Source organism: Methylococcus capsulatus str. Texas = ATCC 19069 (genome assembly GCF_000424685.1).
Taxonomy (GTDB): Bacteria; Pseudomonadota; Gammaproteobacteria; order Methylococcales; family Methylococcaceae; genus Methylococcus; species Methylococcus capsulatus.
On sequence record NZ_AUKJ01000021.1, the window covers coordinates 1 to 167,861 of the forward strand.

General features: G+C 64.1%; 153 protein-coding genes, 5 tRNA genes, 3 pseudogenes and 1 CRISPR repeat array. Of the genes and pseudogenes, 73 read left to right on the plus strand and 88 right to left on the minus strand.

Features of this window, described 5'->3' with window-relative positions; genetic code table 11:
• The 11 genes from H156_RS0109515 to H156_RS0109565 form a co-directional block, all read right to left on the minus strand.
• Window positions 1-698, minus strand: a 698-nt coding sequence (locus H156_RS0109515) for a GTP-binding protein (RefSeq protein WP_026597590.1), incomplete at its 3' end; no start/stop codon positions are given.
• Between the two features lie 61 nt (window positions 699-759).
• Window positions 760-835 (minus strand) — tRNA-Thr (locus tag H156_RS0109520).
• Between the two features lie 30 nt (window positions 836-865).
• Window positions 866-939, minus strand: a tRNA-Gly gene (locus H156_RS0109525).
• A gap of 17 nt (window positions 940-956) precedes the next feature.
• Window positions 957-1,041, minus strand: a tRNA-Tyr gene (locus H156_RS0109530).
• 79 nt (window positions 1,042-1,120) lie between these two features.
• Window positions 1,121-1,684 (minus strand): aminoacyl-tRNA hydrolase, encoded by a 564-nt coding sequence (gene pth, locus H156_RS0109535; protein WP_017364370.1) that lies wholly within the window; start codon window positions 1,682-1,684, stop codon window positions 1,121-1,123.
• Window positions 1,685-1,697: 13 nt separating this feature from the next.
• The gene (locus tag H156_RS0109540) at window positions 1,698-2,306 is read right to left on the minus strand and encodes a 50S ribosomal protein L25/general stress protein Ctc (RefSeq protein WP_017364369.1); all 609 of its coding nucleotides are present in this window, start codon (window positions 2,304-2,306) and stop codon (window positions 1,698-1,700) included.
• Between the two features lie 49 nt (window positions 2,307-2,355).
• A complete protein-coding gene (locus tag H156_RS0109545; protein WP_017364368.1) occupies window positions 2,356-3,309 on the minus strand; it encodes a ribose-phosphate diphosphokinase in 954 nt (317 codons plus the stop codon).
• A gap of 33 nt (window positions 3,310-3,342) precedes the next feature.
• Window positions 3,343-3,417, minus strand: a tRNA-Gln gene (locus H156_RS0109550).
• A gap of 15 nt (window positions 3,418-3,432) precedes the next feature.
• Entirely contained in the window at window positions 3,433-4,308 is an 876-nt protein-coding gene (gene ispE / locus H156_RS0109555) for a 4-(cytidine 5'-diphospho)-2-C-methyl-D-erythritol kinase (protein ID WP_017364367.1), read from the minus strand.
• Window positions 4,281-4,889 (minus strand): lipoprotein insertase outer membrane protein LolB, encoded by a 609-nt coding sequence (lolB, locus tag H156_RS0109560; RefSeq protein WP_017364366.1) that lies wholly within the window; start codon window positions 4,887-4,889, stop codon window positions 4,281-4,283. Before lolB ends, ispE begins: the two co-directional genes overlap by 28 nt.
• A complete protein-coding gene (locus tag H156_RS0109565) occupies window positions 4,889-6,526 on the minus strand; it encodes a tetratricopeptide repeat protein (RefSeq protein ID WP_238536794.1) in 1,638 nt (545 codons plus the stop codon). The genes lolB and H156_RS0109565 overlap by 1 nt, the downstream gene beginning before the upstream one ends.
• A 398-nt stretch (window positions 6,527-6,924) precedes the next feature.
• Between H156_RS0109565 and hemA the strand changes: the two genes are divergently transcribed.
• Genes hemA through prmC form a run of 3 tightly spaced genes read left to right on the plus strand, consistent with a single transcriptional unit; the run spans window position 6,925 to window position 10,125 of the window.
• The gene (gene hemA, locus H156_RS0109570; RefSeq protein ID WP_017364364.1) at window positions 6,925-8,187 is read left to right on the plus strand and encodes a glutamyl-tRNA reductase; all 1,263 of its coding nucleotides are present in this window, start codon (window positions 6,925-6,927) and stop codon (window positions 8,185-8,187) included.
• Complete coding sequence (prfA, locus tag H156_RS0109575) at window positions 8,184-9,266, plus strand: peptide chain release factor 1 (RefSeq protein ID WP_010960351.1); 1,083 nt, start codon at window positions 8,184-8,186, stop codon at window positions 9,264-9,266. The genes hemA and prfA overlap by 4 nt, the downstream gene beginning before the upstream one ends.
• Before the next feature lie 4 nt (window positions 9,267-9,270).
• Complete coding sequence (prmC, locus tag H156_RS0109580) at window positions 9,271-10,125, plus strand: peptide chain release factor N(5)-glutamine methyltransferase (RefSeq protein WP_017364363.1); 855 nt, start codon at window positions 9,271-9,273, stop codon at window positions 10,123-10,125.
• A gap of 9 nt (window positions 10,126-10,134) precedes the next feature.
• Here the strand turns inward: prmC and H156_RS0109585 are convergent, their stop codons facing one another.
• The 9 genes from H156_RS0109585 to cutA all read right to left on the minus strand — a co-directional run bounded on the left by H156_RS0109585 (window position 10,135) and on the right by cutA (window position 18,447).
• On the minus strand, window positions 10,135-11,334 hold the full coding sequence (locus tag H156_RS0109585; protein WP_017364362.1) for a class I SAM-dependent rRNA methyltransferase: 1,200 nt from the start codon (window positions 11,332-11,334) through the stop codon (window positions 10,135-10,137).
• 79 nt (window positions 11,335-11,413) lie between these two features.
• Complete coding sequence (locus H156_RS0109590; RefSeq protein WP_010960348.1) at window positions 11,414-12,103, minus strand: DUF3426 domain-containing protein; 690 nt, start codon at window positions 12,101-12,103, stop codon at window positions 11,414-11,416.
• 2 nt (window positions 12,104-12,105) lie between these two features.
• Complete coding sequence (gene prmA / locus H156_RS0109595) at window positions 12,106-12,987, minus strand: 50S ribosomal protein L11 methyltransferase (RefSeq protein ID WP_017364360.1); 882 nt, start codon at window positions 12,985-12,987, stop codon at window positions 12,106-12,108.
• A 4-nt stretch (window positions 12,988-12,991) separates the two neighbouring features.
• Entirely contained in the window at window positions 12,992-14,338 is a 1,347-nt protein-coding gene (gene accC / locus H156_RS0109600; protein WP_017364359.1) for an acetyl-CoA carboxylase biotin carboxylase subunit, read from the minus strand.
• A 42-nt stretch (window positions 14,339-14,380) separates the two neighbouring features.
• Window positions 14,381-14,836, minus strand: coding sequence for an acetyl-CoA carboxylase biotin carboxyl carrier protein (accB, locus tag H156_RS0109605; RefSeq protein WP_017364358.1), 456 nt, complete (start codon window positions 14,834-14,836; stop codon window positions 14,381-14,383).
• Window positions 14,837-15,283, minus strand: a complete 447-nt coding sequence (gene aroQ / locus H156_RS0109610) for a type II 3-dehydroquinate dehydratase (RefSeq protein WP_010960344.1) — start codon at window positions 15,281-15,283, stop codon at window positions 14,837-14,839.
• A gap of 110 nt (window positions 15,284-15,393) precedes the next feature.
• The gene (locus tag H156_RS0109615; protein WP_017364357.1) at window positions 15,394-15,912 is read right to left on the minus strand and encodes a TlpA family protein disulfide reductase; all 519 of its coding nucleotides are present in this window, start codon (window positions 15,910-15,912) and stop codon (window positions 15,394-15,396) included.
• Window positions 15,902-18,139 (minus strand): protein-disulfide reductase DsbD, encoded by a 2,238-nt coding sequence (locus tag H156_RS0109620; RefSeq protein ID WP_026045811.1) that lies wholly within the window; start codon window positions 18,137-18,139, stop codon window positions 15,902-15,904. Before H156_RS0109620 ends, H156_RS0109615 begins: the two co-directional genes overlap by 11 nt.
• Window positions 18,124-18,447, minus strand: a complete 324-nt coding sequence (gene cutA / locus H156_RS0109625) for a divalent-cation tolerance protein CutA (protein ID WP_010960340.1) — start codon at window positions 18,445-18,447, stop codon at window positions 18,124-18,126. Before cutA ends, H156_RS0109620 begins: the two co-directional genes overlap by 16 nt.
• Window positions 18,448-18,494: 47 nt before the next feature.
• On the opposite strand from cutA, the gene H156_RS0109630 reads away from it, so the two are divergent.
• Complete coding sequence (locus tag H156_RS0109630; protein WP_010960339.1) at window positions 18,495-18,926, plus strand: FxsA family protein; 432 nt, start codon at window positions 18,495-18,497, stop codon at window positions 18,924-18,926.
• Window positions 18,927-18,964: 38 nt separating this feature from the next.
• On the opposite strand, the gene H156_RS0109635 is transcribed toward H156_RS0109630, so the two are convergent.
• Window positions 18,965-19,228, minus strand: coding sequence for a YgaP family membrane protein (locus H156_RS0109635; RefSeq protein ID WP_017364355.1), 264 nt, complete (start codon window positions 19,226-19,228; stop codon window positions 18,965-18,967).
• 174 nt (window positions 19,229-19,402) lie between these two features.
• Between H156_RS0109635 and uvrD the strand changes: the two genes are divergently transcribed.
• Window positions 19,403-21,583, plus strand: a complete 2,181-nt coding sequence (gene uvrD, locus H156_RS0109640; protein ID WP_017364354.1) for a DNA helicase II — start codon at window positions 19,403-19,405, stop codon at window positions 21,581-21,583.
• Between the two features lie 295 nt (window positions 21,584-21,878).
• On the plus strand, window positions 21,879-22,196 hold the full coding sequence (locus H156_RS0109645) for a DUF6156 family protein (RefSeq protein WP_026045810.1): 318 nt from the start codon (window positions 21,879-21,881) through the stop codon (window positions 22,194-22,196).
• Window positions 22,197-22,217: 21 nt separating this feature from the next.
• On the opposite strand, the gene H156_RS0109650 is transcribed toward H156_RS0109645, so the two are convergent.
• Window positions 22,218-23,024 (minus strand): spermine/spermidine synthase domain-containing protein, encoded by an 807-nt coding sequence (locus H156_RS0109650; RefSeq protein ID WP_036246378.1) that lies wholly within the window; start codon window positions 23,022-23,024, stop codon window positions 22,218-22,220.
• A 346-nt stretch (window positions 23,025-23,370) separates the two neighbouring features.
• Here H156_RS0109650 and H156_RS0109655 point away from each other — a divergent pair, with 346 nt between their 5' ends.
• The gene (locus tag H156_RS0109655) at window positions 23,371-24,381 is read left to right on the plus strand and encodes an alpha/beta hydrolase (RefSeq protein ID WP_017364351.1); all 1,011 of its coding nucleotides are present in this window, start codon (window positions 23,371-23,373) and stop codon (window positions 24,379-24,381) included.
• 10 nt (window positions 24,382-24,391) lie between these two features.
• On the opposite strand, the gene H156_RS0109660 is transcribed toward H156_RS0109655, so the two are convergent.
• A complete protein-coding gene (locus tag H156_RS0109660; protein ID WP_017364350.1) occupies window positions 24,392-26,689 on the minus strand; it encodes a Tex family protein in 2,298 nt (765 codons plus the stop codon).
• A gap of 270 nt (window positions 26,690-26,959) precedes the next feature.
• Here H156_RS0109660 and H156_RS0109665 point away from each other — a divergent pair, with 270 nt between their 5' ends.
• From H156_RS0109665 to H156_RS0109705, 9 genes are all read left to right on the plus strand, one after another.
• Entirely contained in the window at window positions 26,960-27,319 is a 360-nt protein-coding gene (locus H156_RS0109665; protein WP_010960332.1) for an HPF/RaiA family ribosome-associated protein, read from the plus strand.
• 143 nt (window positions 27,320-27,462) lie between these two features.
• Entirely contained in the window at window positions 27,463-28,587 is a 1,125-nt protein-coding gene (locus H156_RS0109670) for a glutamate dehydrogenase (RefSeq protein ID WP_017364349.1), read from the plus strand.
• Between the two features lie 213 nt (window positions 28,588-28,800).
• Complete coding sequence (locus H156_RS0109675) at window positions 28,801-29,400, plus strand: hypothetical protein (RefSeq protein ID WP_017364348.1); 600 nt, start codon at window positions 28,801-28,803, stop codon at window positions 29,398-29,400.
• Window positions 29,401-29,608: 208 nt separating this feature from the next.
• Entirely contained in the window at window positions 29,609-30,454 is an 846-nt protein-coding gene (locus tag H156_RS0109680; RefSeq protein WP_248617078.1) for a DNA/RNA non-specific endonuclease, read from the plus strand.
• A 6-nt stretch (window positions 30,455-30,460) separates the two neighbouring features.
• Window positions 30,461-31,795: a PepSY-associated TM helix domain-containing protein gene (locus H156_RS0109685; protein WP_017364437.1), complete on the plus strand. Its 1,335-nt coding sequence runs from the start codon at window positions 30,461-30,463 to the stop codon at window positions 31,793-31,795.
• A 235-nt stretch (window positions 31,796-32,030) separates the two neighbouring features.
• Window positions 32,031-32,375: a hypothetical protein gene (locus H156_RS16025; RefSeq protein ID WP_017364436.1), complete on the plus strand. Its 345-nt coding sequence runs from the start codon at window positions 32,031-32,033 to the stop codon at window positions 32,373-32,375.
• A 171-nt stretch (window positions 32,376-32,546) separates the two neighbouring features.
• Window positions 32,547-32,894, plus strand: coding sequence for a hypothetical protein (locus H156_RS0109695; RefSeq protein ID WP_017364435.1), 348 nt, complete (start codon window positions 32,547-32,549; stop codon window positions 32,892-32,894).
• Window positions 32,895-33,103: 209 nt separating this feature from the next.
• Window positions 33,104-33,550 carry a hypothetical protein gene (locus H156_RS0109700; RefSeq protein WP_010960325.1) on the plus strand — a complete coding sequence of 149 codons (447 nt, stop codon included), beginning with the start codon at window positions 33,104-33,106 and terminating at the stop codon, window positions 33,548-33,550.
• Window positions 33,551-33,705: 155 nt separating this feature from the next.
• Window positions 33,706-34,311 (plus strand): peroxiredoxin, encoded by a 606-nt coding sequence (locus H156_RS0109705; RefSeq protein ID WP_010960324.1) that lies wholly within the window; start codon window positions 33,706-33,708, stop codon window positions 34,309-34,311.
• 62 nt (window positions 34,312-34,373) lie between these two features.
• On the opposite strand, the gene H156_RS16030 is transcribed toward H156_RS0109705, so the two are convergent.
• Both H156_RS16030 and cysK read right to left on the minus strand, forming a co-directional pair.
• On the minus strand, window positions 34,374-34,658 hold the full coding sequence (locus tag H156_RS16030; protein ID WP_017364433.1) for a hypothetical protein: 285 nt from the start codon (window positions 34,656-34,658) through the stop codon (window positions 34,374-34,376).
• A gap of 101 nt (window positions 34,659-34,759) precedes the next feature.
• Window positions 34,760-35,692, minus strand: a complete 933-nt coding sequence (gene cysK, locus H156_RS0109715) for a cysteine synthase A (RefSeq protein WP_017364432.1) — start codon at window positions 35,690-35,692, stop codon at window positions 34,760-34,762.
• Window positions 35,693-35,879: 187 nt separating this feature from the next.
• Between cysK and H156_RS0109720 the strand changes: the two genes are divergently transcribed.
• Complete coding sequence (locus H156_RS0109720; protein WP_026045824.1) at window positions 35,880-37,040, plus strand: MalY/PatB family protein; 1,161 nt, start codon at window positions 35,880-35,882, stop codon at window positions 37,038-37,040.
• A gap of 10 nt (window positions 37,041-37,050) precedes the next feature.
• Here the strand turns inward: H156_RS0109720 and H156_RS0109725 are convergent, their stop codons facing one another.
• On the minus strand, window positions 37,051-37,530 hold the full coding sequence (locus tag H156_RS0109725; RefSeq protein WP_026045823.1) for a metallophosphoesterase family protein: 480 nt from the start codon (window positions 37,528-37,530) through the stop codon (window positions 37,051-37,053).
• A gap of 79 nt (window positions 37,531-37,609) precedes the next feature.
• Window positions 37,610-39,139, minus strand: coding sequence for a dynamin family protein (locus tag H156_RS0109730; protein WP_238536801.1), 1,530 nt, complete (start codon window positions 39,137-39,139; stop codon window positions 37,610-37,612).
• Between the two features lie 230 nt (window positions 39,140-39,369).
• Between H156_RS0109730 and H156_RS0109735 the strand changes: the two genes are divergently transcribed.
• Window positions 39,370-40,815 carry a L,D-transpeptidase gene (locus tag H156_RS0109735; RefSeq protein WP_026045821.1) on the plus strand — a complete coding sequence of 482 codons (1,446 nt, stop codon included), beginning with the start codon at window positions 39,370-39,372 and terminating at the stop codon, window positions 40,813-40,815.
• Here the strand turns inward: H156_RS0109735 and sdmB are convergent.
• From sdmB to H156_RS0109770, 7 genes are all read right to left on the minus strand, one after another.
• Window positions 40,793-41,779 (minus strand): sterol demethylase protein SdmB, encoded by a 987-nt coding sequence (gene sdmB, locus H156_RS0109740; RefSeq protein WP_017364427.1) that lies wholly within the window; start codon window positions 41,777-41,779, stop codon window positions 40,793-40,795. The two genes, H156_RS0109735 and sdmB, sit on opposite strands and share 23 nt — an antisense overlap.
• Window positions 41,776-42,885 (minus strand): 4beta-methylsterol monooxygenase, encoded by a 1,110-nt coding sequence (sdmA, locus tag H156_RS0109745; RefSeq protein WP_017364426.1) that lies wholly within the window; start codon window positions 42,883-42,885, stop codon window positions 41,776-41,778. Before sdmA ends, sdmB begins: the two co-directional genes overlap by 4 nt.
• 33 nt (window positions 42,886-42,918) lie before the next feature.
• Entirely contained in the window at window positions 42,919-43,713 is a 795-nt protein-coding gene (gene bstC, locus H156_RS0109750; protein ID WP_238536802.1) for a sterol transporter outer membrane protein BstC, read from the minus strand.
• Window positions 43,714-43,726: 13 nt separating this feature from the next.
• Window positions 43,727-44,572, minus strand: a complete 846-nt coding sequence (gene bstB, locus H156_RS0109755; RefSeq protein ID WP_017364424.1) for a sterol transporter periplasmic substrate-binding protein BstB — start codon at window positions 44,570-44,572, stop codon at window positions 43,727-43,729.
• Window positions 44,569-47,289 (minus strand): sterol transporter cytoplasmic membrane protein BstA, encoded by a 2,721-nt coding sequence (bstA, locus tag H156_RS0109760; protein ID WP_017364423.1) that lies wholly within the window; start codon window positions 47,287-47,289, stop codon window positions 44,569-44,571. The genes bstB and bstA overlap by 4 nt, the downstream gene beginning before the upstream one ends.
• 208 nt (window positions 47,290-47,497) lie before the next feature.
• A complete protein-coding gene (locus H156_RS0109765) occupies window positions 47,498-48,511 on the minus strand; it encodes a sterol desaturase family protein (protein ID WP_017364422.1) in 1,014 nt (337 codons plus the stop codon).
• A 246-nt stretch (window positions 48,512-48,757) separates the two neighbouring features.
• Window positions 48,758-50,119 (minus strand): DEAD/DEAH box helicase, encoded by a 1,362-nt coding sequence (locus H156_RS0109770; protein ID WP_026045820.1) that lies wholly within the window; start codon window positions 50,117-50,119, stop codon window positions 48,758-48,760.
• Between the two features lie 312 nt (window positions 50,120-50,431).
• Here H156_RS0109770 and H156_RS0109775 point away from each other — a divergent pair, with 312 nt between their 5' ends.
• Entirely contained in the window at window positions 50,432-50,719 is a 288-nt protein-coding gene (locus H156_RS0109775) for an RNA-binding regulator (protein WP_010960311.1), read from the plus strand.
• Between the two features lie 50 nt (window positions 50,720-50,769).
• Here H156_RS0109775 and H156_RS0109780 read toward each other — a convergent pair whose 3' ends face one another.
• Both H156_RS0109780 and H156_RS0109785 read right to left on the minus strand, forming a co-directional pair.
• Entirely contained in the window at window positions 50,770-51,399 is a 630-nt protein-coding gene (locus H156_RS0109780; RefSeq protein WP_017364420.1) for a DUF47 domain-containing protein, read from the minus strand.
• 94 nt (window positions 51,400-51,493) lie between these two features.
• On the minus strand, window positions 51,494-52,150 hold the full coding sequence (locus H156_RS0109785) for a hypothetical protein (RefSeq protein WP_017364419.1): 657 nt from the start codon (window positions 52,148-52,150) through the stop codon (window positions 51,494-51,496).
• A gap of 138 nt (window positions 52,151-52,288) precedes the next feature.
• Here H156_RS0109785 and H156_RS0109790 point away from each other — a divergent pair, with 138 nt between their 5' ends.
• Window positions 52,289-54,724 (plus strand): AMP-binding protein, encoded by a 2,436-nt coding sequence (locus H156_RS0109790; protein WP_017364418.1) that lies wholly within the window; start codon window positions 52,289-52,291, stop codon window positions 54,722-54,724.
• 27 nt (window positions 54,725-54,751) lie between these two features.
• Here the strand turns inward: H156_RS0109790 and H156_RS0109795 are convergent, their stop codons facing one another.
• Entirely contained in the window at window positions 54,752-56,383 is a 1,632-nt protein-coding gene (locus H156_RS0109795) for an inorganic phosphate transporter (protein WP_017364417.1), read from the minus strand.
• 168 nt (window positions 56,384-56,551) lie between these two features.
• Between H156_RS0109795 and H156_RS0109800 the strand changes: the two genes are divergently transcribed.
• Complete coding sequence (locus tag H156_RS0109800) at window positions 56,552-59,269, plus strand: cation-translocating P-type ATPase (RefSeq protein WP_017364416.1); 2,718 nt, start codon at window positions 56,552-56,554, stop codon at window positions 59,267-59,269.
• Between the two features lies 1 nt (window position 59,270).
• On the opposite strand, the gene H156_RS0109805 is transcribed toward H156_RS0109800, so the two are convergent.
• Window positions 59,271-60,935 carry a L,D-transpeptidase family protein gene (locus H156_RS0109805; RefSeq protein WP_017364415.1) on the minus strand — a complete coding sequence of 555 codons (1,665 nt, stop codon included), beginning with the start codon at window positions 60,933-60,935 and terminating at the stop codon, window positions 59,271-59,273.
• On the opposite strand from H156_RS0109805, the gene H156_RS0109810 reads away from it, so the two are divergent.
• Window positions 60,934-61,758 (plus strand): glutathione S-transferase family protein, encoded by an 825-nt coding sequence (locus H156_RS0109810; protein WP_248617086.1) that lies wholly within the window; start codon window positions 60,934-60,936, stop codon window positions 61,756-61,758. The genes H156_RS0109805 and H156_RS0109810 overlap by 2 nt on opposite strands.
• Before the next feature lie 4 nt (window positions 61,759-61,762).
• Window positions 61,763-62,242: a cupin domain-containing protein gene (locus H156_RS0109815; protein WP_017364721.1), complete on the plus strand. Its 480-nt coding sequence runs from the start codon at window positions 61,763-61,765 to the stop codon at window positions 62,240-62,242.
• On the opposite strand, the gene H156_RS0109820 is transcribed toward H156_RS0109815, so the two are convergent.
• A complete protein-coding gene (locus tag H156_RS0109820; RefSeq protein ID WP_017364722.1) occupies window positions 62,206-62,550 on the minus strand; it encodes a glutathione S-transferase N-terminal domain-containing protein in 345 nt (114 codons plus the stop codon). The genes H156_RS0109815 and H156_RS0109820 overlap by 37 nt on opposite strands.
• Before the next feature lie 20 nt (window positions 62,551-62,570).
• Window positions 62,571-63,335: a ceramidase domain-containing protein gene (locus tag H156_RS0109825; RefSeq protein WP_026045863.1), complete on the minus strand. Its 765-nt coding sequence runs from the start codon at window positions 63,333-63,335 to the stop codon at window positions 62,571-62,573.
• Window positions 63,336-63,425: 90 nt separating this feature from the next.
• On the opposite strand from H156_RS0109825, the gene H156_RS0109830 reads away from it, so the two are divergent.
• The 3 genes from H156_RS0109830 (at window position 63,426) to H156_RS0109840 (ending at window position 67,166) form a co-directional block, all read left to right on the plus strand.
• On the plus strand, window positions 63,426-64,316 hold the full coding sequence (locus tag H156_RS0109830) for a LysR family transcriptional regulator (RefSeq protein WP_017364723.1): 891 nt from the start codon (window positions 63,426-63,428) through the stop codon (window positions 64,314-64,316).
• Between the two features lie 102 nt (window positions 64,317-64,418).
• On the plus strand, window positions 64,419-65,195 hold the full coding sequence (locus tag H156_RS0109835; protein WP_017364724.1) for a class I SAM-dependent methyltransferase: 777 nt from the start codon (window positions 64,419-64,421) through the stop codon (window positions 65,193-65,195).
• Between the two features lie 39 nt (window positions 65,196-65,234).
• Window positions 65,235-67,166, plus strand: coding sequence for a hypothetical protein (locus tag H156_RS0109840; RefSeq protein WP_017364725.1), 1,932 nt, complete (start codon window positions 65,235-65,237; stop codon window positions 67,164-67,166).
• Window positions 67,167-67,215: 49 nt separating this feature from the next.
• Here H156_RS0109840 and H156_RS0109845 read toward each other — a convergent pair whose 3' ends face one another.
• Complete coding sequence (locus H156_RS0109845; protein WP_017364726.1) at window positions 67,216-68,865, minus strand: alpha-keto acid decarboxylase family protein; 1,650 nt, start codon at window positions 68,863-68,865, stop codon at window positions 67,216-67,218.
• Between the two features lie 171 nt (window positions 68,866-69,036).
• Window positions 69,037-70,140 (minus strand): hypothetical protein, encoded by a 1,104-nt coding sequence (locus tag H156_RS0109850; protein WP_238536821.1) that lies wholly within the window; start codon window positions 70,138-70,140, stop codon window positions 69,037-69,039.
• A 198-nt stretch (window positions 70,141-70,338) separates the two neighbouring features.
• Between H156_RS0109850 and H156_RS16035 the strand changes: the two genes are divergently transcribed.
• From H156_RS16035 to H156_RS0109885, 7 genes are read left to right on the plus strand one after another with little or no spacing between them, the layout of a single operon-like run.
• Window positions 70,339-70,800 (plus strand): SUF system Fe-S cluster assembly regulator, encoded by a 462-nt coding sequence (locus H156_RS16035; RefSeq protein ID WP_017364728.1) that lies wholly within the window; start codon window positions 70,339-70,341, stop codon window positions 70,798-70,800.
• Between the two features lie 19 nt (window positions 70,801-70,819).
• Window positions 70,820-72,265, plus strand: a complete 1,446-nt coding sequence (gene sufB / locus H156_RS0109860; protein WP_010960295.1) for a Fe-S cluster assembly protein SufB — start codon at window positions 70,820-70,822, stop codon at window positions 72,263-72,265.
• 38 nt (window positions 72,266-72,303) lie between these two features.
• A complete protein-coding gene (sufC, locus tag H156_RS0109865) occupies window positions 72,304-73,059 on the plus strand; it encodes a Fe-S cluster assembly ATPase SufC (protein ID WP_026045864.1) in 756 nt (251 codons plus the stop codon).
• A gap of 1 nt (window position 73,060) precedes the next feature.
• Window positions 73,061-74,365 (plus strand): Fe-S cluster assembly protein SufD, encoded by a 1,305-nt coding sequence (gene sufD, locus H156_RS0109870; RefSeq protein ID WP_017364730.1) that lies wholly within the window; start codon window positions 73,061-73,063, stop codon window positions 74,363-74,365.
• Between the two features lie 13 nt (window positions 74,366-74,378).
• Complete coding sequence (locus H156_RS0109875) at window positions 74,379-75,623, plus strand: cysteine desulfurase (RefSeq protein ID WP_017364731.1); 1,245 nt, start codon at window positions 74,379-74,381, stop codon at window positions 75,621-75,623.
• Complete coding sequence (sufU, locus tag H156_RS0109880; protein WP_017364732.1) at window positions 75,623-76,078, plus strand: Fe-S cluster assembly sulfur transfer protein SufU; 456 nt, start codon at window positions 75,623-75,625, stop codon at window positions 76,076-76,078. Before H156_RS0109875 ends, sufU begins: the two co-directional genes overlap by 1 nt.
• A 13-nt stretch (window positions 76,079-76,091) precedes the next feature.
• On the plus strand, window positions 76,092-76,412 hold the full coding sequence (locus H156_RS0109885) for a non-heme iron oxygenase ferredoxin subunit (protein ID WP_017364733.1): 321 nt from the start codon (window positions 76,092-76,094) through the stop codon (window positions 76,410-76,412).
• Here H156_RS0109885 and H156_RS0109890 read toward each other — a convergent pair.
• The 5 genes from H156_RS0109890 to H156_RS0109910 form a co-directional block, all read right to left on the minus strand.
• Window positions 76,409-76,924, minus strand: a complete 516-nt coding sequence (locus H156_RS0109890) for a CDP-alcohol phosphatidyltransferase family protein (RefSeq protein WP_017364734.1) — start codon at window positions 76,922-76,924, stop codon at window positions 76,409-76,411. The genes H156_RS0109885 and H156_RS0109890 overlap by 4 nt on opposite strands.
• 102 nt (window positions 76,925-77,026) lie before the next feature.
• The gene (locus H156_RS0109895) at window positions 77,027-79,993 is read right to left on the minus strand and encodes a sensor domain-containing protein (protein WP_017364735.1); all 2,967 of its coding nucleotides are present in this window, start codon (window positions 79,991-79,993) and stop codon (window positions 77,027-77,029) included.
• Window positions 79,994-80,045: 52 nt separating this feature from the next.
• Entirely contained in the window at window positions 80,046-82,478 is a 2,433-nt protein-coding gene (locus tag H156_RS0109900; protein ID WP_017364736.1) for a sensor domain-containing protein, read from the minus strand.
• 17 nt (window positions 82,479-82,495) lie between these two features.
• Window positions 82,496-83,161 (minus strand): DUF1614 domain-containing protein, encoded by a 666-nt coding sequence (locus H156_RS0109905; protein ID WP_010960287.1) that lies wholly within the window; start codon window positions 83,159-83,161, stop codon window positions 82,496-82,498.
• Between the two features lie 112 nt (window positions 83,162-83,273).
• Window positions 83,274-83,804, minus strand: a complete 531-nt coding sequence (locus tag H156_RS0109910) for an Hsp20/alpha crystallin family protein (RefSeq protein ID WP_010960286.1) — start codon at window positions 83,802-83,804, stop codon at window positions 83,274-83,276.
• A gap of 336 nt (window positions 83,805-84,140) precedes the next feature.
• Between H156_RS0109910 and H156_RS0109915 the strand changes: the two genes are divergently transcribed.
• The 4 genes from H156_RS0109915 (at window position 84,141) to H156_RS0109930 (ending at window position 90,627) form a co-directional block, all read left to right on the plus strand.
• On the plus strand, window positions 84,141-85,295 hold the full coding sequence (locus H156_RS0109915) for an efflux RND transporter periplasmic adaptor subunit (protein WP_017364737.1): 1,155 nt from the start codon (window positions 84,141-84,143) through the stop codon (window positions 85,293-85,295).
• Window positions 85,292-88,357 (plus strand): efflux RND transporter permease subunit, encoded by a 3,066-nt coding sequence (locus H156_RS0109920; protein WP_017364738.1) that lies wholly within the window; start codon window positions 85,292-85,294, stop codon window positions 88,355-88,357. The genes H156_RS0109915 and H156_RS0109920 overlap by 4 nt, the downstream gene beginning before the upstream one ends.
• Entirely contained in the window at window positions 88,354-88,671 is a 318-nt protein-coding gene (locus tag H156_RS0109925; RefSeq protein WP_010960282.1) for a P-II family nitrogen regulator, read from the plus strand. The genes H156_RS0109920 and H156_RS0109925 overlap by 4 nt, the downstream gene beginning before the upstream one ends.
• 75 nt (window positions 88,672-88,746) lie before the next feature.
• Window positions 88,747-90,627 (plus strand): potassium transporter Kup, encoded by a 1,881-nt coding sequence (locus H156_RS0109930; RefSeq protein WP_017364739.1) that lies wholly within the window; start codon window positions 88,747-88,749, stop codon window positions 90,625-90,627.
• Here the strand turns inward: H156_RS0109930 and H156_RS0109935 are convergent.
• The 3 genes from H156_RS0109935 to rluD are packed head-to-tail and all read right to left on the minus strand — an operon-like array spanning window position 90,614 to window position 93,182.
• Window positions 90,614-91,432 carry a ZIP family metal transporter gene (locus H156_RS0109935; RefSeq protein ID WP_017364740.1) on the minus strand — a complete coding sequence of 273 codons (819 nt, stop codon included), beginning with the start codon at window positions 91,430-91,432 and terminating at the stop codon, window positions 90,614-90,616. The genes H156_RS0109930 and H156_RS0109935 overlap by 14 nt on opposite strands.
• Before the next feature lie 23 nt (window positions 91,433-91,455).
• On the minus strand, window positions 91,456-92,178 hold the full coding sequence (gene pgeF, locus H156_RS0109940; RefSeq protein ID WP_010960278.1) for a peptidoglycan editing factor PgeF: 723 nt from the start codon (window positions 92,176-92,178) through the stop codon (window positions 91,456-91,458).
• Window positions 92,178-93,182 (minus strand): 23S rRNA pseudouridine(1911/1915/1917) synthase RluD, encoded by a 1,005-nt coding sequence (gene rluD, locus H156_RS0109945; RefSeq protein WP_017364741.1) that lies wholly within the window; start codon window positions 93,180-93,182, stop codon window positions 92,178-92,180. The genes pgeF and rluD overlap by 1 nt, the downstream gene beginning before the upstream one ends.
• Before the next feature lie 44 nt (window positions 93,183-93,226).
• Between rluD and H156_RS0109950 the strand changes: the two genes are divergently transcribed.
• The gene (locus tag H156_RS0109950; protein ID WP_010960276.1) at window positions 93,227-94,087 is read left to right on the plus strand and encodes an outer membrane protein assembly factor BamD; all 861 of its coding nucleotides are present in this window, start codon (window positions 93,227-93,229) and stop codon (window positions 94,085-94,087) included.
• Entirely contained in the window at window positions 94,060-95,004 is a 945-nt protein-coding gene (locus H156_RS0109955) for a carbohydrate kinase family protein (RefSeq protein WP_017364742.1), read from the plus strand. The genes H156_RS0109950 and H156_RS0109955 overlap by 28 nt, the downstream gene beginning before the upstream one ends.
• Here the strand turns inward: H156_RS0109955 and H156_RS0109960 are convergent.
• From H156_RS0109960 to msbA, 5 genes are all read right to left on the minus strand, one after another.
• The gene (locus tag H156_RS0109960; RefSeq protein WP_017364743.1) at window positions 94,974-96,593 is read right to left on the minus strand and encodes an NAD+ synthase; all 1,620 of its coding nucleotides are present in this window, start codon (window positions 96,591-96,593) and stop codon (window positions 94,974-94,976) included. The genes H156_RS0109955 and H156_RS0109960 overlap by 31 nt on opposite strands.
• Window positions 96,594-96,630: 37 nt before the next feature.
• Window positions 96,631-97,503, minus strand: coding sequence for a succinate--CoA ligase subunit alpha (gene sucD / locus H156_RS0109965; RefSeq protein WP_010960273.1), 873 nt, complete (start codon window positions 97,501-97,503; stop codon window positions 96,631-96,633).
• Window positions 97,500-98,660, minus strand: a complete 1,161-nt coding sequence (gene sucC, locus H156_RS0109970) for an ADP-forming succinate--CoA ligase subunit beta (protein WP_017364744.1) — start codon at window positions 98,658-98,660, stop codon at window positions 97,500-97,502. Before sucC ends, sucD begins: the two co-directional genes overlap by 4 nt.
• A 127-nt stretch (window positions 98,661-98,787) precedes the next feature.
• A complete protein-coding gene (locus H156_RS0109980) occupies window positions 98,788-99,225 on the minus strand; it encodes a dihydrolipoyllysine-residue succinyltransferase component of 2-oxoglutarate dehydrogenase complex (protein WP_010960271.1) in 438 nt (145 codons plus the stop codon).
• Between the two features lie 70 nt (window positions 99,226-99,295).
• On the minus strand, window positions 99,296-101,101 hold the full coding sequence (gene msbA, locus H156_RS0109985) for a lipid A export permease/ATP-binding protein MsbA (RefSeq protein ID WP_017364746.1): 1,806 nt from the start codon (window positions 101,099-101,101) through the stop codon (window positions 99,296-99,298).
• Window positions 101,102-101,303: 202 nt separating this feature from the next.
• Here msbA and H156_RS0109990 point away from each other — a divergent pair, with 202 nt between their 5' ends.
• Entirely contained in the window at window positions 101,304-103,331 is a 2,028-nt protein-coding gene (locus tag H156_RS0109990; RefSeq protein WP_017364747.1) for an acyltransferase family protein, read from the plus strand.
• An 8-nt stretch (window positions 103,332-103,339) separates the two neighbouring features.
• Entirely contained in the window at window positions 103,340-104,860 is a 1,521-nt protein-coding gene (locus H156_RS0109995; RefSeq protein WP_017364748.1) for a hypothetical protein, read from the plus strand.
• Here H156_RS0109995 and H156_RS0110000 read toward each other — a convergent pair.
• The gene (locus H156_RS0110000) at window positions 104,846-106,204 is read right to left on the minus strand and encodes a M18 family aminopeptidase (protein WP_017364749.1); all 1,359 of its coding nucleotides are present in this window, start codon (window positions 106,202-106,204) and stop codon (window positions 104,846-104,848) included. The two genes, H156_RS0109995 and H156_RS0110000, sit on opposite strands and share 15 nt — an antisense overlap.
• Here H156_RS0110000 and H156_RS0110005 point away from each other — a divergent pair.
• From H156_RS0110005 to H156_RS0110045, 9 genes are all read left to right on the plus strand, one after another.
• Window positions 106,203-106,664 (plus strand): VOC family protein, encoded by a 462-nt coding sequence (locus H156_RS0110005; RefSeq protein ID WP_256996420.1) that lies wholly within the window; start codon window positions 106,203-106,205, stop codon window positions 106,662-106,664. The genes H156_RS0110000 and H156_RS0110005 overlap by 2 nt on opposite strands.
• Entirely contained in the window at window positions 106,661-107,311 is a 651-nt protein-coding gene (locus H156_RS0110010; RefSeq protein ID WP_017364751.1) for an HAD family hydrolase, read from the plus strand. The genes H156_RS0110005 and H156_RS0110010 overlap by 4 nt, the downstream gene beginning before the upstream one ends.
• Before the next feature lie 22 nt (window positions 107,312-107,333).
• Window positions 107,334-108,116 (plus strand): ketopantoate reductase family protein, encoded by a 783-nt coding sequence (locus tag H156_RS0110015; RefSeq protein ID WP_017364752.1) that lies wholly within the window; start codon window positions 107,334-107,336, stop codon window positions 108,114-108,116.
• Between the two features lies 1 nt (window position 108,117).
• Window positions 108,118-108,834, plus strand: a complete 717-nt coding sequence (locus tag H156_RS0110020) for an MgtC/SapB family protein (RefSeq protein WP_010960263.1) — start codon at window positions 108,118-108,120, stop codon at window positions 108,832-108,834.
• 133 nt (window positions 108,835-108,967) lie between these two features.
• Window positions 108,968-110,572: a multiheme c-type cytochrome gene (locus tag H156_RS0110025; RefSeq protein WP_081423403.1), complete on the plus strand. Its 1,605-nt coding sequence runs from the start codon at window positions 108,968-108,970 to the stop codon at window positions 110,570-110,572.
• Window positions 110,572-111,543 (plus strand): hydroxylamine oxidation protein HaoB, encoded by a 972-nt coding sequence (gene haoB, locus H156_RS0110030; protein WP_017364754.1) that lies wholly within the window; start codon window positions 110,572-110,574, stop codon window positions 111,541-111,543. Before H156_RS0110025 ends, haoB begins: the two co-directional genes overlap by 1 nt.
• Window positions 111,544-111,591: 48 nt before the next feature.
• Entirely contained in the window at window positions 111,592-112,215 is a 624-nt protein-coding gene (gene ccmA / locus H156_RS0110035) for a cytochrome c biogenesis heme-transporting ATPase CcmA (protein WP_026597610.1), read from the plus strand.
• Window positions 112,216-112,390: 175 nt separating this feature from the next.
• A complete protein-coding gene (gene ccmB, locus H156_RS0110040) occupies window positions 112,391-113,068 on the plus strand; it encodes a heme exporter protein CcmB (protein WP_017364188.1) in 678 nt (225 codons plus the stop codon).
• A 4-nt stretch (window positions 113,069-113,072) separates the two neighbouring features.
• Window positions 113,073-113,804 (plus strand): heme ABC transporter permease, encoded by a 732-nt coding sequence (locus H156_RS0110045; RefSeq protein WP_017364187.1) that lies wholly within the window; start codon window positions 113,073-113,075, stop codon window positions 113,802-113,804.
• A gap of 1 nt (window position 113,805) precedes the next feature.
• Here H156_RS0110045 and H156_RS0110050 read toward each other — a convergent pair whose 3' ends face one another.
• The 7 genes from H156_RS0110050 to H156_RS0110080 form a co-directional block, all read right to left on the minus strand.
• On the minus strand, window positions 113,806-114,567 hold the full coding sequence (locus H156_RS0110050; protein ID WP_238536778.1) for a transporter: 762 nt from the start codon (window positions 114,565-114,567) through the stop codon (window positions 113,806-113,808).
• A 294-nt stretch (window positions 114,568-114,861) separates the two neighbouring features.
• Window positions 114,862-116,061 (minus strand): amidase, encoded by a 1,200-nt coding sequence (locus tag H156_RS0110055; RefSeq protein WP_036246380.1) that lies wholly within the window; start codon window positions 116,059-116,061, stop codon window positions 114,862-114,864.
• Between the two features lie 183 nt (window positions 116,062-116,244).
• Window positions 116,245-117,297, minus strand: a complete 1,053-nt coding sequence (locus tag H156_RS0110060; RefSeq protein ID WP_017364184.1) for a PstS family phosphate ABC transporter substrate-binding protein — start codon at window positions 117,295-117,297, stop codon at window positions 116,245-116,247.
• 92 nt (window positions 117,298-117,389) lie between these two features.
• Window positions 117,390-117,761 (minus strand): c-type cytochrome, encoded by a 372-nt coding sequence (locus H156_RS0110065; protein WP_017364183.1) that lies wholly within the window; start codon window positions 117,759-117,761, stop codon window positions 117,390-117,392.
• Between the two features lie 48 nt (window positions 117,762-117,809).
• Window positions 117,810-119,435 carry a porin gene (locus H156_RS0110070; RefSeq protein ID WP_017364182.1) on the minus strand — a complete coding sequence of 542 codons (1,626 nt, stop codon included), beginning with the start codon at window positions 119,433-119,435 and terminating at the stop codon, window positions 117,810-117,812.
• A 186-nt stretch (window positions 119,436-119,621) separates the two neighbouring features.
• Entirely contained in the window at window positions 119,622-120,320 is a 699-nt protein-coding gene (locus tag H156_RS0110075; RefSeq protein WP_017364181.1) for a DUF2490 domain-containing protein, read from the minus strand.
• 85 nt (window positions 120,321-120,405) lie between these two features.
• A complete protein-coding gene (locus H156_RS0110080) occupies window positions 120,406-120,765 on the minus strand; it encodes a hypothetical protein (protein WP_010960251.1) in 360 nt (119 codons plus the stop codon).
• Window positions 120,766-120,880: 115 nt separating this feature from the next.
• Here H156_RS0110080 and H156_RS0110085 point away from each other — a divergent pair, with 115 nt between their 5' ends.
• The 3 genes from H156_RS0110085 to H156_RS0110095 are packed head-to-tail and all read left to right on the plus strand — an operon-like array spanning window position 120,881 to window position 125,935.
• Entirely contained in the window at window positions 120,881-121,882 is a 1,002-nt protein-coding gene (locus H156_RS0110085; protein ID WP_017364180.1) for a DUF6635 family protein, read from the plus strand.
• Complete coding sequence (locus H156_RS0110090; protein WP_017364179.1) at window positions 121,879-123,498, plus strand: alpha-amylase family glycosyl hydrolase; 1,620 nt, start codon at window positions 121,879-121,881, stop codon at window positions 123,496-123,498. Before H156_RS0110085 ends, H156_RS0110090 begins: the two co-directional genes overlap by 4 nt.
• A gap of 10 nt (window positions 123,499-123,508) precedes the next feature.
• Entirely contained in the window at window positions 123,509-125,935 is a 2,427-nt protein-coding gene (locus H156_RS0110095) for a beta-galactosidase (protein ID WP_017364178.1), read from the plus strand.
• Window positions 125,936-126,025: 90 nt separating this feature from the next.
• Here H156_RS0110095 and H156_RS0110100 read toward each other — a convergent pair whose 3' ends face one another.
• The 4 genes and pseudogenes from H156_RS0110100 to H156_RS16730 all read right to left on the minus strand — a co-directional run.
• Window positions 126,026-126,415 (minus strand): c-type cytochrome, encoded by a 390-nt coding sequence (locus H156_RS0110100; protein ID WP_026045787.1) that lies wholly within the window; start codon window positions 126,413-126,415, stop codon window positions 126,026-126,028.
• 317 nt (window positions 126,416-126,732) lie between these two features.
• Window positions 126,733-126,882 (minus strand): hypothetical protein, encoded by a 150-nt coding sequence (locus H156_RS17030; RefSeq protein WP_017364176.1) that lies wholly within the window; start codon window positions 126,880-126,882, stop codon window positions 126,733-126,735.
• Between the two features lie 25 nt (window positions 126,883-126,907).
• Window positions 126,908-127,366 (minus strand): hypothetical protein, encoded by a 459-nt coding sequence (locus H156_RS0110110; RefSeq protein ID WP_017364175.1) that lies wholly within the window; start codon window positions 127,364-127,366, stop codon window positions 126,908-126,910.
• Between the two features lie 317 nt (window positions 127,367-127,683).
• Window positions 127,684-127,926: pseudogene (locus H156_RS16730) on the minus strand (IS3 family transposase); the annotation flags it as partial.
• Between the two features lie 47 nt (window positions 127,927-127,973).
• Between H156_RS16730 and H156_RS16735 the strand changes: the two are divergent.
• The 9 genes from H156_RS16735 to cas2e all read left to right on the plus strand — a co-directional run bounded on the left by H156_RS16735 (window position 127,974) and on the right by cas2e (window position 136,833).
• Window positions 127,974-128,153 (plus strand): type II toxin-antitoxin system RelE/ParE family toxin, encoded by a 180-nt coding sequence (locus tag H156_RS16735; RefSeq protein ID WP_238536775.1) that lies wholly within the window; start codon window positions 127,974-127,976, stop codon window positions 128,151-128,153.
• 52 nt (window positions 128,154-128,205) lie between these two features.
• Window positions 128,206-130,851: a CRISPR-associated helicase/endonuclease Cas3 gene (locus H156_RS0110120; protein ID WP_017364150.1), complete on the plus strand. Its 2,646-nt coding sequence runs from the start codon at window positions 128,206-128,208 to the stop codon at window positions 130,849-130,851.
• Window positions 130,835-132,397, plus strand: coding sequence for a type I-E CRISPR-associated protein Cse1/CasA (gene casA, locus H156_RS0110125; RefSeq protein WP_036246371.1), 1,563 nt, complete (start codon window positions 130,835-130,837; stop codon window positions 132,395-132,397). Before H156_RS0110120 ends, casA begins: the two co-directional genes overlap by 17 nt.
• Window positions 132,375-132,887, plus strand: coding sequence for a type I-E CRISPR-associated protein Cse2/CasB (casB, locus tag H156_RS16740; protein ID WP_026045781.1), 513 nt, complete (start codon window positions 132,375-132,377; stop codon window positions 132,885-132,887). Before casA ends, casB begins: the two co-directional genes overlap by 23 nt.
• Before the next feature lie 73 nt (window positions 132,888-132,960).
• Complete coding sequence (locus tag H156_RS0110135; RefSeq protein WP_017364153.1) at window positions 132,961-134,205, plus strand: type I-E CRISPR-associated protein Cas7/Cse4/CasC; 1,245 nt, start codon at window positions 132,961-132,963, stop codon at window positions 134,203-134,205.
• Between the two features lie 10 nt (window positions 134,206-134,215).
• Window positions 134,216-134,965, plus strand: coding sequence for a type I-E CRISPR-associated protein Cas5/CasD (gene cas5e, locus H156_RS0110140; RefSeq protein ID WP_017364154.1), 750 nt, complete (start codon window positions 134,216-134,218; stop codon window positions 134,963-134,965).
• A complete protein-coding gene (locus tag H156_RS0110145) occupies window positions 134,962-135,681 on the plus strand; it encodes a type I-E CRISPR-associated protein Cas6/Cse3/CasE (RefSeq protein ID WP_017364155.1) in 720 nt (239 codons plus the stop codon). The genes cas5e and H156_RS0110145 overlap by 4 nt, the downstream gene beginning before the upstream one ends.
• Entirely contained in the window at window positions 135,678-136,568 is an 891-nt protein-coding gene (gene cas1e, locus H156_RS0110150; RefSeq protein WP_017364156.1) for a type I-E CRISPR-associated endonuclease Cas1e, read from the plus strand. The genes H156_RS0110145 and cas1e overlap by 4 nt, the downstream gene beginning before the upstream one ends.
• A 37-nt stretch (window positions 136,569-136,605) precedes the next feature.
• Window positions 136,606-136,833, plus strand: coding sequence for a type I-E CRISPR-associated endoribonuclease Cas2e (gene cas2e / locus H156_RS16745; protein ID WP_238536776.1), 228 nt, complete (start codon window positions 136,606-136,608; stop codon window positions 136,831-136,833).
• A gap of 60 nt (window positions 136,834-136,893) precedes the next feature.
• Window positions 136,894-138,019: a CRISPR direct-repeat array (repeat unit 28 nt; unit sequence GGCTCCCCCGCACACGCGGGGATAGACC).
• Between the two features lie 482 nt (window positions 138,020-138,501).
• Here the strand turns inward: cas2e and H156_RS0110155 are convergent.
• Genes H156_RS0110155 through H156_RS0110175 form a run of 5 tightly spaced genes read right to left on the minus strand, consistent with a single transcriptional unit; the run spans window position 138,502 to window position 142,965 of the window.
• Window positions 138,502-139,794: a cation:proton antiporter gene (locus tag H156_RS0110155; RefSeq protein ID WP_017364347.1), complete on the minus strand. Its 1,293-nt coding sequence runs from the start codon at window positions 139,792-139,794 to the stop codon at window positions 138,502-138,504.
• 15 nt (window positions 139,795-139,809) lie between these two features.
• Window positions 139,810-140,529: a 3-oxoacyl-ACP reductase FabG gene (fabG, locus tag H156_RS0110160; RefSeq protein ID WP_017364346.1), complete on the minus strand. Its 720-nt coding sequence runs from the start codon at window positions 140,527-140,529 to the stop codon at window positions 139,810-139,812.
• The gene (locus tag H156_RS0110165; protein WP_017364345.1) at window positions 140,526-140,987 is read right to left on the minus strand and encodes a hotdog family protein; all 462 of its coding nucleotides are present in this window, start codon (window positions 140,985-140,987) and stop codon (window positions 140,526-140,528) included. Before H156_RS0110165 ends, fabG begins: the two co-directional genes overlap by 4 nt.
• Entirely contained in the window at window positions 140,978-141,778 is an 801-nt protein-coding gene (locus H156_RS0110170; protein WP_017364344.1) for a beta-ketoacyl synthase chain length factor, read from the minus strand. The genes H156_RS0110165 and H156_RS0110170 overlap by 10 nt, the downstream gene beginning before the upstream one ends.
• A complete protein-coding gene (locus H156_RS0110175; protein WP_017364343.1) occupies window positions 141,775-142,965 on the minus strand; it encodes a beta-ketoacyl-[acyl-carrier-protein] synthase family protein in 1,191 nt (396 codons plus the stop codon). Before H156_RS0110175 ends, H156_RS0110170 begins: the two co-directional genes overlap by 4 nt.
• 175 nt (window positions 142,966-143,140) lie before the next feature.
• On the opposite strand from H156_RS0110175, the gene H156_RS17035 reads away from it, so the two are divergent.
• Window positions 143,141-143,941 carry a hypothetical protein gene (locus H156_RS17035; protein WP_162136869.1) on the plus strand — a complete coding sequence of 267 codons (801 nt, stop codon included), beginning with the start codon at window positions 143,141-143,143 and terminating at the stop codon, window positions 143,939-143,941.
• A 144-nt stretch (window positions 143,942-144,085) separates the two neighbouring features.
• On the opposite strand, the gene H156_RS0110185 is transcribed toward H156_RS17035, so the two are convergent.
• The 10 genes from H156_RS0110185 to H156_RS0110230 form a co-directional block, all read right to left on the minus strand.
• Window positions 144,086-144,811 (minus strand): class I SAM-dependent methyltransferase, encoded by a 726-nt coding sequence (locus tag H156_RS0110185; protein ID WP_017364341.1) that lies wholly within the window; start codon window positions 144,809-144,811, stop codon window positions 144,086-144,088.
• Entirely contained in the window at window positions 144,808-145,620 is an 813-nt protein-coding gene (locus H156_RS0110190; protein ID WP_036246374.1) for a polysaccharide deacetylase family protein, read from the minus strand. The genes H156_RS0110185 and H156_RS0110190 overlap by 4 nt, the downstream gene beginning before the upstream one ends.
• Window positions 145,617-147,992, minus strand: a complete 2,376-nt coding sequence (locus tag H156_RS0110195) for an MMPL family transporter (RefSeq protein WP_017364339.1) — start codon at window positions 147,990-147,992, stop codon at window positions 145,617-145,619. The genes H156_RS0110190 and H156_RS0110195 overlap by 4 nt, the downstream gene beginning before the upstream one ends.
• Window positions 147,989-148,570 carry an outer membrane lipoprotein carrier protein LolA gene (locus H156_RS0110200; RefSeq protein ID WP_238536792.1) on the minus strand — a complete coding sequence of 194 codons (582 nt, stop codon included), beginning with the start codon at window positions 148,568-148,570 and terminating at the stop codon, window positions 147,989-147,991. The genes H156_RS0110195 and H156_RS0110200 overlap by 4 nt, the downstream gene beginning before the upstream one ends.
• 5 nt (window positions 148,571-148,575) lie before the next feature.
• Window positions 148,576-149,523, minus strand: coding sequence for a lysophospholipid acyltransferase family protein (locus tag H156_RS0110205; RefSeq protein ID WP_010960225.1), 948 nt, complete (start codon window positions 149,521-149,523; stop codon window positions 148,576-148,578).
• Window positions 149,520-149,825 carry an ApeI family dehydratase gene (locus tag H156_RS0110210; RefSeq protein WP_017364337.1) on the minus strand — a complete coding sequence of 102 codons (306 nt, stop codon included), beginning with the start codon at window positions 149,823-149,825 and terminating at the stop codon, window positions 149,520-149,522. Before H156_RS0110210 ends, H156_RS0110205 begins: the two co-directional genes overlap by 4 nt.
• Entirely contained in the window at window positions 149,822-151,153 is a 1,332-nt protein-coding gene (locus H156_RS0110215) for an AMP-binding protein (RefSeq protein WP_026045809.1), read from the minus strand. The genes H156_RS0110210 and H156_RS0110215 overlap by 4 nt, the downstream gene beginning before the upstream one ends.
• Before the next feature lie 19 nt (window positions 151,154-151,172).
• Entirely contained in the window at window positions 151,173-151,847 is a 675-nt protein-coding gene (locus tag H156_RS0110220) for a COG4648 family protein (RefSeq protein WP_017364335.1), read from the minus strand.
• Entirely contained in the window at window positions 151,847-152,125 is a 279-nt protein-coding gene (locus tag H156_RS0110225) for a phosphopantetheine-binding protein (protein WP_017364334.1), read from the minus strand. The genes H156_RS0110220 and H156_RS0110225 overlap by 1 nt, the downstream gene beginning before the upstream one ends.
• 191 nt (window positions 152,126-152,316) lie before the next feature.
• Window positions 152,317-153,963, minus strand: a complete 1,647-nt coding sequence (locus H156_RS0110230; RefSeq protein ID WP_017364333.1) for a sigma 54-interacting transcriptional regulator — start codon at window positions 153,961-153,963, stop codon at window positions 152,317-152,319.
• 225 nt (window positions 153,964-154,188) lie between these two features.
• Between H156_RS0110230 and H156_RS0110235 the strand changes: the two genes are divergently transcribed.
• From H156_RS0110235 to H156_RS0110250, 4 genes are all read left to right on the plus strand, one after another.
• On the plus strand, window positions 154,189-154,833 hold the full coding sequence (locus H156_RS0110235) for a DUF938 domain-containing protein (RefSeq protein ID WP_010960221.1): 645 nt from the start codon (window positions 154,189-154,191) through the stop codon (window positions 154,831-154,833).
• 34 nt (window positions 154,834-154,867) lie between these two features.
• Window positions 154,868-155,446, plus strand: a complete 579-nt coding sequence (locus tag H156_RS0110240) for a beta-class carbonic anhydrase (protein ID WP_017364332.1) — start codon at window positions 154,868-154,870, stop codon at window positions 155,444-155,446.
• An 86-nt stretch (window positions 155,447-155,532) separates the two neighbouring features.
• Window positions 155,533-155,910: a cupin domain-containing protein gene (locus tag H156_RS0110245; protein ID WP_017364331.1), complete on the plus strand. Its 378-nt coding sequence runs from the start codon at window positions 155,533-155,535 to the stop codon at window positions 155,908-155,910.
• Window positions 155,911-156,067: 157 nt separating this feature from the next.
• The gene (locus tag H156_RS0110250; RefSeq protein WP_010960218.1) at window positions 156,068-157,597 is read left to right on the plus strand and encodes an AAA family ATPase; all 1,530 of its coding nucleotides are present in this window, start codon (window positions 156,068-156,070) and stop codon (window positions 157,595-157,597) included.
• An 83-nt stretch (window positions 157,598-157,680) separates the two neighbouring features.
• On the opposite strand, the pseudogene H156_RS16050 reads toward H156_RS0110250, so the two are convergent.
• Window positions 157,681-158,886: pseudogene (locus tag H156_RS16050) on the minus strand (IS3 family transposase).
• Window positions 158,887-158,958: 72 nt separating this feature from the next.
• On the opposite strand from H156_RS16050, the gene H156_RS17040 reads away from it, so the two are divergent.
• A complete protein-coding gene (locus H156_RS17040; RefSeq protein ID WP_154656707.1) occupies window positions 158,959-159,129 on the plus strand; it encodes a hypothetical protein in 171 nt (56 codons plus the stop codon).
• 123 nt (window positions 159,130-159,252) lie between these two features.
• Here the strand turns inward: H156_RS17040 and H156_RS0110265 are convergent.
• The 5 genes from H156_RS0110265 to H156_RS0110285 all read right to left on the minus strand — a co-directional run bounded on the left by H156_RS0110265 (window position 159,253) and on the right by H156_RS0110285 (window position 163,126).
• Window positions 159,253-159,326, minus strand: a tRNA-Gln gene (locus H156_RS0110265).
• 11 nt (window positions 159,327-159,337) lie between these two features.
• Entirely contained in the window at window positions 159,338-159,730 is a 393-nt protein-coding gene (rpsI, locus tag H156_RS0110270; RefSeq protein WP_010960216.1) for a 30S ribosomal protein S9, read from the minus strand.
• 16 nt (window positions 159,731-159,746) lie between these two features.
• Window positions 159,747-160,175, minus strand: coding sequence for a 50S ribosomal protein L13 (gene rplM, locus H156_RS0110275; protein ID WP_010960215.1), 429 nt, complete (start codon window positions 160,173-160,175; stop codon window positions 159,747-159,749).
• Between the two features lie 77 nt (window positions 160,176-160,252).
• Window positions 160,253-162,076, minus strand: coding sequence for a polysaccharide biosynthesis protein (locus H156_RS0110280; RefSeq protein WP_238536791.1), 1,824 nt, complete (start codon window positions 162,074-162,076; stop codon window positions 160,253-160,255).
• A gap of 27 nt (window positions 162,077-162,103) precedes the next feature.
• Window positions 162,104-163,126, minus strand: coding sequence for an MraY family glycosyltransferase (locus H156_RS0110285; RefSeq protein ID WP_017364327.1), 1,023 nt, complete (start codon window positions 163,124-163,126; stop codon window positions 162,104-162,106).
• A 160-nt stretch (window positions 163,127-163,286) separates the two neighbouring features.
• On the opposite strand from H156_RS0110285, the gene H156_RS17355 reads away from it, so the two are divergent.
• The 5 genes and pseudogenes from H156_RS17355 to H156_RS0110310 all read left to right on the plus strand — a co-directional run.
• Entirely contained in the window at window positions 163,287-163,472 is a 186-nt protein-coding gene (locus H156_RS17355; protein ID WP_017364326.1) for a YezD family protein, read from the plus strand.
• A 126-nt stretch (window positions 163,473-163,598) separates the two neighbouring features.
• Window positions 163,599-165,218 carry an OprO/OprP family phosphate-selective porin gene (locus H156_RS0110295; protein WP_017364325.1) on the plus strand — a complete coding sequence of 540 codons (1,620 nt, stop codon included), beginning with the start codon at window positions 163,599-163,601 and terminating at the stop codon, window positions 165,216-165,218.
• Between the two features lie 68 nt (window positions 165,219-165,286).
• The gene (locus tag H156_RS0110300) at window positions 165,287-166,303 is read left to right on the plus strand and encodes a sulfate ABC transporter substrate-binding protein (RefSeq protein WP_017364324.1); all 1,017 of its coding nucleotides are present in this window, start codon (window positions 165,287-165,289) and stop codon (window positions 166,301-166,303) included.
• A gap of 215 nt (window positions 166,304-166,518) precedes the next feature.
• Window positions 166,519-167,373 carry an EAL domain-containing protein gene (locus H156_RS0110305; RefSeq protein WP_017364323.1) on the plus strand — a complete coding sequence of 285 codons (855 nt, stop codon included), beginning with the start codon at window positions 166,519-166,521 and terminating at the stop codon, window positions 167,371-167,373.
• Window positions 167,374-167,453: 80 nt separating this feature from the next.
• Window positions 167,454-167,861 (plus strand): annotated as a pseudogene (locus tag H156_RS0110310) (transposase); the annotation flags it as partial.

The window sequence follows — 167,861 nt, forward strand, 5'->3', positions numbered from 1 at the left end:
CGCCCGGTGACCACGGTGCCGCGCCCGGATATCGAGAACACGTCTTCGATCGGCATGAGGAACGGCCGGTCGATCGCCCGCTCGGGCTCGGGAATGTAGTCGTCCAGCGCCTGCACCAGCGCTTCCACCGCCGGCACGCCGATTTCGCTGCCATCGCCTTCCAGCGCCTTCAGCGCCGAGCCCTTGATGATCGGAATGTCGTCCCCCGGGAAATCGTACTTGGAGAGCAGTTCACGCACCTCCATCTCCACCAGCTCGAGCAGCTCGGGATCGTCCACCATGTCGGCCTTGTTCAGGAACACGACGATGTAGGGCACACCCACCTGCCGCGCCAGCAGGATGTGTTCCCGGGTCTGCGGCATCGGGCCGTCGGCTGCGGACACGACCAGGATGGCACCGTCCATCTGGGCCGCTCCGGTGATCATGTTCTTGACGTAGTCGGCATGCCCAGGGCAGTCGACGTGAGCGTAGTGACGCGCCGCCGATTCGTATTCCACGTGAGCCGTGGCGATGGTGATGCCACGCGCACGCTCTTCCGGCGCCGCGTCGATCTGGTCGTAGGCCTTGAATTCACCCCCAAACTTCGCCGCCATGCACTTGGTCAGGGCCGCCGTCAGCGTCGTCTTCCCATGATCCACGTGACCTATCGTTCCCACATTCACATGCGGTTTCGTGCGCGTAAATTTCTCTTTGGACATCCGCCAACACCCCTGATTCGGCTATTTCAATTCACTCAAAAACGGTTTAACGGCTATACGATGGAGCCCATAACCGGACTTGAACCGGTGACCTCTTCCTTACCAAGGAAGTGCTCTACCGACTGAGCTATATGGGCCATTCAATCTTCAGCACACCATCACAACACTGGAGCGGGTGATGGGAATCGAACCCACACCATCAGCTTGGAAGGCTGAGGTTCTACCATTGAACTACACCCGCGTACCACAAAATCCAATTGGTGGAGGGGGAAGGATTCGAACCTTCGAAGGCTGAGCCGTCAGATTTACAGTCTGATCCCTTTGACCGCTCGGGAACCCCTCCAAAGCGGAAAGCGCGCATTGTTCCAGAGTCTTATAATCATGTCAAGCAACCGTATCTTATCCACACCCGACACGACCACTCAGACATGCAGACGGTTCATCACCTGTTCGACATGACCGGCCAATAATTCGGACAAACAGGCCAAGGCTTTCTCTATCGCTCCGGAAATAGCCTGACGATCGCTGGCGGACGGCGCGGCCAGCACGTAATCCGCCACCGCCATGGATCCGGCCGGCCGGCCGATCCCGATCCGCAGCCGCAGAAATCCGCCGCTCCCCAGTTGCGCCATGATGTCACGGAGACCGTTATGACCCCCGTGTCCGCCGTCCCGCTTGATGCGAACGACTCCCGGCCCGAAGTCGAGCTCGTCGTGAACCACCAGGATGTGCTCGGGGGCAATCTTGTAAAATCTGGCCATTGCCGCCACCGCGAGCCCGCTCCGGTTCATGAATGTCAATGGAGCCAGGAGATGAACGGGCTCGGTCAGATTGATCGCGCCGACGCGGCCATGAAAACGGGATTCTTCCCGCAAGACGCAGCCATGCGCGGCTGCCAACCTCTCGATGAACCAGAACCCGGCATTGTGCCGGGTTCTGTCATAAGCCGGTCCCGGGTTGCCGAGACCGACGATCAGTCTGACCATACACCCGGACCGGTCAGCCGGCGCCACCCTCGCCGCCTTCTGCGGTACGCGGCGCATGCACGGACGCCACCGGAAGATCATGACCGACACCCTGCGCCAGCGCATGAATTTCAACGCCCGCCGGGAGTTTCAAGTCCGACAAATGAATGATGCCTCCGATGTCTACTTGGGCGAGATCGACCTCGATATACTCGGGCAGGTCCTTGGGGAGACAGTCGACTTCCACGTCCACCATGCCATGGGAAACCACGCCTCCTTTCTTGACGCCGACCGAAGACTCCTGGTTGATGAAGTGGAGCGGCACATGGACGCGGATCTTGTCCGCCGCGCTGACACGCTGGAAATCAAGGTGCATCACGATGGGTTTGGCAGGATGGCGCTGTACGGCCTTCAAAATGGCGCTTTCCTCACGACCATCGAAACGGATCGTCAACACATGCGAGTAAGTCGCCTCGTTTTCCAGGTTTTTGACTACCTTGTGATGATCCAGCAACAGCGACACCGGCTCCCCCCCACCTCCGTAAAGCACCGCAGGAACCTTGCCCGCATGACGCAGGCGGCGGGATGCCCCTTTGCCCAATTGATGCCGCAATTCGGCTTCGAATACGAAACTGCCTACCATCTCTTTCTCCAAAATACTCTTAGCAGATATTGAAAAACGAGGACCGCAATCAATCCACGTACAGCGAACTGACCGACTCCCCCATGGCGATCCGGCGGATCGTCTCCGCCAGCATTTCGGCAATGGTCAACTGCCGAATTCTGTTACAGGCACTGGCACGCTCCTGCAGAGGAATCGTGTCGGTCACCACCAGCTCGTCCAGCATCGATGCCTCGATGTTATCGACGGCTGGACCGGACAGCACCGGATGGGTGCAGTACGCCACCACCCTTTCGGCACCATGCTCTTTCAGGGCGCCCGCCGCCTTGCACAGAGTGCCCGCGGTGTCCACCAGGTCGTCGACCATGACACAGGTGCGCCCCCTGACATCGCCGATGATGTTCATGACCTTCGCCTCGTTCGCGCGGGGACGGCGCTTGTCGATGATGGCGAGGTCGGCGTCGTCGAGCCGCTTGGCCAGCGCCCGGGCCCGGACCACGCCACCGACGTCCGGCGAAACCACCATGAGGTCGGGATATTTCTGCCGCCAGACGTCGCCGAGCAGGATCGGCGAGGCATAGACATTGTCCACAGGGACGTCGAAAAAACCCTGGATCTGATCGGCATGCAGGTCGACGGTCAGAACCCGGTCGGCGCCCGCGGCGCAGATCATCTTGGCCACCAATTTGGCGGTAATCGGCACCCGCGCCGAACGGATGCGTCGATCCTGGCGAGCGTAGCCAAAATACGGAATGACCGCGGTAATGACCGATGCGGACGACCTCCGCAAAGCGTCGATCATGACGAGAAGCTCCATGAGATTCTCGTTGATGGGCTGCGAAGTGGGCTGGATGACGAACACCTCGCGCCCGCGCACGTGCTCTTCGATCTCCACCGCGATCTCGCCGTCACTGAAGCGCCCTACCGTCGCCATGCCAAGACGCATGTTGAGTTTGCGTACCACGCCTTCGGCAAGGGGGAGATTTGCGTTACCCGAAAACACCATGAAGGAGGTGTCGGTCATCGTGCACTCCAGATATCGACGCAGACAGGGAATTGGCTGGGGCGCCAGGATTCGAACCTGGGAATGCCGGGATCAAAACCCGGTGCCTTACCGCTTGGCTACGCCCCAAAGATGCGAAAAAATCTATCGTTCGTTCAGCGCCTCGTACAGAGGCGACAGGTTGCGGCCGGACGCCACTATCGCGACCCAATCGCGGGACAGATCGTCGCATGCGGCCTTGGCTTCTTCCTCGCTACCGTGGACCGAATATACGCAGGCACCCGTACCCGTTAGCCGGACATCCCGGGAGTATCGCCCCAACACGCACATCGCCTCGCCCACCACGGGATATCGACGCACGACGGCGTCCAGGCAATGATTCTCATGGGATCCCGCAAGGAAGTCCGCTATTGTGATCGGGTCGTTATCTCTTGTCAAATCAGGGGCGTTGAATATCTCGGCCGTCGAAACATGGCATGGCGGCACAACGATGACGTACCACGGCTCGGCCAGTTCCAGGACTTGCAACCTTTCGCCCACACCTTCCGCCCAGGCGCCCTCGCCGAACACGAAGATCGGCACATCCGCTCCCAGGCGAAGACCGAGATTCATCAGCGTTTGCCGGTCCAGACCCAGATCCCACAAGCGGTTCAGCGCCACCAGCGTGGTCGCCGCATTCGAGCTTCCGCCGCCCAGACCGCCCCCCATCGGTAGGTTTTTCTCCAAGACGATGTCGGCCCCGGCGGCCACGCCTGCATATTCCTTGAGCAGGCGGGCGGCACGGACGATCAGATTCCGTTCCGCCGGCACGCCCGCCAGTGAAGTCTGCAAGCGGATTTCGCCGGAGGCATCGGCGCGGAATTCGAGCCAGTCGCACACGTCCACGAATTGGAACACCGTCTGCAGATCATGGTATCCGTCGGGACGGCGACCCGTGATACGAAGGGTTAGATTGAGCTTGGCCGGTGCTGGCAAGCGCAGAGAGGGCGACTTCATGACGGAGGATTCCCGACGCTCCATTCGTCCGCAAACAGTTTCAGCTTGAGCGAACGCCCCTGGATCGATACCTTCTGAGGAAGGGTAAACTGGTCCCAATCGCGATAACGCTCGTAATCGAGCGACCATTCCGCCTGCTTGAAGTGCTTCAGGCGACCGTCCGGATAGAACTCCATCTCTTCGCCCGCATTTCCGGGCGCCGCCACCCCCAGGACCCAGTAGCGCAGGCTCGGCAGCGGAATCGAAAAACCCAGTTTTTCTTTCAGCAGCCCTTCGGGATCACGGGAAATACTCTCGTTCCCGCTGCCTTCGTTGACCAGAATCAAGTCATCCTGGAGAACGATCGAGACCGTTCCCTGATTCAAAGGACCGGAAATCCGCAGCCGATCCTGGCGGCCGTCGTGATCCCAGGACAGACTGGCCTGCCAGGCGTCATCCGCAGTCTGTACCGCCACCCGGCCTTCCAGCCGCCAGCGTTCGAGACCAGCCAACCGGACCGAGCCCGGCATCCCCGACCGAACCGGCGCAGGGCCGCAGCCCTGCAGACTGGTTGCCGCCGCCAATACGGTCAGCGACACCGCTGCAAGCCGGAGCCTACCACGCATCACGGCGCCAGCAGTTCCGGATAGCGCGCCCTGATCCGCTGCATGTCCTCATGCTCGGGCGCCTTCTTCCATGCCTCGCGCAGGATTTTCCGGGCTTCCTGACGCCGGCCTGACTCCATCAGAACCTCACCCAGATGCGATGCGATCTCTGGATCCTGAACCTTGTCATAGGCCCGGCGGAGGTATTCGGTGGCTTCGGCATACTTGCGCAGCCGGTACAGCAGCCAGCCGTAACTGTCGAGTATCGCCGGGTCATCGGGCTTGAGCCGGATCGCCCGATCGAGATAGCCCTTGGCCTCGTCCAACCGTTCGCCCCGCTCGACGAGCGTGTAACCCAAGGCGTTCAGCGCGTTGGGATCATCGGGGCTCTTTTCCAGCACCTGGCGCAAATCCGCTTCCAGGACGTCGAAGCGACCGAGGTTCTCCGCCACCAGAGCCCGGGCATAGAGCAGATCGCTCTGCCCCGGATTCTCGCCGAGCGCATCGGTCAACAGATTGAAGGCATCTTCGTAGTCTCGGTTCTTGGAAAGCAGCTCGGCCTCCAGGAGATACAGGCGAACCGATTCGTTCGGAAAACGCCGGCGGATGTCGGCGAGCCGGGTTCGCGCCTCTGTCAAACGGCCCAGGCTGATCAGGACGGTAATGCCGTTCACCCGGGCATCGAACTCGGTCGGACCGGTCGTGACGCGGTCGAACCAGTCCAGTGCCTCATTCAATCTGCCCTTGCGGGCATCGATCAGCCCCAGATAAAAGTAGGCCTGAACCCGCCATTTTTCGGACGCGGCCAGCGCCGCGAACTCGCGGCGGGCCGCATCGAGCCGGCCCAGATCGATGAGCGCCAATCCGAGTCCGAACCGGGCGTCCTGATTGCCGGGCTCCTTGGCTACGATACGCTCCAGCTCCCGCCGCGCCCCTTCGATGTCACCGGATTTGATGAGAAACTGAGAGTAGATCAAGCGCAGCCTGGCATTGTCCGGATCGCGCTTGAGCGCGCGCTGTATCAGGTCCCCGGCAGTCGCCGAATCACCCATCTGCGCCATGACCTGTGCCTGCAGTACTCGGGCCCGGCCCCAGTCCGGATGCAGCTTCAGGGCCTCCTCGGTTTCGCTCAGAGCCTGCTGGAACTCGCCCTGGTTGGCGGCGAGAAGGGCGGCTGCGAAATGGAGATCCGCCATGGCAGGAAATGCCCGCAACAGGGCGTCCATGAATTCCGTTGCATCCTGTCTGGGCACCTCGTTGCCGAGCACCTTCACCAACTCGATCAGCGTATTTTCCAGATCGGCGTCCGGCAGCGTCAGCAACACTTTCATCTGCGTCACCGCCTCGTCACGCCGTCCTTCCTTCAGGTAGAGCAGGGTCGCCATGCGGCGGGCCCCCGCGTGGCGGGGTTCGGCCTTCAGCCAGAGCGCCACGCTTTCGATCGCTTCGGGATATTTTTTTATAAACAGGGCGATCTGCGTCGCCCGTTCCGCAAGGCGCCCGTCCCGCGACAGGCGCGCGGCCTGGAGATAATGCTCGAGCGCAACCTCGTAGCGGCCGCGCTGGCCGGCCAACTCCCCGGCCAGCACCAGGTAGACGAGCTGAGCTTTGGGCGGCAGCGGCTCGACCGCGGAACGGATCTCGGCCTCATCGCTCAAGAACGTTTCGTCCGCAAATTTGGCCCTGTGGCCCACGCACCCGAGTGCCAGGGCAATCAACAGCACACCTGGCACAGTACCTGCACCACTGGGCCAGAACTTTCGTATCCGAATTTTAGGCACTATCGTCCCGCGAATTGCGCGTAGGAATTCAAAGGCTTGAGAGAGGAAACCGGACGGGCTAAAAACTTTCCCTGCATCCCGCCTGCGCCGACATTCTGGGATATTTTGAGGAGAACGAGGGATTGCCTGTATTGCTTGCGACGCGGGCCAGAACCGATTTTTCCGTGCGGAATTGTACCCTTTCCCGTTGAACCGGCAAGACTTGTGCTTAAGCGAAATTGGATTAGGGGCGCGTTTTCATTAAAATCGGCGTCTGTTTCACCCACCTGCCCGCCATGGCGATCCTGACTTTAGGCGTCAATCACACCACCGCACCGGTCTCGATCAGGGAACGTTTGGCATTCCCCGCAGAGCAGCTGCAATCCGCGCTGCGGGACCTGATCGACCTGCCGCAGGTGGGGGAAGCGGCGATCCTGTCGACCTGCAACCGCACCGAGGTATATTGCGAACTCGACGGGCGCGACCAGCGCCCCATCGTCGACTGGATGTGCGACCAGCGACAGTTCGACGATCAGGACATCTCCCAATACCTTTACTCCCATTTCGACGCCGGCACGATTCGACACATGTTCCGCGTCGCCTGCGGGCTGGACTCGATGATTCTGGGGGAGCCGCAGATTCTCGGCCAGATGAAGACCGCCTACCAGGCGGCGCGCGAAGCCGGCACCGTGGGCAAGATTCTGACCAAGCTGTTCCATCGAACCTTCGCCGCGGCCAAGAAGGTCCGTACCGACACGGCGATCGGCTGCAGCCCCGTTTCAGTCGCATTCGCCGCCATCCGGCTGGCCCAGCGCATTTTCGACGATCTCGGCGATCTGACCGCCATCCTCGTCGGCGCCGGGGAAACCATCGAGCTGACCGCGCGGCACTTGACCGAGAACCGGATCGGACACCTGATCATCGCCAACCGGACCTTCGACCGAGCCCATACACTGGCCAACCAGTTCGGCGGCTTCGCGATCTCGCTGGAAGAACTGCCCAAACACCTCGCCAGAGCCGACATCATCGTGGCATCCACCGGCAGCCCCCTGCCCATTCTAGGCAAAGGCAGCTTCGAAAGCGCGCTGCGAAGCCGGCGCCACAAGCCGATGTTCATCGTGGACCTTGCGGTCCCGCGGGACATCGAGCCCGAGGTCGAGCAGCTCCAGGATGTCTATCTGTACACCGTCGACGATCTGCAGCACACCGTCGAGGAAAATCTCAAGACCCGCCAGGAAGCCGCTCTGCAGGCCGAAGAAATCATCGACCTGGAAGTCGAACATTTCCTGAGCTGGCTGAGGGCCCAGGCGGCGACCGAAACGATCCGCGACGTCCGGCGCCAAGCCGAACTGCACCGCGACGCGGCTCTGCAACGGGCGCTGCGGGAGCTGCGCCGCGGCAAAAGCGCCGAAGACACCCTGCGCTGGCTGGCGGACACCCTCACCAACAAGATCATTCACGCGCCCAGCTCGCAAATCTGGCAGGCGGGTGTGAACGAACGCGCCGACATCGTCGCCGTGGCGCGCGAACTCTTTCAACTCAAAGACCCCGATACGTGAATCCTTCCGTTCAACAGAAACTCGAGAACCTGTCCCATCGCTTCGAAGAAATCACCGGCCTCCTGGCCACCCCGGAAGTCCAGAACGATCAAAACCGGTTCAAGGCCCTGAGCCGGGAATACGCCCAGCTCGAACCCTGTGTCGCCTGTTTCCGGCGCTACCGGGAAACGCTGGAGGGCCTGGATCATGCGCAAGCATTGCTGCAGGATCCGGATCCCGAAGTCCGCAGCCTGGCGCGGGAAGAACTCGAAACCGGGCGCAAGCGCTGCGATGCGCTGGAGCAGGAGCTGCAGATTCTGCTGCTGCCGCGCGACCCCAACGATGAGCGTAACGTGTTCCTCGAAGTCCGGGCCGGCACCGGCGGCGCGGAAGCGGCGATCTTCGCCGGTGATCTGCAGCGCATGTACAGCCGCTACGCCGAACGGCAGGGCTGGCGAGCCGAGATCGTCAGCGAGAGCGAGGGTGAGCACGGCGGCTACAAGGAGGTCGTGATGCGCATCAGCGGCCAGAATGTCTATTCCCGGCTCAAATTCGAAGCCGGTACCCACCGCGTCCAGCGGGTGCCCACCACCGAAGCCCAGGGCCGCATCCATACTTCGGCCTGTACCGTGGCGATTCTCCCGGAATTCGACGATGTCGAGATCGACATCAACCCGGCCGATCTGCGCATTGACACCTTCCGCGCCTCGGGCGCTGGCGGTCAGCACGTCAACCGGACCGATTCGGCCATACGCATCACCCACATTCCGACCGGCACCGTGGTGGAGTGCCAGGACGAGCGTTCCCAGCACAAGAACCGGGCGCGTGCCATGTCGCTGCTGCAGGCCCGTATCCTGGCCGCTGCCCAGGAAAAGCAGAATTCCGAGATCGCCGCATCGAGGAAACTGCAGGTAGGCAGCGGCGACCGCTCCGAGCGCATCCGGACCTATAACTTCCCGCAGGGCCGGCTGACCGACCATCGGATCAATCTCACGATCTACCGGCTGGACGCCATCATGGAAGGCGACCTCGACCCGGTCATCGATCCCCTGCTGCAGGAGCATCAGGCCGACATGCTGGCCAGCCTGGCCGGAAGCTGAAGACGTGCCCACCGACCTTAGGGAAGCGCTGCAGGCCGCCAGCCGCGAACTCAGCTCCGTCAGCGAAACGGCCCGCCTCGACGCCGAGGTGCTGCTGGCCCATGTGATCGGGAAAAACCGCGCCTATCTCCGGGCCTGGCCCGAACGGCTGCTGCAAGCCGACGAAGAACGGCGCTTTCTGGCGTCCATCGCGGCGCGCGCCCGTGGTGTCCCCGTCGCCTATCTGACCGGAGTACGAGAATTCTGGTCCAGATCCTTCAAGGTCTGCCCCGATGTACTCATTCCCCGCCCGGAAACCGAACTGCTGGTGGAGCTCGCCGTCGAGGCAGCCTGCCGCAGAAACCGCCCCCGCATCCTCGATCTGGGTACCGGCAGCGGCGTCATCGCCGTGACCCTGGCTCTCGAATGTCCGGACGCCGAAGTCTGGGCGGTGGATGTCAGCGAATCAGCGCTCGCGGTGGCCCGTCACAATGCCGCCGCGCTCGGTGCCAAAACGGTCCGGTTTCTGCGGGGCGACTGGTTCGCGCCGCTGCCGGCGGATATTCGTTTCGACCTGATCGTCAGCAACCCTCCTTATGTCAGCCCAAGCGACCCGCACCTGCTGCGCGGCGACCTCCGCTACGAACCCCGACAGGCACTGGTATCGGTCAAAGACGGGCTGCATGACATCGCCCTGATCGCCGACAACGCCGGCCCGCGTCTGCTGCCCGATGGCGGACTGATGATCGAGCACGGTTTCGACCAGGCCGACGCAGTTGCCAGGATCCTAGGCAAAGCGGGTTACCGCGACGTCCGTCATCATCGCGATCTGCAGGGTCACGAACGCGTCACCTCAGCGCTGCGGGCACCCGAAAGCTAAAAGAACCGCCTAGAGCGGCATCGACAGGTGACAGAAGAAGGTCTTGAGGTACTCGGTTTCCGGAATCGCGGGGTGAACCGGATGATCCGGCCCCTGGCAACCCTGGCCCAGGATCACCAAATGCCGATCCAGATGCCGGCTGCTGGTACGCAGGATGTCGTGCAGGGTGGAGCGCGGCAGATTGAATGAGCAGGAGGCCGACACCAGGACCCCACCGGGATTCAGCACTTGCATGGCCGCCTGGTTGAGCCGGTGGTAGGCTTCCACTCCCGCCTTGACGTCTTTCTTGCGCTTGATGAGGGCGGGCGGATCCGCCACGATCAGATCGTAGCGCTGGCGTTTGTGCCGAAGCTGCTTCAGGAATTCGAACACATCCTGGCGGATGAAGCCCATACGGTCCGCCACGCCATTGAGCCGGGCGTTTTCAGCGGCAAGCGCGAGCGCCGATTCGGAACTGTCCACGCAATCCACGGATTCCGCCCCGCCCAGAGCCGCCTGCACCCCCCAGCCCCCGGTATACGAGAACAGATCGAGCACCCGCTGGCATTTCGACAACTGCGCCGCCACGGCCCGGTTCAGACGATGGTCGAAGAACCAACCGGTCTTCTGCCCCTCCACCGGATCGACCAGGAATCTCGCCCCGTTCTCCTCGATCGGTATCGGACCCTCGAGCGGCGCACCCAACACCCGGACATAATTCTCGAGCTTCTCGAACTGGCGCAGGCTCGAAGTGTTCTTCAACACCAGGGTGCGGGGTGAGAGCAGCTTGTCGAGCACGTCCATCACCTGCTCCTGCAGCCGCTCCGCGCCGAGCGTGCTGGCCTGCAGCACCAGCACGTCGCCCAGGCGGTCGATCACCAGACCGGGCAGGCCGTCGCTTTCACCATACACCAGACGGTAATAAGGCTTGGCGAAAAGCATTTCGCGCAGATGCAGGGCCCTGCTCAGGCGCTTCAGCAGGAAGGCATGATCGATCGCCACGCGATGGTCGCGGCTCAGAAGACGCGCGCAGATCAGCGATTCCGGGTTGACGTAAGCCAGACCCAACGGCTGTTGGCGGGAGTCCTCCACTATCACGTATTCGCCAGGGGCAAACCGCTTGAGCGGCGTCTTCTCGCCATCCACCTCGTTGCTGAACACCCACAGGTGCCCCGCCCGCAAACGGCGCTCCTCGTTCTTCTTCAGCCGCAATACCGACAATTCAGACATATCATCGCCAACCCAAGCGCCCCGGGGGCTTGAAAGAGAAAAGGCGGTTCCCGAACGGGAAGCGCCTGAAAAAACGGGGTCAGATCAATTCGAAGGTGAAGCCGCTGATCTCCCGACTGGGCTTCGCCAGATCCAGACGGATTTCCAGAGATTTCCCGACCGGCATCATGGACAGGCCGGATCCCTTCGGCAGATATTCCGCCGGTGAAAACACCCTGCCCGCCGCCGGCTTCCCCTGCCGATCGACCACACGCAGGACGATCGAAGGAAATACCTGGGCCGCCGTGGACTGGTTGGCCATGACCAGCCGGAATTCATAGCCACCGGTGGCGGGGACCGGCCGCAGGGTCCGCTCGACGATCTGGATGGATTCGACGTCGCTGTAGGGGGGCACCTGGCATCCCACGGCATCGCACAGCATCACCAGCCACGGCCGCAGGGCTTCGTCCTGGGCAAAACGGGTGCTGCCGAAATAGGCCAGCTGGCCGAGCAACGCGATCGCCAGGGCGATGCTGCCGATACCCCAGGCCAGTCGGAGGAAAAACCCGGGGCGGGCGGGCCGGTCTTCTCTCCCCCTCCCTCCCCGGAACCAGCGCCCCGCCCCGGTCCTGGGCGGCCGCGAATACGGATCGGGAACACTTTCCTCCAATCCCGGCAGGGCATTGAAAACCCGCCCACAGTGGTCGCAGAGCATTACGCCCCGACCTTCCCGTAGCTGGCGCACCGAGATACCGTAAGCCGTACCGCAGGACGGGCAGCGGGTAAACACCTTCAGGTCCGTCTCACCCCGGCGAGCCGGACCCAGCCTTCTCGGAAGACCGCCGGCTCCATTTCGAAGCCCTTCCTCGCATAAACCGAGGCCACGGCATCCGCCTGCTCCGCCAGAATGCCCGAGAGCACGATCCGGCCCCCGGGGCGCACCCGCGAGCGCAGCGTGTCGGCCAATTCCATCAGCGGATTGGCCAAGATGTTCGCCAGTGCGATGTCGCTGTCGAAATCCGCCAGCTCGCCGGGCGAGGCGACCTCGATCCTGTCCCCGACCCGATTCTTTCGAGCATTTTCCACGGTGGCCGCCAGCGCTTGCGGATCGATGTCCACAGCATGGACGCCGGCGGCACCGAGCAGCGCCGCGGCAATGCCCAGGATGCCGGAGCCACAGCCATAATCCAGCACCGATGCGCCGTGCAAATCCGCCGCATCCAGCCATTCCAGGCACAACGCGGTGGTCGGGTGGGTCCCGGTGCCGAATGCCAACCCCGGATCCAGCGACATTACCACGGCATCGGTATCCTCGACCGTGAAGCCGGTCGGGCAGACCCACAACCGGCTGCCGAAACGCATGGGCCGGAAATGTTCGAGCCAAGTCCGCTCCCAGACCTGGTCGGCCAGCGCTTCCTCGCTCCAGTCCCGAAGTCTTTCATCGCCGAACCGTCCGCCGAGTACCGAGCGGATCGCCGCCAGATCGCCCCCCTCCTCAAACAGCCCCACCACCCGGGTTTGCGCCCACACCGGGGTCGTCCCGGGCGGCGGTTCGAACAAAGGCTGGTCACCAGCGTCCAGGAAACTGACGGATAAGGCCCCCGCATCCATCAGCGCATCCGACACGTCTTCTGCCAGATCCTCGTCGACGGTCACCATCAATTGCTGCCACATGGCTCTAGTGCTTGAGTCCCAGCTTCTGCTCCAGGTAATGAATGTTCTGCCCGCCCGCTTCGAAAGCACTGTCGTTGACGATATCGAGCAGCAGCGGAATGTTGCACTTGATTCCGCCGATCACCATCTCGTTCAAGGCCGTACGCATCCGGGCGATCGCTCCGGCGCGGGTCTCGCCATGGGCGATCAGCTTGCCGATCATCGAGTCGTAATACGGCGGCACGCGGTAGCCGTTATAGATGTGGGTCTCGACGCGGATACCCGGCCCGCCCGGCATGTGGAACTGCTCGATCAACCCCGGCGATGGCATGAAATTGACGGGATCCTCCGCATTGATCCGGCATTCGATGGCATGCCCGCGCATTTCCACTTCGGCCTGGCGGATCGAAAGCAGCTCGCCAGCGGCGATCCGCAGCTGTTCCTTGACGATGTCGAAGCCGGTGACCATCTCGGTCACGGGGTGCTCGACCTGGACCCGGGTGTTCATTTCGATGAAATAGAACTGACCGTCCTGGTAGAGGAATTCGAACGTACCGGCGCCGAGATAACCGATCTCCCTGCATGCCTGCACGCAACGCATGCCCATCTCATCCCGCTGCGCCTGGGTGATGCCGGGTGCCGGCGCTTCTTCCACGACCTTCTGGTGGCGGCGCTGGGTGGAGCAATCACGCTCACCCAGATGAACCACGTTGCCGTATGAATCCGCGATCACCTGGAACTCGATGTGACGCGGATTCTCCAGAAACTTCTCCATGTATACCATGTCGTTCCCGAACGCGGCACCGGCCTCGCTCCGGGTCAGTTCGATGGAAGCGGCAAGACTGGCCTCGCTGTGCACGACCCGCATGCCGCGCCCGCCGCCGCCGCCGGCGGCCTTGATGATGATGGGAAAACCGATCCGTCTGGCGATTGCCAGATTCTCTTCCTCGTCGTCTCCCAGCGGACCGTCCGAGCCCGGCAGAGTGGGGATTCCGGCCTTTTTCATCGCTTCGATGGCCGCGACCTTGTCGCCCATCATGCGGATGGTTTCCGGCCTCGGGCCGATGAAGATGAATCCGCTCTGAATCACCTTTTCAGCGAAATCGGCGTTTTCCGACAAAAAGCCATAGCCGGGATGGATGGCCAGAGCATCGGTGACCTCGGCGGCACTGATGATCGCCGGAACATTCAGATAACTGTCGCGCGATGGCGCCGGCCCGATGCAGACCGACTCGTCGGCCAAGCGCACGTGCTTGAGATCGCGATCCGCCTCGGAATGCACGGCGACGGCCTTGATGCCGAGCTCGCGGCAGGCCCGGAGGATGCGCAGGGCGATTTCACCGCGATTGGCGATGACGACTTTACCTAGCATAGTGAGCACCTTGGAGACTGTTGAGCCGAAACGGGCCGCAGGCTATTCGATCACGAACAGCGGCTGGTTGTACTCCACGGGCTGACCGTTCTCCACCAGAATCCTGGTCACTATGCCGGCCTTGTCGGCTTCGATCTGATTGAGGATTTTCATCGCTTCGATGATGCAGAGCGTGTCGCCGACTTCGACCCGCTGCCCCACTTCCACGAACGCCTTGGAACCGGGCGAGGGTGCCCGATAGAAAGTGCCCACCATGGGGGACCGCACTTCGTGGCCGGTGGTTTCCTTGGCTGCTTCGGCGGGTGGCGTTGCCGGCTGCCCGGCCGGAACCTGGGACACCGCCGCGGGCACCGCCGTCGCCGCCACGGCAACGGGAGCCGCCACACTGGACGTGTAGCGACTGATACGGACGGACTCCTCACCTTCGCGAATTTCGATCTCCGCGATACCCGACTCCTCGATGATATCGATCAGTTTTTTTATTTTTCTAATGTCCATCTATAACGACCTATGTGTCATTTGCAGGGCGGCCTGGAGCGCCAGTTCGTAGCCCATGGGGCCCAATCCGCAGATGACCCCCCTGGCAATATCGGAAAGATAGGAATGACGGCGGAACGGCTCGCGCGCATGAACGTTCGAAATGTGTACTTCAATGAAAGGCACGGCGGTGGCCAGCAACGCATCGCGCAAAGCGACGCTGGTGTGGGTGAGGGCCCCGGGATTGATGATGATCATGTCGACCGCATCGCGGAACGCCTGGTGGATGCGTTCGATCAGAGCATGCTCGGCATTGCTCTGGAAGAAATCGATCGGCATGCCTGCCACCCTGGCCTGTGCCTGCAGACGCGATTCGATATCCGAAAGCGTGTCGCTGCCATAGATACCCGGCTCACGTACCCCCAACAGATTGAGGTTAGGCCCGTTCAGCACCAAGATACCCGCCATTGCGTGTGCCAGCTCTTAATTTCGATGAAATCGCCCAAACAGGCGGCGGTATTCTGCCGAAATGACGGTATCTTGTCCACAAATGCAGCCACACCCACCGTTGGCGGCGGTCAGCGGGGCGACAGGAGCCGCGGCCCGATGACCGCCAGAAAACCGTCCCGCGTCTGGGGCCCCAGGAAAGTCGCGAGCACCTGCCCGCGGATATCGAAAGCCACGGTGAAAGGCAAACCGCCCCCGGCGTCGCCGAGGCGGGCGGCCAACGCATCGCCGCCGCGCTCGCCGACCAGGATGCGATAGCCCACCGGCAGCCGCCGCAAAAACGCCGCAACCGCCGCCCGGTCCTCCAGCGCCAGCCCGACGACCTTGAGCCCGCGCGGACCGAATTCCGCCTGCAGTTCGTCGAGCACCGGCATCTCCTCACGACAGGGTTCGCACCAGCTTGCCCAGAAATTCAGCAGCAGCACCTCGGAATGCTCATCCGACAGACGCACCGGGCGCCCGGACATGTCGGGAAACACCGATTCCGGCCCCTGCCAGTCGGTGGCTGCAACCGACAGCCAGCGCTGCGCCAGCGCCCCTGCCAGGAGAGCCGACACAGCGACCACGATCAGAAGGAACCTATCGGACACCGTCGAACAGCCGCTCGAGGTGATGGACGAACTCTTCCGACTCGGTGAACCCCACCAGCCGGAAAGGTTTCCGCTCGCTCCGGTCGGGACCGAAAAACAGGGTGGCTGGCGGACCGATCAGACCGAAGCGCTGCAGCAGCGCCTGGTCCTCATCGTCGTTTTCGGTGACGTCGGCCTTGAGCAGCACCATCTCTTTCAGCTTCGCCTTGACCACGGGATCGCTGAAGGTATGACGCTCCATCTCCTTGCACGATACGCACCAGTCGGCGTAGAAATCGAGCATCACCCAGCGTCCTGCGGCAGCGGCTTCAGCCAGACGAGCCTCCAGATCCGCCAGGCTCGCCACCCTCACGAAAGGCGGCGGACTGGCATCGGCGACGGTAGCGGAGGCGCCGGCCACACCGCGCAAGGGCTGCAACGGATCGCGACTACCGACCGCCACCCCCAGCAGCATGAACACGCCATAGGCGACCATCGCCACACCCAGTCCTTTCCACAGCTTGCGCCAGCCCGAAGCCCCAGCGGGCAGCGCATCGAGCGCTCCCATGTACACGGCCGGCACGATGAGCAGCAGCGCCCACATCAGCATGGCGAGGGAGAGAGGGACGATCCGCTCCAGCATCGATACCGCCACCGCCAGCATGGCTACGCCGAACACCGACTTGACGGTATTCATCCACATGCCGGCCTTGGGCAGCAGTTTGCCCGCCGAGGTCCCGACCGCCAGGAGCGGCAACCCCATACCCAGCCCCAGGGAAAACAGGGCGAGCCCGCCCAACAGCACATCGCCACTGCGGCCGATGTAGATCAGTGCACCCGCCAGCGGCGCCGCCACGCAAGGCCCCACGAGGCCGGCCGACAGCAGTCCCATCACGGCCGCGCCGACCAGGCTGCCAGCCTGCTGCCGCGAACTGAGCGCCGCGAGCCGCGACTGCAGGACGGTCGGGAGCTGAAGCTGGTAGAAGCCGAACATGGATAGCGCCAACACCACGAACAGACCACTGAACACGCCGATCGCCCAGGGGTTCTGCAGTGCGACCTGGAGATTCGCACCGAACAGGGCGGCCAACACACCGAAGCAGGTGTAAGCCAAGGCATGGGCGAGCACATAGGCCAGCGAGAGCGAGAACGCCCGCCGCGTGGTGATCGCATGGCCATGACCCACGATGACGCCGGAAAGAATCGGGATCATCGGGAAGATGCAGGGGGTGAAGGCGAGCAGGATGCCGAGACCGAGGAAGCTCAACAGGTTGAGCCAGAGGGAACCGCGCCAGAGTCCGTCGGCGATGCGGTCCTGCTCGGTGATGAGGGTGGCTCCGACCATCGCCGAGACGCTTTTTCCTTCCGCAGCGGCTGGCAGAACGAGATCGATCGTCCTGGTCATCGGCGGATAACACACGCCGCTCTCGGCGCAGCCTTGGAAGCCGGCTTCCACGGTGACGGTGCGCGGACCGGCGTCAGTCCGGACCAAGGGGACGTCAACCGCGACCTCGCCGTGGAAGACCTCCACCGCACCGAACTCTTCGTCGACCTTCGGCTCCCCGCGCGGGAACGTATAGTCTCCCAGGGCGACGCCCCCGGAATCGCGCAGGCTGATGCGGAATTTTTCCCGGTAGAGGTAATAACCGGGGGCGATCTGCCAACCGAGCCGGAGGATCTCCCCCGTGGGCGCCTCGGCGAAAAAGCGGAACGCCTGGTCCGGCGGCAGCAGGTCCCCGGTCGCCGCGCCGGTTCCGACGTTTCGAAGCGCACCGGCCAGACGCGTGAACGCGCCGCCACCGCTGATCGCACTGGTCTTCACCTCGACCCGCCGCTGATACGGCGGAAAACAGACGCCGGCATCGGCACACCCCTGCACCGTCACTTCCAGTTCCAGCGATTCCGGCAATGCGGATTCCGCAACGAGAGGCAGCCGCACCTCGATGTGTCCCCGGTAAGTTTCGACTTCGCCGAAGAATGCATCGTGCTTCTTGTGGCCTTCCGGAAAGACCGGCTCGCCCAGACGGACACCGGGGGTGCGCGATGCGAACTTGAATTTGCTCCGGTAAAGGTAATAGCCGTCCGCTATGTCCCACACCAGTGAAACCACGCCGGCGCCGGACTGCCGGGCGGCTACCGGGAACGCCCGCTCCGGCGGCAGGAGGTCGCGGCCATCGACGGCGAGTGCCGGAATGCCGAGCAACCCCAAAATCAACAGCAAGCCAATCCGTTTCACGGCGTCACGCATGATCCGACCCATTCGAGATATTCCGGCAATCCGCCCTGGATGGGGATCGCGATGATTTCTGGAAGTTCATAAGGGTGTCGCGCCCGCAGCCAGGACTGCAGCTCCGCCTGACGGGATGCCCGAGTCTTGGCCAACAGAAGACATTCCGCCGATTTCTCGAGAACACCCTGCCACCGATAGACCGACCGTACCCCGGCGACGATGTTCACGCAGGCAGCCAGCCTCCCTTCGACCAGCCCTTCCGCCAAAACACCGGCGGTTTCCTCATCCGGACAACTGCAAACGACTAGACAGTAGACCGATGTCATGGGAAAAAGTGCGCCCCTTCTCTCAAAGATTACAGAAACCCGTATCGATGAATCCGTTGAAACTCGCCATCCTGGCGCTACTGCTGCTGCCGATCGCGGAAATCTACGTCCTGATCCGTGTCGGCAGCGTGCTCGGTTTCCTGCCGACCCTTATGCTGCTCGGCTCGGCGGCACTGGCCGGTACTTATCTCATGCAAACCCAGGGACTGAAAACCTTCGGCCGTATCCAGCAAAGTCTGGAGGCCGGGCGGCTCCCGGCGCAGGACATGATTGAGGGCGGCCTGATCCTCGCTGCCGGCATCCTCCTACTGATACCCGGCTTCATTTCCGACGGGGCCAGCCTCGTGCTGCTGCTGCCGGCGTCGCGCCGCTGGCTGGCGGACCATCTCGTCAATCACGTGCTCCAGGGTTTCCAGCCGGCGGCTCCGCCCGATTCCGGTTCCCGCACGATCGAAGGTCAGTTCCGGCGCGAGGATTAGGCAGGGCGCCTCCCTGCGCCCGGAGAGACCGAGGCCCGTCAGTGGGACTCGGTACCGGAATGGGAACCGCTGTCGGGGGCCGGTTCATTCGGATCGACGGTGCTCTTGGAGAGGCCGGAATACACCGGACACCAGCGCATGAACGCGGTGGCCACGAGGACGATGCCGATCAGCAACAGGAAGACGTTGCCGAGGAACACCGAAAGCAGCAGAGCCGCGGCGCCACCCATCATGCGGTACTGGCGATCTTTCAGGCCGACGTTGAGCTCACGTTTCAACATTTTCTTATAATCAAAAGCCATGTCATAACCTCCTCTTGAACGTGCGGTCGCTTGACGGAAAACCCGTGCCCTCTGCGGATGGAGGACCGGGCGAGGAAAACGGGCATGGCGCATCGGGCCATATCCGTGGGGTAAAGCTGCTCGATTGTGCAGGCTCCCCAGGTCTTGCGCAAGACGGGTGTAAAATGCCCATCTATGGACATCACCGATATCATCGCCCCCCTGAACGAGGCCCAGCGTGAGGCCGTCACCGCGCCGGACCGCTCACTGCTGGTGCTGGCCGGCGCCGGCAGTGGCAAGACCCGCGTGCTGATACACCGCATCGCCTGGCTGCTTCGGGCGGAGGGCGTCTCGCCGCACGCCATTCTCGCCGTGACCTTCACCAACAAGGCGGCGAACGAAATGAAGGCGCGGCTCGAGGCGCTGCTCGACCTGTCGGCCCGAGACCTGTGGGTCGGCACTTTCCATGGCCTGGCGCACCGCCTCCTGCGCCGCCACGCCGCCGACGCCGGACTGCATGAGGGTTTCCAGATTCTCGATTCCGACGACCAGTACCGGTTGATCCGCCGGCTGCTCAAGACCCTGGAGCTGGACGAGGCGCGCTGGCCGCCGCGCCAGATCCAGTGGTACATCAACGCCCAGAAGGATCAAGGCAGCCGGGCCAGGAACCTGCCCGACTCCTACGACCCGTTCGAACGGCAGATGCGCCGGATCTATCTCGCCTATGAGGAACTGTGCCAACGTTCCGGCCTGGTGGATTTCGCCGAGCTGCTGCTGCGCACCCACGAATTCCTGCGCGACAACGCCGACGTCCTCGCCCACTATCAGGAACGCTTCCAGCACGTACTGGTCGATGAATTCCAGGACACCAACGACGTGCAGTACGCCTGGCTGCGGTTGTTGACCCAGGACCGCGACAATCTCAGCGTGGTGGGTGATGACGACCAGTCCATCTACGGCTGGCGCGGCGCCAAGATCGAAAACCTGCACCGTTTCCGGCGGGACTATCCGCGCCACCGCATGATCCGCCTCGAGCAGAACTACCGTTCCACCGGCAACATCCTCAGCGCCGCCAATACCTTGATCGCCCGGAACGAGGGACGGCTCGGCAAGAATCTGTGGACCGAAGGCGGCCGGGGGGAACCGATCTCGGTCTATGCCGCCTTCAACGAGCAGGACGAGGCCGGTTTCGTCGTCAACCGGATCGGCCGCTGGGTGAGGGAAGGCGGAAGGCGCAGCGACGCGGCCATTTTGTACCGATCCAACGCCCAGTCGCGCCAGTTCGAGGAGAGGCTGCTGGCCCACGGTATCCCCTACCGGGTCTATGGCGGCCTGCGTTTCTTCGAGCGCGCAGAAATCAAGGATGCCCTCGCCTACCTGCGGCTGATGGCCAACCGGCATGACGATCCCGGCTTCGAACGGGTCATCAACACGCCGACCCGCGGCATCGGCGCAAAGACCCTCGATCTCGTCCGTGAACTGGCGCGCTTCGAACGGCTCTCGCTGTGGAGCGCGGCACGGAAGCTGATCGCCGACAATGTGCTCCCCGCTCGGGCGACGGGCGCCCTGGCCGGCTTCCTGGATCTCGTCGAAACCATGGCTGGCGCGGCCCAGGGGCGGGCGCTGTGGGAACAGGTCGAACTCGCAGTCAAAGGCTCAGGCCTGCTGGAACATTACCGCAAGGAAAAAGGCGAGCAGGCGGAAGCCCGGGTGGAAAACCTGGAGGAACTGGTTGGCGCCGCCCGCCAGTTCGAGCTGAGCCCGCTGATCGATCCCGAACTGGGCGGCCTCGACCAGTTCCTCGCCCATGCGGCGCTGGAAGCCGGCGAAAACCAGGGAGAAACTTTCGAGGACTGCGTCCAGCTCATGACCCTGCATGCAGCCAAGGGCCTGGAATTCGACCTGGTGTTCCTGGTCGGTCTGGAGGAGGGCCTGTTTCCCAGCCTGCAGTCGCTGGAAGACCCCGCCCGCCTTGAAGAAGAACGCCGGCTCTGCTACGTCGGCATCACCCGGGCACGGCGCAAGCTCTATATCACCCACGCCGAATGCCGTCGGCTCTACGGCAAAGAGACCTATCCGCGGCGATCCCGTTTCCTGCGGGAACTGCCGCCGGACTGTCTGGAAGAAGTCAGGATAAAAGGCGGTGTCAGCCGGCCCGTCGCATCGGCGATGCAGTCGGGCGATGCGTCGGCCATCCTCGGCGCAGACGCTCCGGGGGAATTCAGGTTGGGCCAGCGGGTCCGCCACGGCAAGTTCGGCGAGGGCGTGATCCTGCAACGGGAGGGTGACGGAGCCCAGGCGCGGGTCCATGTCAATTTCGCGGAGGTGGGCGCAAAATGGCTGATGTTGGCCTATGCCAAGCTCGAACCGATCTGAGGGGCATAGAAAAAAAGCTGGCGGAAAGTGGCGCGTCCATGCGCAGATCTCCGTTCAAAGACGCCTTACCGCCAGACTCAAGTGAGGTTATGCGCCATGTATCCAGCAATTCTGATGCCAATCATGCCCACCCCCGGTTTTCCGGGCTTGGAAACCGTGAATCAGTCCCCGCTCCGCATACGGCAGGTCAAAACCCGGAAACGATGAAGTCTTTTCACGCAGACCCCGGCATTCCATGCCGGCCCGGACTTGTGCCATCATCGTCGTTCCCAGAAATCACGCCCCGAGTGAAGCCATGTCCGAAACAATGGCCGGCACATGCCGGTTCTTCCTGACCTACAGCGGTGTAAACCTCCCTCTCAAGCTGATGACCGAACTGGAGCCGGAACAGATCGGCCACAGGAACACTTATTTCCAGGGGTATTTCGACGAACAGGACCGCCTGGTCGGCCTGCAGAAGATGGTTTACGGTGAGGTCGAGATGGAACACCGCTATGCCTATGACCGGAACGGCAAGCTCAGGCGCGCTGAAATCACCGACGCCGACGGCGAACTGACCGTACTGGATTTCGACGAAGACGGCTTCCGCCTCGCCGACGCGACGAGGGACTGAGTCGACCGTCCCGGGTCCCGGTCAGGGAAACGCCCGGCCCGACGCTTTCAGGACCCGCAGGAAACGGCCGAATTCGATGCCCAGCCTGGCCTCGAGCCGCCGGGCCCGCCCTTCCATCGCCTCTAGGACCGCCCGCTTCGGCTCGGAGGCGAGCGAAAACCCGATCAGATTGCCGCGCGCCGGAACCGCCAGCCGGAATGTCGGCCCGCCGAAGGCCCTTCTCATCATTTCCAGAGCCCGGTTGGAAGGGGCGGTCTGCGAGCCCCAGAGATTGATGCCGAACACGCCGGCCGGCCGCAGCGCACTCGCGCAGCCGAAATAGAACGACTCCTCCGCCACCGGCGACGCCATGCCCTCCCCGTCGAACAGATCGGCGAGAATGAGATCATAGGCGGCAAGCCTCCCCGCCTCTTTGACGAATGTCCCGGCGTCGCCGACCGTGATGGACAACCGTGGGTGAACAGGCAGTCCGAAGAACCGGTGGGCGACCTCGACGACCTCCCCGCGCCGCTCCACCACGTCGATCCGACAGGCCGGAACGTGCTGAAACAAGGCCTTCGCCAGCGAACCGCCACCGAGCCCCAGTAACAGAACGCCGGAAGGCTCGGGCTGGAACAACAGGGCGCTCAGCATCGCCCGCACGTAAGGCAGTTCCACCCTGTCCGGCTCCTGCAGACACATGGCGCTTTGTCGCGCCGGCGTGCCGAAATGCAGGGTCCGCACACCGAATGCATCGACCACCTCGATCGAACCGTAAGCATCGCGCACGAAATGAACGAGGGTTCCGCCAAACTTCCTGACTGGCGCGGGTGTCGTCGACGCAGCCATGGCATCCTTCAGCAAGGACAAACCAAGTCATTTCCCGCAGGACTCGGGGCTATTGCCACAGCCCCGACTCGATTCTGCCGCAACGACCGACGCCGATGCCCGAAAACACGGCGTTTCGAATGAGTGGCACGGGTCTTGTACATTTATCGAGCGAACACTTTGCCTTTCTGGGGTACGCCGGGGACCGACACACTTCTTCTTCGCGAAGACCGCATTCTCCTCTCCCAAGTCTTGCACTCACGTCTTCTCACTCGACTGCTCGTCCCTGGTCGATTTTTTTTTCACCTGGAAGGCTCGGCGTCCGGCGGTATAATCCGCCGCTCATCTCCTCACCGCCACGTCCGCCATGGACCGTCGTGCCATCATCGCACCCCGATGTGCCTTGATTTGCCTGATAACGCTCATGATACAGGCGGCCTGTACCCCTGTGATCAACCGTCCCGGCCCGGTCGTGGCGTCGCCGCAGTTGCACGCAGCCCATTTCATCGCCGCCGACGGCGCGGTTCTCCCGGTCCGGCACTGGCTGCCGGCGGGGACGCGCCCCAAAGCCGTCGTCGTCGCCGTCCACGGCTTCAACGACTACAGCCTTGCTTTCGAGCCTTTGGGCAGTTATCTGAAGACCCAGGGTATCGGCTGCTACGCCTACGACCAGCGCGGCTTCGGCCTGGCGCCGGGGCGCGGACTCTGGGCAGGAGTCGATGCCTATACCGAGGATCTCGAAACCTTCGTCGGCCAGGTCCGGACCCGGCATCCGGGCGTGCCGGTCTATCTGCTCGGGGAAAGCATGGGCGGCGCCGTGGCCATCGTCGCCATGACCTCCGCCCGGCCTCCGCGCGCCGACGGCCTGATCCTCTCCGCACCGGCAGTATGGTCGCGCGATACCATGCCGTGGTACCAAAGCCTATTGCTGGCCGTGAGCTCGCATACCATCCCCTGGCTGCGCCTCACCGGCGAAGGGCTGGGGGTGATGGCATCGGACAACATAGAGATGCTCCGCGGGCTGGGCCGGGATCCGAACGTCATCAAGGCCACCCGGGTTGACGCGATCCACGGCCTGGCCGATCTGATGGATACCGCCCAGGAACGTGTCCCGGCGCTCAGGACGCGGACCCTCGTGCTCTATGGCGAGCGCGACGAGATCATTCCGAGGACACCGCTCATGGCCCTGCTGGACAAGCTTCCAGCCGGCACCCGCTTCGCCTATTACCGCCGGGGTTACCACCTGCTGTTGCGCGACCTCCAGGCCGAGCGGCCCTGGCGCGACATTGCGGCCTGGATCGCGACACCGGCAGCGCCACTGCCATCCGGGGCGGAACGCCAGGTCGCCGAAGGACTCCCGGCAGCGGACGGCACCTGAAACGGTAAACTCAGCGCCCGCGCTTCAAGGCCTGCGCCAACGCCTCGGCCATCGCGCCTTGCCGTACCGGCTGGGGAGCGGCTCTGCGGCGCGGCTTGCCGGCCGTCTCTCCCGTTTCCCGGCGCGGCGGCTCCGCTTCGCCCTTCGCCGCGTCGCTGCGCATCGACAGGGCGATCCGCCTGCGCGGGATATCGACCTCCAGCACCTTCACTTGAACCACATCCCCGGCCTTGACCACTTCGCGCGGGTCGCGCACGAACCTGTCCGCCAGGTGGGAGATGTGGACCAGACCGTCCTGATGCACGCCGACATCGACGAAAGCGCCGAAATTGGTGACGTTGGTCACCACCCCTTCCAGCCGCATACCCGGCTGGAGGTCCTTGAGCTCGGTCACCCCATCCTTGAAACGGGCGGTCTTGAACTCCGGCCGGGGATCACGGCCGGGCTTCTCCAGTTCGCGCAGGATGTCGGTGACGGTGGGCAGGCCAAAGCGCTCGTCAGTGAACTGTTCGGCATTCACGCTGCGCAGGAAGGCCACGTTACCGATGAGCTCGCGAATATCCTTGCCGGTGCGCTGGACGATCTTCTCCACCACCGGATAGGCTTCCGGATGCACGGCGGAAGCATCCAGCGGATGTTCGCCATTGGCAATGCGCAGGAAGCCGGCAGCCTGCTCGAAGGCCTTGGGCCCGAGCCGCGAGACCTTCTTCAACTGCTCCCGATTGGAGAACGGCCCATGCTGGTTGCGGTATTCCACGATATTCTGACCCAGACTCTGCGATAGGCCGGAGACGTAACGCAGCAGCGAGACCGAAGCGGTGTTGACATCCACCCCCACCGCGTTCACGCAGTCCTCCACCACCGCATCGAGGGTACGGCCGAGTTGGGTCTGGTTGACATCGTGCTGGTACTGGCCGACGCCAATCGACTTGGGTTCGATCTTGACCAGCTCCGCCAGCGGATCCTGCAGGCGGCGAGCGATGGACACCGCGCCGCGCAACGATACGTCCAGCTCGGGAAATTCCTGCGCTGCCAGCTCCGAGGCCGAATACACCGAGGCCCCGGCCTCCGACACCACCACGCGGGTCACGCCCAGTTCCGGATGGCGCTGCATCAGATCGGCCACCAATTGGTCGGTCTCGCGCGAAGCGGTGCCGTTGCCAATGCTGACCAGGCTGACGCCGTAGCGCGCGATCAGCGCGGCCAGGGTGGCGATGGACTGATCCCACTGGTTCCTGGGGGCATGCGGATAGATCGTATCGGTGGCCACCAGTTTGCCGGTGCCATCGACCACGGCGACCTTGACCCCGGTGCGCAACCCCGGATCCAACCCCAGGGTGGCGCGCTGCCCGGCCGGCGCGGCCAGCAGCAAATCCTTCAGGTTGCTGGCGAACACCCGGATAGCCTCGGCCTCCGCCGTCTCCCGCAGGCGCTGCATCAGATCGAGTTCGATGCGGGTGAGAAGCTTCACCCTCCAGGCCAGACGCACGGTTTCCAACAACCAGGAGTCCGCCGGACGTCCGCGGTCGGCGATGGCGAAAGCGCTGGCGATGCGGTGTTCGGCGAACCGGTGGCCGGCTTCCTCGTCCTTGGCCACCCGCAGAACCAGCGACAGGACGCCTTCATTGCGCCCGCGCAGCAGGGCCAGGGCGCGGTGCGAAGGAATCCCGGCCAGCGCCTCCTCATAGTCGAAATAATCCTTGAACTTCGCTCCTCCCTCTGCCTTGCCATCCACCAGGGACGAAACCAGAAGCCCTTCGCGCCACACCTTTTCACGCAACTCGCCCGCCAAGACCGCCTCCTCGGCGAAGCGCTCCATCAGGATTTGACGGGCACCGTCCAAGGCTGCGCCGGCATCGGCCACGCCTTTGCCGGCGTCGACATAGCCAGCCGCCGTCGCCAGAGGTTCGAGCGCCGGTTCGGCCAGCAACGCATCGGCCAGAGGCTCCAAACCCGCCTCTCGGGCGATCTGTGCCTTGGTCCGCCGCCTCGGCCGGTAGGGAAGATACAGGTCTTCGAGCCCGGTCTTGGTATCGGCCTCACGGATGGCCTGCTCCAGCTCCGTGGTCAGCTTGCCCTGTTCGGCGATGCTGGCCAGAATGACTTCGCGTCGGTCATTCAGCTCGCGCAGATAGCCGAGGCGGACTTCCAGGGTGCGCAATTGGGTATCATCCAGACCCCCGGTCACTTCCTTGCGGTAGCGCGCGATGAAAGGCACAGTGGCGCCTTCGTCCAGCAGCGCTGCCGCCGCTTGTACCTGGCGTACCTGGACGCCGAGTTCCTGAGCGATGCGGGCGATCACATCCATCGTCTTCGATCCTGCACGAGTCGGTAAAATAACCCGGATTTTAACAGCCCCACCCCTTGCAACGCAGCCGGACCCGGAAGAATCCGGGCAAGGCTCGTTCGACACCGCCGCAAAGCAATGCAATAATGCACAATTGCGCCGCAGTTCGATGCGCGCCTCGCGAACGGGGAGGGCGGGCCGGCTCGACAGAAACGCCGACGAAGCCGAGGACCGCCGGCGCACCGACTCTTCCCAAGCTCACACTCATTCGAAAAGTCATCGGGATCGATTATGCAAGTACCTCTGGAGATTACATTTCGTGGCATTCCGCACTCCGACGCGGTGGAGACCAGGATTCGCGAAAAAGCTGGCAAGCTGGAGCAGTTCTGCGACCATATCATCAGCTGCAGGGTTGCCGTGGAAGCCGAGCACCATCATCAGCACCAGGGTAATCTCTACCATGTGCGCATCGACCTGGCCGTGCCGAACAAACATCTGGTAGTCAGTCGCGAACATCACGACAAACAGGCTCATGAGGACGTCTACGTCGCACTGCGCGACGCTTTCGACGCGCTCAAGCGCCAGCTCGAAGAATACGTCCGCATACAGCGCGGCGAAGTCAAAAACCATCAGGCACCCCAGACGATCTGAATCGCCGAGGACCCGCCATGCCACGGGCGGGTCCCTTCGGGAATCCATCCTCATTCCGGCGGACCATCCCTCGACTCACTGTAATATGGGCGGGCTAGCCTGTTGGGCTTGACGACGATCGTTCCCGCCTACAGGAGTCCCAAATGACGGACATATTCGACCCCTCCGACGAATTCGGTCCCGCCCGCATCATTCAAGTCCGGGAACCTTCGGTCGGGCTGAGGGCAACCGTCATCATCGACAACGTCGCATTGGGACCGGCGATCGGCGGATTGCGCATCGCTTCCGCCGGTTCCACCGCCGACGGCTGCCGCCTCGCCCGGACCATGACCCTCAAGAGCGCCGCGGCCGACCTCCCCCACGGCGGGGGGGTCGCAATGCTCCACCCGGCTCCCGGAAGCCCTGAAAACGCCTGCAGACAACATCGGGTGCGGGCGCTGGCGTGTGCACTGCGAAGCGAAGACCAGTTCATCTTCGCACCGGACATGGGTTCCGGTGAAACCGCCATGGCCTGGATCCGCGACGAAAACGGCAGAGCGGTCGGTCTCCCGCGGGAACTGGGCGGCATCGCGCTGAGCCGCATCGGCGCTGCCGGCTGGGGGCTCTACCATGCCACCGAGGTGGCGCTACGGTACTGCGGTTTCAAACTCGAAGATGCCCGGGTCGTCATACAGGGATTCGGCACGGTCGGCCAGAACACCGCCCGCTACCTCGTGGAAAACGGCGCCGTGGTGGTAGGCATCGCCGACAGCGGGGGAACGCTCCACCACCCGCGGGGACTCGACATCGCCGAGCTGGTCGCCATCAAGGCGAAGGGCGGCAGCGTGGTGGATTCGTCCGAAGGCGAGCGCCTCGCTCCGGACGCCGCGGTCGATCTGGACTGCGACATCTGGATACCGGCCGCCGGCAGTGACGTCATCACGCCGGACAACGCCGCCCGGCTCAAGGCCCGGCTGGTGGTGGAAGCGGCCGATGCGTCACTGGCCCCTGCGGCGGAGCGCTATCTTCACGAAAAAGGCATCATCTGCGTCCCGGATTTCATCGCCAACGCCGGCGGCCTGATCGGAGCTGCTATGGAATGCCGTGGCGCCAACAAGACCCAGGTTCTGAGCGCCATCAAGGAAAAGATCCGCCGCAATACGGAGAAGGTTCTGCAGTCGGTCGAAACCGACGGCACCCTGCCCCGCGAGGCGGCAGTCCGGCTTGCGATGAAGCCGATCGTCAAAGCCATGAGCTACCGCCGCTGGAGCGGTCTGTCGGCAGACTGAAGAGAGTGGCTGCGAATCCCCTCGCCGGGGGCTCGACCAGTGTACACCGTGTTTCTGCTTGTGCTATAAAGCCACGCGATCCGTCGCGCTGGTCGCGAGCATACCATACGGACATTACACTGTTCCGACGAACAGACCCTCCATTCCCGCTCTAGTACGGAAAGTGGTTATACAGACATGGCGATGCAGAATACAACGAACGCGCTTCATCTCATGAAAGCCGGAGCCCTTTCCCTGGTCCTCACCGGCTTGATCACCGGCTGCGGCGACAATGGCAGCTCCATCCCCGCCGCGTCGAGCTCGGAAGCCCACATCAGCGGCAATGTCAGCGATCAAACCGGCCCGATCAACGACGGACGCCTGCAGGTCACCGACAGGAATGGCGCGGTCATCACTGCGTTCGACCTGGAAGACACCAACCATTTCGAACTGACCATCCCCGCCGGCACGGTCTATCCCATCGTCATCACCGTGACCCCCACGAACCCCAATGCCGCATCCACGGCGCCGGTCAAAGCCGTGGTCACCAGCGACATCGCCGACCGTCAGGACGTCACCGCCGTGTCGACCATCGTGGTCGATTCCGCCATCGCCCTGGGTGGGCTCACTGCCGAGAACATCGCGAAGGCATCGGGGGGAGCCATCGGCCTGCGTCAGAGCCAAGGGGTCAGCGCCGGAGCCGGTGGCGGTGGCGCAGGTCCTGGCCAGAGCGGCGGCGGCACCGGCCGCGGCGGCCACGGCGGCCATGGGGCAAGCGAAGGCGGTCACGGCGCCCACTCGGCAGCCACGCCCGCCCCGGCAGTGCAGCACTGAGCAGGCAAGGCTTCCTGCTTCCGCCGAGCCGCCGACCGGTCAACACCGGTCCGGCGGCTTTTTCCGTTCCTCCCCCAGCGATAACCCGAGCCGCTTGCCGTCCTTGCTTCCATTCTCCAGCCGCCGGCCCCGGTCCGGAACACGCCGACACGCATCACCTACGACATACGCTCCCCGCCGTCTTCACGCCGCCCTGTGGGCCCTGGCATTGATCGCCGCAGCAGCCGGGTATGCCTACGAGGTCTTCCTGGCCAGACCCCGCATGGCCTATCTGGGCGTTCCTCGCGCGACCGACTGGAAACGGCCGCAGACCTGGACTCACGTACTCCGCAACCACGGGTTCATGCTCGGGTATTCGGAACTGCGCGGCAATCCGCTTTGGGTCATCTTCACCTTGCGGCCGGTCAGTCACGGCGGGGAAACGCATCCCCGCCCCCGCCATTTCAGGACCGACTGGCGCAACCTGACGCGGGTCAGCCCCGACGACTATACCCGCAGCGGGTACGATCGGGGACACATGGCCCCCAATCATGCGATGGACCTGCTGTTTGGTCGGCCGGGACAGCTCGACAGTTTCCTGATGACCAACGTCGTCCCGCAAAAGCCCGAACTGAACCGCAAGCTATGGGAGCGCCTGGAGGAAGCCGAACTGGACCATTTCACCCGTCTGTTCGATCCGGTCTGGGTCGTCACCGGCCCCTTGTTCGATGCCCGGACGGAGCGGCTGAAATCGGCTTTCCGGGTCGAAATTCCCGATGCCTTCTTCCGAATCTATGCGGCGCCGACTGCATCGGGTGCTCCACGCCTCCTGGCCTTCATCGTGCCGCAGGATGCGCCCGCAAACGCCCCCCTGGACCGTTTCCTGGCCAGCGTCGACACCGTTGAAGCCCTGTCCGGCCTGGATTTCTTCCACGAACTCGAAGACGCCGCAGAAGCGGACCTGGAAGCGGAAATCGCGTCCCAACCCTGGGGATTGCAGGAATTGGCCCGGTTGCCCGGACGGCTTTCTTCCTCCAGACATCGCCGGCCCCCTCCTCCACCAGACCATGAGTAACACGGGATGATGACCAACCGACGGCACCGGCGAAAGCGCTGGCTCAGGATTCATTCGACCCTCGCCTTGAGCGTCGGGTTTCTCTTCGTCCTCACGGGACTCACCGGCAGTCTGAATCTGGTCGGCCCGGAACTCGACCGTTGGCTCAATCCCGAGCTCACGGTGATCCCCCGCGCTGGCGGCGGGTTGTCACCGGACCAGATGATGGCTGCGGTGAAATCCGCCCATCCCCGACGCTTCGGATCCTGGCGGCTGCAATTCCCGGAGTCGCCCGACAGCCCGGCGGTCGCCTGGTACGACAAACCGATCGAAACCAGCGGGGAACCCTATGCCCCACTCATGGTGGCCATCGATCCCTACACGGGGAAAATCCTGGCAAACCGGTTCTGGGGCCACACCTTCGCAACCTGGACCCACCGCCTGCATTCCCAGTGGCTTTTGGGCGGATTCGGCCAGGCGCTCGTCGGCCTGACCGGCCTGGCGCTGCTGGCCAGCCTCGTCACCGGTTTCCGGCTGTGGCTACCAGCCGGCCGCCGTCTGCGCCAAGCAATGACCGTCAAGCCCCGGGCCGGCTTCAAGCGGAGAATTTTCGACCTGCACCGGATCGCCGGGATTTACGGCCTGCCGCTACTGGTGACCGCCACCCTCACCGGGCTGCATCTCGCGTTTCCCTCGCTGCTGACCACCGTGACCGGCACCGCGGATTTCGGGCATCATGACAGCCCCGATGCGGAAGAAATCACTGCCTCGTCCGCCGTTTCCGACACGCCGCTGAACCTGACCCAGGCCATACTGATGGCCCGCGGCCTGTTTCCGAACGCTGTCGTCGACAGCGTGACCACCCCCCGTGCCAGCAACGGCATGTACCGGGTGGACTTCCGCCGGACCGGAGAGCATCACGCCCTCACCACCGTCTGGGTGGACCCCTACAGCGGCCACATCCGCCAGACCCGCAACTCCGCCGACTTCAGCCGGGGACAACGCTTCGTCAACGCCATCCGCCCCTTGCACAACGGCAGCCTGTTCGGCGCAACCGGCCGCATCCTGGGATTTCTTGGCGGTTTCGTCCCCCTCGCACTGTATGTGACCGGCCTCGTCCACTGGGCGCACAAGCGGCGGATCGACGTGGTCCGTTATCGCCCCCGCCTTCCTTCCCGATGGATCCGGCTTTGGCACCGCCATTGGCCGGAACTGAAGGACCTGCTGTCGGCTCTCGCCCATGCTGCAACGGCGCACATCGCTCATGTCACGGCGGTTCTGTTCCGCGGCATGGCGAAGATCCGGGCGGAACGGCAGCGCCGCCGCTCGCGGGACCGAACTCCTCTTGGACCGTCACAATGACGTGTACGACGGCAAAAGAAAATCTTGTTATATTGGTTTTCAGGGTTTTCCCCAGGGCGAAAACCAGGACTTTCCGCCGCCCCGCCTTCCTCCGATCGCAGCGGAAAAATCGTCTCAACCGTGTTGGCAGGAGAAAGTATCAATGGCCAAGAGACCCTCATCCCGAACGTCCCAGGACACCGGAGTAGAAAGCCCCCCCACGCCCCCGACCGAGGCCACGGCACCGGAGACTTCGATGGAGTCGGCGTCCGGAACCGAAGCCACCAAATCCACCGCGATCACTGCGGTCGCGGTCGCCGTGGAAGGATTGAAAGAAGGCGCCAGTCAAGCACGCAAAGCCGCGGGCGAATTCGTTCCCGCCCTGGCCCGAACCCTCTCCAAGGTCGTCTATACCGGTTCCTACGGCATCACCTACGGCCTGGTGTTCGGTGGCCTGATGATCGGCAGCCTGATTCCCAAAGACAGCGCCCTCGCCAAAGGCATGTGCGACGGAGCCGACTCCGCGGTCAAGGATTTCACCAGGCGTGAAAATGAACGCGCAGCGCTCGCTGCGTCCGGGGAAGGCATGGCGACGACCTGAACCCCTCGTCACCGAACGCCGTTCTCTCCCATCCCCGCAGCTTGCGGGGATTGTTTTTTCCTCCCCGGGCGAGGGACTTCGCGCAAGCCCTCCCGGCCAAAAGCTTCATCGCCCTGTAACGGTAAAGGCGCAGACTGGGAAACTCGAAGCCCACGTCTTACGCAACGATCCATGACGGTTTCCGAAGAAAAAGCCGAGGCCGGACACCCCCCCGCCGGCACATCCCTCCTTCCGGCACGCATGGAGCAGGCCGAGCCGGGAGTGGTCGCCCGCTATCTCGAAAGCCTGCCGCGCGATGTCGGCTGGCTGCTGGTGACCGCCGGCATCGTCGCCGAGCTGGCGCCCGGCGTCATCGGGACACCTTTCTGGGTCGCCGGGACACTGGTTCTGTGGCCAAGGATGGGCTACCGCCTGGAACGCTGGCTGCATCGGCGCACCCCCAAGCTTCTTTACGGGGGACTGCGGCAGATCGACCGTTTCCTCACCGACCTGGAACGGCGCTATCCGCGGGCGCAGTGAAGACGGGCGGCGCGATTTCCCGCGCTCGTGGGTGAGTCCACACAGCCGGCGTCACACTCCGCTAAATCCGGAAAACTACACTGAGCGCCGAATCATGCGGTCTCGCGCGGTCCAGGGAAGCCGGAGCCGACCATGGCACCCGATTTGCTAAACGGAATCTCGAACACAGGTCACTCTGTTCTTTCCGCTAGACGACAACGGAGCCGCATATGTCAGATCCCTCGACCGGCCTGAATCCAGGGCATTTGCACCCGCACGTTTCCCCTCTGGGCGTCTCACGGATCACGCACCGGGTGCTGCTCGGCCTCGAAGCATTTTGTGAACGCCTGAGTCTCCTGGCCAACATCGGGCTGCCCTGCATGGTTTATTTGAGCGGTCCCGGCGTGGGGCAGCTGTTCATGGGCCCATTGCGCCAATGCGTACGGGAAAAGGGCCGCATCGTGATCGAAAGCGATCAATTCAGCCTTGGGCTGGAAGAGCGGATGATCGGACGGATTTACCTGACGGAGCAAGACGACGAAGGCCAGTCCGGGGCTGCGGTCGAACTCTATCACCGAGACGGCGGTCTCATCACGCGCATCTGCGGCCTGCCGGATCCAGTGATCGGCGCAGTCTGGCAGGACCTGATGGACACCTTTTCACATTCTACGTTGTGAATGCCGGCTCTGGACTATTTCTGAGTAATTTTGTGTACAATCCGGTTGCCGATTTCCGGCTCTCTCTCAAAATTTGTAGGGTCGCCGGGCTGGACCCGAGGTTTCGCCCGGCACCGCGATCCAACACCGTCCATTCATTCATAGGAGATCTGTAAATGAGCGTTCTCGTAGGCAAACCGGCCCCGGATTTCAAGGCCGCGGCGGTCCTCGGCTGCGGCACCATCGTCGACGACTACTGGTTTTCGAAGGAAACGAAGGGCAAGTATGTCGCCCTCGTGTTCTACCCGCTGGATTTCACTTTCGTCTGCCCGTCGGAACTGATCGCGTTGGATCACCGCGTCGATGAGCTCAAGAAGCGCGGCGTGGAGGTGATCGGCGTTTCGGTCGACTCCCAGTTCACCCATAATGCATGGCGCAACACCCCGATCGACAAGGGCGGCATCGGACCGGTCAAATACACGCTGGTCGCCGACGTCAGCCATGCCATCGTCAAGGCCTACGATGTCGAAGTCGAAGGTGCTGCCGTGGCCTACCGTGGCACCTTCCTGATCGACAAGTCGGGCATCGTGCGCCACCAGGTCGTCAACGATCTGCCGCTGGGCCGCAACATGGACGAGCTGATCCGCATGGTGGATGCCCTGCAATTCCACGAGGAACACGGGGAAGTCTGCCCCGCGGGCTGGAACAAGGGCCAGAGCGGCATGAAGGCCGACCCGGAAGGGGTGGCCAGCTATCTGAGCAAGAACGCTGACAAGCTGTAATCCCGCCGGCGCACGGTGCGCAGGAAAGCGCGGGTGGAGTCGACCTCCCCCGCGCTTTTTGCTTAGCCGTTGGTCGGAGCCCGCAGCAGGAAATAGTGGCGGACGGCTATCGCCACCACCGCTCCCACCACCACGGACGAATGCCCGATCAATCCCGCCATCATGACGGCCGATCGGGCATGGAATTCGGCCATCAAAGGCTTGGCCACCACCAGGCTCCAGATGAAATTCGGAACGTAATAAGCCACCAGCCCGGCGAATGCCCATTGCACCGCGGGCAGGCCGCGACCTTCCGCCGAGCGGTAGAACCAGATCGCAATCAGAATTGCGACGATGCCGCCGATCATGATTTCTCCTCCATCGTTTTCTTATTTCGACATGGGCCTTCGCCCCACCGGACCGATAAGATACAGGACTCACGGCTTCGGTTCACGCCGTGAACCGGGCTTTAGTCCTCCAGATGTGCAAACAGGGCGGTACTGAGGTAGCGTTCGCCGAACGAGGGGATGATCGTCACGATCAGCTTCCCTGCGTTCTCCGGACGGCATGCCAGTTCCCGCGCAGCCCACAGCGCCGCACCGGAAGAAATGCCGACCAGCAGACCCTCCTCACGGGCCGCGCGCCGGGCGAATTCGAAAGCATCGTCGTTCTTCACCCGGATGACCTCGTCGTAAATCGTGGTATTCAGGATCGGCGGCACGAAGCCGGCGCCAATGCCCTGGATCGGGTGCGGTCCCTTCTCGCCGCCGGACAGCACCGGCGAAGCGTCCGGCTCCACCGCGACACACCGAAGGGAGGGCTTGCGCTGCTTCAGGACTTCGCCCACCCCGGTGATGGTACCGCCGGTACCGACTCCCGCCACCACGATGTCGACCCGACCCTCGGTGTCGCGCCAGATTTCCTCGGCCGTCGTCCTGCGGTGGATTTCCGGATTGGCGGCGTTCTTGAACTGCTGGGGCATGAAATATTTCGGATCGGAAGCCGCCAGTTCCTCCGCCTTACGGATCGCCCCGCCCATGCCATCCGGGCCCGGTGTCAGAACGAGCTCCGCCCCGTAGGCCCGCAGCAGCATGCGACGCTCCTTGCTCATGGTTTCGGGCATGGTCAGCACGCAGCGGTAGCCGCGCGCGGCGCAGACCATGGCCAGGGCGATGCCGGTGTTGCCGCTGGTGGGTTCGACGATGACGGTGTCCGGACCGATCAGGCCGGCTTGCTCGGCGGCGTCGATCATCGCCGCGCCGATGCGGTCCTTGACGCTGTGGGCCGGGTTGAAGAATTCGAGCTTGGCGACGACCTCCGCGCCGCAGCCTGCGCTGAGCCGGTGGATTCGGACCAGGGGGGTATTGCCGATGAGATCGGTGACGCTATTGGCGATTTTCATGGGTCTGGCACGCGAAAGATTCCAAGGGTGATGAGGGCTTGAGCGGAGCATGCACCGCTCGTCGCGGCATTCTATATCCCCAGGAGGCGAGTGGGTCATTTCTTTTGTGAAGCACTGCATCACCGCCCTTCGGCGGCGCCTTCCGGTAGACTTGAAGAGCTTTGAACGACTCCAGGAGAACGACCGGGTGGCTTCCGAATTCGACCTCGAAATCCCGCGCGCCGGCACCCTGTCCGTCAAATACGAGGGACGCGGCGCCTATTTCGGCAGCGACGACGTGATTCCGCTGTGGATCGCCGACATGGACTTCGCCGCGCCGTCAGCGATCACGCAGGCCTTGTCGGAACGCGCGGCCCATCCGATTTACGGCTACACCCTGTGCCCGGACAGCCTGTACGAAGCGCTGATCGCCTGGATGAAGAAACGTCATGGCTGGGAAATCCGGCGGGAATGGATACTCCTTTCTCCCGGCGTGGTGCCCTCGCTCCACGCCGCGGTGATGGCCTTCACCCGACCCGGTGACCCCGTGGTGATTCAGCCGCCCGTCTACCATCCCTTCTTCACGGCGGTCACCGTTCCCGGCCGCCGGCTGGCGCTGAATCCATTGCGGCTGGAGCAGGGGCGGTACCGGATGGACTGCGAGGGCCTGGAGCGCCGGGCCGCCGAAGGCGCCCGGCTCATGATCCTGTGTTCGCCGCACAACCCGGTCGGGCGGGTGTGGTCGAGGGAGGAACTGGAGGAGGTGCTACGCATCGCCGACCGCTACGGTATGACCGTACTGTCCGACGAAATCCATCACGATCTGATCTATCCGGGCTACCGGCACACGCCGCTGGCCGCGCTGGCGGACAATCCCCCCAACGTTCTGACCGCGGTGGCCCCATCCAAGACTTTCAACATCCCCGGCTTGGGCCTGTCCGCCCTCATCGTCCCGGACGCCGGCCTGCGCAGGGCGCTGCGCGAGATCTACGAACTGTTCCACATCGGCGCCTCGACGCCGTTCGGCCTCACGGCCTTCGAAGCGGCCTACCGCGAGGGCGAAGGCTGGCTGGAGCGTTTGCTGCCCTATCTCGCCGAGACCCGCGACTTCGTGGCCGATTTCCTCGGCCGCCACGCGCCGGCTATCCGGCCGGTCCCGCCCGAGGGCACCTATCTGGTCTGGCTGGATTGCCGCGCGCTGGGCATGAGCGATGCGGCACTGAAGCAATTCTTCGTACACGAGGCGCGGGTCGGCATGAATCCCGGAATCACTTTCGGCGATGCCGGCAGCGGGTTCATGCGCCTCAACATCGGCGCCCCGAGGCGGATCATCGCCGAGGCCTTGGAGCGTATCGCCGGCGCGCTTTGAAAACCCGGTATCAGACGGCGATCCATTCGATCCGGGCCGAAGGCGCGCCGTCGGTGATGTCGAGCAGGGCCACGCTGACCGGCAGCTTGAAACGCCGGGGACCGGCGCTGCCCGGATTGAGATAGAGCACCCCGCCGCTTTCGCGGATCGCAGCGCGGTGGGAATGGCCGGAAACCACGACGCCGAAACCTTCGGCCACCGGGTCGATCGCCAGCGCTTGCAAGTCGTGCAGCACGTAGCAGGCAAGACCCGCGCATTCGACTACCGCGGTTTCGGCAAGGCTCTCGGCCCAGGCGCCACGGTCGTTGTTGCCGCGCACGGCCACCACCGGCGCCAGTTCGCCCAGGCCATCGAGAATCCCGGGATGGCCGATATCGCCGGCATGGATGATGAGGTCGCTGCCTGCCAGCAGCGCGACGGCCTCCGGACGCAGCAGGCCGTGGGTGTCGGCGATCAGCCCGATGCGCTTCACTTCCCGACTACACAGCATTGGGCCAGTGACCGCCGTCTCCTTCCATCAATTCGTCGGCCTCCAGGTCCCTGCGGCCACGCAGAGGCGGCCAGCCGGGCTAGGGAGATTCTCGTTCCGGCGGGGTGGGCAACTCCCGCGGCGGTTCCGGACCCGGCTCCACCTCGTTCGGAATCCCTGGAACCGGCTCGGCCGCACACTCGATTGCCAACGGTGAAACCGTCTCGACCGGCCGTCCTGTTTCCGGCCTGCCCGACGGATTCGTGTACAGATCGTTCAGCGACTGGATCGATTCCTTGCAACGCTGGCGTATTGCGGACAGCTGAATCTCGCAGCGCCGGCTCCAGCCCATCAGGCCCGGTTTGCGGAAGAACGGCCAGGGCATGGCATTCGCCCGGAAGCCGCGGACCATGTCCCAGCGGATGTTGAGCGCCTTCTGGCGTTTTTTGAGAGTCCGCACGCCGAATGCCGCAAAAATCACGCTCAGTACGATGTGGACCCGCGACCACAACAGCAGCAGCCCTATGAGCACACCCGAACCCGCCATTACCAGGAGATTCGGCTCCAGTGGGACGAATTCCACCATCCCGTAACCGGCGGCCCCCAATACCGGCAGGAAAGTCGCGCAGTCGGTCCGGATCAGACGTTTGCGGTAGGTCTTGAACACCTTCTCGATTTCGGGCAGCGCCACGTCCTGGAACTCCTCGACCAGACGTTCCAGGGTACCGAGGATGCGGTAGGAACGCTCGATTTCGAGTTGCTGGATACGCGCGTTGATCTCCGCCCAGTCACGGTCGCGCCGCTGGAGATAGCGTTGGCGCAGGGTTTCATCGGCGATGGGCACGGAGACATCCGGCGAGAAAATCGTGTAAAACCTTCCCGTAACCAGCCCCGATTCAGCCAGGGCCCGGTGCCAGGCCGCCACCACTTCCTCGGGATTGTCCTCCCGGGCCGTGGTATCCATCTGGTTGAGGATGAACAGGAACTTGTTGGAGTCGTGGCGCTTGATGGTTTCGGTCACCAGATAGCGCAAGGTGTCCTTCATTGCGCCCGGTTCGGGATGGCGGGCATCGAAAAATACCAGCACGAGATCGGAGATGTCGATGATGTGTTTGGTGATCGCCAGAACGGCATCGCGCTGCGGATCGGCGTCGAATCCGGGCGAATCGATGATGATCTTGCCCTTGAGAAAAGGACTGTTGCAGGTCTTGAGCTGGAGATAGGCGTTGATGCGATCGCCCTCGCCTTGCAGGACCTGGTCGATTTCCTTGCTGATCTGGAAGAAAGGGAAACGGGGATCGGCGTCCAGTGCGATGCCGGGCAGGGTCCTGGACTCGACGTCATCGGAATAGCTCAGCACTGTGAACTTGTCGTCCACGGCCTGGTTACCGGTGCGCTGGATCCTGGCCTGAAGCAGGTGATTGATGAAAGTCGACTTGCCGGCGGAAAAGGTGCCCAATACCGAAATCACCGGCCACCAGGAAATCTGGCCGGCGCTGGCGTACTCCGGATCGATCAGGCCCAGTTCACGGGCGATGTTGTCCAGTTCTTCGAAACTCCGCGCCGCGCCCAGCAGCACCGGATTTTCCTGGGTGAGATGCCTCTCGAGATTTTCGGAATAGTTGGTCATGGCTTCTGTGTTGACGGAACCGGATCGCTCGGTGCCGATGGGTTCGAGACCGCGACACTTTACGTGTTCCCGGCCCTCAAGTCGATCATGGTTCGATGCGATGACCCGCGGCTTGCTGCGCGGCATTCGATCCGGGGGCAATGCCGCCGGCCCGTATCACTTTCGTGCGCAAATCCCGATAATATTCAAGAGCAGGGTTTCCGGCACCGAAACCACAAGGGAGATATGGCGTGAACCGATCCGCAAATGTACGCTTGATCCGATCAGGAAGGGGCCGGGTACTGGCGGGCATCCTGACCGTCGCGGCGGCGGCACTGATCACCCTGGAAATCCACGCCCGCCTCACTCCTTTCGGCATGGTGACGTATCCGGCGAATGGCGCTGCAATGGCCGATCCACGCCGGGCCGTCACGGTGGAACCCGTCGGGGTGGGCAGCCGGATCGCAGCCGTGGAACTGCGGGAAGACAACGGAACGGTTGTGGCGGCCGCCCAGGAATTGGAGCATTTCGAGTTCACCGGCCCGCTCGCCTTCGGCAGACACTACGTCCTCACCACAACGATCGAGCGCCTTTGGTCCGACGAGAAGCGGACCGAAGTGCTGGAATTCACCACCGTGGGCATCCCCAGGCTGGAAGGACCGGCGGAGCGTACCCTGGCCCCGGATGCCTCACTGACGCTCGTGTTCGATCAGCCGGTGGGTAAACTCGAAGCCGTCGGCGGACTGAAACTCACCATCCAGCCGGAACAAACCCGCACCGTTTTCAGGCTTGAGGCCTCGGACTACACCCAGGGCAGCACCTACCCGACGCAGATTCGCTGGGAAACCCCTGCCGGGGTGCCGCTGCCTCCATTCGAGCTGCGCATTTCGACGCCGCCGCCGGTATCCGCGGAGGTCAATCTCCGCGGGGCGGAGAACCTCGGCACGGCGATGCCTCTGCAGATCACCTTCAACGAGCCCTTGGCCGAACGGGACAAGGCGGGCCGGCAGGTCCGGATCCAGACCGAGGACGGCAGGGAAATCACCGGAAGATGGGGCTGGGTCGGCAAAACCCGGCTGCAATTCACCCCGCTCAACGGCTGGCCGCCCTCCAGTGTGATACGGGTCAGCGCGGAACCCGGCGCTTTCCGCGGTGTCCAGGGGGGCTATCTCGAGCCCCCGCTGGATTTGAGCTTCTCGACGGGAACCGACCGGAAAATCTTCGTCTACCTCGACACCCAGACGATGACAGCGGTGGAAAACGGCCAAACCGTGCGGACCTTCAAGGTCAGCACGGGCAAACCGCAGACACCGACGGTCACCGGCTCGTTCTACATCTATGCGCGCTTTCCCACGAAGACCATGAAAAGCAGGGCCAAAAAAGGGGAAAAAGGGCATTACATCGTGGAAAACGTTCCCTATGCCCAGTATTTCTATTCGGATTACGCCTTCCACGGCGCCTGGTGGCACAATGGCTTCGGCCGCCCTGCAAGCCATGGCTGCGTCAACATGTCGACCCAGAAGCACAACGTGCGCTGGCCCAAGGCGCCCGAAGATGCCGGCTGGCTGTATCAGTGGGCCTCGCTCGGAGTGCCGGTGACGGTCATGCATTCGCCACCGTCATCCACTTCCACCCGCATCGCCCTGGAAGAACCGCAGCGTGACCGGCCCGGGGTCAGATCATCCCCCTCTCCCTGAACCAGGCCACGGCATCGGCGAAAGCCGCACGGGTGGAAGTCGGGACCAGGCCCAGTTCGCGCCGGCTCCGTGAGGAATCCCCGCGCTTGCCCGAGTTGAGCAGGCGGATGGAGTGGTAGTTGAAGCGTGGCGTCCGGCGGGGGAAAAAACGGCGTTCCAGCGGGTCCTTCAGCAGCGCGATGCCCTGCATGAGGCGCGGCGGGATCGCGAGCTTCGGACGCGGCTGCCCGGTCAGCTCCTCCAGCCATTGCAGTATCTGACCGATGGTGCAGTGCTCGCCGGTGACGAGATAGCGCTCACCGCGGATGCCTTTGTCCATGGCCAGCAGTTCCGCAGCCACCACGTCGCGCATCGGGACGAAGTCGAAGGCACCGGGAACGAACGCCCTCATCCGGCCATGGGCGAAGTCGAGGATGGTACGGCCGACCAGGCTGGGCCGGAAATCCCACGGACCGACGATCGCGGCCGGGTTGACGATGGTCACGTCGAGGCCGCGCACGGCTTCGAGGATCACGTCGTGTTCCGACACGGCCTTGGTCCGTTCGTAGTCGGTGCCCGGTTCGAACGGGCTGACTGTCCAGTGTTCGTTCGATGCGCCTTGGGGGTTGATGCCGACCGCGCCGAAGGAGCTGGTATGCACCACCCGACGCACGCCGGCCCGCCGCGCCTCCTGCATCAGCATGCGAGTGCCGACCACGTTGACGTCGAACAGCTCCTGGCGGTCACCGTCGCGGATACTGACGAAGGCCGCGGTGTGGTACAACCGCTCCACACCTTCCAGCGCATCCCGGATCGAGCGGCGGTCGCGCAGATCGCCGTAGGCCCGCTCGACCGCCAAGCCGTCCAACGCCGCGACGTCGCTTTGTCGGCGGATGAAGGCGCGCACTTTCTCGCCCCGGGCCAGCAGCGCCCGAACCAGATTGGCGCCGAGATGGCCGGTGGCGCCGGTGACCAGTGTGGTCATGCCGGGTCTGCCGCCGGCTTTGGCCCGGCTCTCTCCATGGACTGCTGGTAAGCCTTCCACTTCTCCAGCGACAACCTCTGGAACGAGCTGATGGCCGGATTGAGCTCGATCTGCGGCGCATCGGGATGGCGCTCGAAACCGTCCTGCTCCAATTCCAGCGCCCATTTGTCCTCGCCCAACAGGGGCTCGATGTACCACTTGTTGGTGAACCAGAGGATGGGCTTGCGCAGGAATTCGGGCATCTTCCAGTTCACGATCGGGACATGGATCGGCCCGAACAGGAAGACGAAGAAACAGCGGGTGGTGCGCTCGTCCTCCGGCAGCATGAACAGCCAGTGGATGTACTTGCCGCCGATGTCGGAACCCTGATAAGGGTACTGGTACCAGATCTCGATCTCGTTGAGATCACGCGCCCCGCCTTCCATGAAGAGCTTGGCGACGGGGCTCCCGTCGAAACGGGTGTCGTAGTAGACCCGAACACTGTCGGCGTCCTGCTTCCACTCGCGCAGGATCGGCTGCAGGAAGGGGCGTTTGTGCCGGTGCAGGTATTCGTGGTTGAAGTCACAAACGTTCTCCACGATCATCGAGAAGTGCGCTTTGATCGTCACGTCGATCGGGAAGAACGGCCAGGGCTGCCCCCCTTCGAGCTGCGGGATCGTCGGCAGCGGGGTGCCGTCCGCCAGGGCGGGATCGCCCGGAAACAGCCAGATGAGCCCCCATTGCGCCTTGACGGGATAGGTCCTGATGCGGATTCTAGGTAACCTGGTACGGCCCTTGCCAAGCTCATGGTGGATTTCGGTGCACCGGCCGCAGCCATCGAATTTCCATCCATGATAGGTACAGACCAGGTTTCCCCCCTCGACGAAGCCCTGGGACAGCGGGAGTTGCCGATGCGGGCAACGGTCTTCCACGGCGTGCAGTTCGCCAGCAGCGTCGCGGAACAACGCGATGTCCTGTCCCCAGAAACGCACCCGTTTGACTTGCCGGGGCTTGAGCCTGCCGTCGATCTCGACCACATACCAGTAATTGCCGCTCATGCCGGCGGTGCGGACCTGCCGCCGACGGGGCAGTTCGGGGACATCTTGGTTTCTGATCGATCGGCTCATGGTCGGCGCCTCGGAAAAGAGCGGAAGAGAATGCTACCTAGCGGGCGCCCCGATCTCCTGGCGAAGATCGGCGAATTCCCGTTTCCAGATTTGTTTGTTGTATCCCCAGCTTCCGGACTCCAGCAATCTCCAACCGGCGGCCATTTCCTCCTCGACTCGCCGGCTTTCGCTCTCGCCGTTCACTTCCCACAGGGCCTCGGCATAGAACAGATGGTTGAGGGGGTGCCCGGGGTGTCTTTCCACCGCCTGTCCGAGCAGGTCCAGAGCCTTGTCGCCGTCGCCCATCCCTGCGGGCCAGGCCGGGGCCTTGAGGTACAACATGCCCAAGAGCCGCAAGGGGCCACCGTCATCGAAATCGGGACTCAGCTTCACCGCCGCCTCGGACTCGTGCTCCAGCCGGTGCAGATTCGCCAGCGCCGCCGTCATGTCATCGCGCACGGCCAGCCCCAGGTTTGCAGCCAGATAATAATGGACCGCGCCGTCATCCTCTCCGCCTTGCGCCAGCGCGGCTTCGGCGCGCTCCACCCCCTCCCTGGCGAAGCGCGCACGCTCCGCCGGATCGGAATTGCGCTCGGCGAGATGCAGGCAAATCCGGCTGCCCAGGGAACTGCGGCGTAACGCTGGGTCATCCGAGCCGCGCAGGAAATCCAGGGCACATTCCAGTTCCTGCGTTTCGCTGGAAGGACCGAGTGCATCCTGACCGGCACTCAGGGCGGCGGCGGTCAGCCGGGGACAACCCGCCGACGGGCCTGCCGGAGTGCCATCGCGGTGAAGACCGCCGCAACCGGCCAGGACCCCCGCCAGAATACCGGCCGCAAACAGACGCACGGTATGCAATGCGTCAGTTCCGCGCCAGCCAGAGCCTGGCCATGGGATCGAACACGGTGGGATCCACCGCTACGAAAGACTGGATGCCAAACAGGTCGCACAGCTTCCTGCCTTCGGGATCGGCACACAGGGTTTCCAGCGCCTGGGCGAAGCGCGCCCGTTCCTGGGCCGAAGTCAACCGGGCATTGGCCACCACACCCATCAGCGGAATCTCCGCGGATGTGAACACCGTCTCCACCGGACTCGCCAACTGCAGCGCGCTCAGACCCGCGAACTGCTGTTCATTGAGCACCACCGCATCCAGCTCGCCCTTGTCCAGGGAGCGCAGGGCCCGGATCGCCTGGCGCGAAGGCTGGAGGGCGAAATCCTTTTCCGGATCATACTTGCCCGCAAACACGATCTTGCCGAGGAAGGCCGGTTCATCCAGCATGGTACCCCCCAGCGTCCTGCCCTTGAGTTCGTCCATGTCGTGGAACCTGCCCTGCTTTGCCACGACCCGGTAACGCTCGCTGGTACGTCCGTCGATCCTGGGCTGAACCACAGGCACCAGATCGTATTGGCCGCGCATGTCCAGGTATAGCGCCAGCGAAGTGATCGCGAACGCGGGCTTCATTTCCGCCATGAGTTTTCCGCAATCCGCCACCTTCGCGGTGAACACGCTGCTGAAACTCTTCTCCGGCCACTGCCCTACCCGCTCCACCACCCGCAGCATCGCATCCATCGCCTGATCGGCGTCGCGCTCATTCACGGCTCCCCCCGGGTAACAGACGACCACCGGTGCGGGGGCGCCGGCCTGCGCGGGAACGAAGGGGGCCAGCAGGGCCGCCAGGAGGGAAAAGCACGTAATCTTGTCTGTCATGGTTTCTTTCTTGAATCGAGAAGCTGTCCGATCGCCGGTGCCACCCACAGGGTCGCGGCCAAGCAGCACAGGAGACCGACGGTGATGTTGACGCCCAGGCTGGACACGCCGCGATAGTTCGCCAGGGTGATCGCCCCCAGTCCCGCCAGCTCGGTGCCGGCGGCGAGGCCGATCACCCCCCCCGCGACCCGATTGATCTGCGTCAGCGAACGGTCCTTGAGGTCGAACCAGCGCTGGGAGAACCACACGCCGTAATCCACCGCCAGGGCGATGACCAGGGGCAAAGCGATGATGTTGGCATAGTTGTAGCGGATGCCGCAGAGAGCCATCAGCCCCAGCATCCAGCCACCGCCGATCAGCAGAGGCATGGAAGCCAGCACGAAACCGCGCCAGTTGCGCAGGACCAACGCCAGCCACAGCAGGCAAACGGTCACCGCCTCGCGAGTTCCATGGGTGAAGCTTTCCACCACGGACTTGGAGAACACCTGATGGGTGGCCGGGAAGCCGGTCGCATCGGGCGACACGCCATAAATTTCCTGCATCAGCCTGTCGAGGTTGGCGGGATCATACACAGTTTTTGCCGGAAAAGCGTACACTGCAACCGTCCCGTCGGCGGCGAAAAACCGGTCCCGCAAAGCCGGCGGAAGTTGGGCCGGGGTGATGGGCCGTGCCTGGCGCCACTCCGCCAGCAGTGCCACGCCCCGCTCCGCCGCCGACAGCAGCATCCGGAAGAACCGCTCGCTGCGCTCCCGGGCCTGGACGGGATCGGCCTCGATGGCGGACCGGACTGCATCCAGCCTCCCCCGCACGTCTTCCAAAGCCGCCACCAGCCCGGAATGCCCGGCCGAGAATGCCAGCTCCTGGGACTGGTCGATGAAATCGCCGCCCTTCTCCAGAATCGTCCGCACGCGTCCGAAAGTCCCTTCCGGCAGACCGATGGCGGCGAGCCTGGCCAATCGGACCGCATAGCCGTCGTCAGCAAGTTCGCCGATGCGCCGGGCCTCGAGGGCGCGTGCGTCGGCGTCCGGCGGAAACAGGTCCATGAGCGACTGCACCTTGGCCACGCTCCCCAGCCTGCCCGCCTCCGCTGCGATGCGTCGGGCCTCTTCGAGATCTGGCGCGGTAAAGATGACCACTTCCGCCTGATAGTCGCTCTCCGCGACCATACGGTTCTGGTAGTAGGCTGACTCGGAGTCTTTCGGCAACAGCGAAAGCACGTCGTAATCGAAGGGAAGCTCGTAGCCGCTTCCGATGCCGAATGCCGCCGTAGCCAACGCCCCCGCGACCAGGATCACGGCGACGCTTCCCCGGAAAGGCATACGGCCCGGCTCGATCGCCCCGGCAGACGCCGCGGCCGGCAACGGCGCGAGTTTCGGCGGCAGCAAGGCATACAGCGCCGGCTGGACCAGCCAGGTACTGACCAGGATCAGCATCACTCCCTTGGCCGCCACCAGCCCCAGTTCGGAAAAGCCGGGGAAATCGACCGTGGCCAAAGCCCCGAAAATCACCACCGAGGCGCCGCCCGCGGTGAACACCGCCTGGAAGGAAGCGCCCATCCCTGCCCCGATCGCCTCGGTCAGCGGTTTACCGCGACGACGCTCCTCGGCGATACGCGCCGAGGTGAATATGCCGTAATCCGCGCCCAGGCCGAACAGAACGGCAATGAAGCTGGCGGTGATGAGGGTCAGGTGGCCGATGGTGACCAGCGCAAGACCCAAACTCCACAACACGCCGAGGCCCATGGGAACGAAGATGACCAGCGCCCAGCGCCAGCTCCGCACCACCACCAGTATCAGCAGGACGATCAGCCCGGCGGCGGAACCGACCACCAGCGCTATGTCATGACGGATGCTGACGTGCTCTTCGTACTCGATGGCCGGCAGCCCCGTCAGCCCCACCTTCGGCGCGGTGCGGCCGGCCGCACGGGCCCTGGCCGCCCGATCCGCCGCCACGGTTCTCACCTTTTCGACGAATGGCCCGATGGCTGTGAAATCCTCCGACGCGCTCGCCGGGTGTACGAACAGGAAGTACATCCGGCCATCGCGCGAGACGAAGTAGCCATCGTTGGCGATCTCGCTCCCACCTAGGCCGGCCAGCAGCCGCGTCCAGTCGAGCGCCGCCGGCACCTCCCCCGCGCTGAGCCAGCGGTGCCACTCGTCGAGCGAAGCCCCCAGCAGTTTCAACCCGACTTCGACCGTGGGAAGGTCGATACCGGCAGCGGGCATGGCGGGCGCCCCTTCGAGCCATTGCAGCAGGCGGCCCAAAGTGGCATCGACCTGCGAGGAATCCTCCGGAATGGCGCCAGCCCCGAACTTTTCCAGCACGCCGGCCAGCGTCCCGAGCCGCTCCGGGGTCACTGCGAGATAGGCATGCTCCAGCACGAAACGCAGATCGAGCCGGGCCGTCGCCTGAGCGATTTCGGGCTCGGCAGCAAGCGCCGTCGCCAGTTCGTCGGCAAACGGCTTGAGCTCGTCCGGTGGCGCCCCTTCCAGGACCACGATCAGGTCGGAAGCGGCCCCGAACTTATCCAGAAAAGCGTCGAAACGCTGAGCAACGGCATTGTCGTGCGGCAGCAAGGCCTGGCGGGAGGTATGGACCGGCAGCCGGGAAACCGCCCACAGGGACAGCGCCGAGAGCGCCATGGCGAGAGCCAGGACCCGCCACGGCCGGCGGGCGAAGCGTTCGGCCGCGAGAGCGGCCAAATGGGGGATGTTCACTCGAGGCTGTTCGTTTCAAGGGCTTGCGGTAATGGTGCCCGAACCCGCAGCTCCGGTGACGGTCGGACGCAAGAAAGCACACCGCGGTGGTGCTTTCGAGGCATAGTCTAAATTGTCAATGCCCCAAAACAAAACCGTGACTTCGAGATTCCTCCGCCGTTCGGGCCACCCGCCGCGAATGCGGCCGGATGTCCCGTCGTCTCCACCTTCACGGCGTCCGCCGGGCGGTTCCGGCATTGATGCGACCAACGTTCATCCGCTCTTCGATTTCGCGTTCGGCCGCCAGCCAGTCGAACATCTCGAACCCCGGTATGAACCCGCGCTTTTCGGCCCGGAAATAGGCAGCTTCGGCGATCATCGGCTCCAAGGACTGACCCGAGTGAAGCCGGAGAGGAAGGGGTGTCGACCCGTAGGCGTAGGTGAAACCGAACTTCAGGGTTTCGACGAAGCCCAGGGCGTCCACCTCGCGTAAGCCGATCTGTGCCGGCCGGACTTCCAGCAGCGTGCCGAAAAGCCGGTCCCAAAAGGAAAACAGCGCGCCGTAATTGCGATCGTGCTCGCTGCGTAAAGCCGAGTGATGCACCCGGTGCAGGCTCGGCACGACGAACAGACGGCCTAGTCGGCGCTCCCCCGGGAACGAGACATCGGCATGGTGGAACAGCACGGCCAGGGTGATCAGCGCCTCGCTGAGCAGGACCTGGGCGGCATGCACACCCGTGATCACGATGAAGCCGGCCTTGACCAGTACCGTCAACAGCACCTCGACGAAATGCAGCCGGAAACCGGTCGTCACGTTCATCGAGCGGTCGCTGTGATGCACCTTGTGAAACAGCCACAGCCAGGACAGGCGGTGGCTGGCCCAGTGCCAGCAATACAGCACCAGATCGAGCAAGAGCAGGGCCAGCAGCCCCCGGAGCCAGGAGTTGCTCACGCCCGCCAGGAGTCCGCCGCCGGTGTGGCGCTCCGCCAATATCAGGAGGGAAGACACCGACAATGCGGACATCAGCAGGTCATTGAACAGGAACAACGACAGGTTCGTCCGGTACGATTTCCGCACCGAGGGATTGGCGCGCCCGCCCCGGCCGAGCCGGACCTCGGCCGCCATCAGAAAGGCGAACGTCAGCAGAATCACCGCCGGCAGCACGTCCTCGACGGCCAAATCCTGCCCCAGACGGTCGATGCCGGGGAGCTTCAGATGCGACGTCAGATTGCTCAGGATCATGATCTTTCCTCCGCACGAATGCTGTCTGAAAGAAGCCCTAGCTGCGCACGGCGGGAATGGCACCGCCCGACGCGTCAGGCCGGTCAAGGAACGGCTGAAACCCGCCCCGCCCAGGCTTATCCAAGGCCGGATTCAGACTAGCCGCCGTAGACGGTGTCAGCAACAAAGTGGGGGGTGACAAACTGTTGCGCGAAAAGAACGGCAGCGCACGGAAAGCCGGCAATACCCACCGGCTCGGCCGGCGCGTCATCCACGCTTGCCGCCCTGGCTGCGCAGCCGGTTGCCCGCCTGCCGCTGTTGCGGCTTCTGCGCATGCCGGGCAGCGCTGCGGGGCCCCAGACCTGCCCGCGCCTTGGGCTGGCCCGGAGAAGACTGTCGGCCACCGCCATCGCGCACCTCCTGTGGCCGCCGTGAGCGGTCGTCCCGACGCTCGATCCGCGGGCGGGACGGCGGGTTGAAACCTTCCACCGTTCCCCGCCGGATCGGGCGTTTGATCAGACGCTCGATGCTGCCCAGCAGCTTCAGTTCCTCTTTCGCTACCAGCGACACGGCAGAGCCGGCATTGCCGGCACGCCCGGTGCGGCCGATCCGATGGACGTAGTCCTCCGGCACGTTCGGTAATTCGAAGTTCACCACGTGGGGAAGCTGGTCGATGTCCAGACCGCGTGCCGCGATGTCCGTAGCCACCAGCACCGGCACCGTGCCGTCCTTGAAATCCGCCAGCGCCCGGGTACGCGCCGACTGGCTTTTGTTGCCATGAATCGCCGCGGCAGGGATGCCATCCTCGGCCAGTTTCTCCGCCAGCCGGTTCGCGCCGTGTTTGGTCCGGGTGAATACCAGCACCTGGCGCCAGTCATGCCGGCGGATCAAGTGGGTAAGCAGATCGCGCTTGTGTTCCTGGGCGACCAGATGGACGGTCTGGTCCACCAGATCGGAAGCCGCGTTGCGGCGCGCCACCTCGACGTAGCCCGGATTGTTCAGCAAGCCGTCGGCGAGCGTCCGGATTTCATCCGAAAACGTGGCCGAAAACAGCATGTTCTGCCGCTGCTTCGGCAGCAGTCCCAGAATCCGCCGGATGTCGCGGATGAACCCCATGTCCAGCATGCGGTCCGCCTCGTCCAGTACGAAGATTTCCACGGCGGAAAGATCGACGGTGTTCTGTCCGCAATGATCGAGCAGGCGGCCCGGCGTGGCGACGAGGATATCGACGCCGGCCGCGAGAGCACGGACCTGGGGGTTGAGCCCCACCCCGCCAAACATGACCGTGGCTTTCAGGGGTACGTACTTGCCGTAGCTTTCGACCGATTCCAGGACCTGCGCCGCCAGCTCGCGGGTGGGCGCGAGAATGAGACAGCGCGGGCGCCTCGGCCGGCGCGGAGCTTGTTTCTCCAGCAGCCTGTGCAGAATCGGCAAGGTGAAGCCTGCGGTCTTGCCGGTTCCGGTCTGGGCCGCCGCCAGCAGATCGCCGCCGGCGAGCAGAAGCGGGATCGCCTGTGCCTGGATGGGTGTGGGATGGACGTAACCGGCTTCGGAAACGGCACGCAAAAGGGGCTGAGCCAGCCCGAGATCGGCAAACGCCGGGCCGGCAGAATTCAAATCTGATGACATATAGGGTCAAGTGTCCTGCGACGGCCTGCCGTTCAACGGAGAAACGGCACCAATCGAGGCAGACGGTCCAATGGATGAGAGGAAATAAAGATGGAAACGGCGCGGTGATTGGTTGGACGCGCCGTAGCAGGGATTATAAGTCGACCGCCCCAGACTGTCACCCAAAACCTCAAAACAGCCGGAGTGAACCCCACAAATCCACGCCGGCGCCGCAGACGGCCGGAAATATTTTTTCATCCCTCCCCTGTCGAACCAGGCATTTTTGTTTTATTGTGGATCGCGGGTTTTCATGAACCTCGACGGGGGTCTTTCGTGGGCAGCAAGCTATATGTAGGCAACTTGAACTATCGTGTCGGCGATGCCGACCTGGAACGGACTTTCGCAGCATACGGCACCGTGAAATCGGCGCAGGTCGTCATGGACCGCGCCACCGGCCGCTCCAGGGGATTCGGGTTCGTGGAAATGGGCAGCGACCAGGAGGCTCAGGCCGCCATTGCCGGACTCAACGGCAAAGAAATGGACGGACGCAATCTGATGGTCAACGAAGCCCGTCCGCCGGAGAGGCGCGGAGGCAGTGGGGGCGGCGGCAGGCGTTACTGAGCGCGGAAAGCGCTGGCTCGGGCTTCCGTCCGGCCCCGGCCGCCGGCGTGTCAGGAAGCCTGCCTCAACCGGTACTTGGTGATGCGCTCGAGCACGAGCGCGGCGTGGTAGCAGGAATCCGTGGTTTTTTCCAGGATTCCCAAAATCTCGGTCCAGTCCGATTCGGACAGGAGTGACAAAGTGCTGTAACGCCGCTGGGACTTCCGCCACTCGTGATACACCAGGTCCGCGTCCGTCTCCGATACCTTGAGCTCCTCCCGGCATTGTTTGATGCCTGCGGGCGGGTTTTCCGGATAGTGGTCCATTTCCGCCGATAGCCGCCGGACCATCCCCTGGCTAATCGCAAGCAGGTCGAGCGCGGCTGTTTCCGCCCGTTGAGGCGTGAAGATGTCGATGACCCGGGCGGTGTCGTTCAGGCCGTCGAGAATGTCGTCGAGATGCCTGGCAAACTGCTGGATCAGGAGCACAAGCTCGGAATAAGGAGCGGTCTCCAGCGCGTCATACGCTTTGCGCATCAGCGCATCGCCCTTTTCCTCGAGCTGCCGGATCAGGCCGATGTGCGTTTCGGCGGCATCGAGATCGGCGAACAGCCGCTCCAGAGCCTGGCCACATTCGACGCAGCAGCTCAGATGGTCTTGGAATATTTCCTTCAGTGAAAGGTCGGCGTGATCGAAATTCATTGTCGATTTCGGCATGGCGGAACGCGTGGGACGACCGTCACAAGCTACCACGATGGATTTCCGGTTTCCCCCTGAGAAACGTTATCGTTGCATGTCATTTCCGTGACATCGGAGGACCGCCGTTCAGGAGCAACAGCGTCAACAGGAAAAAAGAGGAGCCCGACATTTCCAGCAATTCTTCGACATGTACCAGATAAAGATATCCTGGCAAAGCGATCTTACTCTCCGCACCCCATCCCCATTCGGCGGCCTCGAACAGTTGGGAGGCGGTCCAGGCGATGGCGCCGGCGATCCATAACCGCCGCTGCTGCCGATCCCGCAGTTGTATGAAGACCAAAAGCCAGGCGATGCCCGCAAAACCCATGACCGGCAGGTAGAGGATCTGCCAGTCGACGCCGGTGGCCTGCTCGATGCGTTCGTGAATCATCAGGAGTTCGTCGAATCCCATCTCGAAAAACACGGCCGCGAGCGCAAACGCCCAGCCTCCGAGCCGCTTCGAAGACGCCGCGGTGAAGGATTCCCAGGCCGCGGCCAGCAGCAGACAGCCGGAAAACAGTGCGGGCACCGTGTATTCCCGGTCGAGATCGAAATACCTGAGCCAGGTTCCTGGCCGGATATCGGCGATCGCACCGGCTACGCCGAACAGCAGGATGCTGCCGAATAGAAGGCGAACCCCGCGGCGGAAGCCGATCCGATCTATGAGCCGGTCGATCCAGGTACGAAATGCCGTGTCCTTGGCCTTGTTTTTCATGGGGAAGGCCGTCCGAAAGAGAACTCGACGGTTTGCGCTGCCCGGCCGCCCGGTCCTGGAAGGCGGAACCGCTGAACGGCGCGAGGATTCGCAGTATCCTCAATCGGGGCATCCCAATGCAACCTCGAGGCCGGACGAATGCAAACGGTCGGGTCATTTTCCGAATTCCTGGACGACATGGTGGGCCGTTACGGTCCCCGCCTCGCCATACAGTACCGTCCACGTTACCGCACCCTGCGCTGGAGCTACCTCGAGCTCGGAACCCACGCCGCGAAGCTGGCATCGTTGCTGGACGAACACGGTGTCGGCAGCGGCGATCGGGTGTTTCTGTCCGCCGAGAACTCGCCTCACTGGGTGGCGGCCTTCTTCGCCATCGCCGCCCGCGGTGCGGTCATCGTGCCACTCAACCCCAGGAGCCCGCCGGAACAGCTCGCCAATCTGGTTCGATCGGCCGGGCCGAGTCTGGTCCTGGCGTCGTCCCGCCGTCGCTGGGAAGGCCCCCCGCTACCCGTCGTAGATATCGAACGTCCCGGTAGGGTGCCATCCAACCGGCCGGCTACCCGCACCGGTCCCGCGCGACTGGCCGAGATCATCTATACCTCGGGGACCACCGGCGACCCCAAGGGCGTCATGCTCACCCACGCCAATCTGCTGTCCGACCTGAGCGCGGTTGCGCGTGCCGTTCCGCTGGCGCCGGATGACCATGTGCTGAGCCTGGTCCCGCTGTTCCACGTCTACGGCCAGATGACCAGCCTATTCTGCCCGCTCGCCGCAGGCTGTCCGGTCAGCTACCTCACGACGCCGACCACCCGCAGCGTGCTCGAGGCACTGACGCACACGCCCGTCACTCACCTCGTCGCGGTGCCGGAAGTTCTCAAGACCATGATGGACCGGCTGGAGGCCCGCATCGGCAGGATTCCCGGCTTCCTGTGGCCTCTGCTGCGGGGCAGGATCCGCGCCCGGATTTCCGGCTCCTTGCGGACCATCGTGTGCGGCGGTGCCCCGCTGGATCCGGTCGTCGAAGAAAAATGGTGGGCGCTGGGCTTCGAAGTGCTGCAAGGCTACGGCCTGACCGAAACCAGCCCGGTGATCGCTGCCAACACGCCCCAGGCCCATCGCATCGGCTCGGTCGGCAAGCCGCTGGAAGAAGTGGAGCTACGCATCGCCTCCGACGGCGAAATCCTGGTGAAGGGCCCCATGGTCATGGCCGGTTATTTCCGCGACCCGGTACGCACCGAAGCGGCTTTCGCCGACGGCTGGCTGAAAACCGACGACGCCGGCCGCCTCGATGCCGACGGCTTCCTGTACGTCTACGGCAGGAAGCGCTACATGATCCTGGGGCCGGGAGGAGAAAACGTATTTCCGGAAGACATAGAGGCCGTGCTCAACCGCACTGCCGGCGTCACGGACTGCGCCGTCGTCGGACTGGAAAGCGGCGGACGTACCCTCGTCCACGCCGTGCTGCTCGCTGACGCTGACGAAGCACGGGCCGCCGCCATCGTCGCGGAGGCCAACCGCCACCTGGCGCCGCATCAACGCATCGTGAGCTGGTCGCTGTGGCCGGAACCGGACTTTCCCCGCTCGGTCACGCGCAAGGTCAAGAAGGACGAGGTCCTGGGCCGATTGCGACGGGAGCCCTCGACCCAAGCGGTTCCCGTCGGACGGTCGACACCGCTTCGGCTTCTCCTGGCCCAGGTGGCCGGAACCGAGGCCGGCGCCCTGAGCGATGACACCCGCCTGGTCCCCGACCTGGGACTCGACTCCCTGCTCCGTATCGAACTGGTGGCCCGTATCGAAGAAGATCTCGGCGTCTGCCTGGACGAAATCGACATCGGCCCGCTGACCACGGTGGCCGATCTCGAAAACCTGCTGGTACGGCGTCAGGACCGGATGCCGCGAGTCGATGCCCATCCGCGCTGGTCGCTGTCTCCCTGGGCTTCAAGGTTACGTCCCCTGGCACAGAAGGTTTTCCTGCAGTGGTGGATCGCCCCGTTCTGCCGGCTCCGGGTCTCGGGCCTGGAGCACTTGGCGGCGCTGGACGGCCCGGTGATCTTCATGGCCAACCATCGCAGTTATCTCGACTCCGCCGTGGCCAGCTTCGTCCTGCCCGACCGCTTCCGCTACCGCCTCGCCATCGCCGCCGCCACCGGGGTGCTGTACACCCGCTACCGCTGGGCCGTGCCGATCGGCGAACTCTCGCTCAACGCCTTCCCACTCCCCAGCGGCCCCGACGAGAACATCCGCCCCGGCCTCGAACTCATCGGCCGCCTCCTCGACGACGGCTGGAATGTCCTGATCTTCCCGGAAGGCCAGATGAACCGGGGTGGCCTGGGCATCCAGCCGCTCCGCCCAGGCGCCGGCGCCATCGGAGTCGACATGGGGGTGCCCGTGGTGCCCCTGGTCATCGAAGGCACCGAAAAGGTCATGCCGCCGGGCAGGATCGTGCCGCGCGCCGCGGCCCCCGTGAGTGTGCGCTTCGGCGCCCCTTTGCGAGCGGGCGAGGCCGAGCCCCATGGGCGGATGCTCGCCCGCATCGAAGATGCCCTGCGGCGATTGCTGGAAAATTCGCCCTGAGCCGTCAACGGCAATCGCGGATCGGGGTCAATGGGCGATCATCTGGTGAAACACGAAGAAGAGGCTCCCGGAAAGCAGGACCGCGGCGGGCAGGGTCAACACCCAGGCCATGGCCAGATTGCGGATCGTGGACCACTGCAGACCCGAGCCATTGGCCGCCATCGTCCCGGCCACTCCTGACGACAGCACGTGGGTCGTCGACACCGGCAGCCCGTACATGTCCGCCGCCGCGATGGTGCTCATGGCCACCAGTTCCGCCGACGCGCCCTGGCCGTAGGTCAGGTGCTGCTTGCCAATCTTTTCGCCGACGGTCACCACGATGCGCCGCCAGCCCACCATCGTGCCCAGGCCCAGGGCGATGGCGACGGCGACCTTCACCCAGGTGGGGATGAAGCGGGTGGCGTTCCCCAGCGCCTTGCGGTAGCCGCCGATCTCCTTTCTCGTGCGCTCGTCGAACACCGGCTGGCCCAGCTTTTCCAGCCGCCGCATCGCCTCGTCGAGGAGGTACATGTCGTTGCGGACGTTCTGGGTCTTGGTCACGGGAATGTGGGCGAGCGAACCGGTTTTTTCGATGGTGCCGGCGATTTCCCCGACCAGCTTCGCGGTCGCCGCCAGCGTATCCGGCCCCGGTTGGCGGGTCCGGATGAAGTCGGTCACGGCAGGCCGGGGATCACCGTCGAATTCTTTCGCCCCTTCCGACTTTTCCAGCAGTGCCTGCCCGACGACATGCGACAAGGCCAGGAATTCGGGTACGTAGGAGTCCGGCACCGCCCGATTCAAGGCATAGGCTGTCGGCACGATGCCGATCAGGATCAGCATGATCAGCCCCATGCCTTTCTGCCCGTCGTTCGAGCCGTGCGCGAAGGAGACGCCGGTGCAGGTCAGCACCAGGACGCCGCGTATCCACCACGGCGGCGGCCGCAAGCCTTCCGGGGCGCGGTAGAGCTTGGGATTGGCGACGACGAACTTGAGTACGACCAGCAGCAGACCGGCGGCGACGGCCCCGATGAGTGGCGACATCAAGAGTGATTGGCCCACTTTCGCCGCCTGCGACCAGTCCACCCCCGAGGTGGCGGACCCGCCCCGATGCATCAGCTCGTTGGCGAGCCCGACGCCGATGATCGAGCCGATCAGGGTGTGCGAGCTGGAGGCCGGCAGGCCGAAATACCAGGTCCCGAGATTCCACAAGATGGCCGCGATCAGCAGCGAGAACACCATGGCGAAGCCCGCGTCGCTCCCCACCTGGAGAATCAGTTCGACCGGCAGGAGCGAAACGATGCCGAAGGCGACGGCCCCGGACGACACCAGCACGCCGACGAAATTCCAGACACCCGACCACACCACCGCGACCATCGGCGGCAGCGAATGGGTGTAGATGACGGTGGCGACGGCATTCGCCGTATCGTGGAATCCGTTCACGAACTCGAAACCCAGGGCGATCAGGAGCGACAGCCCGAGCAGCAGCAAAGGCGCCAAAGCCAGCGCGGTACCGGCACCGGCCACGTCGCTTTGCAGGCCGTACGCCGTGAAGGCGACGCCGACGCCGAGAAGCCCCATGAAAACGATCGACCCGACCGGTCCGGCGCGGGTTTCCAGCTTCGGTTTTTCCACTACCGCCGCAATGGGCGCCGCCACCGCCTCACGAGCATTCTGTACCATAAGCACCCGTCCTGAAGGAGAGGGAAAGCGATACAACAGAGGGCATGAAAGATCCGTCCCGCCTCGTACCATAAGACAGTCGCATTGCCTGCGTGTGACAGCCCCCGCTCTAGGCAAACGGCCCACTTCGAGTGATCATGAAGGTCTGCATGGACAGGAGCCGCAACCATGAACCAAGCCTGGCATTCGCTGACCGCCGAGGAAACGGCCACCCGCCTGGACGTCGATCTCCGCCAGGGACTGAGTGAGACCGAAGCCGGAAACCGGCTTGCTTCGTTTGGCCCGAATGAGATTCCCGCCACCGGCATGCGCCCGCCTTGGCGTATCTTCGCAGGACAGTTCTCCGGGATGCTGGTCCAGATCCTGATCGCCGCCGCCGCCTTCGCGCTCACCATTGGTGAAATCCTGGAAGCCGGCGTGATCCTGGCGCTGGTCCTCCTCAACTCGGTCCTGGGGTTCCTCCAAGAAGCCAGGGCAGAAAGAGCACTGGTGGCCCTCCGGCGCATGGCGATCGGGCAGGCGACGGTACAGCGCGGCGGGCGGATCTGCGAAATCCCCGCGGACCGGCTGGTGCCCGGCGACATCGTGCTGCTGCAGACCGGCGATGGCATCCCCGCCGACGGCCGGCTGCTCGAAAGCATCGACCTCAGCGTTCAGGAATCCGCGCTGACCGGCGAATCCGCCCCCGTCCGCAAGGACGCCGACGCCGTGCTGGAACCCGCCACCGCGCTCGCCGACCGGACCAACCGGGTCCACCTCGGCACGCAGGTGGTTTACGGCCGCGGCAGCTTCATCGTCACCGAGACCGGCGCCTCCACCGCCTTGGGCGCCACCGCCCGATTGCTGGAATCCGTGACCGCCGAACCCACGCCGCTGCAGAAGCAGCTCGACGGCCTCGCCCGGATGCTGGCCTATGGCGTGGCTGGCGTCGCCGTCGTGGTCCTGCTACTCGGAATCGCCGGTGGCGAGGACTTCCGCACCATGATCCTCACCGCAGTCAGCCTCGCCGTGGCCGCCGTGCCCGAGTCCCTGACGGCACTGGTCGCCATCACCCTCGCCGTGGGCGCCCAGAAGATGCTGGGCCAAGGGGCCCTGGTCCGCCGCCTCCCGGCGGTCGAAGCCCTGGGTTCGATCGAGGTGATCTGCGCCGACAAGACCGGCACGATGACCGAAAACCGCATGACCGTGTCGGTACTGGACGTGGCTGAACACCGGCTCGAACTCAAACTGGCCGAACCGGACTCCGGCGGACTGGCGGCGGAAATCGCCGGCCACCCGGCCATCGATCTGCTATTGATCGGCGGCGCGCTCTGCAACGACGGTCTGCTCGAGAACCCGGAAGACCCACACGGCGCCTACCGGGTCCGGGGAGAACCCACCGAGGCGGCGCTGGTGCTGGCCGCCGCCCGCGGCGGACGACTCAAAACGGCGCTCGAAGCCACCCTGCCGCGGATCGCGGAAATCCCTTTCGACGCCGGCCGCAGACTCATGACGACCGTACACGGCCCGGTCGCGACCGACGGCGTTGGTCCTGGCGTCGTGGGCCGGTATCTCGACGGCGGCCGCTACCTCGTCCTGACCAAGGGCGCAGTGGAAGCCCTGCTGCCGCGCGCGGACACCATCTGGGTCGATGGCGACGAACGGGTCCTCGATGCCGCCTGGCGCGAGCGGATCACACGGGCGCACGATGCACTGGCCGAAAAAGGCATGCGGGTGCTGGCCGTGGGCATGCGCCGCCTGGCCACCCTCCCGGACAAGGATGCCAGAGCTGCGCTGGAAAACGGCCTGAGTTTCATCGGCCTGATCGGCATCTACGACCCGCCGCGCCCCGCCGTCACGCACGCCATCGCCGAGTGCCGTCAGGCCGGCATCAAGGCGGTGATGATCACCGGCGATCACCCCTTGACTGCCCGCCACATCGCGGAGGAAGTCGGCATCGACACCGCCGCTGGCGTGATCGGTGGCAGCGAGATCGCCGCCATGACACCGGCCGAGCTGCGGGAGACCGTGAAACGCGCAACGGTATTCGCCCGGGTCGCGCCCGAAGACAAACTGCGTCTGATCGAGGCCTACCAGAGCGAAGGATGGAGCGTGGCGATGACCGGCGACGGCGTCAACGACGCACCGGCCCTCAAAAAGGCCGACATCGGCATCGCCATGGGCAGGATGGGCACCGACGTCGCCAAGGAGGCCGCCCAGATCGTCCTGCTGGACGACAATTTCGCCACCATCACCGCCGCGGTGCGCCAGGGCCGGGCGATCTACGACAACCTGATCAAGTTCATCGTCTACCTGCTGAGCTGCAACGTCAGCGAAATCGCCGTGGTCACCTTCGCGCCCTTCCTGGGGATGCCCCTGCCGCTGCTGCCGCTGCAGATACTGTGGATGAACCTGGTCACCGACGGCCTGCCGGCCCTTGCGCTGGGGATGGAACCGGCGGAGGACGACCTGATGGAGAGGCCGTCCCAGACCGCTGGCGAGCTGATCTTCGGGAAACAGGGCCTGTACCTGATGCTGCTGGTGGGCGCGCTGATCACCGAGCTGAGCCTAGGCATAGGCTTCGCCTACTGGCTGGGAGGAAATGCGGCCTGGCAGACCATGCTGCTCACCGTACTGGTGTTCAGCCAGATGGCCGTGGCCCTGGCCTTGCGCAGCCGCAGCCGGCCCACCGTTCAGCTCGGCTGGGGATCGAACCCGGCGCTGCTCGGCGCCGTCGCCGCCACGGTGCTGCTACAGCTCGCCATCGTCTACCTGCCGCCCTTGCAGACCGCCTTCCAGACCACCGCGCTCTCCCTGGGCGATCTGGCCGTTGCCGGGGCGTCGGCGGTGGCCGTGTTCCTGGGGACGGAACGGATCAAGCTGGCGGGATTCCTACGGCAGGGCTAGATCAGGAGGGATACGGGAAACCCTTCTCCAGCAACTGCTCCAGTACCCGGTCGAGTCCGTAGATGTCCTCGAAGAACCGCACGGTACCGTCCGGCTCGGCCAGCACGGTCGAGTAGTAGATGTAGACCGGCAGCGGCTGCTTCAGCGTGACCGTGCGCGACTGGGCGCCGTTCATCGCCTCCTCGATCCGCTCTTGAGTCCAGGTCTCGCCCTGGCGTTTCAGCACGAATTCCGCCAGGCCCACGGGATCCTGGATGCGGATGCAGCCGTGGCTGAAATCCCGCCGCGCCCGCTGGAACAGGTTCACGCTGGGCGTGCCGTGCAGGTAGATGTTGTCGTTGTTGGGAAAAGCGAACTTGACCAGCCCCAGCGCGTTCTTCGGCCCCGGCCGCTGGCGCAGCTTGAGCGAGCCGGCCGACAGCATCTCCAGGCTTTCCAGGCTGGGCTCGTAGACCTGGGAGCCGTTGCCGAAGCTGGGCACCAGCTCCAGGTTGTGGCGGGCCAGATAGCCGGGGTCGCGCAGAATGCCGGGCAGCATCTCCTTGACCGTGATGGCGCGCGGCAGGTTCCAATAGGGGCGGAACACCACGTAGGTCATGTCGGAATGGAACACCGGCGTGTTGTGTCCCCCCGACGACCGGCCCACGACCACGTTCATCGACACCTCCGGCCGCTCGGGGTCCTGGCCGTAGCCGTACAAACGGAAGGAGGGGATGTTCACCAGGATGAAGGGGCCTTCGAACCGCTCCGGCAGCCAGCGCAGCCGCTCCAGCCCCAGCCGGATCTGCCTGAGACGCGCGGCAGGCGGCACGTTGAGCGCCGCCAGCGTGCCCTTGCCGATCACCCCGTCCGGTGCCAGACCATGGCGCTCCTGGAACCGCGCGACCGCCTCGACCAGATCGCCGGCATAGACCTCCGGTTCTTTGGAGGACGACTCTTGCGACAGGAAACCCAAAGCGGCCAGACGCTTGCGCAAGGCGGGAACCTCCCCGTGGCGGTCGCCCGGGCTGAGCTTGGGCGGGAGGGCAAGCGCCGAGACATCGTTGTTCTCGGCCAATCCCCGGTAACGCGGCAGTGCCGCCTTGAGGTTCCGGTACAGTGGCAGCTTCGACTCCAGCCCGGCGATGGCCTCGCAGGGCCGGGGGTCGCGGGCGAGGTGCTGCACCAGCGCCGGCAGATCGAGCCGCTTCGACGCCACGTCCAGAGCAAAACCGGCGGCGCGAGGGTGGACCCGGCCGCGGGCGAGATTCGAGCCGTAGCGCATCAGAGCGAGACTCATCGCCACCTCGAACTGCGCCACCTCTTCCGCACTCGCCGCCCTGTCGTCGTTGAGCTTCTCGATCCAGCCGCCCAGGAGATCGGCGTCATAGTCGCTGCTGTTCAAACCCTGGTCGTCGGCCATGCGCAGACACTCGAGAGCGGCGGAAGCCTGCTTCACCGGCCTGCCCCCGTCCAGCCACAAAGGCCGTGAACCCTGGGCAAGATACAGGGCACGCAAGGGCTCCTGGAAATCGGTGAAACGCTCCCAGCGCAAGCGGGGGTGGACACCCGAAGCGAGCAGTCCATCAATGTGCGCCGCCGCATCCGGTGTGGTGCCCGCGGCATCGGCGCCGATCAGAAATGCCGCCACGAGTGCAACCAACCGGCCCCGTGGGAAGCCGCCCATGTTCCTTTCCCGCCCGTTTTTCATCGTCATCCGCCACGCATCGTTGCCCATTGGCAACAGTATACCCGCGATGGCCGGCAAGCCGGGGTGCGGCAACCTGGCAGGCCCGCCATGGCTTCCTTCGGCTTACAATCGGCGCTCCATCCACGACCGCGAGGTACCACCCATGATCACCCTGTATGGTTCCGCCATCAGCAACTACTACAACAAGGTCAAGCTGGCCCTGCTCGAAAAGGGCATCGAATTCCGCGAGGAACGGACGATTCCTTCCCAGGAACCTGCTATTCTGGCGAAGTCACCGCTCGGAAAGATCCCGTTCATCGAAACGGATCGGGGCTGCTTGTCGGAATCCCAGGCCATCCTGGAATACCTGGAAGACGCTCACCCGGAAAAACCGCTCTACCCCGCCGACCCTTACGCCCGCGCCAAATGCCGCGAACTGATCCAGCACCTCGAACTGAACGTCGAACTCATCGCCCGCAGGCTTTATCCGGAAGCCTTCTTCGGGGGCGAGGTCTCCGAGGAAACCAAGGCGGAGGTCAGACCGAAGGTCGAAGCGGGCCTGAAAGGCGTGATGCGGCTGGCACGGTTCAACCCCTATGTGTGCTCCGAAGATTTCGGCGCCGCCGACTGCGCCGCCTGGCCGCATTTGACCCTGATCGGCCTCGCCACCCTCCGCATCTACGGCGAAGACCTGGTTTCCGCCCAGGTTCCGGCCCTGGCCGACTATCTGGCGGTAGTGGCGGCCCGCCCCGCCGCGCAAAAGGTCGCGGCGGACCGGGCCGAGGCGTTGGAAGCATTCTTCGGCACCAGCAAACCGTAACACCATGACAACGCCACTCGATCTACCAGCCCTCGACCCCGCGGACGTGCCCCTCCGGACCTCCTCCATCTACCCGACCGAGGCGCAGCGCGAGCGGGTCAAGGGCCGCAGCAAGCAGGCACTGGGCGATGCCCTGGGACTGCAGAACTTCGGCGTCAACCTCGTCAGGCTGGAGCCCGGCGCGATCTCCGCCTTCCGGCACTGGCACACCCGGCAGGACGAATTCATCTACGTGCTGGAGGGCGAACTCACCCTGGTCACCGAGACCGGCGAGCAACGCCTGGCGGCGGGCACCTGCGCCGGCTTCCCGGCCGGCCAGGCGGACGGGCATCAGCTGGTCAACCGGAGCAGCCGCGTCGCGGTCTACCTAGAAGTCGGCGACCGGCTGCCGGGAGACCGGGCGCATTATCCCGAAGAGGATCTGGAAGCCCACGCCACACGAGCCAGTTACGCGTTTCGGCACAAGGACGGCACCCCGTACTGAGTTTGCGGACGAACGGCCGCATCAGCAAACGATTTCCCGCCGTCAGCCCGGCATGAGATATTTCCCTCGCATACACACCCGCGATGCCGTGCCAGGATCGCCAGGGAGTCCCACACCGCGAGGTCGCCGTCGATCAGCACCGGCACCTTCCCCGCCGGGGAATGGGCCAGAATCTCCGCCTTCGGGTCCTCCCGGTACAGCGGAATCCGGATCTCCTCGAAGGCCAGGCCGTGGTGCTTCCGGTACAGCCAGGGACGCAGGGACCAGGACGAATGGTTCTTGTAGCCGATGACCAGGGTCAGGCTCATGGGGTTTCCTGTTCATGACGTTACATAGGTGACGGTGAAACCGCACTTCGCCTCCGGATCGCGGCCAGGAAAACATACACCCCCAAGGCCGCCAGCAGATGTTTGAGGGCGTGTCCGCTCAAGGGATGGAACATCCGGAAGATGGGCTCGTCCAGGAGTTCCGCGGCCTTGGCGGCGGCATAGGCGCCGAGCACCGCCCACAGGTAGGCCGTGCCGCCGAACCTCGACCGGAACAGGAGGAGGATCGGCGGAATCAGCAGCATCGGCAGAAACTGGACCAGACCGTAGAGGCGGAGGTCGCCGCGGCCTCGCGCTTCGGTGAAATCCCAGTAAAACACCGAAGCGATGCCGATCGCCAGCAGCGGCCACAGCAGGCGCCGCCCCAGGGCAACCGACACGTACTCGGCGAGGACGATGGAAAACAAGGCCATGAAGGCGACGGTCATGGGCAGCCGGTCCCACACCAGGGTGGCGTTGTCCGGATTCAGGTGGTAGTACGCCGAACCCGGCGCCACCAGCGCGACCGCGGCAAAAAAGACCAGGTAGGCGGCGCGGAATTCCCCCAGGATGGCCGGCCTTCCCCGGTACACTTCCAGCACCCCCGCCAGGCCGACCGCGAGGAACGGCAGATTGCTGACGACGTTCCAGAAATTGGGAATGCCGAAGCGGGCGGTCCCGTCCGCGAACCGGTGATAGGCGGGATCCTGCGGAATGGCCGGCACGAACAAGGCACCGGTCACGGCCAAAACCGCCAGGACCAGCAGCAGTCTCTCTTTTCGTCGCAAGGTACCCTCCCCTCGTCTTCGCTCCCGGCAACGGAACCGGTATGCTCGAATCCCAAAAGCCCCCCTGTTCCTACCCGGCATCATCCCGCCATGCGTTTCGATCTGAAAGACCTGGAGCTGTTCGTCGCCGCGACGGAGGCCGGCAGCATCGCCAAGGCGGCCGAGCGCTGCCATACCGTGGCCTCCGCCGTCAGCAAACGGCTGTCCGACCTGGAAGCCGCCTACGGCACGGCGCTCCTGCTGCGCAGCAGCAAGGGCATCGCGCCGACGGCCGCCGGTCTCGCCCTGCTCGGCCGCGCAAGGGCCGTGCTGCATCAGGCCGGCCAGCTGGAGCAGGAGCTGCGCGGCTATTCGAAAGGGCTGCGCGGACGGGTGCGGGTGTTCGCCAACATCTCGGCCATCGTGGAATTCCTGCCTTCGGCGCTCGCCTCGTTTCTCGCCGCCCATCCCGAAATCGAAGTGGAGCTGGAAGAGCGGGTGAGCACCGACATCGCTGAGGCCGTCGCCGAAAGCCGCGCCGATTTGGGAATACTGAGCGAGCTGCCCTCCGGCAGCAAGCTCGTGGCTATACCCTTCCGCGAGGACGAACTGGTGCTGCTGGTCCGGCCGGACCATACGCTGGCGGCACGGGGCAGCGCCGGCTTCGGCGAGGCGTTGGATTCGGACTTCGTCGGACTGCACACGGACGGCGCCCTGCACTACTTGATGCTCCGCGCCGCCGCCGAGGCCGGACGGCCGCTCAAGCTCAAGATCCAGGTCACCAGCTTCGATGCCGTCTGCGCCATGGTGGCGGCGGGCCTAGGCATCGGCGTGATACCGCGGGCCGCCGCCGCGGCCTACACGGCATCGCTCGGGCTGGTGGCGGTCGCGCTGGAAGACGCCTGGAGCAAGCGCCGCCTGCACATCTGCCTGCGCTCCAAGGAAAGCCTGTCCGCCGCTTCCCGGCTGCTGCTGGACCATCTCACCGGCCTGCCTTCCTGACCGGCCATCGCCAACGGCGATGGCGGCCTCGCAAACGATCGATTTTCCCGTCCTGCCGCCTGCGGCATCCTGCCTCCGGACGTTCAACCTCTGGAGCAAGCCATGTACCGCTGGAACCCCGAAGACTACGCCCGCAACTCCGCCGGCCAGGAGGCCTGGGCGCGGGATCTGTTGGCCGGATTGAAGCTGCGGCCGGACGACGCGGTGCTCGACGTCGGCTGCGGCGACGGGCGCATCACCGCCGCCATCGCCGACCGGGTACCGCAAGGCCGGGTCGTCGGCGTGGATTTGTCATCCGACATGATCGGCCACGCCCAGGCGCACCATCACCGCCCCAATCTCGCATTCAGGCGGATTGACGCCCAGAACCTGCCGTTCGATGCCGAATTCACGGCCGTCTTCTCCAACGCCGCCCTGCACTGGATCAAGGACCACCGGCCGGCTTTGGCCGGCATCGCCCGCGCCCTGAAGCCGGGCGGGCGCTGCCTGTTGGAGATGGGCGGCCACGGCAATGGGGCCGGGGTGATCGCCGCCTTCGAAGGACTTGTGGAAGAAGACGAATGGCGCTGGCATTTCACGGACTTCGAATCCAGCTATGGTTTCCATGATGCGGAGGGCTATCGCCGCTGGCTCGGCGAAGCGGGCCTGCATCCGGCCAGGGTCGAATCGGTCCCCAGGGACATGGTCCACACCGGCCGCGAGGCCTTCGCCGGCTGGCTGCGGACCGCCTGGCATCCGTATACTTCGCGGGTTCCGGCGGATCGCCGGGACCGCTTCATCGATGCCGCGGCCGGACGCTATCTGGCGGCGCACCCGCCGGATGCCTCGGGACGGGTGCACGTCGCCATGGTGCGACTGCAGGTGGAGGCGTACCGATGAACCGTCCTTCCGACTACTCACCGGCCACGATATTCGCCCATGGGCATCGCATTTTTCGTCTTCTTTCTCGGCTGCGGACTGGCGATTTCCCACCGGCTGTTCGCCGAACACAGCCCCTGGGTGCGTGCCTGGGCGGGGCTGGCCGGCGGCCTGTTGGGACTCATCTGGCTGCCGGCCGCCACCGCCCTGCTGACCGGCTTCACGTCCCGCTGCCAGTGGATCGCGGCCGGCATGATGGGCGTCTTGACCCTGCTGACGCTGCGCTTCGCCTCCGCGCCGGTTCGAATGCCCCCCGCGGACAGGCCGAGCCGGGCGGAAATAGGCATGGTGGCGCTGTTCACCCTGCTGATCTGCCTGCTGCTCTACACCCACGTGATCTACCCCAATGCGGACGGCGGGCTCAGCGTGGGCCAGTCGACCTACGGCGATCTGGCCCTGCACCTGGGGATCGTCACCAGCATCGCGGAACAGGGCGAGTTTCCGCCCGACTATTCGATCTTCCCCGGCCACCGCCTGAACTATCCGTTCCTGGTGAATTCACTCTCCGCCAGCCTCTACCTGCTCGGCACGCCGCTGCGCTGGGCCGTTCTCCTGCCCAGCTTCGTCATGGCCTTCTGCGTGGTCGCCGGCTTCACCAGCCTGGCAAGGGAAATCCTGCAAAACCGCTCGGCCGTGCTGTGGGCGCAGGTGCTGTTCTTTCTCAACGGCGGCTTCGGTTTTGCCTATTTCCTGGAAGGCGCCAGCAAGAATCCGGAAAACTTCTTCCGCATCTTCACCGGTTTCTACCAGACGCCCACCAACCTGGTGGAAGAAAACATCCGCTGGTCGAACGTCATCTGCGACATGCTCGTGCCCCAGCGCACCACCCTGGCCGGCTGGTGCTTCCTCATGCTGTGCCTGTGGCTGCTGTACGTCGGCCTCACCCGCCGCCGGCGCAAGTATTCGGTCGCCGCGGGAATCGGCGCGGGCCTGTTGCCGATGATCCATACCCATTCCTTCCTCGGGCTGGGCATCATCTCCGCCATCTGGCTGCCGGTGTACTTGGTGCAGCAGACGCGGCGGACCGTCAGGCCTTATCTTCAGGATTGGATACTCTACGGGGCGATCGCGGTCGGCCTGGCGGCGCCGCAGCTTTTCACCTGGACCTTCCAGCAGGCCGACGAAGGCGGTTTCCTGAAATTCCATTTCGACTGGGCCAACCACGACGACATCTGGCCCTGGTTCTGGGTGAAGAACGTAGGACTGGTGTTCGTGCTGCTGCCCGCGGCGCTATGGGCGGCGAACCGGCGCATGCTGTCCCTGTATTCCGGCGCCGTAGGTGTCTTCGTGCTGGCCGAGCTGGTGCTGTTCCAGCCCAACGAATACGACAACAACAAGCTGTTCTACGTCTGGTACCTCCTGAGCTGCATCCTGGTCGGCGGCTTCCTGCACGATCTGCACCGGCGTCTCGAAGGACTGCGCGGCCGCTGGATCGCTTCGGCCCTGATCCTGTTCGTCGCGAGCTTCTCCGCGATCCTCTCGATCGGCAGGGAGGTCGTCTCCGACTACCAGCTCTTCGACCGCCACCAGGTCTCGGCCGCGGAATTCATCCGGCTCCATACCCCGAAGGACGCGCTGTTCATCACCTCGGACAACCACAACAACGCCGTGGCCGCCCTGGCCGGACGGAACATCCTGGTCGGCACGCCCATCTACCTGTTCTTCCACGGCATCGGCTATGACACACGCTGGTCCGAGCTGGAAAGGATGTACGGCGATCCCGCCGCCTTTCCCGAACTCAGCGCCAAATACAAGGTCGACTACGTCTATTTCAGCAGCTACGAGCGGGACAGGTTCAAGCGCGATGGAAGCGATTTCGAGCAGCGCTATCCGCGGGTTTTCGCCTCCGGAGACATCGGCATCTACGCCGTATCGCCACGGGCCATCGCCGGACGAGCCGAACCGTCGCGGCTTTCCTCGATCCGGCGGTGACGCCGCCAAAGCCGCGAGGCTTCGAAGACCCGGCGGACGGAAAGCCCGTTCAGCCCTCGCCCTTGACCCGGGACTGCAGATGCCCGGCGAGACGCTTCATGGCTATCGAGGCATCGCCGGGGGAAAGACGGACGTTGATGAGGCTCGGCATGTTTCGGTTGACCAGCGCTTCGCTGAGCGCGTTTTCGAACGCCGCTTCGTCGGGCGCGTCGTAGCCCTGTAGGGGGCCGAACACCTCGCCCAGCCGGTGGAAGCGCCAGTCGGCGATGTCGTTGAAGGCTCCGTCGAGGATGAAGCGCTCGGTGCTGTAACCGCGATTGTCGAGCACCACCACGATGGGCGCCAGGCCGAGACGGGCATGGGTCGACAGCTCCGTTCCGGTCATCTGGAAGGCACCGTCGCCGACCAGGATCAGCGCCCGGTGGTCCGGACGGGCGATCTGCGCCCCGAGGGCGGCGGGCACCGCGAACCCCATCGAGGTATAGAAGGCGGATGCCAGGAATTCGCTGCGCTCGTGCACGCGCAGGTCGGTGGCGGCGAACAGGCAGTCGCCGACGTCGCACACTACGATCATGTCGGAGGTCAGCGCGCGGTCGAGCCGCTCCACCATCCGGGCGATCGTCATCGGCCGGTCCGGCGCGGGAAAGTCCCACGGTTCCGGCCCCGCCGGCATCGGAAACGCCTCGCCCCGGGCCTTGGCGGACCGCGCCAGGGCCGTGACGAAGTCCGCGAGCAGGACGCGGGGATAGCGGTGATGGCGAATCACGACCTCGTTCTGGGCGGCGCGGACGATGCGCTGCGGATCGAGACGCGCCGTGTAGATGCCCGTGTCGACGTCGTTCAGCGTGACCCCGAGCATCAGCAGGAGGTCGGACTGCTCGACCATGTAGCGCGCGTTTTCCGTGCTCATCGCGCCCTCGTACACCCCCAGATAGGCGGGATGGCGCTCGGCGAACACCGACTTGCCGGTCAAGGTCGCCGCCACCGGCAGGCGCGCCTGCTCGACGAGGCCGACGAGGGCGTCCTGGAGTCCTCGCCGGTGCAACTCGACGCCTGCAAGGATCACCGGCGACACCGCACGGCCCAGGAGCTCCGCGGCCTCGGCGACCGCCTCCGCCAGGGCCGAATCGTCGCTGGAAGGCGTTTCCGGGGTTTCCTGCGGAATCGGATATCCCGGCGCCATCACCCGGTCGGCGGGAATCTCGATGTATACCGGCTTGCAGTGCTGACGGGCGGCCGCGAGCGCACGCTCCACCTGCCGGAAGGCGATCACCGGATCGTCCAGCACCACGGCGGCGCAGGTGATCCGTTCGAATATCTCGCGCTGGAACCGGAACGGCCCGAAGCGGTGGTGGATCAACGGGTCTTCCCTTTGCTCGCGCACCCCCGGCGCACCGCTGATGACCACCACCGGCGAGGATTCCGCATAGGCGCCGGCGACGGCGTTGACGGTGTTGAGCGCACCGACCCCGTAAGTCACCGCCAGCGCGCCCATGCCCCGGCAGCGGGCATAGCCGTCGGCGGCGAAGGCGGCGGTGTCCTCCCGCGTGGTCCCGATATGCCGGACGGGACCTTTGGCCATCAGATCGTAGAAGCCCAGCACGTAGTCGCCGGGAACGCCGAAGATATGCCCGACGCCCGCCTGGTAAAGGCAGGCGAGCAGATGTTGTCCGATAGCGCCAGGCTCAACCGTGCTCATCCCCTCCTCCCCGCCAGCTCGCCGAGCTCGAGGCACCGTCCCTATGACGGTGACAAATACCAATACAGGAGTTCATGATGCTTGTACAGACGGCGGGGGGGCCCGCCAAGGGCCTCTGAAGTGGGAGGCGAACCGCGCCCGTTTGCAGTCCGCTCCCACGGGTTGCGCCGCTTACGGTGCCGGGACCGCCACGCGGTTGGCCGGAACGATCTGCGGCTGGTAGGAAAACACTTCGCGGCTGCCCGGATCGACCAGCACCTTCAGCCATTGTACGTCGTTGGTGCCGTTGCCCTGATTGTCGCCGAAGGTTTCGACGCGGGTGAAGTTTTCGAGCCGGCGTCCCTGGGCGTCCAGGAACGGCCTGTCGACGCGGAAATAGTGCGAATCGCCGTGCACGTAGGCGACCGGCCGGCGGAATGCGATGACCTCATCACGCAACGCGCTGAGGAACTCCTGGAATCCATCGGGGTAGCCGTCGGTTTCCGCGAGCGTCTTCGGATCGCGCAGCGGCGCCCGCTCCGGATCGTTCAGGTCCCAGCCGGGATTGGCCTGCGAGATGAACATGACGGCCGCGGCCTTGCGGGTCTTGGCCAGCTCGAAGGTTTCCTTCATCCAGGCGATGTTCGCCGCGTTGCGTGCGGCATATTCCACCGGATCGGGCTTGACGTCGCAGAGATTGTTGCACGAGCCCTGGACGTTCAACGTCGCGTAGATCACCCGGCCGACGCTCCAGCGGCGGTTCTCGACGCAAGCGACGTAGGAACCGTCCGCGCCGAGGCAAAGCGGACTGGTCTGGACCTCCTGACGCATACGGCGCTGGCCCAGGGAAAACGGGGTCGAGAAGAACAGCTTCCGTTCCTTGTCGAGCTGGGCCAGAGAGTTGTAATTGGGGTTGCGGTCGCAATCGGTCCAGTCATTGTCGCCGGGCGTGAACATGGCGGGCGCCTTCAGCGCATTGAAATAGCCGAGCGCCGCGGTGTAAACCGCGTCGGTGCACTCGCTGCCCCCCGATTTCAGGTCGCCGTCGTGGACGGTGAAGGCCAGGAACTGAGCATTCATGTCCGCGATGAGGTTGTTGACACCGGCCGCCTGGGCCGTGGAATACGGCAGGTCGCCCCAGAGCCCGATGGCATAAGGAAGGCCGCGTCCCATCTCGTCTCCGGAAACATTGGGCGAAACCAAGGCGACAGTCGCCAGCAGAGGCAGAAACAGTGCCGTTGCACCTCGTCCGCGCGTCACCCATCGAACCGGCCGGGAATCTCTCTCGTATTTCACGATGTCCTCCAGTGTGTGGAAAAAAGTTGCCGAGGCACGGATCCTAGAAAGGTTTGTTTGCAGGACGGTGACGAGGGCGGCACACGGAAAACCGTCGCGAAAAATCGTTCCCCTTCGGGCCCCGACGCAGCTTACCCGAGTTGTTTACTTGGAAATTAATCAGGACTAAAATGGTCCGGAATTTGAGCAGGTGCCGCGATGCTGCGAATAAGCAAACTGACCGACTACGCGATCATCCTCCTGGGCCAGATGGCCCGCGCGGGAGAACAGACCTTCGCCGCCGCCGAGCTGGCGGATCAGACCTCGATCGCCATGCCGACCACGAGCAAGATCCTCAAGGCGCTGGCGCGGGCCGGAATCGTCACTTCGACACGGGGCGCCCGCGGCGGCTATGCCCTGGCGCAGAAGCCGGAACACACCAGCGTCGCCCGAATCATCGATGCCATCGAAGGACCGATCGCGCTCACCGAATGCAGCGCCGAACAGGCACTGTGTCAGCAGTCCTCGTCCTGCGATGTCCGCAGCCATTGGAACGTGATCAACCGGGCGGTGCAGACCGCGCTGGAATCGGTCAGCCTGGCGGACATGATCCGCCCGGTGTCCGCTGCGCCTGCCGAAGTGCCGATTTCGCTGGCCCGGCTGCAACCCCAACCCCGATAACCCCCGCGAGAGCACCGCCATGTCCGCCACGGCAGAAACCCTGGACCGCCTGATCAAACAGGACTACAAGCCCGGCTTCGTCACCGAGCTGGAAACCGACACGCTTCCGCCCGGCCTGAACGAAGACGTCATCCGCGCCATCTCGAAGAAGAAGAACGAGCCGGAATTCATGCTGGAATGGCGCCTGAGCGCCTACCGCCACTGGCTGACGATGATGGAGCCCCACTGGGCCTTCGTCGAATATGCTCCGGTGGACTATCAGGCCATCAGCTACTACTCGGCGCCGAAAACCACGGACCACCCGAAATCCCTGGACGAGGTCGACCCCAAGCTGCTGGAGACCTACAACAAGCTCGGCATCCCGCTGTACGAGCAGGAAAAGCTGGCCGGCGTCGCGGTGGACGCGGTGTTCGATTCCGTGTCGGTGGCGACCACCTTCAAGGACAAGCTGGCCCAGGCCGGCGTGATCTTCTGCTCCATGTCGGAGGCGATCGAGAAGCATCCCGACCTGGTCCGGCAGTACCTGGGCAGCGTGGTGCCGGCGGGGGACAATTTCTTCGCCGCGCTCAACTCGGCGGTGTTCTCGGACGGCTCCTTCGTCTACATCCCCAAGGGCGTGCGCTGCCCGATGGAACTCTCGACCTATTTCCGCATCAATGCGGCCAAGACCGGCCAGTTCGAACGCACCCTGATCGTCGCCGACGAAGGCAGCTATGTCAGCTACCTGGAGGGCTGCACCGCACCGATGCGCGACGAGAACCAGCTGCACGCGGCGGTGGTCGAACTCGTCGCGCTGGAAGGCGCCCAGATCAAGTACTCGACCGTGCAGAACTGGTATCCGGGCGACGAGGAAGGCCGCGGCGGCATCTACAACTTCGTCACCAAGCGCGGCGACTGCCGGGGGGCACGCTCCAAGATTTCCTGGACCCAGGTGGAGACGGGTTCGGCCATCACCTGGAAATACCCCAGCTGCATCCTGCGCGGCGACGACTCGGTCGGTGAGTTCTATTCGGTGGCGGTCACCAACCACCGCCAGCAGGCCGATACCGGCACCAAGATGATCCATATCGGCAAGAACACCAAGAGCACGATCATATCCAAGGGCATTTCCGCCGGCCGCGCCCAGAACAGCTACCGCGGCCTGGTGAAGATCCTCAAGAGCGCCGAGAACGCCCGCAACTATACCCAGTGCGATTCGCTCCTGATCGGCGACCGCTGCGGGGCGCACACCTTCCCCTACATCGAGGTGAAGCAGCCCTCCGCCCAGGTCGAGCACGAGGCGACGACCTCGAAGATCAGCGAAGACCAGCTGTTCTTCTGCCAGCAGCGCGGCCTGTCGGCAGAGGATGCGGTCTCCATGATCGTCAACGGCTTCTGCAAGCAGGTCTTCAAGGAACTGCCCATGGAATTCGCCGTGGAAGCCCAGGCGCTCCTGGGCATCAGCCTGGAAGGCAGCGTCGGTTGAATCGGATTGAAAGCCCAATGAGCCCGTACATGAACACCCTGCTCCGCATCGAAAACCTGCACGCCCGCGTCGACGGCAAAGCCATCCTCAAGGGCATCGACCTGACGGTCAAACCCGGCGAGGTCCACGCCATCATGGGCCCGAACGGCTCGGGCAAGAGCACCTTGTCCAACGTCCTGGCCGGGCGCTCCGGCTACGAAGTGACCGAAGGCACGGTGACCTACCGCGGCCAGAACCTGCTGGACCAGCCGCCGGAACAGCGCGCCCGCGAGGGCGTGTTCCTGGCCTTCCAGTACCCGGTGGAGATTCCCGGGGTCAGCAACATCTATCTGCTGAAAGCGGCCTACAACGCCATACGGCGCCACCGCGGCCTCAACGAAGTCGACGCGCTGGACTTCCTGAAGCTGGTCAAGGAAAAGACCCGCATGGTCGACCTGGACGAGCAGTTCCTGTACCGCGGCGTCAACGAGGGCTTCTCGGGCGGCGAGAAGAAGCGCAACGAGATCCTGCAGATGGCGATCCTCGAACCCACCCTGTGCATCCTCGACGAAACCGACTCCGGCCTGGACATCGACGCGCTCAAGGTGGTGGCGAACGGCGTCAACGCGCTGCGCTCGCCGGAACGGGCCTTCATCCTGGTCACCCATTACCAGCGCCTGCTGGATTACATCAAGCCCGACCACGTCCACGTGCTGGCGCATGGCCGCATCGTCAGGTCCGGCGACGCAAGTCTTGCACACGAACTCGAACGGAAAGGCTACGGCTGGATCGAAGCGGCCGCCGCGGGGGCCTGAGATGAGTGCGCTATCTCACAGCCTTTACGTTGATTCATACCGCGAACCGGCCACCAATGAACCTGCCTGGCTGAGCCGGCTCCGCCGGCAGGCGCTGGCGCGTTTCGAGGCGTCCGGCTTTCCCTCCCCGCGCGACGAGGAATGGCGCTACACCCATGTCGCGCCGATCGAGCGCAAGCTGTTCACCGCTGCGACCGGTTCCGCCGACACCGACGCTGCCGAAGCGCTGATCGAAAGCTGCCGGATCGCAGACGCCTGGTCGCTGGTGTTCGTCGACGGCATGTTCGTGCCCGAGCTGTCCGAGCGGCATGGCCTGCCTGCCGGCGTCACGCTGGAAAGCCTCGCCTCGCTGCTCGCCCTGAGCGAAGCCGACGGGAATGCCGCCTGGCTGGAATCCGGACTCGAACGAGAAACCGAATCCGATCGGCACGGCTTCCTCGACTTCAACACCGCCTTCTTCACCGACGGCGCCGTACTGCGCCTGGAAGAGGGCGTCGCGCTGGAAAAACCGGTCCAGCTGTTCTTCGTCTCGACCCGCAATGACGGCCGCGCCACGCTGCGCAACCTGATCCGGATCGGCAGGAACGCCGAGGCGCGCGTCGTCGAAACCCACGTCGGCCCGCCGGAGACCGGCTATCTGGGCACCGTGGTCAACCAGATCGAAGTCGCGGACAACGGCGGGCTGAACCATTACAAGCTCCAGCTCGACGGCGGCAGGGCCTACCACTTCGGCGGCAGCTACGCCCGCGTCGCCCGCGACGGCCGCTTCGGCCATCACCTGTTGTCGCTGGGCGGACTGCTGGTCCGCAACGAGGTGCACGCCCGTCTTGGTCACGCCGCCCAGACCGAGATGAACGGAGTGTTCCTGAGCGAAAACCGGCAGCATGTCGACAACCACATCCGGGTGGACCACGACGAACCGCATGGCAGCAGCCGCGTGAGCTATCGCGGCATCCTCGAGGACCGCTCGCGCGGCGTGTTCCAGGGGCGAATCGTGGTGCATGCGGATGCCCAGAAGACCGACGCGGAAATGAACAACCGCAACCTGCTGCTGTCCGATGACGCCGAGATCGACACCAAGCCCCAGCTCGAGATCCATGCCGACGACGTGAAGTGCGCCCATGGCGTCACGATCGGCCAGCTCGATCCGGATTCGGTGTTCTACCTGGAATCGCGCGGCATCGACGCGGCCACGGCGCGCGAGATGCTGACCTTCGCTTTCGCGGCCGAAATCGTCGAACGGTTCGGCCCGCTGCGCGAGCGGCTGCGCGGCCTGCTGCTGGCCCGTTTCCCGAACGCACAATGAGCCAGGAGTCGTCATGAACACCGCCCCCGCCGCCGTCCCGGCTTTCGACGTAGCCCGGATCAGGAAGGACTTCCCGATCCTCGGACAGCAGGTTCACGGCAAGCCGCTGGTCTATCTGGACAACGCCGCCACCGCCCAGAAACCCAAGGCGGTGCTGGACTGCATCGCCAAGGTGTACACGGAGGACTACGCCAACGTCCACCGCGGCGTGCACACCCTGAGCCAGCGCGCCACGGAGTTGTTCGAGGGGGCACGGGAAAAGGTGCAGCGCCACCTCAACGCCCGCCATTCGCACGAGATCGTCTTCACCCGCGGCACCACCGAGGCGATCAACCTGGTCGCCCAGTCCTACGGACGGCCACGCTTCAAGGCGGGGGACGAAATCCTCATCACGGCCATGGAGCATCATTCCAACATCGTGCCCTGGCAGATGCTGTGCGAGCAGACCGGCGCGGTCCTGAAGGTCGTCCCGATCGACCGCACCGGCACCCTGGAACTGGACCGGTTCGAAGCCCTGCTGTCGAACCGTACCCGGCTGCTGGCGGTGGCGCACATGTCGAACGCGCTGGGCACGATCAACCCGGTGGAAACGCTGATCGAACAGGCCCATCGCCGCGGCGTGCCGGTGCTGGTCGACGGCGCCCAGGCGATACCGCACATGGCGGTGGACGTGCAGGCGCTGGACTGCGATTTCTACGCCTTCTCCGGCCATAAGCTGTATGGCCCCGCCGGCATCGGGATCCTGTACGGCAAGGAAGAGTTGCTGAACAAGATGCCGCCCTATCAGGGAGGCGGCGACATGATCCGCCGGGTGACCTTCGAGAAGACCGAATACAACACCCTGCCCTACAAGTTCGAAGCCGGCACGCCGAGCATCGTCGACGCCATCGCCCTGGGTGCCGCCATCGACTATGTGAACGGCATAGGCATGGAAACCATAGCCGGACACGAACAGCGGCTGCTGGCCTACGCCACCGAACAGGCGCTACGCATCCCGGGCTTAGAGCTGTTCGGCCAGGCCGCCGAGAAGGGTGCCATCCTGTCGTTCACCCTGCACCGCATCCACCCCCACGACATCGGCACGATCCTGGATCACCTCGGCATCGCCATCCGCGCCGGGCATCATTGCGCCATGCCGGTGATGGACTTTTTCGGCATTCCCGCGACGGCGCGGGCGTCGTTCGGGCTTTACAACACTTTCGAAGAGGTAGACGCGTTGATCGCAGGCATCCACAAGGTCATCGAGGTATTCGGCTGATGCTGGACCAGATTCGGGATCTCTACCAGGAGGTGGTCTTCGACCACAACCGCAATCCGCGCAACTTCCGGGTGATGGAAGACGCCAACCGCACCGTCGAGGGCTTCAACCCGCTGTGCGGCGACCGGATCACCCTCTACGTCAAGATCGACGACGCCGGCGTCATCCGGGACGTCAGCTTCCAGGGCTCGGGCTGCGCCATCTCCACCGCCTCGGCCTCGCTGATGACCGAGATCGTCCGGAACATGCACGAGAGCGAGGCCCACGCATTGTTCGAGACCTTCCACCGCATCGCCACCGGCAAGGACGACGCCGTCAACCTGGAAGAACTGGGCAAGCTGGCCGTGCTGGCCGGCGTGCGCGCCTATCCGGCGCGGGTCAAATGCGCCACCCTGGCCTGGCACTCGCTGGAAGCCGCGCTGGAAAACCAGGAAACGACCGTCACCACAGAGTGAGGATTCGCCGCCGATGAACGACTGGATCGACGTAGCTCCGGCGGACTGCCTGCCCGAAGGGGGGCACGTCGTGACCAATCTCGATGGCATCCCCGTTGCCATATTCAAGCTGGGCGGCGAGTTCTACGCCATCGAGGACGCCTGCACCCACGATGGCGCAGAGATCGCCAGCGGCCGGCTGGACGGTGACGAAATCGTCTGCCCCCGCCACGGCGCCCGCTTCTGCCTCAAGACCGGCAAGGTCCTTTCACCTCCCGCCTACGAAGACCTCACCTGTTTCGCCGTCCGCGTCGCAGGCGGAATGGTCCAGATCCGAGACGCCCGCTGGGACTAGAACAGCCGGCGCACTTTGAGGCTGGAGGCCATCAGCAGGCCCATCACCGGGAACGCCGCGGGCCAGACGCTGAGACCGGGAGGAAAAATCACCGAAAGCAGATACAGCAGCGGAAACGGCACGCCATTGACCGTGATCGGCACTCCCTCGAAACCCTTGCCCGTGGAGATGTTGTAACGCGCCAGCCTGGGCATGCCACAGCCGACGAAGCACGGCAGCGGCGCAATGGCCGGCCAGGACGGCTCGTTCATCCCGACAAACGAGCAGGCCGGGACCCGGCCGAAGGAAACCAGGTCTGCGAGGGAATCGAGCTGCTTGCCGAATTCGCGTCCGCCGTGGCGGGTCCAGGCAGCCACCTTGCCATCCAGCGAGTCCCACACCACCGCCAGCGCGATCAGCGCCGCGCCGATTTCCGGATGCCCCTGGATAGCCGCGAATTTCACCGACACCCCGCAGCTCAGATTGACGATGGTCGGCGCATCGGCCCAGCACGACGGACGCGGCATGTTCATCCGGGCGTTCCCTCATCTCCCCAAAAAATCCTCCCTTGAACAACACGGAAAGATGACGGCTCCGTGTCGCCGCCGGTCTCGCCCGCCGGCGATGGCCGCGATTCAGGAAATGGCGCTCCGGTCCTGCCCGATCGATGCCTCGAAACCGACAAGCGGTTGCGGCTCACCGAACAGATAGCCCTGGCCCAGACGGCAGCCATGCGCCTGGAGATAGACGGCCTGTCGTGGGGTTTCCACGCCTTCCGCCAGCACCTCCAGGCCCAGGGCCTGGGCAATCGAGATTATGGCTTTGACCAGCTCCGATTTGCAGCGGTCGGACGGAATGCCGTGGACGAAACAGCGATCGATCTTGATCCGTTTCACCGGAAAGCGATGCAGATAGCTCAAGGCGGAATAGCCGGTACCGAAGTCATCGATGGCGATCGACAGCCCCATGCGGTCGAAGGCATCGAGGGTCGCGCGGACTCCCCTGCTGTCTTCCAGCAGCAGGCTTTCGGTGATTTCCAGTTCCAGCCACTCCGGCCGGCAGCCGGTCTCGTCCAGAATGCGCTGCACCGTACCGGCCAAGTCGTTCAGGATGAACTGGCGAGTGGAAAGGTTGACGGCTACGCGCAGCGGCTGCTCGCGGTGGCGGTTCCAGGCAACGACGGCCTGGCAGGCCTGGGCCAGGATCCAGTCGCCGATGCCTACGATCAGACCGGTTTCCTCCGCGATCGGGATGAATTTACGCGGCAGTATGATGCCGCGTCCCGGCCTGTTCCATCGCAGCAGGGCCTCGGCGCCGACGATGGTTCCGGAAACCATGTCGATCTGCGATTGGAAGTGCAGTTCCAGTTCGTTGCGCCCCAGCGCCCGGCGCAGGGCGGATTCGATCCGCATGCGCTCCGCCGCCCGAGCCGTGAGCTCGGCCGAATAGAACTGAAAGTTGTTCCTCCCCTGCCGCTTGGCGTGATACATGGCGGTGTCGGCATAACGGAACAAGGTATCGATGCCGGTGCAGTCCCGGGGGTAAAGCGCGATACCGAGACTGACCGAAACGAACAGCTCGCGGCCCTCGATCAGGAAAGGCCGGGCAAAGGCGTCGAGTATCCGGCCAGCCAGCGCCGTGAGTTCTTGGGAAGCGGCCGGGGCCGGCACCAGAACGGCGAATTCATCGCCGCCCAGCCGCGCCACCGTATCGTCCTTGCCGACCGCCCCCAGCAAACGGCGGGCGGCTCTTCCCAGCAGCAGATCGCCGATCCCGTGTCCCAGGGTGTCGTTGATTTCCTTGAAGCGGTCGAGGTCCAGCATCATCAGGGCGAACTGCCGGCCCGGACGGGGATTGCCATCCATGACCTCCCGGATACGCTTGTTGAGCATTTCCCGATTCGGCAGTCCGGTCAAGGAATCGAAAAATGCGAGGTGATGGATACGCCGCCGATAGGCGTCGATTTCGGTGATGTCCCGCCCGATCGCCAGCGCATGCATGACTTCGCCGTCGAAACCGAATTCCGGCGTCAGCCGGATATGGGAGATCAGCTCCCGTTCCTGCGCCGTTTTCCAGCTCAGCTCGAACTCCGCCGGCTCCCCCGTTTCGAAAACCTGCCGAATCTTCGCCTGGTAGGCACGGGAACTTTCGCCGCCCGGAAACTCGACCGGCGTTTTCCCCAAGAGTTCCGAGAGAGGCACGCCGGCTTCTTCCACCAGCCGGGGATTGGCGTAGATACGGCGGCAGTCCCGGTCATAGCGGGCGACGGTGTCGGGCGAGTGCTCGACCAGGGAACGGAACTCCTGTTCACGCGCCTTGAGCTGCCGCTCCGAGCGGTCGCGTTCCAGAGCCGCCGCGACCCGGGTCGCCACGAGCTGCAGGAGGGCGGTCACGGACTCCGGCTCCGCCATCGGCTCGCCGTGCATCACCGCGATCAGGCCGATCGCGGTTCCGGCCGAATCCCACAGCGGCACGCCGACGTAGCTTTCCACCCCCATGTCCTGCAGCATGAGGTCGTCAGGAAACAGCCTGCGTACTTGGCGGGGGAAACAGCATAGGCTGCGGCCCATGACGTTTTCGCAGGGCGTTCCGGCGAGTCTGTAGCAGATGTTGGGCAAGTCTTCGCCGCGGGCATACAGCGCGACGGTCTCGGCGAGTTCGGCGTCCCTGGCCAGCCGGTCGATGACGACGTAATCGACCCCGAGAATCCTGCCGAGGTAATGCGCAATGGCGGAAAAGAATGCTTCGCCTTCCGTGGCCCAGCTGCGCTGTGCGATGAACTGCAAGGTTTCCTCCATCCGCTTCCGCTCGGTGATGTCGATCAGGAAACCGTGCCACAGGGTGATGCCGTCTTTCTGCCGCTCCGGCACGGAGCGGGCCTCCAGCCACCGCTCTCCCTTGACGGGGTGAAGGATACGGTATTCCTCCGTGAACGGCTGCAGCTCACGAGCCGAGGCCTCTTTGCAGCGCATGACCCGGTCACGGTCTTCGGGAACGATGCGCGAATGAACATGGCCGATGTCTGCCAAGACCGCTTCCACGCTCAGTCCCAGGATGTCCTCCACGCCGGAGCTGGCGTACGTCATCACGAGGCGTCCGTCGGCGTGCGCCTCCACGGTATACATGAATCCCGGCGCACACTGGGCGAAACGGGCGAGACGGTCCAGCCCTTCCCGCTCGGCCTGCAGCCTCTCGAGCTCCTTCATGCGCGCCTCGGCCTCACGGCGGGGGCGAATGTCGCGGCTGATGCACATCGCCAGTAACCTGCCGTCCTGCTCGAACAGGTTCGCCGTCACCTCGACAGGAATCTCCATCCCCTCCGCAACTCGGTGCAGCGTCTCGAACTTCGTGCCCCCGGTCTGACGGTGCCGTTCGAGGGCTAGGCGCAGGGATTCTTCGTCGTATGTGGGATCGAAATCCAGCGGGCACCAGGTCAACAGGGTTTCGAGACCCACGCCGAAATGGCGACAGGCCGCTTCGTTCGCGTAGATGATGCGGGCGCAGTCTTCGATGTCGTGGACCGTCACCACCTCATCCTGGAGGCATTCGATCATCGCCCGGAACATGACGTTGTCCCATGCCAAGGTTTCCTTGCGTTCCAACCCAGCCTCCGTCACGAACTTACGGCGTGAATGCCCCCAAAAACGGGCGGGATCAGGCGTTGCCCGCCAGAAGCCGCTCGAACCGGTCCTGCGGCAGCGGCCTGCCGAACAAATGCCCCTGCGCCAGCCGACAGCCTTGGGCATGGAGATATTCCGCCTGATGAGACGTTTCCACCCCTTCTGCGATCACTTCGAGTTGCAAAGCGCCGGCAATCGAGATGATGGCTTTGACCAGTTCCACCTTTTCCCTGTCCGCGGGAAAACCCTGGATGAAGGAGCGGTCGATCTTGATCTGGTCCAGCGGAAAACGGTTGAGATAACTCAACGCCGAATAGCCGGTGCCGAAGTCGTCGATGGAAATGGCGAAGCCCATGTCGTGCAGCTCCTCCAAGGCTGCGCCGACCTCGGCATCGTTCCCGAGCAACAGGCTCTCGGTGATCTCGAGTTCCAGCCACTCCGGACGGCAGCCGGTATCCTGGACGATGCGCTGCAATTCGCCGGGCAGATCGTTGCGGACGAACTGCCGGGTGGAAAGGTTCACCGCGACTTTGAAGGGCGAATCGACGGTCCGGTGCCAGTAGACCGCCCGGCGGCAGGCGGTCGCCAGGACCCAGTGCCCCAGGTCGCGGATAAGCCCCGTTTCCTCGGCTATGGGAATGAAACGGTCGGGCGTCATGATACCTTCCTGCGGATGCCGCCACCGCAGCAAGGCCTCTGCGCCGACGATGCGTCCGGCCGGCAAGGCCACCTGCGGCTGATAGTACAGCTCCAGTTCGCCATTCCCGAGCGCTTTGCGCAGCGCTCCTTCCATCGCCGTACGGTCCGATACCTGGACGGCGAGCTCCTCCGCGTAGAACTGGAAATTGTTCCGGCCTTGTCGCTTGGCATGGTACATGGCCAGATCCGCCTGCTTGAACAGCCGGTCCGCGTCACACTGGCCTTCCATATGCAGGACGATCCCGATGCTGACCGAAACGAACAGCTCCTTGCCTTCGATGATGAAGGCCTCGCCGAAGGCCTCGAGTATCCTGCCGGCGATGGCGCGGAGATCGCCCCGATCGCGCACCACTGGCAACAGGATCGAGAACTCGTCTCCACCCAGCCGCGCCACGGTATCGTAGCCACGGACGCATGCGTTCAGGCGCCGGGCAGCCTCGCACAGCAGCCGGTCGCCGGCGCTGTGCCCCAGCGTGTCGTTCACCTCCTTGAAGCGGTCCAGGTCGAGCAGCATCAGACCGAACTGACTGCCTCGGGCAGCGGCATCGGTCAGACACTGGCGGATCCGGTCGTTGAGCAATGCCCGGTTGGGCAGGTCGGTGAGCGGATCGAAGAACGCCAGGCGTTGAATGCGCCGCCGGTATTCGTCCACCTCGGTGATGTCCCGACCGACCGCCAGCACACCGGTGCATTCGCCATCCGGATCGTGTTCCGCCACCAGACGGATGTGAAGCAGGCGGGGACCTTTGTGCGTACCCTGCAGCAGGAGTTCTATTTCGTCGGCCTTGCCGGTGGCGACGACCGCCCTGAGCTTGCTCTCGTAAGTTTCGAACCGCTCGTCACCGGGATGGAGCTCGGTCGGTGTCCGGCCGATCATGTCACTGGCGGAAAACAGCAGCGTGTTCTCCAGACTGGGATTGAGGTAGACGATGCGGCAATCCCGGTCGTATCGCATGATGCTATCGGGTGAATTCTCGGCGAGCGAGCGGAACTCGCGTTCACGCCGGAGCAATGCCGTATCCGTCCGCTTGAGGAGGCGGGTGTCGCGCACCAATGCCAGCACGTAACCGCAGCCTTCGTGCTCCAGATAGCGGGCGTCGACGACGACCGGCACCCGATGTCCGTCTCGGGTACGGTGGATGGTTTCCCACTGGGCGGAAGTCTTCTCCCGGATTTCGCGGAAATGACCGGCCCAGGACCGTGACCCCAGATCGGGCACGACCTCGGCGACGGACAGGTTCAGAAACTCCTCGCCGCGGTAACCCAGGGCCTTTCGCCACGCTTCGTTGACATAGACGAACCGACCCTCGGCATTGCAGATCGACACCATTTCCGCGAGGTGATCCAGCGCCTTGCCGACCAGCCCGGCTTGCACCTCGGCCTGCCTGCGTTCGGTGACATCCGTGAGAAACCCGTGCCAGCGGATCGCGCCGTCCGACAGAGGCTCTGGCACTGCGGAAAGCTCGAGCCAGCGTGGCCCCCGGACGGGATGTTCGACCGGGAACTCCGTCCTGAGCGGCATCGGACCGCGCTGGGCCGTTTCCTGCCGCGGCTCCGCCCGCCGCCGATCCTCCGGCCACATCGATGCTTCGATGCCGGCGGCGTGCAGGAGGCGGCCGGGCTCCGCCCCGAACATGTCCTCCATCGCGGGGTCGGCATGGACGACCGTGACATGGCCATCCGGGTGCTGCTCCAGAATACAGGTGGCAGCCGCCGGAAGAAGGCCGGATGGCCCCACCAATTCCCCCGGTCCGTCGATCACCGCCATCTCCCTTGCCCCGCCCATCAGGTCAGAAGGACGGCAACCAGACCGGTCATGAAGATGCCATCGAAAGTTCCCGCGCCGCCGATGGAGGCCACCGGCGCGCCGAGGTGGCGAATGTCGGGGATGCGTAGCAGATCAGCCCCGATCAGCACGCCCATGGTTCCGGCGATGTAGGCGACCGGCGCCCGGTGTTCGCCGCCCAGCACCAGGGCAACCAGCGCCGCCGCCAGGGGGGCGATCAGGATCGGCATGCCGATGCCAAAGCCGGGAATGGGCCGGCTGAAGCCATACGCCACCGCCGCGACGATCGCTGTCGCCAGCGCCAACTGCGGCAGCGGGATGCCATCATTGGCGAGCAGGTAAAACGAAAAGGCCACCGGAACCAGTCCGCCCCCCACGTTGACCATGATCTTCGTCCGGCCGGTGAACGGAATTTCCGGCAGGCGCAGCAAGCCGCGGAACGGCGGTGGCGGAACGACAGGGGGGCGGTCCGCCTCGATGGTGGCCACCGGCAGGTTGATGGCGCTGCCCAGCAAAGAAGTCAGGACCAGGCTGAGAGCGGAAGACGGGTCGAGACCGAGCTTCTCGAAAGTCAGCGCAATGATCTGGAAATTGATGCTGAAGACGAGCCACAGCAACAAGCCGGCAAAAAACAGGAAATACAGGGGGGAAAAAGGTCCGCGCATGGAATGCCCCGGCCTTATCGTGGATATCGCATGGCGAACACCATTCTCTTGCTTGACCCGTCTGAATGAGCGGGGGCCGGACGCATGGTACTCCGGTCCGGCCATGCTCCCCTCAGTCTATCTTGATACTCTGGCGTTTGCTGCCCGCCGCCTTGGGAATCACCACTTCCAGTATCCCGTCCTTGAAGGAGGCCTTGGCCTTGTCCGCATCCACGGCGCACGGCAGCCGCAGACTCCGGCTGAATTCGCCGCGGCTCATTTCACGGTAAAAGTACTGGCCTTTCTCCTCTTTGCTTTCGGACTGCGAGGATGCCTGCAACGTGAACATGTCCTCACTCAGGGTGACCTCCAGGTCATCCTTGGTGATGCCCGGCAGTTCCGCCCTGACCACCACTTCGTCCGCACGGTCGATCACATCGACCTTCGGCACCCGGACGCCGGACAGACCGGTTCGGAACAAGGAAGGCCAGGGCCTGCGCATCAGCGCCCAGGGCTCGTGTTCCAGCCATCCCGCCGGGAACACCTGCTCCATCCACCGCTCCATTTCCTCCCAGGGACTCGGGTAGGCTCTCGTCGCCACGGGCTCGGCGGCCTTCACTTCCTTCCCCGTGGATTCCTTCTCATGCGCTTCTTTCTTGGCCATCACATGCACCTCCAAAACGTTCGAGAACACACCGAAAAGCCGGGCCCGTTGCCCGGACAGCGGACGCTGTCGCCGACCGCGGCGACGCTCGCCTAAGTATAGCGGTATCGGTCTAAAAGTACCCTGACAGACGGGGCTTTACCACCGTGGCAGGAGATCCCGTCCGCATGATCCTCCCACGGCCTGCGCTAAAATCGGTAACAGTCTCCAGTTCGGACATATCGTATCATTGGGCGTGAATGTTGCTTTGGCCTCCGACCGGAACAGCGGACGGAAGTCCGGCTTACCCTCGACATTCCCACCGCCCCCCGGTCAAATCTCCAGGAGTCCGACGACATGAAACTCCATCGCCCCTGGCAATGGCTCCTTCCCTGTGCGCTCGCGCTCGCGCTCGCCGCCTGCCACGGTGCCGATGACGAGGACCGGGCCGAACTGTCCACCAATCCGCAGGACATCCTCCAGCTTCCGGCAGACTCCCCCAAGGTCCGTCGCATCAGGGAAGCAGAAGCCATTCCGGAGCAGCGGCCGCTGCTGGAGCCGCTCACCGGCAAGATCACTTACGATGAAACCCGTACGGTACGCGTATCCTCCCCCATCGCCGGCCGCGTCACCGCGATACCGGCACAGCCCGGCGCCGTCGTCCGGGTCGGTACGCCTTTGCTCGAGCTGGACAGTCCCGAACTCGGCCAAGCCCAGGCGGAGTACGCGAAGGCCACCGCCGATCTAAAGTTGGCGGAACGCGATTTCGAGCGTCTGAAAAGTCTGTACGACAATGGCATCGCGCCCCACAAGGAATTCCATCAGGCCGAGGATGCGCTGGAACGTGCCCGCAGCGAGGCCGAACGCAGCCGCCTACGACTGGCCAATCTCGGCGTACATGAAAAACGCCCCGATAACCACTTCACGCTCAAGGCGCCGATCGCCGGCGTCGTCACCGAACGCAACGTCAATCCCGGCATGGAGGTCCGCCCGGACCTTCCGACGCCGCTCTTCGTGATATCGGATCTGGACCGGCTCTGGGTTCTCCTCGATGTTTTCGAAAAGGACCTGGCCGTGATCCATCCGGGACAGGACGTCAAACTCACGGTGCCGGCCTACCCGGACCGATGGTTCCCGGCCAGGATCGACTACATCGGCAAGGTGGTGGACGAAACGACCCGGACGGTGAAGGTGCGCTGCCTGCTGCCCAATCCGGAAGGCCAACTGTTGCCGTCGATGTATGCCTCGGTGGAAGTAGAAAGCCCGCCCGACGACAAGGCGATCGTCGTCCCGCTCACGGCCCTGTTCACGGAAGGGGAATCGGACTGGCTGTTCGTCTCCCTCGGTGAAGGCCGCTACCAGAAACGCGAGGTACGGGTCGGACTGCGGCTGAAGAAGGAAGCCGTGCTGCTGGAGGGCGTCCAGCCAGGCGAACGGATCGTGACCGACGGCGCCCTCCTGCTGCGCTCCGAACTGGATACGGCAGCGGGCGACGGCGGGAAAAAACCATGATTCGCCCGGTCATTGCATTCTGTCTGCAACAGCGCCTGCTGGTCCTCGGTCTCGCCGTGCTGCTGACGGCGGGCGGCATCCTGTCGTTCGAAAAGCTGCCGGTGCAGGCTTTTCCCGACGTGCAGAACGTCTTCGTGCAGGTCGTCACCCAATTTCCCGGTCAGGCGCCGGAGGAAGTGGAGAAACTGGTCACCCTGCCGATCGAGCGCGAAATGAACGGTCTGCCCCATCTCATCAATCTGCGCTCGGTGTCGATCTTCGGACTGTCCGTCGTCACACTGACCTTCGATGACGACGCCGAAGACTACTTCTCCCGCCAGCAGGTGCTGGAGCGGCTGCGCGCGGTGAGTCTCCCTGCCTCGGCCAGCACCAGCCTGGGGCCGCTCAGTACGGGAATCGGCGAAATCTACCGCTACCGGATCGAAGCCCCGGGACTGTCCCTGATCGAACAGCGCGCGCTGCAGGACTGGGTCATCGAGCGGCGCCTGCGCACCGTGCAGGGTGTGGCGGACGTGGTGTCGTTCGGCGGCGGGGTCAAGCAGTACCAGGTACAGATCGATCCCAACCGCCTGAAGGACTATCGCCTGACCGTGCAGGACGTCTACCAGGCGGTGGCGAACAACAACGGCAACACCGGCGGCGGCTACATCGAGCACGGCTACGAAGCGCTGGTGGTAAGGGGCGTCGGGCTGCTCAAATCGATGGACGAAATCAAGTCCATCGTCGTGGCTACCCGCGACGGCGTGCCGGTCCATGTCCAGAACGTCGCCACCGTCAGCATCGGTCCCCAGCCGCGCACCGGTATCGTCGGCTTCAACCAGACCGATGAAGTGGTCGAGGGCGTGGTGCTGCTGATCAAGGGCCGTGATGCCATCGAGGTCCTGACCGGGGTGAAGGCCGAAATCGATGGATTGAACCGGCACGGCCTGCCGCCCGGCGTGAAAATCGTCCCGTTCTACGACCGTACGGAGCTGATACACCACACCATCCACACGGTCGAGCACAACATGCTGGAAGGAGCCTTGTTGATCCTCGCCGTCCTGCTGGTGTTCCTGCGCCGACTGGCGACCGCCCTGGTGGTCATCGTGGTCATCCCGCTCTCCCTGCTGTTCGCGTTCATCCTCATGGATGCCCTGCACATCTCCGCCAACCTGATTTCACTGGGTGCGATCGATTTCGGCATCATCGTCGACACGGCGGTCGTGCTGGTGGAGGCGGTCATCGTGCGCATCTCGCTCGATTTGGACCGCAAGGCGGGGCTCCCGCAAATGCGGCGGACCCTGCTCGACACCAGTGTCGAGATGGGACGGCCGGTGCTGTTTTCGAAAGCCATCATCATTACCGCCTTCCTGCCGATCTTCACCTTCCAGCGGGTGGAGGCCAGGATCTTCTCGCCGATGGCCTACACGCTGAGCCTGGCCCTCCTCGGCTCCCTGGTCGTCAGCCTGACCCTTGTCCCGGTCTTGCTGACCTATCTGCTGGGACCGCGTCTGTCGGAGGCACACAACCCTCTGGTGACTTTCATGGAACACCGCTACCGCCGGCTGCTAGCCGGCATTCTGCGGCGGCCGGTCCGATTGTACGTCGCCAGTGGCCTCCTGCTGGCGCTGGCCGGCGGCTCGACCCATTTCATCGGCACCGAGTTCATGCCCAAACTCGACGAGGGCAACGTCTGGCTCACCATCACCCTGCCGACGCCGATTTCGCTGACCAAGGGCAAAGAGCTGGAGCGCGACATCCGCGCACGCCTGCTGGAATTTCCCGAAGTCCGCTCGATCACGACCCAGCTCGGCCGGCCGGAAGACGGCACCGATCCGAAGGGTTTCAACAATCTCGAGATTCTGGTCGATCTGCATGACAAGGACACCTGGCGCTTTGCGGACAAGGACCGGCTGGTCGAGGCCATGCAGCGTAACCTCGACGTCTTCCCCGGACTGCAGTTCAACTTCTCGCAAGTGATCCAAGACAACGTGGAAGAAGCGATTTCCGGCGTCAAGGGCGAAATCGCGGTGAAGATTTTCGGCGACGACCTGAAAGTCCTGCAGGAAAAAGCCGATCAGGTCACCCGTATCCTGCGCTCCATCCGTGGCGCCACCGACGTCGCCGCCGAACAGCAGTCCGGTCTGGCCCAGGCCGTGATCGAGATCGACCGCGCCGCCATCGCCCGTTACGGCGTCAGCGTCGACGACGTGGAGGACACCCTCGGTATCGCCGTCGGCGGCCGAAGCGCCACCCGCTTTCTCGAAGGCGAGAGGCGTTTCGACGTCGTGGTCCGAATGAAGGAAGAGGCGCGCGACTCGGTCGGCGCCATCGCCGATCTCACGGTCGCGACGCCACAGGGCAGCCGCGTGCCGCTGGCCGAATTGGCCGATATCAAGGTCGACCAGGGCGCCTCCCGCATCAGCCGTGAGGACAACCGGCGGCGCATCGCCGTAAAATGCAACCTGATCGACCGCGATCAGGGTGGCTTCGTGGCCGAAGCCCAGGCGCGCGTCGCCCGGGAGGTCCGGCTGCCCCCAGGCTACCGGCTGTTATGGAGTGGCCAGTTCGAAAACCAGCAGCGGGCCATGAAGCGTCTCTCCATCATCGTGCCCATCAGCCTGGTTTTGATCTTTCTTCTGCTATTCTGGACATTCAAGTCGATGCGCCACGCGGGACTGATCGTGATGAACGTGCCGTTCTCGCTCATCGGTGGAGTCGGCGCCCTGCTGGCAACCGGCATCCACCTGAGCGTCTCGGCCGCCGTGGGCTTCATCGCCCTGTTCGGCATCGCGGTGCAGAACGGGGTCATCCTGCTGTCCCAGATCAATCAGCTACGACGGGAAGGACGCGGCATGACGGATGCGATCATCGACGGCTCGGTGAGCCGGTTGCGACCGGTGGTCATGACCGCATCGATGGCGATGCTGGGCCTGTTTCCGGCGGCCCTGTCGCACTCGGTCGGCTCGGAAACGGCGCGGCCGTTCGCCGTGGTCATCATCGGCGGGCTGATCAGCGCCACCGGGCTGACCCTGACTCTGCTCCCTGTCCTCTACCGGCGTTTCGGAGGAGCCGCCTCGTGAAAGAAATACGCGCCTACATCCAGCCGTTCATGCTGTCCAAACTGACCATGGCGCTGCTCGACATCCCCGGATTCCCCGGGATGAGCGTGTCGGACTGCGAAGGCTTCGGCCGCGGCAAGGCCAGCGCCTCCCAGGATTTCAGCCCCTTCATGGCGAAGAAACGGATCGAGATCTTCGCCCCCGACGACCTCGCCGAGCACATCGCTGCCGTCATCCTGGAAACCGCCAATACCCATCAACCCGGCGCCGGGACGGTTTACGTACTGGAGGTCGGAAAGGGCGCCCGCATCAGTCAAGGCCAGTGGGAAAGCTGATTCCTTCTGGGTAATCTTCGCGCCGAGGCTCCCACCGACGCCGCTTCCTTCCGACCCGGAGCTCGTGATACGTCCATGGACCGAACCAAATCGAAATCTTCCGGATTCCTGACCCTGTCCGCCGGCGCCCTGGGGGTGGTCTACGGCGACATCGGCACCAGCCCGCTGTACACCGTGCGGGAAATCTTCGGCGGCGCTTACGCGATCCAGCTGACACAGGAGAACATCCTGGGCGCGCTCTCCCTGATCTTCTGGGCTCTGTTCATCATCGTGGCCGTGAAATACGTGGTGTTCGTCATGCATGCGGACAATCACGGCGAAGGCGGCATCATGGCCCTGACCGCCCTCGCGCTGCGGCAGCGGCACCGGCGCAAGCACCGGGCCTGGATCATCTCCCTGGGTCTCTTCGGCACGGCGCTTTTCTATGGCGACGGGATGATCACGCCCGCCATTTCGGTGCTCGGCGCGATGGAGGGCTTGGGGATAGCCACTGCGGCGCTGTCGCACTACGTGGTTCCGGCTTCGATCCTGATCCTGCTGGCGCTGTTCCTGATCCAGCGACGGGGAACCGAACGCGTCGGTCGATTGTTCGGCCCCATCATGCTGCTGTGGTTCCTCTCCATCGGCACGTTGGGTTTCGTCAGTCTGCGGCAGACGCCGGAGGTGCTCGCCGCCCTCAATCCGCTCCATGGATTCCGGTTTCTCACCGCCCACCAGGGTCTGGGCTTCGCGGCGCTGGGCGCGGTGGTGCTGGCGGTCACAGGGGCCGAAGCGCTGTACGCCGACATGGGCCATTTCGGCAAAGCCCCGATCCGCGTCACCTGGTTCGCCGTGGTATTTCCGAGCCTCATCCTGAACTACCTCGGCCAGGGTGCCCTGCTGATCCGCAACCCCGAAGCGGTGCAGAATCCGTTCTATCTGCTGGTGCCGGAATGGGCACTCTATCCGATGATCGGACTGGCCACGGCCGCCACCGTGATCGCCTCGCAGGCGGTCATTTCTGGCGCATTCTCACTCACCCATCAGGCCATCCAGCTCGATTACCTGCCACGTCAACGCATGGTCCACACTTCGGAATCCGAACGGGGCCAGATCTATGCCCCGGCGGTGAACCGCCTGCTCCTGGTCTCAGTGCTGGCCCTGGTGCTGGCGTTCGGCTCCTCCTCCCGCCTCGCCTCGGCCTACGGTCTGGCCGTGGTCGGCACCATGGTGGTGACCACCCTGCTGGCCCTGGTCGTGGCCCACGACACCTGGCGCTGGCCGGGCCTGGCGCTGCTCGTCACCGGCGCGGTCCTGCTGTCCGTCGACCTGTCGTTCCTGACGGCCAATCTGGCCAAGCTCGGCGACGGCGGCTGGATTCCTCTGAGCCTGGGGCTGATTCTGGCCACTGTCATGTCGACCTGGAAAAAAGGCCGCGACGTCCTGTTCGCCCGCCTGCAACAGGAGTCCGAATCCCTGAGCCGGTTCCTGCAGCGGCTGACCGACGAGCCGCCGCCGTTCCGGCCGGTCGGCACCGCGATCTTCCTGACCGCCCGCAACCTCAGCCTGCCCTTCGCCCTGCTACGCAACTACGAGCACAACCAGGTGATCCACCAGCGGGTGATCCTGCTCACCATGACCACGCTCGACAAGCCCTACGCGGCGGAAAAGGAAAAGATCACCATCGAGGCACTGGAGCACAATTTTTTCCGCATCACGACCCGCTTCGGCTTCATGGAGCGCCCCAACGTGCTGCGCATGCTGAACCTTTGCCGCCATGCCGGGCTGCACATCGATCTGGAACAGACCACGTTCTTCCTGGGCCGGGAAACGCTGATCCGCTCCGCCGAGCGGGGTCTGAACCGCTGGGAAGAAGTGCTGTTCATCTCCATGTTCCGCAACGCCTACAATCCGACCGGCTACTTCAAGCTGCCGGTGGACCGGGTGGTGGAACTCGGCACCGTCATCGCGATATGACGGAAGCCGTCTCCGGCGTGTCCGGATGCATGCCTTCGGCCCAATGGTTGACCATCACGATCAGAGCAATGCCCGCCGCGATCATCGCGAGCTGCTGAAGAGCGGCGGAGAGGTGCGTCCGGCGGTGCAGAGAGGGGATCAGGTCGGCGACGGCGACATAGATGAAGCTGGAGGCGGCCAGCGCCAGCACGTAAGGCAGTACGCCGTTCATCCGCTCCAGCGCGAAATAGGCTGCCACCCCGCCCACCACCGTCCCCAGGCTGGCCATCAGGTTGTACCACAGCGCACGGCCCCGGCCGTAGCCGCTTTGCAACAGAATGGCGAAATCCCCCACCTCCTGCGGAATCTCGTGGGCGGCGACAGCCAGGGCGGTGACGATGCCGAGCCGGATGTCGGTCAGGAAAGCCGCCGCAATCAGCACGCCATCGACCAGATTGTGGATCGCATCACCGATGACGATGAGCGTACCGGCAGGCTGGTGGAAATGGCCCTCGCCGTGTGTCTCGCAGTCGCCGGCATGACAATGGCGCCACAGCAGCAGCTTTTCCAGGATGAAGAAGCCGAGGATACCCGCCAGTACCGTGGCGAACAGCATCTCGACGTTGCCGACGCCGACGCCTTGGGCTGCCTCCGGAATGAGATGCAGGAACGCCACGCTGAGCAGGGACCCCAGGGCGAAACTGACGCCATGCGGCAGAAGGTGCGGGTGATGGTCTTCCGGAATGAGCAGGAACAGCGAAGCGGCAATGACGCTGAGCACACCGCCCAGCAGAGAAAACAGCAGAATCCAGAGTAATACGCTCATCGGCGAAAAACGTTCGAAGGTGTTTAGCGGTCGCGCCAGACGAGCGTGGCCATCCGGCCCGTCACTCCATCGCGCCGGTAGGAGAAAAAGCGGCTTTCGTCGCTATAGGTGCACCAGTGACCGCCGTAGACGTCGCTGATACCGAGGCGCCGAAGGCGCAGCCGGGCGAGCAGATAAATATCGGCCAGCCAGCGGCCATTATCGCCGGGCCGGAAGGCCGCGTCACTTTCGGCATCCCGCGACAGGAACACGGCACGCACTTCGTCGCCGACTTCGAAGGCTTCCGGCCCGATCGCCGGACCGAGCCAGGCCAGCAGATCGGACGTACCCAAGGCCGCGACCGCCCGCTCGATCACACCGTCCGCCAGCCCCCGCCAGCCGGCATGCACCGCGGCCAGGCCCGCCCCGTCGCGGGTGCACAGCAAGACCGGCAGGCAGTCGGCGGTCATCACCGCGCACACCACCCCGGCGTTCCAGGTATAGCTGGCATCCGCCTCGGGTTCGGCCTCCCGGCCGGCTTCCACCGCTTCGTTCCCATGTACCTGACGCAGCCAGGCGGGTTCCGCCGGCAGCCCCAAATCGCGGCGTAACAACGCGCGGTTCGCGGCAACCGCGGCCGGATCGTCGCCGACATGGGACCCGAGATTCAGGCCGGCATAGACGCCCGCGCTCACCCCCGCCGGGCGCAGGGTCGATGCCGCCCGCACGCCCGGCGGCGCCGGCCAGTCGGGCTCGAGCCAGAGCATCACCCCAGGCTCCGCAGGAGACGAAGCAAGGCGTCGAAATCCGGTGGCAACGGCGATTCCCAAGCCATCTCCCCGCCCTTCTCCGGATGAATCAGCCCCAGCCGCGCCGCATGCAGGGCCTGCCGGCGAAACCCGCGCAAGGCATCGATCAGCACTGGATCGGCGGCGGCCGGGATGCGTGCACGGCCGCCATAAACCGGATCTCCGACCAGGGGATGATGCAGATGCGCCATGTGGACCCGGATCTGATGGGTCCGCCCGGTTTCCAGCCGCACCCGCAGCAAAGTATGGTGCAAGAAACGCTCCTCCACCCGGTAATGGGTCACCGATTCCCTGCCGTCCGGACGCACGGCGAAGCGTTTGCGGTCCGCGGGGTGCCGCCCGATCGGCTCGTCCACCGTCGCCCCGGCTGTGACCATCCCCTGGACCAGGGCCAGGTATTCACGGTTCACGCTCCGGTCCTTGAGCTGATCCACCAGGGATTTGTGCGCCTCCAGCGTACGGGCGACCACCAGCAGGCCGCTGGTGTCCTTGTCCAGCCGGTGCACGATGCCGCAGCGGGGGATCGCCGCGAGCGCCGGATCGAGGTGCAGCAGGGCATTCTGCAGCGTGCCGGCCGGGTGCCCCGCCGCGGGATGCACCACCAGGCCGGCGGGCTTGTCGATGACGAAGATAGACTCGTCGGCATGCACGACAGTGAGAGGGATCGCTTCGGCCTCGCACTCCACGGCCGCATCGGCCTCCGCCCGCAGTTCGACGCGCTCGCCGCCGAGCAGTTTCTGGCGGGGCGCCACTTGAATGCCGTCCAGCAGTGCATGGCCGTCCTTGATCCAGGTCTGCAGGCGGGCGCGGGAAAAGTCCGGAAACAGTACTGCCAGCGCCTGGTCCAGCCGCAAACCGGCCAGATGATGTGGAATTTCGGTCGTCAGGATTCGGCTTCGGGTCACGGTAAAGGTGAGGAGGAAAAGGTCTGTGAATAGGTTATACTGCGTGGCCTTTCGCATGGCTGACGCGCCCGTCAATCGCTCACACGAGGTAGTTCCCCCCCATGGGCTTCCCCCGCAGCATCGTACTGATCGCCGCCCTGCTGGGAGGCGCGGTATCCGGACTCACCGCCTGCTCCAGCTTCCCGTTCTGGTCGGCGGGCAAGGAAGAAGACACGGACATCAAGGATGAGCATGCCGACTGGGGCCCGGCCCAGTTCTACGCCGAAGCCAAACACGCGATGATGGACGGCTCCTACGACAAAGCCATCAAATTATACGAGAAACTGGAGGCCCGTTATCCGTTCGGCGACTATGCCACCCAGGCCCAGATCGACGTGGCCTTCTGCTATTACAAGAACAACGAGCCCGAATCGGCCATCGCTGCGGTCGACCGCTTCATCAAGCTCAACCCGACCGAACCCCATGTCGATTACGCCTATTACCTACGGGGCCTCATCAACTACAACCGCGGCATCGGCTTCATCGACCGCTGGCTGCCCACCGATTCCTCTCAGCGCGACCCGGGCTCCGCGCGCGACGCCTACAATGATTTCGAGACCCTGCTCAACAAGTTCCCGAACAGCGTCTACCGCGAAGACGCCAGACAGCGCGCGATCGCCCTGCGCAACAACCTGGCGATGTACGACATCCATGTGGCCGACTACTACATGCGGCGCCGGGCCTACGTGGCGGCGATCCGGCGGTCGGCGGAAGTGGTCCAGAAGTACCAACGGACCCAGGCCATCCCCCACGCGCTCAGGATCATGGAAGACGCCTACCGCCAGCTCGACATGCCGCAGATGGCCGATGACATCGCCCGCGTCTATGCCCTGAATTATGCCGAAGGCCGCCTGAGCAAGGACGAGGATTACGAACGCACGGTCATGGAGGAAGTATGGGACTTCATCGGCTTCGACAAATGACAACGAGGCCCCTTGACGTCCTCTGCATCGGCCATGCCTCGTTCGATCTGGTCTTCTCCGTCCCGCACCATCCGGCCGCGGACGAGAAGATCGTCGCCGACGCGCTGCTGGCCTGCGGCGGCGGCCCCGCCGCCAACGCCGCCGTGACCGTGGCCCGGTTGGGACGGAAAGCCGGCTTCGCCGGATACCTCGGCATGGATCTCTACGGCGAACGCCATCTGGAGGAACTGCGCGCGGCGGGTATCGATACGCGGGCGGTGGTCCGCGGCTCTTCCCCGACGCCGCTGTCGGTCGTGCTGGTCAAACCGGACGGCAGGCGTGCCCTGGTCAACCACAAGGGCGACACCCGGCCTCTCCCTCCGCAAGCTTTTGTTCCTCCTGCGACGCCTGCGCGCTGCATCCTCTTCGACGGTCATGAACCCGATCTTTCGGAACCGGCCCTGGCCTGGGCGCGGACCCACGATGCCGCCACCGTCCTGGATGCGGGCTCTCTGCATGGCGGCAGCGAATGGCTCATGTTCCGGGTCGGCCATCTCGTCGCCTCGGAAAAATTTGCCGCACAATGGCTGGGTAGAAACGATCCGGAACGGGCTCTGGCCGCTCTGGCGGAACACTCGCCCTGTGTGGTCATCACGCTGGGTGAGCACGGCCTGATCTGGCGCCGCGGCGCGGAATCCGGAAGGCTGCCGGCCTTTCCGGTCGAGGCGGTGGACACCACCGGCGCCGGCGATGTCTTCCATGGCGCCTACGCCGCGGGTCTCGCCGCCGGCATGGACTGGCCGGAGATGCTGCGCTACGCCAGCGCCGCCGGAGCGCTTTGCTGCACGAGGCTGGGCGCACGGCCGGGCATACCGTCCGGTGCCGAGGTGGAGCGGCTACTCGCCGGCTATGGCTCGAAACCGCAGGTGATGGGATAACGCCGTTCGCGGCCGAAGGCGCGGCGGGTGATCTTGATGCCCGGCGGCGCCTGGCGGCGCTTGTACTCGTTGCGATCCACCAGCCGGACCACCCGCCGCACCACGTCTTCCGGGTAACCTGCGGCCACTATCTCGGCGATCGAACGGTCCTGCTCGACATACAGGGCCAGGATCGGATCGAGCACGGCATAAGGCGGCAGCGAATCCTCATCTTTCTGATCCGGCCGCAGTTCAGCCGAGGGCGGGCGCTCGATCACCCGTGGCGGAATGACCGCTGAAATCGCATTGCGGTACTCGGCCAGCCGGTAGACCAGCAACTTGGACACGTCCTTGAGCGGCGCAAATCCACCTGCCATGTCGCCGTAGAGGGTGGCGTAGCCGACGCTCATCTCGCTTTTATTGCCGGTGGTCAGCAGAATCCGGCCCTGCTTGTTGGACAGGGCCATCAGGATGACGCCGCGGCAGCGCGCCTGGATGTTTTCTTCCGTGACGTCCGCCGGCGCTCCGGCGAACGGTCCCGCCAAGAGTTCCAGAAAGCTCCTGAACACAGGCTCGATCGGAATCAGATGCCAGGCCACGGCCAGGGTCTCGGCCTCCTGACGCGCGTCCTCGATGCTGATGTCCGCCGTGTAACGTGAGGGCATCAGCACCGCTTCGACCCGATCCGCCCCAAGCGCATCGACCGCCAACGCCAGGGTCAGCGCCGAATCAATGCCGCCGGAGAGCCCCAGCACTGCGCCGCGGAATCCGTTCTTCCCGACGTAATCGCGGATCCCCGTCACCAACGCGGCGTAAACGCTCTCAACCTCCCCCATGGGCTCGACCAGCCTAGCTGGCAGGGGATTCACCCCGTCTTCATCGACGGTAAATCCGACCGCGTCCAGCGTTTCGCCGAACTGCGGTGCCCGATAGACCAGCCCGCCTGCGGCATCCATCACGAACGAGCCGCCATCGAACACCAGTTCGTCCTGTCCACCCACCAGATTGGTGTACACCAGCGGCACCCTCGCCGCGGCGATGCGTTCGCGTACCACGTGCTCGCGCTCCACCGATTTGCCGACATGGAAGGGCGAAGCGTTCAGGTTCAGCACCAGCCTGGCACCCGCCGCCGCGGCCTGTTCGACCGGTCCGGGAAACCAGACGTCCTCGCAGATGGTCAGCCCCACCGGCACGCCCCGGAGGTCGAACACACAAGGCGCGCTGCCCGGCAGAAAATGCCGTTTCTCGTCGAATACGCCGTAGTTGGGCAGGATCTGTTTGCGGTAAACCTTGTGGATGCCGCCGTCGCGCAGCACCGCCGCACTGTTGAAGGGCAGACCGTCGTGCCGCTCCGGAAAACCGACGATCACATCGATCCCGCGCACCCGTTCGGCCAGGGCCTTCAGCGCCGTCTCCACGGCGGTCAGGAAATCGGGACGCAAGATGAGGTCATCGGGCGGATAACCGGCCAGGGCGAGCTCCGGGAACACCACGGCGTGGGCTCCCAGCTCGTCACGTGCACGGACCGCGGCGGCAAGCACCCGGTCGGCATTCCCCCCGACGTCACCGACGAGGAAATCGAGTTGGGCGATGGCGATACGGAGATTCAAGACGGTTGCGCGCCGGGCTTACGATCGGCGGTCGGCCTTAGTTCTTCAGCAATTCCAGCATCCGCCGCCCCATGTCGGACAGCGAATCGACCATTTCGACCCCGGCCCGGCGCATCGCCTCCACCTTACCGGCGCCGGTTCCCTTGCCGCCGGTGATGATGGCGCCGGCATGGCCCATGCGTTTGCCGGGCGGCGCGGTCAGACCCGCGATGTAGCCGACCACCGGCTTGCTGACGTGGGCTTGGATGAACTCAGCGGCATCTTCCTCGGCGCTGCCGCCGATTTCGCCTACCATGATGATGCCGGCGGTGTCCGGGTCCTCCTCGAACATACCGAGCACATCGATGAAATCCAGCCCCTTGATCGGATCACCGCCGATGCCGACGCAGGTGCTCTGGCCCAGGCCGACCCGGGTGGTCTGGTAGACGGCCTCGTAGGTCAGGGTCCCGGAACGCGAGACGATGCCGATGCTGCCCTTGCGATGGATAAATCCGGGCATGATGCCGATCTTGCACTCGTCGGGCGTGATGATGCCCGGACAGTTCGGTCCGATCAGCACCGCATCATAGGAGGCCAGCGCCGCCTTGACCTTGAGCATGTGCAGGACAGGGATGCCTTCGGTGATGCAGACGATCACCGAAATCCCGGCATCGGCGGCTTCGAGGATGGCATCCGCCGCGAACGGCGGGGGCACGTAGATCATGCTGGCGTTCGCGCCGGTGGCGGCGACCGCTTCGCGGACGGTGTTGAACACCGGCAGGTCCAAATGGCGGCTGCCGCCCTTGCCGGGAGTGACGCCGCCCACCAGTTGCGTGCCGTAGTCCAGGCACTGGCGGGAATGGAAAGTCGCCTGCTTGCCGGTGAAACCCTGGCAGATGACGCGGGTGTCCTTGCCGATCAGGATGCTCATGCCGCCGCCTCCACCGCCTTGCGCGCCGCCTCGTCCAGTTCATCGGCGGCGATGATGGCAAGACCCGAACGCTCCAGCAGAGCCCGGCCCTCGCCGGCGTTGGTGCCTTCCAGCCGGACCACCACCGGCACAGCGACCCGCACTTCGCGCACCGCGGCGATCAGCCCTTCCGCGATCAGATCGCAGCGGACGATACCGCCGAAGATGTTGACCAGCACGGCCCGCACCCCCGAATCGGACAGGATCAGCTTGAAGGCCTCGGCCACTTTTTCCGCGGTTGCGCCGCCGCCGACGTCGAGAAAATTGGCGGGCTCCCCGCCGTGCAGCTTGACCATGTCCATGGTGGCCATCGCCAGACCGGCGCCGTTGACCATGCAGCCGATGTTGCCTCCCAGGGTGACATAGCTCAGCCCGTGCTCGCGCGCGGCATTCTCGCGCGCGTCCTCCTGGCTTGCATCGCGAAGCCCGGCCAGCTCGGGGTGGGCGAACAGCGCGTTGTCATCGATGCCGATCTTGGCGTCCAGCGCCAGCAATTCGCCTTCCGCCGTGACGATCAGGGGATTGATCTCGATCTGGCTCAGATCCTTCTCCACGAACAGGCGGTACATGCCCGCCATCAGCCGGACCAATGTGCCGATCTGGGCCGCATCCAACCCCAGGGCATAACCGATGTCCCGTCCCTGGTACGGCTGGAACCCGGCGGCCGGATGGATACGGCTGGAAAGTATCTTCTCCGGCGATCCGGCCGCCACGGCTTCGATGTCCATGCCGCCTTCGCCGGAGGCCAAGAACATGATCGTCGCGCTGGAGCGGTCGACCAGGACACTCAGGTAGATCTCACGCGCGATGCCGCGCACCTCTTCGACCAGGACGGCATGGACGGGCAGCCCTTTGCCACCGCTCTGACTGGTCACGAGTTCGGAACCCAGCAATGCGTGCGCCGCCGCGGCCACCTCGTCTTCACTGCTGCACAGCTTCACGCCGCCGGCCTTGCCGCGTCCGCCTGAATGCACCTGGGCCTTCACGGCCCAGCGCTCGCCACCGATTTGCAGCGCGCAGGAGCGGGCCTCGTCCGGGGAAAAAGCGACACCGCCGCGCGGCACGGGCACGCCGTAGTCGGCGAGCAGCCGCTTGGATTGGTATTCGTGGAGATTCATGGATCGACCTGAATAAACTGAAGATGCGGGCTGACGACGTGAACGCCCCCGCCGTGGGCGCGGTGGTGTACCTGCACCACCGGCTGCGAAAAATGGAAAAGGCTCCGGCCGCGGCGGAGCCTTCGGTTCAACCCTGATACTTGGCCAGTCCCTTGAAACGTTCCAGCGCATCCTTGACCTTCCGCGCCGTTTCACCTTCCAACTCGGCGTTCTTGTAGACGCGGTCCAGGAGACCCTCCGTTACCAGAGCCTCCTTGATCCATTTCTTGGCGAAACGGTAATTGGTGGGGACGGCGGCGATTTCACCCGTGACCGGATCGCGCAGTGACACCGCCTTTTCTTCCCCTCCGGTCTCTGCTTTCTCGGCGACCGGCGCTTTCGTCTCGGCCGCGGGTTCTTCGGCTACCGGCTCAGGGGGAATTTCGGCGTGCTTCTCCACAGCCGCGTCAGGCGCACAGGCTCGGTGCGTCTCCGCCGTCGACGCCGGCCGGGACACGGTCTTGAACACCTCGTAAAGCACATAACCGACAAAAACCACGGTGAAGACAAACAGAAGCTCGGTCATCACGCCACTCCTCGAAATGCTTGGCGGGGTTGGTCCCCGTTCTTGTCACACGCCGGTCATCCCGGCCCTGTCAGCGGCGCACGGCGTGCACCGCCACCGCTTCCGGCACGCTCGAATAGCCGAATTGCATCGCGTAGAGGTCGGCATAACCGCCCCGCGCCGCCATGAGCTGGGCATGGGTGCCGCACTCGATGATACGCCCGCCGCGCATCACGCAAATCTGGTCCGCATTCTGGATGGTGGACAGCCGGTGCGCGATCACCAGTGTCGTCCGGTTCTGCATCAGGACTTCCAGCGCCTGCTGCACGTAGCGCTCGGATTCCGCGTCCAGCGCCGAGGTCGCCTCGTCCAGGATCAGAATAGGGGCATTTTTAAGCAAGGCCCGCGCAATGGCAATACGCTGACGCTGGCCGCCCGACAGAACGATGCCCTGCTGGCCGACGAGGGTATCGAATCCTTGCGGCAGCGTCTCTATGAAATCCAGCGCATTCGCCGCCCGCGCGGCCTCGCGCACGGCATCGAGGCCCACCCTGTCCAGGCAGCCGTAGGCGATGTTGCTGGCAACGGTATCGTTGAACAGCGTCACTTCCTGCCCGACATAAGCAATCTGGCGGCGCAGGCTCTCCAGCGTCAGTTCGCGGATGTCGTGCCCGTCGATCAGGATTTCCCCGGCCGTCGCCTCGTAAAGACGCGGCAGGAGGCGCACCAGCGACGTCTTCCCGCTGCCCGACTGGCCCACCAGGGCCACGGTCTTGCCAGCCGGGATGACGAGTGAGACGTCGTCGACCGCAGCGCCGTGACGGTCGTCATACACCAGACTGACGTGCCGATACTCGATCGAACCGCGGGCGCGCTTCAGGCTGATTCGGCCGCGGTCGCGCTCCCTCGGCAAGTCGAGCATGGCAAAGATGCTGTCGCCGGCGGCGATGCCACGCTGCATGACCGACACCACTTGGCTGAGACGGCGGATGGGGCTCAGCATCATGGCCATCGCCGCGATGAACGCCATGAGACTGCCCGGCGTGATCGTCTGCCGCACGGAATCGAGCGACACGACGTAGAGGATGCCCGCCACACCGGCGACGCTGATGAGATGGATCACCCCGCCGCCCAGAGCATCGGTGGCGATCAGCTTCATCTGCCGCTTCTGGTTGCGGTCGTTTTCCGTCGCGAACTTGGCGGCCTCGTAGGCCTTGCCGTTGAACACCTTGACGATGCGCTGGGCATCGATCACTTCCTGTGTCACATGGCTCACCTTGCCCATGGATTCCTGGATGCGCATGCTCAGGCGGCGGAACCGCTTGCTCACGAAGCGGACGCTCAGCCCCAGCACCGGCCCCAGCACCAGAAAGACCAGGGACAGCACCGGGTTCTGATAAACCATCAGCGCCATCAGACCGATGACGGTGAAGCCTTCGCGGATGCAGGTGATGATGCCTTGCTGGAGCGACGCCGATACCTGTTCGGTGTTATAGAGCAGTTTGGAGAGGAGCTGGCCGCCCGAAGCGTTGTCATAAAAGCTGCAGGGCAGATTCAGCAGTTGGTCGAAAATGTCCCGGCGCAGATCGGCGATCACGCGCCGCCCGACCGAACCGGAGCAGTATTCGCTCAGGAAGCCGGCGATGCCGCGCAGGACGGAAAGGCCGATCAGCATCAGGGACACCTGGCGCAGCACCGTCGGATCGTTGTCGATGAAGCTGCCGTCGATCAGCGGCTGGATCAGCTTGGCAAAGAAGGGCGTGATGGCGGCATAGGCGATCATCGCCACCACGGCGACGCAGAACGACCTCCAGTACGGAAATCCATAGCGGAGCAGGCGGCGGTAGATGGCCAGTCCGCTCGACAGCGGCTTGGACTCCGAAGCTGAATGTTTCATGCGAAAAACGTGGGGAAATCTCGAAATGCCTGGCGGCCATCGTTACAATGATGCCCAACCCACAGCGAAGTTACAACGCCGACAAGCACATACGTCATTTCGACCGCCGTCCCGCCCCGGGCAAACCGTAATTCCACCCCACCGCCGGCCTCCCCGCGCCCGGCTCATGCCGGCCACATCCACCGGCGTTGCTGAACCGGACATGCGCATCCACAGACATCTCGCCTATCGCCCCGACATCGACGGTCTGCGCGCCGTCGCCATCCTGGCCGTCATCGTGTTTCACGCCTATCCGCGTTCGCTGCCGGGCGGCTTCGCCGGGGTCGACGTGTTCTTCGTGATTTCCGGCTACCTGATCGGCGGCATCATCTTCAGAAACCTCGACGCCGACAGTTTCGGTTTCGCGGACTTCTACGCACGCCGGGCCCGGCGGATCTTCCCGGCGCTGATCACCGTGCTGCTGGGCGGTCTGGGATTCGGCTGGTTCGCGTTGCTGGCCGACGAGTACCGGGACTTGGGGAAACACGTCGCTGCCGGAGCCGGCTTCGTTTCCAACCTGGTGCTGTGGCGCGAATCGGGCTATTTCGACACGGCGGCCGACTTCAAGCCCCTGCTGCACCTGTGGTCCCTGGGCATCGAAGAACAGTTCTATCTGGTCTATCCCGTGCTCATGGCGCTGCTGTGGCGTCTCCGCGCCAATCCGGCATACTCCCTGCTCACGCTCGCCGTCCTGTCCTTCGGCGGCAACCTCTACCTGGTCCATCGCGACGCCGTTTCCGCCTTCTTCCTGCCCTTCACCCGATTCTGGGAACTGTTGGGCGGAAGCATCCTGGCCTATGTCCATTTCCGGCGAGCCGCGGCCAAACCTACGACGGACACGCGCCACCAGCTGCAGGCGGCTGGCGGCCTGCTGCTGATTGCCGCGGCGGTCCTGGTTCTGGACGAAGACAAGGATTTCCCCGGCGCCTGGGCGCTCTTGCCCACGCTGGGCGCCCTGTTGCTCATCGGCGCCGGCCCGGATACCTGGATCAACCGGCGGCTGCTCGCCAGCCGTCCGCTGGTATTCATCGGGGTCATCAGCTACCCCCTCTATCTCTGGCACTGGCTGCTGCTGTCGTTCGGGCTGATCCTGCGCTCGGGCGAGCCGCTGCATCATCGTGCCGCGCTCCTCGCCGCCGCCGCCTTCCTGCTGGCCTGGCTGACCTTCCGCTACGTCGAACGCCCTCTGCGTTTCGGCGCTTCCGGGTTGCAGCGGCTCAAACTGGCATCGCTGGGGCTGATGCTCACCGCCACGGCTGGCCTGGGCCTCACCGTATTCCTGGCGGACGGCCTGCCGGAACGCGCCGCACTCGCCGAGGTCCGGCTGAAGATCGACCGCGACCTTCCCCGCTTGGCCACGGAGGGCTACCGCGACAACGGCGTCGCGAGAGCGCTTTTCCAGGGCGAGTTCAAGCCGGGCGACGACTTCTTCCAGCTCGGTGACTTGCCCAGGGACCAGCCACTGACCGTGGTGATCGGCGACTCCCACGGCAACATGCTCTACCAGGGCCTGGCGACCGCGGTGGCCCGCCCGGAAACCGTCATCAATCTCGGACGCGGGAGCTGCCTACCCTTCGTCGGACTGGACACGGTCAAGAAAAACGGCAAAAGCGCCGGCTGCCAGCCGTTCGTCGGCAACGTGATCGACTTCATCGCGCGGACGCCGGAGATCACGACGGTGGTCATCGCGGCGTTCTACAAGCAGTACCTGGACGGCGGAATGACGCTGCGCAGCACGCGGGGCGGCGGTGCCGAAAGCGCCGCAGGACTGTTCCGCATCGGCCTGTCGGACACCCTGCAGCGCCTCGCAGAGGCCGACAAATACGTCATCCTCAGCCTGGACAACCCGGACATGGACCGAACCGTCATGACCGCCTGCTATTCGCTGCTGCGCCCGCTGCTTCCCAAAAGCCCGGAAACCGGCTGCCAGATGCCGCGGGCCGATCACGAACGTGACCAGACGCTCGCACGCACCCTGCTCGAAAATGCCGCGGCCCGCTTTCCGGGCAAGGTCCGGGTGTTCGACCCGGCGGCGGTCTTGTGTGATGCTCGGTACTGCTACGCCCATCACGACGACGACCTGATCTACCAGTTCGACGGCAACCACCTCACGGTGAAGGGGGCCGTCTTGGTGGCCGGCCGGCTCCTCGCCCACCCCGACGGGGTCCGCACCTTCGCCCACGCGCCTTGATGCCCGCCATGTCCCATCCCCCGTACCTCATTCCCCGTCATGAATCCGGCGCGCGTCTCGCCGCGGCTGCGCTCATGACCGGCTTCTTCGTCATTTCGCTGACCGTGGGCGATGTCATCAACAAAGACGGCGTTCTGTACCTGGATGCCGCAGCGGCCTTTCTCGACCAGGGCGTGAAATCCGCGGTGGCGGTCTACGGCTGGCCTGGCTATTCCCTGCTGATCGCGGCGGCGTCCCGCCTCACCGGCTGGCCTCTGGAGACTTCCGCCCACGCGCTCGGCGCATTCTGCTTCCTGGTCATCGCGGACTGCTTCGTCCGGCTGCATTTCGTCCTGCGGGGGGCCGGGGAAACGCCCTCCGGCTGGACGCCGGTGCTGCTCATCCTGGCTTTCCCGGCGCTGGGCGACCGGCTAAACATCGTCCGGGACTGGGGCTTTCTGGCGGCCAGCCTTTGGGGACTGCTGCATCTGGTCCAGTTCCGTTTCGAGCCTCGGGGCAAGCTGGGTCATGCCTTGCTCTGGCAAGCCGGCATGGCGGGGGCGTTCGTGTTCCGGATCGAGGCACTGGTGCTGATCCTCTCCGTTCCCCTCTACTTCCTGGTCGAGCCGTTGCCCTGGCGCGCCAGGGCGCACAACTTCCTTTTGCCGATCAGCGGCATCGTACCGGTGCTGATCCTGGGCGCTGCTCTCCTCGCCAGCGGCAGGCTCGCCCCCGGCAAGCTGTGGGAAATCACCGCCTACGGCTACCATGACCCCACGCTGATCTGGAAATTCTTCTCCCTGCACGCCGATCGGCTGGCCGCAGCACTCCCCAACGACTACGGCGCGGAGTACGCGAAACTGATCCTCGGAACGGGTCTCGTCGCCACCCTGTTGTGGCTGATCGGCGCCAATCTCGGACCGGTGCTGCTAGCGATTTTCGCTTACGCCGTGCATCGATTCGGCGGTCGGCTGCCTCCCCGGTTCGGTCTGATCCTCTGGGCGGCCGCCATGGCCAGCGGCACCCTGCTGGTGTTCCTGGCCGTCCAGCTCGTCCCGGACAAACGCTACGCGCTGCTGCCGTCCGCGCTGCTGCTGCTCGCCGGCACGGTATACCTGGAACGCATCGCCGCCGGAACGGGATCGCCCTGGGCCAGGCGGCTTGCGCTAGGACTGGTCGCGGTGCTGTGCATCAAGAGCGCCGTCGTGACTCCCGACTACCGGCTCTACCTGCGCGATGTCGGCGGTTGGGTACGGGAAAACATCCCGGCCGGCGCGAGCCTGGTGACCAATGATCCGAGGATCGACTATTACGCCGGACGCCCCATGAACCAGGAACAGACCCGCCGGCTGATGCCGCTCGACCGGCTCGCGGACTGGCTGACCCAGCCCGACCTGCCCGACTATCTGGCTCTGCGCCTGACCTCGCCGCGCGACCTCAAAAAGGCGGAAAAGGCGCTGAACCGCGAAGCCCTCAAGACGTTTTCTCCCAGCCCGCGCGAACATGTGCTGATTTACCGGCTGAACGACGGCAGCTCACGCTCCCGTTGAGAAAAAGCACCGCAATAGACGAATCATGTGGGTATGATCCCGTACCCCGGCGCTTTCGCGGACACTGTGCATCGCCCACATCGGGTTGCCGATATCGGCCGCGGGGATACCCAAGCGGGCAGCGGTCATCGGGCCGATGGTGCTGCCGCAGCCCAGATCGGTGCGGTGCACGTATTGCTGGTACGGCACCTCCGCCCGCTCGCACAGGCGGATGATCCGCGCCGCCGCCTCCGCATCGGTCGCGTAACGGCCGCAGGCATTGGTCTTCACGACCGGACCCGCGTTCACGAAGACCTTGTGCTGCGGTTCGTAAGACTGCGGAAAATTGGGCTGATAGGCATGTGCCATGTCGGCGCTGACGAGGAAACTGCGCGCCAGCGCCCGCTTGTAGCCGGTACGGTCCAGTCCCAACGCCAGTGCGATGCGTTCCAGCACGTCCGGCAATAACGCACCGTCCGCGCCCTTGTGGCTTTCGCTGCCGATTTCCTCGTGATCGAAGAACGCCGCCACCGCCACCGCCTCGGCGTGGGACACCTGCAGCAGGGCGCTCAGGCCGGCATGGCAGGAGGCGAGATTGTCCAGCTGGCCGTCGGCGATGAATTCCCGCTGCGGGCCCCAGAAAGCCCCCGGCTGAGTGTCGAACACGCTCAGCTCCCAGCTCAAGACATCCTTGGGATCGCAGCCGGCCCGCTCCGACAGCAAGGCGCGCAGCCGGTCCTCCGCCGGTACTTCGTCCGCCACCGCCAGCAGCAGCGGCAGTTCGGTCTGCTTGTTGAACTTCAGCCCGTCCTTGTTGACTTCGCGGTTCATGTGAATGGCCAGGTTCGGCAGGCGCACCAGCGCATCCGGAAAATCGACCAGGCGGATGTCGACGCCAGCCTCCGTCCGCACGCCCACCCGCCCCGCCAGGCTCAGATCCCGGTCGGCGAAGGTCGCGAGGATCGGCCCGCCATAGACCTCCACCCCCAGCCGCAGCATGGAGCCTTCCGCATGCGCCCCTCGCGGCTTGACCCGCAAGCCGGGCGAGTCGGTGTGCGCCCCGACGATACGGAAGCCGGTTTCGGCCAGAGTCCCCCCGCCCACGATGAAAGCGACCACGGACGAATCCCCGCGCACCACGAAAGCGCGATCGCCGGGCTCCAGCCGCCACACCTCGCCCTCCTCCAGGCGCCGGAAACCGGCTGCCAGCAGCCGGGCCGCTATCGAACGCCCGGCATGCCAGGGACTGGGACTCTGGTCGATGAAATCGAGAAGCTGCTGGGCGTCGGTCGAGAATTCAGCCGTCATGTCGTCGTTCATGGTAAGGGGGAAAGGAATCGAGTCTGAAAGACGGTAACTTATCATGCAGACCGTTACTTGCCGCCCCCCGCTTCTGGCACAATCCCAGCCCCGTGGCCAGCAGCCCGACCGGATTACGATGCCCCACACGCCCCTCATCAGCCATTTGCACCATGTCTCCCTCCTGGTATCCGATCTGGAGGCCAGCCGCCGCTTCTACGAAGGCGTGCTGGAACTGTCGCCCAGCGATGCCCGGCCGAATTTCGATTTCGACGGGATCTGGTACGATCTCGGCGCCCAACAAATCCATCTCATGGTGCTCCCCAATCCCGACCAGGGCACGGAACGGCCCAGGCACGGCGGGCGCGACCGCCACGTGGCGCTGGCGGTGGCGGACTGGGAGAAGCTGCTCGCCCGGCTGGCTCGGGCCGGCATACCTCACACCACCAGCCGCTCCGGACGGCGCGCCGTGTTCTGCCGCGACCCGGACGGCAACGCCGTGGAACTCATCGGCCCGGCCCCATGAAATACGAACTCGTCATCTTCGACTGCGATGGCGTGCTGGTGGACAGCGAGCGGCTGGTGAACCGCATCACTGCCGCATTCTTCAGCGAACGCGGGCTGCCGGTCGAGGCCGATGCCCTGCGCGCCATGTTCAAGGGCAAGACCATGGCGGACGTGGCCCGCTGGGCGGAAAACGAAGCCCTGCCGCCCTTGAACGCCGACTGGTTCTATGAACTCGGCATCGCCACCGCGCAGGGCTTCCAGCGCGACCTGCAGCCGGTGGAGGGCGTACGTCCGGTGCTGGATCTGCTGACGGCGCGCGGCGGCAGGCTGTGCGTGGCTTCCCAGTCGCCGCCGGCCCGGCTGGCACTGTCACTCACGGTGACCGGGCTTGGCGGCTATTTCGGCGAACACGCCTATTCCGCTGCCCAGGTCGCGCATCCCAAGCCGGCGCCCGACCTCTTCCTGTATGCGGCCCAGCAAATGGGCGCCCGGCCCGAGCGCTGCGCGGTCGTCGAAGATTCGCGCAGCGGCGTGCTGGCGGCGCGGGCGGCCGGCATGACGGTGTACGGCTATGCCGGCGACGAGGAACCGGCTACCCTCGCCGAGGCGGGTGCCATCGTGTTCGGGTCGATGGCACAATTGCCGGGTCTTTTGTGCGGCGACTGAAAAGCCTGTGGTGAGATGCCTCATGAAAAAACCTGTCGTCATCATCGGGATGGGAGAAATGGGCGATTTGTTCGCGCGGGGTTTCTTGAAATGCGGCCACCCCGTCCACCCCATCCTGCGGGGAAGCCGACCGGAAAGCGTGGCGCAGGCGATTCCCGAGCCCGATCTGGTGCTGGTCGCGGTCGGAGAAACGGAGCTGCATCCGGTGCTAGCGTCGATGCCATCGGCATGGCGCACGCGGCTGGGCCTGTTGCAGAACGAACTGCTGCCGTGCGACTGGCAGCGCCACGGCATCACCGATCCCACCGTGATCGTGGTCTGGTTCGACAAGAAAAAAGGCCGACCCTTCGTCCCGGTCCTGCCCACCCCGGTCGCCGGACCCCGTGCCGGTCTGGTCGTCCAGTCCCTGGAAGCGATCGAGGTGCCGTGTCATACCATTCCCGACGAGGAACTGCTGTACGAACTGGTCCGGAAAAACCTCTACATCCTCACCATCAACATCGCCGGCCTCCGCACCGGCGGTACGGTGAGCGAGCTGTGGGACCGGCACCGCGAACTGGCGGAGAAAACGGCAGATGAAATCCTCGACATCCAGGAATGGCTCACCCAGACCCGCCTGCCCCGCCGCCGGCTGATGGCCGGCATGCTCGAAGGCTTCGCCGGCGACCCCAATCACATCTGCACGGGGCGCACCGCGCCCGCACGCCTGCGGCGGGCGCTGGACCACGCCAAAGCTGCCGGCATCGCCACCCCGACCCTGACCGCCATCGCCGAAGGGCTGGCCGCCGCCACGCCGGCATCCTGACATGGAAGCGATCCAGAACATCAACATCACCTCGTTGTCGGACACCCTGATCAGCCTCACGGCGGCCTTCGCGCTCGGCGCTGTGATCGGACTCGAACGGCAATTCCGCCAGCGTACCGCCGGACTGCGCACCAACGTCCTCGTCGCGCTGGGCGCCGCCATCTTCGTCGACATGGCAAACCGCCTGCATGGCCACGACGGCGCCGTGCACGTCGTCGCCTACGTCGTGTCCGGCGTCGGCTTCCTGGGGGCCGGCGTCATCATGCGTGAACAAGGCAACGTCCGCGGCCTGAACACCGCCGCCACCCTGTGGGGATCGGCGGCGGTGGGTGCCTGCGCCGGCGCAGACCTGATTCTCGAAGCGCTGCTCGCCACCGTTTTCGTGCTGGCCGCCAATACTCTCCTGCGTCCCGTGGTGGACCGCATCAACCGCCAGCCCATCGATACACCGGCGGTGGAAGTCACCCATACCGTCTACGTCATCGCCCCGCGCCAATGGCGGAAGGATGCGCTGGCTCTGGTGGAGCAGGTGTTGCAGCAGGCTGGCTACCCGCTCGGCGATCTGGCGGTGCATGCCTTCGGCGACGAGGAGATCGAAATCGAGGCCACGCTCGCTGCCGCCTCGGTCGACGGCAGCCACCTGGAGCGCATCCTCCAGCAGCTCAAGGAACACCCGGTCGTCAGCCAGGCGTTCTGGAGTCCGAGCACCTCGGAGTGACACCGGACGAGCCGGCGTTCCGCCAGACCGGGGCGCCTCGAACGACGCCTCTTGATTGTTGACGTCATTTGGTTTTGTTCCGATACTTTGTACCGATAACGACCAGGATGGATTGCCGAAGGAGCACACCCCAATGATCAAAATGACTACGACATGGCTGCTGGCCGCTTTGCTGATGTTCGTTCAGCTGACGGCATCCGCCACCGCGGGCGAGACGGATTTTTCCGGGCTCAAGGACAAGTACGAGAAGGACCATCCCGGCAAGGGCAAGTTCTCGCAGTACTGGGAGCCGATCCCGATCCAGAAATACTGGAATCCCCGGAATTTCTATCAACCGCCCACGGCGGTCTCGGGCGAAGTGAGCCGTGACCAGTGCGTGGCCTGTCACCAGAGCCTGACGCCGGGCGCTTTCCATGCGTGGGAAAACAGCACCCATGCGAAGCTCGATGCGATCAGGAATCTCAGCAACGGCCAGGACGCACGTTTCTACAAGAAGGAGAAGCTGGCCGAGATCGAAAGGAATCTGGTCAAACAAGGCGTCCTGAAAGAAGGCGAACCGCTCAAGGAAGTCGGCTGCATCGACTGCCACGGCAAGGTCGGCGCCCAGTCCATCCGCCACGACAAGGACCTGGTCATGCCGGACCGCACTCAGTGCGGCAGCTGTCACTTGCAGGAGTTCGCCGAGGCCGAATCCGAGAAGGACCAGCAGTGGCCGCAGGGACAGTGGGGCAAGGGCCATCCCTCCCACGCGGTGGACTGGGAAGCCAACGTCGAAACCGCCATCTGGGCCGGCATGGCCGAGCGCGAAATCGCCCAAGGCTGCGACATGTGCCATTACCAGCAAAACAAGTGTGACGGCTGCCACACCCGCCACAGCTTCTCGGCCGCCGAGGCCCGTCAGCCCGAGGCCTGCGCGACCTGCCACAACGGGGTCGATCACAACGAGTGGGAGAACTACACGCTGTCCAAGCACGGCACGGTCTACCAGACCCACAAATCGACCTGGAACTTCGATGTCCCGCTCAAGGACGCCCTGACCAAGGGCGGCTATACCGCACCCACCTGTCAATACTGCCATTTCGAGTTCAACGGCGAGTTCTCGCACAACCTGGTGCGCAAGGTCCGCTGGGGCTTCAACCCCACCCCGGCCATCGCCGACAACCTGAAGCATCCCTGGTTCGAAGGCCGCAAGGAAAACTGGAATACCACCTGCGCCCACTGCCACAGTCCGAGCTTCGCCCGGAGCTATCTGGAAGCCGCCGACAAGGGCACACTCGCCGGACTCAAGGTGGAGCAGGAAGCCAAGCAGGTCGTCGAAGGACTATTCAGGGACGGTCTGCTGCCGGGCCAGAAGACCAACCGCCCTGCGCCCCCGGCACCGGAGAAAGACGCTCCCGGCGGATTCTTCCAATTGTTCTGGGCCAAGGGCAACAATCCCAGCCACGTGGAACGGGTCCATGCCGACATGTGGGAACATGACCTGATCAAGCTCTACAAGGGGCTGGTCCACGGCAACCCTGGAGGATTCACCTATACCGAAGGCTGGTCCGAGCTGATGCGGGATTACGCGGTCATCATGGACGAGAACACCCGTTTGCGCGAGAAGTCCGGCAATGCCCCTGGCGCCGCCGCGGCCAACCCGCCCGCCGGAAAGGATGACTCGAACGTCCGCAACGTCCTGGGCGGGCTGGCGCTGCTGGCAGGCATCGCCGTACTGCTCTACCGGCGCAAGCACTGATGTCGGGCGAGACCGGCCAGCCGAAGCGGTCTCGGCTGGCCAGCCTGGCGGGCCTGGTCCTGCTGCTGTCGGGCGGCGCGCTGCTGCTGTACGACCGGTTCCGCCCGGCTGTCACTCTTGAAGAGGTGCCGGCGACCGAAGCGGAACGAACCGCTCTGGAACCCGGCGGGGCTTTCCCCATCACCGCGCTGACGCGTTACGCCCTGCGCCGCGGCAATGCCTCGGTCACACTGACCGTGGCCGATTACCGCGACGCCCGTAACCAAAGCCACCGGGTGACCCTGTTTCCTGCGGATCGGCTGCGGCACGACACATGGAAGGCCGTGGGCGAGGCCATCATCCGCCATACGGACGGGAACGCCCTGTTCCTCGCCTGGTGGGACGATGCCCAGCGTATCCATTTCCTCAGTGGCCGGGAGACGTGGCTCGACCGGCCGGCCGCTGCCGCCTTCCCGGACGATGAGGAGCGGAGCGTATGGGGCAAGGTCGCGGGCGGATTTGCGGCGGTGCCGGATGCGTCGCGGCGCCTGGCGCGCTGGCTGACCATGGAGGCGGACGCGGCCCTGGAGGCGATGAAAGCCGAGCTACCGGCAGAGCGTCCGGTCTACCTGCTCGTCTGTCTGGACGATCTGGCCCGCCTCGGCGAAATCGAGGCGCTGGCCGGCGTCCGTCTCCCGTTCGAGGCCGCCCGCTTCCCCGGTGGAGACCTGCACGGCCAGATCGCGGCGGTGCAGCAGTGGGCCCGGCAGGACGTCGATCAGGCCAGCTATCTGGTCCAGCAGACGCCCGGAGCCGGCGTGCAGGCCTGGCGCATCACCACGCCGCAAGGCCGCGATACCCTGCTTGCACGGCTGCTGCCCTTCACCACCTCTCTGGCCAGACCGCTGCCGCAGGCTCAAACGGTCTATCAGTCCGGCTGGGGTTCCCATATCACCATCTATGCACTGAACTTCGGCGAAGGTAAGATGTGACCCGCGCGGCGAGCCGCGCGTTTCTCTAATCCTTGAACATCCACGCCTTTGTCAGACGCCCCTCTTTGCGCCGAGGGCCTCGAATGCATCCGGGGCGACCGGCTGTTGTTTTCCGGCCTGAACCTGACCCTGTCGCCTGGCCAACTGCTGCAGGTCGAAGGCGCCAACGGCGCCGGCAAGACCAGTCTGCTCCGTGTGCTGGCGGGTTTGAGCCGCCCCGCCGAGGGCGAGGTGCGCTGGCGCGGCCTGGACATCCAGCACCACCGGGCGAGCTACTTCACCGAGATGGTCTACATGGGACACGCGCCTGGTTTGAAGGCCGAATTGTCGCCGCTGGAAAATCTCCGGGTTTCGGTGGCCCTCCGCGGTCGAATGGCCGATGAGGCGCGCATCGACGACGCCCTGGCCCGGGTTGGTCTGCGCGGCTTCGAGGACGTGCCGGCGCGTGGACTTTCCGCCGGCCAGAAGCAGCGCACGGCGCTGTGCCGCCTGCTGCTCGATCCGGTCCCCCTGTGGATTCTCGACGAACCTTTCACCGCCCTGGACGTGCGGGGGATCGCCCTGGTGCGCGAGCTGCTGGAATTCCATCTGGCGAACGGTGGGATGGCACTGATGACTTCACACCATGCCCTGGATGTCCGGGGCGACTGCCGGAGCCTGAATCTGTCATGAATGAGAAAAGGCGGTCGAATCTCTACAAATGGCCTCAAAGGAATGCCAACCGTAGTTTCCCCTCACCCAAACCCTCTCCCAAAGGGAGAGGGCCTTTACGCCCTTCTCCCATTGGGAGAAGGGACGGGGATGAGGGCTTGCGGCCTTTCAGATTCATCCAAATACCGGATTTACGATGAACGGCCTCGCCTCCGCCTTTCTCGCCATCCTGCGGCGCGATCTGGTGCTGGCGTTCCGCCATCGCGGCGAACTCGCCAACCCGCTGCTGTTCTTCCTGATCATCGTCACGCTCTACCCCTTGGGTGTCAGCCCTGACCCGGAACTGCTGAGAAGGATCGCCCCTGGAGTGATCTGGATAGCGGCCCTCCTGGCCGCGCTGTTCTCGCTGGAAAACCTGTTCCGGAGCGATTTCGACGACGGCTCGCTGGAACAGATGCTGCTCAGCCCCCGATCGCTGGCGTTGCTGGTGATCGCCAAGGTGTTGGCACACTGGTTGGTCAGCGGCCTGCCCATGCTGCTCCTGGCGCCGCTCCTGGCCCTGTTGCTGGACATGCCCTCCAGGGCCGCCTGGACGCTGGAAACGACGCTCGCCATCGGCACGCCGCTGCTGAGCCTGATCGGCGCCATCGGGGTGGCGCTGACCGTGGGCCTCAAGCGCGGCGGCATCTTGCTGACCCTGCTGATACTGCCCCTCTACATCCCGGTGCTGATCTTCGCCACCAATGCCGTCGCCGCCGCCGGTGCCGGCATGCCGGTGGAAGGTCAGTTGTACTTCCTGGCCGCTTTGCTGACGCTGGCGCTGACGCTCGCGCCTGTCGCCATCGCGGCCGCGTTGCGCATAAGCATGAGTTGACGCCATGTGGACCTTCTTCCATAAGCTCGCATCGCCCAAGCATTTCTACCGCATCAGCGGCAAGCTGATCCCCTGGCTGGGCACGATCACCGTTCTGCTGTTCGTCACAGGTCTCTACTTCGGTCTGTTCAAGGCGCCGCCGGACTATCAGCAGGGCGAGAGCTATCGGATCATGTTCGTCCACGTGCCGGCGGCCTGGATGTCCATGTTCATCTACACCTTCATGGCGGTGCTGTACGCCATCCACCTGATCTGGAACATCAAGCTGGCCGATGTGATGGCCTCCAGTTCGGCGGCGATGGGCGCCTCGTTCACCTTCCTCGCACTGGTGACCGGTTCGCTCTGGGGCAAGCCGATGTGGGGGACATGGTGGGTGTGGGACGCGCGGCTGACTTCCGAACTGATTCTGCTGTTCCTCTATCTGGGCTACATCGCCCTGGTCTCGGCGATCGATGACAAGCGCACCGCCGCCCGCGCCGGTGGGCTGTTGATCCTGGTCGGCGTGGTCAACATCCCCATCATCCATTACTCGGTGGAATGGTGGAACACCCTGCACCAGGGCCCCACGGTCACCAAGCTGGACAAGCCTTCGATCCACGCCAGCATGTTGCTCCCGCTGCTGTTGATGGCATTGGCCTTCCAGTGCTACTACTTCACCCTGGTGCTGGTCCGCGCACGCACCGAACTGCTGGAGCGCGAACGCCGCAGCGCCTGGATAAAGGAGCTGTTCGGCTGAGTCAAAAAGCGACGGCCAGACCCATCGTGCCCAGATAACTCGGCACATAGGCTCCCAACGCGCCGCTGTAGCTCCCGAACACCGCGATGCGGTCATTCAGGGTCCACTGAAAACCGGCGCCGACAGCATGCTCCTGCAACGTCTTGACCGGCCCGACCGCCCCGGCATGCAGCGTGCGCGGCAGGGCTGCGGCGTTCACGTACCCCTGGATGAACAGCGCGAAGTCCTCGACGACGTCGCGCTGAAAAGCCCATTGGAACGAAGGCAGGATGACCTCGGCGCCCCTGAAGTCCTTTAGGCTGGCGAAACCAAAGTTCCAGTTGAAAGCAATGCCCCACGGCAGGACATGATCCGCGTTGATCGTCAACGAACCCTGGGTGCCGTTGTCGAAGAAGGGGCTCCCCCAGGTGCTCTGCACGTAGGCTTCCAGCCCCACCGAGTAGTTGAAATACTCGAAATCGTCCTTGTACAAATGGATCTTGGTATCGAACGTCAGCGGCGCAAATCCCGTCGCCGACTGCGGTGGCCCTTGCACCGTCAGCCCCTGGGTGAACAGGCGCAGTTCCACGTCGTCGGTCAAGCCATAGCGGAACAGGAACTCCCAGTTGTACTGTTTCACCGAATCCGAACTCGCCCCCTGCAGCGTGAAAGGGCTCATTTCCAGATAGATACCACCTTCGGGCAGGGTGTAGGACGAATTGGGAAAATTGGCGAGATCAGGGCCGGGCTCCCTCACCGTCACCACCCGAGGCGCCGGAGCCACCCCCCGGGGCGCGGGCGTGGAGCCCGGCCTCCGCGGCCGGTCCGGTTCCGTGCTGTGAACGTGTTCGCGGTAAATTGTGGCATACCCAGCGGAACGTTCCGGCGAAGACCCGGATGGGGAGAACTGTGCACCCGGCTCGACACCCTGCACCGGTGCGGCGGCCGGCAACACGAGCAGCCAGGCGAAGGCGACTTCCCAGACCTGGCCGACTCGCTTCAACGGGCGCCCGACGGATCGCATCGCCACCCCGGCTATGCCGGAACCGGCAGGTTTGCCGAAACTGCCAGCCGGCGACTAGTCATCGAGGACGGCCGCCACTCCCTGGGCGACGGCCATCAAGAACGCGTCGTTCCCTTCTGCGGCCAGCAGGGAAAGACCGACAGGCGCCCCTTCCACTTCGACCGCCGGGAGCGAAATTTGCGGCAGCCGACAGATTCCCGCGATCGCCATTCGGGCTAGCACCCGCGGAAAATAATCGCCCTGGGTGCGGTCCAGCCCGAGGCTGCCCTTCAAAGGCGCCGGTGCGTGCACGGTGGGGAAGCAGATCACGTCTTCCGGCCCGAGGACTCTTGCAAGTGCCGCCCGGTAACGCTCCCGGCGTGCCAGCGCGGCCGGCAACAGGCGGCGGTCCAGCCCCTTGGCCAGCTCGAAGTTGCGGCGGGTGCGCTCGCCCAGAGCCGGCCGGGCCGACTCGATCCATGTACCCAGGGTACTCCAGATTTCAGCCCACTGAATGGGCTGAAAGACCTGACGCCAGTTGTCCATGCCGGAAACCCCGGCTTCTCCATCGATGCTTCGCAAGGAAATCTCGCGGCTCGGGAAACTGCCGGCCAGCCGCTTCAGGACCGGTCCGAACGCCTTGCGGACGGCAGGCTCGGCCGCGTCGAAGCCCTCCTGCAACAGCCACAGCCTGCCGGAAACGGTGGGGAGCGGATCGACGTTCAGCAACAGGCTCATGACCCGCTGCAGCGTCTCGCCATTGCGGGCGAAGGCGCCAACCGTATCGAAACCGGGTGCCAGCGGATTGACACCAGCCACGGAAACCCCGCCATGGCTGGGCCGCATCCCCCAGATGCCGCAATTGCTGGCCGGGAGGCGAATGGAACCCGCCGTGTCCGTACCCAGGGCGAAATCCACCTCGCCCGCGGCCACAGCAACCGCCGATCCGCTGGAAGAGCCCCCCGGCACCCGGTCGGGTGCGGCTGGGTTCAGCGGGGTGCCGTAGAACGCATTCTCGCCGGTGAGACCGAAAGCCAGCTCGTCCGCACAGGTCTTGCCCAGGCAGACGGCACCCGCTTGCAGACACTGCTCCACACACACGGCATGAGCAACCGCGGGCGGATGGCTCCTGGCCCAGTCGGGATTGGCACAGCCGGTCACATGGCCGGCGATGTCGATCAAATCCTTGACGCCGAAGGAAAGGCCCACCAGCGGTCCGGTGACCGCCGCGCGAATTTCCATCTGGGCAAGAAACGAACGCGAGGATTCGGGCATCCGAAAAGTCTGGGAGCTGCGGTGGTTGGGGAAACGGCAGGATGAATCCATATCCTCGTGCCATTCTAAACGGTTCGCCAGTCACTGCGGAAGGCGACTCCGGAACTCTCCCCAAGGAAAAAAAACGGCCCGAGGATCGAAGACCCCCGGGCCGTCGCGGAATGACGGCGGCTGTGACAGCCCTTACAGGGAAAGCGGCTTCAGCTTCTTTGCATCTTCGGCCATTTCCTTCCGCTCGTCGGCCGGCAGCGGGACGAGTCCGCGTTCGGACAGGTAACCGTCCTCGCCCCAAGCCTTCTCGGAGGTGAATTCCGCGATGTACTCCACGATACCCGGAATCATCCCGACATGGGATTTCTTGACGTAGAAGTACAGCGGGCGGGAAATCGAGTAACTGCCGTCGGCGATCGATTCGAACGAAGGGTCCACGCCTTCGATCTTCGCCGCGGCGACCTTGTCAGCGTTTTCTTCCAGGAAACTGTACCCGAAGATGCCGACTGCATTCGGATTGGCAACCAGTTTCTGCACGATCAGGTTGTCGTTTTCGCCGGCTTCCACATAGGCGCCATCTTCACGAACGGTGTGGCAGACCTTCTTGTACTCCGGCTCGTTGTCCTTCTTCAAGGCGGCGATCCACTTGAACTCCTTGCAGCCGCCCTCCAGGGCGAGTTCGGCAAAGGCATCGCGGGTTCCAGAAGTCGGCGGAGGACCCAACACCTCGATCTTGGTGGCGGGCAGCGCGGGATTGACCTCGTTCCAGGTCTTGTAGGGATTATCGATCAAATTGTCACAGCCACCGCAGTCGGGATCGGGAATCTGCTTGGCCAGTGCCAGATAGATATCCTTACGGCTCAGTTCCATCGGCTTGGATTTCTTGGACCGAGCCAGCACGATACCGTCGAAGCCGATCTTGACCTCGACGATGTCTTTGACGCCGTTCTTCTTGCATTGCTGGAACTCGGTGTCCTTCATGCGACGCGAAGCGTTGGCGATATCCGGATGATCGACGCCTTCGCCGGCGCAGAACAGCTTGATGCCGCCGCCAGTGCCGGTGGACTCCACTTTCGGCGTCTTGAATTTCCCACCTTTGCCGAAGTGTTCCGCCACCACGGTGGCAAAGGGATACACCGTGGAAGAACCCACGATGCTGATGGTGTCACGCCCACCGGCAGCCGATGCGCCGGCGCCGAAAACGGTGGCCGACACGGCCAGGCCTATGCTGACGATCTTTTTCACGTGAATTTCTCCGCTGTCAAGGGATTTTTGCATCGTTCAGAGTGAGCGCGGCGCGGCTCGCGGGGACGTCCGCGGGCCGGTGCCGCCGTTGGTTACCAAGCGCCGCCCCGGTTACCGGGCTGCGTCACCATGTAGTAGATCGCATCGGCGACGTTCTTCTCGGAATATCCCTCCCCAACGATGGTCTTGGGGTTTTCGAGATATTTGAGATCGACGTGCTTGTTCAGAATCTTCCGCCACAACGCGGAGGGCTCGCCCCAGATGACGGTGGCCGAAGGGGTCAGCGCTCCATTGGTGCCGTTGTCGTGGCAGGCCGAACAATAGGTGGCGTAGGTGTTGCGTCCGTTCTGATAGTCGAAACGAGCGTTCGCCAATTCGGGCGTGTTCGCATCGATCGGGGTGTGCAACGCGCAACCCGCCATCAGCAGGGGCAGCGCAACCAGTATCGACAGTTTGATTTTCATATCCGTGTTCCTTGAATGAGGTCGACGATGCGCATCGGCCCGACCGGCTCAATAATTGGCCTGAAGCTGCAGGCGCAGCACATTGCCGTCGGCCTGGCCATAACCCGAGGCCAGTTCCTTGGAATTCCAGCCCGCCGTGCTTCCCGCCGTCGTCGTACGGAAGTTGGTCGTATTGATCAAATCGTACGCGGCGGTGACTTCGACCTCCGGCCAGGGCTGGTATTCCACACCGAACTCCCACAGGCGTTCGGAGATGTTCGGCGAGTTGTTGTCGAATTTGCTGCCGCCATTATAGGTTTCGAAGCGGGCGTAGGGCATCCAGCCGCCGTAGAAGTGGTCGATCTTGTAATGGGCCTGGACGTAGCCGCCCCACACGTTCTTGGATTCGATCCAGGCGAGCTGTTTGCTGGGATCGATCTGCAGCGTCGGCGCGATACCCCAGGTCCATTCCGTCTGCAAACCGAACGGCTTCGGATAGAGCACGGCGTGAATGGCGCCGCGCAAATCCTGCTGGCCCTGGCCGTCGTTGATGCCGTTGACGCTGGTCCCGGTGATCGTCCCTTTCTGGGTCATGTTGCGGCCGCCGGCGGCGGTGTTGAAAAAGTTCTTTCCGATGATGTATTGGGTCACTTTTCCCGTGACCGGATCCGCTGGCCCATTGAAGTTCTGCATATTCACGACATATTTGCCGTTATAGCCGGAAGCGCCGACTTCGAGGATCTGCTCGCCCGGCAGTTCGAACGGATAGGTTACGCGGCCGTCGATGTGGAGGTTGTCGTTCAGCTCGAAGCGGTTGGCGCCCTGGCCGTTATAGACGCCGAAAGCCACCACGCCGTAGTCGCCGGAACCACGCAAGCCGCTTTTCTGCAGGTACTTGAAGCGTTCCTGGGCGACGTCGGGCGACCACATCGCGAAGACGCCGAGATCGCGTTCGTCGCGAATGGCGTTGGCGTCGGTCGCCAGGTTGCGTTCGAAAGCGATGCGGTTCTGGGACGACTGCAGGTTTTCCCAGCCGAACGGGATTTTCGACTGGCCGACACGGAAGCGGTATTCGCGTTCCGAATCGATGAACACATCGGAGTAAGCGTCGCGAATCTGCGCAAACTGGTACTGACTGGTCGAGTTGTTCTGATCCACCGCCGGCGTGTTCGCCGCAAAATCCGTCTGCAGATAGAACAGCAGGTGGTCGGACACGTCCGCCGTCAGGGCCAGGCGGGTGCGCCGCAGCAGGAAGTCCTTGTTCTGGCCGATGGAGTTGTCGTTCGGCATCGCCAGATTGTCGCGTGTATTCTCGTCGCCGTTCAGCAACTGGCTGTAGCGGACCTGGTTATAGCCTTTGATGCTGATCTTGTCGAACCACTTCTTCTCGCCGGAGGGTGCCGGCGCACTCGCCACCTTCTTCTCGGATTCCTTGATAGCGGCCGCCTTCTTGTCCAGGCGCTTCTCCAGCGCTTCAAGCTCGACCTTTTTCTCGTCCAGTTTCTGCTCGAGAGAAGACGCGCTTTTCTCCTCCACCTGCTCGAAGGTTCCCAGGCGGACCCGGCCAGGGCCGGGCTCGGCATAGATCTGCTTGGTCTTCTTGTCCATGTACAGCTCGAGTGCGGCTTCGGCCGGCACCGCCAGCGCACCGCCCAACAGAGCCACCCCGCTCACGCGCAATAAATTGGATTTCATGTCGTTACTCATTTCGTGATGTCGTTTTTCCATGCCTGAAGCGACAGGCATTGGCAGTTCGGCAGCGCAACGATAATGAGCAAATATGACAGTAACGTTACAAAGCGATGTAAGCAGAGAGAAATACGGCTTTGCGCCGTGCCGCCGACGGCAGCGAACCCCGGCGGGATTTCCCCGGAAAGGCCATCAAAAGTTGATGAACAAGGATCCCATGATGAGGTTATGCATGACCTGATTCGGCCTGCTGTCGATGTACTGGTTCATGTAGCCCAGCTCCACCCTCAAGGCCGGATCGAAGCTCCAGCCGCCCCCCAGAAACGCCCGGTTCTGACCAAAGCCGGCCGGACCGCCCCAGGGGGTGCTGTTCAGGCGAACGAAAACCTCGTCCCAGGCAATCAAGCTCAGGCGCGGTTCGAAATCGAATGGACGCAGGTAGCGGAACATCTGGCGGGGCTGGTAGCGGACCTGATCGCCACGGATGAAGTTGGACTCCAGCATCGTCCTGAAGGTGAAGGTCCCGAACTCGGTGGGAAGTACATAGCGAAAGCCCGGCCAGACGTCCTGCTGGGCCAGATAAGGTTTGCCCGCGTTTTGGGTGGGCACGAAGGAATAGCCGATCCAGACCGTGGCACGATCGCTCAGCGAATATCCCAGCGCGGCGCGGGCCACGCCCTGATACCAATGCCGCCAGTCACCGTCCCAGCGCATCTGCCCTTCCAGCCATAGCCGTCCTTTCTCGAGACCGGGATCGATAAAACCCAGACTGCCTTCCGCCACGACCTGCCCCCAACTGCCCCAGTCGTCGGTCGTCATATCCGCGTGCGCACCGCCTGACAAAGCCAGGGCAATCGCTCCCAGCGAACATCCTGCCTGCATTTTCCTCATCACACTCATCATCTTCCAGACCTCGGCGTTGCGGCTCCCGAGCGCAACCCTCCTCAATGCCCCCGACATACCCCCAACGCCGCCTTCATTTCGGCAGTGGCTTTTCCCGCACCGCACAGATCTTCTCGTCGCGGCACTCGATGTCGTAGAAGACCGTCCGGCCGCAGCCGTCCACCCGGACGCCATATTCGCTGTAAAGCTCACCCAGCGGCTGGCCCGGCACCTCCTTTTCCGTCACGATCGCGGCCTTGACCCGCGGGCAATCCAGCTCCCCCGCCCCGCGCATCTCGGCGGTCTGCAACGCGATCCTGGAATTCTCGGCCAGCAGTTCGGCATCGCTCAGGCAACCGGACAACAGGGCAAAGAACGGCAGCAGTCCAATGACCGCTATCCGGTCCGGAGCACTGGCAAAACCACCGAACGGATGTTGGCGGGCGCACTGCATGACGGAACCTCCTCGATTGTTTGCTAGATGCGGGATTACGGGCACGCCCCGTGTCTCCAGGGAGCGCGTATATGACTATATACTCGGTTTTGGCGAAACGAGGTGCAAATCCGGCATGAACGAGGACAGAAAGGACAGACTGGAACCGGACTCGGCGGAGGCGCTCCGCCGGCTGCTGGAGAAAGCGGCCGCCCGCGGCGTCGCCGATTATATCGAGAGCCGGAAAGCGAAAATCCCAGGCTTCGTGGCGCAACATTTTTCCTTCCGCGGAGCCTGGGAAATGCACAAGAAGACGCTGGGCCGGGACTATTACCGCATCCCCGTCAATCTGCTGTGGAGCCTCCCGGCGTTTCTCTCCCATTCCACTGCCGCGATCGCTCAAAAGCTCGGGGCGAAAGATCTCGCCTGCCGCCTGCGCAAAGTCCCTTCCGGCGTGCCCACGGCGCTGCAGAGCGAGCTGAACTGGCTGATCCACGTCGAACTGTTGGAACTGCCCTATTTCGACGGCTCGCGCCGATCCACCAAGGATGCCCTGCTGGAGACCATCCTGAGCGATCCCGAACTGTCGGCCCGGCTCGCGGAATACCTCGGAGCCATACGGTCCCGCGCCGGTTCCGGGGAATTCCGCGCATCGCTGGCGGCCAGACTGCAAGAGTACGGGAAAATCCGCCAAACGGCGACCGAACTGGCGGCCAGCATCGCCACCCTGGCCGGCGGCTATGCGGCGTTCGGACGGATGACGCCGGGGGCAGCTTCCGCCGGCAGCGCTGCGGCGGCAGCCATCGCCCAGCAGATCGCGATCGCCAACTTCTGGCTCGGCCCCACCTTGGGCGCATGGTATTACACGATGTTCCCGGCCGACGTCTCTTTCACCCTGATCGCAGCGAGCACAGGGGCAGTGATGGCGGCTCTGGGCATTCTCGGAGCGCTGTCGGCAGTCGTGGTCGATCCGCTGCTGGCCATGACCGGCTTTCACCGGAAGCGGCTGGAGCGCTTCGTCGAGTCCCTGGAGCCCGTCCTGGCCGGTCGGGAGGACGAGGGTTACCGCGTGCACGACCATTACCTTGCCCGCCTGTTCGACCTCTTCGACCTGCTGCGGCTGGCGGCGCAACCATGACGGACGGGAACGGCACGCTGGCCTGGTGGCAGACCGGCATCATCTACCAGATCTATCCCCTTTCCTTCCAGGACAGCGACGGCGACGGCAGGGGTGATCTTCCCGGCATCCTCCACCGGCTCGACTACCTGGCCGACCTGAACATCGCCGCCGTCTGGCTGTCGCCCGTCTTCGCCTCGCCGATGCGGGACTTCGGCTATGACGTGGCTGACTACACGTCCATCCATCCCTGGTTCGGAACACTGAGCGATTTCGACCGGCTGCTGGCCGGCTTGCACGGCCGTGGCATCAAGCTGATCCTGGACCTGGTGCCGAACCACACCTCCGACCAGCACCCCTGGTTCCTGGAAAGCCGAAGTTCGCGCGACAACCCTAGACGCGACTGGTACCTCTGGCGCGATCCGGCACCGGGCGGCGGGCCACCCAACAACTGGCTGAGCTTTTTCGGTGGCCCGGCCTGGACCTACGACGAGACCACCGGACAATACTATCTGCACCAGTTCACGCCGGAGCAGCCGGAGCTGAACCTGCGCCACCCGGCCGTGCTGGAGGCGATGCTGGAGGTGATGCGGTTCTGGCTGGATCGAGGCGTGGACGGCTTCCGGGTCGACGTGCCCTGGCTGCTGATCAAAGACGCCGGGTTCCGAGACGAACCGGAAAATCCGGCCTGGGACGGCATCGATCCGCACAGCCGGCTGCTCCACATCCACACGGCGCATCAGCCCGAACTGCACCGCATCATCCGGGCCATGCGCGCGGTCGTCGACGGCTATCCCGGCGAGCGGGTCTTGATCGGGGAGACAAACGTGCCGGAGAAAGAACTCGTCAAGTACTATGGCGCGGCGCTGGACGAATTCCACCTACCCTTCAACTTCCGGCTGATCTATGCCCCCTGGGACGCGCGGAAAATCCGGCAGATGGTCGAAACTTACGAAGCGATCCTCCCCCAAAGGGCCTCGCCCGCCTGGGTGCTCGGCAACCATGACCAGCCCCGCATCGCCAGCCGCTTCGGTCCCGACGCGGCCCGTGTCGCCACCATGCTGCTGCTGACCCTGCGTGGCACACCGACCTGCTATTACGGCGACGAGTTGGGGATGGAGAACGGGGTGATCCCAAGGGACCGCATCCGTGATCCGCAGGCATTGAATCAGCCCGGGATTTCGGGCGTGTTCAATCGCGATGAGGCACGGACCCCGCTGCCTTGGGACACCTCGCCCAATGCTGGCTTCGCGCCCGAAGGCGTCGACCCCTGGCTGCCGTTGGGGGAGGACTGGCCCATGAGGAACGTTGCCCGGCAGGCGGCGGACCCCCGCTCCATGCTGGCGCTCTTCAGGGCTCTGACCAGACTGCGCCAATGCCACCCGGCCTTGAGCCATGGCAGTTACGAAAGCGTGGACACGAAGGCCGACGGCGTCTTCGCTTACAAGCGGACGGCCGGCGCCGAACGCCTCCTGATCGTGCTTGATTTCGCCGGCAGTGAACATCTCCTGGACTCGGGCGAACTCGCCGATGGCGCGGAGATTCTGCTGAGCACCGGCATGCGGCGCACCGGCCGGGTCGATCTGCGGCGGCTCCGTTTGCTCTCCAATGAAGGTCTCATACTGAAAATATCTTGAGGGAGCCGCCATGATCGAACTCCGCGACAAGACCATCCTGATCGACGGCCGGCCCCGTCTGGTGCTGAGCGGCGAGGTGCATTATTTCCGCCTCCGGCGCGAAGACTGGCAGGACCGGCTGGACAAGCTCAAAGCCGCCGGCTGCAACACCGTCGCCTCCTATATTCCCTGGCTCTGCCATGAAACCGTCGAGGGCCGGATCGACCTCGACGGGCGCTCCCGCCCGGAACTGGATCTCGGCGCCTTCATCGATCTGTGCCGGGCCAACGGCCTTTGGTTCATCGCCCGTCCCGGCCCCTTCGTGATGGCCGAGCTGAAGAACGAAGGCCTGCCTTACTGGCTTTACGAAAAGCATCCCGAAATCGTGCCCGTAGGCTGGGACGGCAAGCCGGCGACCACCCACACGGTCGATTACCTGGCGCCCGGCTTCCTGGATGCAGCCCGCCGCTGGTACGACGCGGTGATGGCGGTGATCACACCACGCCTGCAGCCGGGCGGCGGCAACGTGATCGCGCTGCAGCTCGACAACGAGATCGGCATGCTGTCCTGGCTCAGTAACTGCCCGGACCTCACCGAAAACGTGCTGGCGGATTTCGCGGCCTGGCTGAAAGTCCGTCACCGCCCTGAGAGCTTGCGGAAACGCTACCCCTTCGACCCGGATGAGCCAGAGGCGCGCCGCGCCGGCATCCGCTCGCCCGCCGAGAGCTACGCCCTGGCCCTCCTGCGCGACCTCGGCCACTACATGCGCGACCGTTTCGCCCGCTACGTCGCAACCCTGCGGTCCTGGGCGGAAACCGCCGGCATCCGCGGCATCCCCTTCGTGGTCAATATCCATGGCACCGGCGGCGGCCGTGCCCTAAGCTTCCCGATCGGCATCAGCCAGCTCTACCCGTCCTACACCCAGGATTTCGGCTACCTGTCGGGCTCCGACTTCTATCTCGGCAATCTGACGTTCGACAACTTCCAGGACTTGTATCTCTGCAACGCCTTCATGGAGGCCGTGCACCGCCCCGAACAGCCTCTGGCTTCGATGGAGTTCGAATGCGGCGACGGCAACTACGGCAACACCTATGGCAACCGGCTGGATCCCTCCGCCGCCGACTTCAAGGCGCGCATGTGCCTGGCCCAGGGCGCACGGCTCCTCAACTACTACCTCTTCACGGGCGGCCACAACTACCGGCTCGACCCGCCGCCGCCGGACGGCGACGGCCGCATCGCCTTCACCGGCGAACGCCACGGTTTCGCCGCGCCGGTCGATCCGGACGGACGGTTGAATTACAGCTATCCGCGCCTGGCGAACCTGACCCGCACCGTGGCCGCCGTTGCCGACAAGCTGGCCGCCATGTGGGAGGAGCACGACCGGGTGGCCTTCGGCTTCATTCCCGACTATTTCATGACGGAATCCCGCCATCCCGCCAGTGCCGCGATGGCCACCATCGTCCGCAATCTGGAAGCCAACCGCGGGCCAAGCGCCTGGGAGACCATGGCCCGAGCGATGCTGCTCGGCGGCTACCGCTTCGGCGCGGTGGACCTCCAGAACCGGCCGCTCGACGTGAAGACCACACCGGTTCTGGCGCTGGGCTCGGCCCGGTACATGGACACCGCCGTCCAGCGCAAGCTGGCCGATTGGCTGAGTGCGGGCGGGGGCCTGCTGTTGTACGGGGAAGTCCCCCTGTACGGGATGGAGGGCGAGCCCTGCACGCTGCTGGCCGAAGCGTTGGGCGCCGAAATTTCAGGGTTTCGCCAGGCCAGTGAGCGCTATTTCCTCGCGCTGGCCGCGGACGGCTGGGCCAGGCCGCGACCGGAAGTACGCAGCCATTTCGCCCAGACTTTCGCTGCTCCTTTGGCCGAAGCGCTGCTGCGGGTTTACGACACCGGCGAGCTCTGCGGCTTCGAAACGGCGGTCGGGAAAGGCCGCGCCGTCGTCATCGGCACCGCCTACCCTTGCGACATCGCCCTGTTCCGCACCGCCTTGGAACGGCTGGGCGCAGTCGCCGCCTTGCGCCACGACTGCGAAAACCACGGCATCTTCATGACGTCGACCGCCAACGCCGCGGGAGAGCGCTTCATCCACCTGCTGAACCTGGACGGCTTCGACAAGCGTTTCCATCTTTACGAGGACGGCCGACCGCTGTTCGACGGACACGAAATCGAGCTTCGCGCCCGCGACGGTGTGATGCTGCCGCTGGCCATGCGTTTCGGTGAAGTGAAGATCGAGTACGCCACCGCGGAAATCACCGCCGTGAGCCCAGACCGCATCGAATTCCGCGCGACCCGGCGGCGGGGCGTGATCGCCGTCGAGACAGCCCGCAAGCTGCGGGTCTCCCCCCCATGCGAACTGCGACAGGACGGACCGACGACTTACGGGGTATTGCTGCGCCCGGCTCCCCATCATGACCGGATCATCCTGTGCCATGAAAGCACCGGCGACGGCTGAAACGTCCCGCCCACCCGACCGGGCACAAAAGCCCCGGTGATGGACCCGGCGACTGAAGACGCCTTATCGCCGATGCAGCGGGCGCTTTCGTCAAGGTTTACGGAATGTCGCGATATAGGCCGCGAGGTCGTCGATATCGGTATCGCTCAGTTCCGAAGCGATTTCCCGCATCGAATCACCATCCTTCGACCGGTGCTCCCAGCCGAAAGGCTGGATGCGTTCTTCCGAACCGCCGCAAGGTGGGAGCCAGTCGTCCGGCCGGCACCGCTTGTAGGTGTTCAGCACCCTCCTGATGTAGTTCGAATCTTTTCCGGCCAGGCTGGGTACATTGGGCGCCGCATCCCCTTCTCCCCGGCCGTGACACTCGACACAACGCTCATATTTCGTTTTCCCAGCCGCGACGTCGCCGGCATGAGCCGCGCCCGCCGCGAGCGCCAGCACGACGCCGCATCCCAAATCTAAGAACCTTCTCACGTTCATTCTCTCCGTAGGGTCGATTGTTGGACTCCAGACAATGCGTCGAAGCGGCCCGGCAGCGTGCCGGGCCGCCCTCCGCTTGCTCAGGATACAGCACCCATCCTGAGACTTTTGACGTTACCACAGCCGTATGAAAGATATGCTTGTTTCCGCCGCAGGGAATGGACATCGATGCGCCCCTCCCCGATGCGACTGCGCATGAATACCCGAAAAGTCCGGAACCAACGGTCGACGCGGCGGCATTCGCCACTCTGAGAGGGACATCACTTCCGCAATGCCCCTGATTACGATGGCCGGGACGACCCCCGGCATCCGGTCGTTCACCCGGGAGGACGGACCATGTGCATGCCATCGGTATGGGAGGTGAAGCGGGAATCCGATCCGGAAAACCATTCCGCAAGCTTGTCCCGGCTCAGCAGGACGAACATTACGATGGCGACGATGGCGAGGTATCGGAGGAGCCCGCCCATGTCCGTCCCGCATTTGGAACCACGATCAGGGCAACATGTCCAACGCCTTCTTCGTTGCTTCCTCCCGAACCTTGTCCTTGGCTGCCTTCGCCGCCTCTCCCGCGGATTTCGGCGCCGCTTCGACCTGTTTTTTGATGGACTTGGCGGATTTGGCCGTGCTTTCCACGGCTCTCATCCCTTCCTTGGCTTGTTCCGGTACCGCTTCCTCGACCTGTCGCCTGGCGGACTCCGTGGCCGCCTTTTGCAGCTGACCCTTGACGGCAGCCGGGACGGATTTCGCCGATTCCTTCAGTTCGTTTGCCTGTCCGGCCGCATCCTCCACCGTCTTGGCGCCTTCGACCGCTTCACGGGGCGCCGCTTTGGTAGCAGCATCCCTCAGCAACTGCTTGCCGACATCATCCAAGGCATGGTGATCGGCGGGTTCCGCCAGAACCGGTCCAGCCGTCACCAGCGCGGCAAGGACGGCGAAAGCTAGTGTGCGCATGATCTTCCTCCATTCGGTGAGCAGCAGTATTTGTGATCAGCATCGCAGCGATGGTACTCACGTGAGCACAGGCATGTACAGCACTCCTTTTGACGGAACAGCCCGAACCGAATCCGACGGTCTTGACTCAGCACGGCTTTTTCTGGAACGTCGCCATTTTTTTGCGAAACCCGACGGGACATCCCCGTCCCCCTCGGGAGCAAAAAACTGGCGACGTCCTTGCCTTCGGCGGCCCGCGCCGTCCTGCGTCCGCCTCGGCTCCTTCCGTCTCTGGCAATGCTCTCCGCCAAGGCTCCCACAATGACTCGACGCCGTGTCGGCGATCGAGCTCCGCCCGGGCGAAAAACGCGCTGGCCGCCTTGAGGATGTCGTTGACTCGGCGCAGTTCCTTGTTCTCTCGCTCGAACTGCCTGAGGCGCTCGCGGCCGCCGGCATCGACCTGCTGGCGCTTGACCCGTTCGAGCAGGGTCTGCGGCACGCAGCCAATCTTGGGGCCGATCGACTCCACCGCCGCCCACAGCGAGGGGGTAGTCGCCCCGCTGCTCCTTCACCACGCGCACGGCCCGCTCGCGCCCTGCACCAACAAATCCGGCAACGTGTCTCCTTCCTGAGCGACAACCCGAATCTCGTTCGGCCCGGCCGGATCGACGGTACCCGTGAACTGGTGATGGGCGACAGCCCTTACCTTCTGCCGTACCGTGCGCGCGACGACCGCATCGAAATACTGGCTGTGTATCACGGCGCGAGGAAATGGCCGGAAATCTTCATTATGAATGGAAAAATCTGAAAAAATCGCCTAGATAACGAGAAAAAACATGATGTAAACGGGGAAATAAACAATGCTGAGCCATGAACATGTCGGATTTTGGGGAAAAATCCGTCTTGGTCAAAACGGGCAAACGGATCAATGGCTATCGCTCTCCCAACATTCACTGGATGTTGCTTCCGTATTCGCGGCGCTGGCCGAGCTCCCCGCATTCCATCACAAACTGAAAGCCAGCTCAGGTATTGAGCTGGACGGGATTCAGCTTCAAAGGCTTGCGGTCATCGCCTTGCTGCATGACGTCGGCAAGGCGAACCTGGGTTTCCAGGACAAGGTCTTCGACGCCACGGCACCGCGCGCGGGGCATGTGCGGGAACTGGCGCCCCTGTTCGACGCCCCCGAGTTGTGCGAAGCCTTCGCTACAGCGCTCGACCTGGACGAGATCGCAGACTGGTTCGACCCGCCAGATAGCATCGAGCAATTCCTGCTGGCCGCTTGGTCCCACCACGGCGCACCGGTGAGATTCCAAACCGGCGATCAAACGAGCAATTACTATCTGGCCAGGACCCGCTGGTGGCGAGCGGACGCTACCAGAGATCCGATGCAGGCCGTTGCGGAACTGATGCGGATAGCGAAACAGGCTTTTCCGGATGCCTTCAAGCGCGGAGTGGCCCGCATTCCCGGCCGGGCTCGGCTGCAGCACAGATTCGCCGGACTGGTCATGCTGGCGGACTGGCTCGGCTCCCATCAAACCTTTTTCCCTCTGGGGCGCCCGCTCGATATCGGCTTTGCCCGTAATGCTGCTCGCCGCGCCTTGCTGACAGTCGGCCTGGATACGGCCAGCCTCCAATCCGACCTCGCGCAGCGCCCAACCACCTTCAAGCACTGGTTTGGCTTTGAGCCTCGCCCCCTGCAGTCGGCCGTTGATCGACAAGCTCCCGACGATGCCGAATCGCGGTTGCTGATTGCCGAAGCCGAAACCGGCTCCGGCAAGACCGAGGCAGCCCTAGCGCGCTTTTTCCATCTGTTCGCGGCCGGTGAGGTCGATGGCTTGTATTTCGCGCTTCCCACCCGGGTGGCAGCAAGAGAGCTTTACCTCCGCATCGTGAATTATCTGGAACAGGTATTTCCAAAGCCGGAATGCCGTCCGGCCGCGGTGTTGGCCGTGCCACGTTACGCGCGGATTGACGACGTCCCCATCGACAAATTGGATCGATTGCTTCCGGATGACAGGATTCGTTGCCATGACGATCCCGACCGGCTCCGGCAGGAACGGCAATGGGCGGCCGAGCACCCCAAACGTTTCCTGGCCGCTACGGTGGCGGTGGGAACGGTTGACCAGGCCTTGCTTTCGGCGGTGCAAACCAGACATGCTCATCTGCGTTCCGTGTGTCTGGACAGGAGTCTACTGGTGGTCGACGAAGTCCACGCCTCTGATGTGTACATGCGGCGGTTATTGAGGGGATTGTTATCCCATCACGTAGGACTCGGCGGCCATGCGATGCTGCTTTCCGCAACGCTGGGCGCTTCGGCTCGCGCCGAATTCCTGCAGGCCTGCGGCTGCACGACTCTCGCGGCAGAAAATTACGCCGGGGCCTGCGCCGCCCCGTATCCGGCTCTCACCCTCTCATCGGGTATTCCACGCTCCGTGGGGTTTGCGCGGGGCGGGTCGGTCAAGCGGGTCCGCTTCGATCCGCGCTCCTGGCTGAAGCAGCCGGAAAGGCTGATATCCGAACTGGTAAGTGCCTTGGAAGCCGGCGCGCGGGTATTGATCGTGCTTAACACGGTCGGCCGGGCCAACGCCCTGCAACGGGCATTGGAGCAACATCCAGCCATCCAGAAGGTTTGGTTGTTCCGTTGCCAAGACTCGATCTGCCCTCATCATGGCCGCTTCGCGCCCAGCGATCGCGAGCTGCTGGATCAGGCGGTCAGCCGCCGCTGGGGAAAGGGCACGCCCGCCGGTCCCCTGGTACTGATCGGCACGCAAACCCTGGAGCAAAGTCTCGACATCGATGCCGACTGGCTCATCACCGACCTGTGCCCGGCCGACGTGCTCCTGCAACGGGTCGGGCGATTGCACCGGCACGACCGTACCCGCCCCCTCGGCTTCGAAACGCCCCGTTGCACCGTGTTGACCCCGGACTGCGCCAGCCTGGCGGAATGGCTCGACGCCAGGGGCGAGGCATCGAGAGAGGCGAAGAGAGCCGGATTCGGCAGCGTTTACGAAGACCTTCGGACCCTCGAACTGACACGGCTCATGCTGCTGGAACGGGCCGAAGTGGAGATCCCGGGTGACAACCGCCGCCTGGTGGAAGGCGCAACCCATCCGGACCGACTGGCCACGCTTGCCGACCCAGCCTGGGAGCGGCACGGACAGAACGTGGAAGGCCTGACGCTCGCCCACAACATCGCCGCGTTCCACGTCGCCGCTCAATACGACCAACCCTTCGGCGAGTTCGGCTTCAATGATCTGAACGAGAGGGCTCGAACCCGCCTGGGATTGGATACCCTGCGCATCCCGTTACGCCATCCAGAGCCCGGTCCCTTCGGCGCGGAGATCACGGAAATCACGATACCCGGATATCTGGCGCCGAAGAAAGCGGACGAAGAAACCGCCGAGATCGTCCGTCGGGACGCCGATGGCATGATCCTGCGTTACGGCGAGCGCCATTACCGCTATTCCCGCTTTGGCCTGGAGCCTTTCGATGAATCTATTGACTGATCCGTTGTTTCGCGTCGAGACCCCCGATGGCATCGAGCGCCTGAGTCTGCCGCAGCTCCTGGAAGCGTTGGGCCAGGACCGGGTTGAATCCCTGCTGGGCCTGCAACGGCATCAGGAAGATGCGTTCCACATCTTCCTTTGCTACCTGGCCGGGGCGGTGTTGGCGCGCGAGGCGCGATCCGAACCGCGGCAACCCGAGGATTTCTGGCACGAAGGCATCCGGAAGCTGACCGGAAGGGATGATGACTGGGCGTGGACCCTGATCGTGGACGATGTCACCCAGCCGGCGTTCATGCAGGCCCCGGTGCCGGATAAGAAGGATTTTGGTGCCTTCAAGCTAAAGGCGAGGACAGCAGATGCCCTGGACATCCTGCCTACCGCCAAAAACCATGATGTGAAAGCGAGCAGATCCGGCGCCACCAGCCCGGACGGTTGGGTCTATGCGCTGGTCAGTCTTCAGACGATGAGTGGTTTCTTCGGCCAAGGCAATTACGGCATAGCCCGCATGAATGGCGGTTTCGGCAGCCGCCCGGCTGTTGCCGTTTATCACGCCGAACGCATGGGGAGGCGGTGGCATTGCGATGTCACACGTTTGGTTGGCATCCGGGAAGAATTGCTGGCCGGCCCGTGGGGATATCGAGAGCGTGGGATCGTGTTGGTATGGGAACAGCCATGGGATCTTGAGTCGAGTCTCAGCTTGAACGTCCTCGATCCTTTCTACATAGAAATTGCCCGGGCTGTGCGCCTCATGGGTGATAGGGAAAACGTGCAAGCCTTCGGCGCATCCACGAAAGCGGCCCGGCTTGCGGCAGGTGATGCAGGTGGCGTGCTGGGTGACCCATGGACACCTGTGAATGTGGCCGACAAGAAAAAAGGGCAGTCCGCCATGACCGTTTCAGCCAGCGGACTCAGCCCAGAATTAGTCCGTAACGTTTTATTCGAAGACGGATTTCGAGCAGCCAGAATGCAGCGCCTGCTGGAAGAAAACGAAGGCCAAAGCTGCCTCTTCTGCGCCACGGTTCTTGTACGTGGCCAAGGAACGACCGACGGTTTCCATCACGTCGCCATTCCAGTACCGGCCAGGGCGCATCGATTGTTCCGCCGCAGTTCGGAGCGTGATCGGTTGGCGTCCATCAGCAAGACGGCTCTCAACGATGCCAAGGAAATACAAAACCGCGTTCTCAAACCTTCGGTCATCGCCTTGCTGGAGGCTGGACCGGATAAAATCGACTTCGACCGGCGCGAAGTCAATTTGTGGCTCAACGAGGCCACCCAACGATTCAGCGCTGCCTGGTCCGAAGACTACTTCCCCTGGCTGTGGCGGCAAGCCGAGCAGGACGATGCGGACGCCGCCCGCCTGGAATGGCTGCGCGCCCTGCGCGACAAGGCCCATAAGGTGCTGGAAGAGACCATCGCCCGTTACCCGTCCCGCGAGGGACGACGCTACCGCGCCCGCGTGAAAGCGGAAGGATTGTTCCACGGTTCATTGTTCAAAACGTTCCCGCAACTCAAGGAGGGCTCCCATGACGCACCCCGCCCCGGCTGACCCGCCGGAAACACCATCGACATCGCTGGCTTCGCTGATAGGCCATCTCGCCGCGACCATCGCCGCAGAACATTTTCCCACGGGAGATCGGGCGGCATTGCGCCGCCTGAAGCCGGACGCCCCACCTAATCTAGCCTTTTATCGCTTTGCCTTTCGACACTTGCCGCAGAATTGGGAAAACCGGAGGACGGCTTGGACTGCGCTGGTCGCCGGCATTGCCCTCATGTGCCCGAAGCCCCACCGCCAGGATCGCTCCGTCGGTCTGACACTGGCCGAAACCGGTTATTCGGAAAAACGGCTGGAACGGCTGCTCGCCGCCGAAGGCGATACGCTGCACACCTTGCTCCTACGCGCCGCGCGGTTCCTGGCCGCCAAGAACGAGTCCTGCAACTGGACTGATTTCGCCCATTTGCTCCTCGACAGAAATCCGGAAAAGGCGCGATTGAAGATCGCCCGTGACTATTACCGCAGCCTCAAGGACCACGATTGACCACTCGGACGGTGGATTCTATCCACCCGCCGCCAGTCTCCACCTGTTCGCTCGACTCCAAGGAACCACGCTCATGTTTCTGCAAATCCATAGCCTTACTTCCTACCATGCCACCCTGCTCAACCGTGACGATGCCGGCCTCGCCAAGCGCATCCCTTTCGGCGATGCCGTGCGCCTGCGGGTCTCATCCCAATGTCTCAAGCGGCATTGGCGGGAAAGCCTGCAACAGACCATCCCGCTACCCACGGGGCTGCGGACCCGGCACGTGTTCGAGCGGGAAATTTATCCCCGTCTGAAACAGGAAGGGGTCGAAGATTCATTGGCAAAACAACTGACTCTCAGCCTGATGGGCTTGCTGCTCCAGAAGTCCGACAAGACTGCCAAGCCAGAGAAAGCGAAAAAAGGCAAAAATGGCCATGAAGAACAGGCTGAATTCGATTTCGAGGAAGGCGCCGGGACGGAAGAGTCCTCTGCCGGCGATTTACGAGTCAAACAACCCATCCTTTTTGGCCGGCCGGAAGTGGACTATCTCATTAGCCTGCTGAAGGCGTGTGCCGAGGAAGGAAGTGGCGCGGAAAAGGCGCTGCAAGCGAAGCTCAAGGGTGATAAGGCCAATTTCAAGGCGATGCTCAAGGCCGCCGGTCACGGTGACCTGTACGCCGGATTGGAAGGCGCGCTGTTCGGCCGCTTCGTCACCTCGGATATTTTATCCCGTTCCGATGCGGCCGTTCATGTGGCCCATTCGTTCACCGTACATGGGCTGGACACCGAGGTCGACTATTTCACCGTGGTGGATGACTTGAACCGCGAAGAGGAAACCGGCGCGGCCCATGCCGGCGACATGGAACTGGGGGCCGGGCTGTTCTACGGCTACGTGGCGGTGGACATTCCCTTGCTGGTTTCCAACCTCACCGGCTGCGATACCACACGGTGGGCAGAGCAGGAGCCCGCCGATGTCCGCAAAGTGCTGACCGGCCTCATTCGCGCAATCGCCACGGTTTCCCCCGGGGCCAAGCTCGGTGCCACCGCGCCCTATGCCTTCAGCGAGTTCGTGTTGCTGGAAACCGGGAAGCAACAGCCCCGTGCTCTTTCCAACGCCTACCTACAGGCCCTGCCGATGCGCGGCGATCCCCTGCAAGCCGCTATAGACGCCTTGGCCAAGCACCTGCGGGCACTGGATGCCATGTATGGAAGAACCTCCGATAGCCGATCCGTGGCCAGCACCCGTGCTTTCGACGCGGATCTGGCACCGACCAACTCCCTGGACGCTTCCATCGGCGCGGCACTGGATGCCATTTTTCCACCGGCCAAGGCTTGAGGCGGCCGCCATGGACATTCTGCTATTGCGCTTCGATGCACCGCTGATGAGTTTCGGCGGCGTGATGGTGGATCAGCATGGTCCGACGGAACGGTTTCCGGGCCTCTCGATGCTGGCGGGGCTGCTCGGCAATGCCATGGGTTACCGGCATGGCGATGCGGACGCGCTGGAAGCCTTGCAAGCCCGCATCGAATACGCCGCACGCTGGGACGTGGAGCCTGAAGCCCTGTTGGACTACCACACCGTGGACCTCGGCCAGGAAAAGATGCGCGAACCCGGCTGGACCACCCGCGGTGAACCCGAACACCGGGCCGGCGGACCGGCGGCGGCCTTCGGAACCCATCAGCGCTACCGTCATTACTGGGCCAATGGCGTGATGACCTTGGCCATCACGCTGAAAGATGCAGGCACTCCCAACCTCGATGAGTTAGCGGCGGCGATCGTGCAACCGGCGCGCCCCTTGTTCCTCGGCCGAAAGACCTGCCTGCCTGCTGCCCCCCTGCTGGCGGGTCGGGTCGAAGCCGAAAACGTGCTGGAGGCATTGCGCCGGACGCCCCGCGTCGTAGGTCGGGTCCGCCCACAGCGAAGGGAAGAGCGTAACCCGACGGAAGACCGGAAAGTAAACGCCTGCTGGCCCGCCTATTTGGGCGAGACGGAGCAATCCCGCCAGACCGGTATCTACGACCGCAGGGATTGGCGCAACCAGATCCACGCCGGCCGCCGCATCCGCATCGAAGGGCTCTTGGAGATCGCGCCATGACCGCCCCGCTTTACATGATTGAACTGCGACCGGACCCGGCAGCCCTGATCCGTTTCGCCCAAGATCAGGGGCTCAATACCCACCAAGACGAAGACCTCGGATACGTAACCCACGCGTGGCTCAAGGCCCTGTGCGGCGAACTGGCGCCGAAACCGTTTCGCCTGCTGCAGGATGGCCGCAACCTCAGGCCGCCTCGGCTCCTGGGTTTTTCCGCCCATGACGGCACGAGACTGACAGAGCACGCCCGCGCTTTCGCTTCACCACTGGCGGCGCAAGTCTGTTCCCTTGCCGATGGAATTGCTTTTAAGCCCATGCCGGAATCCTGGCCGAACGGGCGAAAGCTCGGTTTTGAGGTCATGGCCTGCCCCATCAGCCGGCTGGGACGCAACGAGGATGACGTTTACCGCCGGCACTTGCGGGATTGTGATGCCAGGGCGCAATCGCCAGATTCCAGGGAAATGGTCTACCGCCGCTGGTTGACGCGGCAATTCGGTTCGGCGGCAACGCTGGATGATTTCAGCTTGGGCGGATTCCGTTACCTGCGTCTGCTGCGGAAGGCCCGCGGTACACGTTCCGGTTTTCTCGCCCCGCAGGCGCTTTTCCGAGGCACGCTAAGCGTGCGTGATGGGGCAGGCTTCGGCGCACTGTTGGCACGTGGCATTGGCCGCCATCGCGCCTTTGGTTTCGGCATGCTGCTGTTGAGGCCGGCCCCATGAGCGGCCTGTTTTCCGGTCGCCTCGGACTGGCCGAGTCGCGCATCCCCCATGCCGACCGTCACGGTCTGCTCTGGCTCACCTTCGGTAATCTGACTGTCGAAGACGGCACCCTGCATTTTCGGGCCGCTCCATCGGAATGGATGGACGCCGGAGATTACGCGATCCCATACCAGGGATTGTCGATGATTCTGTTGGCCCCCGGCACGACGGTCAGTCACGATGCATTGCGCCTGCTGGCTCGTCATGGCACGTTGCTGGCCGCAGTCGGAGATGGAGGGGTCAAATTCTACACCGCACCGCCCATGGGCCAGGGCCGCTCCGACGTGGCCCGCGCCCATGCCAGGCTGTGGGCCGATGAAAAGGCGCGGTTGGATGTGGCCCGCCATATGTATGCATTGCGTTTCGGCCGTATTCTGCCGCACAAGGATATTGCTGTACTGCGTGGCATAGAAGGCGCCCGCATGAAAGAGACTTACCAGCTGCTCGCCACTCAGCATGGCGTGGAGTGGAAGGGACGCCGTTACGACAGGAATAACCCCAATGCCGCCGACATTCCCAACCAGGCCATCAACCACGCCGCCACCTTCGTCGAAGCGGCGGCAGACGTTGCGGTGGCGGCGGTCGGCGGTTTGCCGCCGCTAGGGTTCATTCACGAAGAATCCAGCAATGCCTTCACCCTGGACATCGCCGATCTGTTCCGCTCCGAAGTCACCTTGCCACTGGCTTTCAGCGTCGCTAAGCGCGTGATGGACGATCCGTCTTTGCCATTGGAGAGGGCAGTACGCAAAGAAGCCGCCCGGCAGCTTCACAAGCAAAAAGTCATTCCGAAGATGATCGACCGCATCAAGGAGTTGCTGCATGTCGATGACGGTAATGGTGACGCGTAACGTCTCTCTCCGCATGCGCGGCTTTCTGGCATCCTCGATGCTTGAATTGGCCCCTGGTGTCTATAGCGCACCGCGCCTCTCGACTGCAGTCCGCGAGCGTATCTGGGCGGTGGTTGAGGATTGGTTCACTGCCGAGCAGGATGCCTCGGTCGTAATGGTTTGGGTCGATCCCGCAATGCCTGGCGGACAGAATGTCCGGACTCTCGGGCTGCCACCGGTTAAATTCGTTGAATTTGACGGAATAGTCCTGACTCGTCGACCTTAGGGTTTAGTGGATCTTTAACAGCCCGCTTTTTTGTTTTACCTCAAAGCGTTAGCCTATAGAGGCTCCCCCGCACACGCGGGGATAGACCCGAAAAACTATATTAAAAACAAAGAGTTATAATGGCTCCCCCGCACACGCGGGGATAGACCTCCTGAAAATGACATCGACGCCGACACGATGCGGGCTCCCCCGCACACGCGGGGATAGACCCAATGCCGCAGTGCGGGTGATCGGCTGGACCGGGGCTCCCCCGCACACGCGGGGATAGACCCAAAGCCGGAGCGGCGATCTGCGTCCAGTGCCAGGCTCCCCCGCACACGCGGGGATAGACCCGATCATGGGGTCGAGCAACCCGGAGACGGTGGGGCTCCCCCGCACACGCGGGGATAGACCCCTGCCCCTGGTCGTCACGACAACGAACCAGACGGCTCCCCCGCACACGCGGGGATAGACCCCCTACCAGCGCGGAGCAGGCCGCTCTGTTGCTGGCTCCCCCGCACACGCGGGGATAGACCCGTCTTTGCTGCCGTTCCTGCTGATGTCACCGAGGCTCCCCCGCACACGCGGGGATAGACCTCACCTGCCGCTGCTGGATCGTGGTCTGGTATTGGCTCCCCCGCACACGCGGGGATAGACCTCCAGAGCTGCTACGTCAGATCGATGAGCTGACGGCTCCCCCGCACACGCGGGGATAGACCTCTCAGGCGATTCTGATCCCTTATTTATCATATGGCTCCCCCGCACACGCGGGGATAGACCCGGGAACAGCTCCGCCGCGACCTTGATCTTGACGGCTCCCCCGCACACGCGGGGATAGACCCCATCGGACTCACGCCGCTCATGGCCCGTCCTCGGCTCCCCCGCACACGCGGGGATAGACCTCCCTCCGGTCCGGCGCCGGATTCAAGGGGATGGGCTCCCCCGCACACGCGGGGATAGACCTGTTCCGAACGACTGCCCCGATGGCAAGGTTCAGGCTCCCCCGCACACGCGGGGATAGACCCATCGACGGCAGCAAAGGCGGCAGCGTCTACGTGGCTCCCCCGCACACGCGGGGATAGACCCGTTCAAGCGGGCACGCCTCTGCATGCTCTTCAGGCTCCCCCGCACACGCGGGGATAGACCCGAGCGCAACGAGAAGGGAGAAAACACCATGGCGGCTCCCCCGCACACGCGGGGATAGAACCCCGGCGGTGTCAAGGACGAAGTGCAATACCTGGTTCATTGAAGGAGCACAAGGAAGTCGAGCGAAGCGAACGAGTGCGACGTCCCCGCGAAGCCATAGGCCCGGATGTTTTGCCGGAATCCGCGGCTTCATCGCGGGTGGAGACGAAACATAAGGGATCCGACAAGGCGACGAGTCATTGGGGGCGCCTTGTCGGAGTGCATCGCGGAGAGGCGGACGGATCCGGGGCGGACGCAGGACGGCGCGGGCCGCCGAAGGCAAGGACGTCGCCAGTTTTTTGCTCCCGAGGGGGACGGGGATGTCCCGTCGGGTTTCGCAAAAAGTGGCGACGCTCCAGCTGTCCGGAAGAAGCCGATGAATACGAGAGCCTCCGGAGGAGGGACACTCCCGTCCCGACGTCTGTCGACTCAGACACGATCCCGGGTCACATGGTGAGGATGCCTCTGCCCTTAACTTGCCTCCCGCGCGTTTCGATGATCCTTTCAGCGTCGGCCGGACGATGCAAACCCCGCCTTCGGCAACCAAGCCCTCAAACAAGGCGTGGTCAGAACGGTGCTGACGATGGCCATCAGCACCAGCATGGTGAAGACGTTGCGGGAGATCACGCCGAGGTCGTAGCCGACGTTGAGAACGATCAGCTCCATGAGGCCGCGGGTGTTCATCAAAATCCCGAGGATCCCGGATTCGCTGCGGCTGAGGCCGGAGAGGCGGGCGGCGAAGTAGGCGCCGCCGAGCTTGCCGAGGGTGGCGAGCAGGATGATGAGCGCGCACCAGCCCCACAGTTGCAGGGTGTCCAGTCCGCCGATCTCGGTGCGCAGGCCGGTGAAGGTGAAGAAGATGGGCAAAAAGAACACCGTGACGAAGTGCCCTACCTTCTCCTTCCAGGCGGCCCGGAGTGCGGGTTCGTCGTGCAGCACGACGCCCATCATGAAGCCGCCGAAGATCGCGAAGATGCCCAGCTTGTAGGTGCACATCCCGGCGAGGAATATCCCGGCCAGCAGCACGCCGAGCAGGTTGCCCGGCAGACCGGCTTCGGACTTCTGGAAGCGCCGCACCAGCCACTTCATCACCGGCCGCACCACGAACCAGCCCAGCACGATGAACGCGGCGACCAGTCCCACTTTGAGCGCGAATTCGGCGTGGGAGTATTCGGCGACCGTCAGGGTGGTCACCAGCGCCAGCAGCAGCCAGCCGACCACGTCGTTGATCGCCGCGACGCTGATGGCGATGACGCCGAGTTTGTGATCGGTCATGCCGAATTCGATCATGATCCGGCCCAGGATCGGCAGGGCGGTGATCGAGAAGGCGGTGGCGATGAACAGTGCCGAGGCGAGGCGGTCGGCGTCGGGGGAAAGCAGCGGTGCGGTCTGATAGCCGAACCCCAGACCGAGCACGAACGGCAACACCAGGCCGACCAGGGCGACGTTGCGGACCGCGCGGCGGTTGCGCCTTTCCTTCAGATGCGAGAAATCGAACTCCAGGCCGATCTGGAACATCAGCAGGATCAGGCCGAGCTGCGAGAGTATGGTGAGCGGCTCGGGCGGCGCGGAACGGAACACGAATCTGAAGATGTCGGGCGAGAGTAGCCCGAACAGGGAGGGCCCCAAAACGATGCCGCCGATGATCTCGCCGACCACCGGCGACTGGCCGGCGCGCCAGGCCAGGGCGCCGCCGATCCGCCCGATCAGCACGATGACGGCGAGCTGCAGCAGGGTGAAAAACAGCAGGGTTTCGGCCGCGTGGACCGATACGGCCGCCGCCGGTGCCGTGCTCATGTCGTGCCCTTCACTTCAAATGATGCCGCCGTTGATGGAAATGACCTGACCGGTGATGTAAGCGGCGCGGTCGGAGGCCAGGAAGGCCACCAGATCGGCCACCTCTTCCGGCCGGCCGGCCCGCTTCATGGGCACCAGCCGTTCAATGGCAGCCCGGTCGAACGCGCTTTCCGCCATGCCGGTTTCGATGATGCCCGGCGCCACGGCGTTGACGGTCACGCCCCGGCTGGCCAGTTCCAGCGCCAGCGATCTGGTGGCCGAATGCAATGCGCCCTTGGCGGCGGAATAGTTGACCTGGCCCCGGTTGCCGGTCAGAGCCGCCACCGAGGAGATGTTGACGATCCGGCCCCAGCGCTCGCGGATCATCGGCATGACCAGCGGCTGGGTGAGATTGAAGAAGCCGTTCAGCGAGACGTCGATGACCCGGTGCCATTGGTCGGACCGCATGGCGGGAAATACGACGTCGTCGTGGATGCCGGCGTTGTTCACCAGCACCTGGATGGGCCGTTCGGCGCACATCGTCTCGATCGCCGCGGCGGCGGCGGCCGCGTCGCAGACGTCGAAGCCGATCGCCTCCGCACTGCCGCCACCGATGCGGATGGCATCCACGACCTGCTCCGCGGACTGCCGATGGCCGTGGTAATGCACCCAGACGTGCAAGCCATCGAGCGCCAACCGCCGGCAGATCGCCGCGCCGATGCCCCCGCTGCCGCCGCTGACCAGGGCCTGCCTCATGGTTTCACTCCTCCTTCACCCGCTTCCGCATCCAGCCGCACCGCGAGACGCCCGGTCAGCAGTTCCCGGCCATCCGTCGCCAGCAGGCGGAATCGATAGAGCGCATCGTTTCCATCGCCGGTGAGGCGTTCCACTTCGACCACCAGATCCCCGTCCAACGTGTCCAGCCGGCGCACATGGAATTCGACGTCGCGCACGCTGACCAGGAAGCCGCTGCGCGGCGCCTCCCCTTCTCCGGCCGACCGCAGGGCGCCGTGTACGGCGGTCGCCTGGGCCGCGTACTCGATCCCGCAGACCACCGACAGCCGTCCTCCGGCGCGCAGCGGATTGCCGGGACTGAGGTGGCTGACGGCTACACAGCGCAGCCGTCCGGCATCCCAGGTCAATACCCGATCCAGCAGGCACATGGCGCCGGCATGGGGAATCCGCTGCGCGATCCAGTCCCGGTCTAGCGGCATGGTGCGACCTCCAGTTCGAGACTCAACGGATCGAGATAATCGACGGTGACACGGCACGGCTCCGAAAGCGCCAGCGCCCGCAGCAAGGGCAGCCCACGGCCGGCGGGAATGCTACGCCGCATCGCCTCCAGACCGGGATCCCCCAGCTCCGTGCAAGGCCCCTCACCCAGACCCACGGTGAGCCGCGCATGGCTCCGTACCGTGGCATCGGGCGCCAGTGCCAACGCCAGCCCCATGGCACCGCCGATCGCCCGCACGCGGCCCAGGGGAAAGGGGTAAGGCACATCGTAGGCGATGAGCAGGCACGGCTCGCGGCTCTGGGCAACCTGCACCATGGCTTCGAGGAGGCCGGCACCGAAGCTGGCGTCGAAAGCGCACAGACTGGTCGAGGGCGCCGTGGCGCCGAGCGCAATGCCCCAATAGCCCGAGGGGGCATTGTGTACGGAATTATGAAACCGTGTGGGTGAAATCTGCCGGTCGTTCGAGGCGAGCGCTTCGCAGATGATGTGGCAATTGTCCCCGTCCCCGCCGGAGGAGGCGAATACCGTCGGCAGCGTGGCGGGATCGTGTCCGGAACCCTCCAGTGCCTGCAACCCGGCCGCGAGGGCGAGCTTGATCGAGGTCCCGGCCCGCCGTCGCTCCGCCGCGGGCAGGCAGACCGGCGGGGGTACAGGGGTAGGCGCGGAAGGATCGACGCGGCCCGCTTCGACGAGGCGCCGGAACTCCTCCGCATCGGCGAAGCCCGGCCCGATAGCGCCCAGTCCTTCGATGTGACACTGCAGTAGGGTCATGGCCGTCCGAACACGAGCGCACAGTTGGAGCCGCCGAATCCGAACGAATTCGACAGCACGGCCTCCAGACGCGCATGGCGGCAGGAACGGACATAGTCCAGCTCAAACCCCCGCTCCAATATTCCCGTATTCACTCCCGCGGGCATGAACCCGTGCCGGATCGCCAGGAGGCTGATGGCAGCCTCGACGGCCCCGGCCGCCCCCAGGGTGTGGCCGGTCGAGCCCTTGGTGGAACTGCACGCCACCGCATTGCCGAAGACCGCCTGCACGGCCAAGGCCTCCGCCGCGTCGTTGGCGCGGGTGCCGGTGCCATGCAGATTGACGTAGCCGATCTGCGCCGGCGACAGGCCGGCCGAAGCCAATGCCGCGCCGATCGCCGCTTTTGCGCCCAGCCCTTCCGGATGCGGCGCCGACATGTGATGAGCATCGCTGCTCTCACCGATGCCGAGCAGAAACAGGGCGTCGGATCCGGCATCGTCCGGGGTCCGTTGCAGCAGGGCGAAAGCCGCCGCCTCCCCGATCGAGATGCCGTCGCGGCGGGCGTCGAAAGGCCGGCAGGGTCGGGGCGAAAGCAGTTCCAGCGAATTGAACCCGTACAGCGTGGTCAGGCACAGCGAGTCGACGCCGCCGACCACGGCAGCGTCGATCAGCCCCGCCTGAATCATGCGGGCGGCATTGCCGAAGACCTTGGCGCTGGACGAGCAGGCGGAAGACACCACCACCGCCGGACCCTCGATGCCGAAATAGGCGCGCACGAAAGCACCGGCCGAAAAACAGTTGTGGGTCCCGCCGTAGTCGAAATCCGCCGGCAATGCGCCGCTGTCCGGATCGCGCCGGCGGTAGGCCAGCTCGGTCTCCAGCATGCCCGAGGTGCTGGTGCCGATGAACACGCCGACGCGGCGCGTCCCGAACCGCCCAACCGCCCCCCGCACCGCGTCCGCGAAGCCGTCCTGTGTCAGACCCAGCAGGGCCAGACGGTTATTGCGGCAATCGAACGCGGACAAACCGGGAGGAATGACGACCCGGTCGACTCCCGCCACTTCGCCGACGAAGGTATTCAGCGCGACGGTTTCGAAGCGGCAGGGTATCAGCCCGCATTCACCGTTCGTCAGAGCGTGAAATGTGGACTCCTGTCCGCATCCCAGGGAACTGGTGACGGTGAATGCCGAAATGAGAATTGGAACCACGACAATTAGGGGATGACTGCAAAATTGATGTGTCTGGACTAACGGGGCGAAACCGGGATGAAACACCCATCATACCAACTCATAACCGCTTCGAATGAACATCGGCATATTATATGCCATAATTTTCTATATTTATCCATATCGAACCGATCCGGCATATCAAAGCAGAATTGGAATGGCTACGACATTTGAAAAAAGCCCAATATCACCACGCCAGGACACCAGCCGGGTCCGGTTGGCCGTGGCCCTCATGCTACTCGCCCTGACTTTCGCAATACATGGCGACGCCCTGTGGATGGGATTCGGCAGAGATGACGGCGGAGGACTGGTCCAAGCGGCGAGACTGAGTCCCGCCGATTATTTTTTCGATCCGCCAACTTCCGCAGCGATTTCGGGCGGCAGCATCAGCCCGTGGCATGCCCTTGTTTACGACGTCGACATTCTGCTGCTCGGGCTGGATTCCCGCTGGCATCATTTCCACCTGGTTCTCGTTCTCTGGCTTACCTCGCTCGCCACCTACTTCCTACTCCGGTCATGGCTGACTCCGGACTGGTCCCTGCTGGGCACGGCGCTGTTCCTGACAGGCGCGCCAACCCTATATGTAAGCCATGAGGAAATGTCGGGCCATTATTTATACGGTCTGATTTTCTGTATATTGTCAATACAGTGCTTCCTGTCCTCTAAAGAACCTCATGGTGGTAAATACGGTGCCGCTTCGGCCTTGTTTTATCTATTGTCCGTCGCGTCCAAGGAAATCTACGTTCCGTTGCCGCTTGTACTCTCACTGTATCCTGCTGAAAATAGCCGAAGGCGTGTGCAGAAAACCCTGCCACATTGGATCATACTCGCTTGCCATGCGATATGGAGATACCTCGCCTTTGCGGCAGCCTGGGGTATGAAATTTCCGAGCGTCCCGACGTGGTCGCGGCGACCGGAAATCCGGCCTGGCTGCGCTCGGGTTCCCGCATCGCCTTGACGTGCCCCGACGCCGAGGTAGCGCACCTCGCAGCCGCCAATCTCTGCGTGATCGCCGGCGCAAGGAGCTTCCCGGCGGTGTTGGAAAATCCGGGGAACAGCCGTTGCCGCAAATTGGCGGAGGGACACGGAGAAAGCAACATCGTCATGCCCGGTGAACATCTTCCTTCCTTGCCGCCAGCAATACATTGGCAAAGGGCGTTCCTTCGCTCATCGGAATGGCCTCCACGCTGAAGCCGAGGTCTTCCAGCAGACTGCGCCAAGCCCGCAACGGGCGGCAGTATAGCGCCGGGAGGCGATGTCCGCGGAGGAACGTCACCAGCCGGTCGACCCAGAAGCTCGCCAGGAACGGCAGCCCGGCTTCGGCATCCCCTACCCGCAGCAGCAGCACGCCGCCAGGCGTCAAAGCGTCGCGAATCCGGCGCAGCACGGTTTCCTGATCCGGATACGCCATGTAATGCAGCACGTCCAGCACCACCACGGCATCGACCATGCCGAAGTCGGCAAAGCGGATGTCGCCTTCGACGATTTCGGCCCGCTCCGCCAGCGCCTGTCTGGCCCTGGCGACATCGGCCGGCATCAGCTCGATGCCCCGCACGCCGTCGAGCCGTGGCGGCGGCGCCCAGTCCGGCGGCCAGAGACCCGCCTCCTGGAGGGAGCGCCCGGCCAACAGAAGTGAGACCACGAGCCCCTGGCCGCAACCCAGGTCCAGCAGCCTTCCCCGCTTCGGCAGTAGATCGCGTTCGAACAAAGCCATGAAGACCGGGTCGGCCGTGAGCTTGCCGCGGGCGAAATGCCAGGCGAAACGCCCCGTCCGGCGGTAAGGCGCGGCCGCGGTTTCGACGAGCAGCCGTTTGAACGGGTGAATCATGGACAGGCGGTGCGCAGGGTCACAGGTTCGAGCCGGCGCTCCCGGATGGCGTCCAGGAGCGGCGGCAGCACTTCCAGAATGACGGCGCAACCGCCGTCGGTGCGCGCGGCGTTGCCGTCATGCAACAGCAGGATGTCTCCGGCCCGCAGTTGCCGGGTCAGTGAAGCCAGCACGCTTTGCGGCCGGCGGCGGCGGGTGTCGAAACCGCGGCGGGTCCAACTGACCAGGGAAAGGTCCAGCCGGGCCAGGACGGGATCGAGCAAGGGGTTGCGCAATCCCGCGGGCGCCCGGAAAAACCGGGGCGGTGTCCCGCAAGCCGCGGTGAGCGCCTCCTGTGCCAGACGCAGTTCGCGCTCGAAGCCGCGCTGCCCGCACAACGAAAACGTATGGCTGTGACTATAGCTGTGGTTCTCCAATGCATGGCCCCGGGCCGCGATCTCCGCGCAAAGCACAGCGTGTTCCCTGACCTTGCGGCCGATGCAGAAAAACGTGGCTTTCGCGCCGTAGGCTTCTAGGATCGCCAGCACCTGCGGCGTCACCTCCGGATCGGGCCCGTCGTCGACGGTGATTGCCACCTCGCCGCGCGCCGCGGCCTCCTCCGGCAAGCGCGTGATGATCGGGCCGAGCACGCGGCTGTGCGGCCACAGCCCCGCCGCCGTCAACAGGATGTGGTTTACGGCGACCGCCCCCAGCGCCCAGGGCCAGTCCTCGGGTCGCCATAGAGCCAGCCCCGCCGCGGCCGCATGGAGACCCACGGACGCCTTGATGCCGACAGAGGGCGTCCAGCGCCCGCCCTGCCCTGACTTCATGCCGCGCACTCCGCGTCCGGTTTCCAGTACGTCGCCGAAATCACCAGCGCCAGGAAAGTACCCGGCGCCACCATCATACCGATCGCGCTCAATACCGGCACCGAGGAACCGGCCAGCAGACCGAACACGACCACCGTAGCGAGATTCGCCAGGACGAGCGACACCAACGTCCTCCCCGCCCGGCTCCCCCCAATGGCTCCGGCCTGGGCGAGGCGATCGAAAAACAGGCAGTAATTGGAACCGATTGCCACCGCCAGCATCATTCCGATGAGATGCAACATGGTCAGCCGGTGCCCACCCACCACCAGCACCGCGATCACCATGACCAGCGCGGCGGCGAGCGGCAAGCAGACCCGCAGTACCCGCCGCGGCGAACCCAGGGCGAACGCCAACAGCAGCACGACCGCCCCCGCACCGCCGGCCGACAGCCGGGTCGCCTCGCTCAGATAGCGCTGATAGAGGGTGTCGGTCTCCGTTTTCAGGTCGAGGAAGACGGCATCCGGAACGTCGGACAAAGCGGCACGGATTCTGGCGGCGTCCACACCCGACCCGGACGCTTCCGCGGAAGCGCGCAGCGGCAGCAAGGCGGTCCACCCCCGGCTGCCCCGCACCAGCAACGAATCCACCGCGACCGCGAAGCGCGTACCCCGCAGGTCCTCGGCTCTCAGCAGCGGCGCCGCGCGGGTGGCCTTCACGTCGGCGAAGAATGTCCCGAAACCTTCGGGACGTACCGGCACTCCCCGAACCGCCGCAGCGAAGCGCTCGCGCAACACGCCGTCTTCCGGCAAGGCCGCGCGCCGCAGACGCTGGGTCTGGAGGCTGGGCAGATAGTTGGACGGGCTCTGGAAGCCGGCAATGACGCCTTCCCCGACCAGTACCGCGAGACGCGACGATACCCGCTCCGCGGCCTGCAAGGCGGATTCGGCGTCCCGTCCCCCTACCACGACCAGGCAACCCACGTCCGGCGCACCCAGATCGGCCCTGAGCTCGGCGTCCTGCCGCTGCGCTTCGAGCGGGACCGGACTGAGCGCGCCGAGCTGCTCGTTCCAAACGCCGTCGCGGTGCAGCCAAAGGCTCCCGCAGGCCAGCGCTGCCGCCGCCGGCACCAGCCACCGCAACCGGCGCAGCCGGGATATCAGGCGAACCAGCGCCTCCCCCGTCCGGCCGAGATCGCGAATCCGGAAACCCCGAGGCAACAATCCCGCCAATACCCAGCGGGTGACGGCCGCCGCGGCCAGCAGCCCGGCGATCGAATAGACGCCGAGCTGGGAGAAACCGGGGAAGCCGGACAAGGCCAAAGGCAGGGCGCCACACACGGAGGTCAGGACCCCCAAGCGGATGGTCGGCCAGTACAGGTCGAACCAGTTGTCTCTGTCCGCCTCCTCCCGCCGCCGCTCGCCGGCCTGGACGAACAGATAAATGGCATAGTCCACCGCCTCGCCGATGAGCGTCGCGCCGAACCCGAGGGTGACGCCGTAGACCATGCCGAAACCCAGACTCACGGCCGCTATGCCGGCCAAAGCCCCGGTCGCCACCGGTACCAGGCCAAGCACCAGCGCCGCCAGCGAGCGGTACACGGCGAGCAGCAAGACGGCCACCAGGGCCGTGCCGGCCACCGACAGGCGGACCGCCTCGCCCCTGATCCGGTCCCGCGCCTCCACGGTGAAAACCGCGGGTCCCGACAGGATCAAGCGGGCATCCGTCACCCCTGCCTCCCCGGCGGCTGCGGCGAACGCGGCGCGTATGGACGCGAGCGCCCGCTCCTGGGCATCCGTGTCCGATCCCGGGGCTCCGAGCCGAGCGAGCAGCAGCGCACGCCGGCGGTCCCGCGACACCCACACCCCGCCGGCGGTTTCCGGACCCGCTTCGACCTCCATCCGCTCCAGGATGTCCAGCAGTTCGCCCGTCGGATCGCTGGGCAGCAAGGCCTTGGTCATCAATCCCGCCGAAGAGGCGAGCCGGTCGACGGAAGCACGCACGGCCCGGTGCAGGCCCTCCACCGTGAAGCGCTCCGGCGTCACGGAAGGACTCAGCAGGTAACGCCAGCGAAACAGCAGTTGCCGCTCCGCCTCGCGTTCGGCCGCCGCACCGTTGCTCACCGCCGAAAAGGCCGAATCCTGCCGGAGCCAGCCCGCCATGCGCATGGAAATAAGGGCGCGGGCGGTATCGGTCGCGCCCTCGACGGCGATCAGAACCAGCCGCGAGGCCGGTCCTTCTTTCAACTGGTCGATCAGGAGCTGCTCGCTCGCGCTCGGGCGACTCGGGAGAAACGCCGACAGATCGGTTGCGAGCCGCATGCGGCCCACCACAACGGCGAATACGCCGAGCGACACGAGCCAGACGAAGAGCGGCCAGCGCCGCGTCACGGTCATCGCTGCGGCATCTCCCGGATCGACATCACGGAATAATCGCCGCCGGGCTGATGGATTTCGACCCGGTCGACGAGTCCTTCCGAACCGCCGATGCGGATGTAGGCAACCAGGTCGGCCACCGCCGGAGTCGAAGGCACCAACAGCAGCGTCCAGCGGCGGGCGTCGCCGTTGAGCGACAGACGATAGATTTTTTCCAGGGCGGCGCGGTCGCCCATCAACGTGGAGCGGATGCTGCCCACCAGGGCGGCGATTTCGGGATATTCATCCAGCCCCACGCTGCGGCGCTTGCCGCCCCGTTCCAGGCTGAGCCGGTCACCCTCCAGCACCAGCCGCTCGTCCAAGGGCTGGACCGTCCGCTTCTCCAGTCGGTCCGGCGCGGCGAACGACAGTTCGCCGGAGGACTCCACCGGTGCCGTCAGTACCGAGACGTACTTCTTTTCCACGAACTCGGCCCGGCCGGAATGCTTGGCGGCGAGAGCCTCCATGAGCTGGACGATGCCCCAGGGCCCGGCATGCGCCGCCGTGGCGGCGCAGCTCAACATGAAGCCGAGGGCGGTGACTCCCGAACGAAATCCCATGATCCCTAACCTGCGCGCCCGGTCCGAGCCTGCCCTGCGGCCCAGAAATCGAAAAAATTGAACCAGTTGTAAGGATACGTCCGGCACAGTCCTTCCAGCCGTTCCACATAACGCCGCAGGGCATCCGCCAGCGCCTCGGACCGGTCACCGGAACCGTCGGAGAAGTCCTCGAGCCTCTCGAAATGCAGCTCGTAGCGGTTTCCGCCCAGATGGATTCCGGCCATCAGCAGGACCGGCCGTTTCAGCAGAGCGGCCATCCGCAAGGGGCCGGTCGGGAAATAGGCCGTCTCGCCCAGGAACGACAACGGCCGGGCGGGTTCGGAGCCCAGCGTCCGGTCGCCCAGCATGCCGACGATCTTGCCACGGTCCAGCGCCTCCCGCAGGCGCAACATGGAATCCAGCCTTCCCAGCGGAATGACCTCGCCGCCGCGGCCGGGCGCAATGGCTGCCAGCATGGCGTTGATCTTGCGGGCATTCTCCTCGTACATCACCATTGCGGACTCCAGACCGGGACGCTGCCGGGCCACTGCCCGCAGCACCTCGAAACTGCCGAAGTGTGCTCCGAGCAAAAACGCGCCCCGTCCGTCCGCCAGAACCTGCTCCATCACTTCCTCACCGACGATACGGATGTCAAACCGGCCGAACTCACCGTTCAGCAGATACACACGGTCGTGGATGGTCGCCGCGAAGCGGAAGAAGTGGCGGTAGCAGTCGGAGAGGCCGGGAGCCCGCTCCAACGCGCGGCGCAGATAGTTCCGTGACGCACGATGGGCGCTGGGCGCGAACAGCAGGAAATAGATCACGATGAGGTGGAGGATCAGGCGCCCGGCGCGCCGTCCCAACCGCAGCGAAATCCATGCCATGATCCGCAAAAAGAACAGGTTGCTGCGCTCGGGCCGGTCCGCCCAGTGCGGAGCCGTGGCCGGCCCGCGCTGCGAGGACGGATCGCTCATCGGAGATCCAGGGTTCCGCTGGCGATGGTGCGGCCATCCCGAGTGAGACTGAACCGGACGGCGCCCCGCTCGTCCAGCCGGTAATCCAGCGATACCTCGGCACCGGGCGCAAGCGGCGCCGGGAATTTGGCGACCGCCAGACGACGGTCGCAGAGATCGATGGCGAGCGCCGATTCGAGCCGGCTCAGGATTTCATCCAGCAACACAGCGCCTGGCACCACCGGAAACCCTGGGAAATGGCCGTCGCAGGCGGGGTGGTCGTCCGCCATCCGGAACCCGACGGTGCCCCCGACAACGCTCACGAGGCCTCCTTCAGGCTGACCGAGAACGCGTCCAGGGCCGTTCGGGGCAGTTTCCCCGTGGTATTGCGGGGAAGGCTGGAAACCAGATACAGGGGACGCGGCAGGAAAGCGGGATCGAGCCGCTGCCGGAGAACCTGCATCAGGCCCGCATGGGTGAGTTCCGGAGCGACGGCATAGGCCATCAGGCGGGTCACCCCCGCCGGCGAATCCTCGTCCGGCATCACGAAAACAGCGTCGACGACACCGGGTATCGAGGTTATCTGATGATTCAGATACGCCAGGGAGGTACGTTTGCCGGCAATGTTGATCATGTCGCCGGAACGCCCGAGCCAGACGAAGCGATGCGGGGACTTCAGTGCCAGCACATCGTCCAGTCTCACCTCGCCGGCGACGTGACCACCACGCACCCGGAAACCGTCCTTCGCCCGGATGACGGATACGCCCGGATACGTCTTCCACTCCGCTTCTTCGACCGGACGTCGGGTCGCGAGCTGGCCGGCTTCGGTGCAGCCGTAGATTTCCAGCAGGGGCGCGCCGAAACGGACTTCGGCGGCCTGGGCGAGTTGCGGCGCCAGGGGCGCGGTGGCCGAAACCAGCAGTTCGACGGACGGCAGGTTCCCATCGATGTTCAGCAGCGCACGCAGGTGGAAAGGCGTGGTGACTAGAACCACGGCGCCCGGCAACTGCGCGATTTCCGCGCACACGTCCGCCGGATAGAACGGGCGGGCGGCGGAAAACACCGCGCCGTTCTGGAGCGGCAACAGCACCGTGGATTCGAATCCGTACATGTGCTGGGCCGGCACGGTGCCAAGCACGGTGTGACGCCCTGGTGTGATTCCAAGCCGTTCGCCCTCGGCGCGGGCGCTCCGTGCCAGATTCGCCCAGGTCTTGGCATGCGGCACCGGCGTGCCCGTGGAACCCGAAGTGAGGGCGACCGCCGCGATCTGACTGGCAGCCGGCACCGGTATTCGGTCCACGGCCAGCGGGATCAAGTCCTCCGGATACGGCCAGACGGGCACATCCATTGCGCGGCCCGGATCATCGGTCAGGCAATAGAGGCCGGGGAACGAAGCCGCCAGTTGCCGTACGGTCTCCGACGTCAAGGTCGGCGGCAACAGGGTGACCTGCCGGCGCAGCAAGGCCGCGGCGAATACCACGGCAAAGCGGTAACGGTCCGCGCAGTCGTTCAGTAGGTAGGGCCGCTCCGGCAGCCGCCCCGCCAGGGCCGCAGCCTCGCCGAGAAATTCACGGACGGTTATCGCACCTCCCTTCCGGAAGGCCACCGTGTCATCCAGGGACGGATGTGTCAGGAAAGGGAAATCGGCCATGCCCCGCATACGCCGGAGTTCATCCCCGTCCCGATTCCACGACGGCCCCGCCGGGCCTGGACGCTGCCGTGAACGAGCGGAAACCGCTCAGAATCGGGGCATGAGGGAAATCTGGAAGCACCCGCCGGCGGAGGCGGTATTCCGCCACGAACATCGCCACCACCAGCGGCAGGTTCATGAAATTGACGAAAATCGACCAGGCGTGGACGGAAGCCGCGAAAAACAGCAGCACGGAAACGGCCGCGACGCCTCCAAAAAAAACCGTCCAGGCCACCGTCACGGCGCGTGAATACCGCTCCACCTCGGGAGGCAGGGCACCGTGGACCGAGCGGGCGAACCGCGTGCACAACGCCTCGCGCCCCCCCAGGAGCGTACTGCCGAATCCCCAGCCCAGGATCAGATTGATGCCGACATGCTCGGCAAGATAGGCATAGAGCACCTTGTCGCCCGGCGCCAGCCGGTCCCGAGACAACCACAGCAGCACCAGCAGGCCGATCCCGGCCCCGACCAGCGAATAGCGCCAACGTGACCGCCAGGCGACAGCCGCCGCCGCCATCGCAACCGGAGCAAGAGGGAGCCATGCCACCAGCGAACTTCCCGGATGAACGGCCGTGAGGTGATGATTGACCGCGGCATACGCCACCAGGGCGAAACCGGCGAAGAACCAGGATAGGGGCAACCGCGTCCGGAGCATCAGCATTCGACGCGGTTGGCCGCGATATGCTGGCAAAGACTGCGTAGCGAACCGAAAATGCGGACGTTGTCTTCATTGTCCGCTCTCAACTGGAACCCGTAACGCTTGGAAACGACCAATGCGATCTCCAGGATGTCGATCGAATCCAGCCCCAGCCCCTCGCGGTACAGCGGTGCTTCGGGATCGACCGACTCCGGGCTCACATCCAGGTTCAAGGTGGAGATGACCAGATCCGCCACTTCGCGCTCGAGCGTTTCGTCCTGGATCCTCGTCGCCATCTTTGCGTGATTCAATGAGGGATGAGACATAAGCTGTTCGAACCAAAAGGAGTCGAGATTATAGGGGTTTCCCGCGGGATTTTGCATGACCGGGGAATCCCCCCACGATCGCAAGCACAAGCGATGCCAGACCGACCTTCGCCCCCGAGGCGGACGCGCCGGAACCGGTCGCCCACGGCCGATGACGACCGTCAGCCGCGGAATTTGGCGGGGTCTACGCCATAGGCGCTCAGTTTCAGGTACACCGCCCGCGGTGTCAGTTCCATCCATTCGGCAACCGCATTCACGCTGCCCCGGGCGCGTCGCAGCGCCTGCTCCAGATAGGACCGCTCGAGACGCTCGAGCGTCTGCCTGCGGAGCGCCTTCCAGGACTGCTCTCCGACCACCGGATCGGTGTCCGGCAGGGGGACCTCGGTGATCTCCGGCGGCTGCGCGAACAGCATCGCCTTTTCCAGTGCGTTTTCCAGCTCACGCACGTTGCCGGGCCAGGCATAGGCTAGCAGCCTGCTCATGACTTCCGGACTCACCGAATTCACCGGTTTCCCGTAGCGTCGGCTCAGACGCTCGAGTATCAGCCCGACCAGGTGCGGCACATCCTCCGGCCGCTGACGCAGCGGTGGAATCACGATCCTGACCACGTTGAGCCGATAGTAGAGGTCCTGCCGGAAACGGCCTTCGGCCACGGCTTTTTCGAGGTCGCAATTGGTAGCGGAGATGATGCGGGTATCCACCACCAGCGTTTTGTGCCCGCCGACGCGCTCCAGTTCCCCTTCCTGGATGACCCGCAGCAAGCGGGTCTGGGTGGCCGGCGTCAACGCGTCCACCTCGTCCAGGAACAGCGTGCCGCCGTCGGCCCGCTCGAAATAGCCGTGGTGAACCTCGACCGCCCCGGTGAAGGCGCCCTTCTCATGGCCGAACAGCACACTCTCCACGATCCCTTCGGGAATCGCGCCGCAGTTGACCGCGATAAAGGACTCCTGGCAGCGCTCGCTCATGGCGTGGATGGCCCGTGCCACCAGTTCCTTGCCGACACCGGTTTCGCCATGGATCAGCACCGTGGCCGGCGTGGGGGCAACCGTTTCGATCGCATGCAACACTGCCTGCATGGCCGGCGACCGGGCGACGATGGTGGGAGGCCGGACCGCCTCGCGGGAAGGCCGGTGGTTGTTCATCTGGCACCAGATCCGGTGCATCTGCTCGTCGATGCGCGCCTGCAGCTCGTCGATGGTACGCCGGTCGCCGGCTGGCGGCGCGAGGTACTCGGTCCCTTCCAGGTTCCTGGCGGTCTGGGGGTCGAGGTGGACGTGCACTTCACAACGGGCATCGCCCAGGGCGATGCGCCTGGCCAGCGTCACTTTGGCGTAGCCAAAATTGCGGGCGGCGATCCCGCCGAATACGCTGGACGTCATCCGGCACAGCTCCGGAGAATTCTTGACGCCCTCACCGAACGGGCAGCGCCGGTTCGTCAGGCGGATGCACCCGGCTTCCCGCGAAACCAGCGAAAACTGGCCGCCGATGTGGTTTTTCAATCCCACGATCAGCTCCGCGTAACGTTCAGGGTCCAAGGCGCCCTCGACCGCATATTCCTCCCGGAAGGCCTCCTCGAAATACCGACCTGCGCTGCGCGCGATCCGATCGATCAGGCGCTCGGCAGGCGCCAGCCCGGCATCCTCGCAGACATGCATCAGTTCCAGAACGAAAGTCTGCAGAAACCGGACAGGAGTCAGTTGGGAAAAGTTCGTGCCCTGCATGTATGAACCGAAAAAAAGAGGTGTGCGTAGGGAGTCAGCCCTATTGCAGCCTCCGAACCCACCTGCTGACTCGCTGCGGAAAGGCATAAGACTAGCACGTCACGAGAGCCGGCGTGAAAACGGATTTCAACCATTGAAATCCGTTTTCTGTCCACGACCGTCTTTTGCTTCATAAGCAAATGATTTCATTCGTGAACGGATCTGGCACACCATCTGCAAAACGGCTGACGCGCACGCCCCGGGAGCCCGAGCCGGCATACCCAGCGCCGTTCGCAGTCGCTCGTTCAGTTTTCGCTGGAGAATCCCGACCCTATGTACTCAGAGAGACCACCGCTCGATCCCCACCCGCTCAGCCCTTATATGGCCTGGACCGGCTACCGGAACCGCGATGCCATCCTCGACGTACTGAAAGGCGTCTTCCCCAGAGACAAAAGCGACGTGCTGGAATTCGCGGCAGGCAGCGGCATGCATGCGCATTATTTTGCGCAACATTTCGCCCACCTCACGTTCCATCCTTCGGACAGTGATGAAGATCTGCTGCCTCACATCGAAGAGCGGACCCGACAAAGCGGCCTGAGCAACGTCGCCCGGCCGCGGCGGCTAGACCTGACGCAGCCCGAGACCTGGCCGGCTGGCGAAAAATTCCACGCCATATACTGCATCAATGTCTGCCAGGTCGCGCCGGTATCGATCGTCGGCGGGATCATGGCATGCAGTTCCAGGATACTGGCGGACGGCGGCTTCCTGTTCATTTATGGTCCGTTCCTGGACTACGGTCGGTTCGCCTCCGACTTCGATGAAGAATTCGACCGCCTGCTGCGGTCGACCGGAGAAGAAGGGTGGTCGTTGAAGGACATCGCCGAACTGGACCGCGCCGCGGGCCGGCATGGCATGCGGCTGGACGACGAGATCGATATGCCTTCCAATGACTTTGCCTTGATCTACCGCCGGGCCTGAGCCCTTGAAACACAACCCAGAGGAGATATACACGATGTCACAGATTCTCAGCGAAGTACTGGCAGCCAACCAGGGCTATGCGTCCACTTTCGACAAGGGCGGTCTGCCCATGCCGCCCGGCAGGCGTTTCGCTATATTGACCTGCATGGACGCGCGCCTGGACCCGGCCAAGTATGCAGGTCTCAGCGAAGGCGATGCCCATGTCATCCGTAACGCCGGCGGGCGTGCCAGCGACGATGCCATCCGTTCGCTGGTCATTTCCTACAAACTGCTGGGCACCCGCGAATGGTTCGTGATCCACCATACCGACTGCGGAATGGAAACCTTCACCAACGAGATCATGAACGACCTCCTCGCCAGCAGTCTGAAGACCGCAACGATCGACGCGAACGGCTGGCACGACTGCTGTGAAGGTCCCGGCTGCACCGAGGGCAAGTACATCAATTGGCTGACGATCGCGAACCAGCAGCAAAGCGTGCTGGAGGACGTGACACGCATCCGCCGTCATCCCCTGGTTCCCGCCGACATCCCGATCTACGGTTACATTTACGACGTCCGCACCGGCCGGCTGGTCGAAGTGCCAGAGGCCACGGCCGCGGGCAAAGCCGCTTAGGCCGTGGCGACCTCGAAAGCCGGAGCCGCCCGGCCCCGGCTTTCGCCCCCAGGCAGGACGCCTCCCTTTCTTCGCAGAGGCCAATCATGTCAAGAAAGCGTTTTTGTCTGAGCCTTGTCTCCGTGCTGGGACTGCCGTGCCTCGGTACCGCACTCGCCACCGAGGCGCCGGCAGCCGCGCGGCAGCTTCTGCTGCAGAAGACCGTCACCCTCCCCGCCAACACAGTCGACACCCGTCTCATCCGCGTCCGGTTTCCGCCGGGCTACAAGACGCCGATTCATACCCACGATGGCCCCGGCCCGCGCTACGTACTCCAGGGCCGGCTGCGGGTGGAAGACGCGGGTCAAAGACATGACTACGGTGCCGGCGACGTGTTCTGGGAAACCGGCAGTGCCATGACCGTCGAAAACATCGGAGGCAGCGACGCCGAACTGGTGATCTTCGAACTCGGCACGGTCAAATGAGATCCCCGCCCCGATGCTGAACCCCCGTGCCCGGCGGCATGCCGCCGGGCACACGCGCTGGTGTATCATCTCGCATGGCTCCGCCTGGCCCGGCGATCCGCCGTTCTTTGCCGGGCACTCCGCGTGTGCCTTGCCTCTTCAAGCCAGAACACCGTCGATGAATTCCTCAAACACGCCACACAACCCATCCGAAAGCCGTTCCATCGCCGCATTGCGCGAGATCGTCGAATCCGCGCGGCCGCTGAGCTACATTCGCTCGTCAGAGGAACAGCGCGTCGAGCGTCTCCTCAAAGACGCCGCGCAGCGCTTCTTCAGTACGAAAGTGCCGGTCTGGACCTGGAGCCTGACCGAAGGCCTGCGTTGCGACGACGGCGCGGTCGACGCCTCGGCTTCCGACCCCCGCGCCGCGCTCGATTTCATCGCCGCTTACCAAGGACCAGCCCTGTTCCACCTCAAAGACTTCCACGAGCCCCTGCGCGAGCGGGCCGACATCCGCCGCCGCCTGCGCGACCTGTACGGCGCCTGCTTCGACCAGGGCAAGTTCGTCGTCATTTCCTCCCCGGTCCGATATATCCCCGAGGAGCTCGGCCGCAGCATCATGTACATCGAGCTGACGCTGCCGGATCTGGCCGAACTGATCGGCTTCCTCCGCGAAGAAGTCCATGCCGTCAAGGCCCTGGGCGGCAGTGCAGACACCGACGACGCGACTTTGACGCAGATCGCGAGGGCCCTGCAGGGCCTGACGCTCGACGAGTCGCGCCATGCCATCCGCCGCGCCCTGGCCGCGGGCGGCGGCCTGGGAGCGGATTCCCTGCCCGCACTGTACGAGGAAAAGCGCCTGCTGGTGAACCGCACCGGCATGATCCAGTACGTCGCCGACGGCACCCAGATCGCCAGCGTCGGCGGCCTGGAGATCATGAAGAAATGGCTGATGGAGCGGCGCGAACTGTTCCAGCTCCGTGACAGCATCAGCGCCGAGATCGTGCCCAAGGGCGTACTCATCATGGGCGTCTCCGGCTGCGGCAAGAGCCTTTCGGTCAAGGCCATCGCCTCCGCCTTCGGCCTGCCGCTCTACCGCATCGACATGACCGAAATCTTCTCCGGCCGTCACGGCAGCGCGGAAGGCGCTTTCGTCTCAGCCTGCCGCATGCTGGAACAGATCGCACCGGCCGTGGTGTGGTTCGACGAAATCGAGATGGGCGTCAACTCCACCGAGTCCGCCGGCGAACAAGGGCGCATCTTCGCCTTCTTCCTGACCTGGATGCAGGAAAAGACCAGCGGCCTGTTCGTCGCGGCCACCGCCAACCGCATCGACCTGCTGCCAGCGGAAATGACCCGAAAGGGCCGTTTCGACGAGATCTTCTTCGTCGACCTGCCGCTGGACGACGAGCGGGTCGAAATCTTCCGCATCCACCTGGAGCGCCGCGGCATCGACACCACCCCGTTCGACCTCACCCGCCTCATCAAGATCACCAAGGGTTGGGTCGGCGCAGAGGTGGAACAGTGTGTGGTTTCGGCCCTGACCACCGCCCACCTCGACAACCGTGAAGTGACGGTGGAAGACCTGCTGCGGGCCGCCGGCAAGATCGTGCCGCTGTCCAAGACCATGAAGGAACAGGTCGACCACATCCGGAGCTGGGCCTACAACCGCGCCGTGCGCGCCTCGCCCGCGGAGTTTGCGCACTGAGCCGGGAAGAGCTGGGAACGGTCTCCGTTCACCGCCACAAGGATTGACCCTGCCCCTGTTTCGTGGAGTTCTCAACCCCCGGCTCACGCGGCATTTTTGCGCTGTGCCTCGTACCAGCGTTGCTCGAACTGCATCGGGCTGAGGTAGCCCAGCGACGAATGCAGCCGGCGGTGATTGTAGAAAGCCATCCAGTCCAGTATGGCCTGCCGGGCCTGCTCGCGGGTGGCGAACTTGTGCCCGTGCACGCTGGCGGCCTTCAGCCGCCCCCAAAAGCTCTCGGTCGGGGCATTGTCCCGGCAGTTGCCCTTGCGGCTCATCGATGAGCGCATGCCCCAGTCCTTGAGGGCCTGCTGGAACTCATGGCTGCCGTATTGGATGCCCCGGTCGCTGTGGAAGATCAGGCCAGGCGGCGGGCGGCGGCGCCATCACGCCATGGCCAGGGCATCCTTGACCAAGCCCCTGTGCATGCGCTCCTGCAGGTTCCAGCCCACCACCTGGCGAGCAAAGAGGTCGATGACCGCAGCCAGGTACAGCCAGCCTTCGTCGGTGGCAATGTAGGTGATGTCGCCGCTCCAGAGCCGATGGGGCGCCTCGGGGGTAAAGCGCCGCTGCACCAGGTCGGGGGCCAGCGGCAGGCTGTGAGCGCTGTCGGTGGTCACGACGAACCGGCGGGGCGTCTTGGCCCGGATGCCGTGGCGCTGCATGAGCCGGCGAACCCGCTCCTTGCCCACCCGGATGCCGCGGGCCACAAGCTCCTTGTGCATGCGCGGCCAGCCGTATTCGCCCTTGACCTCGGCGTGGATGGCGCGGATGTGCGCCAGCAGGGCTTCGTCGCTGTGACGTTGGGCAGGGTCGCTGCGGCCCTGTCCATCCTCTTGCCGGCGCAGCCAGTTGAAATACCCGCTGGCGCTGACCTCCAGCACCTCGCAGGAGAGGCTCACCGGGTAGCAGCGCTTCATTGGGTCAATCCAGGCGTACCTCGCAGCGTGTCCTGCGCGAAGTACGCCGCGGCTTTTTTTTGCGATGTCGCGCTCCATGCGAAGGCGGGCGTTTTCGGCGCGCAGCCGGGCGATTTCCATCTGCCCGGGCGAGACCCGATCGGCTTTGTCTGCGCCGCCCACACCGCCGAGCCCGCCCTTGCCAGCCAGCCGCACCCCGTTGCCCAGACTCGCCTTGGGGATGCCCAAGACCTTGGCCACCACCTCTATCGCCTGCCCGGCGCGCACCTGCCGCACCGCCTCCAGCTTGAACTCCCGCGTGTACTGCGCACGCACCTGCTTGTCACTCATCGCTTCTGTCCTTGTCGACATTTTCAACAAGGGCTAAGCACTCCACTTTGCAGGGGCAGGGTCATACGACGGATGGCAGAGCTCGCCAGAACGATCCAGGGCAGTATGGTGATCTCGGTGAACGATATCCCGGAGATGCGGGAGGCATTTGAAGGGCTGCCCCTGGGACGCATCGGCATCCGCTACTCCTTTGGCAAGGATCGAGCGCTATTCGAGGCGTTGATCATCAGGAACCGCGGTTAGGGCTATGCCAATAGTCGGGCAAATCTGTGCCAAATCGCGCGCGGCCTTACATAAGTGCGTTGACACTTGGTTGACACCGGGAATGAAAAAGCCCTTCGCATTTGCGTAAGGGCTTGATTTCATTGGCTGGGGGACGTGGATTCGAACCACGGTTGACGGAGTCAGAGTCCGCTGTCCTACCGCTAGACGATCCCCCAGCAGAACTCGGTTAACGCTTGGAGTACTGCGGGCGGCGACGTGCCTTGTGCAGGCCGACTTTCTTGCGTTCGACCTCGCGCGCATCGCGGGTCACGTAGCCGGCCTTGCGCAGCACCGGACGCATGGCCTCATCCAGTTCGATGAGTGCGCGAGCCAAACCATGGCGAATGGCACCGGCCTGACCGGAAGGTCCGCCGCCAATGACTTTGACGTTGACATCGAGCTTATCGGTCATTTCGACCGCTTCCAATGCCTGCATGACGATCATACGGTCCGTCTTGCGGCCGAAATACTCTTCCAGCGATTTGTCATTGATGCGGATCTGGCCGGTGCCGGTCCGGGTGTAGACACGGGCGATCGCGCTCTTGCGGCGGCCCGTGCCGTAGTACTGGGTCTGTGCCATGTGCCTGAGTCGTTCGTTAGATTTCGAGAGGTTTCGGTTGCTGCGCCTGGTGCTGGTGGCTCGGCCCGGCGTAGACCTTCAGTTTACGGAACATCGCCCGGCCCAGGGGGTTCTTCGGCAGCATGCCCTTCACCGCGGTTTCGATGATGAGTTCGGGACGGCGGTCACGCAGCTTGCCCAGGCTGATCGACTTCATGTTGCCGATGTAACCGGTGTGTTTGTAATAAATCTTATCCTGTTCCTTGTTGCCGGTCACGCGCACTTTCTCGGCATTGACGACCACGATGTAGTCGCCGGTATCGACATGCGGCGTATACTCGGGCTTGTGCTTGCCACGCAGGCGACGCGCGATTTCCGTGCTCAGACGACCCAGCGTCTTGCCTTCGGCATCGACGACATACCAGTCGCGTTTAACCTCAGCCGGCTTTGCGCTAAAGGTTTTCATTTTTTTACGCTCCGTTCTGGCGCCCCAATCAAAGCGCGCAATTCTATCCAAGCGGCCACTGAAATACAAGCACATTTTCAGCTTCCGGACCCTGCGTCACGGTATTCCGGCACCAGATGGCACAGTTCCCGAAAGACCCCGTCCTGGTCGAAACTGCGGCAGGCTGCCTCCATCGCGGCGATCCGGGCCGCGACGAGAGAACGGTCACACGGCGGCGCCTGGGCCAGCATCAGCTTGGCATGACTGGTCGGCTGGAGCTTTTCGAAGCCGAGGAATAGCTCCTCATGCATTTTTTCGCCGGGCCGCAGGCCGACGTATTCGATGGCGATGTCCGTCCCTGGGCGTTTGCCACTGAGACGGATCATCTGTTCGGCCAGGTAGCCGATGCGGACGGCCTCCCCCATGTCCAGCACGAACACTTCCCCCCCCTGGCCGGTCGCGGCCGCCTTCATGATGAGCTGACAAGCTTCGGGAATGGTCATGAAAAACCGCGTGACTTCCGGATGCGTCACGGTAACCGGCCCGCCGTTACGGATCTGCTCGCGGAACAGCGGCACCACGCTGCCTGCCGAGCCGAGCACGTTGCCGAAACGCACGGTGATGAACCGCGTCGCCGTGTGACCGTTGTAACTCTGAACCACCAGTTCGGCGGCACGCTTGGTGGCACCCATCACGTTGGTGGGATTGACCGCTTTGTCCGTGGAGATCAGCACGAATTCGCCGACCCCGTGCTCGACCGCGACTTCGGCCACCGTGCGCGTCCCGATCACGTTGTTGAAGACCGCTTCCCGGACCTGCTGCTGCAGCAAGGGCACGTGCTTGTAAGCCGCGGCATGGAAGATGATGGCCGGTTTGTGGACGTCGATCGCCCGTCTCACCGAAGCGGCATCGGTGACGTCTCCCAATACGGCATGTATCGCCATGTCGGGAAAGGCCTGCCGTAGTTCGAGCTCGACGCGATACAGATTGAATTCGCAGTGTTCGAAGACGACCAGACGTCCCGGCGAGAATCGCGCGATCTGCTTGCACAGCTCCGAGCCGATGGACCCGCCCCCCCCCGTCACCATGATGCACTTGCCATCGAGGTAACCGGCCAGTTCGGCGGAATCCAGCCTCACCGGGGCGCGACCCAACAGGTCTTCGATGGACACGTCCCGCAAGGCATCGGACACCCGCCCTCCCCACATCTCCTGCACCGACGGCAGCGTCAAAAACGGCAGGCCGGTCGTCTCGCAGATCTCGACGATGCGGCGCATGTCCCGATCGCCGGCCGATGGCATCGCGATCAGGATGGCCTCGATGTCCAGTTCTTCGGCCAGCGCAGGGATACGGTCGCAGGAACCGCGCACCCGCACACCATGGATTTCCCAGCCACGCTTGTGCGGGTCGTCATCGACGAATGCCACCGGTGCGAAAGCCGATTCGCTGCTGCGCAGCAGGTCCCTCACCAGGGTTTCGCCGGCCTTGCCGGCTCCCACGATCAGGGCGCGGCGTCCGTTCATCAGGTGCACGGAGCGATCCTTCCACATCCGGTACAAGGCGCGCGGCGTCGACAAAAACAGAACCAACAGCAACGTGTAGAGCGGGATGACTGAACGTGGCACGGCGTCCAGCCGCTCCAGGAAGAAAAGCGCCGCGACGATCAGGACGATGCCGCTGGCGGAAGCTTTGGCGATCCGAAGGAGATCGGGCATGGAAGCAAAACGCCAGATGCCCCGGTACAGGCCGAACAGGCGGAACACCGCGCCCTGGATCACGGCCACGAGAGGGAGCCATTTGATCGCGACGCTCAGGTGCGGCTCCGGCACTTCGGACAGATTGAAGCGCAACCAATAGGCGCCGAACCATGCCAGCGGCACCATCAGCAGGTCGTGCAGGAAAATGACAGTGCGCGAACGCAACTTGTCAAGGTGTGCTCGAATCACAGATCAAAGCTCGGGTTGGCCGGCTCGCAGGCGGATCGCCAGACAGAGCAGCGGCAGATAAGCCAGTATCAGCAAGGGCAGTTCCAAGGCCGGATTCCAGACCACGAACCCTGCCATCGGCAGCAGCCACAGCAGGTTGATCGCCAGGACGCGATGATCGACCGGCGCGTGTCCCCCCAGTCTCCGCGCAGCGTGTTGATAGGCATGCGAGCGATGCGCCTCGTACCAGCGCTGGCCGCCGGTCATGCGGCGAACCAACGTGAAGCTGGCATCCACTACGAACACCCCCGCCAGAATCAGCCACACCGCGAGGCCCAGCGTCCCGGTCTTCGCTGTCGCGATCGCTTCGCAGCCCAGCAGATAGCCTACGAAGCCGCTGCCGACGTCGCCCATGAAAATCTTCGCCGGCGGCCAGTTCCACGCCAGAAAACCCAGGGTAGCGGCAGCCAACAGACCGGGCGCGACGGGCAGCGCACCGCCTGAAGGCAATGATAACAAAAGCAAGAGCGTGGCACTGGCTCCCACACTGACCACTTCCAGCCCGGCCAGACCGTCGATGCCGTCCATGAAATTGAAAAGGTTCAGCATCCAGGCGATGACCAGCACGCCGATGAAATCGGCGAAGGCTCCGGAACCGAGCGAAACGGGTCCCAACCGTAAAGGCATGTCGCCCGGCAGGCTCGCCACGGCAAGGGCCGCCGCCGCCAGATGGGCGAGCAGGCGCCAGCGGGCGGACAGATGGCCATGGTCGTCCCAGAAGCCCACCGCCGCGACCAGGACGCCGCCAGCCAAGACAGCGAAGCCGACGGCGAACTCCCCGACGACCAAGCGCCAGTAGACCTCCCCCCCCAACAGCGCCAACACGATGGCCAGACCGCCACCCCGCGGCGTCGGCACCCGGTGGGAACTGCGGGCGTTGGGAACATCCAGCAGGCGCCGTCGCGCGTATCGCAGAACGGCTCCGGTAAGCCCCAGGGACAGGGCGAATACGCCCAGGAAACCGGCGATCGAGGACGAAACAGACATGAAGAACGAATCAAACTGGAATCGGAAAGACAGCAGACACTAAAAAATATAGATATATATATATTTATTTTTATTCTTTCTATTCATATAAAGACGTGCATACACTGGCGCCATCCGAACAACGAGCGTCTGCTCCTACACAGGAAGGGAGGAATCCATCGTGACCCAGCATTCGCAGAAAACACCGCCATCCGAACCAGCCTCCGCAACGCCGGACACGCAGGCCGCCCAGATCGTCGAGGCGCTGAGCGGCATCCGCTTCGGCTCGGTGGAGATCACCGTGCACGACGGGCGCATCGTGCAGATCGAAAGGCGGGAGAAATTCCGGCCCCAAACCGCGGTCTGAATGAACTCCGATCGCCCTGCCCACCGGCCTTCCGGAGGCACATCAGTATAACTAAAACATGAATTTGCTACGGAACTGACCGGAACACCGGAAGTTCTCCGAGCCGACGAACGGAGAAACTTCCCGATGTACAGAAAAAAAGCCCTGACGCTTGCAGTGACGACGCTGACGAGCCTCAACGCTCCGAATCTGAACGCCAAAACCCAACACGACCGCGTGGACGTTCTGGAAGCGCGTGTCCACGACTTGGAATCGAAGCTGGAAAAGGCTTTGCATGCGCTGGAAGCAGCCTCGGCCAAACAGACGACTGCGGCCGCCGCGGCTCCCGTGCCCGACATCAAAAAGATCGACCAGAAAGTCAAACTCATCGAGCGTAAGCTGGAAGTGGACAAAGAGGTCTCCGACGGCAAGTGGGCCAAACTGCCGAACGTCGAGGTCGGCACGCAAGGACTCAACGTTGAAAGCAAGGACGGCAATTTCAAGCTGAATTTCCGCGGACTGGTACAGGCCGACGGCTATTATTTCGTAGACGACGAGGATCCGAACAATGTCAACGGCGACGGTCTCGTCAACCGCTTCATCATGCGGCGTGTCCGCCCCATCTTCTCAGGCACCCTCTGGAAAGACATCGACTGGCGCATCATGCCCGACTTCGGCATGGGCGCGGCCCGTCTGTTCGACGCATATGCCGACCTGCGCTATTTCCGCTCGGCCAGCCTGGCGGCGGGCAAGTTCAAGGCTCCCATCAGCCTGGAGCGCTTGCAGAGCGCCTCCGCCCTGACCTTCCTGGAGCGCGGTTTCCCCACCCAGCTCGCCCCCAACCGCGACATCGGCGCCATGCTGCATGGCGAATTCGACGGCCCGTGGGAGACCGAATCCACCCGCAGTTACAACCTGTACCAGTTTCCGGAGTTTCTTGCCTATCAGGTGGGCATCTTCGATGGCACGGTCAACAATGGCAACATCGACAGCCCCACCACGGATGGAAAACAGGTGGAAGCCCGCATCTTCGCCCATCCTTTCAAGGGCGCCGGCCTTGACGCCGTGGAAGGACTGGGCGTCGGCATCGGCGGATCCTGGGGCCACCCCAATGATTCGGCGACGCCGACCTACGCCACAGCCGGCCAGCAAACCATGTTCAAGTACGCATCGGCAGCGCGTATCGACGGCACCCAGTACCGTATCTATCCGCAGGTTTACTGGTATTGGGGACCATTCGGCCTGATCGGCGAGTATGCGTTTTCGCAGGCCGGCGTGGCCAACCAAAGCACGGTGAACACCGGCACGGGACCACACACCGTAACCAAGTACTCGACCATCGAAAACGACTATGCCTGGAACGTCACTGCATCCTACGTGCTGACCGGCGAGGACAACACCTTCCAGGGCGTGCGGCCGCGGCATGCGTTCAACCCTTTCGAAGGGAAATGGGGCGCCTGGCAGGCCGCCGCGCGCTGGACCGAAATCGCCTTTGACAGTGACGTCTTCCGGAACGTCGCCAAGCCGGGCAGCTCGACGCCGATCTATGCCTTCGCCGATCCCCGCCAGGCGGTCCGGAACGCAACCAACTGGTCGATCGGCATCAACTGGTGGCTCAACCAGAACGTCAAGATCATGGCCGACTACAACCAGACGTCCTTCCAGGGCGGTGGCGGAGTCTACGACTCCAAAGGCACGCTCACCAACGACGTAGTCGACCGGGCGACGGAAAAAGTCTTCGACACCCGTATCCAGGTTTCGTTCTGATTCGGCGTCGTACCCGGCATCTCGATGCCGGGTCTGGGAGCTTTGTTCATTCAATCGGGGAATACCACATGAAACTCTCGATCAAGGCAGGCGCAGGCGCATCCCTGCTCGCGCTCGCAGCACTATTCGGTGCCGGCACGGCCCCGGCCTCGGACCTGACCCTGCTCAACGTGTCATACGATCCGACCCGCGAGTTCTATCAGGATTACAACGCCGCCTTCACCAAGCACTGGAAGGAAAAAACCGGCCAGACGCTCGAGATCCGCCAGTCGCACGGCGGCTCGGGCAAGCAGGCGCGGGCGGTGATCGACGGACTGGACGCCGATGTCGTCACCCTCGCTCTGGCCTACGACGTGCACCAGTTGCACGAGAAGCGCAAGCTGATCTCGGCGGACTGGCAAGCCAAGCTGCCCCACAACAGCGCCCCCTACACCTCCACCATGGTATTCCTGGTGCGCAAGGGCAACCCTCTGGGCATCAAAGACTGGGACGATCTGGCCAAGACCGGCGTATCGGTAGTGACGCCCAACCCGAAGACCTCGGGCGGCGCGCGCTGGAACTACCTGGCCGCGTGGGGCTACGCCCTGAAGAAGTACGGCAACGAGCAGGCGGCGCGGGACCTGGTCGCGAAGATCTACAAGAACGCCGCCGTGCTCGACACCGGCGCCCGCGGCTCGACCATCACCTTCGCCGAACGGGAAATCGGCGACGTGCTGATCACCTGGGAAAACGAGGCTTACCTCATCCTGAAAGAGTACGGCGCCGACAACTTCGAGATCGTCGCACCCTCCATCAGCATACTGGCCGAACCCACGGTCACCGTCGTCGACGACATCGTCCGCCAGCGCGGCACCGGCGACGTCGCCAAAGCCTACCTGGACTACCTTTACAGCCCGGAAGGCCAGGAATTGGCGGCCAAGCACCACTACCGGCCACGCGACCAGGCGGTACTGGCCAGACACGCCAAGGATTTCGCCCCCATCCAACTGTTCACGATCGATGAATTGTTCGGCGGCTGGGGCAAGGCGCAGAAGATCCACTTCGCCGACGGCGGCGTCTTCGACCAAATTTACAGCGCCAAGTGACGGCCGTAGTACCGGGCGCCCCGGAGTTCGGCACCCGTCACCGGAGCGCACCTTTATCCCGCCGCCCGTTCAACCCCAGACAAGAGCCAACGCGATGAACCGCACAACCCGATGTCAGATCCAGATGAAGCCCGCATCCGCGCCTCGAATGCACCCGTCGGAACGATACGAACCACCGGACACCTGACGAAATCAGTCTAGCGAGGACACCGACTATGCCACTTTTCGAACTCGTCAATTGCTTCAATCAAAAACTCAAGGAAGAGCAACTGCTCTCGGAAAATCCCCTGGAACTCCACGGCGACCGCGTCGAAGGCCGGTTCGGCGACGTCCGCCTGAGCACGGAACTGCACCCGATCCGGTTGACCCATGCGCCTTCCATGGTGGTCGGCTACGACGCATCGCTCAAGGCCGCCCAGACCGCAACATCCGGTGACAGCACCGAACAGGTCTACGCCCTCGCCGACGACGGTCCGCCGGTGGTCAACCTGGACCGGCTCTGCCGCACCATTCACATGCTGAATTTCCTGCCTATCGCCCATGACGACGGCAGTCTGTTCCTGCATGTCCACCCGCGCCACATCCTGGGTGTGAAACGCAACCACGGCGCCTACTTCGAAGACGTGATCTTCCGCTGCGGGCTGTCGCCGCGCCGGGTGGTCATCACCGTACAGGTGACGCCGGTCTACGACCGCCAGTTCGTCCGCCTGCTGGACGGGCTGAAGAGCTACCGCGATCACGGCTACGGCACGGCCATCAAGTTCGACGAGCACGCCGACTACGCCTTCCTCGAGCGCTACTGCATCGAATTCCTGTATCGCTTCGCGCCGGATTTCGTGCGGCTCGACACCGCCTTCTTCGCGCATCCGAACACACGACCGGAATGGGCGAAAAGGAGCCAGAGCCTACCCGCCGTCATGCGTGGACTGGATACCCAGTTTCTGCTGGAAGGCGTCGAAACGAAAGCCGACGCCGCACTGGCCCGGATCGTCGGCGCCGACCTGGTCAAGGGCGGCTATTACGAACGGCTGGAATACGGGGAACGCGAACCCGATTACGCCATCGCTTGATCCCCGTCGGCGACCCGGTAATCCCCCCGGCCAATGAAGGGGTTCAGAAGTAGAATTTTCTCGTTAATGGGGAGTTCTGCATGAAGAAGCCGAAGTTTTCGGACAGCCAGATCATCGAGGCGCTGAAGCGGGTTGAAGCTGGGCTGTCGGCGCAGGCGTCGTGCCGGGAATTGGGGATCAGCACGGCGACGTTTTACAAGTGGCGAGCGAAGCATGGCGGCCTGGACGTGTCGATGATGGCCCGGATGAAGGAACTGGAAGCCGAGAATGCCCGGCTGAAGAAGATGTACGCGGAGGAGCGCCTGAAGGCCGACATTCTTCAGGAGGCGATTTCAAAAAAGTGGTGAGGCCATCTCACCTCCGTGAGATGGCCAAGCGTGCTGTCAGCGGGCACAGGGTGTCAATCCGCCTTGCCTGCGCGACATTTCAGGTCAGCGGAACCTGTTATCGGTACAGCGCCAAGCGCAATGCCGAGAACGAAGAAATCG

Bases quoted from the DNA above. Each gene is read 5' to 3' on its own strand.
- pth (WP_017364370.1), bottom strand. From the start codon at position 1,684: ATGGTCAGACTGATCGTCGGTCTCGGCAACCCGGGACCGGCTTATGAC.
- H156_RS0109540 (WP_017364369.1), bottom strand. From the start codon at position 2,306: ATGGTAGGCAGTTTCGTATTCGAAGCCGAATTGCGGCATCAATTGGGC.
- H156_RS0109545 (WP_017364368.1), bottom strand. From the start codon at position 3,309: ATGACCGACACCTCCTTCATGGTGTTTTCGGGTAACGCAAATCTCCCC.
- ispE (WP_017364367.1), bottom strand. From the start codon at position 4,308: ATGGAGCGTCGGGAATCCTCCGTCATGAAGTCGCCCTCTCTGCGCTTG.
- lolB (WP_017364366.1), bottom strand. From the start codon at position 4,889: ATGCGTGGTAGGCTCCGGCTTGCAGCGGTGTCGCTGACCGTATTGGCG.
- hemA (WP_017364364.1), top strand. From the start codon at position 6,925: ATGGCGATCCTGACTTTAGGCGTCAATCACACCACCGCACCGGTCTCG.
- H156_RS0109585 (WP_017364362.1), bottom strand. From the start codon at position 11,334: ATGTCTGAATTGTCGGTATTGCGGCTGAAGAAGAACGAGGAGCGCCGT.
- prmA (WP_017364360.1), bottom strand. From the start codon at position 12,987: ATGTGGCAGCAATTGATGGTGACCGTCGACGAGGATCTGGCAGAAGAC.
- accC (WP_017364359.1), bottom strand. From the start codon at position 14,338: ATGCTAGGTAAAGTCGTCATCGCCAATCGCGGTGAAATCGCCCTGCGC.
- accB (WP_017364358.1), bottom strand. From the start codon at position 14,836: ATGGACATTAGAAAAATAAAAAAACTGATCGATATCATCGAGGAGTCG.
- aroQ (WP_010960344.1), bottom strand. From the start codon at position 15,283: ATGGCGGGTATCTTGGTGCTGAACGGGCCTAACCTCAATCTGTTGGGG.
- H156_RS0109620 (WP_026045811.1), bottom strand. From the start codon at position 18,139: ATGCGTGACGCCGTGAAACGGATTGGCTTGCTGTTGATTTTGGGGTTG.
- cutA (WP_010960340.1), bottom strand. From the start codon at position 18,447: ATGACATCGGTCTACTGTCTAGTCGTTTGCAGTTGTCCGGATGAGGAA.
- H156_RS0109630 (WP_010960339.1), top strand. From the start codon at position 18,495: ATGAATCCGTTGAAACTCGCCATCCTGGCGCTACTGCTGCTGCCGATC.
- H156_RS0109635 (WP_017364355.1), bottom strand. From the start codon at position 19,228: ATGGCTTTTGATTATAAGAAAATGTTGAAACGTGAGCTCAACGTCGGC.
- uvrD (WP_017364354.1), top strand. From the start codon at position 19,403: ATGGACATCACCGATATCATCGCCCCCCTGAACGAGGCCCAGCGTGAG.
- H156_RS0109645 (WP_026045810.1), top strand. From the start codon at position 21,879: ATGTCCGAAACAATGGCCGGCACATGCCGGTTCTTCCTGACCTACAGC.
- H156_RS0109650 (WP_036246378.1), bottom strand. From the start codon at position 23,024: ATGGCTGCGTCGACGACACCCGCGCCAGTCAGGAAGTTTGGCGGAACC.
- H156_RS0109655 (WP_017364351.1), top strand. From the start codon at position 23,371: ATGGACCGTCGTGCCATCATCGCACCCCGATGTGCCTTGATTTGCCTG.
- H156_RS0109660 (WP_017364350.1), bottom strand. From the start codon at position 26,689: ATGGATGTGATCGCCCGCATCGCTCAGGAACTCGGCGTCCAGGTACGC.
- H156_RS0109665 (WP_010960332.1), top strand. From the start codon at position 26,960: ATGCAAGTACCTCTGGAGATTACATTTCGTGGCATTCCGCACTCCGAC.
- H156_RS0109670 (WP_017364349.1), top strand. From the start codon at position 27,463: ATGACGGACATATTCGACCCCTCCGACGAATTCGGTCCCGCCCGCATC.
- H156_RS0109675 (WP_017364348.1), top strand. From the start codon at position 28,801: ATGAAAGCCGGAGCCCTTTCCCTGGTCCTCACCGGCTTGATCACCGGC.
- H156_RS0109685 (WP_017364437.1), top strand. From the start codon at position 30,461: ATGATGACCAACCGACGGCACCGGCGAAAGCGCTGGCTCAGGATTCAT.
- H156_RS16025 (WP_017364436.1), top strand. From the start codon at position 32,031: ATGGAGTCGGCGTCCGGAACCGAAGCCACCAAATCCACCGCGATCACT.
- H156_RS0109695 (WP_017364435.1), top strand. From the start codon at position 32,547: ATGACGGTTTCCGAAGAAAAAGCCGAGGCCGGACACCCCCCCGCCGGC.
- H156_RS0109700 (WP_010960325.1), top strand. From the start codon at position 33,104: ATGTCAGATCCCTCGACCGGCCTGAATCCAGGGCATTTGCACCCGCAC.
- H156_RS0109705 (WP_010960324.1), top strand. From the start codon at position 33,706: ATGAGCGTTCTCGTAGGCAAACCGGCCCCGGATTTCAAGGCCGCGGCG.
- H156_RS16030 (WP_017364433.1), bottom strand. From the start codon at position 34,658: ATGATCGGCGGCATCGTCGCAATTCTGATTGCGATCTGGTTCTACCGC.
- cysK (WP_017364432.1), bottom strand. From the start codon at position 35,692: ATGAAAATCGCCAATAGCGTCACCGATCTCATCGGCAATACCCCCCTG.
- H156_RS0109725 (WP_026045823.1), bottom strand. From the start codon at position 37,530: ATGCTGTGTAGTCGGGAAGTGAAGCGCATCGGGCTGATCGCCGACACC.
- H156_RS0109730 (WP_238536801.1), bottom strand. From the start codon at position 39,139: ATGACCAACTATTCCGAAAATCTCGAGAGGCATCTCACCCAGGAAAAT.
- sdmB (WP_017364427.1), bottom strand. From the start codon at position 41,779: ATGACCACACTGGTCACCGGCGCCACCGGCCATCTCGGCGCCAATCTG.
- sdmA (WP_017364426.1), bottom strand. From the start codon at position 42,885: ATGAGCCGATCGATCAGAAACCAAGATGTCCCCGAACTGCCCCGTCGG.
- bstB (WP_017364424.1), bottom strand. From the start codon at position 44,572: ATGACAGACAAGATTACGTGCTTTTCCCTCCTGGCGGCCCTGCTGGCC.
- H156_RS0109765 (WP_017364422.1), bottom strand. From the start codon at position 48,511: ATGATCCTGAGCAATCTGACGTCGCATCTGAAGCTCCCCGGCATCGAC.
- H156_RS0109770 (WP_026045820.1), bottom strand. From the start codon at position 50,119: ATGTCATCAGATTTGAATTCTGCCGGCCCGGCGTTTGCCGATCTCGGG.
- H156_RS0109780 (WP_017364420.1), bottom strand. From the start codon at position 51,399: ATGAATTTCGATCACGCCGACCTTTCACTGAAGGAAATATTCCAAGAC.
- H156_RS0109785 (WP_017364419.1), bottom strand. From the start codon at position 52,150: ATGAAAAACAAGGCCAAGGACACGGCATTTCGTACCTGGATCGACCGG.
- H156_RS0109790 (WP_017364418.1), top strand. From the start codon at position 52,289: ATGCAAACGGTCGGGTCATTTTCCGAATTCCTGGACGACATGGTGGGC.
- H156_RS0109795 (WP_017364417.1), bottom strand. From the start codon at position 56,383: ATGGTACAGAATGCTCGTGAGGCGGTGGCGGCGCCCATTGCGGCGGTA.
- H156_RS0109800 (WP_017364416.1), top strand. From the start codon at position 56,552: ATGAACCAAGCCTGGCATTCGCTGACCGCCGAGGAAACGGCCACCCGC.
- H156_RS0109810 (WP_248617086.1), top strand. From the start codon at position 60,934: ATGTTCCTTTCCCGCCCGTTTTTCATCGTCATCCGCCACGCATCGTTG.
- H156_RS0109805 (WP_017364415.1), bottom strand. From the start codon at position 60,935: ATGGGCGGCTTCCCACGGGGCCGGTTGGTTGCACTCGTGGCGGCATTT.
- H156_RS0109815 (WP_017364721.1), top strand. From the start codon at position 61,763: ATGACAACGCCACTCGATCTACCAGCCCTCGACCCCGCGGACGTGCCC.
- H156_RS0109820 (WP_017364722.1), bottom strand. From the start codon at position 62,550: ATGAGCCTGACCCTGGTCATCGGCTACAAGAACCATTCGTCCTGGTCC.
- H156_RS0109830 (WP_017364723.1), top strand. From the start codon at position 63,426: ATGCGTTTCGATCTGAAAGACCTGGAGCTGTTCGTCGCCGCGACGGAG.
- H156_RS0109835 (WP_017364724.1), top strand. From the start codon at position 64,419: ATGTACCGCTGGAACCCCGAAGACTACGCCCGCAACTCCGCCGGCCAG.
- H156_RS0109840 (WP_017364725.1), top strand. From the start codon at position 65,235: ATGGGCATCGCATTTTTCGTCTTCTTTCTCGGCTGCGGACTGGCGATT.
- H156_RS0109845 (WP_017364726.1), bottom strand. From the start codon at position 68,865: ATGAGCACGGTTGAGCCTGGCGCTATCGGACAACATCTGCTCGCCTGC.
- H156_RS16035 (WP_017364728.1), top strand. From the start codon at position 70,339: ATGCTGCGAATAAGCAAACTGACCGACTACGCGATCATCCTCCTGGGC.
- sufB (WP_010960295.1), top strand. From the start codon at position 70,820: ATGTCCGCCACGGCAGAAACCCTGGACCGCCTGATCAAACAGGACTAC.
- sufD (WP_017364730.1), top strand. From the start codon at position 73,061: ATGAGTGCGCTATCTCACAGCCTTTACGTTGATTCATACCGCGAACCG.
- H156_RS0109875 (WP_017364731.1), top strand. From the start codon at position 74,379: ATGAACACCGCCCCCGCCGCCGTCCCGGCTTTCGACGTAGCCCGGATC.
- sufU (WP_017364732.1), top strand. From the start codon at position 75,623: ATGCTGGACCAGATTCGGGATCTCTACCAGGAGGTGGTCTTCGACCAC.
- H156_RS0109885 (WP_017364733.1), top strand. From the start codon at position 76,092: ATGAACGACTGGATCGACGTAGCTCCGGCGGACTGCCTGCCCGAAGGG.
- H156_RS0109890 (WP_017364734.1), bottom strand. From the start codon at position 76,924: ATGAACATGCCGCGTCCGTCGTGCTGGGCCGATGCGCCGACCATCGTC.
- H156_RS0109900 (WP_017364736.1), bottom strand. From the start codon at position 82,478: ATGGCGGTGATCGACGGACCGGGGGAATTGGTGGGGCCATCCGGCCTT.
- H156_RS0109905 (WP_010960287.1), bottom strand. From the start codon at position 83,161: ATGCGCGGACCTTTTTCCCCCCTGTATTTCCTGTTTTTTGCCGGCTTG.
- H156_RS0109910 (WP_010960286.1), bottom strand. From the start codon at position 83,804: ATGGCCAAGAAAGAAGCGCATGAGAAGGAATCCACGGGGAAGGAAGTG.
- H156_RS0109915 (WP_017364737.1), top strand. From the start codon at position 84,141: ATGAAACTCCATCGCCCCTGGCAATGGCTCCTTCCCTGTGCGCTCGCG.
- H156_RS0109920 (WP_017364738.1), top strand. From the start codon at position 85,292: ATGATTCGCCCGGTCATTGCATTCTGTCTGCAACAGCGCCTGCTGGTC.
- H156_RS0109930 (WP_017364739.1), top strand. From the start codon at position 88,747: ATGGACCGAACCAAATCGAAATCTTCCGGATTCCTGACCCTGTCCGCC.
- H156_RS0109935 (WP_017364740.1), bottom strand. From the start codon at position 91,432: ATGAGCGTATTACTCTGGATTCTGCTGTTTTCTCTGCTGGGCGGTGTG.
- pgeF (WP_010960278.1), bottom strand. From the start codon at position 92,178: ATGCTCTGGCTCGAGCCCGACTGGCCGGCGCCGCCGGGCGTGCGGGCG.
- rluD (WP_017364741.1), bottom strand. From the start codon at position 93,182: ATGCGAAAGGCCACGCAGTATAACCTATTCACAGACCTTTTCCTCCTC.
- H156_RS0109950 (WP_010960276.1), top strand. From the start codon at position 93,227: ATGGGCTTCCCCCGCAGCATCGTACTGATCGCCGCCCTGCTGGGAGGC.
- H156_RS0109955 (WP_017364742.1), top strand. From the start codon at position 94,060: ATGGGACTTCATCGGCTTCGACAAATGACAACGAGGCCCCTTGACGTC.
- sucD (WP_010960273.1), bottom strand. From the start codon at position 97,503: ATGAGCATCCTGATCGGCAAGGACACCCGCGTCATCTGCCAGGGTTTC.
- sucC (WP_017364744.1), bottom strand. From the start codon at position 98,660: ATGAATCTCCACGAATACCAATCCAAGCGGCTGCTCGCCGACTACGGC.
- H156_RS0109980 (WP_010960271.1), bottom strand. From the start codon at position 99,225: ATGACCGAGCTTCTGTTTGTCTTCACCGTGGTTTTTGTCGGTTATGTG.
- msbA (WP_017364746.1), bottom strand. From the start codon at position 101,101: ATGAAACATTCAGCTTCGGAGTCCAAGCCGCTGTCGAGCGGACTGGCC.
- H156_RS0109990 (WP_017364747.1), top strand. From the start codon at position 101,304: ATGCGCATCCACAGACATCTCGCCTATCGCCCCGACATCGACGGTCTG.
- H156_RS0109995 (WP_017364748.1), top strand. From the start codon at position 103,340: ATGTCCCATCCCCCGTACCTCATTCCCCGTCATGAATCCGGCGCGCGT.
- H156_RS0110005 (WP_256996420.1), top strand. From the start codon at position 106,203: ATGCAGACCGTTACTTGCCGCCCCCCGCTTCTGGCACAATCCCAGCCC.
- H156_RS0110000 (WP_017364749.1), bottom strand. From the start codon at position 106,204: ATGATAAGTTACCGTCTTTCAGACTCGATTCCTTTCCCCCTTACCATG.
- H156_RS0110010 (WP_017364751.1), top strand. From the start codon at position 106,661: ATGAAATACGAACTCGTCATCTTCGACTGCGATGGCGTGCTGGTGGAC.
- H156_RS0110015 (WP_017364752.1), top strand. From the start codon at position 107,334: ATGAAAAAACCTGTCGTCATCATCGGGATGGGAGAAATGGGCGATTTG.
- H156_RS0110020 (WP_010960263.1), top strand. From the start codon at position 108,118: ATGGAAGCGATCCAGAACATCAACATCACCTCGTTGTCGGACACCCTG.
- H156_RS0110025 (WP_081423403.1), top strand. From the start codon at position 108,968: ATGATCAAAATGACTACGACATGGCTGCTGGCCGCTTTGCTGATGTTC.
- haoB (WP_017364754.1), top strand. From the start codon at position 110,572: ATGTCGGGCGAGACCGGCCAGCCGAAGCGGTCTCGGCTGGCCAGCCTG.
- ccmB (WP_017364188.1), top strand. From the start codon at position 112,391: ATGAACGGCCTCGCCTCCGCCTTTCTCGCCATCCTGCGGCGCGATCTG.
- H156_RS0110045 (WP_017364187.1), top strand. From the start codon at position 113,073: ATGTGGACCTTCTTCCATAAGCTCGCATCGCCCAAGCATTTCTACCGC.
- H156_RS0110055 (WP_036246380.1), bottom strand. From the start codon at position 116,061: ATGCCCGAATCCTCGCGTTCGTTTCTTGCCCAGATGGAAATTCGCGCG.
- H156_RS0110065 (WP_017364183.1), bottom strand. From the start codon at position 117,761: ATGAAAATCAAACTGTCGATACTGGTTGCGCTGCCCCTGCTGATGGCG.
- H156_RS0110070 (WP_017364182.1), bottom strand. From the start codon at position 119,435: ATGAAATCCAATTTATTGCGCGTGAGCGGGGTGGCTCTGTTGGGCGGT.
- H156_RS0110075 (WP_017364181.1), bottom strand. From the start codon at position 120,320: ATGAGGAAAATGCAGGCAGGATGTTCGCTGGGAGCGATTGCCCTGGCT.
- H156_RS0110080 (WP_010960251.1), bottom strand. From the start codon at position 120,765: ATGCAGTGCGCCCGCCAACATCCGTTCGGTGGTTTTGCCAGTGCTCCG.
- H156_RS0110085 (WP_017364180.1), top strand. From the start codon at position 120,881: ATGAACGAGGACAGAAAGGACAGACTGGAACCGGACTCGGCGGAGGCG.
- H156_RS0110090 (WP_017364179.1), top strand. From the start codon at position 121,879: ATGACGGACGGGAACGGCACGCTGGCCTGGTGGCAGACCGGCATCATC.
- H156_RS0110095 (WP_017364178.1), top strand. From the start codon at position 123,509: ATGATCGAACTCCGCGACAAGACCATCCTGATCGACGGCCGGCCCCGT.
- H156_RS0110100 (WP_026045787.1), bottom strand. From the start codon at position 126,415: ATGAACGTGAGAAGGTTCTTAGATTTGGGATGCGGCGTCGTGCTGGCG.
- H156_RS17030 (WP_017364176.1), bottom strand. From the start codon at position 126,882: ATGGGCGGGCTCCTCCGATACCTCGCCATCGTCGCCATCGTAATGTTC.
- H156_RS0110110 (WP_017364175.1), bottom strand. From the start codon at position 127,366: ATGCGCACACTAGCTTTCGCCGTCCTTGCCGCGCTGGTGACGGCTGGA.
- H156_RS0110120 (WP_017364150.1), top strand. From the start codon at position 128,206: ATGCTGAGCCATGAACATGTCGGATTTTGGGGAAAAATCCGTCTTGGT.
- casA (WP_036246371.1), top strand. From the start codon at position 130,835: ATGAATCTATTGACTGATCCGTTGTTTCGCGTCGAGACCCCCGATGGC.
- casB (WP_026045781.1), top strand. From the start codon at position 132,375: ATGACGCACCCCGCCCCGGCTGACCCGCCGGAAACACCATCGACATCG.
- H156_RS0110135 (WP_017364153.1), top strand. From the start codon at position 132,961: ATGTTTCTGCAAATCCATAGCCTTACTTCCTACCATGCCACCCTGCTC.
- cas5e (WP_017364154.1), top strand. From the start codon at position 134,216: ATGGACATTCTGCTATTGCGCTTCGATGCACCGCTGATGAGTTTCGGC.
- H156_RS0110145 (WP_017364155.1), top strand. From the start codon at position 134,962: ATGACCGCCCCGCTTTACATGATTGAACTGCGACCGGACCCGGCAGCC.
- cas1e (WP_017364156.1), top strand. From the start codon at position 135,678: ATGAGCGGCCTGTTTTCCGGTCGCCTCGGACTGGCCGAGTCGCGCATC.
- cas2e (WP_238536776.1), top strand. From the start codon at position 136,606: ATGCTTGAATTGGCCCCTGGTGTCTATAGCGCACCGCGCCTCTCGACT.
- H156_RS0110155 (WP_017364347.1), bottom strand. From the start codon at position 139,794: ATGAGCACGGCACCGGCGGCGGCCGTATCGGTCCACGCGGCCGAAACC.
- fabG (WP_017364346.1), bottom strand. From the start codon at position 140,529: ATGAGGCAGGCCCTGGTCAGCGGCGGCAGCGGGGGCATCGGCGCGGCG.
- H156_RS0110165 (WP_017364345.1), bottom strand. From the start codon at position 140,987: ATGCCGCTAGACCGGGACTGGATCGCGCAGCGGATTCCCCATGCCGGC.
- H156_RS0110170 (WP_017364344.1), bottom strand. From the start codon at position 141,778: ATGACCCTACTGCAGTGTCACATCGAAGGACTGGGCGCTATCGGGCCG.
- H156_RS17035 (WP_162136869.1), top strand. From the start codon at position 143,141: ATGGCTACGACATTTGAAAAAAGCCCAATATCACCACGCCAGGACACC.
- H156_RS0110185 (WP_017364341.1), bottom strand. From the start codon at position 144,811: ATGATTCACCCGTTCAAACGGCTGCTCGTCGAAACCGCGGCCGCGCCT.
- H156_RS0110190 (WP_036246374.1), bottom strand. From the start codon at position 145,620: ATGAAGTCAGGGCAGGGCGGGCGCTGGACGCCCTCTGTCGGCATCAAG.
- H156_RS0110195 (WP_017364339.1), bottom strand. From the start codon at position 147,992: ATGACCGTGACGCGGCGCTGGCCGCTCTTCGTCTGGCTCGTGTCGCTC.
- H156_RS0110200 (WP_238536792.1), bottom strand. From the start codon at position 148,570: ATGGGATTTCGTTCGGGAGTCACCGCCCTCGGCTTCATGTTGAGCTGC.
- H156_RS0110205 (WP_010960225.1), bottom strand. From the start codon at position 149,523: ATGAGCGATCCGTCCTCGCAGCGCGGGCCGGCCACGGCTCCGCACTGG.
- H156_RS0110215 (WP_026045809.1), bottom strand. From the start codon at position 151,153: ATGGCCGATTTCCCTTTCCTGACACATCCGTCCCTGGATGACACGGTG.
- H156_RS0110220 (WP_017364335.1), bottom strand. From the start codon at position 151,847: ATGCTCCGGACGCGGTTGCCCCTATCCTGGTTCTTCGCCGGTTTCGCC.
- H156_RS0110225 (WP_017364334.1), bottom strand. From the start codon at position 152,125: ATGGCGACGAGGATCCAGGACGAAACGCTCGAGCGCGAAGTGGCGGAT.
- H156_RS0110230 (WP_017364333.1), bottom strand. From the start codon at position 153,963: ATGCCTTTCCGCAGCGAGTCAGCAGGTGGGTTCGGAGGCTGCAATAGG.
- H156_RS0110235 (WP_010960221.1), top strand. From the start codon at position 154,189: ATGTACTCAGAGAGACCACCGCTCGATCCCCACCCGCTCAGCCCTTAT.
- H156_RS0110240 (WP_017364332.1), top strand. From the start codon at position 154,868: ATGTCACAGATTCTCAGCGAAGTACTGGCAGCCAACCAGGGCTATGCG.
- H156_RS0110245 (WP_017364331.1), top strand. From the start codon at position 155,533: ATGTCAAGAAAGCGTTTTTGTCTGAGCCTTGTCTCCGTGCTGGGACTG.
- H156_RS0110250 (WP_010960218.1), top strand. From the start codon at position 156,068: ATGAATTCCTCAAACACGCCACACAACCCATCCGAAAGCCGTTCCATC.
- H156_RS17040 (WP_154656707.1), top strand. From the start codon at position 158,959: ATGGCAGAGCTCGCCAGAACGATCCAGGGCAGTATGGTGATCTCGGTG.
- rpsI (WP_010960216.1), bottom strand. From the start codon at position 159,730: ATGGCACAGACCCAGTACTACGGCACGGGCCGCCGCAAGAGCGCGATC.
- rplM (WP_010960215.1), bottom strand. From the start codon at position 160,175: ATGAAAACCTTTAGCGCAAAGCCGGCTGAGGTTAAACGCGACTGGTAT.
- H156_RS0110285 (WP_017364327.1), bottom strand. From the start codon at position 163,126: ATGTCTGTTTCGTCCTCGATCGCCGGTTTCCTGGGCGTATTCGCCCTG.
- H156_RS0110295 (WP_017364325.1), top strand. From the start codon at position 163,599: ATGTACAGAAAAAAAGCCCTGACGCTTGCAGTGACGACGCTGACGAGC.
- H156_RS0110300 (WP_017364324.1), top strand. From the start codon at position 165,287: ATGAAACTCTCGATCAAGGCAGGCGCAGGCGCATCCCTGCTCGCGCTC.
- H156_RS0110305 (WP_017364323.1), top strand. From the start codon at position 166,519: ATGCCACTTTTCGAACTCGTCAATTGCTTCAATCAAAAACTCAAGGAA.